108 protein-coding genes, 1 tRNA gene, 1 rRNA gene and 1 pseudogene (1 of these 111 running past the window's edge) are annotated in these 173,970 nt (G+C 45.1%); 35 read left to right on the top strand and 76 right to left on the bottom strand.

Features of this window, described 5'->3' with window-relative positions; genetic code table 11:
• Window positions 1-115 (bottom strand): 16S ribosomal RNA (locus DWV53_RS00015) (it extends 1,445 nt beyond the left edge of the window).
• A 466-nt stretch (window positions 116-581) separates the two neighbouring features.
• Between DWV53_RS00015 and DWV53_RS00020 the strand changes: the two genes are divergently transcribed.
• A complete protein-coding gene (locus DWV53_RS00020; RefSeq protein ID WP_118150764.1) occupies window positions 582-1,247 on the top strand; it encodes a B3/B4 domain-containing protein in 666 nt (221 codons plus the stop codon).
• A gap of 484 nt (window positions 1,248-1,731) precedes the next feature.
• Here DWV53_RS00020 and DWV53_RS00030 read toward each other — a convergent pair whose 3' ends face one another.
• The 4 genes from DWV53_RS00030 to DWV53_RS00050 all read right to left on the bottom strand — a co-directional run bounded on the left by DWV53_RS00030 (window position 1,732) and on the right by DWV53_RS00050 (window position 8,290).
• Window positions 1,732-2,313, bottom strand: a complete 582-nt coding sequence (locus DWV53_RS00030) for a lipid-binding protein (protein ID WP_118150768.1) — start codon at window positions 2,311-2,313, stop codon at window positions 1,732-1,734.
• A gap of 28 nt (window positions 2,314-2,341) precedes the next feature.
• Window positions 2,342-3,937, bottom strand: coding sequence for a SusD/RagB family nutrient-binding outer membrane lipoprotein (locus DWV53_RS00035; RefSeq protein ID WP_118150770.1), 1,596 nt, complete (start codon window positions 3,935-3,937; stop codon window positions 2,342-2,344).
• Window positions 3,938-3,955: 18 nt separating this feature from the next.
• Window positions 3,956-7,117 (bottom strand): SusC/RagA family TonB-linked outer membrane protein, encoded by a 3,162-nt coding sequence (locus tag DWV53_RS00040; protein WP_118150772.1) that lies wholly within the window; start codon window positions 7,115-7,117, stop codon window positions 3,956-3,958.
• Window positions 7,118-7,498: 381 nt separating this feature from the next.
• Entirely contained in the window at window positions 7,499-8,290 is a 792-nt protein-coding gene (locus tag DWV53_RS00050) for a Cof-type HAD-IIB family hydrolase (RefSeq protein ID WP_118150776.1), read from the bottom strand.
• Window positions 8,291-8,512: 222 nt separating this feature from the next.
• On the opposite strand from DWV53_RS00050, the gene DWV53_RS00055 reads away from it, so the two are divergent.
• From DWV53_RS00055 to DWV53_RS00075, 5 genes are all read left to right on the top strand, one after another.
• Window positions 8,513-9,412, top strand: coding sequence for a FimB/Mfa2 family fimbrial subunit (locus DWV53_RS00055; RefSeq protein ID WP_118150778.1), 900 nt, complete (start codon window positions 8,513-8,515; stop codon window positions 9,410-9,412).
• A gap of 165 nt (window positions 9,413-9,577) precedes the next feature.
• Window positions 9,578-11,086: a TolC family protein gene (locus tag DWV53_RS00060; RefSeq protein WP_118150780.1), complete on the top strand. Its 1,509-nt coding sequence runs from the start codon at window positions 9,578-9,580 to the stop codon at window positions 11,084-11,086.
• A 34-nt stretch (window positions 11,087-11,120) separates the two neighbouring features.
• Window positions 11,121-12,104: an HlyD family secretion protein gene (locus tag DWV53_RS00065; RefSeq protein ID WP_118150782.1), complete on the top strand. Its 984-nt coding sequence runs from the start codon at window positions 11,121-11,123 to the stop codon at window positions 12,102-12,104.
• Window positions 12,105-12,109: 5 nt separating this feature from the next.
• Complete coding sequence (locus DWV53_RS00070; RefSeq protein ID WP_118085908.1) at window positions 12,110-13,273, top strand: ABC transporter permease; 1,164 nt, start codon at window positions 12,110-12,112, stop codon at window positions 13,271-13,273.
• Window positions 13,273-14,535: an ABC transporter permease gene (locus DWV53_RS00075; protein WP_118150784.1), complete on the top strand. Its 1,263-nt coding sequence runs from the start codon at window positions 13,273-13,275 to the stop codon at window positions 14,533-14,535. Before DWV53_RS00070 ends, DWV53_RS00075 begins: the two co-directional genes overlap by 1 nt.
• Before the next feature lie 144 nt (window positions 14,536-14,679).
• Here DWV53_RS00075 and DWV53_RS00080 read toward each other — a convergent pair whose 3' ends face one another.
• Window positions 14,680-15,780, bottom strand: a complete 1,101-nt coding sequence (locus DWV53_RS00080; protein ID WP_022120906.1) for an Mrp/NBP35 family ATP-binding protein — start codon at window positions 15,778-15,780, stop codon at window positions 14,680-14,682.
• Window positions 15,781-15,949: 169 nt separating this feature from the next.
• Here DWV53_RS00080 and DWV53_RS00085 point away from each other — a divergent pair, with 169 nt between their 5' ends.
• Window positions 15,950-18,082 carry a glycosyl hydrolase 115 family protein gene (locus DWV53_RS00085; RefSeq protein WP_118150786.1) on the top strand — a complete coding sequence of 711 codons (2,133 nt, stop codon included), beginning with the start codon at window positions 15,950-15,952 and terminating at the stop codon, window positions 18,080-18,082.
• Between the two features lie 371 nt (window positions 18,083-18,453).
• Here DWV53_RS00085 and DWV53_RS00090 read toward each other — a convergent pair whose 3' ends face one another.
• The 9 genes from DWV53_RS00090 to DWV53_RS00130 all read right to left on the bottom strand — a co-directional run bounded on the left by DWV53_RS00090 (window position 18,454) and on the right by DWV53_RS00130 (window position 34,855).
• Window positions 18,454-19,470 (bottom strand): branched-chain amino acid aminotransferase, encoded by a 1,017-nt coding sequence (locus DWV53_RS00090; RefSeq protein WP_006849163.1) that lies wholly within the window; start codon window positions 19,468-19,470, stop codon window positions 18,454-18,456.
• Window positions 19,471-19,782: 312 nt separating this feature from the next.
• Complete coding sequence (locus tag DWV53_RS00095; protein ID WP_117586455.1) at window positions 19,783-20,673, bottom strand: carbohydrate kinase family protein; 891 nt, start codon at window positions 20,671-20,673, stop codon at window positions 19,783-19,785.
• A 47-nt stretch (window positions 20,674-20,720) separates the two neighbouring features.
• The gene (locus tag DWV53_RS00100) at window positions 20,721-21,872 is read right to left on the bottom strand and encodes an MFS transporter (RefSeq protein WP_118085911.1); all 1,152 of its coding nucleotides are present in this window, start codon (window positions 21,870-21,872) and stop codon (window positions 20,721-20,723) included.
• A 163-nt stretch (window positions 21,873-22,035) separates the two neighbouring features.
• Window positions 22,036-23,754: a DUF4980 domain-containing protein gene (locus tag DWV53_RS00105; protein ID WP_118150788.1), complete on the bottom strand. Its 1,719-nt coding sequence runs from the start codon at window positions 23,752-23,754 to the stop codon at window positions 22,036-22,038.
• A gap of 63 nt (window positions 23,755-23,817) precedes the next feature.
• Entirely contained in the window at window positions 23,818-25,554 is a 1,737-nt protein-coding gene (locus DWV53_RS00110) for a RagB/SusD family nutrient uptake outer membrane protein (RefSeq protein WP_118150790.1), read from the bottom strand.
• A 32-nt stretch (window positions 25,555-25,586) separates the two neighbouring features.
• Complete coding sequence (locus DWV53_RS00115) at window positions 25,587-28,700, bottom strand: SusC/RagA family TonB-linked outer membrane protein (protein WP_118150792.1); 3,114 nt, start codon at window positions 28,698-28,700, stop codon at window positions 25,587-25,589.
• A gap of 178 nt (window positions 28,701-28,878) precedes the next feature.
• Window positions 28,879-30,342: an AraC family transcriptional regulator gene (locus DWV53_RS00120; RefSeq protein ID WP_181992357.1), complete on the bottom strand. Its 1,464-nt coding sequence runs from the start codon at window positions 30,340-30,342 to the stop codon at window positions 28,879-28,881.
• Window positions 30,343-30,528: 186 nt separating this feature from the next.
• A complete protein-coding gene (locus DWV53_RS00125) occupies window positions 30,529-32,427 on the bottom strand; it encodes a GH32 C-terminal domain-containing protein (RefSeq protein WP_118150796.1) in 1,899 nt (632 codons plus the stop codon).
• A gap of 127 nt (window positions 32,428-32,554) precedes the next feature.
• Window positions 32,555-34,855, bottom strand: coding sequence for a TonB-dependent receptor (locus DWV53_RS00130; protein ID WP_118150798.1), 2,301 nt, complete (start codon window positions 34,853-34,855; stop codon window positions 32,555-32,557).
• 690 nt (window positions 34,856-35,545) lie between these two features.
• Between DWV53_RS00130 and dinB the strand changes: the two genes are divergently transcribed.
• Window positions 35,546-36,664 carry a DNA polymerase IV gene (gene dinB / locus DWV53_RS00135; protein ID WP_118150800.1) on the top strand — a complete coding sequence of 373 codons (1,119 nt, stop codon included), beginning with the start codon at window positions 35,546-35,548 and terminating at the stop codon, window positions 36,662-36,664.
• Between the two features lie 413 nt (window positions 36,665-37,077).
• Here dinB and DWV53_RS00140 read toward each other — a convergent pair whose 3' ends face one another.
• Together DWV53_RS00140 and DWV53_RS00145 are read right to left on the bottom strand one after the other, a co-directional pair.
• Complete coding sequence (locus DWV53_RS00140) at window positions 37,078-39,885, bottom strand: hybrid sensor histidine kinase/response regulator transcription factor (protein WP_118150802.1); 2,808 nt, start codon at window positions 39,883-39,885, stop codon at window positions 37,078-37,080.
• A gap of 340 nt (window positions 39,886-40,225) precedes the next feature.
• Window positions 40,226-40,299, bottom strand: a tRNA-Met gene (locus DWV53_RS00145).
• Between the two features lie 259 nt (window positions 40,300-40,558).
• Here DWV53_RS00145 and DWV53_RS00155 point away from each other — a divergent pair.
• From DWV53_RS00155 to DWV53_RS00195, 9 genes are all read left to right on the top strand, one after another.
• The gene (locus DWV53_RS00155) at window positions 40,559-42,457 is read left to right on the top strand and encodes an LptF/LptG family permease (protein WP_118064816.1); all 1,899 of its coding nucleotides are present in this window, start codon (window positions 40,559-40,561) and stop codon (window positions 42,455-42,457) included.
• Between the two features lie 27 nt (window positions 42,458-42,484).
• Window positions 42,485-43,696: a bifunctional 3,4-dihydroxy-2-butanone-4-phosphate synthase/GTP cyclohydrolase II gene (locus tag DWV53_RS00160; protein WP_006849147.1), complete on the top strand. Its 1,212-nt coding sequence runs from the start codon at window positions 42,485-42,487 to the stop codon at window positions 43,694-43,696.
• Between the two features lie 112 nt (window positions 43,697-43,808).
• The gene (locus tag DWV53_RS00165) at window positions 43,809-45,002 is read left to right on the top strand and encodes a pyridoxal phosphate-dependent aminotransferase (protein ID WP_118150804.1); all 1,194 of its coding nucleotides are present in this window, start codon (window positions 43,809-43,811) and stop codon (window positions 45,000-45,002) included.
• Between the two features lie 255 nt (window positions 45,003-45,257).
• Window positions 45,258-46,094, top strand: a complete 837-nt coding sequence (locus tag DWV53_RS00170; RefSeq protein ID WP_006849145.1) for a MotA/TolQ/ExbB proton channel family protein — start codon at window positions 45,258-45,260, stop codon at window positions 46,092-46,094.
• Between the two features lie 30 nt (window positions 46,095-46,124).
• Entirely contained in the window at window positions 46,125-46,769 is a 645-nt protein-coding gene (locus DWV53_RS00175) for an ExbD/TolR family protein (RefSeq protein ID WP_117586464.1), read from the top strand.
• Window positions 46,770-47,417, top strand: a complete 648-nt coding sequence (locus DWV53_RS00180) for an ExbD/TolR family protein (RefSeq protein ID WP_117586465.1) — start codon at window positions 46,770-46,772, stop codon at window positions 47,415-47,417.
• A 31-nt stretch (window positions 47,418-47,448) separates the two neighbouring features.
• A complete protein-coding gene (locus DWV53_RS00185) occupies window positions 47,449-48,297 on the top strand; it encodes an energy transducer TonB (protein WP_117586466.1) in 849 nt (282 codons plus the stop codon).
• A gap of 4 nt (window positions 48,298-48,301) precedes the next feature.
• Complete coding sequence (locus tag DWV53_RS00190; protein WP_117694615.1) at window positions 48,302-49,267, top strand: PstS family phosphate ABC transporter substrate-binding protein; 966 nt, start codon at window positions 48,302-48,304, stop codon at window positions 49,265-49,267.
• A gap of 29 nt (window positions 49,268-49,296) precedes the next feature.
• Window positions 49,297-50,718 carry a tetratricopeptide repeat protein gene (locus DWV53_RS00195; protein ID WP_117694616.1) on the top strand — a complete coding sequence of 474 codons (1,422 nt, stop codon included), beginning with the start codon at window positions 49,297-49,299 and terminating at the stop codon, window positions 50,716-50,718.
• Window positions 50,719-50,912: 194 nt separating this feature from the next.
• On the opposite strand, the gene DWV53_RS00200 is transcribed toward DWV53_RS00195, so the two are convergent.
• Window positions 50,913-51,080: a 4Fe-4S binding protein gene (locus tag DWV53_RS00200; RefSeq protein ID WP_022120089.1), complete on the bottom strand. Its 168-nt coding sequence runs from the start codon at window positions 51,078-51,080 to the stop codon at window positions 50,913-50,915.
• Window positions 51,081-51,303: 223 nt separating this feature from the next.
• Here DWV53_RS00200 and DWV53_RS00205 point away from each other — a divergent pair, with 223 nt between their 5' ends.
• A complete protein-coding gene (locus DWV53_RS00205) occupies window positions 51,304-52,050 on the top strand; it encodes a porin family protein (protein WP_118150806.1) in 747 nt (248 codons plus the stop codon).
• Between the two features lie 80 nt (window positions 52,051-52,130).
• On the opposite strand, the gene DWV53_RS00210 is transcribed toward DWV53_RS00205, so the two are convergent.
• From DWV53_RS00210 to DWV53_RS00365, 32 genes are all read right to left on the bottom strand, one after another.
• On the bottom strand, window positions 52,131-54,269 hold the full coding sequence (locus DWV53_RS00210; RefSeq protein WP_118150808.1) for a family 43 glycosylhydrolase: 2,139 nt from the start codon (window positions 54,267-54,269) through the stop codon (window positions 52,131-52,133).
• A 118-nt stretch (window positions 54,270-54,387) separates the two neighbouring features.
• Window positions 54,388-56,751: a glycoside hydrolase family 95 protein gene (locus DWV53_RS00215; RefSeq protein WP_259318875.1), complete on the bottom strand. Its 2,364-nt coding sequence runs from the start codon at window positions 56,749-56,751 to the stop codon at window positions 54,388-54,390.
• A gap of 165 nt (window positions 56,752-56,916) precedes the next feature.
• A complete protein-coding gene (locus DWV53_RS00220; protein WP_118150812.1) occupies window positions 56,917-59,856 on the bottom strand; it encodes a family 43 glycosylhydrolase in 2,940 nt (979 codons plus the stop codon).
• Window positions 59,857-60,088: 232 nt separating this feature from the next.
• On the bottom strand, window positions 60,089-60,559 hold the full coding sequence (locus DWV53_RS00225) for a hypothetical protein (RefSeq protein WP_147468702.1): 471 nt from the start codon (window positions 60,557-60,559) through the stop codon (window positions 60,089-60,091).
• A 202-nt stretch (window positions 60,560-60,761) separates the two neighbouring features.
• On the bottom strand, window positions 60,762-63,329 hold the full coding sequence (locus DWV53_RS00230) for a glycosyl hydrolase 115 family protein (RefSeq protein ID WP_259318869.1): 2,568 nt from the start codon (window positions 63,327-63,329) through the stop codon (window positions 60,762-60,764).
• Window positions 63,330-63,581: 252 nt separating this feature from the next.
• Window positions 63,582-65,996 carry a glycoside hydrolase family 127 protein gene (locus DWV53_RS00235; protein ID WP_301331695.1) on the bottom strand — a complete coding sequence of 805 codons (2,415 nt, stop codon included), beginning with the start codon at window positions 65,994-65,996 and terminating at the stop codon, window positions 63,582-63,584.
• Between the two features lie 77 nt (window positions 65,997-66,073).
• Complete coding sequence (locus DWV53_RS00240; protein WP_118150816.1) at window positions 66,074-68,908, bottom strand: response regulator; 2,835 nt, start codon at window positions 68,906-68,908, stop codon at window positions 66,074-66,076.
• Complete coding sequence (locus DWV53_RS00245) at window positions 68,887-69,912, bottom strand: ligand-binding sensor domain-containing protein (protein WP_181992358.1); 1,026 nt, start codon at window positions 69,910-69,912, stop codon at window positions 68,887-68,889. Before DWV53_RS00245 ends, DWV53_RS00240 begins: the two co-directional genes overlap by 22 nt.
• Before the next feature lie 423 nt (window positions 69,913-70,335).
• Window positions 70,336-71,949 (bottom strand): alpha/beta hydrolase family esterase, encoded by a 1,614-nt coding sequence (locus DWV53_RS00250; RefSeq protein WP_259318870.1) that lies wholly within the window; start codon window positions 71,947-71,949, stop codon window positions 70,336-70,338.
• Between the two features lie 166 nt (window positions 71,950-72,115).
• Window positions 72,116-72,859 (bottom strand): hypothetical protein, encoded by a 744-nt coding sequence (locus DWV53_RS00255; protein ID WP_147468703.1) that lies wholly within the window; start codon window positions 72,857-72,859, stop codon window positions 72,116-72,118.
• Window positions 72,860-72,893: 34 nt separating this feature from the next.
• Window positions 72,894-75,491, bottom strand: coding sequence for a glycoside hydrolase family 98 domain-containing protein (locus tag DWV53_RS00260; protein ID WP_118150823.1), 2,598 nt, complete (start codon window positions 75,489-75,491; stop codon window positions 72,894-72,896).
• Window positions 75,485-77,146 carry an endo-1,4-beta-xylanase gene (locus DWV53_RS00265; RefSeq protein WP_118150825.1) on the bottom strand — a complete coding sequence of 554 codons (1,662 nt, stop codon included), beginning with the start codon at window positions 77,144-77,146 and terminating at the stop codon, window positions 75,485-75,487. Before DWV53_RS00265 ends, DWV53_RS00260 begins: the two co-directional genes overlap by 7 nt.
• Before the next feature lie 27 nt (window positions 77,147-77,173).
• The gene (locus DWV53_RS00270) at window positions 77,174-78,127 is read right to left on the bottom strand and encodes a DUF5627 domain-containing protein (RefSeq protein ID WP_181992359.1); all 954 of its coding nucleotides are present in this window, start codon (window positions 78,125-78,127) and stop codon (window positions 77,174-77,176) included.
• A gap of 23 nt (window positions 78,128-78,150) precedes the next feature.
• A complete protein-coding gene (locus tag DWV53_RS00275) occupies window positions 78,151-79,962 on the bottom strand; it encodes a RagB/SusD family nutrient uptake outer membrane protein (protein ID WP_118150828.1) in 1,812 nt (603 codons plus the stop codon).
• Window positions 79,963-80,013: 51 nt separating this feature from the next.
• On the bottom strand, window positions 80,014-82,863 hold the full coding sequence (locus DWV53_RS00280; protein ID WP_259318871.1) for a SusC/RagA family TonB-linked outer membrane protein: 2,850 nt from the start codon (window positions 82,861-82,863) through the stop codon (window positions 80,014-80,016).
• Window positions 82,864-82,912: 49 nt separating this feature from the next.
• A complete protein-coding gene (locus DWV53_RS00285; protein ID WP_118150832.1) occupies window positions 82,913-84,823 on the bottom strand; it encodes a RagB/SusD family nutrient uptake outer membrane protein in 1,911 nt (636 codons plus the stop codon).
• A 13-nt stretch (window positions 84,824-84,836) separates the two neighbouring features.
• The gene (locus tag DWV53_RS00290) at window positions 84,837-87,941 is read right to left on the bottom strand and encodes a SusC/RagA family TonB-linked outer membrane protein (protein ID WP_118150834.1); all 3,105 of its coding nucleotides are present in this window, start codon (window positions 87,939-87,941) and stop codon (window positions 84,837-84,839) included.
• 492 nt (window positions 87,942-88,433) lie between these two features.
• On the bottom strand, window positions 88,434-90,956 hold the full coding sequence (locus DWV53_RS00295) for a cellulase family glycosylhydrolase (RefSeq protein ID WP_118150836.1): 2,523 nt from the start codon (window positions 90,954-90,956) through the stop codon (window positions 88,434-88,436).
• 238 nt (window positions 90,957-91,194) lie between these two features.
• On the bottom strand, window positions 91,195-91,458 hold the full coding sequence (locus DWV53_RS00300; protein WP_259318876.1) for a PD-(D/E)XK nuclease domain-containing protein: 264 nt from the start codon (window positions 91,456-91,458) through the stop codon (window positions 91,195-91,197).
• A gap of 84 nt (window positions 91,459-91,542) precedes the next feature.
• Window positions 91,543-93,174: an ATP-binding protein gene (locus DWV53_RS00305; RefSeq protein ID WP_118150838.1), complete on the bottom strand. Its 1,632-nt coding sequence runs from the start codon at window positions 93,172-93,174 to the stop codon at window positions 91,543-91,545.
• A 129-nt stretch (window positions 93,175-93,303) separates the two neighbouring features.
• Window positions 93,304-95,700 carry a TlpA family protein disulfide reductase gene (locus tag DWV53_RS00310; protein ID WP_118150840.1) on the bottom strand — a complete coding sequence of 799 codons (2,397 nt, stop codon included), beginning with the start codon at window positions 95,698-95,700 and terminating at the stop codon, window positions 93,304-93,306.
• A 62-nt stretch (window positions 95,701-95,762) separates the two neighbouring features.
• Window positions 95,763-98,369, bottom strand: a complete 2,607-nt coding sequence (gene xyl3A, locus DWV53_RS00315) for a xylan 1,4-beta-xylosidase (RefSeq protein WP_118150842.1) — start codon at window positions 98,367-98,369, stop codon at window positions 95,763-95,765.
• A 114-nt stretch (window positions 98,370-98,483) separates the two neighbouring features.
• Window positions 98,484-101,021 carry a glycoside hydrolase family 31 protein gene (locus tag DWV53_RS00320; RefSeq protein WP_118150844.1) on the bottom strand — a complete coding sequence of 846 codons (2,538 nt, stop codon included), beginning with the start codon at window positions 101,019-101,021 and terminating at the stop codon, window positions 98,484-98,486.
• A gap of 66 nt (window positions 101,022-101,087) precedes the next feature.
• Entirely contained in the window at window positions 101,088-102,578 is a 1,491-nt protein-coding gene (locus tag DWV53_RS00325) for a family 43 glycosylhydrolase (RefSeq protein WP_118150846.1), read from the bottom strand.
• A gap of 20 nt (window positions 102,579-102,598) precedes the next feature.
• Entirely contained in the window at window positions 102,599-103,303 is a 705-nt protein-coding gene (locus DWV53_RS00330; RefSeq protein WP_118150848.1) for an acetylxylan esterase, read from the bottom strand.
• Between the two features lie 13 nt (window positions 103,304-103,316).
• Window positions 103,317-105,827, bottom strand: a complete 2,511-nt coding sequence (locus DWV53_RS00335; protein ID WP_118150850.1) for a glycosyl hydrolase family 8 — start codon at window positions 105,825-105,827, stop codon at window positions 103,317-103,319.
• Between the two features lie 161 nt (window positions 105,828-105,988).
• Entirely contained in the window at window positions 105,989-106,159 is a 171-nt protein-coding gene (locus DWV53_RS16370) for an NTF2 fold immunity protein (RefSeq protein WP_118150852.1), read from the bottom strand.
• 37 nt (window positions 106,160-106,196) lie between these two features.
• Complete coding sequence (locus tag DWV53_RS00345; protein WP_118150854.1) at window positions 106,197-106,691, bottom strand: hypothetical protein; 495 nt, start codon at window positions 106,689-106,691, stop codon at window positions 106,197-106,199.
• Window positions 106,692-106,699: 8 nt separating this feature from the next.
• Complete coding sequence (locus DWV53_RS00350) at window positions 106,700-107,902, bottom strand: RHS repeat domain-containing protein (protein WP_118150856.1); 1,203 nt, start codon at window positions 107,900-107,902, stop codon at window positions 106,700-106,702.
• A gap of 104 nt (window positions 107,903-108,006) precedes the next feature.
• Window positions 108,007-108,351, bottom strand: a complete 345-nt coding sequence (locus tag DWV53_RS00355; protein WP_118150858.1) for a hypothetical protein — start codon at window positions 108,349-108,351, stop codon at window positions 108,007-108,009.
• 119 nt (window positions 108,352-108,470) lie between these two features.
• Window positions 108,471-110,267, bottom strand: a complete 1,797-nt coding sequence (locus DWV53_RS00360) for a RagB/SusD family nutrient uptake outer membrane protein (RefSeq protein WP_118150860.1) — start codon at window positions 110,265-110,267, stop codon at window positions 108,471-108,473.
• A 19-nt stretch (window positions 110,268-110,286) separates the two neighbouring features.
• Window positions 110,287-113,289: a SusC/RagA family TonB-linked outer membrane protein gene (locus DWV53_RS00365; protein WP_259318872.1), complete on the bottom strand. Its 3,003-nt coding sequence runs from the start codon at window positions 113,287-113,289 to the stop codon at window positions 110,287-110,289.
• 457 nt (window positions 113,290-113,746) lie between these two features.
• Here DWV53_RS00365 and DWV53_RS00370 point away from each other — a divergent pair, with 457 nt between their 5' ends.
• A complete protein-coding gene (locus DWV53_RS00370) occupies window positions 113,747-115,657 on the top strand; it encodes a sialate O-acetylesterase (RefSeq protein ID WP_118150862.1) in 1,911 nt (636 codons plus the stop codon).
• A gap of 970 nt (window positions 115,658-116,627) precedes the next feature.
• Here the strand turns inward: DWV53_RS00370 and DWV53_RS00375 are convergent.
• Window positions 116,628-116,771: pseudogene (locus tag DWV53_RS00375) on the bottom strand (esterase); the annotation flags it as partial.
• 287 nt (window positions 116,772-117,058) lie between these two features.
• On the opposite strand from DWV53_RS00375, the gene DWV53_RS00380 reads away from it, so the two are divergent.
• Window positions 117,059-117,859: an ATP-binding protein gene (locus DWV53_RS00380; protein WP_259318873.1), complete on the top strand. Its 801-nt coding sequence runs from the start codon at window positions 117,059-117,061 to the stop codon at window positions 117,857-117,859.
• Between the two features lie 110 nt (window positions 117,860-117,969).
• Here the strand turns inward: DWV53_RS00380 and DWV53_RS00385 are convergent, their stop codons facing one another.
• From DWV53_RS00385 to DWV53_RS00440, 12 genes are all read right to left on the bottom strand, one after another.
• The gene (locus DWV53_RS00385; RefSeq protein ID WP_147468705.1) at window positions 117,970-118,326 is read right to left on the bottom strand and encodes a hypothetical protein; all 357 of its coding nucleotides are present in this window, start codon (window positions 118,324-118,326) and stop codon (window positions 117,970-117,972) included.
• Complete coding sequence (locus DWV53_RS00390; protein WP_147468706.1) at window positions 118,256-118,732, bottom strand: hypothetical protein; 477 nt, start codon at window positions 118,730-118,732, stop codon at window positions 118,256-118,258. The genes DWV53_RS00385 and DWV53_RS00390 overlap by 71 nt, the downstream gene beginning before the upstream one ends.
• Window positions 118,710-118,865: a hypothetical protein gene (locus tag DWV53_RS15555; protein WP_181992361.1), complete on the bottom strand. Its 156-nt coding sequence runs from the start codon at window positions 118,863-118,865 to the stop codon at window positions 118,710-118,712. The genes DWV53_RS00390 and DWV53_RS15555 overlap by 23 nt, the downstream gene beginning before the upstream one ends.
• 41 nt (window positions 118,866-118,906) lie before the next feature.
• Complete coding sequence (locus DWV53_RS00395) at window positions 118,907-119,620, bottom strand: hypothetical protein (RefSeq protein ID WP_118150868.1); 714 nt, start codon at window positions 119,618-119,620, stop codon at window positions 118,907-118,909.
• A 751-nt stretch (window positions 119,621-120,371) separates the two neighbouring features.
• On the bottom strand, window positions 120,372-120,806 hold the full coding sequence (locus DWV53_RS00405) for a hypothetical protein (RefSeq protein ID WP_118150870.1): 435 nt from the start codon (window positions 120,804-120,806) through the stop codon (window positions 120,372-120,374).
• Window positions 120,807-120,833: 27 nt separating this feature from the next.
• Window positions 120,834-123,065 (bottom strand): endo-1,4-beta-xylanase, encoded by a 2,232-nt coding sequence (locus tag DWV53_RS00410; RefSeq protein WP_181992362.1) that lies wholly within the window; start codon window positions 123,063-123,065, stop codon window positions 120,834-120,836.
• 35 nt (window positions 123,066-123,100) lie between these two features.
• On the bottom strand, window positions 123,101-124,123 hold the full coding sequence (locus DWV53_RS00415; RefSeq protein ID WP_181992363.1) for a DUF1735 domain-containing protein: 1,023 nt from the start codon (window positions 124,121-124,123) through the stop codon (window positions 123,101-123,103).
• Between the two features lie 40 nt (window positions 124,124-124,163).
• Entirely contained in the window at window positions 124,164-125,972 is a 1,809-nt protein-coding gene (locus tag DWV53_RS00420; protein ID WP_181992364.1) for a RagB/SusD family nutrient uptake outer membrane protein, read from the bottom strand.
• 34 nt (window positions 125,973-126,006) lie between these two features.
• Window positions 126,007-128,835 carry a SusC/RagA family TonB-linked outer membrane protein gene (locus DWV53_RS00425; protein WP_118150876.1) on the bottom strand — a complete coding sequence of 943 codons (2,829 nt, stop codon included), beginning with the start codon at window positions 128,833-128,835 and terminating at the stop codon, window positions 126,007-126,009.
• A 48-nt stretch (window positions 128,836-128,883) separates the two neighbouring features.
• Complete coding sequence (locus DWV53_RS00430) at window positions 128,884-130,794, bottom strand: RagB/SusD family nutrient uptake outer membrane protein (RefSeq protein WP_118150878.1); 1,911 nt, start codon at window positions 130,792-130,794, stop codon at window positions 128,884-128,886.
• A 28-nt stretch (window positions 130,795-130,822) separates the two neighbouring features.
• On the bottom strand, window positions 130,823-133,996 hold the full coding sequence (locus DWV53_RS00435; RefSeq protein WP_118150880.1) for a SusC/RagA family TonB-linked outer membrane protein: 3,174 nt from the start codon (window positions 133,994-133,996) through the stop codon (window positions 130,823-130,825).
• Between the two features lie 121 nt (window positions 133,997-134,117).
• Window positions 134,118-135,497, bottom strand: a complete 1,380-nt coding sequence (locus tag DWV53_RS00440) for a cellulase family glycosylhydrolase (RefSeq protein WP_181992365.1) — start codon at window positions 135,495-135,497, stop codon at window positions 134,118-134,120.
• Window positions 135,498-135,974: 477 nt separating this feature from the next.
• Here DWV53_RS00440 and DWV53_RS00445 point away from each other — a divergent pair, with 477 nt between their 5' ends.
• Window positions 135,975-140,081, top strand: a complete 4,107-nt coding sequence (locus DWV53_RS00445) for a hybrid sensor histidine kinase/response regulator transcription factor (protein ID WP_259318874.1) — start codon at window positions 135,975-135,977, stop codon at window positions 140,079-140,081.
• 207 nt (window positions 140,082-140,288) lie between these two features.
• Entirely contained in the window at window positions 140,289-141,959 is a 1,671-nt protein-coding gene (locus tag DWV53_RS00450; protein WP_118150884.1) for a glycoside hydrolase family 43 protein, read from the top strand.
• 88 nt (window positions 141,960-142,047) lie between these two features.
• On the opposite strand, the gene DWV53_RS00455 is transcribed toward DWV53_RS00450, so the two are convergent.
• A complete protein-coding gene (locus tag DWV53_RS00455; protein WP_118150929.1) occupies window positions 142,048-142,881 on the bottom strand; it encodes a bifunctional metallophosphatase/5'-nucleotidase in 834 nt (277 codons plus the stop codon).
• 71 nt (window positions 142,882-142,952) lie between these two features.
• On the bottom strand, window positions 142,953-143,729 hold the full coding sequence (locus DWV53_RS00460; RefSeq protein WP_418327026.1) for a 5'-nucleotidase C-terminal domain-containing protein: 777 nt from the start codon (window positions 143,727-143,729) through the stop codon (window positions 142,953-142,955).
• A 268-nt stretch (window positions 143,730-143,997) separates the two neighbouring features.
• On the opposite strand from DWV53_RS00460, the gene rplS reads away from it, so the two are divergent.
• Complete coding sequence (rplS, locus tag DWV53_RS00465) at window positions 143,998-144,363, top strand: 50S ribosomal protein L19 (RefSeq protein ID WP_117695693.1); 366 nt, start codon at window positions 143,998-144,000, stop codon at window positions 144,361-144,363.
• A gap of 139 nt (window positions 144,364-144,502) precedes the next feature.
• Here rplS and DWV53_RS00470 read toward each other — a convergent pair whose 3' ends face one another.
• Window positions 144,503-144,727 (bottom strand): hypothetical protein, encoded by a 225-nt coding sequence (locus DWV53_RS00470; protein ID WP_022122172.1) that lies wholly within the window; start codon window positions 144,725-144,727, stop codon window positions 144,503-144,505.
• Window positions 144,728-144,939: 212 nt separating this feature from the next.
• On the opposite strand from DWV53_RS00470, the gene DWV53_RS00475 reads away from it, so the two are divergent.
• Complete coding sequence (locus DWV53_RS00475; protein WP_006848783.1) at window positions 144,940-146,124, top strand: phosphoribosylaminoimidazolecarboxamide formyltransferase; 1,185 nt, start codon at window positions 144,940-144,942, stop codon at window positions 146,122-146,124.
• Between the two features lie 20 nt (window positions 146,125-146,144).
• Window positions 146,145-146,345 (top strand): hypothetical protein, encoded by a 201-nt coding sequence (locus DWV53_RS00480; protein WP_006848784.1) that lies wholly within the window; start codon window positions 146,145-146,147, stop codon window positions 146,343-146,345.
• Window positions 146,346-146,555: 210 nt separating this feature from the next.
• Here the strand turns inward: DWV53_RS00480 and DWV53_RS00485 are convergent, their stop codons facing one another.
• From DWV53_RS00485 to hpt, 5 genes are all read right to left on the bottom strand, one after another.
• A complete protein-coding gene (locus DWV53_RS00485; RefSeq protein ID WP_118150886.1) occupies window positions 146,556-147,749 on the bottom strand; it encodes a peptidoglycan DD-metalloendopeptidase family protein in 1,194 nt (397 codons plus the stop codon).
• A gap of 151 nt (window positions 147,750-147,900) precedes the next feature.
• Complete coding sequence (gene pgeF, locus DWV53_RS00490; protein WP_118150888.1) at window positions 147,901-148,740, bottom strand: peptidoglycan editing factor PgeF; 840 nt, start codon at window positions 148,738-148,740, stop codon at window positions 147,901-147,903.
• Window positions 148,741-148,745: 5 nt separating this feature from the next.
• Window positions 148,746-149,906, bottom strand: a complete 1,161-nt coding sequence (gene obgE, locus DWV53_RS00495; RefSeq protein WP_006848787.1) for a GTPase ObgE — start codon at window positions 149,904-149,906, stop codon at window positions 148,746-148,748.
• A gap of 67 nt (window positions 149,907-149,973) precedes the next feature.
• Window positions 149,974-150,546, bottom strand: coding sequence for an adenylate kinase (locus tag DWV53_RS00500; protein WP_118150890.1), 573 nt, complete (start codon window positions 150,544-150,546; stop codon window positions 149,974-149,976).
• Between the two features lie 202 nt (window positions 150,547-150,748).
• Window positions 150,749-151,288: a hypoxanthine phosphoribosyltransferase gene (hpt, locus tag DWV53_RS00505; protein WP_022122167.1), complete on the bottom strand. Its 540-nt coding sequence runs from the start codon at window positions 151,286-151,288 to the stop codon at window positions 150,749-150,751.
• A gap of 166 nt (window positions 151,289-151,454) precedes the next feature.
• On the opposite strand from hpt, the gene DWV53_RS00510 reads away from it, so the two are divergent.
• Window positions 151,455-152,969 (top strand): NAD(P)H-hydrate dehydratase, encoded by a 1,515-nt coding sequence (locus DWV53_RS00510; protein WP_118150892.1) that lies wholly within the window; start codon window positions 151,455-151,457, stop codon window positions 152,967-152,969.
• A 29-nt stretch (window positions 152,970-152,998) separates the two neighbouring features.
• On the opposite strand, the gene DWV53_RS00515 is transcribed toward DWV53_RS00510, so the two are convergent.
• The gene (locus DWV53_RS00515) at window positions 152,999-154,006 is read right to left on the bottom strand and encodes a transcriptional regulator (protein WP_118150894.1); all 1,008 of its coding nucleotides are present in this window, start codon (window positions 154,004-154,006) and stop codon (window positions 152,999-153,001) included.
• A gap of 481 nt (window positions 154,007-154,487) precedes the next feature.
• On the opposite strand from DWV53_RS00515, the gene DWV53_RS00520 reads away from it, so the two are divergent.
• The 8 genes from DWV53_RS00520 (at window position 154,488) to DWV53_RS00555 (ending at window position 166,258) form a co-directional block, all read left to right on the top strand.
• The gene (locus tag DWV53_RS00520; RefSeq protein ID WP_118150895.1) at window positions 154,488-155,072 is read left to right on the top strand and encodes a DUF3575 domain-containing protein; all 585 of its coding nucleotides are present in this window, start codon (window positions 154,488-154,490) and stop codon (window positions 155,070-155,072) included.
• 12 nt (window positions 155,073-155,084) lie between these two features.
• Complete coding sequence (locus DWV53_RS00525; protein ID WP_118150897.1) at window positions 155,085-156,512, top strand: DUF3868 domain-containing protein; 1,428 nt, start codon at window positions 155,085-155,087, stop codon at window positions 156,510-156,512.
• 160 nt (window positions 156,513-156,672) lie between these two features.
• Window positions 156,673-158,115: an Mfa1 family fimbria major subunit gene (locus DWV53_RS00530; RefSeq protein ID WP_118150899.1), complete on the top strand. Its 1,443-nt coding sequence runs from the start codon at window positions 156,673-156,675 to the stop codon at window positions 158,113-158,115.
• 340 nt (window positions 158,116-158,455) lie between these two features.
• Entirely contained in the window at window positions 158,456-159,571 is a 1,116-nt protein-coding gene (locus DWV53_RS00535) for a FimB/Mfa2 family fimbrial subunit (protein WP_118150901.1), read from the top strand.
• 34 nt (window positions 159,572-159,605) lie between these two features.
• Window positions 159,606-161,354: a hypothetical protein gene (locus DWV53_RS00540; RefSeq protein ID WP_118150903.1), complete on the top strand. Its 1,749-nt coding sequence runs from the start codon at window positions 159,606-159,608 to the stop codon at window positions 161,352-161,354.
• Between the two features lie 24 nt (window positions 161,355-161,378).
• Window positions 161,379-163,265, top strand: coding sequence for a hypothetical protein (locus tag DWV53_RS00545; RefSeq protein ID WP_118150905.1), 1,887 nt, complete (start codon window positions 161,379-161,381; stop codon window positions 163,263-163,265).
• Between the two features lie 14 nt (window positions 163,266-163,279).
• The gene (locus tag DWV53_RS00550; RefSeq protein WP_147468707.1) at window positions 163,280-165,160 is read left to right on the top strand and encodes a hypothetical protein; all 1,881 of its coding nucleotides are present in this window, start codon (window positions 163,280-163,282) and stop codon (window positions 165,158-165,160) included.
• A gap of 291 nt (window positions 165,161-165,451) precedes the next feature.
• Complete coding sequence (locus DWV53_RS00555) at window positions 165,452-166,258, top strand: DUF5106 domain-containing protein (RefSeq protein ID WP_181992366.1); 807 nt, start codon at window positions 165,452-165,454, stop codon at window positions 166,256-166,258.
• A gap of 164 nt (window positions 166,259-166,422) precedes the next feature.
• On the opposite strand, the gene DWV53_RS00560 is transcribed toward DWV53_RS00555, so the two are convergent.
• From DWV53_RS00560 to DWV53_RS00575, 4 genes are all read right to left on the bottom strand, one after another.
• Entirely contained in the window at window positions 166,423-166,905 is a 483-nt protein-coding gene (locus DWV53_RS00560) for a hypothetical protein (RefSeq protein ID WP_118150910.1), read from the bottom strand.
• 453 nt (window positions 166,906-167,358) lie between these two features.
• A complete protein-coding gene (locus DWV53_RS00565; RefSeq protein WP_040553598.1) occupies window positions 167,359-168,372 on the bottom strand; it encodes a class II fructose-bisphosphate aldolase in 1,014 nt (337 codons plus the stop codon).
• Window positions 168,373-168,634: 262 nt separating this feature from the next.
• Window positions 168,635-169,861, bottom strand: a complete 1,227-nt coding sequence (locus DWV53_RS00570) for a sugar MFS transporter (protein WP_118150912.1) — start codon at window positions 169,859-169,861, stop codon at window positions 168,635-168,637.
• Window positions 169,862-170,119: 258 nt separating this feature from the next.
• Window positions 170,120-173,161, bottom strand: coding sequence for a PEP/pyruvate-binding domain-containing protein (locus DWV53_RS00575; RefSeq protein ID WP_118150914.1), 3,042 nt, complete (start codon window positions 173,159-173,161; stop codon window positions 170,120-170,122).
• A 97-nt stretch (window positions 173,162-173,258) separates the two neighbouring features.
• Here DWV53_RS00575 and DWV53_RS00580 point away from each other — a divergent pair, with 97 nt between their 5' ends.
• Window positions 173,259-173,873 (top strand): septal ring lytic transglycosylase RlpA family protein, encoded by a 615-nt coding sequence (locus DWV53_RS00580; protein ID WP_118150916.1) that lies wholly within the window; start codon window positions 173,259-173,261, stop codon window positions 173,871-173,873.
• Window positions 173,874-173,970: the final 97 nt, after the last annotated feature.

Genomic DNA, 173,970 nt, shown 5'->3' on the forward strand with positions numbered 1-173,970 from the left:
CGTGCGCCGGTCGACGCCCATCAAAAGCAAGCTTTCGATGTCGTTTCCCCTCGACTTGCATGTGTTAAGCCTGTAGCTAGCGTTCATCCTGAGCCAGGATCAAACTCTCCATTGTAAAATATCATTTTTACTTTGCTATACCCGAAAGTCTAGCGAAGTGTTTGTTGTCTGTACTTAGGACGAATATTCTTTTCGTTTATTGAAGCTTAGTAAACCTGACTTGTCAATTACTTGACGGTTCGTTTCTTTTTACCCAGTCAACTTTCTTATTTCTAAGAAGTTAACCGCTTCTTGTACTACTTGTCTGTTTATGAAAAATCTTTCAAAGAACTCTTTCTTTATTGCTTTGAGTAATGCTTGATTTCTCAAAAGCGAGTGCAAAAGTACTAACTATTTTTCATTCCACCAAATCTTTTCGCAAAAATGTTTCATTTTAGTCAAATATTTAACAGTTATAAACATTTAAATCTTTTTCACACCTTATTATATATATAAATAGACTAAACTTTTGGCTATTCCAATATTTCTTCGTACTTTTGCCCTATCAATCAGTTAGGTTTAACAGAAAACGGAAATTCATCATGAAAATTATTGTATCAGAAGAAATCGAATCGGTATGTCCCACCTTTGTGGGAGCATGCGTGGAAGCCAATGTGGTAAACACCCCTTATTGTCAGGAACTTTGGGATGAAATCAATGCCCTCGGTGAGAAATACAGACAGACGCTGACCACGGAATCGCTGAAAGAGATGAGTGGAATTGCCGCCACCCGAAAGGTGTACCGTGCCTGCGGCAAGGATCCATCTCGCTACCGTCCTGCATCAGAAGCCCTTATCCGCAGAATGCTGCAGGGCAAGGAACTCTACCAGAGAGATACGCTGGTGGATCTTGTGAACCTGGCGAGCATTGCATACGGCTACAGCATCGGCGGATTTGATGCAGACAAGTTTGAAGGCGATACCCTGACCCTGGGCGTAGGCAAAGCCGGCGAACCATACGAAGGCATCGGCAGAGGCATGATTAATATTGAAGGTCTGCCTGTTTACAGAGACAAGACTGGTGGTGTAGGAACTCCAACCAGCGACAACGAGCGAACCAAAATGAGTATTGACACCACCCATCTGGTGGTTCTCATCAACGGATATGACGGAGACGAACAGCACGTCCGCGAGAATGCCGAATTCATCATCGAACTTCTGAAGAAGTATTGCCAGAGTGATGGAGGCAGCTACTTCATCTACAAATAAAGAGGATGTGTCATAAGTTTATGATTCACCCTCTTCGTGTCGTTAGTAAATATAGGTTATGTTGCAGGAAGAGATAGGATAAGTTGCTGGAAGAGATAGAATAAGTTGTTGGAAGAGATAGGATAAGTTGTTGGAAGAGATAGGATATGTTGTTGAGACAGTCAGCATCTTCGGTCGCACAACAGCTGTTGTGCGCTTGCATAACAGCTGATATGCGCATGCACAACAGCTGTTGTGCATGCGGTAGTCAACTGTTATGCACCAACAATTATCCAGACTTATGACACACCCTCATTAACCAAGAAATCTCTCTTATAAATTCAAAAAGGGGACTGGCCACCGCCAGTCCCCAAGACGAGAGAGATATAAGTGTTGACTTTGTCAACAACGAGGCAAATCACTTTGCCTTATATCTTTAATATTATTCCTAGACAATATCATTAGAAACATCATCTAGGAATAATTCATGTATAGCAAAAGTATATTACTTGTTATCCTCAGCCCAACCAGTAGACTTAAAGCCTGTTACTCTGTAATGATATCCAGGCTGGTCAGAACGGGAATAGGTGAAACTGATTTCATCTGTCACAGTACCAGATACAGTAGTATAAGTATTGTGACCACACTTACCGCTAACAGTTACCTTGTCGGTAGCTGTAGCAGAGTTACCAATGAAATCATCCACATTCTCACCACCAAAAGTATAAGCACTCATATCAATAGATACCTTAGCATTGATGGCGTAAGCTGCCTTAGAGGCAGTTGAGCCTACACGAATCCATGCCTTATCCTTATCATAATCGGTAGTATTGCTGAGATAGGCATAGAGAACACCCGAAGTGGTTCCTGTACCATCAGTCTTAAAGATGAATTCAGCATCTGTTGGATTAGAAGCCCAATACTCTGCATCTGTCTTAGAAGCATCATAACCTCTCTCCACATTGATTCTATACTCACCACCAACAGGAGCAATAGGAGTATAATCGATATCGAAATCGTCTCCCTCAGAGCATGCAGTAAACAATGCTACGAAAACAAAGCTCAAAAAATATAATATTTTCTTCATGACTTTTCGTTTATTACATTAATAATCATTACTTCTCCCACCAAAGTTTCTTGGTCAGCGAGTTTCCATTCTCTTCTACATACTTGGCAGCAGCAGAGTTATACAATGTAGTAGCTGTAGGATAAAGCAATCGCATAGGATACTCACCGGCATTCATATTGCTAGCACCTGGATCAACCAAATTGCCTAACACATAACCATCAGACAATTCACGCTGCAAAGCAGTTGTTGATTTACGAACAGTAATATTAGCCTGCACCTCAGGAATACCCAAACGGTTACGGGTCATCCAGCCATCATAAGCATTCGCTCCAGCATAAGTTACCCAATACTGCATGGCGATACTATGAAGCATATCAGCCTTATCGAACTTGTAAGCACCATCAACGAATGCTGTACCATCAAATCCCCAACGGCTGAAGCCGGCAAGAACACCCTTATTATAATATTCCTCAGCCTTTTCAGCATTACCCAAACGAGCATAAGCCTCAGCAATCATCAATTCGCATTCAGCCTCGTTCATCAGATAGACAGCATCATCATAAGCCTGTTTCATACGAGAAGACTTAGAGATTGCAATACCACCCTCTGTAGTTTCATCAGTAGTTGGCTTATCTCCGCAAGGAAGGCCCTCGTAGCATTCATCCATGTGAGCAACCAGTTCCTCATCAGAAGAATAGCCGAGAGTTTTTTTGGCATTAGCAGTTACCTCATACAACTTGATGATACGAGGATCCTTCTTATCCAAAAGATACTCCAAGAAAGTATGACAAGCACGAATATTCTCAGTAGTATTCAACTGACGGATATTAAATTCATAAAGAGGATTACCCTTATTAGCGCCATCTTCCCAATTTACCCAAGCACAATCCTGCTCCAAAAGACCACCTGCACTAAGTAAAGCCTGAATATCAGATTTATGAGCGTCGAAGTCTTTGAGATACATCTTCAACTTCAAACTCTTTGCAAAGCCTGCCCAGCTATCCATACTGCCTCCCAAGAAACAGTCAGCAGTTCCTAAAGGTGAAGCTTTTTCTGCAGCTGTTGCATCATCGAGTTTGGCAATGGCAGCATCCAGCATCTCCAGAATACCCGGATATACTACGGTTTTGCTATCATCAAATGCAGCATGTGGATTGTTTTCGACATCAAGAGCACCTGTAAACGGAATATCACCATAAGTATCAGTCAATACCAAGAAATTATAGGCCTGAAGAATCTTGGCAACCATCCAATAGTTCCAAGCCTTACTTTCTTCAGCAGAAGCCAAAGCCAGCTTTAAATCTTCCAAACTGTTGGCATATGTATTCTGCCAAATCGTAGTAACAGGAGGAATAGAACCTGATGTTGTTACAGCATAATTAGACAATGTATTATACTGGTTTGTACTATTACCCTGTGTTACATACTGGCACCAAAAGTCACCAGTAATTTGCTGATAAAGACCACTGACAGCTACGATAGAACCTTCGGCAGCCGGAAGCAACTGCTTGTAGGAAGCTGTAGAAGGATAGTTTGGGTTGTAGTTGATATCCAAATAACCGGAATCGCTACAAGAAGTAACAGTGCCCATTGTCAAGAGGGCTCCCAGCAATGCTGCGCTTAAAAATTTATATCTTTTCATATAAGAAATCTCCTTTAATTAAAATACAACCTTCAAGTTAATACCATAGTTGCGAGTTGACACAGAACCCATAGTTTCACCAAACTCAGAGCTGATATCATTACCAAAGTTAGAAGACTCTGGGTCGATATAATTCTGATGCTTTGGAGTGATGAGCAACAAGTTGTGGCCAACGAGACTCAAAGACAACTTCTGCATCTTCAATGCACTTGTGATTGTCTTAGGGAAATCGTATGTCAAAGCCAACTCACGGAGTTTGAAGTAAGAACGGCTTACAACGAAATCACGACGCACCTCCGGGTTGTAGCTATAGTTACCCTGAACATAATTCATATAGTTGGAAGCAACTGGAATATTATTCTCGACATACTCTCCACCAACAATCTTTACAGAATGAGGATAAACAAAAGCATCACGCTCATTGAATACGGTCTCTGTAGAGTTACCATTGAAGTGAGTAATATAAGATGTCTCAGAATACATCAATCCACCCTTATGCCAGTCGCCCGTTGCAGCAAGACTCAAGTTCTTCCACTTCAGATGTGTGGTGAAGCCCATTACGAAATCTGGCTGAGAAGAACCGAGATAATCATAATCTGTAGTACTAGACTGCAAGAAACCATTACCATTTACGATTCTATAACCATAATATGGACTGTTTTTATCTGTTACCTTCTGTGTTGCTGGCAACTTGAAGATACCGATAGGCTCACCAACCTTCAATACGTAAGATACACCACGCATAGAAGAATACAAACCAGTACTTGTAGTACCTACAGGAATGGTATATTCATCAAGACCATCCCAAAGTTCCTTCACCTTACTCCAGTTCTTAGCGTATGTAGCACCTACACTCCACTCCCAATCCTTAGTACGGATAGGAGTAAAATTAACCATCGCCTCAATACCCTTGTTCTGAAGTTTACCTACATTACGGGTGTTAGAAGTATAACCTGTCTCAGGAGCCAAAGTAGCTGAGATAATCTGATTCTTGGTTGTACGATCATAGTAAGCCACATCGAAACTCAAACGGTTGCCAAAGAATGTACCGCTCAAACCAAGCTCATACTCAGTTGTAATCTCAGGCTTCAATGACTTATTTGGCAAACGGTTATACTCTGTCAAACCAGAAACACCGGAAATTGGCAAATATGTATAATAAGACTGGAATGGACGATAATATGAATTAGTCATATATACATCAGCATCATTACCTGTCTGACCTATAGCTGCACGAACCTTCAACAAGTCGATTTGCTTGACATTCTTCAAAGCAGGAATAGCCTGATTCAGAAGCACAGACACATTGGCACCGCCATAGAAGAAGCTGTTATCACCCATAGGAAGAGTAGAAGACCAGTCGTTACGGGCAGAAAGGTTCAGGAAAGCCCAATCCTTATAACCCAATTCAACCTGTCCCAAGAGACCCAATAATCTTCTATTCCATGAGTCAGTATCAGTAATCGAATAGGAAGATGTATTACTCAAGGAATTCCAACCTGGAATATCCAACTGCTCATTATAACCACCTACATTATCATAGTTTCTCTGGTTCAAGTTCCAACCTAAGGTTGCACCTACCGAGAAATCACCGAAAGTATGATTACCGGTCAATAAGAGGCTGGCATCAATCTGTCCACGCTGAGAACGATACTTAGAATAGTAACCCTGGTTACCTACAGTTGTACCATTACCAGTTGCCTGATAAGAACCTTCGGTATAAATAATACGTGGTTCGATGCGCTCGGTCTTATAATTGGTATAATCACCACCGAAACGGCCAATTACCTTGATATCCTTGGTAATATCGTATGACAACTCCAGCTTACCATAAATACGGTCGTCCTGATAAGTAGAATAGAAGTTATCTACCATATAATATGGGTTGGTAGCATACAATGTATAGTAGTTATCTACATTATTACGCTCAAGGTTGTAATCCTTCATATCGGTGAAACGAACATCAGAAGCACCCTGAAGCAACTCCATATACATATCACGAGAACGGCGCATATCCTTGCGAACATAGTTCAGGGACATGTCCAGATGGAATCTGTCGATATTGGCGTAACCACGGAGTGAGAAGGTATTACGATGATATGTATCACCATCATTAGGAGTAATACCATTAGAACTTACATTACCGTAAGATGCAACAATACCTACTTTCTCATCACCATAGCGGAGAGATACGTTGTTGTTCCATTCCTTACCTACCTGATAGAAGTCACGGATATTGTTCTTAACATAAGAAAAAGGCTTGGTTAAAGTCTCGCCGTTAGAAAGACCGGTGGAACCATACCAGTGCTCACGACCATCAAGGCGAGGTCCCCAAGAACCATTCTCCTCATTAGACCAGGAACCCCAACCTTGACCAAAGAGATTCTGAGTCATTGGCACACGGAGCACATCAGTAAATGTCAAAGAACCATCGTAAGTGATAGAAGCCTTCTTGTTACCCTGTGGCTTCTTTGTAGTAATCATGATAACACCATTGGCTGCACGGGAACCATAAAGAGCAGTAGCAGAAGCACCCTTCAATACAGTTACCGATTCAATATCCTCTGGGTTAATGTCGCCTGCACCACTACCAAAGTCAACAGAGTTATCACCCAAACGGTCATTGTTGATAGGCACACCATCAACAATATACAATGGGTTGTTGCTGGAAACAGAAGAAATACCACGAATTACGACTTTCTGAGAGGTACCTGTAACACCACCACCAGAAATCTGCACACCAGCCATCTTACCCTGAAGACCACTCATCAGGGAACCAGACTTAGCAACAGTCAACTCAGAAGCGTTGGCTGTACTGGCAGCATAACCCAAAGTTTTCTCTGAACGTTTCATACCCAAGGCAGTAACAACTACCTCGTCAAGATTTCTTGCATCAGAAGCCAAAATAATCTTCATCTTAGCAGATGCTTTCATTGTTTTAGTCTGCATGCCGAGGTAACTGATTTCCAAGACAGCATCCTTGCTGGCATTAGGAAGCGTAAAATTACCATCGACATCAGTCGCTGTTCCAGTCTTAGTTCCTACAATTCTTACAGATGCGCCAATCACCGGCTCACCATCTTCCTGAGAAACAACCTTACCTGTAACAGTAGTTTGAGCGAGAGCCATTCCTGTTGAAAGAACGAGCCCCCCCATGAGCATGGTCAATCTTTTTACCATAATTCTCTCTCTTAAAAATTAAACAACTTACAAATATCGGGTGCAAAGATACATACTTTTTGCTAATTAAACAATTTTTTAGCAAACAATTTGATACAAAATATAAACTTTATAGTACTTTATGTATATTTTTCGTATATTCTATTACTTTTCGCAAGTATTTTCGGTATTTATTCTCACAAAATGTAAATAATAAGAAGAAACTAGGTACAAAAGGGAGGTTTAAAAACAGAAAGGCAAACACGCCATTTATTACAATAAATAACATGTTTGCCTTTATTATTTTATTAAAATGAAACTCGCCTATCAAAAAAGGCTTCATCAGGATTACACCTTATTATATATAGGGAGTTATGAAAAAAAGTCAATAACGCCGGGAACTTAAATCACGCCAAAATGGAGGAGCGCATTCTTAACACCATCTTCATCCACATGAGTCGTAATGTAATCGGCTACCTGCTTGAGATTATCTCCCGCATTGCCCATCGCAACACCGATGCCTGCCTCCCGGACGATGGAAATATCATTGCCGCCATCGCCGAAAGCCATGGTTTCATCTATGTTCAAACCTAGATAATCAGCCATTGCATGCAAGCCCTTGCCCTTATCCGCATCGGCTGCCGTAATATCCGTAAAGGCAGGATGCCATCTGCCCGAGGTGCAGTTGCGGAGCGTAGGCATCAGGAGCGCCTCCTGCTCTACCGAACAGAAAGGAGTAACCTGCAGTACCTGCTCATCTCCCAGTTCATTCACATCGGTCAGGAAGATTTCACAATCCACCCCCAGTCCCTTGGCAAAAATTTCATAAACCTCGTCAGTATAATGATGGATAGCGAGATGATGCTCTCCTACGACGATTGCCGGATAATCATCACGGTCGGCTGCCTCGATAATCTTCTTTACATCTTCAGGAAGGATGGCGTGCTGGCTCACCACCTTATCGCCTACAAAACAGCGGGCTCCATTGGTGGTGATGTAACCGTCGATGAGATGTTCTATCTGACCGAGGTTAGTAATGAGGAGCTGCGGACGACCGGTAGAAATATACACCTCTACCCCGTTCTTCTTAGCCTGCTCCAAGGCATCTACCGTACTCTGCGGAATCTTGTGGGTTTTGAAACTCACCAGGGTGCCGTCAATATCGAAAAACAATGCTTTTATCTTCTTATCCATACCAATATCTTCTATACCTTATTATATATATAATGCAAAATCGGCTCTGTAAGTACAGAAAAACCGATGCAAAATTACGAAAAAACAGATAAATGACAAAAAATATAAAGATTTATTAGATTTTACTTGCATCAAAAGGAGAAAAAACGTATATTTGCCACATCTTTATGCCCGAGGAAACTCCGAGATAACGCATAGAGCAACTAGTAAATAAGAACGGTTATGAGTAAGAAGTCCTATCGGTTACTGGCATCCCTGTTGCTGATGCTCGTAGCGACGCTTACTTCATGCGAGAAGTTTTCGATTGACGAAACAACCGGAAAATCACATGAGGCAAACGCCAATGTAACTATCCATGTGCAGAAAATAGAAGGCATAAGTCTGCTGACAACCAAAGCTGCCGACAAGCAGATTGCCCTGGGCGATGTGTGCTCCAGACTGACACTTGCCATCTTTGATGGAGAAGACAAACTGGAGTCAATTAACCAGCAATCTACCGACAACGGTTTCGGAACAGCCTATGTAAGTCTGGACGAAGGAGAATACCGACTGGTGGTGATTGCCCATAACGGAAAGGGAAACTGCTCTATCAGCGCACCCGAAAAGGTGAAGTTTACGAGCAACAAGCTTACCGACACCTTTTATTATTACGGCAGGTTGAGCGTAACGGCAGATGGAGCCACCTCCGACATCAACCTGAAGCGAGCAGTTGGCGCCTTCAAGTTACATATTACCGACGAAACCATTCCCGAAGAAATCAGGAGCATCAAGTTCTATTATACCGGCGGCAGCAGCACCCTGGATGCAACCACCGGATTCGGCTGCGTGAACAGCCGTCAGACCGAGAATTTCAGTATGAAAGATGGCGGCAGAGACTTTACCGTCTACACCTTCCCACATGAAGAAGAGAAGAACATCAAGATGAGTATCAGCTTTCTGGATGCCGATGCAAAGGTGGTAAAGAGTTTTGAAAAAGCCGATTTGAAAATCCATCAGAACCAAACAACCTATACCGAGATTTCCATTGCTGACGGATTCGGTGGCGGAGACGACAGTACGGGTGGTGGAATAAGCATTACCGTAGACCCTACCTGGGGCGAGACAGAACGGGTGAATTTCTAAGAAACAGACGATTAAGGGATTACGGAAAACCAGAAGGTATGTTCTATTTTTCCATAATGCAATATAATTTTTGATTCTTAAAGATTTGATAAACAAAATTTCTTTGTCATTTAAGAATAATTCCATAATTTTGCATCCAATATTATATAATATTATAAACAAAGGATGAAAAAATATATAACTCTTATCATGCTGATGGGAGCATTGATTCCTGCTGGGGCTCAGGCACAAACGCTGAGCCTTGACAGTTGCCGTGCCATGGCGCTGCGCAACAACAAGCAGCTCAATGCCTCGAAGCTCAAGAAAGACGTGGCGTACAACATGAAGAAATCGGCACGTACCAAATATCTTCCTAAAGTAGATGCTTTAGGCGGTTACGAATGGTTCAGCAGGGAGATTTCGCTGCTGAACGACGGTCAGAAATCAACATTCAGCAATATCGGCTCTACCGTTACCGGAGGAATATCGGGAGGAGCCAGCAATCTGATGAGCCAACTTGTAAGTCAGGGAATGATTACCCCGGAGATAGCGCAGCAGATAGGCGGACTGCTGAATGAGAAACTGGGACCCCTGCAGCAGCAAGGCAATGCGCTGGGAGAGAAACTGGTAGATGCTTTCCGCACCGACACCCGCAATATCTGGGCTGGAAGCGTGATGGTTCGCCAACCTATCTATATGGGTGGAGCCATCATTGCAGCCAACAAGATTGCCGACATCGGAGAGCAGATTGCAGAGAATGATCTCGACCAGCAGACCCAGAGCACGCTCTACAGCATTGACCAGGCTTACTGGCTCGCCGTTTCGCTGAAGCAGAAGCAGAAACTCGCCATCAGTTACCGCGACCTCGTAAAGAAACTGAACGAGGATGTTCATAAGATGATTCAGCAGGGAGTAGCCACCAAGGCAGACGGACTGAAGGTAGACGTGAAAGTGAACGAGGCTGAGATGCAGATTACCCAAGCAGAAGACGGACTCGCCCTGTCGAAGATGCTGCTCTGCCAGCTCTGCGGCATTCCGATGAACCAGGAAATCACACTTGCCGATGAAGATAAGGAATCCCTGGCTTTATCAGGAACTCCTGTTGACACCGAGCAGCAGAAAGTGGCAGCACAGGATTCGGCGCTGAACACCCGGCCGGAACTCCGCATGCTGCAGAATGCGCTCGACATCTCTAAAGAAGCTACCAAAATGGTTCGCGCCATCAATCTGCCTCACGTCATGCTGACAGGCGGCTACATGATTTCGAACCCGAACGTATTCAATGGTTTCCAGAAGAAGTTTACCGGAGTCTGGAACGTAGGCGTGATGGTTCATGTTCCGGTATGGAACTGGTTCGACGGCGCCTACAAGGTGAGAGCCGCCAAGGCTGCCAGCAATATCGCCCAAATGAACCTGGATGATACGAGAGAGAAGATTCATCTGCAGATTACTCAAAGCCAGTTTAAGGTAAAGGAAGCCCAGAAGAAGCTCAACATGGCAATGAAGAACATCGCCAGTGCAGATGAGAACCTGAGATGCGCCAACATCGGTTTCAAGGAAGGCGTGATGGAGGTTACCGACGTGATGGCTGCACAGACTGCCTGGCAGAAAGCACAGAGCCAGAAGATTGATGCAGAAATCGACGTGAAGCTGACTCAGGTTGGGCTGAACAAGGCGCTCGGTATCCTGCAGTAATAATAATAACAAATTTAAATTCAGATTAAGCAAAATGTCTAAGAAATCACAGCATAACAACATATTGCTCGCTGTAATCGGTTTTACAGCAGTAGTCATTCTCGTAGGCGTCATCGGTTTCTTCACCCTGGAACAGAAGGATGACACCATTCAGGGCGAGGTAGAAGTATCAGAATACAGAGTGTCCTGCAAACTGCCGGGACGCGTAGTAGAACTCCGCGTTCAGGAAGGCGATTACGTTCATGTGGGCGATACGCTCGCCATCCTCGAAGTGCCGGAAATGAAATCGCAGGAACAGATGCTCCAGGCTACCAACGCTGCAGCCGAGGCGATGAAGGACCTGACGGATGCAGGTGCACGCAAGGAGCAGATTCAGGGCGCTTACCAGTTGGTTCAGCAGGCTGAAGCTGCCGCAACCATCGCCAAGAAGACCTACGACCGCATGCAGAACCTCTTCAACGAGGGTGTAATCAGCGGTCAGAAACGCGATGAGGCTTACGCAGCCTACAAGGCTACAGAGGCTCAGGTGGCTGCTGCCAGAAGTCAGTACGATATGGCGAAGAATGGCGCCCGCGAACAGGAGAAGCGCATGGCTGCCAACAACACCCAGGCTTCGAAGAGCGCTGTGGATGTAGTGAAGAATCTTCTGAAAGAGACCGTTCAGATTGCCCAGTGCGAGGGCGAGGTTAGCAATGTCTATCCTAAGGTAGGCGAGCTGGTAGGCCTCGGCTCTCCTATCATGAGCATCTCTATCATGAGCGATATGTGGGGAACCTTCAATGTTCGCGAAGACCATCTCAAGGGGCTGAACAAGGGCGATGAGTTCACCGCTTACGTTCCTGCCTTCAACAAGGACATCAAGATGAAGGTTTACTACCTGAAAGACCAGGGCTCTTACGCTACCTGGAAGGCAACCAAGGATAATGGCGACTACGACCGCAAGACATTCGAGGTGAAGGCCCGTCCTATCACAAAGATTGAGGGATTGCGCCCGGGAATGTCACTCATCATTAAATAACATCTATGTTTAAGAAATTATATCATATAGCCCTCAGAGAATGCGGCATCATGTGGAAGAACCCCATTTATCTCTTCTGCATGGTCATCTTCCCCATCGTGGTGGTAATTTTCTTCACCACGCTGATGAAGGGAGGAGTGCCTACCGACATGCCTGTGGGCATAGTAGATCAGGACAACTCCGCCACATCGCGCCAGCTGGTACATAAGCTCGATGCCTTCCAGACCACCAAGGTAGTGGCTCATTACGAGAACATGGCAGAGGCAAGACATGCTATCCAGAAGAACGAAATCTACGCCTTCCTGCTGATTCCTGACGGAACAGAGGCAGGCCTGATGGCCCAGAAGCAGCCTAAGATTTCATTCTATTACAGCAGCGTATCGCTGGCAGCCGGCTCCCTGCTCTTCCGCGATCTGAAAACCATCTCTACCCTGGGAGGTGCGGCGGCAGGAATGGCGAAACTTTCGGCGCTGGGAAAGACGAACGATGAAATCATGACCTTCCTACAGCCTATCGCCGTAGATCTGCACATGATAGGCAACCCATACGCCAACTACAACTATTATCTTTCGAGCGTAATGGTGCCGGGACTCATCATGCTGTTCATCTTCCTGATTACACCTTATTCTATAGGTACGGAACTGAAGTTCAACCGAGCAAGAGACTGGATGCGGATGGCAGGCAACAATCCTTATCTCGCCATTGCGGGTAAGATGCTGCCACAGACACTCATCTTCCTGAGTATCTTCCTGCTATTCGAATTCTACATCTATTATGTATTGCAGTTTCCACATCCGGGCGGCGCGCTTCCTATCATCCTGTTAGGCATTCTGAGCGTACTCTCCTGCCAGTGTTTCGGCATCTTTGCCTTCGGACTGATGCCTTCGCTCCGTATGTCGATGAGTATCTGTTCGTTGTGGGGCGTGGTGAGTTTCTCCATCTGCGGAGCCACCTATCCGCTCTTCTCGATGGATTCTCCGATCCAGTCTATCGGCCAGCTTTTCCCGATGCGCCACTATTACATGATTTACCAGATGAACATCTTCAATGGTTTCCCTATGAGCGATGCTGTGCTCCACTGGGGCGCAATGGTGCTGTTCTGCGCCCTGCCGATGCTCACTGTCTGGAACATCAAGAAGGCAATGCTGGTATATAAATACTTACCGTAATGAAGAAAAGTAGTTTATTATATAAGATTATCAATGGCATCTGGGACATGTGCTACATCTGGAAGACGGAAATGCGCAATGTTTTCCGCGATGAGGGTGTGCTCATTTTCTGCATTCTGGTGCCGCTGGGTTATCCGCTGCTCTACTCTTGGATCTACAACAACGAGGTGGTGAGAGAAGTGGATACGGCGATTGTGGACCTGAGCCACAGTCACAGTTCACGCGAGTTTATCCGCGATTATGATGCTTCACCAGACGCCAAGGCTACCTATTACTGCAACAGTCTGGACGAGGCGAAGGAACTGGTGCGCAGGCAGGCAGTTCACGGAATCCTTTACTTCCCTGCCGACTTCGATACGAAGCTGAACCGGGGCGAACAGGCGCATGTGGGAGTTTACTGCGATATGAGTCTGATGCTGACCTATAAAGCGATTTATCAGACCTCGCAGGCCGTAGCCAGCCACATCAACTCGAGCATCCAGATAACACAGGCTGGAGGATTTACAGATAGAGACGATGAGATTACCACCGAGCCGCTCGCCTTTGATGAGGTTCCGATATTCAACACGACAGGAGGTTACGGAAATGCCATTCTGCCGGCTGTGCTGGTTCTTATCCTGCAGCAGACGATGCTGCTGGGCATAGGAATGGCAGCGGGAACATCAAGAGAACTCAACAGAAACCGCGAACTCATACCGGTAAGCGAGCATTATGGCGGTATTTTCCGCATTGTTTTCGGCAAGGCATTGGTTTATTTCATGGTTTATGCCGTGATGGGAATGTATCTTACGCTGGTAGTTCCCAAGCTGTTCAGTTTTGTAAGTATGGTAACGTGGACCACCATTCTCGGTTTCCTCCTTCCTTACATTCTTTCGTGCGTTTTCTTCGGTCTGATGCTGTCGTGTCTGGTAAAATATCGTGAAAATGTGATGCTTCTGGTGGTATTTACCTCCGTTCCGTTGCTTTTTATGACGGGAGTTTCATGGCCATTGAGCAATATTCCGGGCTTTTGGCAAGGATTTTCGTGGGTTTTCCCATCCACTTTCGGCATCCGCGGGTTCCTCAGAATCAGCAGTATGGGTGCTTCACTTTCAGATATTCTGCCGGAATTCAGAGCACTCTGGATACAAACAGGTGTCTATTTTCTGGCTACCTGCCTGGTTTTCAGGCAGCAACTGAGATCGGCAAGACTCAAGGCAGACCTTACTGCCGAAGTAGCAGAAGAAGAGGAGGAGGCGGAAGAAATCGTGGAGAATAGATAATGTACAATGCATAATTTCGGGGGTGACCATGCAAAAAACAGCTGTTAACTGTTAACCTGTTAACTCCTCTGATAAAAAAAAGCTAGGACTGCTTGAGGGCAATCCTAGCTTTTTATTTTATACCCTTATCAAATAGGATATTTACTACTTGTGTGTACTAACAATCTTGGTTGGAGCCTTCTCGGCATTTCTGCGGTTCACCACCGTTACTACGCTTTGGGCAAGGCTGAGGAATGCCTGACCGGTAATGGAATCAACCTTGGTAGCAGCAGGCGCACCATCATCACCACCCTCGCAGATGCTCTGAACGATAGGAATCTGGGCGAGCAGAGGCACATTCATTTCCTTGGCGAGGTTCTTGCACCCCTCCTTACCAAAGATATAATACTTGTTCTCAGGCAGCTCGGCAGGCGTAAAGTAAGCCATATTCTCGATTAGTCCGAGGATAGGCACATTCACCTTATCATTCTGATACATGTCAATACCCTTTCTCGCATCGGCAAGCGCCACCTGCTGAGGCGTACTTACGATAACTGCACCCGTAATGGAAAGCGTCTGGAGCAGCGTAAGATGAATATCGCTTGTGCCAGGAGGCGTATCGAGAATAAAGTAATCCAACTCACCCCAGTCAGCATCAGCAATCAGCTGCTTCAGGGCAGAACAAGCCATTCCGCCGCGCCACAGAGTAGCAGTAGTAGGACTTACGAAGAAACCGATACTCAGGAGCTTCACGCCATATTTCTCGACAGGTTCGATGAGGTCTCTGCCGTCCTTGTGAACAGAATAAGGACGCTCCTCCTCCACACCGAACATCTTAGGCATGGAAGGACCGAAGATATCAGTATCGAGCAAACCCACCTTGTAGCCCAACTTAGCCAAGGCGATAGCGAGATTGGCAGAAACGGTGCTCTTGCCTACTCCACCCTTACCAGAGCTTACAGCAATGACGTTCTTCACCTGTGGCAGCATCTTGCCCACCTCAGGACGAGGAGCCGACTTGAACTCAGTAACGATTTCCACCTCTACATCTTTCGAAATATGATAATGGATGGCAGCCTCGGCCGCCTTCACCGTACTCTTGAGGAAAGGATCCGTATCACGAGGAAAGAGAAGAACCACCTTCACCTTCATACCATTGATGCTAGGCGTATCTGCCAGCATCTCGCTCTCTATGAGGTTCTTCTTGGTGCCTGGATAAATCACCGTAGCAAGCGCCTCTTCAATCAATTTTGGATATAATGTCATCATTTCTTTTTATTTATTTGGTGCAAAAGTAACAATAAATAATGTAATAAGCAAATAAAAACTAAATAATTTCAGATATTAAACACTTTTATGTATCTTTGCAAAATGCAGAAATGTGTAGTTTCAGCAAAAGCGAATCTACAACCGAACAGACAAAAACATAAGAAAAATGAAATATAAAAAGATTATATTAGGCGTTGCCTTGGCTCTGGCCTGCTTCTCTAGCCTGAATGCCAACGCGCTGACCGAAACCAAAGTGAAGAAGACGGAAACTCAGGCCGCAGCACCCAACGTTTATTGGACCGACGGCTACGGCAGAGTATCTTATACCACCAACTCTATCATTTCGCCGGTAGTAAAAATTGCCCTCAAGGAGTTTGCGGGCGATATGAAAGCCGTAACAGGATTCGATGCGAAAGAAAAATCAGGTGCTCCGATACAGATTTACCAGCTCGACCAGCTCACCAACAAGGAGTTTTCGGCAGTAGAAAAACTCGGTGCGCCGCTGCATCTTATTATCACCGCAAAGGATGCTTTCTACATCGGTACGAGGAAAGGGAAACTCATCGTTATCGGAAGCAACGCCCGCGGAACGGCTTACGCCATCATGAAACTCTCTGAGCTGGCTGGCGTTTCGCCTCTGGCGGCATGGAACGACCTGCAGCCGGCGCAGCGCAAGAGCCTCTATACACCCGTAGACCAGCAGTGGATTGAGGTTCCGAGAATAGAATTCAGAGGACTTGCCCTGAACAACAGCCAGTGGATGAAACCGCAGAACTACAGCCGCATCGCCCGTCTGATGCTGCGCCTGAGAGCCAATACGCTGTGGCAGGTAGACGGCAGGCACGAGGCTGCTTACAACAAGGCTGTGGTAGACAGTTTCGACATCTGCGTGGCGGAAAACTACAAGGTGACGGAGTTTGTGGGCAAGAAGCACAAGAAGAAACACCGCAAAACCATCGAGAATGTGAAGCTGGTATGCTCGGATGCACAGATGGAGATGAGCAACCTCTCGCCGGGCCTGCTGCTCGAAATGCTCAACAGCAAGGATTATCTGGAGAGCAAGAATGCCCAGCACGGAAAATCGCACCGCTCTGCCGCTCACAACGACGAAGACTGTGCCTGGATAGCCAACATTACCAATCCGAAGCAGTCAACCTTCCAGCTAGCCATGATGATGAACCTGGCGTGGAATAAAAATGCCCTGAAAGCGGGTTGCAAGACGTATATCCAGAACACTCTCAACGCCTTCTTTGGCGCCATTACGGGCAAGAAAATCATGCCTCTGATGGAAGAATATTACCGTCTTACCAGCATCCGCCATTCCGCTTATATGGCGATGCCTTACGGCGATACTGAGTTTCATTCAGGCGAATTCGGCAACGAACTGGAGCGTTTCCTCTACCGATACGACCTGTTGAAGGCGAAGACTGAATCCATCGAACGCATGCTGCCTCAGAACCAGAAAGACGGTTTCTTCGAGGTTGTGAAATATCCGATATTCCTGGCTGCCTTAGTAGCCGAAAAGGAGCTGGAGGCACAGGAAGCAAGACACATCGCCCGTCCGGGACTGTTTAATAAAGACGATGAGGCGAAGGCTGCAGCGGCTGTGAGCATCGATGCTTACAACAAACTGAAGCAGCTCAATGCCTACTACAGTCGCATCAGAAACGGCAAATGGAAGGATTTCATCCTTACCAACGGTGCAGAGATGCAGGCTCCGCAGATTCCGGGCACACTCCCAGCTGCCGATATCAAGCGGCTGAAAGCTGATGCCTTCGACCGCAGCAACGATCTCAAGCCGCTCTCTGTAGTTACCGGCGACATCATTGCCAAGAATGCCTACGAATGGAGCAAGGCTACTGAATCACCGCTTGCCCAGGCTGCCGTTAGAGGAGCCGAGAAGATTACCGTCCGTCCGCTGTTAGGTCACAGCGGCAAGGCTGTGAAATTGCCGAAGGGAGCCAGTCTGAGCTATGATTTCTACTGCGACAAGAGCGGTGATGCGCGTTTTACCATCGCCGCAATTCCTTGCTTCCTAAACGCTGTAAAGGATATGAGGGTGAGTGTGAGCATAGACCGTGGCGAACCGGTAATCTGCCAGTTGAAGGAGGTTTACAACTCAAAGAACTGGCAGTTTGACCTGTGGCGCGGACAGACGCTGAAGAGCTTCTACGTTACGCTGCCTGGCGGCAGTCACAACGTAACCATCAAGGCTTTAGACGATAATGTGATGATTGACCAGTGGGTTCTGGATTACAATGTAGACAGAGAATATTACGTATTCCCAGTTGCAAAATAAGAGGCTTTTATGATGCTGAAATGTGTTAAGAATCCTAACTCATAGCTTCTTCCCCCGCATCTCTATGACTTATGCCCCGCAAAGCACAGAGACGGGGAAAAAAGAGCGAGGGGTTAACAGGTTAACAGTTAACACCCCAAAAATGCATGGTTCCCCCCACACACATATAAAAATAAGTATATATATATTATATTATAATAAGGTACGCGCGAGGGGAGTATCGAAAAAACAGCTGTTAACAGTTAACTCTGTTACCCCCCAGGCATAAAAAGACATAAAAAAAAGCACTCCTAGGAGCGTGAACTCCTCAAAGTGCCTTGATCATAATTATATTTCTAATATTGGTTTTTACGCAATAAAGAAGTCATTGATTACTCAATAACTACGGTTGTCCAACCATGCTTGTCCTCAATAGTACCATACTGGATTCCGCGAAGCGTATCATACAGGTGCTTAGAGACAGGACCTGGCTTCTCACCGAAGTTGTAGCGCTTGCCTGTATCCAAGTCATCAATGTAGCTGATAGGACTGATTACGGCAGCAGTACCGCAAGCACCAGCCTCCTCGAAAGTATCCAGCTCATCCTCAGGAATCTGACGGCGCTCCACCTTCATACCGAGGTCCTCAGCCAACTGCATCAGACTCTTGTTGGTGATAGAAGGGAGGATAGATGTACTCTTAGGAGTAACGTATGTATTATTCTTGATTCCGAAGAAGTTGGCAGCACCACACTCATCCATGTATTTCTTCTCCTTAGCGTCGAGATAGAACTCGCATGCATAACCCTTCTCGTGAGCGATATTGTTGGCTCTGAGAGAAGCAGCATAGTTGCCACCAACCTTATAGATACCTGTTCCGAGAGGAGCAGAGCGGTCGAAATCGCGGATGATGACGTATGGGTTGGTAGAGAATCCACCCTTGAAGTATGGACCTACTGGAGTTACGAAGATAAGGAAGCAATACTCCTTAGAAGGATGGACACCCACCTGAGCACTTGTACCGATGAGCAGCGGACGGATATAGAGCGTAGCACCACTCTCGTAGGTAGGAATCCACTCCTGGTTGAGGCGAACCACCTTCTTCACCATTTCCTCGAACATTTCTGTAGGCACCTCTGGCATCAGAATGCCGCGACATGTGCTCTGCAAGCGCTTAGCGTTCTCGTCCATACGGAACACGCGCACCTTACCGTCTGGGCAACGATAAGCCTTCAAGCCCTCGAATGCCTCCTGACCATAGTGCAGACAGGTTGCAGCCATGTGCAATTTCAAATACTCATCAGAGCAAACTTCTATTTCGCCCCATTTGCCGTCGCGATAGTAACAGCGAACATTGTAGTCAGTCTGGCGATAGCCAAATGACAAATTAGACCAATCTAAGTCTTTCATAACATCTATATTTTTAATGTTCTACTAATATTTTAGATGCAAAAATACAAAATAATCTACTAATCTGCAACTCTTTTATAATATTTTTAATGAAAACGTTATCTTTTTATTCATTTCTGCCATTTTGGGGCATCATTTTACCATTTTAGGGGGTTCTTTTATTCTAATTGAGAGATTGTATTTCTGAAAATGAAAAAGCTGCACCCATTCTTCGCGAACAGGATGCAGCTTACCAACTAACATTAACTTTAAATCAACTATTCTTTAAACCTATCATTTTATATTGCTATATAACCAATAGGGGAAGCGAGGTTAACGGGTGTATTCCTCAGGAATCTGAGGCATCGCTCCATTCTGGGTACAAACGTAGGCACTTACCTTTACGGCAAGTTCGTGAGCCTCCTGAATGCTCTTGCCCTTCAGAATGCTGGCACAGAATGTGCCGGTAAAGCTGTCGCCTGCACCTACTGTATCAGCCACCTCAACCTTTGGAGTCTCCTGGAATGACTTCACACCCGGAGCAAAGACATAGCTGCCATTTACACCGCAGGTCAGCACGAGCATATCGAGATTATACTTGCCGAGAATCAGCCAGCACTTGTTCTCGATATCCAAACCTGGATAACCGAAGAGACGGCCGATGGTAATCAACTCCTCATCGTTGATTTTCAACACATTGCAGCGCTTCAAGCTCTCGGTAATCACCTCTGGAGTATAGAAGTTCTGACGAAGGTTGATGTCGAAGATCTTCAGACAATCCTCTGGAGTATGATCGAGGAACGTATAAATGGTCTTACGGCTAACCTCACTGCGCTGTGCCAGAGAACCCCAGCATACAGCTCCAGCATTGACAGCAATCTCCCTAATATCACTGGTGAACGGGATATTATCCCAAGCTACACCCTGCTTGATATCGTAAGTAGGAACGCCCTCCTTGTCGAGCTGCACCTGAACTGTACCGGTAGGATAATCTACCTCAGGCATTACATACTTCAACTTCTTCTCATCGAGAATGCGAAGGGCTGTTTCGCCCAAGGCATCCTTGCCCACAGCACTGACAGCTACAGAATGCAAACCATGCTGACCTGCGTGGTAAGCAAAGTTGGCAGGAGCACCGCCGAGTTGAGAACCACTAGGGAGAACGTCAAAGAGGATTTCGCCCAAACCTACACAATATTTTGTATTTAAATTCTTTGTTTCCATAATTACACCTTATTATATACGATATAAACGATTGCGGATGATTTATATTATAACTTGCGGATATAAGTGAAGAGATAAGCGACTCCCACAGCCATGACAGCCACAGCACCAGCCTGACCGATAGCATCACTGGCAAAGCCCATAATCAAAGGGAAGACGGTACCACCGAAGAGTCCCATAATCATCAGTCCACTCACCTCGTTCTTCTTATCAGGCATAGCTAGAAGTGCCTGAGAGAAAATCATGGAGAACACGTTAGAGTTGCCATATCCCACCAGGGCGATGGCGATATAAAGCATCATCTTGCTCTCGCCTACCCACATGCCTATCATACTTAGAGCCATCATCACTACGCTGATAACGAAGAAAGTGCGGGTCTTCATCATGCGGAGGAAAACAGTACCGGTGAAACATCCGATGGTACGGAAGATGAAGTAGAGCGATGTAGCGAAGGCAGCCTCGTTCAGCGTCCATCCCAGACGCTCCATCAAAATTTTAGGAGCTGTGGTATTGGTACCCACATCGATGCCTACATGGCACATGATACCGATGAAGGAAAGCAGCACGATAGGTTTGCCGAGCAACTTGAAGCACTCGCCAAAGCCGGAAGCCTTACCCTCGTTCTTCTCCTCCTCGATAGGTGTACCAGCCAGGAAGAAGGTAGCTGCGATTCCGATAACCATATAGATTGGGAAGAGAATTCTCCAGCCTAAACCAAAGGTAGGAATACTTGCCATGGCGCCCCACATAGCGATGTATGGAGCCAGGAAGGAAGCTATCGCCTTGACAAACTGACCGAAGGTCAATGTGGATGCCAGGTTCTGACCTGATGTCACCACCGAAACCAGAGGGTTCAGGGATGTCTGCATCAAGGCATTTCCGATGCCGAGCAATGAGAACGACACGAGCATCAGCTCAAAGTTTTCGCCAAAGATGGGCAAAAGGAGTGAGATAACGGTAACGAGCAAAGACAGGAGTACTGTCTTCTTTCTACCTATCTTATTCATCAGGATTCCCGTAGGAACCGAGAAGATGAGAAACCAGAAGAATACCAGCGATGGGAACAGATTGGCTGTTGCATCATTGAGGTTGAGATCTTCCTTTACGTAGTTGGAGGCAATACCTACCAAATCTACAAATCCCATGGCGAAGAAACAGAGCATCACCGGGATGATTGATAACTTTGATGATTTATTCATAATTGTTAGCGTTATTGTTTCTATTTTGCTGGTGCAAAGGTAGCGATAAACGATACAATATATCATAAAATATCGTTCATCGGCTACCATTTATGTTGCATTGTTACATCAGTAACACTCTTAGAAACAATAGTGTTATAGATTCAGTTCTTAACAGATGAGGTTACTTGATGTCGTAAACCTGATACTTACCCTTTCCCTTTACAGTAACCTTGTTGTAAGGCTTGCTTGGGAACACGAGATTGGTCATGGACATCTTGCCATCAGCATCCAGTGCCTCGATGCTGCTCTTGTCAATGAAGATGCGCAGCTGGCTGATCTTGCCATAGGTTGGAGCCTTGGTGACTGCAGCGAAGTCCTTGCTGAAATCTACCTTACCGCTCTTGGTTCTATCCATTGAGAAGGTTTCTGCCTTGGCATCGTAGTTCATCACTACCTTCTCGCCCTTGTCGTTGCTCAAAGTGATAGTAGCATTTCCCTTCAGATTCACTACCATCTCGCAAGATTCTGTGAGTTTCTTGCCAGCCTTCTTGCTTCTTGCCGCAGTCATCTCTGGAGATGGAACCACGCTGCAATAAGTTTCACCCTTATACTCGAAGAGACCTAAATCGCGAGGAATAGAGTTGCCTGAACGGTACTGCTGGGTAGGAACCTGATTAGCATACTGCCAGTTGCTCATCCAGGCGATAGCCACACGGCGACCTTCTGGTGCGTTATCAAAAGTAACTGTAGCATAATGATCCTTTCCGTAATCCATCCACTTGGTTACCTCAGGCTTGCTCTCGCAAGTAAACTTATAACCATCGAAATCGCCTACGAAATACTGGGTTGCTGAACCACCGGATGGACCACCAGGATTGATGTTGCAGATGAGCATCCACTTCTCCTTATCGGTGCCACGAACCTTCAGCTTCATCAGGTCTGGGCATTCCCAAACACCGCCGTGGTTACCATACTTCTCACCAAAAGAGCTTTCGTATTTCCAGTCCTTCAAGTTATCTGAAGAATAGATTTCCATGTGCTGACCGGCAGCCAGAATCATATTCCACTTCTTGATGTCCTCGTTCCAGAACATGTGTGGGTCACGGAAGTCTGGCACAGTACTGGTGATAATAGGATTTCCTTCATATTTTGTAAAGGTCTTGCCGTTATCTGTACTGTAAGCCATGCTTTGGGTCTGGTTTTCTGCAGCAGAAGTATAAAGTGCAACCACAGCATCCTTTCCGAAACCCGAGGTATTGTTCTTGTCAACCACGGCAGAACCGCTGAAGATGGTACCTACAGCATCTGGCTGGATAGGAGTACCCTGGAACTTCCAGTGAACCAGGTCGGTGGAAGTAGAATGTCCCCAGGTCATATTCTCCCACTGTGATCCGTAAGGATTATACTGGAAATAGAGATTCCATACACCATCCTTATAGAACATACCGTTAGGGTCGTTCATCCATCCGTAAGCAGGAGTGTGATGGAAATCCGGACGATACTGTTCGCGATTCTTCATATCGAAAGCATCAGAGAACTTCATCTCCTTCCAGCAAGTGAGGGCATTCAGTCCTTCCTTGCTATAATCACCATTAACATGGATATCGAGAGCCAGGCCTTTCAAGCCAGCAAACTCATCCATATAGAGAGGTACGAAATAATCTACGTGGTCTTTAGCCAACTTCACATTGAAGGCTTTCACCTGCTTGTTGTCAGCAATCACCTTGATATTTGCCATCTCAGCATCCTCCTGTACAGGAAGCAAGAGACACTTCTGGTTCTGACTCTCCTGGCTGATGCGATATAGACAGTGATTATTGCTCAAGAAGGAAGTCTGCTGGGCATAACTGGCGGTGAAACCGCAAAGAGCGACAAGCGCTGAAACAAAAATCTTTTTCATTGTCAATTTATTAATTGAGTACATTTAAAAAACATCTAATTATTTAAAAATGCCGGTAAGCCATTACTCGTATCCCTTGTTCTGCTTATAAAGACCAGGAATGTAATACAGCTGGTTATATGGAACCGGATAGAACTCGTTCTTGCCCGGTGTGAACTTGGCATCCTTCAGGTATTGAGCGTATGTTTGCTCTCCATACTTATCGTTCTGCTCTGATGCAAAATACTTGTTCAATGTCTCAGAAGCAATGCCCCAGCGGCGCAGGTCGAAGAAACGGCCGTTCTCCATCGCCATCTCCAGGCGACGTTCCCAGCGCAGGCACTTTCTTGCGGTCTCCTTATCCTGGAAATAAGACTCCGGATAAAGGGCAATATCACACTGAGCCTTGGCATAATCGATATGCTTATCCACAGAATTCTTGGCTCTCTGACGGATATCGTTGATGATGGTACGAGCCTCAGCCAGACGGCCCAACTCTATCAAAGCCTCAGCACGCATCAACATGATGTCGCTATAACGGAGCACATAGTCGTTCATGGCAAACGCCTGCCAAGAGCCATTGAAAGTTTCACCCTTAGAACGCTGTGGAACTTCCTTCAGAGAGGTATAGTAACCGTAAACGTTTGGCGTACGAGAGTTGGCTGTAGTCATCGTGTATTCTGACTCATATTTATATGGGAAGGTAGGCATTCCTACTGTATGGAACAAACGTGGATCCCACTTCTGACTATTAGGCTTACCGTTTACAGGATAATCACAAGTCTTGTTGTAGTCATCAAACTCAGGAAGTCCGTTCTTGGTCTTGAAGGCATTCACCAGGTCCTGTGAAGGCTTGTGGAAATCCCATCCGCAAGACCACATACCCCAACAGCCATTCAGCACGTTAGACCAGTTGCCACGTCCGAAGGTGGTATGGTCCTCGCTATAGTCGGAAGCCTGGACAGCAAAAACTGACTCCTTGCTGTTCTTATTGTCAGGCAGGAAGATGTCGCCGAAGTCTGCCATGTAACCATAGTCTGAATTCTTCACAACATCGGTGTAATCTACTACCTTCTGCATATACTCCTCATTAATATGGTCAACGCCATTGGTTGCCTCATAACCATCACCCCAGGCAATGGTAAGATAACATTTGGCCAGATAACCTGCGGCAGCAATCTTGTTGACACGACCGCCATCCTTCTGCTTAGCAGGAAGTACATCGTATGCAGTCTGGAAGTCGGCAATCACCTTTTGCCACAATTCCTCGTAAGTAAACTGAGTGTTTGATGTGCTCTCTGTTGTTTTATCCTCATAAACCTTCTCGTCTATCCAAGGAATCTGACGATACATGCTAAGTAACTTGAAATAGAAATGAGCACGGAGGAAGCGAACCTCAGCCTCACGCTGCTTGGTTACCTCAGCACCCAGTGTGCTCTCACCATTCTGTTGCAAAGAAACCAAGGCACGGTTGCAACGGGAAACGGCACAATAGAGACGATACCATAACTCGTCGAGTTCGCCCTTAGTAGAGGTTAAGGTACTCCAAATCTCCACATCGTGATAACCGGTGTCACCGGTACCACCGCCACCCTTCAAGCAATCGTCTGAAGAAAGGTCACCATATGGCCAAAGGTTGAATGGGTAAGAATACCAACAGTTGCCCAACATCGCATAGGCACTGTTTACCATCTTGTCTGGCTCGCTGAATGCCTTGTCTTCATCAACCACAGCTGTTGGGGTGTAATCCAGGAAATCATCACAACTGGTGAATGTTCCTATCAGTGCTGCTGCAAGCACCATTGTATATAACTTTTTCATCTTAGAATTCTCTTTAAAAAATATGAAACATTTTAGAAACCTACCTGAAGTCCGAATGATACGGATGTTGAAAGTGGATAGTTCCAGTTTGGATTCTCTGGGTCTGAACAGGTCAGGCTGTTGCTCTTGATGGTCAAAAGATTCTGACCTGAGAGATAGACACGGGCACTGGTCATCTTCAACTTAGAGAGGATGCTGCTTGGGATAGTGTAACCCACCTGCAAGGTGCGCAACTTCAAGTAAGAACCATTCTCAACGAAGTAAGTAGAAGCACGCCCCTCATCGGCTGTATTCATGGTGCTCAAGCGTGGGATGGAAGAACCAGTGTTGTTGGTATTCCAGGCATCGAGCAAACGGGTACCCTTGTTAGAACCACTATCAGTAATAGCCCAGAAGTCGGTCTGGAACTTTTGGTTGTTATACACATCCTGGTCATAGACACCCTGCCAGAACATACTGAAATCAAAGCCCTTGTAGTTGAGAGCAATATTCAAACCATAAGAGAAGGCTGGCACAGGGTCGAAAATCCAAGTCTGGTCATCTGAAGTAATTCCATTTTTACCATCTAAGTCCTTGTATTTCAATCCACCGACACGTGCGTTTGGCTGTCCAGACTTATCTACTTCTTCCTGATTCTGGAAAATTCCATCGGCTACATAACCTACGATAGAACCATAAGACTTGCCACTCTGCACCAGGTTTTCCTTAGATGTGTGAGCATAAGCACCTGTTGTTGTTGCTGGCAAATAAGTAACCTTGTTGCGGAAGAAATCCAGATTGCCGTTCACGTCGATGCCAAGTCCATTAGCCAAGGTCTTGCGATAACCCACGGTGAACTCCATACCCCAGTTGCGGAGCGAAGGACCATTCTGCCATGAATTTCCACCTTCACCAGTTGCACCCAGATAAGCAGGATTAATCAACATATCCTTCACATTCTTAATATAGGCATCCACTGTACCATAGAGGGTGTTGCCAAACAGGGTGTAATCCAAACCTACGTTATACTGGGTAGCAGCCTCCCATTTCAAGTTAGGGTTAGCCAACTGTGTGGCACGATAACCAGAAGGGAAGGTACCTGAACCTTGCAGGAAGAGATCGTATGCAGTAGAGGTTACACGATCTAGTCCGTAATCCACTACATAAAGACCAAACTGTGCATTGTTGTCGATAGCCTGGTTACCTGTCTGACCCCAAGAGAGTCGCAACTTGGCATCATCCAACCAATCCTTCTTCAGGAGATTAGAGAATCTGAAACCGAGTGATGCAGCAGGGAAAGTACCCCAGCGATGTGCCTTACCGAAACGTGATGAACCATCATGACGGATAGTGAAGGAAGCCAGGAGGAGATCATCCCAGTTGTAGTTCACCTTTCCAAAGAAAGAAGCCAGGCGATAGCCTACCTTTGCACCCGAGTTACGCATCGTTCCTGTTGCAGCATTTGGCCACATATAATCTTTATCTTCCAGCGCATAGCCTTCTGAATAGGCAGAGAAATCGATAACCGACTGCTTGGAAACTTCCATACCACCGAGTACATCGATGTTGTGCTTGCCAATCTGGGTAACGTACTGGGCTGTGTTAGACCATGTCCAGTTGGTCTCATTGTTATTCGAGAGCGTTGTCTTGGCGATGTCATTGTTGACAATATCGGAATGATAAGTATTCGTCATCGCATTGATAAACGATGTCTTGAAATCCAAACCGAAGTTAGAGCGCAGGGTCAATCCCTTGACAGGCTTCAATTCTACGAAGGCATTACCGAAGATGCGCCAGTAGTCGAGGTGGTTATTGCGGTTCTGATACTGCTCACGACAAGGGTTCTGACGGTCGGCCATACTTCCTACAGGACCAGCGAAGGTCTTGCCATCTTCTTCGTAAACCGGAACGATGGAAGGCATCTTCAAGGCATTCTCCATCGGATGGCAATCTACCTGAGAGGTATAAGTTAATGTTACATTCTCACCTACGGTTACGATCTTGTTCAAATTCCAAGAGGTGTTCAAACGAGCTGAGACATTCTCGAAGTCGGTATATTTCAAGACTCCCTCATTGTTCTTGTATCCCAAGGAGAACATAGCGCTATGCTTGTCGTTGGCATGAGATACTGAGAGGTCGTAGTTCTGAGAGAAACCTGTGCGAGAGATTTCATCGAGCCAGTCGGTATCAGAGAATCGCATGGTTTTCTTGGCATTGATGTAGCCATCATATCGACCATTGATAGTATAGTTCTGATACTGGTTGGTAGCAGGATTCCAAACGGTGATTGGAGTACCAGAGGCCGCATTCAAGTCGATGCCGTAGTTGGCAGCATAAGCCACAGGATCGAGTCCATCGTTCAGGGCAGCCTGAGCCATCGCAGTAGCATACTGGCTGGAGTTCATCAACTTCATCTTCGACTGGTTGGAATAGAACTGTGCAGTTAGGTTGGCAGAGAAGTCAACAGCCACCTTGCTACCCTTCTTACCTTTCTTGGTGGTGATGATGATGACACCATTCGAAGCACGGGAACCATAGATAGAAGCTGATGCAGCATCTTTCAAAACCTGCATACTCTCGATATCATTTGTATTGAGGGTATTCAAAGCCATATTGGTAGGTACACCATCTATGATATAAAGCGGATCCTGAGAAGAGTTGAAAGAACCGATACCACGAATACGCACGGTTCCTGAACCAATAGGAGAACCATCAGTAGTAACAGTCATACCAGGAACACGCCCCTGCAAAGCACGCATCGGGTCTGTCTCTGAACTTGTCTTCAGGTTCTTGGTTGAAACCACAGCCACGGAACCTGTTAAATCGGCCTTTCGCTGAGTGGTATAACCTGTTACAACTACTTCCTGCAAGTCGTTGGCATCTTCCTGAAGTGTTACCTCCATATTGTCTGAAGCCTTTACTTCTTGCGTCTTATATCCAATATAAGATATAACAAGTGTGGAACCAGGAGCACATTCTACATGAAAGTTACCATCAAAGTCGGTAACAGTACCAGTCTTTGTGCCTTTCACCATAACAGATGCTCCAATGACTGTCTCACCGGTAGCATCCTTTACGATGCCATTTACATTTACCTGTTGTGCACTAGCTACGGTGCAAACAGTACAGAGCGCAGAGCTCATCAGTAATCTTGAAAGATTGTTCATACTATTATAACGTTTTAAGTTTCAAAAATTGTCATTGCTTGTATTTGCTGCAAAATTAGGGAAAAAGCTGTTATATAAATAAAAAAAATCGTTCCTGCAACAATAATTATGTTACATGAAACGATTTTCTTATCTTTTGCTAAGATTTTAAAGTACTTATTTTAAAGGAGTTAGAAAACTATTTCCTTTTAGATAACTGTTCATTTCTGAAATCGGTAGGAAGAACGCCATATTGTTTCTTGAAACAGGAAGAGAAATAGCCCGGTAATGCAAAGCCTACTTCTGCCGAGACTTCAGCTATAGTCTTATCAGTCTGCATCAGGAGCGTATAGGCTCTCTGCAGGCGCATCTCTTTCAAGAGCTCGGCAGGCGTTTTCCCCGTCATCGCCTTCACCTTGCGATAGAGCTGCACCTTGCTCAACTGCATCTCGGCTCCCAAATCATCCATCTTCATATCAGCATTGCCCATATTCTCAAGAATCTTCTTCTTGAAACGGTCCATGAAATAACGTTCACTCTCATCCAGATGATTCAGTTCAGCAGCCCAGCCCTCCTTGTTCTCGATAAAGCCACGAGCCACGGCTTTCTGTTTCTGCAGCTTCTTTCTATATACCTTATATATATAGTAGATGACAAAGAGTAAAACCAAGACTAGAACAAAGGCAACCACAAGCATCCATTTCTGGATACGGGAAACCTCAGTATAAGAATCAAGACTGACAGAAATCTGATCCAGATTCTTCATCTTGGCTTCCAAATCCTGATATTGCAGAGCGATGGCATCGCAGTTTTCAGGGGTAGCAAGGAATGATTTCATCACATTATCCTTCTTATAGGGTTTACTCTGAAGGATATTCATAGCCAATTCCATAATCTTTTCGCCCTGGGTAGGATAGACATAAGAAGCAGCAAACTGTCCTCTCTTCACTCTATCCACTCCTTCCCATTCTCCAGGCAATCCATCAATGCCTACTATCAGCATCTGCTTATCAATGCCTCGTCTCTCTGCTTCCAGAAAGGCTCCTATGGCACCCAAGTCGCTATGCCCGAACACGCCATCCGCATGTCCGCCATTATCCAGATATTGCTTCATTAACTCCTGGGCACGCTCTAACTTCCAGTTGCTTTCCAGGGTAACCACCTTGATTCCCGGGTAATTCTTCATCACCTCGTGGAAACCGCGATGGCGCTCAATGACAGGGGAAGCATCCTTCAAGCCCGTAATCTCAACTACGGTACCTTTTCCATCCAGTTTACTGGCAAGAAAGCGGGCTACTTCCCTACCCGCTTCTACATTATCGCCACCGATGGAAGCTGTATAATGGGTTGTCTTTACCTTTCTGTCAAAGAGAATAACCGGGATATGCGCACGATAAGCTCGCTCGATGGCGGGAGTAACATCATTCACGTTATCAGGGGCCACCACGATTAAATCTACCTTTCTGGCTATCATGCTGTCTATCTGGCGAGCCTGGCGTTGCCCGTCATTCTCTGCAGTAGTAAACAGCAAATCCACATTCTTATATTGATACTGAGCCAGTCGCATCTCATTATTCACCTTCTCGCGCCAAACTCCACCGCAACATTGCGATACACCTATCACCACATTCTTCTGGGTGCAAGAACCTAGAAGAAGAATCATACAAAATAGTATAGTTAAGTTTTTATAAAGTTTTTCCATCAATAGTTGTATTTATTATGAGCGCAAAAATACTAATTCTTTTTTGAAACGCCATCATTTTTTATCAAAAAAAGAGTCGCAACCCAAAATATTTTCAAGTTGCGACTCCTTACTATTAACATAAACTATTCTATCATACAAAAGATTTTACAAACCAAGCTTGTGAACCTTCAGATTCTTGAATTCAGCCTTGCCACCCTGGGTATAAAGCTTCAGATTCTCGTATGGAGCTACAGGGAAGACGAGGTTGGTCATGGCGATGCGACCGCCATCTACGAAGAGCTCAACAGATGACTTATCTACGAAAATATCAACATGATAGGTCTTCTTGCCATCCTCGCAAAGACTCAACGGAGCCCAGGTAGCCAGAGCGAAATCGTTCTTGTAGTTGATGGAGTTGGCGATGCGGGCAGGCTCCTTGCCTTCTGCAGCACGCTGCTTGTCCCAAGCCAACTCGATATCGTGAGGAACTGCCTGCTTGCCGAAATCGGTCAAACCGCTCTCTGTCCTATCCATAACCACCTTGCCCTGCTTCATATCGAAGTAAATCATGGTGCGCTCACGCTTATTGTTTGAAATCTCAATACCTGCAATACCGTTGGCATCTGGAGTTACATCGGCCTCGATTTCGAAGGCACCATTCATATTGGCAGCAACACCCTTCAGATCCTTGGCATCGGCAACAGAAGCATCAGCCAAATCCTTGGTTTCTTTTCTCAAAGCATATACTTCAGGAGCTACATTCTCAGAAACATAATACTTGCCATTCTTCTCATAAAGCTTCAACTCTCGAGGCAAACCGTTGGCACCACGGTTCTGCTTGAACGGAGTAAGGTTGGCATACTGCCAGTTGCTCATCCAGGTGATACCCAGAACTCGGTCGCCTGTGTTTGAGAAGGTAACGGTAGCATAGTGATCCTTACCCCAGTCGAGCCACTTTACTTCGTTGGCATCAGGACAAGTGAACTTCTTGCCATCGAAATCACCTACAAAATACTCGGTAGCACTGCCACCAAACCAGCAACCAGGATTGATATTCATGGTCATCACCCACTTCATCTTCTTCTTATCACCATTTACAGGCAACTGGAAGAAGTCTGGGCACTCATACTGACATGGCTGCTGTCCCAAGCCCTTACCGAAGGCACTCACGTAATCCCATTTCTTGAGATTCTTTGACTTGTAGAAGCGGGTCTCCTTATCAGCAGAAACTATCATATACCAGCATTTTCCCTTTTCATACCAGAACACCTTAGGGTCGCGGAAGTCCTTCAAGCCATCGAATGGAGTCAACACTGGGTTGCCCTCGTACTTGGTAAAGGTACGACCATTGTCATTGCTATAAGCGATGCACTGCACCTCACCGTGGTTTACACTGTGGTTGGTATAGATGGCGATGATGGCATTCTTGCCGAAACCTGCCGTATTCTTCTTATCCACAACCGAACTGCCAGAGAAGATATAACCTACAGGGTCGCGAGCGATGGCTGGGTCGAGGTGCTCCCAGTGAACCAGGTCCTTGCTTACGGCATGTCCCCAGTGCATATTGCCCCACTTACTTCCGTATGGGTTATACTGGAAATAGAGATGATACTCTCCATCCTTATATACCATACCGTTAGGGTCGTTCATCCAACCATAGAGCGGAGTGAAGTGATAAGATGGGCGATAGTAATCGGTGTTGGTAGTATCAAATGTATCGCTGAGCTTGAGCAAGTTAAGTGCCAAGGCATCCTTCTTCAAACCGAGAATCTTGACTGTAGCAGTCTTACCCTTGCCCAAAGCAAAAGGCACATAGTAATCAGAACCATTCTGAGCCAGGCGAACGTCCATCCAGGTATCATCCTTAGAACCTGTATCGAGCAAAATCTGGGCCTCATCCTTCTCTTCCTGGATAGGGAGAAGAAGATACTTGGTAGGATTCTCCACCTTGATGATAGTAGTATCACCCTTGTGTTCGATGTTCATCTTCTGTGCAAAGGCAGAAGTTGTAGCTGATGCCATCAACATGAGGCAGGCAGCCTTCATCATATTGTTTGTTCTCATTGTACTATTATTGTTAATTGTTATTGTTTATATCTATAACGTATTATTGTTTGTCTTATTACCGACAGCCCTATACATTATATTATATATAGAAGCTGTCGATGATGTTTATTGATATTTATATCGCTTAGAACTTCAGCGAAGCTGTGAATTCAACAGTGAATGGACGAAGATAGCTACCCGTCATAATCTGATTCTTGATTCCCTTTGCCTCATCCTTGGTAATCAGCTCGGCACCTGCGATACTACCCTTGGCACCAGTCTGATTGAGGAAGTTGACTACGGTGCAGCCGAGAGCCAAGCGCTTGGTTGCCTGCCAGTTCAAACCTCCGAAAGTCTCCCAGTGACCGTTGAAGTAATATGCCTCGTTGATGTTGGCGTAGGTCTTGCTGAAGTAACGGAAGCTGGTCCAGAGCTTGATGTCCTTGGTAATCATGTAGCTTGGATCCAACTCGATGAGAATCTGAGGAATCTCGGCTACGATATTACCTGTGGCATTGATGTTGCCAACATAGCCATCGCTGAAGGTGATGCTGGTTTCATACTTCTTGTAAGTTGGCTTCTGATAAGTGAAGAGGAAGTGGAAATCGAATCCCTTGAATGGATGAGCCACAGCGTCGGTTGTCCATCCCCATGTCTGGATATCGTAAGTCAAAGGAGCTGCCTTGATCTCACTGCCATGCTGCAAGTTCAGAGTTGAGTTGTTGTTGGTCTTTGATATGTAAGAGAACAACGATGTCAAACTCAACCATGAGTTATTGTAGTAGATACCTGCACGACCGAGTGGCACAGAAATCTTATCCGTATTTGGCAATGCAGCTGGGGCAAAAGCCTCGAACTTAGGATGCTGAACGATGTAAGTGAAATCGCCAGTGAAGCCAAAGTTATCGGTCAACTTATAAGTTGCTGCTACAGAGAAATCGTAGTTCAACCAGTTGTAACTCAAGTCAGCCGGAGCAATCTTAGTCTTATCTGGTGCCGTAGCACCGAGATAGTAATCGGCAAAACGGCCTACGAATTCACCCTTTGCATTCTTCACTGCTGCGTTTTCACCCTTCAGCTTCTGCCACTCCAGACGGGCACCATAGTAGAGATTCAACTTGTTGGTGACATCCCAATCGTGAGTGAAGTAGAGAGCCAGCTTGTTTTCGCTTCCCTTGTAATACTCAGAGGCGTTCTTGTTGAAATCGTAGAAGTAGCTGTCGCGCTGTTTTGCATCCCAAACTCGCAAGGCATAACTGCCATCTGCAGGAATACTCTGGTCATACATGGTTGTATTTGAGCAATAATCAATATGATAGAACCACTCATTCACGCCGAGGCGGAAGGTGGATGTACTGAATTTCTTGCTAAGCTCGGTGGTGAAGAGAGCCTCATCAATCTTACCGGCATTGAGACATGACATACGGGTCTGGATGTACTGACCGTTGTAAGCCTTGGTCTGTCCGTCGATATCGCGATACTTATAATTATATACGCCCTGATTGGCAGCACTCTTCAAATCGATGATAGACATTGGAGACTGGTAAACCATCGCACCACGTGAGTGATCGTACTTCAAGGTAGCCTTCCAGTTTAAACCGTTGTCAAAACGATAGTTGTTCATCAGGGTTACCTCGCTTGCCTTGTTCAGACAGGCATCATAGAGAGAAGTCTGCTTCAACTCACCAGTACGCATATCACGATAGGTCATATCATTATCTACAGGAAGATAAGAGGTGGTTCCGAGCTTGAAGTTGCCATACTCCTTTACGCTTCCATCGCCCACATAGATAAATGGAGCACTCTGGGTAGCGTAGTTATACACGTTGTGACTGTTGGCATACTTATACATGGCAGTAAACTCACCACGGTTGCCGTTATACTTCTTGGTGAGGAGTGCCTTGTAAATCTGAGTACGATCCTGGTAAGGAGTTGACTTGATCTTGAAGGTTCCCGGGTCGAAATCCTGATACATGTTAAAGCTGTAATACCAGTCGCTTCCCAAATCGCCATTCATATTCAAAGAGAATTCCTGCAATCCGAAGTGATTGCTCTTATAGTTCAGAGTACCATTGAATCCTTTCTGACCCTTCTGGGTGAAAGAGTTCACGGCATAACCGATATTACCGGTAGTGATAGCTGTCTCTGCAATCTTGAGCAATCCCTGATGGCTCAAACTTGCATCGCCACGCCAGATGGTATTGACAGAATGAGGATTGGTTGCGTAAGTTACAGGTAAGCCATTCTCCAATACGTTAACATCGGCAGAAGGCAAACCTATCTGAATCTCACGAGGTCCATTCGCACTGGCTGCATTAAGCATTACATTACGATTACCCTCTTCCTTAGCACTTGAATTATCATCCTGTGCAAAAGCTGCTGTAACATTTACCAATGAAAGTGCAAGCATCATAGCTGCGCTCTTTCCATTTAAAAAGTTGTGCATACTTAAAATTTCTAATTTGTTAATCCTATTTTTTATTTCTGCTGCAAAGTTATATATAAACAGGTATAATGGCTTTAAAAATCTCTACATATAATAACAAATTCCGTTCATTGCAACATAATTGATATAGCATGAACGGAATTTCACACTTTTCTGCTAGTTTCTACTTCTTAACTAACTCTTTTCTATTTCAGACAAAGGGAGTCATATAGATCACTACAGACAATTAAGAGCGTGTCATGATATACTTGAGTTAATGAGGTCAAGTGCTTGAATCAGTGAGGTCAAGTGCTTGAGTCTGTGAGGTCAAGTGTTTGGTTCAGCTTACTCAAGTGGTTCCGTAAGCTATCGGAGACGACTTGTTAAATTAACGGAGACGACTCAACAAGCTATCGATGACGACTCCGGAAGCTATCGGAGACGACTCCGGAAGCTATCGGAGACGACTCCGGAAGCAGACGCAGATAGCTTCGTTGACTAACGCAAGTACTTGAGTTGACTAACGCAAGTACTTGAGTTGACTAACGCAAGTACTTGAGTTGACTAACGCAAGTACTTGCGATGCTCAACGCAGCCTATTTCGATGGACCATGTAGGCTAATACCCAAAAACGTTAACGAACAATAAAAAACAGCTTAGATTTTGTGGAAACGCATCTTTTTTTGTACTTTTGGGAAAAATAAGGCAGGAATGACTGAGCGAAAGATCATACATATCGACATGGATGCCTTCTTTGCTGCGGTAGAGCAAAGAGACAATCCGGAACTTCGGGGCAAACCGGTAGCGGTTGGCTTCGACGGACCACGTGGTGTGGTTTCTACAGCCAGCTATGAGGCAAGGAAGTATGGCGTTCACTCGGCGCAATCCATCGCTCAAGCCAAACAGCGCTGCCCTAATCTCATCATCGTACCCTGCCGGCATGATTATTATGCTAAAATATCCCATCAGATACATCAGATATTCCAGGAATATACCGATTTCATCGAACCCATCTCCATAGATGAAGCCTTTCTTGATGTAACGCAGAATAAGAAAGGGATAGAACTGGCGGTGGATATTGCCAAAGAAATCAAAACCCGTATCAAGGAGGCAACCGGACTCACCGCCTCGGCTGGCATCAGCTACTGCAAGTTTCTCGCCAAAGTGGCTTCTGATTACCGCAAACCCGACGGCATCTGCACCATTCATCCCGACAAGGCGCTCGATTTCATCGCCCAGCTTCCTGTAGAGGATTTCTGGGGTGTGGGCAAGAAAACACTGCAAAAGATGCATTTTATGGGTATCTTCAACGGAGCTGACCTGAGGAAAGTATCCGAAGAACATCTGGTAGAAATGTTCGGAAAAGCCGGACACATCTTCTATGATTTCGCAAGGGGGATAGATGAACGACCTGTCATCACCTACCGTGAACGGAAATCGGTAGGCTGCGAACAGACTTTCCTGGAAGATATCTATCTAAAAACGGCTGTGATTATCGAACTGTACCATACTGTACTCGAACTGCTGGAGCGCATCGCCAAAAGCGGTTTCGAAGGAAGAACCCTGACGCTGAAGGTGAAGTTTGCCGATTTCACCCAGATAACACGAAGCATCTCGCAAGAAAAGGTTCTGAAAAAGAAGGATGATATTCTACCTCTTGCCAAACGGCTGCTGAAACAGGTAGATTACTCCTCGGCTCATCCCATCCGCCTGCTTGGTCTGTCCGTAAGCAACGCCTCATCAGAAGAAGCCAGGAAGCAAGATAAGGAGAACAGCAGTTTCAAGCCCGAATACAAAGAACTGGAACTGGAATTCGAAGATTGGGAATAAGCCCCTTTAAAAAGCTATAGTATGCCCGCTTAAAAAGTAACAAACCAGATAATACGCGAAAAGCAGCTGTCAGACATCCCGTCTATACAGCTGCTTTCTCTCATTACTAGTTATTTCCCAAAACAAAACTTTTTACCTTAAAGAAAACTACTTACCTTAATGAATACTCAATCCTATAACCTTAAAACATAAAACCTAAAAACCTAAACCTATGAAAATGCAACTACTTCTGCATGAAACAATTTATAAACTTCTAAATTCTGGTGCAAAGATAGTAAGTTTCAGCGAAACCCAGCTATAATTATCGTTCAAATAGTGACAAAAATGATACAATGTACTTTTTATGCTAGGAAATGAACGATTTTTATCCATATATTCACAGATTTTACACTTCAGGTATAGCGTATTTCTCTCTATTTCATCACATTACCTACATCACCAGGTAACATTCCATACTCTTCCTTGAAACATTTTGTGAAGTAAGACGGCGCAGAGAAGCCCACTTCATAGGCTACTTCAGAGACACTCATGCTACGGGTTTCGAGCAAACGCCTAGCCTTGGCAAGGCGAGCCTTACGGAGTAAGTCAACAACAGAAGAGCCTGTCATCGCCTTCACCTTGCGATAGAGCTGCACACGGCTTAAGCCAATCTGCTGTCCCATATCCTCAACTCCAAACTCGCTATCAGAAATATTCTTCTGAATAATGGCTTGAAGCTGCTTGAGGAACTGCTTGTCACGATCTTCCAGATGAGCCTCAGAAATCTCCTTCTCAGCCTCTTTAGTCCCCTGATAAAGATTCTTCAGGAGCTGACGCTGTCGCAAGAGATTCTCGATACGGGCGAGAAGCACCTTGCTGTGGAATGGTTTGGTAATATAGGAATCTGCTCCATGCTCATAACCCTCAGCGCGATGCTCCTCCAGGTTCTTCGCAGTGAGCATAATAACAGGGATATGAGAGGTAGCCGTATTCGTCTTCAACTGTTCTGTCAACTCCAATCCGTCCATAACAGGCATCATCACATCGCAGATTACCAGGTCAGGCACCTCTTTCAAGGCGACAGCCAGCCCCTCTTTACCATCAGCAGCCTCAAGAACAACATACTCATCCTGCAAAAGTGTACGCTCATACTGACGGATATCGGTATTATCATCAATAACCAGAACAGTAGGACGATTGGTATTCTCGCTTACCAACCGCTGAACTTTTTCACGACTTCTGTCTCCATCGTCAATATATTGCAAAACAGATTCATCTATAACATTCTTACCAGTTGACGCAGAAGCATTTACAGAGTTATCCACAATATCCACATCATTGTGGATAACTTGTGAATCACCCTCCTGCTCACGAGGAATGACAACGATAAAATCAGAGCCCTTTCCCAGTTCACTTTCTACCCTAGCCTCACCATGATGCAACTCTACAAATGATTTCACCAGAGCCAGACCGATACCCGTACCGCTGGCAGCACCCTTGGCCTGGAAGAAGCGTTCAAAGATCTTATCAGCCTCATCCTGCGAGATACCCTTGCCCGTATCTTTCACATCAAGACGGAGATTGGCACCTTCATCTTTCAGCGAAACAAAAATTTCGCCACCAGCAGGCGTATATTTCAAGGCATTGCTCAACAGATTGAACACGATACGGGAAATCTTATCCTGATCGGCTATCATTTCATGGCTGCCTTTCAAGTCATCAACATCCAGATGCAGTCTGATCTGCTTGCGCTCGGCAGTAAGCTGGAAGTCGCCCACCCACATCGTCAAGGTCTTCACAATGTCGAAGCGATAGAGTTTCAGTTCCATCTTGCCATTCTGAATCTTACGGAAATCAAGAATGTTACTTACCAACTGTTGGAGAGCAAGGGCGTTACGCTGCACCATCTTCAAGAGTTCGCGGCTCTTGCCCTTGATGCCGGAATCTTCAAGCAGCATCTCTACCGGGTCGGCTATCAGGGTTAAAGGCGTGCGAAGTTCATGACTGATATTGGTAAAGAATACCAGACGGGAATGAGTGAGTTCCAAGACCTCCTCATTCAATCGTTTCAATTCTTCATTCTTTTCACCCAATTCTACATTCAGTCGCTTCAGTTCGCCATTTGTCTTAGCCAATGTTTCGTTCAGCCTCACCTTTATCAGATAACCTCTGAAAATTAAAGCCGCAGCTGCGAGGCAAACAAGCAGGAACAGACACAGACCTATGAGCATGACTTTCTGTGAATTATAATCAGACAGATACTGGTCTACCTGCTTATGCAAAGTCTTCAGATTGTGCGCCTGACGCTCGGCATCTCTAGCCTCCATCAATGTAAGGGCAGCATTTGCCTGGGTTATGATAGAAGTGCTCAGATAATTGTCGCGTTCATAAGGCTGATGCTTCAATATCTTCATGGCAAGCGCTATGACCTCGTCACCCTTGGTAGGATAAAGATAAGAGGCTTCGAAAATACCATCGCGCACAAGTTCCAAACCACCACCTTCGGTAGCCATGCCGTCTACTCCGGTATACTTATAGTTACGCTTTACCCTCATCTGGCGGGCAGCCACATAAGCTCCCCAGGCAAGACAGTCATTATGGGCAAAGACATAATCAAAGTCCTGTGTCTGTTTCAATATGCGTTTCATCGCCTGGATCCCACCCTCTTCTTTCCAGTTTCCTTCCTCCGAGGCTACAACCTGTAACCCAGGATAAGGCTTGATAGCATCCATAAAACCACGATGACGCTCCAAAGCAGGCGAAGAGCCCTCCAAACCACTGATTTCAACGATGCGGCCCTTTCCCTGAAGCTGCTGGGCGATAAAAGTTCCCATCGATTTACCTATAGTATAGTTATCGCAGCCGATAAATGCCGTATACTTATCAGAATTGGTCTTCCTGTCATAGAGAATCACAGGAATACCTTTATCGTAAGCACGCTCTACCGACTTGGATATAGCACTCAGCTGATTAGGAGATACGATAAGCAGATCTACGCCCTCATCGATAAACTGGTTAACTTGCTTATTCTGCAACACATTATCATCGTTGGAAGAAGCCAGTTTCACGATAAGCGAATCGTTGAGATACTCGCCCATCTTCAGTTCATCATTCAGTTTATCGCGCCAGACATCTTCCGAACACTGGGATACGCCAATGACAAACTTCCTAGGCTTCTGAGCACAACCGGTCAGCAACACGATGATCGCTACATATATAATAAGGTGTAATTTTCGTTTCATACAGTTTATACAATTTCTTTGTTTATAAAGAAGGGGCATTCAACAAATGCCTAAAAATAAAACTTTACCGCTGCAAATATACAACTTTTTTTTGTATTTTAGCCCCATTGGTCAGTTTTTTACAAATATTTTATTCTGAAAACACCAAGAAAAACATAGGAAAGTCTTTCATATTTATCTTTTCCACACCAGTTACCAACAGGAAAAACATCTGATAACCAACGGAATAACATAGTTATCAACACACATGTGGATAACTTATCTATGAGAAGTGAATAAGTGTGGAAAAGTTCAGAGCATAAAAAAGACACCAACTAAAAAGTTGATGTCTCTCATCTTGTAGCGGGAGGGGGCCACGATCCCTCGACCTCCGGATTATGAATCCGACGCTCTAACCAGCTGAGCTATCCCGCCATCCAAGCAATTGATTTCTCATTTGCGGGTGCAAAGGTAATACATTTATTTGAATTGAACAAATTTTTCGGCAGAAATTTTCAAAAAAAGTTTCATTTTCTCTTTTTCCTCACATTTCAGCCCCTCTTTCACCTAATTATATATATAAAAAAAACGAAAAATAAAGGTTTTCTTATTTTTTTGTATTACCTTTGCACGCTGAATAACAGACCTGCTATTATTTTAAATAAAAAAAGGTCTGAAACAACAGAATATTGAAATGCTTAGAATTAAGAAATTAGACATATTTATTGCCAAGCAGTTTGGTCTCCTTTTCATGGGAACTTTCTTCATCTGCCAGTTTGTGCTGATGATGCAGTTCTTATGGAGATATATTGACGAACTCATCGGTAAGGGACTCACGATGGACGTGATGGCTCAATTCTTCTGGTACATGGGCCTGATGCTCGTACCGCAGGCTCTGCCATTGGCTATTCTCCTGTCTTCACTCATGACGTTCGGTAATCTCGGCGAGAGTTCGGAACTTACAGCCATCAAGGCTGCCGGCATTTCACTGATGCAGGCTTTCCGCTCACTTATCGTCATCACCGTCATCATCATGTTTGGCTCATTCTATTTCCAGAACAATGTGGGACCTAAGTCGAACATGAAACTGGCACAACTTCTGATTTCCATGAAACAGAAAAGCCCGGAACTGGAAATTCCGGAAGGAATCTTCTATGATGGTATTCCAAACTGCAACCTTTATGTGCAGAAGAAGGATTTGAAAACCGGAAAACTTTACGGCATCATGATTTACCGCATGACCGACAGCTATGAAGATGCCGCCATCATATTGGCAGATTCTGGCATGCTCCAGAGTACAGCAGAAAAGAAGCATCTTGTTCTGAGCCTCTACAGTGGAGAATGGTTTGAGAACATGCAAAGCAGTGCACTTGCCAATACAGCTGCCGTACCATACAGACGAGAGACTTTCGTTTCCAAAAAAATCATTCTCGACTTTGATGGAGACTTCAGTATGACCGATGCAGCTTCGCTTTCAGGAAATGCAAAGGGTAAAAGTCTGGAGAAAATCAACCACGACATCGATTCGCTTAACCAATTATATGATTCAATCGGAAGAATCTACCTGAACGAAGCCAACGTGAGATTCTATGGAGGTGCACAGCGCATCAACAAGAAGGACTCTCTCAAAGAAATCAAGAAGGGCGAAAGATTCATTTTCGACACCTTATATAACAAATTGCCACAGGACAAGAAACTCATGGCGGTAAACCAGGCACAGTCTACCGTACAACAGGAGCTTTCTGACCTTGATTTCAAATCGATGTCTACGAGCGATGCAGACTACATGATAAGACAGCACAAGATTGAGGCTATCAACAAGTTCACTCTAGCCCTTTCGTGTCTCATATTCTTCTTTATCGGAGCGCCATTAGGAGCCATCATCCGAAAAGGAGGACTGGGTTTCCCTGTCGTCATCTCCGTACTTGTATTCATCGTCTTCTTCATCCTCGACAATACAGGATACAGAATGTCAAGAAGCGGAATGTGGGCCATCTGGTTCGGTAAAGGTCTTGCACCGGCAGTATTGACGCCTTTGGCTATCTTCGTAACCTACAAGGCAACCAATGACTCTTCCGTATTCAATATGGATGTTTACAAAGAGTTCTTCATGAAACTGCTCGGTTTACGACAGAAACGCCATTACTTCGGTAAGGAAGTGATTATCACCGACCCGGACTATCAGGCGGATGCAGAGAAACTGGAAAGAATAAACCAAGACATCACCTTATATAATAAGGAACACAAACTGGTTCATCTTCCAAACGTCATCAATGTATTCTTCAAATACGAGCCTGATCATGAGATAGAAAGAATCAATGCAGAATTGGAAGAGGTGATAGAAGACTTGACCAATACCGCCAACAAGTATATCCTGCACGACATGAACCAATATCCGGTTCTTTCTGTCAAGGCACATACACGCCCATTCGAGCGGAAATGGCTCAACATCATTGCAGCCATCATTTTCCCAGTGGGCACACTGCTATATTTGAGAATGTGGCGATTCCGACTGCGCTTGTTCCGTGACCTCAAGGTCATCAGTCAGACCAATACGGACATCCTCCATCGGATTAAAGAACAGAAAAAGTAAAATGTAACTATATAATAAGGTATCAAAATGTCAGAAATCAAATTAAATAGCATCGAAGATGCTGTAAAAGACTTCAAGGAAGGAAAGTTCGTCATTGTTGTAGATGATGAAGACCGCGAAAACGAAGGCGACCTCATCATTGCCGCAGAGAAGATAGACGCAGAAAAAGTAAACTTCATGCTGAAACACGCAAGAGGTGTACTTTGCGCCCCTATCACCCTGAGCCGCTGCGATGAACTCGACTTGCCTCATCAGGTTTCAGAGAACACCTCAGTATTGGGTACACCATTCACCATAACCGTAGATAAACTGGAAGGCTGCTCTACCGGTGTTTCTGCACACGACCGTGCCGAAACTATCAAAGCACTTGCCGACCCAAATTCTACCCCGCAGACATTCGGCAGACCGGGTCACATCAATCCGCTCTACGCACAGGATAACGGTGTGTTAAGAAGAAGCGGACACACAGAAGCAGCCATCGATCTTTGTAAAATGGCAGGCCTCTATCCAGCAGGCGCACTTATGGAAATCATGAATGAAGACGGCACCATGGCACGTCTGCCTGAACTGATGAAGATGGCAAAGGAATGGAACCTCAAGGTTATTTCTATCAAAGACATGATAGAATACCGACTCAAGAAAGAATCACTCATCGAAGTGGGCGAAGAGGTTGACATGCCTACAGAATACGGCCACTTCCGCCTCATTCCGTTCCGTCAGTCTAGCAATGGTCTAGAACACATGGCACTCATCAAGGGAGAATGGAAAGAAGACGAGCCTATCCTGGTCCGTGTTCACTCTTCTTGCGCTACTGGCGACATCCTGGGCAGCAAGCGTTGTGACTGCGGTCAGCAACTCCACAAGGCTATGCAGATGATAGACGAGGCAGGAAAGGGAGTTGTTGTCTACATGCAGCAGGAAGGACGCGGCATCGGTCTGATGAACAAGATTGCAGCCTACAAGCTTCAGGAAGAAGGCTACGATACCGTTGACGCCAATACCCATCTCGGTTTCAAGCCAGACGAGCGCGACTATGGTTGCGGTGCACAGATGCTCCGCCATCTCGGTGTACACAAAATGCGTCTGCTCACCAACAATCCGGTAAAGCGCGTAGGTCTCGAAGCATACGGTTTAGAAATCGTAGAAAATGTACCTATCGAAGTTGTACCAAACAAGTACAATGAGCGTTATCTCAAGACCAAGAGAGACCGCATGGGGCACACTTTGCACCTCGGATAATAAAATTATGTTATTATTTCAATACAAAACATGAAATAATGCTCAATTTTCTTCCGAAAAAGAAATAATTTGCTTACTTTTGCACACGATAAACAAATATAAGAATAAAATTATGGCACAATTATCTGATCGTTTAAACAGATTGGCACCTTCAGCAACGCTGGCGATGTCACAGAAGAGTAGTGAAATGAAAGCTCAAGGTATTGATGTAATCAACATGAGCGTAGGTGAACCAGACTTCAACACTCCTGACAATATTAAACAGGCAGCAAAGAAGGCTATTGACGAGAACTATTCCCGTTATTCACCAGTACCAGGTTATCCTGACTTGCGAAAAGCAATTGTAGCCAAATTAAAGAACGAGAATGGTTTGGAGTACACTATCAATGAAGTAATCGTTGGTACTGGTGGTAAGCAGTGCGTCTGCAACGCTGTATTGGCACTCGTAAATCCAGGCGACGAGGTTATCATTCCTGCACCATATTGGGTAAGCTACCCACAGATGGTGAAATTGGCAGGAGGTACTCCGGTCATTGTGAATGCCGGTTTCGACCAGGACTTTAAGATGACAGCAGAGCAGTTGGAGAATGCTATTACAGAGAAGACCAAGATGCTCATTCTCTGTTCTCCAAGCAACCCTACCGGTAGCGTATACTCTAAGAAAGAACTGGCTGCACTGGCAGAAGTACTCAAAAAGCATCCTGAAGTATTTGTGTTGGCAGATGAAATCTACGAACACATCAATTATATCGGCAAGCACCACAGCATTGCTCAGGAACCGGGCATAAAGGAGCAGGTTATCATTGCCAATGGTGTATCTAAGGCTTACGCCATGACAGGATGGAGAATCGGTTTCCTGGCTGGTCCGGAATGGATCATCAAGGGCTGCAACAAGCTCCAGGGACAGTATACCAGCGGTACATGTTCTGTCAGCCAGAAGGCAGCAGAAGCAGCCTACACACTCGACCAGAGTGCAGTAGAGGAAATGCGCGTAGCTTTCGAGCGCCGACGCAACCTGATTGTAAAGTTGGCTAAAGAGGTTCCAGGTCTTGAGGTTAACATGCCACAGGGTGCCTTCTATCTCTTCCCTAAGTGCAACAGCTACTTTGGCAAGAGCAATGGTGAGAAGACCATCAACAATTCAACCGACTTTGCCATGTACCTTCTCGAGGAAGCACATGTAGCCACCGTAGGTGGTGACGCATTCGGTGATCCAGACTGTTTCCGCATGAGCTATGCAACAAGCGACGAGAACATCGTTGAAGCTATCAAGCGCATCAAGGAAGCTTTGGGCAAGTTGAAATAAAAATGGCTTAAACACCATTTTCAAGGGGCAAAATGTAAGAAAAATGCGAGATATTGGTATAAAATAAGCCAATATCTCGTTAAAACTTCTTAATTAGGCTGATAGTAAACTTTAATTTATTATCTTTGCCAATGCAAAATAGATAACCCAACTGTGTTTATTGACAAACGACACATTCAAGGTCTACGAAGCGAGAAAGAAAAAAAAGAAAATATTAATAATTTATTAACTAATAATTTAAAAAAAAGTAAAATTATGGCAACTACAAAACAAGCAGCCCCAGCTAAGAAGTCTGAGGGCTTTCAGGGAGTAAGAGGCGCATTCTGGATCATCGTGGTATGTGCTATCATCGCATTCACATTGTTCTTCACATGGTTCGGAAATGACATGCACTTCCAGGATCCTGGTGTACAGGATCACCCAGCAGACATTTGGGGTACTATCTACAAAGGTGGTGTAATCGTACCAGTTATCCACACATTGTTGCTCACAGTGTTGGCTATGACAATCGAGCGTTGGTTGGCTCTTAAGACCGCTACAGGTACAGGTGCTCTTCCTAAGTTCGTTGCAAACATCAAGGCAGCTTTGAACGCAAATGATTTCGCTAAGGCTGAGCAGCTCTGCAACAAGCAGCGCGGTACAGTAGCTAACGTTGTTATGGCTTCTTTGAACGCTTACAAGTCTATGGAGTCTGGTGCTAACGCATCTTTGAAGAAGGCTCAGAAGGTAGCTAAGATCCAGCAGGCTCACGAGGAGGCAACTCAGTTGGAGATGCCAACTTTGACAATGAACTTGCCTATCATCGCTACAATCGTAACACTTGGTACTTTGACAGGTCTTCTCGGTACTGTAACCGGTATGATCAAGTCATTCCAGGCCATGGGTGAAGGTGGTGGCGCTGACTCAGCAGCACTTTCTGTAGGTATTTCTGAGGCGTTGATCAACACCGCATTCGGTATCTTGACATCATGGTGTGCCGTTGTATCTTACAACACATTCACCAACAAGGTAGATAAGTTGACATACGCACTCGACGAGGTAGGTTACTCAATTGCTCAGACATACGAAGCTAACCACGCAGAAGAGGCTTAATTTTTGCTAACCCTTTAAAATTTTATCGCTATGGGTAAAGTAAAAATTAAGAAGAGTGACATCTGGATCGACATGACGCCTATGTCAGACGTTATGACCCTGCTGCTTACCTTCTTCATGCTCACCTCTACTTTCGTAAAGAATGAGCCAGTTAAGGTAAATACACCAGGTTCTGTGTCTGAGATTAAGGTGCCAGAGAACGGTGTCTTGACCATCTTGGTTAGTCCTGAAAAGGACAAGGCTGGTAATCCTACCGGCGAGGGCCAAGTATTTATGAGTATTGATAATACTGATCAGTTGGGAGCTACACTGAGCACAATGACAGGAGCATTCGGCGTGTCATTGAACCCAAAACAGATTGAGACATTCAAGAGCGAGGGTTTGTTCGGCGTACCTATGGGCGACTTGAGTACTTATCTGACAATGAACGCTTCTAAGCGTCCACAGTATCTCCAGACTAAAGGTATTCCTCTCGACAGTATTAAGGGCGGTATGAGCGAGTTCCAGCAGTGGGTTGACGCAGCTCGTAACGTAAACGAAGACATCAAGATTGCCCTGAAGGCAGATGCTTCTACACCTTACAAGACCGTTAAGAGAGTGATGAACGAACTCCAGGATATGGACGAGAGTCATTACTATATGATTACACAGTTAAAACAACAGGGGGACGAATAAATGGCAAAGAAAGAAAGCAAACAAAAGAAAATGAATGTCCGCGTAGACTTTACGCCTATGGTGGATATGCTCATGCTGCTTATCACGTTCTTCATGCTGTGTACATCTTTGAGCAAACCTCAGACTATGGAGCTGACTATGCCAAGTAATGATGAGAATACTCAAGAAGATCAGAAGAACGAAGCTAAGGCTTCTGAAACTGTGACACTCTACGTAACAGCAGATAACAAGATTTATTATGGTGCTGGTATTCCTAAGTACGATGATCCAACATGGATCAAGGAGACTACATGGGGAAGCCAGGGCGTCCGTAAGGTCTTGAGAGAGCACGCTACAGAAAACGGCACACGCCCTGTAGAAAGAATCGCACTTGCTGTCAAGGAGTTGAACATGGACCGTCAGAAGAATCCTAAGCAGTATCCTGATAGCATCTATCAGAAGAAGTTGAGCGATTTGAAGGCTGGTAACTTGAAGGACGGAAAGATTCCTACTCTTACTATCGTCATCAAGCCTACAGATAATGCTTCATATAAGAATATGGTTGATGCACTCGATGAAATGCAGATTTTGAACATTGGTACGTATGTCATCGATAAGATTAACGGAGACGATGAGAAGCTTCTCAAGTCTAGAAACGTTAAGATGTAAGATGTGTACTAACAATTAAAACAAGAAAGAAATGGCAAAAATTGATCTTTACGATCCTAAATGGGTCGATATGGTTTTCGCCGGAAAGAACAAGGAGTATGGTGCATACCAGCTCCGTAAGGGTACTTCTGGCCGAAATATCAAGGCTCTGCTTATCTTGGTCATTGCTGCAGCTCTCGTGGGTGGTTTTTTAGCTTGGAAGGTTATTGAACAGAAACAGGCTGAAGAGCAGCAAGCATATATGGAAGCTATGGAGTTGGCTAAACTCCAGCAGCAGGCTAAGAAGGAAGAAAAGAAGAAGGAGCCAGTGAAGCCTAAGGTTGAAATGAAAAAGGAGATTCCTGTGGCTCGCGAAACTCAGAAGTTTACCGCACCTGTCATTAAGAAGGATGAACTCGTAAAAGAGGAAAACCAGGTTAAGCAGATGGATAAACTGGATGACAAAGTTGCAGTCGGTACTGAAAACAAGGAAGGTGTGAAGGACCGTACAGTTGAAGCTGTAAGAAATGATATTGCAGTGGCAGCTCCACCTCCACCACCAGCACCAAAACCTGAGGTTGCTACTAAGGTCTTCGACGTCGTAGAGGAGATGCCTTCATTCCCTGGTGGACAAGGCGCCCTGATGTCTTATCTTGCAAGCAACATCAAGTATCCTGTCGTTGCACAGGAGAATGGTGTACAGGGTCGTGTTATCGTATCATTCGTGGTAGAACGTGATGGTTCTATCTCTGATGTTAGGGTAGCTCGTTCCGTAGACCCTTCACTTGACCGTGAAGCACAGCGTGTCGTTAAGAGCATGCCTAGGTGGAAACCAGGTAAGCAAAACGGTTCTGCTGTACGTGTTAAGTATACTGTACCAGTTGTATTTAGATTGCAGTAATAGAATGAAAAGAACATCTTATATTTTTTTAGGTATAGGATTAACAGTACTATCAATGGCTTTCTTCTCGTCATGTGGCGAGAAGAAAGCCAAAGATGGTAGAACTGATACTCCTACTTCAGGCACAATTGAATTTGTGGCTGACGAGAGTTTGAGTCCTATCATTGACGAAGAAAGAAGTCAGTTTGAGTATGAGTTCCCAAAAGCTAAACTCAAGCCGAAGTATACAGATGAAGTCACCGGACTTCAGATGATTAAAGATTTCAAAACAGCGCTTTTATTCACTACACGTAATTTGAAAGATAGTGAAATAGCCTACTTGAAGTCTAAAAGCAATGTAATTCCTTCTGTTTTCCCTATCGGTTACGATGGATTGGCATTTATTGTAAACAAGCAGAATAATGATACTTGTATTACGGTAAAAGATATCAAACGTATCCTTACAGGTGAGGCAACTAAATGGAGTGATATTGTGAAAGGTTCAAAGAGAGGCGACATCGAAGTTATTTTCGATAATACCCGCTCTGCAACAACCAATTATGTAGTAGACTCTGTACTGCACGGAGCTAAAATGGGTGCAAAAATCATGGCCGCAAAAACAAGTAAAGAGGTTATCGACTATGTGGATCAGAACCCAGGCTCAATCGGTGTTATCGGATCTAACTGGTTGAATGACCGCAGAGATTCCACAAACACTACCTTCAAAAAGAATATTCATGTAATGTCGGTTTCTATCAAGGACAAGGCTACTCCAATGAATAGCTGGAAACCTTATCAGGCATACTTGCTTGATGGTAGATATCCGTTCGTTAGAACATTATACGCTATTGTAGTTGACCCTCACAAGGCATTGCCTTGGAGCTTCGCAAACTACATTTCAGGACCAAGAGGTCAGCTCATCCTGTTCAAAACCGGTTTACTTCCATACAGAGGTGACATCACAATAAAGACCGTTAATGTAAAACGCTAAGAAAGAGACGCATATAAAAAAGTAGAATTATGAAAGCAATTAAATATTTAGTAGCAGGTTTGCTCGTCATGGGTTTGGCAGCACCTGCAATGGCACAGGATGTCAACTATAAGGACATGCTGAAACCTATAGAGACTACATTAAAGGCTGGTAATGCAGATCCTAAGGCTTTTGCCAAGGAAATCAAGGAATACCAGAAGGAGTTCAAAAAGGATCCTAAGGCATTGGTAGCTTTGGGCAACCTTCTTGCTATGAACAAGAACTATGATCAGGCTAACGCTGTTGCTGATGCTGTCATCGCTAAGTTCAAGAACTATGGTGACGCTTACATTCTGAAAGGCGACATCTATGCAATGCAGGACAATGGTGGTGAGGCTGCTACATGGTATGGTCAGTGTATGACAATGGATCCTAAGAATCCTCAGGGATACATCAGCTATTCTAACGTTTACCGTAAGATTGACCCACAGGCTAGTGCGGAAGCTTTGAACAAGCTGAGAGAAATCAACCCTAACTACCCTATCGAGGCAGAAGCAGGTCACAACTTCTTCAGCGCTGGCAACTACGAGAAGGCTTATGAGTATTTCTCAAAGGCTAAGCCAAACACACTTGAAGAGTATGCTCAGTACGAATATGCATTCACAGCTTATATCGTTGGTAAGAAGGAAGAAAGTTTGAGCCTTTGCGAAAGTGGTATCCAGAAGTTCCCTAAAGATGCAGCTATGCAGGTTTTGGCCATGCGCGCTGCTGTTGACGTAAAGAACTTTGAATCTGCTCTCCAGCATGCAAACATCGTAATGAATACCGATTCTATCAAGAAGAATGCTAGTATCGTTGCTTATTATGGTTTGGCTTTGGCTGGCAACAAGCAGTATAATGAGGCTATTGCTCAGTACCAGAAGGCATTGGAGATGAAGGCTGACGACCCTAAGCCATTGCAGTATATCTCTGAGGCTTACAAGGAGTTGGGCGATGAAGACAAGGCATTGGAGTACAACCAGCAGTACATGGACAAGAATCCAAATGCTGCTCCTACAGACTTCATGAAGCTTGCTGAAATCTATGTAAACAAGGCTAAGAAAGATCCAGCTAAGAAGGTTGAGAATATAGATAAGGCTATCGGCGTATACGCTAAGTTGGCAGAGAAGTATCCTACATTGAAGCCATTTGCAAAGCTTCAGGAGGGTAACACTGCTTTCCAGAACGAGTTGGACGACAAGGCTATTGCTGCTTATACAGAAGTAATCAATGAGCTGGAAGCAAAGCAGTGTGATGAAGATGAACTCAGCTACCTGAAGACATCTTACCAGTATATGGGCTTCATCTATACCTACGACAAGCAGGACTTCGACACAGCTAAGCCATACTGGGATAAGCTTCTGAAGCTTGATCCACAGAACAAGTTGGCTAACGATGCTTACGAGAAGGCAGGTCTCAAGCCAGGTGAATAAACATAACATTAACTACAACATATTGGGGATTGCATCAGTTATTGATGCAATCCCCTTTTCGTTTCTATGAATTATACTATGAGTTAAAAAGAAAGAAAGGTAAACAAATCTATAAACAACGGAAAACGAAAAGAGCGATTCCCAAGGGAACCGCTCTCAATGTTTTATGTAACTAAAAGTATCTACCTTATAGATTAAGGAAGACTGATTGCCTCGTTAGGGCAAACATCAGCACAAGTGCCACACTCTGTGCAGAGGTCTGGGTTGATTGAATACTTATCGCCCTCAGAGATTGCACCTGATGGACACTCATCAATACATGTACCGCAAGCGATACAATCGTCACCAATTACGTATGCCATAATTATTAATGTTTAAATGTTTATAATGTTTTTGTATAATATACTTTTAATTTGTCTTACTTCATAACATCAGGTATATTACCTAATAATTATGGTGCAAAGATAATAATAATTTCTGAAATACCTACAATTAGGTATAAGAATTTTCAAGAATTAGATTAATTTATACATAATCGAAATAAAACGGAAAGCAATATGAAGAGGAATATTCCGTTATAAATATATGAAACAGAAACTATTGACATTCATCATAAGCCTTGCCATCACAATCCAGGCTGGCGCACAGGAAAGAACGGTAGAAAACCGTCCTTATACCGATTTGCGCCCATTCCACTTCGGTGTATTAGTAGGCACCCACTTCCAGGATATAGAATTCCAGAATGCAGGACCGGTGACTTATCTTGATGCTGACGGCATTGAGCAGCAAAGCTGTGTAACAGTAGACCAGGACAGATGGGATACTGGATTTACAGTAGGTGTACTAGGAGAATTCCGCCTCAACACCCACTTCCAGCTACGCATAGCACCAGCCATGTATTTCGGTACCCGACATCTCTCCTTCTACAACATGCTGGAAAAAGATGGAGCCGGTAATCCGATCCAACAGAAACAGGAGATGAAGACGGCTTACATTTCCAGTGCCCTCGACCTGATATTTGCAGCACAGAGATTCAACAATCACCGCCCCTATATCATGGCAGGAATCAACCCGATGATGAATCTGAACAGCAAGAACGAAGATTATATCAAACTGAAGAAAACAGATCTGTTCCTAGAACTGGGATTGGGGTGTGATTTCTATCTGCCTTATTTCAAACTTCGCCCTGAATTGAAATTCATGTATGGAATAACAGATACATACGATAAAAATCACATTAAAAACATAAAAGACAAGAGTACACTCCCATACACACTATCTGCTAAGTCAGCACATAGCAAAATAATAGCACTTACATTCTATTTCGAATAATCGAACAATATCATAAAATAATGAGGCAGACTCCCCACAGCGAGAGTCTGCCTCTTCTAATTTATAAAGAATAGATATCTTTACTCAACAACTTCCCATGTAAAAACACAGCCGTTCTTCATGCCGGCATCAGCACCTTGGTAATCTGCAGAATAAGGGCTCCCATCCACAGGATTCTTACCAACATAACGCTGAGTCTTCAGAGAAAGCAGCATGCAGCGGTTACAAAGCATATCCTGCCATACAAACTCATCTGCCTTGGAAGAGTCGGAAGTCAGACGAACATCACCAGATAAACCAGCACCAGCAATATAAACATATCGTCCGTCAGCCGTCTTCAAAGCAATCTTTCCCTTACCTCTATCCTCCACAACAAACTTCACCTGATTTCTCATGTCGTTTCGGTTACCGGAACTATGCATCAATCCATGTCCGGTTGCATCCATCAGACTGCCATCAGCGAGATTAGAGAATCTTATGGCCTTTCCGATAGGCAAATTGGCTGTTCTGTCAGCCATCGGCTCCTCCACCTTGAAATCATCGAAATCAGCCACACCGCCATTCAATTCCTTCTTGTTGAAAGCATAAAGTGCCACACGTACACCCTGGAAGGTCTTCAACTGATAAGGTGAAAGCATCTGCTCACCGATATTCTCCCAGTTCTTACCATCCAGAGAATAGGAATATTGCAACTGGCTCTTATCATAATCACCCCAAAGTCGCAACCATACTACCTTACTTTTAGCCAAAGGCTTCCACACTTCCTTGTTGGTATTCTGGTCATAACATCTCAAGTTCAACCCCTTATCCGTCTTGACAACGCCCAATGAAGCGTATGGCGTATTGATGGCACCCAAACCAGCCTCATCACCTACCTTCAAGCGGGAAGTATCCAACTTTACAGATGTATAAGATACCGGTCCGATGGCACGCTGCGTCAATGTATTCTTTGCCCAAAGCAGTTGCTTGGCAGGCATGGAATGCAAACGGAGCCATCCTTTTCGTTCCTTATTCAGCGACCACATCTTGTTATTCGGATTATGATTCCATTGCCAAACCGGTTTAAAAGTTTTACCCGAGAAATCATCACATCTGTCATATGGAGCCTGTGGTGTCTTTACCATATCATTCGGTTTGAACCAGGTACGAGGCGAGCGTCCCAGGTTCTTCTCCAGTCCGAAGTAAGGCCAGCCGTCAACCCAAGTGATAGGCGACAGGCACACCGTTCTTCCCACGGCATTGAAGTCCTGCATCGAAACGCCCCACCATTTCCCGTCAGGAGCCTGCACGATGCCGCCCTGATGAATGGTAGCACAGGCCAGGTTCAGACCATTAGGCTTGTTGTTCTGGAATTTGAAACCATCTTCCGGCAAAGGACGACCGATTCCCATGTTACCTACGCTCCATCCAGCAGCATAACCATACGATTCGCGTTCGCTGATTACGCAAGTTTCATAAGGTCCCCAGATGCTCTTGCTTCGGGCACACTGCATGCGGCCCATCGGTGAATAATCAGCAGAGAGGATATAGTACATACCATTGATTTTATACACATGATGTCCCTCACCCATCGCATTGCCTTCCGGAATCACCACCTTGCTGCTGCCCTCTACCGGACCGCTCAAATCAGGCTTCAACTCCGTAACGGTCACGTTGCCATACTTGTGCACGGCATAAATCTTGCCATCCTCATCGAAGAGCACAGAGAGGTCGTAGATATCGCCATTAACTTTATGATGCGTCCAAGGCCCCTTGGCACTATCCGAGATATACACCTGCAAGCCATGCCCGTTGATATTGGAGAAGATATAGAACTTGCCGTTATGATATCGGATGGCAGGCGCCCAGATACCCTGTCCGTAAGCCTCCTTGCCATTGCGGAGATTGAAATCATCAGAATCATCAAAGCGATCGAAGCAATAGGAAGAGAACTCCCAATTTACGAGATCCTTGGAATGGAGAACCACCAGTCCCGGCACACTGTGCATCGTGGTACCCGCCAGATAGTAATCCTCCCCTACTCTGATAATATCAGGGTCAGAAAACTCATCATAAAACAAAGGGTTTGTAAAGGTACCATTACCATTATCAGCCGACCAAGACTTCCCTTTCAAAGTCTGTGTCAGAACCTTCTTGGCTGCAGATTTTTTCTGCGCCGCTGCTCCCAAAGAACCGCTCAAAAAAGCGATGCAACAGGTTGCAAATAAAATTTTCTTCATTCTCATTGATAGGTCTAAAAGATTATTATAAAAAATATTGCCACAAAAGTACGAATAATTATCCAACCAGAGGTGGACAAGATGATACTTTTATGGCAACAAATGTGATTTTAGGACATTATTTAATCAGATAAGTCTTTCCTGGTTCTGTTTCCAAGTCATATTCATATACGTCAGGAATAGGAACCTTCACTCCTTCTGCTATCCGATGCTGTTCCATTACAGGTTTCACTTCTGCAGATGCAAAAAGGATATTTGGACATTTTCCTTCTGCCTTCTTCAGCTTTTTCGCCTTCAGCGGTACGTAGGAGCGAAGACGCAGGATGCCTCCGATGGTGGAACGAATCTTCGCCTTCATCAGTCTGCCATTCTTCCAGTCCATATCCACCACAAAGCCGCCACGGGCACGAAGTCCCTTTACGCTTCCTTCTTTCCAGGCATCAGGCAAGGCTGGCAAGAGATGCACGGCTCCATCATGACTCTGCAGGAGCATTTCGGCGATACCGGCTGTTACTCCGAAGTTGCCGTCAATCTGGAATGGTGGATGGGCATCAAAGAGATTCGGATAGGTTCTGCCATCAGGATATTCCTTTGCCTGCGCATCAGATGGCAACAGACGAAGCATATTGCTGATGATTCTGAAAGCATGATTGCCATCGAGCATGCGTGCCCAGAAGTTCGTCTTCCAACCCAGACTCCAGCCCGTAGCCTGGTCGCCACGATGCTTCAGAGTGGTGGCAGCGGCATGGAACAGTTCCGGATGAGAGAAAGGAGAAATCTGATTGGATGGATACAATCCATAGAGATGCGAGATATGGCGATGCTCATTCTTCGGATCATCCGCATCCACAAGCCACTCCTGCAACTGTCCGTACTTTCCTATCTGCATCGGCGGAATCTGCGAAACCAACTGCTGCATCTCCTTGCGCTCAGCCTCATCAACACCCAATATTTCAGAAGCCTTCACGGCACTGGTCAGAGCATCGAAGGCTATCTGGTTATCCATCGTGCATCCCGCCGTTACGGCAGTTCTCTTACCCTTAGGTCCCTGTTCCGGACTCACCGACGGCACGGTTACCTTCCATTCGGTGCCCGGCAACTTCTGCATATAGTCGAGATAGAACTCAGCGGCACCTTTTATTACCGGATACCACTGCTTGAGGAAAGCCTTGTCGCCCGTATAGAGATAATGCTGCCAGAGATGGGTGGTGAGCCAGGCTCCGCCGTTGGGGAACATGCCCCACTGCGCACCATCCACCGGACCTGCTATGCGCCAGATATCGGTGTTATGATGTGCCATCCAACCACGACAACCATACATTTCCCTAGCCGTCTGTGCTCCCGTTACGCTCAAATCCTTAATCAGCGAATACAGAGGTTCCGTGGTGTTACCGAGATTCGTTACCTCGGCAGGCCAGTAATTCATCTCCGTATTGATGTTGATGGTATATTTACTGTCCCAAGGCGCATTTTTGCTGTTGTTCCAAACACCCTGCAAGTTTGCAGCCTGTCCACCAGGCTGGGAAGAGGAGATGAGCAGATAGCGACCATAGTTATACATCAGCGCTACCATCGCCATATCCTTGCTGCCAGCAAATTTCTCCAGACGTTGGTTGGTAGGCAACGAAGCATTGGCATCAGTTGTCAGAGTCAAGGAAGAAGTACCAAACTGTTTCTGATAGGCCTCCACATGGCGTTTCTCCAACTGTGCGTAGCTCATCAGTTTCACCTTATTTATATAGTCGGCATTGCGTTGGGCTGCATTGCCCGACACATCGTGATAGTTCACAAAATTGGTGGCAGCGCTCACGAGGATGGTTGCCTCGGTGCCATCTGTCTTTACATCTGCCACGCATTCGGCAGCAAGAGCTGCCTTGATACCCTCCTGGTCTTGTCCCTTCACCTTCAGCATAACCCCTGTAGGCGTTTTCTGAACTTGATGTTCAAAAGGCGAATCCAGGGTAACATCGATGTTCAAAGCGCCCTTTCTGCTCGCCTTGATGTGGCAAACGATAACGCCATCAGCCAGCGAAGCAAAGGTAGTACGGGTATATCTTACGCCATTCATCACGAAAGAAGTCGTGGCAATCGCCCTCTTCAAATCCAGGTTGCGCACAAACTGCTCAGTCTTTCCCTGGTTCTTCATTCTGACATGCAGATTTGCCATCGGCAGGAAGCGCATGCCATGAGGCCCTAGGATGAAGGTCTGGTTGATGAGAGCCGCTGCCTCCTCTTCCCTGCCATTGAAGATGAGTTCCCTCACCTTTGACAGATTCTCCAGGGATTTCTTGCTATTGTTGTTATGAGGACCGCCACTCCAGAAAGTTTCCTCATTCAACTGGATATTCTCATCCGTAGTTCCGCCATATACCATACCTCCCAAGTGAGAATTTCCTATAGGTAAAGCCTCCAGCCAATGTTGGGCAGGAGCGTTATACCAAAGTCGAGTACTATTATCTGTGCAACTTGCCTTAGCCATCATCTCTACTGGAAACAATAGTCCCAAGACCCAAGCCCCAAAAATCATCTTATTTCTGTTCATAAAATCAGCATTGATTAGTAATTAAAAACGGCACAAAGATAAGGAAACTTTTTGATTTTCCATCACTTTGTGCCGTTAAAATTAAAAATATCTCAAACTTTAAACCTATTTTCTTTTAGAATACTCAAAAGAATCTACATCTATATACCCGCCAGCAGCCTTTGTGGCATAGTTGTAGATGGCAATACGGGTACCCATGAAGAGGCGGCGATAATCATACTGCATCTTGAAATCCTTGATGGCAGGAATCCAGGTCTTTCCATCTATACTATATAATAAGGTGGCAAGATCCTGATGAAGACGGAAATCGCAACTCATCTTCAGATAGATGATGCTTGATTTCGTTGCCTTATCCTGCTTCAGATTCAAAGGCTGGCGATACACCTCCTCACGCTTCACATCAGTCACTGCCTTTTCCTTTTCAGTCAGGGCTACACTCTCCTTGGTACCTACCACAAAGAGTTTCTTGCCTTCCTTTACGATAGAAAGCAGGGCTGCATCACCCTGGAAGGCTGACAAGCCAGCCACATCGCCATCCTTCATCTTGCTCACATCCATCTTGACGATTCCCTCGCAGGTTGGTCCTTCGGTACGGGTACTGATGGTATTAGGAGCCAGGAAGATGTTAGGAACAATACGGGATGTCTTCAGGCGGAGCCAGCCCTTGCGCTCTGTGAGCGACCAGGCATTATCCACAGGATTGTGGTTCCACTGCCACTGCAGTTCCAGTTTATCCTTCGAGAAATCATCACTATACACGAGTCCCTTACCGTCATATCCCAATACAGGCTTCTGCATCTCGGCAGGAATATTGCCCTTCTCATCGGTCAGCATAGGCCATCCGTCCTTCCAGGTACATGGCTCCAGCGTGAGCACTCTGCCCACACCACCACGGTCTTGGAATACGATGCCATACCAGTTGCCATCCTTATCATCTACAATCGTACCTTGTCCCACGCCATTGAATCCGGCAAACTCCGTTTCCAGAATCACCTTTTTTTCATAAGGGCCCTGAATGTGATCTGCACGATAACAAACCTCACGACGAGGATGTCCCTGTGGCCACGAAATCATCAGGAGATAATACTTGCCGTTGTGCTTGATCATGCGGGAGCCTTCGAGCAAACCCGTTTCATCAGCATCACGCTCAAAGAGTTTACGATGGCTGCCCGGCACTACTTCCGTAAGATCTGTATTCAGCTGCACCATCTCTCCCGTTCCATAAACCACGTATGCCTTATCGTCGTCATCGAAGAAGAGAGCGGCATCATGGAAATGCTGCAAGCGGCTGTGGATAGTCCATTTGCACTCGATATCATCGGCTGTACAGATATAAGTCTCTCCACCTGGATTATCGTTCGGAGCAAAGAGCGCATAGAACTTGCCACGATGATACTGCAGCGAAGTGGCCCACTGACCACGACCATACACCGTACCCTCCTTCATGTCATACTTAGGCGAATCGGTAAGTTTAGGGAAGATATAGTTCACGGTTTCCCAGTTCACCAAATCCTTCGATTTCATGATAGGCGCACCCGGCATCAGATGCATGGTGGTGCTTACCATATAGAAGCAGTCACCCACACGGATTACATCCACATCAGGCACATCAGCCCAAACCACAGGATTGGCGAAATTCTTCTCAAACTTCCACCAGTCGAAATTGAAGAGTTTGCTTCCCTTCAATCCCTTGAACACGAAGTATATATCATGCTTTCCTGTCACTTTCTTTAGCATTTGTGCCGAGAAAGTCTTCCACTTTTCCCAGCCACCCGTCTTGGTAACATCAAGTTTTGCCACCAGTTCGCCATCTTCCTTATCGAGATGAACCTCCAGCGAACCTCCAAGCGAAGAGCACGCCGCTGAGATGGCAAATACATCTGGACCTTCATCACCAAAATCCACCTCACGTACCTTGATATAATCGCCTTCATGGATTTCAGAGATATAAACACCCGTATCATCGGTCTGCTCCGACTTCACTCCCTTAGAGAAAGCGATGGTTTCAGCCTCCTGACGCTTGTAAGGATTGAGGGTTGCGATAGGAACCACTCCTTCCTGAGTATGGTGGATAATTGGGAATGTGCCGTCGGCATTATATTTGAATTCTTCCACAGCTACACTGCGTCCGAATCCGCCACCCAGTTTACCCGTATGATAGAAGAAATAAGACTTGCCCTTGAAGTCGGTCACACCGCAATGGTTAGTAAAGGAACCCGTATCTTCCAATGGCATGATTTCGCCCATATACTTCCATGGTCCGAAAGGCTTCTTGCTCATGGAATAAGCGATATGCTCAGGCACTCCACCTGCAGCATAGAGCATATAATAGTTCTTGCCACGCTTCATGAACCAAGGTCCCTCTGTGTAGCAATCTTTATATTTTCGGGTAGAATCACGCTTCTCCACGTCAGGCGAACCGAATCCCTCCTCAGTCATCACGATTCTGCCCACTTCACGCTTTTCATCAACAGCTGCCTTAGCATCTATACCACCCTTGAAGCTGATCATATCTTTATTCAGTTTGGCATAGTAAAGATGTGGATTACCCCAATAGAGATAAGCCTGACCATCCTCATCCATCCAAACGGTAGGGTCGATATTGTCCCAACTTCCGTTATCGAAAAGCGGTTTGCCCAGCGCATCCTTGAACGGACCGGTAGGAGAATCTGCCACAGCTACGCCGATAGCCATTCCGCCCGTCAGTTTAGAGTGCGCACAGATATACCAGTAATACTTACCATTACGTTCGATGGTCTGTGCTGCCCAGGCACGGTCATCTGCCCAGGAAAAAGAACTGAGGTCGAGCGGTGAACCATGGTCTGTCCAGTTCACCATATCCTTGGTGGAATACACACGCCATTCGTTCATCCAGAAGAAGTCAGCCTTATCTTCATCATGACCGGTATAGACATAGAGACGGTCTCCGACAGGAAGAGGAGCTGGGTCTGAAGTCAACTGTGTTTGTATGATAGGATTCTGCGCATTCATCGTTGCGCTCATACTCATACACAAAGCCGAAGCTAGCAAAAACTTATTGTTCATTGTTTATCTAAAATTATTAGTTTCTATTTTTGAGTGCAAAGATAGCAATAAAACAGACATTTTACTTTGCTGTATGTTACAAATACTTTGGCAAGACAACCATGGTGTAAGAAAAAAACGGTGCATTTCAAAAGAAACACACCGTTTTACATCTTTACCTACAAGTTTTGCCCGAAATAGCTGTATCTGTTGTTGTCTGGATTAACATTCACTTTACCTACATATTACCTAATTAATTATACATCAAAAAATCTAAATTTATAAATTTTCGGATTTTAGGATATAAAATCATCGACCACTTGTGCATAAAAAGAGGTTGAGCATCAAAATACTCAAGCAACATATTAATTTCCGGATTATTCTGCTTATAACATATTGACACCGAATCTCCCTCTTCTGGTTCCCTACCATACTTGTGTTCCCATGCCCCATAACGAGACACACCTTTATATTCCTTCCCCTTAATGCTAAAAGAATAATTTATATAATGATTACCTTTACCCGTATGAACGTCATGGACAACTCCTTGAACCAAGGAGCATTCCTTTTTAAGTTCCTCTCGAGCATATTCATCACGATAGAACGAAGGCGAATCATATAAAAACAGTATAACCACATCAATCAAAAGAAGTAACAACGCACGCCACAAAACAGACAACCAATAACAAAACCTTTTATATAATTTTACAAATATTTTTCTCATAATATGCTTATATTTAATTATCGTTATTATAATGATCAGATGTACCATAACATACATCTACACCGACTTGTTTTGCCCGAAATAGCTATATCTGTTGTTGTCTGGATTGGCAACAATGGAGAAGTTACTTCCTAGCACCCGGAATAATACTTTCTCCAACCCGAGAAGATATTCTTTCCGACATGGAGTATAGAGAGCGCCCTTACTTCACGTAAGGACTCTCTAGCATTCCTAGATGAGTAGGTTTATACCCACCAAGATTTATGAGTATTTTCTCAAATACAATACCAGGCTGCATAGGACGAAGCCTCAAGGTGTGTTCAGCCTTCCCCGTGTTTTCTACAGCCATCCTCACCTTCTTCTCTATGATGCGCGATGCGGCTGTAGGATACATCAAGTCGTACTTATGCTCCCAGTTCAGATTCTGATTCAGCCCTACAATCTCTTCCTTGCCACCATCCAGCGACACTGCCACATAATGACCACCCAGCACAAATGGCATCACTGCATCAGTAATAAGATGTACATCCACCGAATCCATATCTGCCTTAAATCTCATCTTATAGGTAAGATACGCTCCTGCTGTTGGCTGGGTATATGGGAAGAGAGCTATACCCGACTTCGTCCGTCCTAAACCTGGGATGAGTCTCCACTGCGACTTCTCTGATTCAGCAGGTGTCAGTGAGAAGAGATGCTCTGCCTCCATCACCACCATGCCGCCATCTTGCTCGAACACGTAGCCTGTACTAGGCTGCGTAACGGCAAAAGGGGTACTCTGCTGAATGCGATATACCATAGGCATAACTTGATGCTGCGGGGCATGCCAGTTTTGATAGCCGATATGCACTTGATCCATCATGTGATTCCACTTGCCATTGGCGATATGGTGATTATAATTGTCGCAGAGCAAGGAGTCTCTATTGTAACATTCCTCCACCCTATCTGCCCATGTATTAGCCTCAATACGTCCCTCACGATAGAGTTGCTTGTTCATCGCCAAAGAGTAATACATATCATAAAGATTAGCCATGCCCTGTATTGGGAAGAGAACCAACTCTTGATAGGCATCCTTCGCAGGCTCATCCAGGGTGATATACTGACGCAGGGCTCGTGCCTCCAAGGCCAGGAATTCATCCCGTACGCCCTTAAACTCTCCCGTCTGCAAATTGTATGTCTTGTCATCCAGCAATTCGGCTTGCACCCTAGACGCATATCTTCCATTGCTCATCAAGAGACGAGCAACCTCTTTCGCCTCTTTATCACCAAACTGCTGGGCACAGAATCCCTGTGCATATTGCTCCAGGTTGCTGGCATCGAAGGCATCGGGATTCCATGCCATGTTCATAAAAAAGTCGATGGCAAACTCATGGGGCTTGATATCACCGACATTGAGCATCCAGAGTTTATCCACACCATGTTGATAAGTGGCTTGCAGTTGCTCCCACATCTCGGCGATATGCGACATGGTGAGCCACTTGCTGGCTCTCGGCGCACCATAATAGCCTACATGATAATACATACCATAGCCGCCCTTGTGGAAATTTTTCTTTCTATCAGGAAGTCGGCGCACATGACCGAAATTGTCATCGCAAAGCATCACGATGACATCATCGGGCACCTTGAGTCCCTGGTCATAATAATCGAGCACCTCACTGTAGAGTGTCCAGACCTGTGGGGTCTCGGAGGCTGGTTTCCTGGTGACATCAGCTATGATTTTTCGCTGTTCCGAAATGATTTGTTCCATCAGCCGGAAGTTAGCCTCTCTACTACCTGCATCGGTCATCGGACGGTCTTCGTCACCTCTCATACCGATGGTCACGAGCTTGTCGTAACCCTTGCTATTCTCGATTCCCTCTCGGAAGAAACGCTTGATGGCATTCTTGTTGGTCAACCAGTTCCATTCACCGTTGCCATAGTTCTTCTTATGTCGAATCCACTCTTGCTGCGAGCGTTGCATCGGCTCATGATGCGAGGTACCCATCACGATGCCATACTCATCAGCCAGCCGGGCATTCTCCGGATCATCCTCATTGAAGCAGTTGCCCTCATACAGTCCGTTCTCATCCTTCAGGATAGGTACCAAAGGCTTGTATTCCTTGAACGAGCCCCACATGGCAGGCCAGAGGCAGTTTGCCTTGAGGCGAAGGAGGAGTTCGAAGACATGGGCATACATCTGGCCGTTCATGCCCCCAAACTTATTTCTAGCCCAGGTGGTCATACAAGGGAACTCATCATTGATGAAGAAACCACGATATTTCACCTTCGGCTCTCCACTCTCCACGGAGCATGGCTTGGCAAAGACCTCCTCATGCCTGGCTATCGGCGCATCCGCCCACCAATACCAAGGCGACACCCCCATCTGTCGGGAAATCTCGTAAATGCCATAGATGGTGCCACGCATATCGCTACCTGCCACCACCAAGGCACGCTCCATACCCTTGGCAGGATGATCAATGGTCTTGATGACAAAGCTCTCCCACTTGCCCTTGAGCGAACGCTCTGGCAAGATGCCTTTCTTGGCAAGGCGAGTAATAGCTTCACTCACTCCGTATGTACCAATGAGGATGGGATAACGCACCACATCCTCGCCCTGGCAGCACACTCTGGGTGAACGACCCGACACGGTATAGATATCCTTACGCAGGTCTTCCGCTGCTCTTTTCACACCTTGTTTTTCGTGAGCATCCATGCAGATACCAGACATCTGAGAGGCGGTGGAAATAGGAAATGCTCCCCCTTGCTGTCGGAAGCTGATAAAGGAATCAGCCATTGTTGTGAGGGCAAACATCACAAAACAACAGGCCAAGAGAGGCCTTGACCATGGAAAGTTGATTTTCGTTGTATTCATCATTATGATTGTTAATTCGTTTAATGCTGCAAAACTACGAAAAAACAATCATAATGACTTTACTAGATGTTCCAAAAACTTTATTAAGTTTGTCTTACCACACATACCTACTGTTTATTGAGGCACTTGCCCCATTCTTGAGTAGAATATATGCTAACATATACTTTTCTACAATTAATTCTTCACAAGTCGAACTCCATAAATCTGACCAACCTGTTTTCCCTTATGGGCCACAAACTTCACTCTTACTTCCTCCTTGCCCTTAACAAACTCAGAAGGAATGGCATAATCAACGGTCTTAAACTGGGTGGTGCGCCAACGATGACTGTTGTTTACACTTGTCAGAAGTTGATTGTCAATGTAGATATCAAACTCACTAGTGCGCCACTCATCCTGCCCCCAGAACTTAAGTTGGAGACTAAGATTACTCTCTCCTTTAGTCTGCATCAGATAGCTGAAGAAATGTCCATCCTTCGCATCGCGGAAGAAGACACCTTCTGTATTGCCATGCTCAGTAGCATCAGCCTCCATGCGATGGTCAGTCTCAGGCTGCTGCTCTCCCGGACTTACCTTATCCACAGTTCGAGCCTCCAATTCCTGACTTTCCCTCTCCTCTGCAGCCAACTTCTGCATATAATTCCTATATTCATTCTCACCCAAAGCCAACCAATACATCATGTAGCGAGAATCATGAATTTCGAAGAAAGGCTGTAATTCACCTTCGATGGCATTCTCCATATGGGTACCAAGTTTAAAGTGTAATGGCTTGCCAGAAATAGGCTTCAAGTCCTTCGCAATATCGTTGAGATGTTTTGGCAAAAGGATTGGAGCCTTGTTTAGAGGCAACTTTTTTCCACCGGCATACTGTCCGAAACGACTGTCATCTGCTATGAGCGAACGCATATCCTCCGTTCCAGTCTTCATGCCGAGCAGGATAGGACCATACATGATTGCCACATACTGAGGCACATTGACCATCGGTTTGATGGAAGCGTGCATAGGCATAGAGATTTTTAACTTATCTCCTTTCTTCCATTTTCTTTTGATACAAACAAAACCATTCTCCTCATAACTGTTGATATCGAAGCCAACACCTGTCACGGTGAAGTTGTCACACCAGGATGGCTTGCGAACTTTCAGGATAAAAGTCCCTTTACCCTTGGTTACTTCTATGACAGATGTTTCTGCATAAGGAAAGGCAGTCTGCTGGCGAAGAATCATTTTTCGATCCTTCCAATTCAATTCGGAAGCCACGAAGAGATTCACGAACAGGGCATCATCCTCTGCCTTCTGCCCCTTATCGTGCGTCCAGACAAACTGTCCGTACTTTCCGTGGTCTTCCATTCCTGTTCCCACGCAGCACCACATCGCCTCATTAGGAGCAGAATAATTGCGGTAATGACGAGGACGGGCAGAAGTGAAATAGACATAGCCACCATGTTGCGGATGCTGGGCAGAGAGGATATGGTTGAACATCGCAGTCTCATAAAAGTCACCATACATTCCAACAGGTTTCACTCGATTCAAGTCCTCTGTCAGTTTCAACATATTATAGGTATTGCAAGACTCCGGACCATCGATGTCGTTGATATAGTCTATACATGTTTCCTTAGTAGGAAAATGCTCACGCCGACTGTTTCCTCCCAAAGCCAGCGAACGCTGACGTGTCACAATTTCCCAGAAATACTCGCTGGCATTGTGATATTGCACATCATGAGCCAACTCAGCGATGCGCTGATATCCGATAACCTTCGGAATCTGTGTATTGGCATGCATATTGTCAAGACAGTCCTTGCCTTCTTCCATTGGCACCAGCAACAGCTTGTGAGAGAATCGGCGTGCACAATTCAGATATTTCTGCTCTCCGGTAATAGCGTATGCATCAGCAAGCACCTCGTTCATGCCTCCATGCTCGTTGCCGAGCATTTTCTCCATCTGTTCGTCGCTCAAATCATGCGTTATGTCCACAGCCCAATCGCAGAACTTCAGAAACAGATTCTTTGCCTGTTCATTTCCACAATAGAGCCATGCATCACGAAGTCCTGCATACATCTTATGAATGTTATAGAAAGGTGCCCATGTTCCGAAGTAAGGTCCAAAATCTCCTTTACTGAAAGCCGTCCACATCTTGGCACTATTCGGAACACCACCGATATAGTTATGGCACCAGGCGTCATGGCGCTGATTGTTGGCATCAAGCACCAGCTGGAGTTCGGATATCATATATTCCATGCGCTTGCGGCATTCCTCATTGCCTGTGGCTGCATTGATGGCAAGAGCCGACAGATAATGTCCGCCCACATGTCCGTCCAGTCCATCCCAGTTGGGATAAGAAGGTTTACGAGGCTGCAAGCCAGCCTCCTTGCGATAAGGGGCCAGCATGCGGTCGCAATCATATTTCAGGAGTACCTGCACGTTCAAGTCGCGAGCATGCTTCAATGGTCCGTCAAGAAGGGTGATGTCGCCCAGCGGGAACTCATCCTTATAAAGTTTATCTTGCGCCACAACACCCAAGGCAGGCGCAATGCTCAGCAGAGCGATCATCAGTAACGGCTTTCTGAAAGCCAGGATTTTCGTTGTATTCATCATTATGATTATTTATTCGTTTAACGCTGCAAAATTACGAATAAACAATCATAATGACTTATTTTAGTGTTTCAAAAACTTTACTCAGAGTATCTTGCCGCATATTCCGTAGGCGACATACCGAAATATTTCTTAAATGCAGTGGAGAAATGACTGTTATTGGCAAATCCCACCATATATGAAACCTGCGTAATGTTGATTTTATGCTCTCTTATCAATCGGGCAGCCTCATTGAGACGGATGTTTCTCAAGAACTCGCTAGTAGGAACACCGGTCATTTCCTTCAACTTACGATGCAGCTGAGTACGGCTTACGCCCACCTCATCACACATCTTCTCTACATTGAAGTCAGAATCGCTCAAGTTCTCGTTCACTACCTTCATGATACGCTCCATCAGCTCCTCATCGTAGCCTTTCACCTCTACCTTCTCCACCTTGTCATCCTGCTTCAGAGCTCCAGTGAACTTACCCTTCAGGCGACGTACATTGTCGATGAGATTGTCTATCGTGAGATGAAGTTCCTCCAGGCTGAATGGTTTTGCCAGATAAGCATCAGCTCCTAGCTTAATACCCTCTAGCCTATCGCTGATTTCCGATTTGGAAGTAAGCATGATTACTGGCACGTGGCTGATATTGGCATTGCCCTTGATATTTCTAAGCAGCGTGATACCATCCATCTCCGGCATCACCACATCGCTTACCACCAAGTCGAAATCACCAGAAAGCAGCTGCTTCAGCGCCTCCTTGCCATTGTTGCAGATTACAAAGCGATACCAGTCACTCAGTTCCGACTTGAGATAACGGCAGATTTCGATATCATCATCCACTAGCAGGATTTTACTGTTTCTGCTAGCCGCACCTCGCTGCTGTTTCTTTCCGGTACCCACATTGTCCAAACAAATCTGATTATTCTTGAGATGCTCTTTACCCAAAGGCAATTCTATGATGAAACAGGCACCGCTCGTTCCGTCCTCTCGGTTGCGTGCTGTCACATCGCCACCATGAAGCCTTACGATGGATCGGCATAGATTCAAGCCGATGCCCGAACCTCCCAGATGCATATCAGCAGAATTCTTTCCCTGATAGAAGCGTTCAAACAGGGTTTTGGCATCATCGTTCTTTCCCAATCCCTTGCCGCTATCAATCACATACAGGAGCACCTTCTTATCCTGCTTCTCAATGCGGAAGATGATTTCACCGCCATTAGGCGTATATTTAAAGGCATTAGACAGCAGATTGGCTATCGCCTTATCCAGTTTATTACGATCTATCCATGCATTCACAGGCGTCTCTGGCATCTCCAGCCTGATATTAATACCACGCAGATTGGCATTGTAAGTGAAGAGTGAAACCAATCCCCTCGAAAACTCCACCAGGTTGGTTTCCCTGCACGAAAGGTTCATCTGATGCTTGTCCAGGCGTCGCTTGTCGAGAATCTGATTCACCAGGGTGAGCAGACGCTGTGCGTTTCGGTCCATGGTATCAATATCTTCATGATACTCCTCAGCATTTCCCAATCGCTCCTTCAATTTCTTCAGAGGCTCCATAATCAGAGTAAGCGGCGAACGGATATCGTGGGTGGCATTGATGAGGAACTGCATCTTAGCCTCTTCAAGATCTCTTTTTTTCTTGTGCAGATAGATAAAGATGACAGCAGCCATAAAGCCGAGAACCAGGATCAGATAGATAAGCTTAGCCCAAACTGTGAGATACCAAGGTACCAACACGTTCAGTTTTATCACCTTATTGTATATAGAGTACTTACCGTTGCAATAGGTACGCACCTCTATACGATAATGTCCATACGACAAACCAGTGAAGTTAAAGCTATTGTCGCCAGCCGCATTGCTGATCCATTTGCCCCCGTTGATGCGATACTGAAACACGATGTTACCCACGCTCTGATAATCAAGCAGGGAAAAATTGAGCACTATCGACTTGAAATCAGACGGAACACTCAGATTATCTCCGATAAAGGGAGCCATCTTTCCATCAAGCAACACCTCCGACAGATAAATGGCAGACATTTTCTCATTATAATCCTTTACCTGAGAAGGTCTAAAATAAGTCAATCCTTCGGAGTTTCCATAACAGATAACCCCATCCGGTGTAGAACCTGCTACTCCTGCCAGATATTCCTTGGTCAAGAGTCCGTTACCCTTTTCAAAAGAGAAAAACAACTTAGCTTTACTAGAATAACACCAGATACCCTGCGCAGTACTCATCCATAGGTTTCCCCAGGCATCCTTCTTCAGCGAATAAATTCTCAATCCGCTAATACTCTCGGAATGAGGCCAAGGGGTAGTCTGCTGATTTTTCCTGTCATAGAGATAAAGCCCCATCTCTGTGGCAATAGCAATCTTACCATCCGACAGTTCTAATGTAGAATAGCACGTTTTACCCTCTAACAAAGGCCGAGAAAGAATGATGTCAAAATATCCGGTTTTGGTATCCATGCACGACACACCATTGGTTGTAGCACACCAGAGCCATCCCCGGGAATCTAACCTGATCTCCGATATCCAGTTATTGCAAATGGTTTTGTGTGGACGCTTATCATCCATCAGATATTGCGTCATCTTGCCACTCTTTCTATTCCATACATAAAGTCCGTTGCCCGGGCTCGTAAAATAAATATTACCAGCAGCATCTACCTGCATACCATCTAGAGAAAGTCCATTGGCTGGCAGCAACAACCGGTAAGTCTGATGCTTCCAATCATACTCATAAATGCCATCACGGCCATATACATAAACTTTCTTCCGAAAATCCGAGTACACTTTGATTGGTCCTGCAGGACTTTGTAGTAGCTTGGTATTGCCCGTCTTCTCATCCAAGAGATACAACCCATGATTTTTGACCACAAAAAGCATCAATCCGTCAGCAACTCCCACTACAGACGAAATGGTTTCCATACCCCCCCCCCTAATTCATCCAAAGAAACCGGATGGAACACATTCTTATCATTATTCGACAAGAAAAGTCCTTTCATATAGCATCCATACCACTGATTACCATCTCTATCTATCAGCAAATCGCTGATATGCGCATTATCAAAGATAAACGATTGGTTATTCAACTCCACCCGATAAGCCTTTCTGCTTCCATGCGGTATCTTGAAAGTTCCATCTCCCGAAGTACCCAACCATAAATTGCCATACTTATCCAAGGTAGCTGCGCTGATATATCCTGCCCCCTGATGAGCTGAAAAATCGAAATCGTAGCGTGAGAAGCTATGCGAGGCATAATCATAGCGCATAATGCCGCCCGTATGCGCCACAAAGAACCCCTTCTTGTCTGTGGCATATAATTTACGGATGCCAAACAGACCTTTAGGTTCATATACACTTACCAGTCGGATAGACTTGCCATTGTATTTATATTTTCTCAACACCTTTGTATGATTAGCCTGCCACAGATATCCCTCAGCATCAAAGAACAGCATAGCAAAGAAATTATCCACAGAATTTGCTGATTTCCTTGAAAGGCGAGTAACTTTACCTGTAGTCATATCCAACCTATAGGCACCATACCCGGCTGTACCTATCAGGAGATTATGCTTTCCATCCTCAATAAGAGAAGTTACTCTTATCTTCTCATCTTTCTTTTCCAATACGATATGCTGGAAACTATTGGTAAGATAGGAATATTTATAGAGTCCACGATTTGTTGCCACAAAGAGGAACTCTTTGCTGTAAGGATAGAGCTTTACGATTTCATTATCCTGGATGGTGGTGGTATCAGCAGGATTGCAAAGATAGGTACTGAATTTATAGCCGTCAAAACGATTCAGTCCATAATTCGTACCCACCCAAATGAAACCATACTTATCCTGTATGATACATCGAATCAGGCTACTCGACAGGTCGTTTGATGTATAAAGTCGTCCAGAGTTGGCATAAGAAAAGGTTGCCAACATTTGCACGAGACAAAGAACTCCAAAAAGTAAAAGACGCTTCATAGGCTTATGAATGAAATATACAAAATTGTTGTTTACATGATGAATGATGCAAAATTATATAATTTCTGCTAGAAAAAAGAAAGAAAGCCCAAGAATTTGCATCCTTTACCTGTTTTTTTACTCAAAAAGTTACAAGAGATAAAGTTTATAATACGATATACTCAAAAAGAGGATGCGTCATAAGTTTATGATTCACCCTCTTCTTGTCGTTGGAAGAGACAGGATATGTCGTTGGAAGAGACAGGATATGTCGTTGGAAGAGACAGGATAAGTTGTTGGAAGAGATAGGATATGTTGTTGAGACAATCAGTATCGTCGGTCGCACAACAGCTGTTGTGCATGCGGTGACCAACTGTTATGCACCAACTATTACCCAGTTTACTATTTTTTGATTACCTTTCTGGAAACCTTCTTACCATTGGCAAACTGAATCTGCTCTATAACCAAGCCCTTAGTCTGAGCGCTGATGCGCTGACCCGCCAAATTATAAGTTGTGACAACACCTTTTCCGAAGGCATCGGTTGTACAATCAGTGATACCCGTACCGGTATCCGCCTTTCTAATCTTCACATTACCCAAGATAACCGCAGCCCAACCAGAGGACATGGTGAAATAAAGTTCATAGTCACCTTCTTTCTCTATAGTGAAGTTCAAGAAGTGAGCCAGAGAGCCTTTCACCACCTGGTTAGAATTTTCCTTCAAGTTGCCTTCCGAGTCCAGGTTCTGTTCCAACAAGACTGATTTATTGTCGCCAATGCCGACGATGCCTGCATCGTAAGCGACGGCACCATTCTCAGAACCATCATTCCAATAAGAAGAATTGAAAGAAAGCTGGTATTTGCCTGGGACCAAATGCAAGCGATGTCCATCATACAAGCCATAAGAGAGTTTGCACTGGTCGAAATCACGGGCACTCAGATAGAAACCTGTATTGAAATCACCTCCAGCCACGAAGTCCTTGATGCGGGCGCCACCTGTATTGGCAGCACCGTTTGCCTTCTCATCACTCCTACTACCATCATTCATACTATTCACACGCTTCCATCCCGCAGGCACACCTTCTCCTACATTGATGACCTCATCCTCCCAGTTATCAGAAAAAAGCACATCACCCTTCGACTCGCCAGCCTCTTCACTATCAGGAAGGTCGAGCTTATATCTTTGGAAGAAGTTCCAAAGTTCACGGGTAGAATAGACAGCATTAGGATCGTCGGAGTGCCAATGTCCTTTATCATCAATGGCGATGAGCGTAACCTCCGTACCATCCACCTTATTAATATAGCGAGTACGAGTGGCAGCTGCATAACTCATGGTTGCAGGATAAGGGCGAATCACCTCTGGATTATCCACATCACAACCTTCATAAGCAGCCCACTTCTTGACATAATCGTCAATCCTACCATAGCCACCAGCGGCATGGTTTGGATCGCCGCCCCATTTCACGACATCATCTCCCGTGCCATGGATGTGCATAATAGGCACATGGCGTGGAGCCACAGGCTCACGATAATCGACAGGGATACCACTCACAGGACCAAAGGCTGCAACTACAGTTCCCAATTTGGTCATACAATGATAAGTCATCATTCCGCCCATGGAGAAGCCAGAGATATAGATGCGATTCTTGTCTACCTTATATTTCTTCTGCATCGTCTTCATGATGGTTTCGATAAACTTGACATCTCCCGAACCCGAAATATCCCAGAAGTTACCGTTTCCCTTAGGATAAACTACCAGAATTTTTGCCGTATCAGCCACCTCGTTCCAATGAGTCTGGTTCATTTGAAAATTGGGATCCTGGTTTGCTCCATGCATAGAGATAACCATCGGAGCCTTCTCAGGCAAATCGGCAGGAACATACACCAGCATCTCTCGGGTAGCAGTACCCACCTTGATGGTCTGTTTCTGTGGTTGCTGCTTATAGCTATGCTCTACAGCCAGTACCTGCAAGCAGAAGACACAAAGCAAGCAAAGCAAGAAAATTGTTCTTTTCATTTTCAGTTAAAATTATCAGTTATACGATTATATGTTATTATAATTGTCTGTTGTTATGACACATAAAAAAATCGGCAAAGTATCTGCTGGATTCAACAAATACCTTGCCGAACATCAGAACTAGGGACTAATCCCTAGTTACACAAAAGGAGTAAAATTTCTGCCATTACTTATTCATTACCTTTACTACCTTACCATTCTGGAACTTCTTGATAACAAGGCCCTTGGCATTGGCTGCTACCTTAGCACCAGCAGCGTTGAATGTTGCAACCACTGCATCATTTGCTACATTAACGTTCTTGATACCAGTTGCTCCACCTCCGAGATCCTCAGGAAGGGTATTGTAAAGGTAGATTGAAGAAATAAGGATAGTACCGCCCCATGAAGCCTTGATAGTAACCAAGTGGGCAAAATCATCAGCTGCAGGTTCTTCACCAGGTACAGTACGAACCAAATCTTTCTTTAAATCAAGAACAATAGCTCCTGTATTTTTATCAAAAGCTTTGTTATTGATTTCAATCATACCTCCATTAGCCTGCTGACCATCCTTAACGGTACGGTTGAACATGAAACGAGGCATGGCAACTTCACCTTTATCGTTTGTGCTACCTTCACCATAAACTACCATGTAATGATAGTCTGACAAGTCGGCATAGATTTTCTCAGCCACTGTAGATGTACCTAGGATAACAGAACCTGGAGCACTTGGATTCTCTGCACCCACATTCCATTCCATATAAACATGCTCATCAGTTGGCATTGCGTCCTTTGTGAGACCATCCCATACGTGGAACATGTCCTTAGTCAATTCAACACCCTCATCTGCACTCTCTTCCTGTGCAGAAGCTGAACCAAAACCAGCAAACAATGCTACGGCTACCATAGCCAAACTCTTAATTGTTGTGTTCATAATTGTAAAAATTAAAATTGTTATTAATAACTAGTTATTTATAAATCTTCTCCGTATAGGTCTTACCGCTACGAAGATAAACTTTCTTGATACTGATACCCTGCTTGGCTGCAGATAAGCGCATGCCTTGCAAGTCGTAATACTCTACATGGTCTACCTGGTCGGCATCAGTGGTTACACCGGCGATACCCGTCAAGGCACCCTTGTAGTTCAGGCGGACGCAATCGAGCACAGCTCTCTTTCCGCTCACATAGTTAACCGTCATATTTCCCTTGGCATCAGCGATGTCCATGTCAAACTCCACTTCCGACCATTCCTTGTTGGAAGAAGCATTCTTTGGCAGTGTAACCTGCTTGGTCTGATTGCCACAGATGACTTTGATAACAGCATCTCCCATGGAAGCCTGATAGCGAATAGCCACCTTGTAATTACCTGGCTTGGTAACAGGAATGTAGCCACGAACGGAAGCCCCCTTCTGGGTACCCAGGTTCAAGCAGCCCTGACCATAGTATCCACGGAAACCGTTGTTCCAAGCGTTGCCATAGCAACCACCCACATTCTTGTAATCGAAGTGTTCAAACTCATACTGCATCTCGCCTTCGTAAGCTTCTGGAGCAGCAGGAGTCTCGATGACAGCAGCAGTCACATCAGAATCCTTCAACTTTCCTGGAGTCTTGGTGCCCTTACAGTTATCGATGGTCAACTCCAATGGACCATTATGCTTTACATAAACCGTGAACTGACCATTTTTCCACTCGCTGGTAACAGTACTTGCCGAATGCTCGGAATTATCCTTCCAAGAGATAGTAGGCTGAGCACTGGCTCCCACCACAATGATGGTATCAGTCTGCTGGGCATACTCCGGAAGATTCTTGTCATCCTGCAATCTGCCATCACCCACACCATAACGAAGTCCATCCTTGATACGGTAGTTCTGCATGTAGAGACTCAACTTGTCTGAATACTCACGCATGTGAACCAAAGAATATGGAGCGAGGTTCATCTTAATCTGGCTACAGGTATTGTAGGCAGGTTTCAATGTACCCTTGGCACTGCGTCCATTGTTTACCCAGTACTTACGGATATATTTCATACCACGATTTGGGGCAGCCAACGGAACATGCTCCTCATTATACTGATAAGGGTTGTAGCAAACCCAGGTATTCTCCAGACGCGAAGCATAGATATCACCCGTATATTCCTGTTTAAAGAGCTTATTCATATAAGCCTTCTTGCTGGTTACATTACTCCAGGTAGGGTTGCTGGCATACTCGCTGCTCTTGATAGCCACCTGCAGTTTCTTGGCTTCTTCGTCGATGAGATCATACACCACAGGGATGGCAGGATAACGTCCTGAAACCTTCAACCACCATTTGTTGTTCACGGTGGAGTTAGGCCATTGTGTGCCATTGTCATCCTGCTCGCTCCGATAGAGGCCATCATACAGTCCGCTAGGCGAAACGTATGCTTCCATCTCGTTCTGGCTGGAATAGATATTCTTTGGCTTGATATCATTCTTCACACAAATCTTGGTACGCTCAATCACCTCGCTGCGAGATGGAATTCTGATGGTTCCATCCAGAATCTTGCGGAACATATCGATGTTGATATTTTTAAAGTGATTGAACCAAGCCCAGTTTCTGCGGGTATAACCGTCAGCAGTCTTGGAAGTTTCAATCTCACGCAGGTTATCAGTCGTCACCAACTCAGGACCGTCAATCACCGTCTCACCTGTCAATGCCACATGCTCCAAGATAGGAATGGCACCACAAGCCTTAGGGAAATCATTGTAATACTCCTTCAGAAATTTTGAAGCATCCGAAGGGTCCTTGATGGCATTGCCATTCTCATCCAGTTTATCTTGTTCTTCCATCCAGCCGCAGATATCGAAACGAATACCATACTGGCCGGCATATCCACCCAGATAAGCACCCAGACAGTTGCTCTCGATATCATAGAAACCATTCTTCATGGTGTACTTCTCGCAGCAGATGAAATGCTCCTTGTCGGTAGAAAGCAGTCGGTTCATCTCGGCATTACGCTTCATATAAGCCACGGGCATCATATTGGCAGAATAGCATGCCTGCGTAAAACTCACACAAAGATAGCCGCCATACTGATGGGCAAACTTCATGAGATGGGTAAAGAGCTCCAGTCGCTTCAGGAAAGTAGGCGTATGAACGGTTCCGTTCTCACGCTTACGATCCTCGTCAAATCCCCAGAACTGCTCGGCATAGTTCCATCCAAGAAAGTTTGGATAGTTCTTATAGTAGCTCTCATAGAGTTCCAGGTCGTCGTCATCAAAAGCGCTGCATCCGCCGCTGGCAGGCTGAATCATGGTCCAGACGCGGTTCTCGGCGCATACCTTCATCCATGAATCTACCACCTTCTTACCATCCGCACAGATACTCTCCGTAGCAGAGAGCGAGAGGTTGAATATCACGTAAGGCTTGATGTCTTCCGGTACCATATTGATGATGGCTTGCGGATTCGGAGAATTCCATGTGTCGATATGGATAATCCATGCCGGCTGGGATGGCGAGATAACTCTTCGCAGGGCAGGCCCGTCATGAGCCTGCGCCACTGCGAATGTCAGTATCCCAAAAATAAATATAAATAATCTTCTTACCATTTTATTTCTGTTTTCTGAAGTCCATTAACCACACCCACGTAAGTAGGTAGGCGATTGAAATGATTCCACAATCCTACACCCGTAGTGCCCTGATTGATAGTAGAGAAAGATACCCCATAGAGTTTGTCGCCCAACACATCCTGTGCCTTGTTCAGGATATAGGCATAGAGTTCAGCCATTCCCTTGTAATCCTCGAATGTAGCCATGCTCTGATCGGCTACTGTTCCGTTGGCATCAGCCAGGTATACGTTCATATCAGAAAGACGAATCTCCAGACCTGATGCTTTCAGCGTAGCAAGAAGATTGTCGATATTCGCCTTAGCTTCTGCCACAGAACTGCTATTGTATGGCACGTCGAGCTTCACATCGATGCCTTCAATCTGTGCACCAGCTTCATTCCACTGCCTGATGTAGTTGATGGCAGCCTCGGTCTTCTCGGCATCCGTCAGCAGATTTTCTTCACTGTAGAACAGTTTGGCATCTGCCTTCTTTGAATGGATCTCCTTGCATACATCAGCCACCCAGTTCTCATCCAGATAGTCGTTAGGATAGAATTCATCAGTAGCTCCCATGTTCTCTGAAGACTTCAGAGAGTAGAAGAGATCTTCTATCAGGTTAGAAGCCACATTCCATGCCTGCACCTTGTCTCCATAGTTCTGCATAACGGAATCAACGTAAACAAACATAGCCTTCTTTACATCAGCAGCCTTCTCTTCTACAGGACGAGGTTTATAATAACCCGGCTTCTGATATGGAGCGTAAATATCAATATTGTCAACATACACCTGCTGAGGAACAGCCCCCTGACCAATTACCAGAGAAATGTTGGAAGATTTCATATCATCTGCATCAAAGGCCTCAGTAAAGTCAATCTTTGACAAATCCACCATGAATGTTTCCCAAGTCTTAGCCTTGGTAGGAACACCGAAGTTTCTCAGCTCCTTGGCTTTGTCACCCACCTTTACTCTGATAACCACATTCTTCTTGACATTTGATGAATAATAATCAAAGGAGATGGTCTTGATAGTAGACAGCGAAGCTCCCTCTGGTAGATTCACTGGGAACTCGATGAACTTGGCAGCCTTCTTGTTGAAGAGCGACTTTCCGTTTTTTCCTGTCGGATCCTTTGCCACTTTGGAATTCGTGTCAGTTCCGAAGACATCACCGATGGCACTGCTTTCGAAATCATACTTCTGATGGAGATCCACATTCTCACCATCTACCCAAATATCCTTAGTTGCCTCTTTCATCACGGTCAAATTCCATGCGTTAGGTGCAAAAAGGGAAGCTGTAGGAACGAGTCCTGCGGCAATAGCAGCACCAACTTCATCTTTTGAAGCATCGGCACTGACCGTACCATCATCAGCAACCACAGCAGCATGGGAGAAGCCATCTACGACATTCACTTCATTGAAGTTGGCCAAAACGGTACTAAAGCTAGTATTGGCAGCTTTCAAATCTGCAATGGTCAAGTTAGCTCCCAGCTTCATGCCCGTATAGTTCTTCAGAACTTCATAACCTCTGGTAAGGTCAGCCATCGCTACGCTCTCAGGCTTATCGCCGGCAGGGTAGCTTGTATCGAAGTCCTCCGCACAACCAGTGAGCAGCATGGAAGCTGCTGCACTGGCCAAGAGGATATTATGTATTTTTTTCATAATTCTGATATCAAATTAAAAATGTTCTTACTTCTCAGGAGTGAAAGTCTTGAACCCAATGCCACGATTGCGGACCACCATGGTATCTGTGGTTTCAACCGTACCCAAGGCATCGCTCTTGATGTTGTAGTTCAAATAGAGAGTGTTGCGCTTAAATTCGCCCAAAAGCTGGTCGTTCTTGACAAACTTACCATTACCCGAAACCTGAACGCCCTCACTGCCGGAAGAGATGGTGCAGTCATCGCCGTTGAAGGTCATCAGCACGTTCACCGGATGGCTTTTGCCACTAGCATCCTTCACTTCCACAGTCATCTGTGCCTTGTACAAGCCTTTGGTCACCACCTTGATTACCTCAGCCTTCTCTATATATGGATAAGCACGGTGAGATTCCTTGCCGTTGCTCACATCCTTACCCTTGCGAAGATAAGTGGCAGTCCAAGGATTGACGAACTTCACAAGGCAGAATGTAGTATTCTTCGACTCCAGCACCTTGTCAACTCCCTGAGCCTTGGTCAGCTTCACAGGAATTACGTAGCCCTGCTCATAGCTCTTGTCATCGTTGAAGAACGCATCAGTAAGCTTCACTCTTACGCCTCCCAGCTGCTGTCCCTTGGCAATGACAAACTGGTTAGGGTTCTCTATCTCATAGTAAGTGGATGGCATCACCTGGATGGCAGCGCCATTGATTTTATAGCCATCACAAAGACTGGCATCAGATATATAATCCACGGTAACGTTATTATTGTTGCCATAACCACCGGCACAGTAGGCCTTGATGTTGATGATGTGGTTGTTATCGTCGGTAAGGTCAGCTTCCTGATCCTCACCCAGCTCCACGGTGCGCACATAACCAGCATTGGCAAAATAGACAGCAGTTTCTCCGTCATATCCAAATTCCTTGTTACCGCTCTCGCAGGAAGCGGTCATCAACAAAGTCATGGCAGCAATGCCTATTGTATTTAATAACTTAAAACTTTTCATTTTCATTATCATTTTTAACTGGTTTATTTCCATCCCTTGTTCTGATGGAGATTAGAGTACTTCAATGCTTCTGAATATGGAATATAACCATAGTTCATATAGCTATCGAAATGGCGCTCTTCTACATTTGGCAAGATGGTAAACGTATCGTTGTTCCAATCGATGCCCTGTACAGATGTCAACTTGTCCAACTGGTTCCAGCGACGCAAATCCCAGAAGCGGAATCCCTCGAAGCAAAGCTCCAGGCGGCGCTCGTTGCGAATCAGCTCACGCATCTTAGCCTGGTCGCCGGCACACTCGTCGAGATAAGTGTCGTCTGTCAAACCTGCACGGTGGCGGATTGCCTTGATCACATCGTATGCTGAGTAAGCATGTGTACCAGGGTTCTTAGGTCCCCAAGCCTCATTGGCAGCCTCAGCATAGTCGAGGAAGAACTCGGTGAAACGTGCCTTGCAGCTATACTTGGTTACCTTAGATGTGTTGCTAGGATTGCAGTTGGCAGTCATGCGCAACATCTTCTTCATATAGTAACCGGTGCGGGTAGAAGCATCACGGCGGCCGATACCGTCATCGCCAGAAGAGCTACCCGTCTTGATTACCTTGTTATCAACTCCCGCTGTGGCTCCATTATAGATAATGTATTTAGCCAGACGAGGGTCACGGTTGGCGTATGGATTACTCTTATCATATTCACTGCGTGCATCGGTGATAGGATAACCCTTGGCATCAGGGAAGGCATCTACCAGATTCTGGGTAGGATTGGTTCTGCCGCTTCCGTAGAGTGATGGAGGGAAATTGTTCTTCTCGTCATCAATCTCTTCTGCATTCTTGGTACTGCGCCAGATGATTTCAGGAGGATTGGAACCAGTCTGCAAGGCTTTCATCTCTGCATCGTTGTCGTAGTAGGTAAGACCTGTAGAAGGCAAACCTGATGGACCGCCTACATAGTCAACCACCTCGGCAGCTGCATCAGCAGCCTGTGCCCAGGTTACATTGTTCTGGGCAGGATCCTGGAAGGCAGGGCTTGCAGCAAGCAGCAAGGTACGAGCCTTGATGGCACGCAGAATCAGTCCGTTGATCAGCTGGCGTGCATTCTCGCCCATCACCTTATTATATATACCCATCTTGCCATCCTTGACAGATGTCACCTCAGGCACATTCAGAATGTCATCATACTTGGCTGGCACCTTGTCGTCGCTTGTCACTGGCTCATAATCCATAGGCAGCAGCTTGTCAGCCTTCTCGATGTTCGCCAGGATGAAATCTACATGCTCCTGGAATGTCTTGCGAGGCTGGTTGAAATCAGCATCCGTTCCTACAAATCCGTCAAAGAGCTGTGTGCCGAGCAACTTTCCTTCATTGTCAAATCCGGCATGGGCACGAAGCAGATAATAGGCATGGGTAGCCAGAAGTCCGTATGCCTCACCTGTCAGGCGTCGCTGCATCAGCTTGTTCTCATTGACATTCTTCAGGAACCCGATGTTCGAAACGTTTGAGTTCAGGAAGATATACAAATACTGCATGGAAGACAGGTCGCTGTTCCAGCGACCCGTAGGGTCCCAACTCTGAACGGTCCATGAGCCCGTGGCATACTTAGACCAGTTGGCTCCCTTCTCATTCGTCACGGCATCATCCGTCGCTACATCCGTTCCTGTGCCCACCTCGTAATTTGGCAAGTTACGGTAAGCGGTGAGCACGAAGCCCCTGGCCATGGTAGGATCATTCTCCATCTCGTTGATGTCCTTCATGTTTTCTGCAGCAGGAGTAAAGACATCATCACATGCTGTCAACAATGCCGCAGAAGCCAATATCATGAATATATTTCTTAATTTCATAATTCTTTATTGTCTAATTTTTCAATATCTAAGATATGATTTCATCAGCCTTTAGAACATCATCTTCAAGCCCAGGTTGTAGAAACGGCACTGTGGTGAACCATAGCTGGTTTCCATATACTTGCGATGCTTGCTGATGGTGAGAAGGCTCTCGCCCAATACGTAAACACTCATACCCTTCACTACCTTGTTCTCAAACCACTCTTTTGGCATATCGTAGGTCAACTGCACCTTGTTGAGGTTGAAGCAGTCTGTGCTGTAAAGCCAGAAGTTTGAGTTGCGGAAGTTGTTGGTATTATCCTTGGCTGTCAAACGTGGATAAGTAGCGGTAGCGGCTGTCTCAGGTGTCCAGCGTCCACGAACCACAGAGGTATATTTCTTCTGGTTGTAAATCCAGTCGTTGCTCTTGAAAGCCTTGGCACCCATCTGACCTGTACCGGCGATGAAGAGGGTAAACTGCTTCCAGTTCAAGGTGATGTTTACACCATAGAAGAAAGGAGTTGCACCCCATCCATACTTACCCATCACCTGCTGGTCGTTGCTGTCAATCTTGCCGTCACCGTTGATATCCTTGTACTTCAGGTCACCAGCCTTGATTTCACCGAAGGTATGGTTTGGCACGAAGTTAGGATCGTCCTTGTCGAGGTTTGCCTTCATGTGGTCCACATCTTCCTGTGTGAAGAAGCCTTCGCAGACATATCCGCGCATCACGTCGAGAGCCTGACCCTGTGCATTCATGTAGCTATATTCGTTTTTCTCCTCACGCTTGTTAACCTTTGAGTCGAACACCATACCTGTGAGTCCGAGCTGTGCCTTCACCTTGCCGATGTTCTTCTTGAAGTTTACGGCGAAGTCGAAGCCCTGTCGCATATCCTCGTTGTAGTTCAGGGAGGTGATGAAAGAACCGTCACTATTCATCCATGAAGGATAGATGGTTGCAGTTCCCGCAGTAAGCAAGCCCGAAGTAAGCTGATGGAAATAGTTCATGTCGAAACTTACGGTACCATTGAGGAGTGAACCCTCCAGACCTACTCTCCATTCCTTACGCTTCACGAAATCGAGACCATAGTTGCTACCACGCTTAGAGAGTGTGGTGTGAGTTCCGTTGCCACCGCCTTCGTTCCAGGTGTAGTAACCTCCCTTCACTTCATAGTATCCCTGGTAGAGATAATAATCAGAGATATCGATATCCTGGTTGAGCACAGAGTAAGAAGCGTTCAGCTTCAAATCGTCGAAGCAAGGAAGTGCATTCTTGAACCATTTTTCCTGACCGATTCTCCAACCCAGTGTTCCTGATGGAGAAAGAGCGTTGCGATGACCCTCTGCCAGCTTGGATGAATGAACCAGGGCGCCGCCAAACTCAGCATAGTACTTCTGAGCATAATTGTAAGCTGCTCGAAGGGCAAGGTTGGCATTGGTGGTGCGGTGGTAAGAAGAACCCTTTACGCCAGATGAACTCTCATGGTTCTCGTCCACGGAATTCGACTTGGAGTAACCCCATCCAGCCAAAGTGGCATTTACGTTGTGAACTCCGCCAAAGGTATTCTTATAGTCAAACTGAGCACGGAAGGTGGTGTTCTGGTAATATTTCGATGCACCGATATACTCGGTCGTACTGCTTGATTCCTTACCATATTTCTTCAGGCCGATAATCATGTCCTGTCCGTTCACATTTGCCCAGGTAGGCTCATAAACGGCATAGTCGAGCTTGTAAGCCTCAGAGTAGTTGTTCCAGTAGTCGATGCTGAAAGCAGTCTCGAAGCTCAATCCCTTGACCCACTGATCGAAGTCGGCCTTTACACCCACATCAAAGTTGAAGGTACGGGAGTGATTCTTCACGTAGCCGGCAGCAAGCGCATCACCAAAGAAAGTAGACTGGTTATCGTTGTTGCCACCCAGCAGATACTGGCCATCGAGCACGTGGAATTTAGAGCCTGCTATCATCTGCTGCAAGGCTGAATTGTTGGCATCCATCATGGAGATTGGCAACAGACCGGAGTACCAGTTAGGACGCATGTTGGTAGCTGTTGACCAGTAGTCCTCAGGACGTCCGCGATAGTTGTCCGTGATGTTGATGCCTACATTCACGTAAGCACCCAGCCAGTCGGTGATGGTAGCATCAATGTTAGAACGCACGCGGAAGGAATTATCTTTGTCCTTCTTATGCTCGCCAAACTTCACCAGACTGTTGTTGTAGGTCATGCCCAGGTTGGCATAGTATCTGGCAAATTGGCTACCGCCCTTCACCTCCATCGTAGCATCCGTACGGTTGTTGAACTTGCGCAGGTAGTCGCTGCTGTAGAAGTCCATATCAGGATAGCGGTAAGGATTGGTACCTGCAGCCGTATTGTAAATCTGCTCCTTAGAGTATTTCAGCGGCTGTGTAGGGTCATCATTGGTCATCGCCTCGTTATAGAGCGTCATATACTCAGCCGCACCCAGATATTCAGGATAAGCCTTAGGTGTATAGATGCCCGTATTGACGGTGGCGGCGATGCTCAATGGCTGCACCTTACCACGCTTGGTAGTGATGAGGATTACGCCCTTGGCAGCCTTGGCACCATAGAGTACTACGGCAGAAGCGCCCTTGAGCACGGTAACCTTCTCCACCTCGGTGGCATTGATGGTGCTAGCCTCACGGGGAACTCCATCTACGAGAACAAGTGCACCCTGTCCCCAAACATTTCCGTTATAACCACCAATGAGCGACTGAAGATCATTGAGTGCATTGGCGCTGTAGTCCTTTTTCAGCAGCTCTTCGACATTCACCTCGCTGACACCGCCCATCAGGTCAGCCTTGGAAACCTGACCGAAAGCCACGTTTACCTTGGTAGTGTCGGCCATTTCCTGGGCGCTTGCCACACCACTGGCAACTAGCATGGAAGCTAGCGCCAATGACATTCTCTTATTAAATATATTATGTTTCATAATAAATTCTCGAATTGTTTAATTATTCCCAACCAGGGTTCTGAGAGAACTCAGGATACATCTTGACATCCTTTCTCAGGAATGGGAACCAGTAATGCTTTGAAGTAAACTTACGGGTAATCAATGGCTCCTCCTTCAGGTTGAGCACGTGATTTTTCTTTGGATCGTCGTAGCGGTCAACATCCTTCTGGTCGGCTGCACGGTCGAAGTAAACAGCCGTCTTCTGGGTGTAAGGAGCCTTGTCTATCAGGAGCCAGCGGCGAAGGTCAGTGAAACGGTGTCCCTCGAAAGCCAACTCTACGGCACGCTCACGGCGAAGCTCGCTCATAAAGCCATCCAGATTGGTAAGATACTCATCAGCAATATTATCCACATGCGCACGGTTGCGGACGATGTTCACGGCATCCACGGCACTCAGATTGAATGCCTGGCTTGATTCCTTGTAACCATAACCCTGAGCCACCGACTCGGAATACATCAGATAAACATCTGCCAGACGAATCATGCTCAAGAGTACGCGCATAAACTTAGCACGTGCACCACTATCATCAAAATCATTACGGTATGGATCACAGAACTTCTTCAGGCAATAACCCGTAAAGCAGTCCTTGGCAGGTGTTGCCGTACGATACTTTCCCCCCGTATAAAGAGAAGCATACTGCACATCTGCATCTTTTCCTGCACTCTTCACACACTTCACACCATCATAGATGAAGAGGTCGTAGAAGCGAGGGTCACGGTTCTTGAACGGATATTCCGGATCATAGCCGCTGTCGGGATCCTTCTTCGTGATGTCCTTGATAGGCTTACCGTTTGCCATACCGAAGTAATCCACATAGTTGGCAGTAGGATAAACCTTGATACCAGCCTGAATAAGGCAGGTAGGACGGTAGTCTGTCACCTGATTCCAGATCCAGTTGTTGTTACTTGAATTCTCGTAGAAGATAGCCTCTTTCTCACCAGGAATCTTTTGACCCTGATCATAGGTATAGAAGATATTCATGTAATTTTCATAAGAAGACAGCTGGTAAAGTCCTGTTTCCTTGTTGATCTTCAAAGCCTCGCCGAATGCCTCAGCAGCCTTCTGGCAATACTCCTTATTATATCCGTTAACATTCTTGAAGTCAGGATTCTCCTTGCTTACTTCATTCATCAGCGGCGAACCTGCCCACAAGTAGTTCTTGCCCAGGAAGCAGAGAGCTGCTATCTTGTTAGGACGGAACTTGTTCTTGCCCACGTTCTGCTTACCCACGGTTGTTTTATCCCAATCTACAGGCAGCAGCTCAACAGCCTTCTTGAAGTCTTCGGCTGCCTTGTCGGCACATGCCTGATAGGTGAGGCGTGGATAGTTGAACACGGCAACAGATGGAATCAGGAAGTCGATGTATGGAATACCGCCCCAATACTGCATAATCTGGAAGTGGAAGAATGCACGGAAGAAATAGAGCTGACCTGCAATCAGGTTCTTCTCTTCCTGGGTAGCATCTACCAGGTTGCCCAGATTTTCCAAGCCCAGGTTGGTGGCATAGATTCCCTGCCAGCACATACCCCAGAGGCGCCCCTTGAAATCGCGGTTCACATCATGATTGCCGTCCAGGTCGATACCCGAATGGAATGGAGAATACTGCACCTCGTCCCATGCCCAATAGTTTCCCTGGTCGATGGCATTAGTGAGCATACGGGTCTCTGATGGCTGCCAGTATTCATCCTCGCCATAGTTCCAGCAGCCATGATACCAGGATGTAGATGCGAGACCAGGGATGTCGTTGTAGCACTGCTCCAAGAAACCCTGAAAGTTGGTATAATTCTTATATGGCTCCGTTGGGGCAATATCACTGCCCGGTGCCTTGTCAAGGTAATCAGTACATGATACTGAAGAGAGAGACAGGGCTGCCGCAAACAGCAATGTATATATTTTATAAAACTTTTTCATATTTACGATTCATTTAAAATGTCAGGTCGAAACCTAAGTTAAATCTGCGTACGGTTGGATAAGCACCATTTGCCGAGTTGCCGCTGAAGTTATTCTCACGGTCATCAGGCATATTGGTCCAGAGCAGCAGGTTGTCACCATTCAGATATACACGGAGTGAATTCAAGTGCATCCGTTTCACCCAAGCGCCCCTGAAGGTATAAGCTATCTCGGCATTCTTCAGGCGCAGGAAAGCTCCGTCATAGAAGTAACGGGTACCGGCATTTCCCTCGTCTGCCACTGTGGTCCAGCGTGGCAAAGACAACTCTCCACCCGGATTGGATGGCGTGAAGTAAGAACCCTCCTTAAAGGCAATGTGGGTTTCACGCTCAAAGGTTGGGAAGTTCACCTCGCGGGTAACATTGGTTACACCATAGAACTGTACCGTTACGCTCAAGCCCTTCCACTCTGCTCCCAATGTAGTACTGAAGGTATTCTCAGGAATAGGGGTATACTGATAAGGCGCCTTGTCATCTTTTGTAATCTGACCGTCACCATTGAAGTCTGAAATAATGGCATCACCCGTATATTTCTCTGAATCATGGCTACCCCAGGTAGGTACGGCATAGAGATCATCCCAGTTGCGGATAAAACCATGATCAATGTAACTATTGTTCTGGTTCTGACCGATGGCATAACCCGCCTTGTTCAGATAACTTGCCTGAAGCTTTGGATCATCGGCAAACTTAATCTCGTTGGTAGCATGGGTCATATTGAAGTTTGCCCATGTACGCAGATTCTTGTTCCATGCCTTGTTCACCTTCAGGCTCAACTCGTAACCCTTGGCATCCACCGAACCCACATTGGCAACCGTGTAGTTCATACCATAGTAAGAAGGGATGGAACGGTCGGTTAAGAGCACATCGGTACGCTTGTCGCTAAATACATCCAGCGAACCGGTAATCAGTCCGCCCAGGAATCCGAAGTCGAAACCCAGGTTGCGCTTCTCTGATGTCTCCCAACGCACGTTAGGGTTTCCGATGCGGGTAAGGCGATATATAGTATAAGGTGAATCATAAGTATTATCACCACCCAGATAGGTCTTACCACCATAGGAATACTGGTCGGAATAGAGATAAGAACCTCCGGTAGAATCATCACCGATGCGACCCCAGGATGCACGCACCTTAAACATATCTACATATTTCCTGATGTTCTTCATGAATGGCTCCTCGGTGATAGTCCAACCGAGAGAAGCTGATGGGAAGAACTTGAAGCGATAGTCGGGACCAAACTTCTCAGAACCGTTGTAGCATCCGTTCAACTCGAGCATGTAGCGCATCGCATAGTTGTATGTGGCACGGAACACCCAGTCTTCACGATAATGCTTGAAAGAAGAACCGTTGGCATATTCGTTGCGGTTGAATACACCCATTGCACCCACTTCATGATTGCCGAACTTGCGGTTCCAGTCGAGCTGAGCCAGATAATAGAGACGGCGATAAGTTGCATCCGTTTTTACCTTACCGCCATTGATGGTCCATGCCACAGACTCATGGTAATCCACGCTCTGGTCATAGGAAACTGAGCCATCATCAGGGTTAATCCACTTCAGCTGCGGATCCATATACTGGTCGCTGATACCACGCTTCTCCTCTACCATCGTATTGTCAAGAGAAACCTTGGCAACAAACTTCAGACCCTTGGTCAGGAAATCGAGTTTCTGGGTAAGAATAAAGTCGGTGGTAATCTGTGTATTGGTACGGTTCTCCACACCGCTTCGGGCAAGGCTCATCACAGAGTTAGGACAGTCGGCCTTACGTGGACCATAGTATCCATAAGTTCCGTCAGAATAAATAGGACGCATGGCATCTGGAGCTGCATGATAAACAGAAGCCCAATAGGCACTGGAATCACTCGCCTTGTCCCAAGGGAAATGGCGGACACCGTTACTACCGAAAAGGTTGGTAGAGAACAGAGTGGTCTTGGTCAGGTTGAAGTCCAGGTTGGCACGCATGTTAATACGGTTATAGCCGAAACCAGACTTATAGCCACGACCGCTGGTGAAGTCCTTGAACAGGTCACCTTCGTGAGAGAAGTCAACAGCTGCAAAATACTTCACGAGTTTGGTACCTCCCGAAACATCCACGCTGGCATTGTAAGACATGGCAGTATTATTGAATAACTCCTTCTGCCAGTCAACGTTAGGATATCGGTCCCATTCCTCAGCATTAGCAGGGTTACGATACTTGTCAATAATAGCCATTGGCTTGTAAGAACCCCAGGATTTTTCGTCGCTGATGTTCAGCTCGCGCTCTACCACTCTATTCAGAAGACGGAAAGTATCGTAAGAATCATATTTCTCAGGCAACTTGGAAACCACCTTCATGGTAGCATTCGCCTTCACGTGTACGGCAGCCTTACCTTCCTTACCACGCTTGGTAGTAATGAGGATGACACCATTACCACCCTTCACACCATAAACGGCAGTGGCAGAAGCATCCTTCAATACGGAAATGCTCTCTACTGAAGAAAGGTCAACGGTGTTCATGGCACGCTCCACACCATCCACGAGGACGAGAGGGTCATTGGAACCGTTGATAGATGTCTGCGTACGGATTACGATCTTAGGATCTTCCTCACCTGGCATACCTGTAGAAGAGAAAGTAACGACACCTGGAAGATTACCTGTCAGTGCCTGACCCAAAGAAGAAACTCCGGCATGACGATTCAAGGTTTTCGCATCTGTCTGTGCAATAGAGCCGACAACAGAGGCTTTCTTCTGCTGGCCATAACCAACCACTACTACCTCGCCCAATGTATTGTCATCAGTCAAGGTAATTTTAAACTGTCTTTTCTTACCTACTTTAATCGTTTTAGATTCCATACCGATATAGGTAATGACAAGGGATGAATTTTCAGAAGGTACTGCAATCTGAAAGTTACCATCCATGTCGGAGATGACACCCGAAGTGGCATCACCCTTCACTTTCACAGTAGCACCAATCAGTGGCTCTCCTGTGCCGTCAACAATACTACCCTTCACGGTAATCTTCTGGGCTTGTGCGTTCAAGCTGCAGAAGGCTCCCACGAGGCATAGAGCTGCTGTCCGTTTAAATGTAAACACTTGTTCAATCATGTTGTATCATTTTAATTAAGTTTGTTTCTAGGTGTTGTTAATTCTTGTATAAAGAACACGGCTGCAAAGGTAGAAAACTGTCATGAGAACGTGTTTTCTTGATGTTCCAATTGTTTCATCTCTTGTTACAGCACACCGTAACTAACACATTTTCTGTATTTTATGATAAACTAAAAAAAAGAAACATGTTATAGCACAAAAAATGGCGCATATCACTATGCACCACTTCCGAAAACAATTAAACCTGTTTCACAACAGTCTTGCAGTTCATCAATATGAACTGTTTTCTTTTTATAAAAGCATAAATCTAAAAATAAATATCATATTATTATATATACTACAAAATTACTACAAAAAATAAAAATCATGTTTGGTAGACGTTCCAAAAGATTTTCATAATAACACATGATAAAGAAAAAGACCAAAAAATAAAAAGATGACCTCACGTTTTGCGAGGCCATCTTTCACATTTAACAATCTATCTCACATATTTTATCTCAAAACCACCTTCTTGCCATTATGGATATAGATACCCTTGGTTGGGTGTTCTACTCGCTTACCCTGAAGCGTGTACCAGCCAGAGTTCCGTCTGGTCTCCTGCCCGCTGACATTCTCAGCACTCTCAACCTGCTCGATGCCCGTAGTGCCATCGTTCCAACCGCCATCGATGCTTCTTGAACGGAAAGCACTGGTCATGGAAATCTTCAGATGACCTACCACTACCTCAAGCCATGAACCACTGCCACCCCAGCTGTTTGCCACAGGAGTGAAGCGGAAGTGATAGTAACCCGTGTGGGAAGCGGTGAATCGTACCTGACCACTATTGCTGCCATAAGTATTTGCACCGGTGTTCTTGTTCACATTCTTGGTACACTGGATAATCTGAGAACCCAGCACGTTGTTGCTCTCGTCGAGAACCTCACACTTCAGATAAGGAGACCCCGACCACGCCACGGCATTATAAGAGAATACATAGCTGCCCTGCTTCAACGAGAAGCCATAGCCCCAAGTAGAACCAAACTCAGCGTAGCCTGCCTTGCGGGCATCGCTCTGACGGATGTAAAGACCCGTAGAAAAATCACCACCGGCAAACTTGAAGATACGTGGACCTATGCCAGCTGCACCAGCAGCCTTCTGCTCTCCGGCATCAACAATCTTCCATCCGGCAGGAACCTGTCCCACGGCATTCAGTGCCAGCGGATTGCCCTTGAAGTAAAGAGCCACATTGCCTACCAGAGCCTCAACCCAGGCACCACCTGTGCCCTTGGCATCTGCCACAGGGGTGAAACGTACACGGTAATTGCCCTTAATCATGGAATAGAACGAGAGAGAAACCCTGGTGGTACCCGAGAGATAAGCCCCCATATTGCCATTGGCATTGCCATTTGCCTTGACGATGGTAGAAGCAAGAACGGCATTCTGAGGGTCGAACACCTCTACCTTCATGTATGGAGCACCCTTCCAGGCAGCTACATTGCAGCTCAGCTCATACTCGCCATATACCAGAGGCAGGGTATAACCGTTGGTATTACCATATTCTATATAGCCAGCCTTATCGGCAGAAACACTTCTCACATAGAAAGCATTCTTGAAATCACCAGAGAAATTCATGATGCGAGGACCTCTCGACTTATTGCCGGCATAAACCTGAGTGCCATTATCTGCCACCGTCCATCCCGAAGGAACAAATCCGCTGCCATTGCCCCACGACTTGATGATGTTCTCGCCCTGGGTACTGCCAGAAGTAGAAGAACCGGTAGAAGGCTGAGTATTCGGGTTAGAAGAAGACGTACCAGCAGACTTATGAGCATAGTCTTTCTTGGAATACTCATAATACCAGTAGAAGCAGGTCTGACCGCAAGCCTCAGGATTAGCCTCCAATCCAGCCTTGATTTGACCAGTTTTCAGGAAGTTGTCGATATCAAGATAATCATCAGTACTGGTCAGCGTCATGCTGATGTTTCCGAAATGATCCATCACCTTCTTCCAGGCATTACCCCATTTGCTGGTAGTGGCAGTTCCCCATGAACCCAGGTTGCTGGCCACCCACTGTCCAAACTCATTATACTTACCTGCACCAGGTTTTTCCGGACTCCAGTCTATCTCAGAAACAAGAATCGGTTTATTCTTTACCACAGGCACCTGCTTCTGGAAATTATAGATGAAAGCATTGGAATCATAGTTGGTATCACTTGCCCCATACCATCCCGGATACACATGCACGGCATAGCCGAAGTTGCTGTCGGAAACAGGATAAGAGGCATAATTCTCATACTGGCTCTGGTAGCCCGTGCCAGGAATCCAGATAATACCCTTGAAGCCATTCTTACGAATCACATCAACCACTGGTTGGAAATAATCTCGCATGGCTGTGGCAGAACTCTGACCATACCTATTATATATATGAACAGGCTCGTTGGCAAGTTCCAGGGATACGATGCCTGAATTATTCTTCACCCAACTGTTGCTGGAAACAATGTTCCACACCGTTTTAAGATAATTCTGATAAGCATCTCCTACCTTCAAATCCTTAGGACATACGCCTGGAGGACGAATCACCACATACAAGCCATGATTGATGGCCTTCTGCGCAATAGGCAGATAAAGGGCATCAAGATACTTCTGCAAACGGGTAACACTGAAACGCGATATATTAGCCTCTCCAGTATCAGAACCCGTTGACTTCTTGTTGGGATCATTGGTCCAGCCTGGTTCGAGATGAAGACGGAAGATATTACAATAGGTACCTTTGGCAGGATTCTGGAGTGCTCCAAAAATCTTGTCATAATAGCTAATGCATGGCTGAATATTGTTATCAGTACAAGTATTACCCCAACGGTATTTGTTGAAGTAAGGACTCGGTGTATCCATCACACCATGCAAAACCACTTTGTTACCATAGGCATCATTCAACTGATTGCCATTCACATGAAGCGGCGAAACCACTCCAAACTGGGCGAACAGACATGACGGTAGCAACACAGCCGCCAATATCGCCAAAAATCTCTTTTTCATTTGTTTTTAGGTTGAAATATAAAAGTTTATAATTGTTATAATGCCGATGATTTTCACCGACTTTCTTTATTAAAGCTGTTAAAACGACGCAAAAATAGCGATTTATTCGATTCATTACTTTATCTCATGTAACAAATACTTTGTTATGGTTTTCATGTCGAATAATTATCTAAGAGTGTCTGTTTTATAAAACAGAAAAGATGCCCTCGCGTCTTTTGCTAGGACATCTTTTCTGTTGCTATTCCCTAAACTTCCACCAATCCAATACAATCGTCTTATCTTCATCAATCATAAAGTTCATACCTATCTTTTCCACGGTTTTGCCTCTTAGGGCAAAAGCATCAGCATAATGCTTGTTGTTGATTTGTTCAAGAGCCTCTTGTGCCGACTTATTAAATTTCAGTTCTATCACATAGATGGTATCCTTTGTTTCCATTGTAATGTCTGTTCTTATACCGAGACTTAAAATCTCTTTTATGAAATATAGGAGTAGAAAAAGAATACTAAAAAAAGAAAGTCGCTGATTATTAGCCTAATACGTGATTTTTAACAGTTTTTTCTTTTTCAGACCTTTTTTTTTATGCCATTACTTTATATAATATTTACTATCAAATCGAGTGCCCTCTTTTTCTATCTCCTTCCCAACCATAGAATAGAGCATCTTTCGAATCTCTTTCATATCTATATCAGGAATGCGCTCTGCTATATCAGATATTTTACTCAAAGGATGCACACGGAGATCTTCCATAATTAGTGCCTTAAGAACATGTGGTTCTATAGTCTTCAAACTAGTAACAATGTTAGATTTTGCATTTTTCAGCAAAGTTGTATTGATTTGGAAAAATGATCCTTTCTTGACGCCACCTTTCGTTATCAGATTGCTTTTGTCTAAGTTATCGATATAGCTTCTCAATCGTTCTTCTGCAGATAGCTGGAGGATTTTAGATAAATCAGTTGCGGCAATGCGTTTCTCTCTGGCTATGATACCGAAAGCTATTTTGTTCTTTTGGGAAAGCTGATAATTATGGTCAACATAATCCATCAGGCGAACAACTTCTTTATCCGTAATCTCTGCACTTTGATATACCGTGACAGTGTTGAATGTTGATTCTATCTCTGGTTGTTTCTTTGCTTCAACGGCATCCAACTCATAAATCAAGTCATAGCCAGAGCCCTCACCTTCCATCAATCCAAGTGCAGTCAGTATCTCAATCATATTCGGATTACGTCTGTGCTTAGTATGAAGGATGTTGTCTTTGGTTACACCCAAAGGGAGACCACCAGGATTGGAGATGCTGATATAACCTGGATATACCTTGATTGTGATGTCGTTAGAGATGGTTCTTGAACTATGAGCCAAACTGTTAACAAGCAACTCTCTGATTAAGTTCTCGTTATAATAGCGTACTGTCTTACGGAAGAGTCCATTAGGCATCTCATAGCTATAGGTCAACTCTACAGCCTTATCCATAATATCTTCCAAAAGTTCTTTCGGATTACGTGTATTGTCACGCCATTCCAATTTGTTGGTTTTGTTCTCCAAGTCATCATATACGATATATTGCACAGTGATAGGATAGCAAATACGGCTACGCTGTTTGGCTGTACCAATCCATAAGACACCAAGATTAGTCATCTTGTTACCGTCAAGAAGATGGTATTGTTCGCCAATTTCCATATCGTCGAGCTGCTTGATATGCTGCTTCACTCTATCAGATTGGCGTATATCATTAGCGAATTTAGAGAGATTCGTCTTATTCTCATCTTCCAATTCAAATCGTGTTGGCACAAGTTCCCATTGGAAAGCTCCTTTCTCTTCTCCTACACGTTGAATATCTTCACTACGAACCGGCTCGCATTTGTCTGCGACACGGATGTACATTTTGCCATCAGAAGTGGTGGCATATGAATGGAGTGAAGGGAATACTGTGATGGCAAAGTACTGACTGCCAGTTTCGTCTGCACAAACGTCGCCTACAGCAAGACCTACGTTGAAACAGAGTCCACGCAATCTTGTAACGGCACTATTTGCCTCTTCTTGTGGTATAACCTGATTGGGAGCAGGCTTCTTGGTCTTGTCTTCTACGCCAATCATAATTTGTCCACCTTGTGCATTGGCTAAAGCCACACAAGTAGTGGAGAGCTCTTTGAATCCTTTCTCTCCAGTTCGAATCTTTTGCAGACTCTTGTATTCTATCTTTTGTTGCTCTGTATTCATGTTTACTTGTTAATCTTTAAACAGATACAAAGATAAGCAAAAATCCCGAAACCGCCAAGCGATTTCGGGATTTATTATGTATTCAACTATGTCCCCAATACCTTGAAGGGGATTTTATCAGTATTCTTACTATCTGTTCAGTTCCTTGATGATTTTCTCCAGATTGTCAAGCTGGCGGGCATCCACTTTCACATCTACCAGATTTCCTTTCTTATCGAAGAGACGATAGGATGGGAAGGAGCTAATGTTGAGATAGTTCTCGATGGCACTCTGCTGAGCCGCTGGCAAATTGTAGTGGGCGATATTGTCGCCAACCAGATTATTCAGTTTGATGAGATTTTTCCATGACTCTTCAGGACTGTTGTTTGCCATGTAAAGATATACCACATCGTATGGCGCCAAGCGTTCGAACTCTTCCTTCGAATGGGCAAGAGCCATCTTGCACGGGGCACACCAAGTTCCCCAGACATCCAGCAATACAAGTTTTCCCTTATAAGGCTCCAATATATGGCGAAGAAGTTTCTCACCATCGCTCATATCCTGCGGAGCTGTCTTGAGACTAGCTGTTATGTCCCTGTTCTGCAAAGACAGGTACTTACGGTGTTCTGCCAATACTTTCTCCCTGAGAACTTCAGAACTGATGCTGTGTTCTACCAGGTCAAGCCCATAACTATTGAGTGGCATGGCTAGTCTTTCCAACACATGAAGAATAGCCTTGGAGATGATGACATCTTTCTGCTGCTGGTTGCATCCCATGCTATCAGCTATATGCTGGGCATAATATACATCGAGGAGAGGAGTCTCATCCTTAAGCATCTTGGCAATATCTTCTCTTCCAATGATGGCCGTAGCGCGCTTGGCAAGGGCTGAGTTGGAAAAAGCATTTCCTATTTTCTCCTGCTCCTTGGCATCTGTCGTCTGATATTGCTTGATAGTCATGCTATCCAGATTCTTAGCCCATTGTTCCACCGTAGCAATTTCAGAATTTGTTATCGCAATATCCCCCTGAGCCTTGTGCTTTCTCAACAGTTCCGGATAATAATTGGTGAACAAGAATCCATAGGTCTTCCCCATGGGTGTACTGTACTTTAATCTTGCTTCCTGGTCGATGAGATCTTTTGTCAGCATATTATAGTCACGAAACTGAGTATAAGGCTGCGGAATCTCCTTCCATATTTTTTCCACTTGGCTCACATATTCCTGAGGGAAAACATTGTCTTTCACGTGATATGCTCCTTGCAAGATATCCGTAGCATAAGTGCAGAGAAGGTATTGAGCCGCGTACTCCTGATAACATCTGGAAATAGATGCCGATTTTTCTATCTGTTTCCGTAAGTTCCCTTCAGCCTCCTTATATCTGGATTCAAGAATCTGCATCATCTCCTGGGCTGGAACCTTATTCTCAGACTTACCTGCATAGCCTGCGTTAATCATTGGGAAAGGATGCGCTAGCAATTCGTTTTGCAAGCGGCATTTTTTGCCCATGAAGATGGAATGTCCAGACTTGAAGTCATAAAGCAGATAATAGGTCTCACCCGGCTCCAATACCGTGTTGACATAAGTATGTTTCCAGTCCATGAAAACCTCGGTAGAGTTGATGAGGGGTACTTTGATCTCAAATCTGCCAAGTGAATCGAGCTTGCTATAATTGCTCACTTCCTTGAATGTACAGAAAAGATCCTCATACTTCACACAATACTCCTGCCCTCTATCCCAAAGTTCCTTAGGCATATTTCTGAGCCATCCCACAACAATAGCCGTATCGGGCTTGTTATGAGTATCCTTCAGACTTGTGGTCTCATCTTTCTGCGGATAATCCGGAAGGGTGGAAGTGGTAATGAGCGAATATTCGGCTTTCTTGCCGTTGATGCTCATCGTGCGCTTGCCATGTTGAGGTTTGTCGATGTTGACAGCCAGGTCGCTCTTGCCATCGGTAAGGATGAAAGAGTACTTGTCGCCCTTCTGATTCTTCTGCTTGTATTGCCAGTAACGGCAGTCGTAGATGGCGAAATCTTCATAGAATCCTATCTCCCAATCGCCGGTCGCATCGTTGCGCCAAAGCGAGGAGAAGAGCTGTTTGATGCGGGTATCGATATTCTCGATGCCAAATATCTTGAAGTTCTTCTTGCCGTCACCTTCCAGGAAGTCAAACTTTCGGGTCTTCTTGGGGAGCGGTGCGAAGTGGAAGACCACATCCTCCTTGCCTGAGCTAGGCATATAGTGTTCTTCGTCAAGTTTCAGTCCATCACAGCTCTTGACGAGATATTTCTTGCCATCAGCAAGGAGATAGGTTTCCTTCACAAACTTTATCCAATAGTGTGGGGGAAAAGTGATGTGCATGAACACTCGTGTTTCATCATCTGCGAATTCCACACGATAGATGTTGAGTTGAGATTGAAAAGGATCATAAAATAGCTGGTTCGATTCAGCTATCGGCTGTTCCCAGACAATAGTTTTCTTGCCATTCCCAGCCCAACAAGTACAGAGACATAGGACTGCAATAAGTACACAAAGGATTCTTTTCATAATTCGATTATTTTATTGGATTGATACTATTGAAAGCAGTATATATTAAAGTATACCGTTACTTAATATTCAATAGAAACATCCAGTTTCTTCAAATCCTTATCAGCCGAACTGCTGCCGTAATAAACCTCATACTTTCCTGCCTTGGCACGGACGGTATTGGTTGCAGCATCGAAGAGTTCGAAGTTTCTGCTATCCAGCGTAATGACAGCCTCAGCAGTTTTTCCTGCCTTCACCTCCACTCTCTCGAAAGCCTTCAAGCTCTTCAATGGTCCTTCGGTATCGGCAGGATCCTTCACATACACCTGCACCACCTCGGTTCCATCCTTCTTTCCTACATTGCTTACCGGTACCTTCAGCGTAATCTTCTCACCCTTCTTCAGGATAGAGTTGGAAAGTGTAGCATCGCCAATACGGAAAGAAGTGTAGCTCAAGCCGTAACCGAATGGGAAGAGTGCATCGTTCATATAACGATAGGTTCTGCCCTTCATGCTGTAATCCTTGAAATCAGGCAACTGCTCAGAATTCTTATAGAACGTAATAGGCAACTTGCCGGCAGGATTGTACTCTCCGAAGAGTACACGAGCCACAGCCTCACCACCTTCCTGACCAGGATACCAGGCTTGGAGAATGGCATCGCAACTCTCTGTCTCTGGAGTCAAGGCGATAGCCGAACCCGAACAGTTGACAAAGACAACCTTTTTGCCCGCCTCCTTCAAAGCCTTCAGGAAATTGCGCTGAACCTTAGGCAATTCGATGTTGGTGCGGTCACCACCCTTGAAGCCAGAAATCTCGATAGGCATTTCCTCACCTTCCAACTGTGGAGAGATGCCACCTACGAAGACTACTGTCTCGCAATCCTTCAACTTCTTGAGCGAAGCCTGATAGTCGATAGGATTCTCATGCCCGATATTGAACTTCATGTCCGCATTATAGTTAGGCATCTCGTGATAGCGAATCTCTATCTTATACTCCTTGCCCTTCTCGGCTTGGAACTCGATACGACTCTCGGTAGTGCGCCAGATAGAATGCTCTGCCTTCTTCTCACCATTCAGATAAACCTCGTAGTGACCGCAACCAGCCACGTCGAGCAACACCTTGTCTGTCTGCTTAGGACGGAACACGGTTTCATATTTTGCAGAGAAGCCCACCAGCTTCACATTAGGAGCGAAGGAGTGCTGACCATAGGTCGTTACCTGCACAGGATTCTTCTCCTGGGTGATGACAACAGGCTTGCCTTCCATCTTGCGATTGTTCCAGAAAGTGCCCTTAAAGCCCATCTTGCCATCCATGCTACACTGGTCGAAGTAAGAATTCAAAACTTGGTCGTTCACCAAGTCGCACCCTTTAAAGGTGACGATCTGGTTTTTCTTCAAACGACTCTTGATACCATCCAGGATGGTAATTGTCTGTCGTGGAGTACCATTATAGTTTCCCCACATCATCGGTTCGTTATCCACATTTGGTCCGATGAAAGCAATCTTCTTTACCTTTTTATCGAGAGGTAATACCTCATTCTTATTTTGGAGCAGCGTCATGGTCTGCAGAGCCATATCGAGCGAGAGCTGGCGATGCGCCTTACTGCAAAGCACCGATACTGGAATCTTCGACCATGATACGATCTTGTTGTCATCCATCTCGCCCAAATCGAAACGACCTTCGAGCAGACGAATCACATGCTTATCAACTTCATCTTCAGTCAAGGCACCATACTTCACAGCCTCAGGCACAGACTTATATGCATAATTATATCCACACTCCACATCTGTACCAGCCAGCACGCCCTTGGCAGCCGCATTTCTGGCATTGCTCGAAACCTTATGATTCTCCCAGAAATCAGTAACAGCGCCACAGTCGGAAACTACCAGGTACTTGAATCCCCACTCGTCCCTGAGAATCTGCTGCAAAAGGCGGGTGTTGCCGCAGCATGGTTCATCATCCCAACGCTGATAGGCACACATCACCTCACGCACCTTGGCATCCTGCACAAGTGATTTGAAGGCAGGCATATAAGTTTCCCAAAGGTCGCGCGGTGTAACATCGGTAATATTGTCTGTATGGCGAGCCCATTCTGGTCCGCTATGAATTGCATAGTGCTTGGCACAAGCCCAGAGTTTGCGGTATTTCGTATCTTCAGGTCCCTGCAATCCGCGCACCACGGCACATCCCATCCTACTGGTAAGATAAGGATCCTCACCATAGGTTTCCTGTCCACGTCCCCAGCGAGGATCACGGAAGATATTCACGTTTGGAGTCCAGACAGAGAGGGCATGGAAACGGGTTACATCTCCTCCCTTCTGCTGCAGTTCATTCCATTTGGCACGCATCTCATCAGATGTTGCATCAAAGACTCTATACACCATTCTGTCGTTAAACGAAGCTGCCATTCCGATAGGTTCCGGAAAAACGGTTACATCTCCCATGTTCGCCACACCATGCAGTGCCTCGCTCCACCACTGGAATCTCTTGATTCCCAATCGCGGGATAGCCGGCGAATCATCCAACATCAGAGAAGCTTTCTCTTCCAAAGTGAGACGACCACATAAATCTACCGCTCTCTCATGAGCCGAGAGGGCTGGATTCTGATAAGGAAACTGCTGAGCTGAGGCATTGCCGGAGGACATAGTTACCACAAACATCAAAGCTGCGTATATAACATTCTTGTTCATTGTAATTACTATTAAGCTATTAGTATATTAAATTGTTATTTGCGCTGCAAAGATAAACAAAAAAGCAGAATACTACTTTATCACAAGTATCAAATACTTTATATAATGTAACACTTACAGCTGTATCTTTACAGCCTTTCCGTCATATTCCACACTCTTGCTTGCCTGCATAGGCTGATCGCCCGCACCACTATTGGTATCCACCAGTACGATATGGAATCTGCGATGCTGGAGCATTCCCTTATAGCTGCCCTTGCGTGGTGCGATGTTCAGGGTTCTGTCTACTTCATTCCAAACAAACTGGATTTCCGAGAATTTACCCTTCTCGTAATTATAGTTGTCGCCCTCATCCTCATAGAGCGTAAATTTACCATCAGCACCAGGATAGACACGAATCTCCAGTTCATCCCAAGGTTTCTCTGAACTATACTGCACTTCAGGACCGAATGGCAGGATGGTACCTGCCTTGATGAATACAGGCATGATGTCGATAGGACAAAGGCGCTGGATATCTTGACCGCCCTCATACTGGGTGTTGCTCCAGAAATCATACCATTTATTACCCTTTGGCAAGTAAACATTCACAGGCGCAGCTGCCTTCCTTACATCAGGATAGATGGTATGGCCCTTCTTCTCCTTATCCTTCCAAGTGTATAAAGGATCGGTTACCGGCTTCACCAGAATGTTGCGGCCGAAGAGATACTCATCGTTCAGACGGGAAGCCTTCTTGTCTGCCGCATAATCCATTACCAGGGCACGCATCATGCTTCCGCTATTCTGTACACAGTCGCCAGCCGTACTGTAGATATAAGGCAAAAGGCGATAGCGCAGCTTGATGGCCTTAATCATAGCATCATAAGCCCAGTCGCCCTGCTTTCCGAATTCATACAGTTCGCTTACCATCGGCGAAGAACAGTGGTTGCGCATCAATGGCATGAAGGTTCCCCACTGCATCCAGCGGGTCTGCAATTCCTGAATGGCTGGATTCTTTGGATTCTGTTCAAACTCCCAGTAGAAGAAACCACCTAGGTCGGTGTTCCAGAATGGGATACCGCAGAGCGAGAAGTTCAAGCCCGATGGAATCTGATTCTTCATCTCGTCCCAGGAAGCCACCACATCACCGCTCCAGCAGATGGTGCCATAATGCTGAATACCGAGACTGCCGCTTCGAGTCATCTGGAGCGAACGCTTTGTGTTGCCCTTCATCGCTCTCTGGTGCTCGTAGATGCTCTTGTTGTGCAACAATGGGAAGGCGTTCTTCACACCCAACCATGAACCATCGAAGGTCTGATAGTTCTCATCGCCCGGCTTCTCAAAATGGTCTGGCTCCGTAGAATCGGTCCACCAGGCATCAAAGCCCATCTGGTAGAGATGAGTAAGATACTTCCAGTAGAGGTTGCGAGCCTTCGGATTGAAGACATCGTATGGCATCACGCCACTGTTTCTTGGCCACGTTTCAAAAGGAAGGAGGGCATTCATCTTCTTCAGTTCACGATACTGCTCTGTCCAAGGACCGAAACTTGCCCAGATGGAAATCATCAGATGGGCATCGTTCTTATGAACATACTTCACCATCTCTTCCGGACTCTTCAGACGGGGTTCTCCCTGTACCTTCATCTGCTTCATATCGGTAGGAAGATACTTGGCATAGGCTGGGTCGCCCACCTTATTTATATAGTATGGGTTCTGGAACTTCATCGCATTCCAGTTGGAGTCGCATCCCCAATACTGCCAGTCCTGCACGATGGCATCAGTAGGAATCTTCAGTTCGCGATACTTGTCCAACACGCCAGCCAGTTCATCACTGGTCTTATAGCGCTCACGGCATTGCCAGAAGCCCATCGCCCATTTCGGGAACATCGTAGCCTGTCCGGTGAGTTCACGGATGCTGGCGATGACTCCATCTTGCGTACCATCCTTATACATGAAATAGTAGTCGGCGCAGGTTCCCACTTCACTGGTAAAGGAAGTGCATGATGGCTGGTTGCCATTATTCTTGGATGCTACGATATCATTGAAATAGGTTTTTCCTGCATTGTCCCAGTAAAGACCATAGCCCTTCTCACTGGTGAAATAAGGGATGGCGATATAAGTATTATTGTTCCAGAGTACGATATTCTGTCGACCACGCTGATTCATGTAAACATCGCGCAACTGTCCCAGACCATAGATGGCCTCGTCATCAGCAAGACGGAAGTCCTGCTCTATACGGTACTTGCCCTTGTTGGCTTCATCCTTGCGAGCTTCCAGACGGGTCTTCGTATCAGTAAGCAGCAGCTTTCCATCCTTCGAAAGGAAGCGGATTTCGCCAGTCTGCTGATTCAGTTCAACGGAAATAAAACTAGAATTGATTTTTACAATATCACCGTTTTCCTGTATTTGAACGCCCTTCATCTGCTGAGATTTCAAGATGACAGAATAGCTTTTCTTCTGAACAGGAGCACCAAGTCCGGCATCAGATTTCAAGATGCGGACGATGGATGGAGAATAGAATTCGATGGTTACATTCTGCTGAGCCACCTGACGGGTGATAGACTTGGCAGCCGCACCTTTCTGGGTGCCTGCCACCTTTACATTCTTGGCGCTGAGTTCACTTGGAACGCCAACGACAGCGATGCCCAAAAGGGCAATGAAAGATAAATTCTTTAGCATACTTCTGTTTATTTTATTAGAGGGTTTATGATTGGGACGCTTCTCGATTGTCAAATCATCATGAATTTATTGTTGTCTGAAATTCCATTTAGAATTATCGCTATTGAAATCGAAAGGAGCCAAGCCTGGGGTACAATCGCCGAGTGAAACCAAAGCCAGTTTCTCTTCTGTGCCTGGCACTGCCTTTGGCATGATGCGATAGGTGCCATCGGTAAGCTGCTCGATACGCCAAAGCTGGGCATCTTCACCCGTAAACTCAGGTTTGGCAATGACATCATGCTGAGCGGTTGCGGTAAGATAGCAAGTAGTGCCTTCTATGCAGATTTTATAATAAGGACCACCCAGATAACCACCCTTTCCGGCAGGCATGATATTCCACTTCTGATGAGGACGGAACATATAATCGTTCATTCTTACCTTTACCTCGCCCTTAGGCCATTCTGCCTCTACCTCCTTCAAGGTCTGAGGTTCGATATTCTTCAGAGGCTTGGTCGGCTTAATCCAGAAAGGTTCGATATCCCGCTGCATTCTCACGAAATCTACGGCAATCTCCAGAGCATAGCCTCTTCGTTCCGATTCTATCTCGTAGGTTCCGGCATGAAATTCATCACCAGCCACAGGCCAGTCGTTCTTCCACAACAAAGGACGGATGGCCAACACGCTTCGTCCTCCCTGTCTGAAATCAGACTCATAGTGGAACGACATCTTTTCTACACCCTCTTCCTCGATATAGCGGCCGAAGTGACCGGGACCCGTCTTCAGATTATTGGCAGCAATCACCATTTTTCCACCGCCCTGCAACATCTCTCTGCCCACATTATCTACGTATGGACCGGTTATCTTTCGCGAACGTCCCACCACGATATTGTAGGTAGAATTAGGACCATCGCAACAGGTGCCATGGGTGCCGAGAAGATAATACCAGCCGTTGCGGTAAATCAAATCAGTAGCCTCGCAGTCGATGGCGATATTGACGGGTTCGTTGCCTTCCATCCGCTTACCTGTCTTCGGATCAAGTTCTACCAGACGGATAAATCCGAAATAGGTACCATAACTGAGCCAGAGTCTGCCGGTAGTAGGGTCGAGCAACAAGCCCGCATCAATGGCATCACAGTCTTCATCATCCAATGAAGAAGCTACCACCACCGGTTCAGTATATTTGAAATCAGGCGATTTCGGATCAAGCGTTTTGTTCCACATCGTCAGGACATCACCGCGATGACTGCCTCCCAATCCACCACCCGTAGCACTGTAGGCTACAAGATAACGGTCGCCAATCTTCAACACATCAGGAGCCGCTCCTCTGCCGGGACGAACAGCACCACCCTGCCAGGTCCAGCCATCCTCCGACCAGATTCCACCTTCACCCGTTCCAAAGGTATAATACTTTCCATCACACAGGGCAATGGTAGAAGGATCATGAATGAAAGGTTCGCCCACCTGGGCTTCTGCCTCGTAAGCAGAAGAAGACAACAAGGCAACCAAAGCAGCGACATAAAGTTTCTGCTGAGCAGCAACCGGGCTAAAATATCTGAAAAATATATTGTTCTGTTTCATAACTTTCTTTATTGATTGCACTACTTCACGTGAATAGACAGGTTTCTGACAGGCTTGCCCTGTCCGTCGATGAATCGGACACAGAAGTCGCTCATACCAGGACCATTGATGACTGCACCACGAAGGATATTTCTACCTTTCTTCAAGGTAAGTTTCTTAGAAACCACATCATCGCGAACCATTCTTCGGTCGCCTTCGAGCATCACCGCCTCCTCACCATTGAGCCACCACATGGAAGCACCATTCGAGCCAACAGACAAGCGGACGTCTTTCATCTCCTCAGGGCAATCGATAATGGTAACCGCCCAGAACAAGACACCATACTTGGGTTTCTTAAACGAAGTAGCGAAACGGAAGAGCTTCACATTAAACAGTTTACTGTCCAGCGCATGCCATTTCAGTTTTTCCTTGCCCACCTTCACGACGGCTCCATTCTTAGGAACAGTTTCCATCTGTCTAGGGAAATACTGCGTATGGAATACCTCCTTCAGATAAGAATCTGTAAAAACGACATTGCTCTTGACCGGCATAGAGATGGGCTCCAGAAGCAACCATCTCTGAATAAATCCAGCCGCATTAGGCATGGCAGCCTGCTTGCCGACTGGTCCAAAATAAGGATTGATGTCTACTGGTAATTCCTTATTTTGGGCATCCGCAGAGGAATGCCCAAAAAGGAATACACATAAACAAAACAATCTAACTATTTTTTTTAAAAAGTTGTACATAGACTATTCATTATTATTGAGGTTCGATAATCTGATAACGGCCACTCAGATGCATGAAGGCGAAGAGACGCAACAGTCCGTCGTAATAGCCATCGAAGAAGCCTTCTTTATCCGGTTCATGCTTGGCATTCCAGAAATGACTGACGAATTCCCTGCCCTTCACATGATTGCTGACCAATGAAGCCGCAGCCGAAGTGGCAACAAAACCGATAGAATGACGGAGTGTCTTAGGAGCCGTACCTGCCGGCAGAATATCTTCTACCATTGTGCCATCTACATTATACTGGTCCAGGAAAGAATCAATGCCCTTACTATACAGGAAGTTCTGCAGCGTATTGGCATATTTCTGCTGCCACTCCTTATCCTTGCAAGCCCAGGAATAATCGAGCGCTATATTCATTGGCACTCGCCATGAATCATAACGGAAAGCATCACCCAGCAACCGACCGGTCTTCATCAGACTGCCATCATAGTTGCAATAGTCCGGGTTCAAGCCCGTTTTCTCATTGATACACTTATGCAGGAACTCACGGCTTTTCTCAGCACACTCCTTCCAGAACTGGGAACGTCCGTCGTTAGCCCATTTCGCCCAAACCTCGTAAAAGGCAGGGAGATGGTAAGAAGGGTCGGTAAACTTCCCGCCCCAATGATCGGGCGTAAAGGTGATGAGCTGATGTTCGAGATTGATGAGCGGAGCTGTGCGGTCCATTCCCACCTTCTGCATGCTGCAATCCAGAATATGCTGCGCTTCCTTCAGATAGTTGATGCCCGTATCATTGCCCCATCGGTTGGATGCAAAGATGAGCGAAGTTACGAAATAGAGTTCACCATCCGATGCGGCTCCCTGCGCATTTCTCGTTCCATCAGTCTTGCAGCTCCATGCGAAATAGCCCTTATAAGGTCCTTCCTGATGCTGCATGTATTTCTTGCTCCATCGCCAGAGGCGGTCGAAGATGTCCTTCTTGCCAAACTGCACGGCAGCCATCATTCCATACGACATGCCTTCGGTTCTCACATCATTGTTCTTTATATCGCTGACATATCCCATGGAATCGCCCACCTCGAAATAAACCTTGTTCTTACCGTAGAATACATCATTGAACACTTCGTTCACCTTCCTGTCAATATCAGCCTGCTTATAGCCCATCTCGGCAAAGAGATTACGATACTGGTGAGTTTCGAAAGCTCCCTTTTCCCAAGGCAACGCATCGAAGCCCAGCCAGTCAACCTCTACGTCGGCACCACTCTGCAAGGATACGTGGAGAGCATGAACGCCCTGAGGAGCATGAAGCACCTGGGCACGGATATTCTTCCAGCCAGCCGACTTTGGAATCTTCACCTTAGCGATGATATTGCCCTTCTTGCCATCGGCTCTGACTACGAGCACACCGCCCTTTGAAGACTTGGCACGAATGGTGATTTCTTCCACCTTCTCATTACCGAAATCCACCTTATTATATATAAGAGCTGTATTCGATTTAGAAAAGAGAGTCTTCCAGCCGGCAAAGCAGTTGTTCTTATCCAGATATTCAATACCAATACCCTTGCCTTGCAGCGCAGAATAACGGTCAATCTGAATACGCGAACGAGCCTTCGTCAATCCCACACCTCTTAGCGTAGGTATCACCTTCTGTATCGTTCCGTCAGGATTGAAGTTCAGAGAGTCGATTCGCACCGAGCGGTTCTTGTCGAACTTAGGCGAATAATCATTATGGTGATAGAAGAGATACCACTGTCCCTGATATTCCACGATGCTATGATGATTGGTCCAGCACTTCGTAGGCGACTCATCCATGATGATGCCCTTGAATGTGAAAGGTCCCATCGGATGGTCAGCCATGGCATAAGCCAGCGTTTCGGTTCCATCCTTTTCACGTACCCATGGGAAGGTGAAATAATACTTGCCGTTACGCTCGAAGGCAAATGGACCTTCCTTGAATCCCTCAGGCAACCCCTCTACCTGTTTTGGTTCCGAGGCAAGTTCCGTCATGTTTGGTTTCAGCTTAGCCATGTGCAATCCTGCTCCAGCCCAGTAGATATAAGCCTGTCCGTCCTTATCTATCAGCACACAAGGATCTATGCCGTGCACACCCTCTATGGGTTTCCACATCGGCATAAACGGTCCTTCAGGCTGGTCGGCAACCGCCACACCTATTCCGAATCCCTTCTCCTCCCCTTTCGGAGCAGCAGGGAAATAGAAATAATATTTCCCATCTTTCTCTACACAGTCAGGAGCCCACATCGTATAACTGCCGTCCTGTACCCAAGGTACTTTGTCCTGCGAAACGATGACTCCATGGTCTTCCCAATCCGTCAGATTGCTGGATGAGAAGACATGATAATCAGGCATACAAAACCAAGTCTTCAGTTTCTCGATAGGACTCGGAATATCATGAGAAGGATAGAGATATATCTTCCCATTAAACACACGAGCCGTTGGATCTGCCGTAAACTGACTGTTGATGATTGGATTCTGCGCCAAGGCTGTGTCATAAGACAATACAGCCAAAGCAATGCATCTCATTATTTTTCGAACATTCATTCTTTTATATTAAAATTATTAGTTGATGCTGCAAAATTACATATTTTCCTTCATATACACTTTGTCTCATGTTGCAAAAACTTTATCTTGTTTTTCCGTACCCTTATTGGAAGGGGCAAATTAAATCTATAAATACCCAACCGTCATTTTGTATGGCGAATATATTGTATTTGCCCATCATCTTTTTTAATCACTATAATGGCTGTACCACCTGTCATATTTGGTGGCAACGAACCTTCTATTTGCCAGAATCTATTATTTATCAAAGAAATTTTCAAGGGAAGTTCTGAATTGATTTGCTTTTCCCCATAAATATTTGATTACTTCTCACAATAATTCAAACTCACCCATTCACTTTTGAGGGTACAATATTACTTTTTTACCTCTTTTTTTAGAAGGATACATATATTGGTAATTTTTTGGAATACCATATAATTTTATATCAGGAGACACTAAATCTTCTGATTCTATGTAATTATAAAATCCAGAATATTGTCTTAACAGATATATGACTCGCGGATTTACAGAAATACTATCATGATGAACATTTACAACATCAAACCAGCGATTAATATAATATTTAGCATTGCCAATTTTTACGCTAAAACGCACATCAAATTCTTCTATCTTTTTATCATTTGTTTTTTTAAAACCATTATAAATACTATCAAACTCATTTTTAGGTATATAAGACATATCAACTTTATAATGTTGAAAATCTGAATCAAATTTTTTGGGTTCGACAGAAAAAGGAGTCTCCACCCCATCATAAAGGTAAGAAACCATAATGTCCTTTTTAAAAGAACAAGATGTCAACATAAATATGCAAAAAAATAATTTCTTCATACGCTTTTTTATTTTATACTAAAAGAGTTCTTCGTTGGAATTTTTTTTCCCTTATGATTTTTACGAATTCCCTCTTTATTTTTTCTTGCTGTTAAACTTTCATATCCGGTAACAACTCGTTTTTCTTCTTTATTATCATATTGATAATCCTTAGTTTGTTCCCTTTCTTTATGATTTTTGTGATTTAGCACATCATCAACGTAATGAGCAAATTCATGTTCCAAAATTGTTGCAGCAGATTGTTTATCTCCATTACTTAAAAGAAGTCCTTGACGAGATTGCCAAACTACATATTTATCTTTGCGACCATTATTTTGATAATAGCTCTCATTTTCTTTTAAATCTAAAGCATTAAACAGATTAAAATCAACCTGAGATTTTGCAGCTTCAAGCATTGCCTTACCACCACCATTATTTATATTGTAAAAATATGCCTGAATAAAGTCCCTTACAAATTGATTCTGCGGTAATTCTTTCGTTTCTTGTCCTGTAAAAACGAAAGATTGATCATTTCCGATTTTGTCTTTATACCACACAATAATTCTATTACCATCATCATCAATAGAATTAATCGGATTATTTCCACTATACAAATAAGTATTAAGAGGGTAATATTTGTCATACAAAGGCTCCATCCTATCCCAAGCCAATCTTGCCGCATCATACATTCTTGCACCATGGTCATACCAATCCAAGCCATACATATGGTCGAACTCCTTGCCGATGTACTTGTTTCTTTGCAACTCGCCTTTGTATGACAAGTCGCCATATACTCCACCGAATGGATAGTAATGATTCACTTGCTCTATCGTGCCATTCTCATTCACAACCATTCTTATACTGCCTAGATGGTCTTTCTCGTAATAATGGAAAGTTGGATTCTGATTATTATCGAAAGAGCAATAACCACCATCAAAGAGATACTTATCCAGTTTGCCATCTTCGAATATAAAATTACCGATGTAGTCAGTCGTATTTGTTACGGCTGATTCATGGGTGGTTCTTAGCTTATATCCAGCGGCATCATAGATATATTTCGTCTTGAAGCCATTAGAGAAAGTGATGCACTTCAAGTTACCAAGAATATCATACTCTATATTGCTGATGCCCTTGTTCAAGTCCTTGACCAATGCGCCATTTGCATCATAGAAATACTCCACGTCCGCATTTGCTCCATCCTTGAATACTACAAGTATTATAAATCTTTTCATAAGACGATAAACTATATTATTTTTCTATTAATGTATCTCGTTTAATTTTAGGCATTACAAGCGTATCGGGTTGATAATTAACCCAAACACTATCTCGATGTCTTTTATACATCCTTGCTTTTCATATGTTTATCAAACATATATACATTCTCACTAGCTGCAATTTTGTATACATTTCCACTAGAAAAAGAAAATCCAAAAGGAGATTGTATCAAATCCTCATAAAAAGGACCTACCCAATATGAACCTTTAATGCGATTATACCATATTGGTACATCTTTAGAATTTACAATCAAATAAGAATTCTTACCCATTGGATATCTTTCCAAGTCTTTAACTATAAAAGAAACCATATGTCGTTCTCTTCTCTCCTGTGTACAAGAAAACATACAAAATAACAGCATAAATACAATTAATTTTTTCATTATTCTAATGATCCATGTTTTCATATGTAAATTCCTTTAAAGAAGAAAAAAAGGGAGTGCTTTTTTTCAAAACACCCCCTAATTGTCAAACAATCTATAGTTCTTTAAACTTAAAACACTATATTAACAAAACAACTTCATGATTACCAACCAGGATTCTGCTTTAGGTTAGGGTTCTTATCCAACACGGTCTGTGGATAAGGGAAGAACTCATGCTTGCCCTTCTTGAAACCTACCTTGAAATTAGTCTCAGGAGTGTTGGTCGTATAGAAACGGCTGTTTGCTTCTGATCCATGCTCCCAAGCTACATCCTGGTCGTCTGCCTTTGGAGCTCTGAAAACCTTATCAAACAAATGTGGCACGACTGTACCAGCCTTAGTCAAACGCTCAATGGCCTTTGTATCATTCCATCGCATGATATCGAACCAACGACAGCCTTCAAGCCAAAGTTCATATGACTTTTCTTTCTTCAACACATCCATATCAACAGTTTCACTGATTGTCTTGGAACCAGCACGTTTCTGAATCATGTTGATATATTTCTTAGCTTCAGCCTGATCGCCTGTCTGAAGACAAGCCTCTGCATAATTGAGCAAAACCTCAGCGTAACGCATGACAAGATAATTATTCAAGCGAATATTATCACCATATTTCTTGCCATCAGTATCAGAAGCCCTCATTATTTGCTTGAACGCCAACCAGGTAGAGTTGCCGTAGAGACCCTGAACAGGGTCATTGATGCCAATCTTGTCACTGGTTTTCTTCTGCTCGTCAGTCATATTATCGATTTCATCCTTGCCGTAAGACATATGATAAACCGCATCATCAATATGCTTTAAAGTAGCCTTCAAGCGATAAGAGTGATCACCATCATTTTTATAGAACTCGTCACCAAACCACTGAGGCACGCCAAGGCCACCCCAGCCATCAACGCCGCCACAATAAACCTTGTTAGGAGAAACAACAAAGTGATCAGCACGCCAATCCCAATAGTTGGTCTCCATCCAGCTAGAACGCTGAATCATACCACCCCAATTGGTCTTACCTGTATTATACTCGAAGTTGATTTCAAATACCTTCTCCTCGTTGGCATCACCCTCGATATGGAAGTTGTCGGCATATTTCTCACCAGGAACAAGATCATACTTCTCCGAGTCTATAACCTTTTTAAGGGCAATTTTAGCCTTGTCATACTGACCGGCGAAAAGGTAAGCCTTTCCGGCAAGAGCATATGCAAAGCCCTTGGTTACCTTCACTGCTCCATCCTTGTCATCCTTACTTTTACGCTCATCCAAATCGTTGGCAGCATTCTCACATTCCTGCGCAATCCACTCTATCAACTGTTGGTGATCCATAGGATGCTCAGGATCCTTATCACAATTAAAAGGCTGTGCAGAAGGATCCAGAGCTTTAGTTACCAATGGTGGAGTACCCCAAAGATTAGCCAACAGGAAATAATCATAAGCACGAAGCACACGAGCCTCTGCGGCGCAACGTTTCTGCACAGCGGTAGTACCCTTGGCAAAGTGATCGAGTACAAGGTTACAGGTATATACAGAGTGATAGAGGCCTGTGTACATATGCTTTGGCACTTCAGCCTCAGCATCATAATAGAACTGATTGAGCATGATACCAAACGTATTATCACCAGAGTTGGCACCTGCTGCCAACACATCGTCTCCACACTCATTGAGTATCAGTTTCAATGGAGTATAAATACTTGGGCCACCACCATCGTGGTTACGTCCCACCACATTACACATAAAGCCTTCGTATGCAGCAACGAGGGCTGCCTCTGCATCAGCATCGGTCTTATAGAAGTTCTCGGTATATATTACACCCTTCTGCTCAATGTCAAGCTGATCCTCACAAGATGTCGTGAGCGTCATTGTTCCTGTGGCAGCAAGAGCCAATATTGTTGAAAATAATATTTTCTTCATTGTTTTTGAATATTAAAGGTTAGAATGTTACATTGATACCAAATACCACCTTCTTGGAAGTTGGATAAGTACCATTATCAAAACCACGAGATGCGCCACTATTCATAGAAGCGGTCTCCGGATCAGCACCAGGATACTTGGTGATGGTGAAGAAATCATCCAGTGAGCAATATACACGAAGATTGCTGATACCTGCCACGCTAGAGATAGCCTTTGGCAATGTATAGCCCAACTGAATCTGCTTGATCTTGAAATATGAGCCACTGAACACAGCTGCATCAGAACTGAAGAACTTCCAGTCTGTAGCAACCTTTTTCATATCAGGATATTTAGCATTGGTGCGGTCTGCTCTCCAAGAATCCTTCCAGTAGGTATCAATTCCATTGATCAACGGACGGTCTGCAGAAACCATCAAGTTGTAAATCTTGTTGCCAGCAGAGCCTGTTCCAAATACGGTGAGGTCAAAGCCCTTATATTCTGCATTAAGAGTAATACCATAAGTAAACTTAGGAATACCTGAGCCCAAATCCTGCTTATCTTCATCGGTTGGAGCTGAAGTTGTTTCGCCATTCTTATTATAATAGAGAGCGCTACCATCTTCGGCTACACCTGCATACTTGTAACCACGGAAATACCATACCTGATGGCCAGCCTCGAATGTAGGCTTAAGCTGGTTATTGAATCCATCGATACCTACTTCGGTCAAACGGCTTACAAGGTTAGAAACCTCCTTCACCTCATTCTTCAGAGTTGAACCATTTACGGTCACACTATACTTAAAGTCCTTGATGTGATCTCTCCAACCCAACTCGAAATCAAGACCAGAGTTAAGTACCTTACCTGTATTAACAACTCTCTTGTTTACACCAATCTCTGGAATAGGAGCGATTTCAATCAAGAGGTCCTTGGTTGTCTTACGATACCAGTCTAAGCCCAAAGTTAAACGGTCGTTAAGGAATCGCGCATCAAGTCCAAGGTCAACCTGTTCTGAAGTTTCCCACTTCAAGTCTGGGTTAGCAAGTCCGGAAGGCTTAGAACCTAAAGTCAGCTTACCATCTCCGATAGAAGGATTATACTGATAGAAACTCTGATTAAGAGCTATGGTAGAAGCATAACGATAATCGCTCAAGATATTGACGTTACCATTCTGACCCCAAGAACCACGAAGTTTCAAGAAAGAAATGGCATCACGGCTTATATTGTCCTTGAAGAACTTCTCATTGCTGATAGCCCATCCTGCTGAAACTGATGGGAAATTACCCCAACGTGCCTTCTTTGAAAGTTTTGATGTATCGAAAGCATCACGACGGAAGTTAACCTGCATGAAGTAACGGTTGTCATAGCTGTAAGATACACGGCCAAAGTAAGATAACTCTGTTGCATCTGAAGGAGCGTTACCTACATTCTTGGTTGCATCAGCCAACAAGTAGTTGATGTAATGGAAGTTTGGCTCATAAGATGTGAGTATGTTACCTCCTGTAGAACTGATGGAACTGTTATCCCAATGATTCTTGGTAAACGACATACCTGCCATGGCACCAATAGTGTGCTTGCCGATTGTTGTCAAATAGTTGGCAAAGTTCTCCCACTGATAGTACAAACCATTATTGGTATTCGCTTCAATGGTATAGTTTTCACTATGTGCCATAGATGTTAACCAATATGGAGTCTCGTAGTTATGATAGTTACTCTGAGTGATACGATAACCTAAGCGAGAAGTAAATGTAAAGCCCTTGAATGGCTTGATATTGGCAGCAACGGTACCACGTACATTGATACCAGAATTCCATGTATCATGACGGTCGCGCTGATAGAGAGGGTTACCAGTAGCATCTTCTACATATTTAGAAGTACCATAGTAGTCATTGTTATGGCTTGGATCTCTTGGAACTGGGCCACCGGCTTCTACCTTTGCCTTCATGCCAGGAGCCAAATCCTCCACATTACTGATATAAGCTGGAGTCAAAGGATCGATAGAAACCACAGAGTTCAGCAATGAACCATAACCCTTGGTCACGCCTTTGGTCTTCCACTTTTCAAAAGATGTATTGGTAGTAATGTTCAACCACTTGTAAACATCATAATCGGCATTAATCTGACCAGTGAAACGCTTATAAGTATCCTTGCTACCTTTAACGATACCATCATTGTTCAGGATATTCAAGCTGGCGAGGAAACGGCCCTTGCCATTGCTTGCCTGCACGGTGAGACTATGCTGGTGAGCCAAGGAATTCTCAAATACCTCGTCATACCAGTTGGTATTCTGTCCATTATAACCGTTTTTCTGGAGCAAGGCATCATCAATATCACCCAAGTACTTATGATACTCGATATACTCAGGAGCATCAAAGATATCAGCCTTCTTTCCCAACGACTGGATAGTGAACTTGCTGCTGTAAGAAATCTGAGCCTTACCGCCATTGGCAGCACCCGTCTTGGTAGTAATGATAACGACACCATTACCAGCCTGCGCACCATAGATGGCAGCAGAAGCGGCATCCTTCAATACCTCCATGCTCTCAATCATAGATGGATCCAGGTACTGGATGTTATCCACCTTCAGACCATCGACGATGAGCAACGGACCGATATTACCACTATTGGAAGAATAACCACGGATACGGATATCGGCAGCCTCACCCGGACCACCCGAGTTGATAATCTGCACACCGGCAGCCTTACCCTGGAGGGCAGCACCGGCATCGGTAGCTGACAAACCCTTGATGTCATCGCTCTTGATAGATGCAACTGCACCTGTCAGGTCGCTCTTCTTCTGAACGCCATAACCGATGACAACGACATCATTCAGAACTTTTGAATCATCCTTCAAGGTAATGGAAAGGGTTTTACCAGCCTCAGCTTTCACGGTCTTAGGCTCCATACCCACATAGGTAATTGTCAATGTTGCATCAGGTGCAGCATCAATGCTAAACTTACCATCCAAGTCGGTAACAACACCCAGCTTGCTACCATCTACTTTAACAGTAGCACCAATCACAGGTTCTCCACTTGGATCAGTCACTATACCTTTTACTATGCTCTGAGCCGAAACTCCCAAAGGAAGCAAACAGAGCAGGAATAGCAATACAAACGGCTTTTCAATCATTTTAAAATTCACCATCATAAAAATAGATTAATAGTTATACTTACTTGTCAGTTGCTAAATATTACATTATTATATTCTACATCCTAAATTCTCAAAAAAATCATTAAGAATGCTGAAACACGTCGCAAAAATAGATAAAAACATTAAAACGCATTTTATCTCAAGTAACAAATACTTTATCACAAATAACATCTACCCAAAAAGAGACAAAATGAAACATATTCTGAAACCTGAGACAAAAGAATCACCTTATTATATAAGAAAGGGAAAAGTTATTGATAAATGAGACAAAGCACGTATGGAAATCTTTTCATAACTTTGCAAACAGAACAGAAGATGAAAATCAATCTAATAATTTAATTAAATATAAACTATGAAGAGATTATCAATCTTAGCATCGATGCTCGCGATGGCGTGCCTACCTATAATGGCACAGAAAACGGGCAGTAAGGTTCAGGAAAAGCCTGATCCAAATTTTCAGATTTATCTCTGCTTCGGACAGTCGAACATGGAAGGAAATGCGGCTATCGAAGATATCGACCGAATGGGCGTGAACCCGAGATTCCAGGCTATGTATGCCGTGGATGATGAAAAGGCAGGATGGAAGAAGGGACAATGGCACACCGCCGTGCCGCCACAGGCAAGACCTTCTACAGGACTGACTCCTGTTGACTATTTCGGAAGAAAGATGGTGGATAACCTGCCAGACAGCATCAAGGTGGGAACCATCACCGTGGCCGTGGGCGGAGCCAGCATCGACCTCTTCGATAAGCGTACCTATAAGGCTTATCTCAAGAAACAACCCGACTGGATGAAGAACTTTGCATCCCAGTATAACGGAAATCCATACGCCCGACTGATAGAACTGGCAAAAATAGCCAAGAAGCAGGGTGTTATCAAGGGCATCCTCCTGCATCAGGGCGAAACCAACAACGGCGATGCCAACTGGCCTAACCGAGTAAAGACTGTTTATAACGACATCTTGAAGGATTTGAATCTGAAGGCAGAAGACGTACCTCTGCTCGTAGGCGAAACCGTACAGAAGGATATGGGCGGAAAATGCTGGGCACATATCGCCATCGTTGATGATATTGCCAAGACCATTCCTACAGCCCACGTCATTTCTTCAAAGGGCTGTCCACAACGTGGCGATGGTCTACACTTCATCGCAGAAAGCTACCGCACCATGGGCAAGCGCTATGCAAACATGATGCTCGCCCTGCAGGGAATCATTCCAGACAGCAACTATCCGCGTGTAGATAAGGACCGCAGAGCTTATGTAAAGCTCCATGCTCCTGAGGCAAAGAAAGTAATCTTCGACATCTGCGGCAAGCAATATGAGATGAAAAAGGATTTGGATGGCGACTGGTACGGCGTGAGCGATCCGCTGGTAGTAGGATTCCACTACTATTTTCTGAATGTAGATGGCGTGCAGGTTGTTGACCCTGCCAGCGAAACCTACTTCGGCTGCTGCCGTGAAGCAGGCGGTCTGGAAGTTCCAGAAGGAGCAGAAGGCAACTACTACCGTCCTCAGCAGGGCGTAGCCCACGGTCAGGTTCGCTCAGTATCTTACTATGCAGCCTCCCAGAAGCAGTTCCGCCGCGCCATGGTTTACACCCCTGCCGAATATGAAACCAACACCACCAAGCGCTATCCTGTGCTCTATCTGCAGCATGGCATGGGCGAAGACGAAACGGGCTGGAGCAAGCAGGGAATGATGCAGCACATCATGGACAACCTGATAGCAGAAGGCAAGGCTGAGCCTATGATTGTAGTCATGGAGAGTGGCGATGTAAAGAAGCCTTTCGTTGCCCGTCCAGGCAAGAATGTAGATGAAGAGCGCAGCCACTATGGAGCTTCTTTCTATGATGTGATTATCAAGGATCTGATTCCGATGGTTGACAAGACATTCCGCACTTATACCGACCGCGAGCATCGTGCGATGGCAGGATTGTCATGGGGCGGATACCAGACATTCAACACGGTATTGCCTCACATGGACAAGTTTTCTGCCCTTGGAACCTTTAGCGGTGCACTCTTTGGCGTGGATGTAAAGACCTGTTTCAATGGAGTTTTTGCCGATGCAGAGAAATACAACAAGAACATTCATTATATGTTTATGGGCTGCGGTTCGGAAGAGAACTTCGGTACCGAGAAGATGGCACAGCAGTTGAAGGAACTGGGCATCAAGCTCGATGTTTATGTATCACCAGGCACTCATCATGAGTGGCTCACCTGGCGCCGTTGCTTCAAGGAATTTGTTCCTCACCTCTTTAAATGGTAAACAAACTATCAGACACAATAAATCCCAGAACTGCTTGGAAGAGCAATTCTGGGATTTTTTTATATACTTCTTGTCATTGAATTCCCGCACTGAAATTACGTCACGACGTATCTTTTACTACGTCCGGACGTAACTTTTGCTGCGTCGGGACGTAGCAAATCCCTCAAAAACACCGTTATTTTGCTGATTTTATGCCAAAAGTGGTAATAGGTGGCAATAAGGTGACAATAAAAACACCCCTTATTGCCACCCGTTATCTTCTAATAATCAAAGAGTTAAGTATAAGTGTGGCAAATGTGGCATTAAATTAGAAAAAAAATACACATGTAATACTACAGAATACTGATATAGCTCAGTCAGCTAACTCAAGTAGTTCAATCAGCTAACCCAAGTAGTTCAGTAAGCTAACTCAAGTAGTTCAATCAGCTAACTCAAGTGACTCAATCAGCTGACGCAGATATCTCGACAAGCCGAAGGATACGTCTCCGTTAGCCTACGGAGTCGTATCCGTAACCCTACGGAGTCGTATCCGTAACCCAATGCAGTCGTATCCTTAACCCCACGCAGTCATATTCTTAACCCCACGCAGCCATATCTATAGGCAAACGGAAGCACATCATGGCAAACTATCAGACATAATAAATCCCAGAACCACTTGGAAGAGCGATTCTGGGATTTTTTATACCATTTGTTTAATATTTATATTATATAGATTCTACATCATCGTACACATTATTATATATAGTACGATGCGAGCATTGTAAAACGTCTCATCTATTACTTGATAACCATCTTTTTACCATTCTTGATCACAATGCCCTTGTAACCCTTACCTACCTGCTGACCAGTGAGGTTGAAGCACTTGCCATCCTGAGCAACCTTCAGATTCTCTACCTTAGAAATACCGGTAGTTGCAGATGATATAATTTGCTCTTTTAAAGATTAAAAGTTTGACTATTTGAAATGCTTATTCTGCCGGCGTATAAACCATGGCTCTGCGGAATTTACCCTGAGATGCGGCATAATAGGATACAGAGCGAACCTGACCTTGTGCCACTCCCTGCTGAGGACGATAGTAATTGCCTTCAGTTCCCTCAGGAACCTCCAAGCCAGTTGGCATCGCCATGAATCTTGGATTAACTCCTGTTCGGTCAATGTCTGCAAGTGGCGTATGTAATAGTGAGAAGAATCTTCACAACCCATAACATTGGGTATAAACTAAAGTTACATGGCACCCTATAAACAAGGCCAAAATAGCTCAAAAATGTCCCTAATCCAAAAAATCAGTACGAATTTTCGGATTATAATCCCAAAAAACAGTATTATTTTTTGGATTAGCGAATATTTTCATTACCTTTGCAGAAGACTAGCTGCACTCGGCAATTTGAAAGCGAGCTTTCATTGCGCTCATTTGAATTACAAAACAAGCTCAATGAGCCACTGACCGGCAGAAAGTTTGAGTATCATCTCTTTCCATTGTCCACTGGTGAATTACTCGAATCTCAAGGCTTACTTACAGTAAAACAAACACTAGAGAATCGCCTCATCTATGGCTCATACCCAGATGTCATCAATCATACAAAAGATGCAAAAGACATCTTGTACAATCTGTCCAACAGTTATCTCTATAAGGACTTGCTCAACTTAGAGAGCATACGCCGACCTGCATTGCTTAGCAAGCTACTCACTGCTTTAGCACTGCAAGTTACTAGCGAAGTTTCATACAACGAGCTGGCACAGACAGTAGGTACGGACAGCAAAACCGTGGAAAAATATGTAGACTTGCTAGAAAAATGCTATATCATCTTCAAGCTAAATGGTTTTAGCAGAAACCTGCGCACAGAACTGAAACGAGCCAAGAAGTTTTACTTTTACGACAATGGTATCAGAAATGCCATATTGCAAAACTTTGCGCCTTTGGCCCTTCGACAAGATGTTGGTGCCTTGTGGGAGAACTTCGTTATCAGCGAAAGAATAAAAGCTAACCAGTATGAAGGAAGATATGTAAACAGCTATTTCTGGCGAACCAACCAACAGCAAGAGATAGACTACATCGAGGAAAGCGACGGACAGTTTACTCTCTTCGAAATGAAATGGAATCCAAAGAGAGCAAATACTCAGTTTCCGGCTTCCTTCCTAAACACATACGATGTGAAGGATAAAACGATCATCACTCCCGAGAATTGGCTAGAGCACCTATAAGAAACAAAAAAGTCCTTTCACCTTTCATCTATCTGAAATTCAAGAAGATAGATGAAAGATGAAAGGACATCTAAACAATAAAACTATTTTTATTTTATCACAAAACCTAACTACTTCATCACAATTTTTTTACCCTTGTGAATAAAGATTCCACTTGTAGGATGGCTGACACGTACGCCCTGAAGCGTATAGTAAGCATCATCCTGCTGGGAAGGCTGGGCTACTACCGATGGCAGAGTGATGCCAGTAGACTGGTAAGCATCATTGGCAAGATAATAGCTTGGTCCCTGCCAGTTGGCGCTCCAACCCTGGATATGATTCTTAGAGAAGTCACCGTTATCAATCAAGTTCTCCGTGATGCCATCCTTTACCAATACCAAGTCGTCGATGTCGAGATTACCCGTATATCCACCAAATACAAACTGGAAGGTATCCAATGGGAACTGGGCTGTAAACTTCCAAGTCAAGGTTTTCCACAGGCACCGAAGCCTGATTCAGCTGATGACGCTTGAAGAAGTTCCACAGTTCCCGGGTAGAATTTACCCCGTTAGGTTCATTAGAATGCCAATGTCCCTTGCCGTCGATAGAGATAAGGTTCACTTCTACATCATCGTTCACATTATTATATATAGTACGGGTATCATTTGCAGTTTTTCTGCCGGCAGGATAAGGACGAATTACCTGCGGGTTGCTTGCATCGCAACCTTCGTAGGCAGCCCACTTCTTTACATATTCCTCAATGCTAGGATAACCGCCAGCCATGTGATGAGGATCGCCCGTATATTTGAACACATCATCACCGGTTCCGTGAATATGCATGATAGGCACCATGCGGTTAGCTTTAGGCTGCTTACCGATAGACAGCCTCCACAAACTTCACATCACCCATACCGCTGGTATCCCACATTCTGTTATTACCCAGCGGATAGGTAACAATAAAACCCTCGGTATCAGCCAGCGCATTCCATTGCGTCTGATTCTGCTGAAACCCAGGGTCCTGGTTCATACCATGAGGAGAGATGCGAGCATTGTAAAACGTCTCATCTATTACTTGATAACCATCTTTTTACCATTCTTGATCACAATGCCCTTGTAACCCTTACCTACCTGCTGACCAGCGAGGTTGAAGCACTTGCCATCCTTAGCTACCTTCAGATTCTCTACCTTAGAAATACCGGTAGCTGTAGTAGTTACACGCTTGATACTTTTGATATTAATAACAGCGGGATATGTGGCTTGCTTATCACAAGCTTGAAGAACTATACTGGTAACATCTTGAGGCTCATCTTTATACTCCTTGTCTTTCACGTTGTTTTTATATCCCCAGCCAGTAAAACTACAATCTTCCTTTGACACTGTAAAACTAGCCTTATTGTCCTTTACGTCCAAAGGCTTGTATCTCATGGTACTATTACCACCTCCATACTCATTGGGAATAATACAATTGACACAGATTTGCAAGGCAACAGCAGGAGTAGCACCAAACTCGATAGTGTAAGTCTGGACAGAACCACTCTCACGAGCATATGTCAAATCTTTGTCCTCACTATCTTTCAAGTTACTGCCTGCATACAAAGCCTTAGCAGTCAACTTGTCAGTAGACTCAAATGTTCTACCAGGCCATTCAAACGCCACGCCGTCATCGACAAACATCTGTCCCCAATCTGAATTACCTGATGAGACCTTAATCACATCCTCTGTCTGAGCGTTAACACCAACTGCCATCAAGGCAGCAGCAATCAAAGTAAAAATCTTTTTCATAAGCTTTTAATTTTAAGTTTATTGATAATAATTGTTCATTCTGGGAACGAGAAATGTTTCTCATTTCCGTTTGCAAAAGTAACAGAAAAGGCTGAAAAAGACTTTGCGTGGTATAACAAATACTTTGTGAGAAGTACCAAATAGGTTTGATAGCCAACATTATAACGAAAATGATACACCATCAAACCTATTTGAAGAGGAAATCACAACAAAGGAGTCATATAAATCGGTAAGAGGAGCGTTTGTCCATCTTTCTTCAAATCCTTTGTATACAAGAGATATCTCTTATCCATTCGATCAGAATATTTAGCACAAAACTCGTCTAGTGACTTATGAGTATTATATCCTGAGGATTTCACCTCTATCGGATAAATTTTCTTTCCTCTTGAAAGAAGGAAATCCACTTCATAACTTTTATGGCTAGTAGCATGAATACATCACGTCCTTCTCTAGGAAGCCAAATTAAAGATTTTGGCACGAAAACGCAAGGCATTGAATATTGGTGGCGTGGCTAGCGAGGCTTACATTTGGTGTTGCCAATGGCATCCATTCAAGTATAGTAAACAGCGAAGTCACACTAGACAATCTCTTTCAAGAATGACACATAGGAGAAAGAGAATATTTTCATCATTAAAAAAATGCAAAAAGGTTGACCGTGTCATCACAACACAGCCAACCTTAACGACTAACATCTTTTTTCGGTTAATCTTTGTATGATAAAACCTAAAACTAATGTTCTACTTACAAAACTTTATTGACCAACAGGTGGAACAATCGGCTTGTTAAAACCTTCAATAAATACAAAACTAATATCTCTTGACATTATAGGATGACCTGTAGTCTCATCTATTATGCTTATAGAAAACTCAAAAACATCAGTGTGTCCATTCTGGCCTATATATGCAAAATTTGTCCCAGGTTGTACTTGAAGGACCTCATCACCATTACCTTTTAATATTTTCCAAGAATAATGGTAACCATAAGGCAAAGCTTTCATTTGAACGCCTATTGTACATGCTCTTTTAGGAAATCCATTTTCTTCTAACAATTCATAAGTATTTGGATACGCACTAGTAGTATACGTACCTCGTAGATACGAATAATCCACTTCATTTTCTGCAATCGATGCAGCCATGGCCATGCACGATGCAATAATTGCCACGAAAGTCAATAAAAATTTCCTCATAGTTTATTATTTTAAATTAATCATTAATTATTTTACATCACTTTCTCCTTTAGCAGAAGAAGCAAGACCATCAGCAAAACCACCGTAAGCAGGCTTGCGCTGATAGTTGAGGTTCCAAAGACCTACAGGCTGTCCAGGGCGCCAACCGCTGTCTGTTGGTGAATCGGTGAGACACCACTGGCAGATACCATACTGCTGACTGACAGGAACGATCTTGAAATACTGCTCGATAATCCACTTGTAGTGTTCAGCCATAGCCTTTTCCTTAGCCACACGCTCTTCAATAGGAAGCTTCTCCAGCTGAGCAGTAGTAACATCTTTGCCATCTTTATCTACATAGCCCATATCAATCTCTGAGATACGGACGAGCTTGCCTGTCTCTGCCATGATCTTGAGCATGTTCTGGATGGCCTTCTTCTTGCTTTCCAGAGTCTGTTCATTCTCGTAGTAGCTGATGTGCATCTGTGATCCGATACCATCAATCTTGGTGTTCCAGCCGAGTTCCTGACCCTTCTTTTCCCATACGCCAATCCAGTAAACGAGCGACTTCACCTTCTTGTTGTCGTCCCAGTCAGACTCCAGGTTATAATCGTTGATGAAGAGCTTGAGGTCTTCAGGGTTTGTACCCTCTACCGCAGCATAAGCATCACGAGCCGCCTTCTCTACGATAGGACCATACATCTCTGGTGTGAAGTAATCCTGCCAGTAGAAATCTTGTGGATTATGCTCACTGGTAGCCTCAGTCTGAAGAGCATAGTATCCGTTTACGTTGCCACCACCAGAGACAGCCTCGTTGATGAGATCCCAAGCCTTCACCTTGCCTCCAGTGGCCTGCATCATGCCACTTATCCATTTGTTCATCGCCCAGGTAAGAGTATCTGATTTCTCCTGAGGAGTGAGAGGGATACCATCTGAAGACTTCGTGTAGTAAACTTCAAAATCATCAATATAGAGGGTACCCGGATATTTACCGATATTCAGCAGCAGGCGCAAGGCATTGTCACCATTACATGTGGTAGTCACATCAACTTCCTTCCAATCAGTTGTAACGTTGATGGTAGGGAAGTCACCACAGCCTTGGTATCCTTCAGGATTTTGGAATCCAGCACCAAATTCACCAGCTACAGAACCCTTGATTTTCATCTTCAAGTGATAGGTTTTACCATTCTCGAAAGCGAAACCTGGTTCATAGCAAACCTGTGCATTCCAAGGGTTTTCCTTGGCTGCGTTGTTACCAACCTCACAAACACCATTTACAATCTTTGGCGTATTATCCATACCCCATCCACCAAGGTTCTGACCATCATCAAAGGTAAGATGCCCAACACTTACAGGGATTTCAACAGCACCCGCACCAGCTACATTACCAATCTTATAGTTGACGTCTACCCAAGAAACTTTGGTCCAGTGAGAAATATCATTTTCATCAAAGGTAGAGTTTACTACAAGATTATGGTCAGAGCCCTTTTCCTTCAATACAAAATTATCAAAATAGAGAGTACCGCCAATCTTTCCGAAGCAGAAACGCATACGATCGATATCCGCATTCGGCGTAAAAGAGAAGCTATTATCAATAGCACTTTCAGCTACAGTAAATGAACCTGCTCCATACTGTGTATCAGAACCATCTTTCTTACCAGGCCAGAAATCAATCGTTCCAGGATTAGTTCCCCTTACATTAAGTGAAATCTCGTAAGTTTTACCTGCTTGAAGAGGTTTATCCAGATCATAGTAGATTTCATATTCCCAGGTATCTGCCTTAGGAGCACCAGCCGTGATGATAAGTCCAGGATTCTTCTCAGCAGGAGGCAACTGCTTATCCTTTATCAGCTCATTCAGATACTTTCTAGGCTGCTGAGCATGCCAGGCAAGCGTATGACCATAAACTGTTAACCCTGCATCCTCTGCTGCGGAAACAAAAGAAGATACCTTACTGAAATCCATCACACCCTGGTCGTTGACACAGGAAGCCATCTTCATGGCATTGCCTGCAACAATCTCATCAAAGTTATGGGCTGCAAGACGGAAGAGAGGACCCTGCTGGTTGAACTCGTCCGCGCCAAGTGCAGCACTAACCTTAAAGCCAGGATGAGCACCACGATCCAGATACTCCTTCAATGGCGCATAGTCGTTGAGGTACTCATACTGAGCGATGGTCTGAGGCTTCTCTACGTCATATTTCCAGTCATCCCAGTCTGCACAGCTGCCCAAAACAAATGGGCAGACCAGTGCAGATATAATATATTTATTTACTTTCATACTACTAAATTCATTTTCATTAGTTTGTTACGAAATTACTTCCATGACTCAAGCTTGTTGCCACGACTCATCATAGACATCACATAGTCAGCAGAGATGTTCCATGTTTTCTCGTGCTCTACATCACCGGCGTTGGTCACAACAGTAGCATTAAACTTGATCTTCAGACAATCAGCCATACGGTTCTTGTCGCTGAAATCCTGAATGCCACGAGGAGCAAAAGTACCAGTACCGATCTCCTTGCCATCCTGATAAACCTTACAGTTTTCTCCATTGAATGCCAGCGTCAAGGTCAACTTCTTGGTTGCATCAATCTGGCTCCAGCTATCCGTTGCATCATCATGCTTCCACTCCTTAACAGGATAAGAGAAAGTGATGGAAGATGTGTTGAAATCTACAGTTGAAACCACATCCAGGGCATCCTCATTCTTGTGGGTAATGGTCTTCAGATCCTGGATATTGGTAGTTCCTGTCTTGCAATACAGACCTGAATACTGATTCTTGTACTTCACACAGAGCAACTGATAGTTCTGCTTTTCAAGGATATCATCACCAGTGAGGGAAGAAACGAGTCTTACTGGCAATACATAGTGTGTAGTAGCAGCCTTCGGATCGTTGAAGAACTTTTCAGTAAGATGCACTGTTGTACCACCAATAATCTTTCCCTTAGGGATAGTCAGGGTATTAGGATCCTCCAGGGTATAGTAGGATGAAGGGAGCACCTCCATACCACTGCCTTCTGGCAGAAGAGATGGATCTATCTGATAGCTGATCTTACAGTCCTTGGTATTCTTGTAGCCACCACCCCAAGTTGCCTGCAACTTGAACTGATGAGCATTGTCATCGGTGTTTACTGCATCATCGTCATTACCAAGGGTGATAACGCGGATAGGTGCCTGCATAGAGAAATATACAGATATCTTACCGTTGTTGCCACCATTGGCTGTTCCTCCCTGAAGACTATCTTCCCAATCTCCGTTTGAACAAGAGGTAGAAAGACCAGCTACCAAGGCAAGTCCCATGATTGCAGTTCCTATTTTTCTGAATGTTTTATTCATATTCTTCATTTTTTCTTGTTATTACCAAATGTTGTTCTTTTTACCATCCAGCGTTCTGAACGAGTGATGGGAAATTAAGAATCTGGTCGTATGGTATAGGACCATAGAAGGCATTCTCCTTGAAGTTACGTGTTTCCACTGAGATTGGAGTATATTTCTTGCCAGCCTCTTCGTTGGTGATACTCATACCCTTTGCCTCCTCTGTGAGGTTAGCCTTCCAGCGACGCAGATCCCAGAAGCGGAAGCCTTCGAAGCAAAGCTCGATGCGGCGCTCGTTTCTAATCAAGTCACGCATCTTTTCCTTGCTCTGTGCACACTCTTCCAGGTATGGATCATCGCCAAACTCTCCCAAGCCTGCACGCTCACGGATTGCCTTGATGACATCGTAGGCTGAGTAACCTGTACCACCCTTAGGACCATAAGCCTCATTGGCTGCCTCGGCATAATCCAGATAAAGCTCTGTGTAACGGATGCGGGCTGTATAATGATAAGCCTTGCCGTTAACCGTAGGATCCAGGTTGATGTCCTGACGGAGGAGCTTCTTCATATAGTAACCTGTGCGGGTTGACTTGGAAACATCCTTGTTGAGACCATCGAGATTGTCTGCGTTGTCTGCCTGTGTATTGATGACAGCATTTCCAGAACCTGCTTTCTGACCGTTATAGATAATGTACTTAGCCAGACGTGGGTCACGGTTTGCGTATGGATTAGCTGGGTCATATTCGCTGTTGGCATCTGTAATAGGATAACCGTTGGCAGCAGGGAATGCATCTACAAGATTCTGGGTTGGATTGATACGACCCTGACCATAGATTGATGGTGGGTAGTTCTTGGTCTCCAAATCATTGTTCTCGCTCTTCTCTGTACGCCAGAGTACTTCCTTAGGACATTCTGCCGCTTTAAGATCCTTCATGTTTGGGTCTGCATACCACTCCAAACCATTTGTATCGATGCCTGAGATGCCACCATTGAGGTCGAGCACTGCCTTGGCATATTTGGCAGCCTGCTCCCAGGTTACGCCGCTTCCATCGGAAAAGGCTGGAGATGCAGCCATCAATGTAGCCTGTGCAAGAACGGCACGGGCGATACGACCACTTACGCGTCCGGCGAAGTTGTCACCAAGTACACGATTGTAAGTAGCCTTTGTAACTGTATAGGATTTGCCAAGGCAACTAACGGTCATTGTCTCGTTATCCGTATCCTTGTAGTCAACAGGAAGTACACGTACAGCCTCTTCTGCATCCTCAATGAGCTGCTTCATGCAGTCGGCAAAAGAAGCACGCACCTCCAGAGAATTGAAATCTGCACTTACATTTGTTGGCACAAGATCGTTAGGAACACCGAGGAGTGTTCCATTGGCATCAAAACCACCATGGGCACGGAGCAGATAATACATGAAGATTGCTCTCAAACCCTTTGCCTCGCCGATATAACGCTGCTCATACATGGCACGCACAGTCTCATCGCTGTTCCAGTTTACCTTATCCACATTGGCAAGGAAGAGGTTGATATACTGGATGGCTGCACGGCAGTCGCGCCAGGCTTCCACCGGATTGCTGCTTGAAGTCCAGCTATCTACGCCAGTCATCTTACGTAAAGATTCGGCTGCATCGTTGCTCACGGCATCGTCTGTAGCGACATCGTTGAACTTGTATTCGCGGTTGGGCAGACGGGTATAGGCGTTGCCAAGCACACCATCAGCATAGTCAGGATGATCGTACATATACTCGAAACCCAGATGGTTTTCGATGGCAGGCTCGAACATATCGTCGCAGCTTGTCAGTCCTATCGAAAGAGCCAGTCCGAGCACCACTCCACCAATTTTATATTTTGATAGTAAGTTGTTCATCACTTTTGTCATTTTCGTTATCTTAATTTTTATATTAGAACTCAACCTTTGCACCGATGGTGAAACTGCGGGTTTGAGGAGCAGAATCTACATTGCGTTCCATCTGCTTGCGCTCACCGGCTATCGTCAGGAGGCTGCTGCCATTAACATATACCTGCAAGCCCTTCACCAAACTGTTGTCTCCGAAGAGAGACTTGTTGAAGTCGTAGGTAAGCTGCACGCGGCTCAAGTCGATGCGGTCGGTTGAATACATCCAGTAGTCGGAAGCATTGAAGTTGTTGTCACCACTCTGTGTTGTCAGACGAGGATAGGTGATAGACTCACCGTTCTTGTATTTACTCTCTGTCCAGGCACCGAGTACCACGTCACTGTACTTACGCTCACCGTAAACCCAGTTGTAGGTATCGTTCTTGAGAGCATTGCCACCAAACTGACCTGTCAACATGGCGAAGAGAGTGAAGTTCTTGTACTTCAAGGTAAGATTCATACCACCGGTGAACTTGGCGCTCCAGCGACCGATAACCACGCGGTCCTTGCTGTCGATGATATTATCACCATTCTGGTCCTTGTATCTCAGATCACCTGGCTTCAAAGTACCGAAAGAGCTCTTGACCTTATCATTTTCAATTTCCTCCTTACTGTTGTAGTAGCCTAAGCACTCATATCCCCAAAGGGCATCAGTGAGCTTGCCTTCTGTACGCATGTAGTCATACTCTACATTCTCTGCAACCTTCAGGTTCTTTGAACTGTTGGTCTGTCCGAATGCCTGGATACCATACTCGAAGTCTCCCACCTTGTCTTTGTAACCGAGAGAGAAGTCAACACCTGTGCGGCGATTCTTACCATAGTTGATGTATGGCACGAATGTAGATACAGGCCAGTAGGTATGCATATAGCTTGGATAGATGTAATCTGGCTGAGCAAGCAAACCATCAGTCACTGTGTTGTAGTAGTTCACGGCAAAGCTGAGTCGGTTGCCGAACAAGGCACCATTCAAACCTACGTTGAACTCCTTGCGCTTGATGAAGCCCAGCTTGTCGTTACCACCACGCTGCGAGTCGGAAGTCTGGATGGCGTTGTTGGCGTCAGACCATCCCCACCATGTACCGGTAGCCGTGAAGATATTCTCATACATGAAGTACTCTTTGATATCAAGATCCTGGTTCAAGACGGTATAACCTGCGGTAAGACGGAGGTCATTGAGCCAGTTTACATCCTTCAGGAAATTCTCTTCAGAGAGTCTCCAGCCGAGAGTTGCCGATGGAGAAATGGCATTGCGGTTGCCCTCAGGAAGCTTTGCCGAGTGTACCACATTGGCTGCCAGGTCGGCATAGTACTTATGTGCATAGTTGTATGACACGAGAAGTCCCAGGTTGGCATTGCTTACCTTGTGATACTCACCGCTGATAGTCTGCTGATAACCATTGGCGAGCAAGGTGGCATTGACATTGTGATTGCCGAAGGAGTTAACGTAGTCAAACTGTCCGGTCCAGGCAAGCGTCTGGCGCTCTGCTGAGTTGCTGGAGTTCAAAGTACCCGTATGCTTATCCTCACCATACTGAGTGACGGAACCGATAATCTGCTTGCCGTCAAACTGTGTCCAGTTGACACCGAAGGTTGCATAACTGTCGTTCAAGGATGTTGTGTATGACGTAGAATAGTCAACCGCAAACATGGTCTTGAAGCTCAAGCCCTTGAGCACAGAAGACAGATCGAACTTGACACCAGTATCAAACTGCATCTGGCGGGATGTCCAGGTGTTGTAGCCTGCAGCATACATATCTGCGAAGGCATTGGTCTGGTCTTCCTGTGTAGCACCCAGGAAATACTGTCCGGCTGGCAATCCCACAGGATTGGTGATGATATTTCTTGAGTTATTGATGAGAGCCAGAGAATTGGCATCCTTCGGGTCAAGATAAGACAGCGGGATGAATGGAGCCACACGGTTAGGGCGCAATGTAGAAGCTGCCTTCCAGAATTCGCTGTTTGAACCATGCTGGTTATAATAGGTAGCGTTGGCATTCACCCAACCAGAAGCCCAGTCAGCGAGCTGGAGGTCGATGTTACCACGTACGTTCAGGCGGTCGGTATAGTTGTTCTTTCCTTCACCGAAATTCAGGAAATCCCCCTCGCGGTAGTAGCTCACGTTGGTATAGAACTGTGCAAACTTACCACCACCTTCGAACTCAGCCGTCACATCGTAGCGAGACTTGGCCTTCTTGAGATAATCAGAATTATAGAACTGCTGGTTTGGATAACGGTAAGGATTGGTACCTGCAGCCGTGTTATAGATGTCTTCAGCTGAATATTTAGCAGAAAGACCATCGTTGGCAAGTGCCTGATTGTAAAGTGTCATATACTGCGCACCATCGAGGTAGGTAGGATAAGACTTCGCTACACTCATCTGATAGTTGGCACGGGCGCTTATCTTCAGCGGTTCAATCTTACCACGCTTTGTTGTGATGAGAATGGCACCCTTTGCAGCACGGCTACCATAGAGAACAACGGCAGAAGCACCCTTGAGGAAGGTAATGTCTTCAATCTCCGTTGGCAAAACATTGTTTGCATCACGTGGCACACCGTCAATCAGCACAAGTGCATCACCCTGATTCCACAGCGACCCGTTATAACCTGCAGCCAAAGCCTGCATATTGTCGAGGCTATAGGTATTGTAGTTCTTCTCCAGCAGATTCTTCACATTGACCGTGCTGACAGGAGTGATTACATCACGGGCATCCGCCTTGCGGAATGCCACGTTGATGGTGTCTGCTTCTGGGGCATCCTGTGCCATCACTCCTTGTGCAGACAGAGCGAAGAGGGAAACCGGAAGAATCGCTTTATATCTTGAAATTATGTTGCTCATAATTTTTTCTTCTTTATTCTTTTAATTGTTTTCTTGATTCACACTCTATTACCAACCTGGATTCTGGAACATCTCAGGATAGATACTGGTGTCTTTCTTCTTCAGAGGCATCCACCAGTGCTTGCTTGTGAAGTGGCGGGTAAGAATGGTCTTCTCCGTGAAACCGGAAACCTCGGTGTTCTGTGGATTCTTTGGATCAAACTTTCCTGCACGTACAAACTCCTGCGATGTCTTGATGTTGTATGGTGCCTTGTCGAGAAGCAACCAGCGGCGCAGGTCGTTGAAACGATGACCTTCGAAAGCAAGCTCTACGGCACGCTCGCGGCGAACCTCATCCATGAACTTGTCCTTGTTGCCAGTAAACTTGGCTGCTACGCCTTCTACTCCGGCACGCTCGCGAATCTTGTTCACTGCATCGAGAGCTGTGAGTGAGCACTTGGCTGAAGCGGTGGCTCCACCTACGGCTGCACAAGCCTCGGCATACATCAGATAACAGTCGGCAAGACGCAGGTAAGGCACATCAATGTACAACTTGTTATAAGTACTACCCATATCATAGTTGTTGGCGATCATAGGAATGAACTTATAGAGCAGGTAACCAGTGCGGCTCTCGTTGATATCGTCACGGTAAGTACCACCTGTATAGAGGTTGGCATATCGGTTGGCATCCGGCTTGATGATTCCCTCTACCACCTTTACTCCATCATATACGATGTCGTGATAGAAACGTGGGTCACGGTTCTTCCAAGGATGGGTTGGGTCGAAACCAGACTCTGGGTCATCGAGAGGAAGACCATTCGCCATACCATAATAGTTTACGTAGTTGGCTGTAGGCTGTGAGGCAGCCTGACCACCTGTAAGAATCTGACCGCCAAACTCGGTGAACACACCGAAGTGAGAGTTATGCCATGCATCAGCTGGAATATCACGGAGAATATTCTCGGTAGAACCTGGAGGAAGCATGTTCTTGTTCCAGGTATAGAACAAATCTGAGTAATCAGCAAAATCCACGAGCTTGTACTGGGTCTGTCCTGCCTCAACAAGAGTAAGGAGTTCGCCAAGTGCCTCGGCAGCCTGCTGTGCATAGTTGGTATCGTAATCGTAGGTGCTGGCATTGCCGTTTACGTTCATCTTGGCATCGCAGTTCTTCACCAGTGGAGAAGCTGCCCACAAGAGTGATTTGCCTTCATAGGCAAGTGCGGTAATCTTGTTGATGCGGAAGCCATTCTTGCCTAATGTATTGCGACCAACAGAAGACTTATCCCAGTCGATAGGCAGAAGCTCTGCAGCCTCACGGAAGTCTTTAGCAGCCTTCTCGGCACATGCCTGACAGGTTTCACGAGGAAGAGTCATTGGCTGGTCGGCAGCTATGGTATGATCAATATATGGCAGACCACCGAAATACTGCATCAGCTGGAAATGAAGCCATCCACGGAAGAAGAGCAACTGACCCTTGATGGTATTCTTCTCCTCCTGGGTGGCAGCCGTCATCAGGTTCATATTCTCCAGACCCAGATTTGCCTTACGGATGCCATACCATGCAGCCTTCCAAAGGCCACGAGAAAAACGATAATTATTACTAGCATCGTTTGGATCCAAAAAACTTGACCCCTGGTCCATAAAGCTTGCGCCCCATCCGTCATATTCCTGCTGCCAGCCCCAGAAGTCACCCTGGTCAACCTTGTAGCCCATGAGGTAGTCGAAGCCCACAGCCTGGATATCATCCTCTCCCCAGTTCCAGCACGTTGTCCAGTAACTCTTGGAGAAGTCAGGAATACAGAGATAAAGCTCCTCTGTAAAGCCCTGGAAATTCTTGAAATTCTTGAAAGCAGCCTCTGGAGATACATCCGATTCTGGTGACTTGTCAAGATAGTCTGTACAGCTGGTAGTCAGGGCGAGAGAACATCCCAATGCCAACGCCAGGCAGGCAGACTTATATTTAGAAATTATTCTTGTCATAATAAATAATGTGTTATATTAACGCTGTTTACAACTCTAACTTGATACCGAAGTTGATACGCTTCATTGTAGGGTATGCACCCTGAGAAGCAAGACCTGTACCTGCGAAGTTCGACTCACGGTCGTCAGGCATATCTGTCCAGAGGAAGAGGTTGTTACCATTTACATAAACCTTCAACATCGAGAGACCGAGACTCTTGATCCATCCGTCAGTCCAGGTATAAGCCACCTCCAGGTTCTTCAAGCGGCAGAACGAACCATCGTAGAGGAAGCGGGTACCCTCATAGTAACTTGGAGTAGAGTTCATACGAAGTGAAGGAATACCGTTTGGAGTTGATGGTGACCAGTAAGCACCCTCCTTGAACACCGTGTGAAGGTATGGCTTAGGCAGTGAGTTGAATGCTACATAGCGGCTCACGTTGTTTACGCCATAGAACTGCGCAAAGATACTGAATCCCTTGTAATCAATACCGATAGTGGCATTGTAGGTGTTCTGAGGAGTACCTGTAAAGCCATAAGGCGCACTATCATTGGTATCAATCACACCGTCACCATTGAAGTCGGTGATGATATACTGACCTGGCAACTTCTGGTTGTCGTTGGTATTATGAGGAGTCATTGCGATGACATCATCCCAAGACTGTGCTGTACCATTGTCGAGATAGCTCTTGCCCTGTCCGATGGAGAATCCCATGTTCTTCTGGTATGCAGGAAGCAACTCTGGGTCGTCATGCTCGGTAACAACATTTTTTGCATGCGTCATGTTCATATTGGCATAGGCATGGATACCGTTGGCAAAATCATACTTCAGTCGAACTTCAAGCTCATAACCTGTGGTCTTGGTTCTACCCTTGTTCAGGAAAGGAGCAGAAGCACCGAAATAGGAAGGCACCGAACGGCTGCTGCCGGCAATCATGATGTCGGAACGCTTCTCGCTGAAGAACTCAAGCGAACCGGCTACGAGACCACCGAGGAAAGCATAGTCGATACCGAAGTTCTTCTTGATGGCCTTCTCCCAATGGATATCTGGGTTACCTACCTTTGCTTCCTTATACCAAGTATAAATGGATTCGTTGTTTGGGTTGGTTGAATCAAGATGGGTCTTGCCACCATAAGCCCAAGTGGTCTGGTAGAGCCAGCGTTCCCATACATTATCCTCACCAATCTCTCCATAAGAGTAGCGAAGCTTGAGGATATCAATCAGATTTCTACCGAATACCTTTGTTTCAGCCACAGGCTTGAACCATTTCTCGTTGGCTACGTTCCAACCGATAGCACCAGAATTGAAAAAGGCAAAACGATTGTCCTTGGAGAACTTCTCCGAACCGTTGTAGGCACCGTTATACTCGAACATGTAGCGATCGTCATAATTATAGGTGGTACGGAATGCCCAGTCCTCACGGTAGTTGGTAAACTGAGAACCCGTAGCACGCTCAGAGCGGTTGAATACGCCCATAGCTGTTACATCGTGCTTGCCGAACTTGCGTCCCCAATAGAGCTGTGCCTGATAGAAGAGGTTACGCTGGGTAAGATTGTTGTTGAGTGCACCCGCATCAGTCTTCCATGCGATGGTCTCCACAAAATCAAAGTTATTTTTACCGCCTGGCTGCTCCTTATAGGTTACCACACCCGTTACAGGGTCGATATACTTATACTGGGCTGCATGGTTGAGGTCGTCGATACCTCGGCTTGCCTCCACAAATACGTTATCCCAAGATACGATGGCAGATGCCTTCAATCCCTTAGTAATAAAGGAAAGATCCTGCTCGAGCGTAAAGTCGGTGTTGATACGGGTTGTGGTGGTTGACTGCTCACCATGAAGTGCAAGCTGGGTCACAGAGTTAGGAGAGCCTTGCGGATCTTTAGGGAAATAGCCCCAAACACCATCGCTATACTGTGGCAGGAAGGTATCATGAGGTGCTGAGTAAGCTGCCTGCCAGAGCTGGGACTCAGCCCATGAGCCTTTCTCCAAACCATAAGGTGACTTGCGGATACCATGGCTACCCGAAAGGTTTGCCTTCAGCGTGGTAGTCTTGGTGAGCTGAAAGTCGAGGTTGGAACGAACGTTGATACGGTTGAATCCGTAACCACTGGTATAACCACGATTGTTATCCCACTCGCGGAAGAGGTCACCCTCGTGCTGATAGTCGATGGCTGCATAGTACTTCACAGCCTTGGTACCACCTGCGATGTTCACATTGGCATTGTAAGACATGGCGTAGTCCTTGAAGAGTTCCTTCTGCCAATCTACATCAGGATAACGCTCGCTCATCAGGAATCCGGTCTCCGGATCAATACTGCCTGCAGGAGCATTATAGTTGTTGATGAAGTCGGTAGAGCGGATGTCACCCCAGCTTGAAGGTGAGAGTCCCAACTCATGCTTGATTGCCTGGTTCACATAATAGAGCGCATCGGCAGAACCGTAGGTCTCAGGCAACTTAGACACCAGCTTGATCGCAGTGCTTGCACTGGCAGAAATCTTAGCCTTGCCTTCTGTACCACGCTTGGTGGTAATCAGGATGACACCATTCGCGCCCTTCACACCATAGACGGCGGTGGCAGAAGCATCCTTCAATACAGAGATAGACTGCACGGAATGGATATCCACACTCGACATAGGGCGCTCGATACCATCCACAAGAATGAGAGGGTCAGAAGAGTTCCAAGAGCTCACACCACGAATCACAATCTTAGGATCCTCATCACCAGGCATACCTGATGAAGATGATGTAATCACACCTGGCAGATTACCTGTCAGGGCAGAACCGATATCAGAAACACCACCTGCGCGTTCCAGAACCTTACCTGTGGTCTGGGTAATGGCACCCACGACAGAAGCCTTCTTCTGCTGACCATAACCAACGACTACAACTTCGCCAATGGCATTGTCGTCTTCAAGAGTAAGTTTCAACTCTCTCTTCGTACCAATCTTTACTTCCTTGGTCTTCATACCTACGTATGTAAATACGAGGATAGAATTCTCAGAAGGAACACTGATGCTGAAATTACCATCTAAGTCGGTGACCGCACCGACGCTGGCATTACCTTTCACTTTTACAGTGGCACCTATCAGAGGCTCACCTGTACCGTCAACAAGATTACCCTTGACCTGGATATTCTGTGCCTGAGCATTCAGGCTGCAGAAAGCTCCCACCAAGCATAAGGCTGCTGTCCGTTTCATTGTTAACACTTGTTCAATCATGTTCTATTCATTTTTGATTTATGCTTTAAAAATTTAGGCGTGCACAAAAACTGTTTATTCACGGCGGCAAAGGTATGGATTTCTTTCGAAACATACTTTGCGTGGTGTAACAGAAAGTTTATCATTTCAGAAAAACCTTGCGAGAACGTATTTTCCCATTACTTAACAGTTGTTTTATTATATAAACACCTGCAGTTGGCTTTTCAACTTCTTTTCCTTCTATATTATAATATAAGGTGGAAACCACGTCTGCCTGGGTTTCTAATTGTTTAATTCCTGTTGTATTTTGTTTCAAATACCATTCTTTGTACCATTTAAAGCAAGCTTCGCCGCAAGCCTCGTCTACTCCCTTGAACGCAGGCTCCACAACCTTGTCCTTGAGATAAGTGTCGATGTCGAAGTAGAGTCCTGAGCCTTGAAGCGTCATGCTGATATTGCCCAGTTTGTCGTGGATATACTTCCATCCTTCACCAAAACCTGATGTGGTAGCGGTGCCCCAAGTGCCATAGTTGCTCTCCACCCAGTTGCCCTGCTCGTCCTTGTGGCCTGAGCCTGGCTTGTATGGGCTCCAGTCTATCTCGGTCACGATGATAGGATTGGTCTTCGCCACTGGCACAGCATCCAGGAATGCATTGTAGAATATCTCCTTGTTGGTATTGTCATTGTTGCCCGAGCCTGACATATACCAGCCTGGATAGCAGTGAACGGCATAACCCAGATTGTTTTGCGAGTCTACTATCGGATGCTTTACATAGTCACGATAGTTTTGCTGCCAAGTGGTGCCCGGCACCCAGATGATGCCCTTGAAGCCCTGCGCACGAATCTCGTTAACCACCGGCTGGAAGTAATCATGCAGTGCTTTATCCGAATTAGAACCATCACCCATATGAACCCTCACCGGCTCGTTGGCTAGTTCGATGGAGATGATGCCCGAATTCTGCTGGATATACTCATCGGCAGCAAAGGCCTTCCATACCGACTTGAGATAGCGGTTGTACTTATCTCCAACACTAATGTCTTGTGGACAGACTCCCGGTGGACGGACGATGACGTAAAGTCCATGTGCTATAGCATCCTTGATGAGAGGAATGTAGAGGTTCAGGAGATAGTGACGATAGCGCGCCATGTTGAATGCCGAGATATCAGCCTCATTCTCTGCCTTCTTCGATGGATCGTTGGTCCAGCATGGATCCATGTGCAGACGGAACACATCACAGTAAGCGCCCTGGGAATGATCGGTAATGGCGGTGAAGATCTTCTCGAAATAATTGAGGCAAGGTTTGATGTCGGCTTCAGAATAGTCAGCCTTCCACTTTTGCCATCTCCACCCATTGAAGTAACGGTTCGGTGTATCCATCACACCATGAAGAACCACAGTTTTACCATTGGCATCTACCAGGTTCTTACCCTGCACACGAAGTGCCGGCAGATTATCTGCAGCCTGTCCCGCCATTGACAGCATAGCCATAGCGAGTGATATTAACAATTTCTTTCTGTTCATTGTTATAATTATTTTTAGATTTATCATTATTTGTCAGTCACTTTATTTTTTCATGAAGGATTGCCAGGTTCCAGTTTACAGAAAAGGATGCTGGTCTTTTAAAATAGAATGGCGCGTAATCACTACGCACCATTCCCGAAAACCAATTAATCATGATTCTATATAAAAACCATAATATCAAAATCTTTTAGAAATTCTAAACCTATCTACAAACCTATTATGTATAAACCTAACTAACCTAAATGTTCTGAAATATACAACTTAAAAAACCGATGTAAAGATACTCCTAATCTTTCATATATACTTTATGATAAGTAACCAATAGTTTTTCTCTTGTACCACATGTAACATCATCTTTACTTTATGTAACATTTTAACGTCTTTTTAGTATCTTCCTATAAAAAACATACATTTCCGTGCATGAGTCTCCCATTTATTTTGTACTTTTGCAAACGAATATAAAAAAGCCAAAAAACAATGAAACCAAGAATCATGATGATTTCCATGAAATCAAACCTCAGAACAATGAGATACATCGGTCTTTTACTGATGTTTATCTTCTGTCTCACTGCGCAGAACATGATGGCGCAGCGAGGAAAACTTTTCAATTCAGACAACCAGCTTTCGAGCAACTTTGCCACTCAGGTGTTCCAGGATTCAAATGGTTTCATTTGGATTGCCACCCGTAACGGCTTGAATATCTATGATGGCTATAACTTTACGACCATCAGAAAAACCAAGGAAGACCACAGAGGACTGAGCAGCAATTACATCAACTGTATTACACAAGATATCCAGGGGCATATTCTGTTGGGTACAAACAACTCTCTCCTTTTATATAATGGAAAGAGTTTTGCCAATATTCCGCTGCTCGACTCCAAGAACCAGCCTTTCAGCACCTATGTAACCCAGGTTTATCGTCTGAAAAACAACGATATTGCCGTAGTTACATCGGGATATGGAATTATGCTCAAGAAAGAAAATGCAGAAGTATGCTATGCTATGAAGGGCGAAGTGGAGAACCTGAAATTCATACATAAGATTCTGGAAGATAAACAGGATAGACTTTGGATTATCCTGGAGAACGGCAAACTATACCGTGCCGACAAGAAAGGGAAACTGACCAAACAGATTCCTGGAGCAGAAACGCTGGAAGCAAAAGATATCAGGCAAGACAACAAGGGCAACATTTATCTTGCTACCAAGAATGATGGTATTTACCTTCTCAAGGCAGGTTCAACCATCTTCACCAAGATAGCCGGCATAGGCAATCTTCCTATTGACAACATCTATATCAGCCGCGACCAGCGCTTGTTTATCGGTTGCGATGGTATGGGTATCTTCGTGTATAATCCTGTAACAGGATTCTTGCAAAATAATCCTCTGTTCAGCCGTGAAGTAAATCTTGCCAAGTGCAAGATTACCAGCATTATAGAAGATTTTACGGGAAACATCTGGGTGAGTATGCTCCAGAAGGGCGTATTCATGCAGTCGCAGGCTCAATGCGATTTCAACTATATGGGCTACCGTTTGGGCAACCGCAACGTGATAGGCGAAAACAGCATCACAAGTCTGTGTGCCAACCAGGGCAATCAAGTCTGGGTGGGCACCGACAAGGATGGTCTTTACCTCTTTGACATAAAAACCGGTAGCATCAACAGCCATTTATTAAGCAACACCACGGTACTGGCACTCTGCAAAGACAAGAAAGGCAGAACATGGGTAGGAACCTATACTGACGGCATCGGATTTATAGATGCGGGGGGGTCTTTCCATCCATTCAGCCTAGGCATTGGAAACCAGGCGGGCATCTTTGATATCCAGGAAGACCCACTGGGAAATGTCTGGTTTGCCACCATGGGCGAAGGACTTTTCCGCCTTTCTCCAGATGGAAGCATCAAGCAATGGAAAGCACTATATGGTGCCGACAACAACCTGAAAAAGAATAGTATTCCTAATGATTTCCTCGTGAAACTTAGCATCTCAAAAGATGGTAAGCGGGTTTTCGTAGCCACTTCTGTGGGTCTAGCTTGCTATGACCAGCAAAAAAACAGCTGGACTTCCACTTTCGGTGGCGTCAACTGTCTGAACAAGGGCAGTTTCTCTCATTGCGTTTATTCTGACAGCAAGAATCGCGTATGGTTTGGCACTGAAGACGGCGCAATCTGCTATGATCCGAAGAAGGGATATGCTCATCCGAAGATTTACAACACAGAACTTGGACTTTCAGACAACAGCGTAGCCAGCATCATAGAAGATTACAAGGGCAGAATCTGGATAGGAACTTTCTGTGGTTTAAACCAGGTAAATACAGAAAAAGGTACCATCAACAAGTACTTCTCGGACAATGGCTTACAGAGTAATGAGTTCAGCGATGCAGCAGCCTGCACACTCTGGGGAGGAAAGATGCTGGTGATGGGCGGAACAGGCGGTATCAACTGGTTTGATACGGACAAGGTGAAACAGCATCCTTGGCAGGCAAAAGTTACCATATCAGGACTTCTTGTGGACAACAAACCTGTATACCGGGATATGGAATCGGGCATCTACACCATTACAGATAAAGGGGTATATAACAGCGACAAGTTCTCCTTATCTCATGAAGACAACACCTTCACCATCCAACTGTCTACTCTTACATATAATAATGTAGAGCAGATCAGTTACGCCTACAGCATCAATGGTGAGGATTGGCGAACCATACAGTCTGGCATGAACGAGCTGTCATTCTCACACATGCCAGCAGGCACCTATAAGTTCCGTGTCAAGGCCATCTGCAACGGATACGAAACCCCTGTCAAGGAGTTCTCCATCATCGTCCACCCAGCCTGGTATGCCAGTATCTGGGCTAAACTCTGCTATCTGCTAGCCTTCCTGGGACTCTGTCTGCTCTATATCAGGCACCGCAAACGCAAGATGGAAGACCAGCTCATATTGCAGCAGCATATCCATGCGGAAGAGATGGGCGAAGCAAAACTGAAGTTCTTCATGAACATCAGCCACGAAATCCGTACCCCATTGACCCTTATCCTCACTCCGCTGTTCACGCTGATAAAGGAAGACAAAGACGCTCACCGACAGGGCATCTACGATATGATGCGCAAGAACTCGGAACGAATCCTGCACCTGATTAACCAGATGATGGACCTGAGAAAGATTGACAAGGGACAGATGGTGATGCACATGAGCGAAACCGATATGGTTGCCTTTATTGGCGATGAATACAAACTCTTCTGCCAGCAGGCGATAGCCAAGAGCATCCAATTCACCTTTGAGCACGAAGACGAGGCCCTCCCGGTATGGATAGACCGCGACAACTTTGACAAGGTATTGATGAATGTCCTGTCAAACGCCTTCAAGTTTACTCCTGCAGGCGGCAGAATCCGTATCACCCTCTCCCACTCGCCTCATCATGTCCGCATCGCCATCAAGGACAGCGGCAAGGGCATTCAGGAGGAAAAGCTCGAAACGATTTTCCAGCGCTTCTATCAGAGTACCACCACTTCTTATGACCGGAATGTAGGTACGGGAATCGGTCTCGACCTGACGCGCTCGCTCGTGGAACTGCACTATGGAACCATTACAGCCGCCAACAACAAGACACTTGATGAAGCCGACTGGAAGGAAGGAAGCCAGTTCCTCATCACGCTGCCTCTGGGCAACGAGCATCTGAAACCGGAAGAAATGATAGATGCACCGGAGCCACAGACTGCTGAAGACATCAAGGAACTGGAAGAAAACATGGAGGAAGGAAACGAAGAGAATGCTGCCGATACAGCCAATGACGCCGAAGAAGATTTCAAGAGCAAGGCAAAGAGCACCATCGCTGTGGTAGAAGACGATGAGGCAATACGTAATTTCCTGAAGACCCAACTACAGGAAACCTACAATATCCTTACCTTCTGCAACGGAAAGGAGGCGCTGCCGGAGATTATCAAGCAGAAGCCAAGCCTCGTTATCTCAGACATCATGATGCCAGAAATGGACGGCAATACGCTCTGTACTAAGATTAAGAACAATGTGAACACCAACCACATTCCGGTGATTCTGCTTACAGCGATGAGCAGAGAGGAAGACCAGCTGACCGGTTTGCAGTCGGGTGCTGATGCCTATGTGGTGAAGCCGTTCAATATGGACATTCTGCGCCGCACCATCATCAACCTGCTCAACGTGCGCCGTACTTTGAAAAACAAGTTTATGGGCAACGAGAGACAGAGCGACAGGCAGATTGCGATTGAAAAAGCCCTTTCGCCAAAAGACCAGCTGATGGAACAGGTGATGAAGGTAATCAATGATAATATGGATAATGAGGACCTGAGTGTGGATATGATTGCCCGCGAAGTAGGACTGAGCCGTGTGCATCTGCACCGCCGAATGAAGGAGCTGACCAACCAGACACCACATGCCTTCATCCGCAATACCCGTCTGCAATATGCCGAAAAGTTGCTAACCCACTCTAACAAGACGATAACAGACATCATGTTTAGCTGCGGTTTTTCCAACCCAGCCAGCTTCAGCACCATGTTCAAGAACTTTTATGGCTCTTCGCCTCGCGATTATATGCAGGCCCACCGGAAAATCTAGCCTTTTCACTGCAGAAAAGGCCAGATGTTTCCCATAATAAAGTATTTGTTACAAATAGAGAAGCTTATGATACGCCTCGCAAAGTGTTGGTAACATTCTGTGGGGGTATATTTAAAAGGAAAGCGTTAACTTTGCAGCAGAATTCTGAATACATGTTTCAGCCATGAGTTCAGATACTCATTCTGTAATTTTAAACCCAATAATAAAATGAAGAAAATTGCAATCTTATCGCTTTCCCTGACGCTTGCAGCCGCTGCACAGGCGCAGACAGCTGAGTTTGACTATTTCAAGTATGCGGGCAATGACGCTCGCTTCAATGTTGAAATCGACAAGACTCACCAGTATTACAACCCGGTACTGGCTGGTTTCTATCCAGACCCATCACTCTGTCGCGTAGGCGACACCTACTATCTGGTAAACTCTTCGTTTACCTTCTTCCCAGGTGTGCCTCTCTCAACCAGTAAAGACCTGGTCAACTGGCAGCCTGCCGGTCATGTCCTCGACCGCACATCACAGGTTCCATTGAAGGGCCAGCAGGTATCAGCCGGTATCTTCGCACCAGCCATCAGCTATAACAAGAAGAACAAGACCTTCTATATGATTACCACCAATGTGGGAGCCGGCAACTTCTTTGTAAAATCAAAAGATCCTTCCAAAGGCTGGAGCGAGCCTATCTATCTGAAGAAGATTGACGGCATCGACCCTAGCTTCTTCTTCGATGACAACGGAAAGGGATATATCGTGCATAACGGTCCGGTAGTTGGCGGTGCCGACTATGAGGGTCAGCGTTCTATCCGCTGCTTCGAATTCGACGTGAAGGGCGACAGCATCAAGGGCGACTTCAAGGAGATTCTGCGTGGCGGAACCCATGTAGAGGCGCGTCCTATCTGGATTGAGGGTCCTCACCTCTTCAAGAAGGGCAAGTTCTATTATCTGATGTGCGCCGAAGGTGGTACAGGCGGATGGCACAGCGAGGTTATCCTGCGTGCCAAGAATCCGATGGGACCATGGGAGGAATGCCCTAACAACCCTATTCTTACCCAGCGTACCGGTCTCGACCCTAACCGCAAGGACCCAGTATCAAGTGCTGGTCATGCCGACATCGTAGAAGATGGCAAGGGTAACTGGTGGGCTGTATTCCTGGCTTGCCGTCCTTATGAAGAGGATATGTACAACACAGGTCGCGATACTTATCTCCTGCCGGTAACCTGGAAGAATGGATGGCCAGAGATTCTTGCCAAGAATACTCCTATCTCTACCGTTGGAGAGAAGGCTGGTTTGAAGCCTGCCGCAAAGAATGAGTTCTCAGGCAACTTCTCTTATGTGGATAACTTCGAAGTTGATAACAATAAGGCGGGTCTGAAAGAGTTGAATCCACGCTGGATGTTCCTCCGCGACTTCGTTAACTGTTACAAGGTAGAAAACGGCAAATTGAAGTTCAATCTCCTGCCAGGCAACATCTACAAGCGTGAGCCGATGTCTGCCATCTGGGCACGTCAGCAGCACGGCACCTTCACAGCTGAGACAGAAATCAACTTTACTCCTCGCAACGACAAGGATATCGCAGGCTTGGCACTTCTCCAGAAGGAAGACCACAACTTCGTATTGGGTAAGACCATGAAGAAGGGCAAGCTGATGATTACCCTGACCCGTGCCGAGAAGAACAACGTAACTATCGCTTCTGCTCCTATCAAGGGAGGTAAGCTGAAGCTGAAGGTAGAAGGTCATGACAGATATTATGATTTCTATTATGCTGAAGAAGGCGGCAACTGGCAGCTTCTTGCCAAGGGTGTGGATGCCTCTAACCTGAGCACCCAGAAGAGCGGCGGCTTCCTCGGTGCCTGCATCGGTCTCTATGCTTCTTCCAACAAGGAATAAAGATTTGAGAAAAGATTAACGTTTTAGGAATAGATAATTAAAGAAAAGGTTGATACCTCGCGTTTTGCCTGGTATCAACCTTCTTCTTTTATTTATTCTTCACAATATCCAATGTCATTTTTCCTACCCAGATAGCGCTCTTGCCGTTCTGGTCGATTGGCACCGGTTTGCCATCCAGATTGTTCAGATACTCCAACTGCTTGAAGTAGGTATGGCTATGACCGCCCAGTATCAGATCGATGTCACGGGTGGCTGGGGCTACCTCGGAATCGTCGATGCCATCTATCTTCCAGCCCAGGTGGGAGATGCAGATGATGACATCACACTTCTCTTTCTTCTTCAATATCTCTGTCATTTCCTTTGCCTTGGCGATAGGATCGAGATACTTGATGCAGCCATAGTTGGCTTCGGTTACCAAGCCGGCAAGTTCCGGACACAAGCCGAAAACGCCAATCTTCAGTCCCTTGCGCTTGATAATGGTATAAGGCTTTACGACATTTGCCAGTTCGGTACCGGTGAAATCATAGTTGGAGCAGACGATAGGAAACTTCGCCATCTTGAAGATGCGCACCATGTTGTCTATTCCGAAATCAAACTCATGGTTTCCGATGGTAGCAGCATCATATTTCATCTCGTTCATCAGTCCTACTTCCACATCTCCCTTGAAGAGAGAGTAATAAGGTGAACCCTGTGAGAAATCGCCACTGTCAAAGAGCAGCAAGTCGGGATTCGCCTTACGTTCCTGACTGATCATCGCCACCCTACGGAGAAAACCGCCACGATTGGCAGTTGCCGTATCTGCGAGATTCGGATTGATGGGCATCACGCATGAATGCGTATCGTTGGTATGGAGCACTACGAGTTGCTTTACCACCTTTGCCTCTTTCTTAGCTTTAGCCTGAACGGCTGCCGGCTGCATCATGAAGGATGCCAGAGCCAGACCTATATATAATAATATATGTTTCATCAGAATTATCAACTATAAACTATTAACTATTCTACCACGCAGCGGCCTTCAATCTTAGATTCCACTACCTTGCCCTGTGCCTTCATCTCGCGGAAATAATTCATGATGATGTAACGCACATTGTTCTCTTTCTGCTTAGGAGCAAAGACATCGGTTCCGCTCTTGAAGGCTACGAGTTGGTCATTACCTTCGGCAAGATAATCGAGGGTTGCAACGCGGTAACTTTTCTCCGGATCAACTGGTTCACCGTTCAGCGTAACGCTCTTCAGTTTTCCATCCTTGGTGATTACCATTCTAACAGCATGGCTCAAGCCTTCGCCGCCACGATGAGCTATCTGCTGGAAGAGTTCCAGAACCTTATCGCCCTTCAGGGTCAGGAAACAGATTTTGTTCTCGAAAGGAGCCATATCGTTCACATCGCCTATAGTAACCTTACCCTTGGCAAGATTAGAACGGATGCCACCCATATTGTAAACAGCGAAAACAGGCTGTTCTTCAAACTGCTTGCCGCCCCATACCAGGATGTCACAGAGCAAGTTACTGAGTTCGCTCTCCGGACGGTGGCGGGTCATATCATGAGCAATATGACCTACAACAGGGCCCATGATACTGTCTACCTTACTCTTATAAGGAGCAATAAACCGGGCAGCCTCAGCATCAGGCTGTGCATCCCATTTCTGATCAACCAATATTCGGGTTCTCTCCACCTTCGCCACCTTGTATTTCTGGGCGAAAGCCGGACTTGCCATCAGCAGCATCACCGTTGATGCAAGTGCCACCTTCATACCATTCTTTTTCTTCATATTTATTGTTATCTTAATGTTTTGGAGTGCAAAAATACAAAATAAATCTGTGAAATCCGTGAAATCTGTGGGAAAAGACGCTGACCAGAAAGAAAAATAGTTAAATCTGCGAGAAAAAAGAAAGAAAGTGTCTGAAAATTTGCGAGATACAAGAAAAAGTAGTAACTTTGCACCCGCTTTTCGGCGTAACCGCTGTTGTCTGGGCAGAAGTGTTGTCCAAGTCCATGTTGCGTTGGAACGACAAACAATTTTTAATTTTATACAAAAAATGGATTTGATTAAAGTTGCTGAAGAAGCATTTGCAACCGGCAAGAAGTTCCCTGAGTTCAAGGCAGGTGATACTATCACAGTCGCTTACAAAATCGTCGAGGGTACTAAGGAGCGTATCCAGCTCTATCGTGGTGTTGTTATCAAGATCTCTGGTCATGGTGACAAGAAGCGTTTCACAGTTCGCAAGATGTCTGGTACTGTAGGTGTTGAGCGTATCTTCCCTATCGAGTCACCAGCTATCGATTCTATCGAGGTGAACAAGCGTGGTAAGGTTCGTCGCGCTAAGTTGTATTACTTGCGTAAGCTTACTGGTAAGAAGGCTCGTATCGCTGAGAAGAAGACTGTAGCTAAGGGTGCAGAATAATTTTTCTTAGGAGACCTAATCAGAAAAAAAATAAAGGGAATCTTGTCTCACGACAGGGTTCCCTTTTAATATCTACAATTTTAACAAAAAACGTCAAACCAATCATGGTTGACAGCTAAACCAACCATGCTCCATTCTTTTATTTTTCGCCCGCATCATAATTCACGAGCCCATCCTCCGTGCCGTGTAAAGCACCTTGGAAATCATCCCAACTCTGGAATCCGGCAAGCAGCGCCAGCTTGTCCAAAGTCTGGCGGGAAGGCTTCTCCTTCCCTTTCAAAACATCCCACATTTTGTGGAAAACATGTGCCTTGCCAACCTTCTTTTCTATGTGTTCAGCAAGGACTTTCAAATCCTGTTTCATAACAATCCTCTCATATTTACTAACTGGGAGCAAAAGTACTGAAAAAGAATGAAACAGAGTACATTTTTCCCGACTTTTTTATGTTTTGGGGTAAAAAAAATGCTTTATATCATAAAAATGCTGTTTTTTAGGGCTTTTTACGAAACAGAAGTCCAATATCTCAATCATTTTTTGTAACTTTGCGCCAAATTCCAAAATACATTTCTTAGAAGATGAAAGAATTAGCACTTAAGTACGGATGTAATCCAAATCAGAAACCTTCTCGCATCTATATGGATGACGGAAGGGAGCTTCCTATCGAAGTGATCAACGGCCGTCCTGGCTACATCAACTTCCTGGATGCCTTCAATTCCTGGCAATTGGTCAAGGAACTCAAGGCTGCTACAGGAATGCCTGCTGCCGCTAGTTTCAAACACGTTTCTCCTGCCGGTGCAGCTATCGGCTTGCCTCTGAGCGACACATTGAAGAAGATTTACTTCGTTGATGATGTCAAGTTTGAGCTCTCTCCATTGGCTTGTGCCTATGCTCGTGCGCGTGGCGCTGACCGCATGTGCTCTTATGGCGACTTTGTTGCGCTGAGCGATGTATGCGACGAGGCTACAGCCCTCCTCATCAAGCGTGAGGTGAGCGATGGTGTCATTGCTCCTGGCTATACTCCTGAGGCTATCGAGGTTCTGAAGGAGAAGCGCAAGGGTACCTACTGCGTTATCAAGATTGATCCTGACTATGTGCCAGCTCCTATCGAGCGCAAGCAGGTGTTCGGTGTTACCTTCGAGCAGGGACGCAACGAGGTGAAGCTTGATGATCCTGCTCTCTTCGAGGATGTTCCTACCAAGAACAAGACTTTCACTCCTGAGGCTAAGCGCGATCTGATTATCTCGCTCATCACTTTGAAGTATACTCAGAGTAACTCTGTATGCTACGTAAAGGATGGTCAGGCTATCGGTATCGGTGCCGGTCAGCAGAGCCGTATCCACTGTACCCGTCTGGCTGGTTCTAAGGCTGATGAGTGGTGGTTGCGCCAGTGTCCTAAGGTGATGAACTTGCCTTTCAAGGAGAAGATCCGTCGTGCCGACCGCGACAATACCATCAATGTCTACATCTCTGATGAGTGGGAGGATGTATTGCAGGACGGCGTTTGGGAGCAGTTCTTTACTGAGAAGCCTGAGCCATTGACCCGCGAGGAGAAGAAGGCTTGGATTGCACAGAACAAGGGTGTATCTGTAGGTAGTGATGCTTTCTTCCCATTCGGCGACAATATTGAGCGTGCTCACAAGAGTGGTGTTGAATACATAGCAGAAGCAGGCGGTAGTATCCGTGACGATAATGTTATTGATACCTGCGACAAGTACGGCATCGCCATGGCGTTTACTCACGTTCGCCTCTTCCATCACTAATTTTTTATATAATAAGGTATATGAGTGACATTGACGATATTATCATGGGCGGTATGGTCTTCAAAGGCGGTGGTGGTCCTAAGAAGGATGACGACGACAAGGTGAAGACCAAAGCCAAGAAGAAAAAGTACATAACGGGTGCTCACGGTAGTGGCTCTGCCCGTCAGAAGGCAAAGTATCGCCAGCAGAGAGCCAATCGTAAATCCCAGAAGAAGAAATAATACTTCTCTATCATAAATACATGTTTCGCCCGTGTGCTGTATGATAACAGCGCACGGGCGAACTGTTTTCTGATAGCGGGAGCCATAAATAGAGTACTGGCAAGCGAAAGACAGCATACTGGTATAAGTAAGACAGCCCACTAGCTACATAGACGCCAGTGGGCTGTTCTTCTTAAACAGTCATCAAATTCCAGGTGAAGAGTAAAACGGCTATCGGTTCTTTACACTCTTTACGCCCCTGCCCTTCGTTAGATGAAGGGTTACAGGCTTCAATTGATGCTTGCCGTGGTCATAAATGATGGCTGGGTCCAGTCGTCTACCGCCAAAGCTAACCTCGAAATGGAGGTGCTCTGTGGTAGCCCTACCGGTACGGCCCGTCAAACCGATTACCTGACCAGCCTTTACCTTATCGCCCTTCTTCACCTTGTTTCTGCTCTGATGGCTGTAGAGCGTCTCGAAACCATAAGCATGCCTGATACGGATGCAGTTGCCGTAACCATAGAAAGGTCCTGATGCAACGACCGTACCGTCAAAGGCAGCCACAATCTCATCATTCGGGCACGTCTTGAGATCCACACCCGAATGGCGGCGCTTGCCACCATAAGGACTGATTACCTTGGCACCCGGCAAAGGGTAAGCCCAAGCAGTCTTTTCTATCTTCTCCAAATCAAGCTCGAAAGTATTGGTAATGGTAAACGGATCATGAACCTCATCAGGGTCGAGCGTCATTCCATCTCCTATTCCACCCTTTTTCTTGCCAGATGCCTCCTTGTCAGCCTCAGCATTTCTTCCTACAGAAGAATCCTTGCCACCGATAACCGAAGCAATGACACGGGCACCATGCTTGCGGAACTGCACGGTCTGGCGGCGCAACTTATGCGATTTCAACTCTACGAAAGTTTCCGGATTCAACCTACCGCCATTCACCATGATAGAGAAGTCACAATAAGTTTCACCCTCCTTAGAGCCTACAATGGCAATCGTCTGTCCGGCATCTACATGCTGTCCTACCTTAACCAGGTTCTCGGCATTGTTGGCATAAACGGTTTCCAGACCGCAATCGTGGCGCACCACGATGACATTACCCATTGATTCCGACTTTCTGGAAAGTCGCACATAACCTTCGAGCATCGCCTTGACAGCATCGCCTTTAGAGGTAGAGATACGCAACACATGATTGTTCAGAAGGGTTGCTTTGCCCACAGGAAGCGGGAAGGAATATTCCTTAGCACGGAATATCTCAAAGTCTACATTAAATGCCTGACTCTGGGCAAAGAGACCGGGTGTTGCAATACTCACCTGCTGCTGTTCGGCTGCCGTGAATACATTTTTAGCGGGCATAAAGCTGCTCAGCGAGAACACCATGAGTCCTGCCACAGCCAATAGCCGCAATCCTTTTTTCATTCTTTTCATTATTTACTTTTTCTTTCCGATTTTCAAAATATTCTATAAACTATTAACTGAAAAACATCCATTTCTCCCTCTCCGTTCTTACAGAAAAGGAAAAATGGATGTTATCTTGAAAACTATCTGATACTTACCTGCTACCAGGCTTTTACTTCAACAAGATGCCTGTATAGATTCTGCCACTCTCGATACCCAGCTTTCTGGCAGAGAAGTACTCATCGCTATGGGCAAAGGTACAGATGCCACAATCCTGGATATTCTCTTCGGCCACTCCACAATGCAGAAGAATCTGTCTGTTGCAGAGCGGAAGATTGAGATGCCATTTCAGCGGCTGCACGATATTACCCTCAGCAGCCAGGCGCTCACGCTCAGCAGGATCAACCGAGAAGGCGGCATTAGGACGCTGTTCGGCAATCTCTTCCATAGGGAAAGCTGCCTGCTCGAACGCCTCGTAAACCTCATCGCCCACCTCGAAATGGTCGAGCGAAATGCCCGGACCTATCACCGCCTTCAACTTCTTCGGGTCGGTATGATAGGTAAACGCCATCTCCTGAATGGTTTTATGCACGATGCGAGCCAGCGTGCCACGCCAGCCGGCATGGATAGCAGCCACAGCATGATGCTCCTCATCATAAAGAAGCACAGGGATGCAATCGGCAGTAGAAACACCGATGCATACACCTTTCTGGTCAGTCATCACGGCATCTACACCTTCGAGCACCATCTTGCGGATATTCTCAGGCATGGTGAGAAACTCACCGGCAATATTGCGCACCTCTACTCCATGCACCTGATGGGGCATGATGATATGGTCAGTAGTGACACCGAGCTCAGCAGCCAGACGCTTGCGGTTCTCTGCAACATGCTCGGCAAAATCACCGCAATATTCGTTGATATTAAATTCGCCATAGTTGCCCTGGCTCACTCCTCCCTTGCGGGTAGTAGAGAAAGCCATGACACCAGAAGCTACCTGATATTCTTTGATCATAACATTTATTCGTATTCGAAATCATCGAGGTCGTCAACATCCTCGATTTCATCCTCATCAATATATTCTACTACATCCTCGCCCTCTGCAGCCAGTTCCTGCTGGAAACGAGACATATCCTTGTCACGGTGAACAAGCGTATCTTCGGCAGTAATCTCCTGAAGCTTGTTGCTCTCTGAATTGAGTTCCTTCCAGAGCACGTCCTTCAGTTCCTGGATACCCTGTCCGGTAACAGAGGAGATGAAGACCACCGGAAGATCGGTAGGCAAAGTTTCCTTGAGCATTTCAATCAGTTCTTCGTCGAGCAGATCGCACTTGGTGATAGCCAGCACGCGATGCTTGTCGAGCATCTCTGGATTGAAGTTCTTCAGTTCACCCAGCAATACTTCATATTCTTTCTTGATGTCGTCAGTATCGCCCGGAACCATGAAGAGCAGCAGAGAGTTGCGCTCAATATGGCGGAGGAATCGCAAGCCCAAACCTTTTCCTTCGCTCGCGCCCTCGATGATGCCAGGAATATCAGCCATGACAAAACTCTGGTGATCGCGATAATCTACGATACCCAGCGATGGTTCGAGCGTAGTAAACGGATAGTTTGCAATCTTAGGACGGGCACTTGATACGGCACTCAGCAAAGTTGACTTACCGGCATTAGGGAAACCTACCAGACCTACATCGGCAAGGAGCTTGAGCTCCATGATGATGGTCATCTCCTGCATAGGTTCGCCCGGCTGTGCATAGCGAGGAGCCTGGTTGGTAGAGGTACGGAACTGGAAGTTGCCCAATCCGCCACGACCGCCCTTGAGGAGCAGAACTTCCTGCCCGTCATAAGCCACATCGCATACAAACTTGCCTGTTTCGGCATTATATACCACGGTACCGCAAGGCACATCGATATAAATATCCTTGCCATCGGTTCCATGACACTTATCACGGCCACCGTTTCCACCATGCTCGGCAAAGAAGTGGCGCTGATACTTGAGGTGCAGCAACGTCCAGTAGTTATGGTTGCCGCGGAGATAGATGCTTCCTCCACGTCCGCCGTCGCCACCGTCAGGACCGCCGTTAGGCTGGTACTTTACGTGGCGCAGGTGCATGGAGCCCTTGCCACCCTTACCAGAGCGGCATTGTATCTTTACGTAGTCTACGAAATTGGATTCAGCCATTTATTCTTTTCTTTTTATTTAATGAACAAATCTTCCCCACCATAGCGGGGAAGATTCTTTATCTTGATTACAAGTTGTCGATTACATTGCAAACACGAGCGAAGATCTCATCTACAGTACCGAGACCCTCGATGTGGTGATGAATGCCTTCCTTCTCATACCAGTCGATGAGCGGAGCAGTCTGTGTATGATAAACATTGAGACGCTTCTTGATAGTCTCCTCGTTATCATCAGAACGGCCGCTTTCCTTACCGCGGTTAATCAGGCGAGCCATCAGCTCATCCTCAGGAACAGCCAACTCAATCATCGCAGCAATCTTATGACCACGCTCAGAAAGCATCTTCTTCAGAGCCTCAGCCTGTGGAGTGGTACGTGGGAAACCGTCGAAGATTACACCAGCGTGCTCCTTACCGAAGCTATCGTATACACTTGCGAGGATGTCAATCATCAACTCGTCTGGAATCAACTGACCATTGTCGATATAACCCTTAGCTGTCTTACCAAGTTCTGTACCGTTCTTGATTTCATTACGAAGTACATCACCTGTAGAAATGTGACCGAGACCATACTTCTCGATCATCTTGTCGCTCTGTGTGCCTTTACCTGCACCTGGAGCGCCGAAAATTACGATATTTTTCATTTTTACCTTAATATATATATAAAATATTTATGTTGTGTCAGAAACTTAATTTATACTGTTAAACCATTGCTTTCCCTTCGGAGTCATAACAAATAACAAGAATACTATAGCAGGGATTCCTACCATAGCCAAAATAATGTATGTACCCAAAAAAGGTATATCCAAGCAATAATCACTAATTTTCTCCCACATGCTTCACCCTCTATTCTTCTACAATCGTGTAGATGTCGCGGAGGTTTCTGCCTTCCTGATCATAATCCAATCCATATCCTACGATGAAATCGTTAGGGATTTCCATAACAGCATAGTTGATATCCAGGTCAACCTTCAAGTTGCCTGGTTTCACGAGGAGGGAACAAACCTCAACGCTGGCTGGGTTCATCTTCTTCAGGTCTTCAATCATGTGAGCCATGGTGAAACCGGAATCTACGATGTCCTCTACGATAACCACGTGGCGGCCTGCCAAATCCTGGTTCAAACCCATCAGGGTCTTCATGCTGCCCGTAGAGGAGGTACCCTCGTAAGAAGCATACTTCACGAATGAAATCTCGCTTGGCACGGTAATCATTCGCATCAAGTCGGCTGCAAAGATAAATGCGCCGTTCAATACTGCCAGGAAGACAGGTTTCTTGCCTGCATAATCCTTGTTCAGACGGTCTGCTACGACCTGTACTTTCTTCAGAATCTCAGCCTCAGGAATCGATGTCTTGAAGCTCTTATCCTTGATCTTTACTATGCTCATAGTCTGTTCTATAATAATATTTTCTGCAAAATTACGAAAAAAACATGAAACTTCGTGCTTTCATCAACTATTTTTTGTACTTTTGCATGAAAATAACCGTTTATCTGCATGAGTTGACAAATTATCACGACAGTTCGCGCAGATAATACTAAGATTATCAGATAATATGAAGATTTTCACAAGCGCTCAGATTCATGAGTTGGATAAATACACCATTGAGCACGAACCTATCAGTTCGCTCAACCTGATGGAACGTGCAGCCAAAGCGCTGACACGCGCCATAGAAGAGGAATGGTCTAACCGCACTCCAGTAGTTGTCTTCGCCGGTCCGGGAAATAACGGCGGCGATGCGCTTGCTGTGGCGAGAATGCTCAGCGAGGATGGATATGATGTAAGTGTATACCTCTTTAATGTACAGAATAAACTGTCGGCAGACTGTCTTGCCAACAAGAAGCGTCTGCTGGATGCAAAGAGAGTGAAATTTACTGAGATTATCACTAACCTGGACCCTCCTAAGCTCAATGCAGAAACGCTGGTGGTGGACGGACTCTTTGGTAGCGGACTCAGCAAACCATTGGCTGGCGGATTCGCCGCGATGGTGAAATATATCAACCAGAGTCCTGCCAAGGTAGTAAGCATCGATATCCCTTCGGGACTGATGACCGAGGACAATTCCTATAATATCCATGCCAACATCATCCGTGCCAGTCTGACCCTTACCCTGCAGCAGAAGAAACTGTCGATGCTGATGGCGGATAACCAGCAGTACCTGGGCAGACTGCGCGTTCTCGACATCCGACTTTCCCAGGAATTCATCCAGAATACGGAGTGCCAGTGCCGCATACTCGAAGAGAACGACATCCGTCCGCTCCTGAAATCGCGCAGCGACTTTGCTCATAAAGGCAGCATGGGTAATGCGCTGCTCATAGCGGGAAGTTACGGCATGAGCGGCGCTTCGGTATTAGCCACCAAGGCTTGTCTGAGAACCGGTGCAGGCAAGGTAACAGCCCATACCCCAAAGCGGAATTATGAAATCATGCAGATTTCGGTACCTGAAGCGGTACTGCAGATGGATGCAGAAGAAACCATATTCAGCGAACCGGTAGATACAGAGATGTTCGATGCGCTGGGCGTAGGTCCCGGATTGGGACTGAACGAGACAACAGCCATCGCCCTCATCGCCCAACTGCGCCGTGCTACCTGTCCGCTCGTCATTGATGCCGATGCGCTCAATATTCTTTCCAGCCACAGGGCGTGGATGCAGCAGTTGCCAAAGAATATCATCATGACACCTCATCCGAAGGAGTTCGACCGACTTGCCGGCAATGCGAGCAGCAGCTGTACCGAAAGACTGATGAAGGCAAGCGAACTGGCTGAACGACTCCAGGCATACATCATATTAAAAGGACATTATTCTGCACTCTGCCACCCTGACGGAAAGATTGACTTCTGCAGTACGGGCAACAGCGGTATGGCTACAGCAGGCAGCGGTGATGTGCTGACAGGTATCATCACCGGCCTTCTGGCTAGAGGATACAAACAGGAAGATGCCTGTCGCCTGGGTATGCATCTTCATGGTCTGGCTGGCGATCTTGCTGCCAAAGATCTGGGCAAAGAGAGCCTCATCGCCAGCGACATTATCCAGTATCTTCCGAAAGCATTTCTCAGATTGGAAGAATAATTATCAAGAAATAAGAATATCCATAAAAGTCAGGAGTTCTCGGCTTCTGACTTTTTTACTTGTTTCTGCGCATCATAGAACCTTACTTCCAAGGTTCTCCTCAAATCATCGCGACGGTCCATATTCAACTTTTTGCGGATATGGCAACGCTGGCTGGTGATATTTGATTCACTCTTATTGAGTTCTGCACAAATTTCCTTTAAAGTATGCCCCTGAAGAATCAGCTTGCATATTTCCTTTTCGCTGAACGTAAGCCCATCACAAACCTGATCCCACGCCACTCTATCCAATTCTTCATTAAACAGATGTTCAGAAGCATGGGTTATAATCTTCTCCCGGACATCAGGAGTCAGACGCTTCATCAGGCTTTCTGCTGCTTCCGGTTCATTATCCTTCAAATCGGCAAGCATATTCAACGCCTTGTTTTCAACCCGAGCCATCCGTTTCGGCTGGCGCAACCCCTTGGTTACAATACTCATATTATATACTGCCACATAAACCAGCATCATGAAACCCAGAAAAATCGACTTCATACTGAACAGAGCTGGCATAAGCGGAGTGCTGAACAGGTATATCAGCAACATCGGTATCATACCCACCGTGATGATGGTGCAAGTCTTATACAAAGTTTGGCTCAACGCTGTAATAGCCAGGATAAAGACGACAAACAGGTTGCAGATAACGCTCAAATTATCATTAGCAAAACCGAAATTGATGCAAAATACGCTATCAAGAGCCAGTTTGGCGAACATCAGAAAGTAAAGAGAAGAAATACCTTTCACGAAAGCTATCTTCCGTTTCCAGACCAGGAACTGCAGGATGCAGAACACGAATGTATGCAAGCCACAGAGGCTTAAACCATAAGGTTCTTTCACAAGCAGAAAGAGCATAATATGATAAGGTATGATAATCAGCTCGCTTATCGTCAGAAGTAGAAAGGCGATAACGCGTCGGCGATCTACCACACCACAATATTGAGGGCATAAATGATGTTCTACCCTCACTATCAGGTTTACAATGTCATTCTTCAGTTTCATTTCGTTTTGGTTATTTTCTTAAATCTTACTTATACTTTCGTAAGTCAAACGGCTCTTTTTCTAGGAAATTGCCATTATTTTAGGGATTTATTGATTCCGGCTGCAAAATTACAAATAATATAAGAAATCCTTGTTCAATTATCAGAAAATCGTACAACTTTAACGATTTTAAGCATAAATCAGTGTACTATTTTGTTAAAAAGGGCATTTTTCAGTATTTTTCAGTGCTTAAAAATTTGGTTGTATCCAATATTCGTTCTAATTTTGCGCCAGAAAACCAACGATATGAGATACAGACGAACTAAAAAGTAAGTTGAAAGTAAACTGAAAGGAGAAAAAGAACAGTTGAAAGTAAACTTCAGGAAACAAGAGTTCTCAGTAGATTCAGGTATTGGTGATTATTATAAAAGAGTAGTAAGAAAGTAAAAGGTGATTCTAAATCACTCAATGTGTTTTTAAAAAAGAAAAGATTAATTGAGGTATGAAGAAAAGGATTTTTATTGCGTTAGTAGCACTCGGCAGCCTAATCTGTCCTGCTCTAGCGCAGGAAGCTGCGGTAAAGACCAACTTGCTGTATGATGCAACGACAACCATGAACTTGGGTGTTGAATTCGGTCTTTCTCCAAAATGGACACTTGACGTATCCGGAAACTACAATCCTTGGACGTTTTCAAAGAACAAGAAATGGAAACACTGGCTCGTTCAGCCAGAGGCCAGATACTGGTTCTGCAACAAAATGATGGGTTCATTCATCGGCTTCCATGCCTTGGGTGGATCGCACAACATCGGTGGCATGGATCTTGACTTCAAGTTCCTGGGCACTGATTTCTCTAAGCTGAAAGACTATCGGTATGAAGGATGGTTTATAGGTGCAGGTGTAGCTTACGGCTACGCTTGGGCTCTCTCGAAACATTGGAATCTGGAAGCTGAACTTGGTGTAGGCTATATCTACTCTAAGGCAGATAAGTTTAACTGTGCTCAATGCGGAGATAAACTTGAAGATGACAAGGCACACAACTATGTGGGCCCGACGAAAGCAGCCCTCAACTTAGTGTATGTTTTTTAAAAAGAATCAGTGATGAATATATATAACATAATAGGTAGTATGTTCGGAGCCTTGCTTATCGCTCTTCCTATAGCAGCAGATAATACCCAGCAGGCTTACAAGAATCTGAAAATCCAGAATAAGGCAATCAGAAAGGTTGGCAACCAGGTGAAAGTGGCTATGGACTTGAACCTCGACCAAATTCAGCTTGCCAGCAACAAAGGTCTCATCTATACCCCAATGATCCTCAACGAAAAGGATACGCTCTTCATGCCGAGTGTTGAGGTGATGGGTAAAAAGAGATATATTTATTATCAGCGTAACCAGAAAACGGCTACGGCAAACCCACTCATCGTGGCACTCCGTAAGAACAAGACAGCACAGACGCTTCATTATGAATACGCCGCTCCGTTCAGCGACTGGATGAAGAACTCAAACTTCGCCATCAGCAATGATGCCTGCGGTTGCAACCAGCAACTTCTCGACGAAGGTATCCTGAATCCGGAAGGACGTGCATTCTCTACTCCGAAGAATCTCTTCAACGCTTATGTCCAGCCTAAGGCAGAAGCCGTAAAGGCAAGAAAGGAGAATGGTTCTGCCCGTTTGAACTTCAAGGTGAACAAGTGGGATAGCTTGTACGATATGGGCAACAATGCCAACGAACTGGATAATATCCGCAAGACTCTCGACCTTGTGAAGAACGATTCGGATGTTACTATCACCAAGATAACCCTCCACGGCTATGCATCACCAGATGGCGGATATGCCAACAACAACAAGTTGTCGCATAACCGTACACAGGCGCTTTTGAAGCATATCCTGAAGATCTATCCTATTTCTTCAAAATTGTTTGCGGCCACAGCTACAGCAGAGGACTGGGCGGGAACCATCAAGTATGTAAATGAGAATGATATTCCTCAGAAGGAAGCTGCACTTGAGATTATCAACAGCAACATGCAGCCAGATGCCAAAGAGAAAGCATTGCTCAATAAGGCTCCTCAGGCTTATCACTATCTCCTGCAGAATGTATGGCCATCACTTCGCCGTACCGACTATACGATAGAATATGATGTTCAGGCATTCAATGTAGAAAAAGCTAGAGAGGTTATCAAGACCCGTCCTCAGAAACTCTCTCTCCAGGAGATGTATCTGGTAGCCCAGACTTATCCTAAGGGCAGCGCCGAATTCAACAATGTTTTCGACATAGCTGTAAGAATGTTCCCTGAAGATAAGCTTGCCAATCTCAATGCAGCCTCAGCAGCCATCGAACGTGGCGACAAGGTGAGTGCAGAGAAATATCTCCTGAAAGCAGGCGACAGCGCCGAGGCAAACAATGCCCGCGGTTGTCTGGCTGCCATGAAGGAAGACTATCAGACAGCCAAGCAATACTTTGAGAAAGCTGTTGCCGGTGGTTTGAAGGAGGCGCAGGAAAACCTGGATAAGGTAAACCAGGCGCTTTAAAGTAAGTATGTACTTTCTAATTATATAAGTATAAGTTAAAAGATGATATTAAATACGATCTGTTTTCAGCGGATTGTGCCAATATGTGCGAAACTTAATTTTGAGAATAAGAATTAATTAAATATATTGTATAACTTTTTTTGTATTAAGTAAAAAGATTATGAAAAAAATGAATTTGCTCGTAATGAGCTTGGTTTCAGCCGCAGCTTTGTCTTTCACTAGCTGCAGCAGTAATGATGATTTGGATGGTAACAAAGCAGGTCAGGCTAAGGTAGATCAGTTCTACATGACATTGACCATTCAGACTCCTAACAGCAATGGTACAAGAACTTCATTAAAAAATGATCTTGCCGCAACAGCTGCAGAGTCTGATGTAACAAGTGGTACATTCTACTTGGTTGATGCCAACAACGAGATTGTGTTCACTCACACTATCAGCAAAGATGAGTGGGCAGAAAAGAAGAATCCTACACAGGGCACAAATGGTAAGACTACACTTCAGGTTCCTGTAAAAAATGTAACTGCAGGTACAAAATATAGTGTATATTTCCTGGCTAACACAGCAAGTGAGTCACCACTTACAGATGTTTTTACTTCTAATAACAAGTTTGCTACAGAATACTCTAAAGCTAACAACTTCGCTATGTTCAACCAGAACGATGCAGACGTAAAGGGAAACAGCCATACTGTTGTTTTCACATCTGACAACAAGGATGCAAATTCTGCAGCAAAGGTTAGCAGCACTATCAATATCGAGCGTCTCACAGCACGTATTGATGAGCCAAAGTCTGAGGCATCTGCCATTAAGCCTTACGCTGTAGATGCTAATGCTAGCGATGAGGAAAAGAAAGCTAACGCAAATGCTGTCAAGGCAGTTAAGAGCTTAAAATTGACAAGTTATGCCATCTCAAATGTTGCCAACAAGACAAATGTTATGCAGCAGTGGGCTGATGCAACTACCCTTTCAATTCCAACTGGTATCACTTACTTCCAGCCAACAACAGAATTCGGTACAAAGACTTTGCTTCAGAACTATAACTACTTCAATGCTGTAACAACAGATAGATCACAAAAGGATTATATCTTCGAGAACAACTCTAGTGATGCTGCAACTTCTATGTACTTCGAGTACACAGTAGAGCTCAGTGATGACTATAAGACAAATGCAGACTTCGAGGATGGTACATTCTATCGTTACAACAAGGTTATCTATAGCAGAATCCAGGACATCATCGACGCTTACAAAGATCAAAAGGCTATCTTTAATGGCCAGACCAAAGATGCAGTTGTTGACGAATTGAAAGCTGCTAAAAATGACGCAACAGATCCAGAGGCTAAGCTGGATGAATTCCGCAAGAAGTATGATATCGAGGTCTTCAACGCTGGTAAGACATACTATGTTCAGAAGATTAAAGATCAGTATCTCGGTGTAGCCAACACTATCCAGCGTAACAGCATCTACCTGTTAAATGTAAAGAACATATTTAATGTTGGTGCCCAGGTTCCTAATGGTGGTCCAGATGACCGTACATTGTACTATCTCGATGTTGAGGTTTCTGTTAACCCTTGGATTCTCAACAACCAGGACGTTGATTTGAAGTAATATTCCGTCATACCAGAAAGATAAAATATAAATACTTATATATATACCAAGACTCTCGGGGGAGCAATCCTCCTCCGAGAGTTTATCAATCAAACGTTCGTTCTGAAAAGAACGAAAACATTCTTAAAAGATAACTAACATTGCCGCCCATGTATAAAAGGTGGGAGATACAAAGACGTGCCGTCATAACCCCAACCCGAAAGACTGGCACTTTTCATCCTTAGATAATAACGATGCCGAAGGCAACGAAACAGAGAGCTGATGAAGCAAAAATTTTCGCTACCTACGGCACTCTCTATATAAAATAAGTAAAAGTAAAAGATTATAAAAGATAAAGAATATGGCACATTTCCTCAACAACAAATGTTGCAAGCTGGTTTGCATCTCAGCCATCGCACTCACTTCTCTTTCATCATGCATGAAAGATGATATCACGGGCTGCCCTACAGCTAAGTTGTCGCTCAAATTCGACTATACTTATAATGTGAAAGAGGCAGATGCTTTCTCTGCAGAGGTGAAGAACCTCAACGTTTATGTATTCGACAAGAACGGTAAGTTCGTAGATAACTATACCGAGTCGGCTGACAAGTTTGAAACAGGTCATAAGATGGAAATCACAGACCTGCAAGCAGGCAAGTATACCTTCGTCTGCCTGGCTCGTGACAAGCAGCCTGCCGCAATGGGAACAAGAGCCGAAGGTGATGATGAGACCGAGTTTAGTTTTACTAAACTTACCCCAGGTATCTCTACCATCAACGACCTGCAAGAGGAAATGGGCAAAAAAAACGAAGAAGAATTCGTAAACGACAAGCACTTCACCGCACTCTATACCGCACAGGACTCCCTCAACTTTGATGGAGAAAACGATGTGCAGGGAAAATTGAGTCTGATGAAGTGTACCAAGACATACCGAGTGGTGATGCTCCCATTCGAACCCGACCAGGAAGGATTCACAGCCGAAAACTTCGATGTAGAAATCAAAGGTTCCGCTGCCCTACTCGACTATAAGGGCGACAAGGTTAAGCCAAAGGCAATCACCTATCTTCCTTATGAGAAGAAACTGGTAGAAAACCACAGCGGCAAGACCGAGGTAGAAGGCGAAGACGTAGAAAAGGCGCTGGTTTACGACCTGTCATCATCACGTATGTTCGAAACCAAAGATGACAACAAGAGTCGCGCTGCCGACGGATCCAGCCAATATGATGACAAGCGCATCGTCATCACAGACAAGCGCATCAACAAAGTCATCTTCAACCACTCCCTGCCTTGGTTCCTCTCACTCTGTGCCAGCGACCGCTACGGCAAAGACTGGAGCGACCAGCAGTATCTGGACCGTCAGGACCATTACACTCTGGTATTCTACGTGCCAGCTCCAAGTTCTACCTACAGCATGGATGCAAGAATCAAGGTAAACAACTGGGTTCTGAATCTTCAGAATGCCGACCTGGGAAAATAAGAAAAGAAAGAAGTATAAGTAAAAGAAAGAAAACATGAAACGCTATCAATCTACTCTGACCAAGATGACACGCCCAGTGTGTATGGCACTCGCTGCTTTGCTCATGGTAGGCGCAATGGCATCCTGTTCAGAGAATGAAAATACAGAAACTGCTCTAGGCGACAATGCCTATCTGAGCCTCAGTTTCTCTACCGGCACCGGAAACAGTACCAGAGCCGGAGAAACTAGCGGAAAGGCTCTTGCCGACAATGAGACTGACGCAAATCCTACTCAGGAGAACGACATCCATAATATCAAGGTATGGGTGTTCAAATCAAATACCGGCGATGAAGCCACTCCTATCTCTTATAAAGCAGAGACGCTGAGCGAAGTGAAGAACGGTAACTATACCCTGAGCCTCCGATTCCTGAGAAAGATTGGCGGCCAAGAAGTAAAGAACATCGACCTTTACATCCTGGCAAACTCTGAGAGCATCAACATGCCGGACCAGATAAAAGGCAAAGATCTCAGTTCTGTAACCCGCAAAGATCTGAAAGAAGTCTGCTTTACCTCACCTTTCGGTATCAATAGCGACGGAAATGCAGAAACAAAAGAAGTGCCAGCCGGAAAGGGACTCCCTATCTCCCGTGCCATCACCAAGATTTCTGTAGACAGTCATGTGGCTGATACAGAAGAAGGAGCCAAAGCCAAAGGTATCAGGATTCCTTTGGTGCGCGCCGTTTCGAAACTCCATTTTTACTTTGCCCGCAAATCGGGTTCTGATGCCAATACCAGTCAGGTAAAGGTAACAAAAATAGAGGTAGAAGGAAACACCATTCCTACTGCCAGCTATGTTTTTCCCGACGAAGCGACATATAACGAGAATGGTTACAACCAGAACGTAACCAGCCAGAAATACGACAACGCAGGTACAGATTACGTATCAAACACTCTGAAACTGGCAGGTGTAGAGAACAAGGATATCAAGGAAGTGGATAATCCTGAGAGTTTCATCAAAAAGAGTAATCAGTCTGCCCAGGAATATCTGGATGCTTTTAAACAGGCAGGCATTGGTTCCCACAATCTCTGTTATCTCCGTGAGACCAACAAAGCCATCCGAGGCACCATCTGGTATTCATTAGATGGCGGAGCAACCGAGAAGCACGAGACCTTCAATATTCCTTCTGAAGGAAATGCCATCAGAAACAGAGAACTGGTAGTTTATGGTTATTTCCTCAACGGACAGATGGGCAAGCTCACCGTTACTCCATCTATTCAGGAATGGCAGGATGGAGGAACATTCGATTTCATCGATGCCTCTACGAATGTTGAAATCCCTGACAGCGGAAAGACAGACTGGGGGTACAAGGTATATTACGGTTTCCCTAAACGAGGATCGATGATTACGCTCCAGGATATCGATACCAAAGGTAAGCCTTGGATTCTCCAGACAGACAACCCGATGTTCGGATTCGTACAATGCGATAAGGATGGCAACTATCCGGAAGAGACGCCTTACTACAATCCCGAAATCACACAGAATAATGATGGAAAGAATCCGGTAGGAAAAACCTACAAGATAGAGGATTTCATCATCAATCAAAGTGGTGAGAAGAAGACACTCTACTTCTATGTCGTGCCAAAGAACAGACTGGATCTGGCAAAGCCACACAATGTAAAGGCGCAGGTTTTCCTGACCAAATATCCAAACGATAAGTTTGTCCTGAATCCAAGTTTCAAATATAATGGATGTAAAGAGGGCAAATTCGCCGGTAAGGATATTCACTTTGAACAAGTTTTATAAAGACAACAGAAAATAACATTCATCATGAAGAAGTTATATATAGACATAAGATTCGCAAAATGCATCTTGGCTCTTACGGCAGGATGGCTCATGGCAGGATGCTCAGCTGAAGACGAACTGGAAAACGGTTCGGCTACACAACAGCTGAGCATGACTCCCATGGTCAACGACCTGCAGACCACAAGAGTGAAGGAAGAAGAGAATCTTCATGAAAAAACTCTGTCTTCTCTTGACTTTAAGATGTTCGAACCAACATCCAGCGAACGCAGAATAGACAGTCTGTTCGACACCCCTGCAGAGAACAAAGCAGAGGAACTGGGTTCGGGCGACTGGAAATCGACACTCCATCTTGATGTGAATAATACTTATCCTTACTATGCAGTAGCCAATGCAAAGGAAAATCTCAAGGGTAAGAATCTGAAAGAACTCCTTGCCAGTACCCAGCAGGATGATGACATCTGGAAGCCAGCTACCATGGTAAACGACAAGAAATTCCTGATGAGCAGCCAAGGTAAGTATTCCATCACCCAAGATCCGGAACAGGATATTCCGGTAGAACTGGTGAGAGCGGCAGCCAAAATCAAGCTGAACATCTCTTCTACGGTGAAGGATTACAAAATAACAAAAGTAATGTGGAAGTTCATCAATTACAATACCAATACAGCTATCTTTGCCAATCAACCTGCTGATCAGAATATCAAAAAAAATATTCAGGAGAATAAGGCTACAGCAGAGAAAGACGAAAATGGTAATGATATTTATAAGATAACAACTTACAGCTATTCCACAACATGGAACGGGAAAGATGATATGCCACAGTTTGTTGCAGCTGTTACCTTCGAAAGTGCAGATGCAAAGACAACCATTATCAAGAATCTGGTTATCCCTGTGCGTGATCCACAAGGCGAAAAGAAGCTGGAGCGCAACTATATCTATACCGTCAATGCAGTCATCAAGTATCTGGATACCAAGACAGATATTGATTACGATGGAAAGGAAGACTATCTGCAATGGGCGATTACCAAATGGACCGTAGGTGAAGATACCCACGTCAATGCGGATGGGGCAAGCTATCTGGTGGTATCTCCTACTGCCATAGATATAAAAGGTGGTGAAAGCAATGATTTTACAGATTACACTATGCGTTGGTTTGCATCTTATGAATGTGACATTGAGAATCCAACTACTTATTATTTTGACAGATATGGTAATAAGCAGTCCGGACAGGATGGACAGATCAAGGCAAATTTCGAAGAGTCTACAGGAAATCGCTATAGAGGATGGATAGACGTACATGCTGGAGCTCCATCATACTGTACTATTCAATATTCCTATTTTAACATCAAAGTTAGAAACGCAGACAAAAAACAGGAAATAGCCGTAAGAAAGTATCCTTCAGTCTATTCAATGAATGTAAGAAGCGAAGGTACAAATGATTTTGAAGAGAAGAATCATCTGTACACGATACAGTTCTCCAGCAACAAGTATGCTACAGATTACACCATAGCCAAACCTGTAGTCAACAATGAGAATAAATCTGCAGACAATACGGTATCTCCTGCTTACATCCTTGCATCAACCGCAAAGGGTGAAAAAAGCGCCAAGGATAATCAGGCTGCAAGAGATTACTGTAAAAAGTATCAGGAAAAGGCTACGACTTATAAGAATGAGAGTCTCGAACTGAAAGGTTGGCGACTTCCTACAAAGGAAGAAATCAACAGAATCTATAAGTTAGGCAACGAAGATAAGGCTATAGGCAAACACCTGCTGAGAGGCGAATACTATTGGACGCTGGATGGAGACAAGACCGAGAGAAACGGCAACAACCCGCAGAGCGGTACCTACGTTCGCTGCGTCCACGACCTGACTCAGGGAGAAATAGGACTGATAGAGAAACAAGGTGAAAAGTAAAGAAGGTAAATGACATGAAAGAAATAAAATTATATATCGGAATCATAGCAGTCCTGTTAACAGCAATGTTGACAGGCTGTTCTGACAGTATAGCCGACAGCGAACCTTCTAAAGACGAAACCGAAGAAGGTTACTACACAGCCAGTTTCAATGTATCCATCCCCAACTTCGAACAACAGGTAACCCGAAGCACCGTGTTCATGAATGAAGGAATTCAGAAAGACAGCATGAAACTCTTCTGCTTTGATAATGAAGGTCAGTTTATAGGTTTCGGCAAGGTTAAACAGTTTAAAGAAATCAAAGGATTCACAAGAGACAATAATGGTACAATTCATGATAATGGAGACATTCATCTGGATGGAAGCACAGAACCTCATAATTTCTTTGCAACCATACCAAACCAAACGTCCCGTATCCATCTGGTTGCCAACACTGGAAGCCAATACCAAACCATCAACTGGGGCAACCAGGCAAATTGGGTAGGTATGCATGAGAATATGCTCATGACTACATTTGAAACAGAACATGGTGAAAACCAGGCTGCCTATATACGCTATTGGGGATATATCAAGAAAGACTCTCCAGAAGAACTGAAAGAGTATCTGAAACCAGATAACAAAAAGAAAGATTATATCATTCATCTCATCAGAGACAGAGCGAAGATTTCTGCAGACTGGAGCGATTCGGTAAAGAAAGCAAATCCTGGTATAATAAACGACTTTAAAATGACAGTCATCAATGGTGTGGCTTACGGAACGCTGGCTCCCTTCAACAGAGACAGTCTGTTATTCAACCCTACTACAGGAGATGATGAGTGGGAATGGAAGGTAAATTATGTTACCCCAGCCATCAACACCCGAAGACTGAAAGGTGATGTTGGTCAGATGTTCAACCCGACAGGTGCTTTCGAAGAGCACAATCTGCCAACAGATCCTGCTAAAGTGATTTTATGGCATGATGGCCTCTATTACCTGATTTACTTACAGGACAGTAATAATAAGCCATACGCCATCAAGCGTAATTATGAATATAAAATCATCATTGATAAGCTGGATAAGAGCTATGGCAATTCTAATTCTGAGGTAGCACTGAAAAGTGCACCGGCAAACAACCCTTGGATTAGAGTAGAACAGATTGTACCGGGCGTTACTGATGGAAATTACGAACTGGCTATCGTCGGAGGTACTTATAAGACTGTAAATACAGGTGAAAATACTGAGCAGACGGTACAGTTCACTTATAAGGGTAGCGATGCCGAAACGAAGCAACCTACCGATTTCGAGGCTTTATGGACTGAGAATCTGACATACGCAACTGCAGATGCCCCAGTGGTTACCAACTATACTTATAACAAAGCTTCAAAGACCGGTACCGGTACCATCACCTATAGGCTGGACAAGATAGACAAGACGTGGCGAGAGGGCATCATACACCTCATCGACAAAGTGCATGGACTCAACAGAAGCATCCATCTCTATAGTGTGAGTGAGGCTAATTATGACTTCAAAAATGCCGTTAATATAAGTGCAACATTGAACAGCGAAGGAGATTTCACCATCACCATTCCTAAGGATTATCCTGACGGACTGCTGCCTGTGAATTTCAAAATCGCATCCAATGATATCAATCCAGAAGACTGGAAGGTAGAAATAGGTGATACTCAAGCCGAAACGGAAGGCAACTGCAAAACAGGCAGCTGGTTTACCTATAAGGCTGAAGTAATCAGGAGGAATTCAGGAACTCTTCTGGAGGAAGGAGAAAGAACCTATATATATACCTTTAAGTTGAGAAATGTGCGCAGCAATGCCAAAAAAGATGACAAGGGATGCTTCTGGCTGAAGGCTGATAACTTCAACCAAGGAAAGGCCAAGAAGTTTGAATTCACCTATAAGTAGTAAGTCTTAGAAAAGTTTAGTTCATATATCTGTATCGGGGCGCATATCGTTTCAAAATTTAAATGCCCCAAATATCAATGAAATAGGTAATAAAATAATTATCATTTACTATACAAATAATATGCGGGAACCAATAAATTAAACTAGACTGGTCGTTGGAACTATAGTTGCCGAGGTGATCTCACCTTCTATAGTTCCGCGGCTTTTTTTATATAAAAAACCTTGCCACTTTCAATTTTATTTTGTAATTTTGCACCCGTTAGTAATATCATTAATTCCAATATAAAGATGATGGCAAGATTCATATTCCTCAGTTTCTTCATGCTGGTTGGAGCCTTAGCCCCAACCAAGGCTCAGAACAGTTTCCCATACCCTGCTCTGCCAGACAGTCTGCGCAGCGTAGAGCAACGCGCAACATACCTGAGCGAGCACTATTGGGACAACTTCAACTTTTCCGATACCCTGGAACTGGCAAACAAGGAGATGACAGAACAGGGCTTTGTCAACTTCATCGATATTCTGGCACGTTTCGACCAGGAAATAGCCCAGAAGGGTATTGCTGCCTTTACAGCCAAAGCTTACCAGCAGAAGCCATCTAAAGAGAAGTTTGAAAGCCTCATCGAGCATTATTATGAGAACCCTGAGTCGCCCATGCGCAACGACAGGGTATATGCCCTATTTCTGGAAGACATGGCTAAATCGCCATACTTCGATGAAACCGAGAAAGAAAGAATAGGATTTAAACTGAAACAGGCAAGAAAGAACTTGCCTGGCACACAGGCTACCAATATCAGTTTTATGCAGGAAGACGGCAAGCCTCATCAGTTGAGCGATTACCGGGGAAAGAAGGTTATCTTATATTTCTACGATCCTGACTGCGAGAACTGCCACAAGATATCTGCATGGCTAGACAAACAGACAATACCAGCCGGCTTCAGTCTGCTCCGCATCGTAGCAGATAACCGCTTGAGCACGATTTACGGGCTCAAAGCCATGCCAACCATTTACCTGTTGGATAAAGAGAATAAGGTGATATTAAAAGACTGTACACCAGAACAGCTCATGGAAGCATTACGGGGAAATGAAAACAGAAAGTAAAACTAGACTGGTCGAAAGAAGCGACATCTGTTATTGAATAAACATATCATTTACTATCATTTGTCTTAACTTCGTATATTATATATCAACATACCATTCATTATAATTGTAACTTCATATCATTTATTATATATCTGAATTGCATTTTACTATTTATATGTATCTTAATTAGCTCGGGAAGAGTCATACTTCAACTTGAACTCCTCACGGACGTGATCATTGCGCATTACAACAACCACATAGTCACCATCCTTAACTGTTCCTACCTTGGCAACAAGCGTATAATAACCATACTGACCAGACTTTCCATAATCACCTGTTTCTGTAATGATTAACTTCTTGCCAACCAACTGAGTTGCAAACTTGATATTTGTACCTTGGTCGAAGATTACATTCTTATGAGTCAGCATCAGCTGACCACCCGGAAGAACCTTGCAAACCAACTTCTCATCATTCTCAGCCTTACTGTTAGACTCCTCGCTTACGGCAGAGCCCGCAGTCATGGAATAGCTGAGCAAAGAGAAACCTGACTCATCGGTGGTAACGCGACTAACTGTTTCACCCATTTCATCGTCAGATGCACTGCAACTTACAAATCCTATTGTCATCATAGTCATAGCGATGACCATCATAAAATACTTCTTCATAGTTATACCATTTACTAATTGTTTTCATTATCATTTAAACCAGTCATCTTCAGATTCCAGCCTTTCGGCCATTACCATCCGATGCTTTAAAAACAAACACCTTTCGGTTTAAATCATCTTTTACAATTACACAAATGATATGTTGGGAGGAGTGATATCATTTACTATTGGTTATCATTTACTATTGGTTATCATTTACTATTGCTTATCATTTACTATAGGGCTTATACCCCTCTTACATGTCCTGTTCTTTCGTTTGAACATTGCAAATATAGGAAAAAAGTCAATAAGATGCAAGTTTTCTTAGTTAAATAATGTAAAGATTTCATGTTATCGTGCACAATACGCATTACATGCTGACAGATTGTATGATTGCGAGAAAAAAGGGGATAAAACAAAAGCGGGAACCCTTTCGGATTCCCGCTCATATCTTGTGTTGTAAAATCTCGAAGATTAGTCGAGGTTAGCCAACTTGTTGTCAGAATGAAGAACATCCTTGATCTTGTGGCTATAGAGGTCAACCATGTACTCACGAGCCTTACCGCAGTACTGACGTGGGTCGAAGTACTCTGGGTGAAGAGCCAATGTCTCACGAACACCTGCTGTGAAAGCAAGACGAGAGTCAGAGTCGATGTTGATCTTGCAAACAGCGCTCTCAGAAGCCTTAGTCAACTGCTCCTCTGGGATACCAACTGCATCTGGCAACTTACCACCGAACTTGTTGATAATTTCAACATACTCCTGAGGAACTGAAGAAGAACCGTGGAGAACGATAGGGAAACCAGGAAGCTGCTCCTCAACTGCTGCCAATACGTCGAATGCCAATGGAGGAGGAACGAGGTGACCAGTCTTAGGGTCACGTGTGCACTGCTCTGGCTTGAACTTGTAAGCACCGTGAGAAGTACCGATAGAGATAGCCAATGAATCAACACCTGTACGTGTAGCGAAATCTACAACCTCCTCAGGCTTTGTATAGTGAGACTCCTCAGCTACTACGTCATCCTCAACACCAGCGAGGACACCGAGCTCACCCTCTACAGTTACACCGAACTGATGAGCGTAATCAACAACCTTCTTTGTCAATGCAATGTTCTCCTCGTATGGAAGTGCAGAACCATCGATCATTACAGAAGAGAAACCGAAATCTACACAGTCTTTACATGTCTCGAAGCTATCACCGTGATCGAGGTGAAGAACGATCTCAGGATGGTTGCAACCCAACTCCTTTGCATACTCTACAGCACCCTCTGCCATGTAGCGGAGCAATGTAGGGTTAGCATACTTACGAGCACCCTTAGATACCTGAAGGATAACTGGTGACTTCAAGTTTGAAGAAGCCTGGATGATAGCCTGGAGCTGCTCCAAGTTATTGAAGTTGAAAGCAGGAACGGCCCAACCGCCCTTGATAGCTCTTGCGAACATGTCCTTAGTGTTCACAAGACCGATTTTCTTGTAATCTACTGCCATAATTTTACTTAATTTATTGTTTAATGAAACATTCTTTTTTTTCATATATATAATAAGGTGTAGAACTTATGAGGCTCTTTCCTTACCGAGTGCAAATTTACCTTTTTCTTTTGAGACAGCAAAATGATAATTCGATTTTTCGTGTTGCAATCGAGTTAAAAAAGTTAATTCCGCACCAATACCCTACAAAACACAAAGCTTTTGCTAAACGCAGTTAGCAATTTAACATCTTTATATTTACATCTTTCTACCCAACCGCCAGTTACTTCTTGGCAAGTTTATATTCACGAGCCGCATAAGCCAGAACGATGACAAATCCTATGAGCGGTACCAGGAAAGGAAGTGTGAAATGAGTACGGTCGGCGATGAGTCCCATCAACAGAAAACCGCAACCTCCTATTGGCGTCATCATCAGAAGTGAAGAGGCAGTCTTGGTAAGGTTGCCCAAACCCGTGAGGGCGATACTGAAGATGGTAGGGAACATGATGGCCTCGAACATATAGTTGCAAAGCAGGGCTACCAGCGATAGCTTACCCAGATTTGACAGGACTAAAAGTATACAGACAACACACCCCACAGCGCAGATCAGCAACATCGTTGTTGCCTTGATTCGGCGCATAATCCAGGAACCGAGGAATCTGCCTACCATAAAGAATGCCAGCGCACAAGTCAGGGCTACGGAAGCCGTGCGGTCGTCCATCCATTTCATGCCCGTAACGAAATTGATGAAGTAGGAATTGATTGAAATCTCTGCCACTTCATAGCTCAGCAAAGCCAGAAGTCCAAACACGAACATCTTGTGATGGGAAAAGAGTTTGCTGATATTAGAACCGGCTGCCTCATCTTCTGCTGTTGCCACATGACTGATTTCCGGTAAATCTACACGTGAGAAAACCAGAGCTATCACCAGCACCAGAATACCCAGAATGGTATAAGGCACCACCACATTGCCGCCCTCTTCGGTCTGGTTGAAGAGGAACTGACCGATGCAAAGTGTGGCAAAAATACCACCCAATCCATTAAACGACTGCGATAAGTTCAGTCGGCTGGTAGCCGTTTCCTTGGCACCCAGTTCGGTAACATAGGGATTGGCGGCTGTTTCCAGAAATACCAAACCGCACCCGATAATGAAAAGGCAGAGCAGGAATGCTGAGAAACTGCCCACCGTAGCACCCGGGATAAAGAGCAAGGCGCCCACACCAAAGAGGAGCAGACCGAAGACTACTCCACGGCGATAACCATACCGGTTGATAAAAAAGCCAGCAGGTATTGCCATCAGGAAATAACCCAGATAGGTAGTAACCTGAATAAGGGCGGAATGAGTAATACTGATGTGCAGAGCATTCTGGAAGTGCTTGTTGAGCACATCCAGAATGGCACGAGCGAAGCCCCACAAAAAGAAGAGCGACGTAATGAGAATGAATGGGACAAGATATCTCCTGTCGGTTGTCTGATTTGTATCTGTCTGTTGTTCTGTTAACATATTCATAAGGCATTCATTTTAGCTGGGAACAAAGGTAAGGCTTTTCGATGGAAATTCCAAACTTTCCCAGGATTATTTGTTGTTTATATCAAATATAATTGTCTTTACAGCCAGATGAAATCTCCGTTCATCGACGCTGAACGGCGGTTCAACGTCGCTGAACGGACATTCAACGTCGATGAACGAAGATTTTATCTGATAGTAAATACATCTTTAACTAGAAATAGAACGTTTCTGATGGCTATTCAGAGACAACTCTTCCCGTCATTCCTTCGGAATCAAGACGGCTCCCTCCTGCTTCTTACCATCCATCAGAATTCTCATCGGGTGCTCAAAGCGTACATGACGGACATATTGCGTCTCCTCTACAGCCGGCATTGCATCCAGGATTTCCTTATTTACAAAGCCGCCTTCACCTGTATTTGTATCTACCGTAAAGTATCCCACGCCAAAAGAGGTGAGGTTCTGGAAGAAGTGAGTACCCTGACTAGGATCGATATTGTAATTCTTCAGAGCCACCTCTACGATAACCCGGGCAGCGCTGATATGCGGCCATTTTACAGGTACACCCAGATAATGGTCGCTGGAACCCCAACGGCCAGGACCTATCAGCACATAGTTCTTGCCGTCAGCAAGGAACTTGCGGTTGATTCGTTCTATATCATCGGCTACATAAAAATTATTCATCGCAGAGAAGTGGTCATCATACTTCACATAAACCACATCAACCACATCTTCGCTGATGCCATGACCCAGCGAATTGTGCGAACGCAACAGGCAGTCGGAATCAGGGATAGCCTTCACATCTTCATCAAGCATCTCCTTGGCATCGACGATAGGACGAATCTGAAGAAGATAGAATTCGCAGCTCCTGTCATTATTGATATTGCAGGCAAACTCTATCTCCACAGGTCTGCGCATAGCCCCTGCTCCATACTTCATCGACATCTGCAGTATCTCTGGCAAAGGCACCACTCCATGCTGGAGCACACTTGAGAAGGTTATCAGTTTGCGACCATTCTCATAGACTCCATCATTGATGACCTGATCGTATGGATCGAAAGTAGATGCGATATAGGTAAGGCTCTGGTCTTCTACGGCATCTTTCACCCGAAGTTTAAGAATATTAAAACCATCATCCACCTTGAAATCATTGCCCACATGCTTCATATCCAGCGCATAGAACTGGGTCTGGGTGTCGCGCAGAGCCAGCTCAGTTTCCGATGTCTGGAGCACCTGATTCGGATGGTAAGGACAAACACGAAGGGTCTGACCTCCATCTACGATATATTTACCCAAGCCCAAGGCTAGACTGGCTATACCCTCTTCAGCTTCTTCATCACCTATCGGATAATAATTGAGCGAACGGAGCACACCGCTCATGGTAGGATAAAACCTTGTACCATAGTCTTTACCCACAACCTGCTGCAAGATAACAGCCATCTTTTCCTGATCGATGACATTGCTCGTTGCGGTCATGTAAGCCTTCGAGTCGCGATAGAACACAGAAGCATAGACACCCTTGATGGCACAGGCCAGCATCTGCAGCATCTGATACTTATCTTCCAGATACGGAATCATATAGGTAGAATAAATACCGGCAAACGGCTGATAGTGGGCATCTTCGAGCAGCGAACTTGAACGGATTGCGATAGGACTCCTGGTTGCCTCAAAGAAGGTGAAGAAGTCGGCTATCAGCGAATCGGGCAGCTGGGCATGCAGGAAGTGCTTCAGAATCTCATCGTCGCTAGCATCACTCAAAGCTATCGGATAGAGATTGTTGCTCATCATAAATTCATCAAAGATATCGGTACAGAGCACCACGGTCTTCGGAATCTGCACGGTGGCATTCTCATACTGGTTGAACTCAGGATGGCGCTTGATGATGTTGTCCAGGAATGCAAGACCTCTACCCTTTCCGCCCAGGGAGCCTTCTCCGATACGGGCAAAGTGGGCATACTTGTCAAACTTCATGCGGTCGAAAACAGCCACTACACCGATGTTTTTCATGTGACGATACTGCACGATGGCATCGAAGATAATCTGTCGGTGAGCATCTACATCCTGTAATTTTTCCCAGGTAACATGCTTCAGGAAAGCTGATACAGGGAAGATGGCACGAGCACAAAGCCAACGGCTCATATGGTTGCGGCTGATATGATAGAGCATGGAATCGTTAGGAATATTGAAGATGTTATCCTGCAATTCCTTCAAACTATGAATGCGCATAATCTCCTCATGAGTCTTAGGATCACGGAATATGAAATCGCCAAAGCCCATGTGCTCTTCCATCAGACGGCGAAGATCTACGCTCATCTTCTTCGAGTTCTTGTCAACAAAGCGGAAACCTTCAGCCTCTGCCTTCGCACGGTTCTCACTTTCAGAACTTTCTATGATAAGCGGAACGAAAGGATCGTTCTTCCTGATATAACGGAAAAGTTGCAAACCTGCATCTGGACATTTCTCGCGACCGAAAGTATCCGTACGATGCTTAGGCTTCTCTTCAGGCATCACCTCATTACCAAAAGCTTTGGCAGCACTCTTTAACGGGAAACGTGCATCGCTGATTACACCCAACGTGTTATCAGAATACTTATCATACAGTTTCTGGGCTTCCTCGTAAGTACGAGCCAAAACCACCTTAGGACGGCCACGCATACGCATGGTAGCTGCATGCCGGTTCAGAGCCTCCTGAGAAAAGTTCTTGCTCTGCTCCAATATATAATTATAAAGATTAGGCAATATAGAACTATAGAAACGGATAGAATCTTCTACCAGCAGAATCATCTGCACGCCTGCTTCCTGTATGTCATGTTCAAGATTCATCTTATCCTCTATCAGCTTGATGATAGAAAGAATAAGATTGGTGTTGCCAAGCCAGCAGAAGACATAATCGAAGATACTTAAGTCTTCATTCTGCATACGCTTGGTAATGCCATGAGAGAAAGGCGTAAGAACAACACAATGGATATTGGGAAACTTACCCTTGATGTCGCGCGCTACGTCGAAGGCATCATTATCAGCATTGCCAGGCATGCAAATCACCAGATCAATGACGGTAGAACGAAGCACAGCAGCAGCCTCTTCGGTAGTAGAAACTTGAGTAAAGGTTGGCGGATAGCGGAGCCCCAGCTCCATATATTCATTATATATCTTCTCTTCGATACGTCCATCATCTTCAAGCATGAACGCATCGTAAGGATTGGCTACAATCAGTACATTGTAGATACGGCGCATCATCAGATTCACAAACGATACGTCTTTCAAGTAGAATTTATTCCACTCCTGAGGTATATTATTTTCCATAAATGAAGTTAAAGTTTGTGCAAAGATACTGATTTTCTGAGATTTACTTGCATCTTTCAACATTTTTTTTTATATTTGTGCCATAAAATATGAAGATATGGTTACAAAATCTTTCATCACAGCCATCTTGGCTATATTCAGCCTGGTTCCATGCTACGGACAAAAGCACCAGCACGGCAAGGCATCATATTACTCTAAAAGAGCAACAGGTGCCCGTTCTGCAAGCGGCCAGAGAATACATCATGACAGTTTAACATGCGCACATCGGTTTTATCCCTTCGGAACGCACCTCAAGGTTACAAACCTTAGCAATGGCAAGAGTACTATCGTAAAAGTCATCGACAGAGGGCCGTTTGGAAGAGGTAGAATCATTGACCTATCATGGAAGGCTGCAAAAGAAATTGGTATGATTGCACAAGGCGTAGCTTCTGTAAAAGTTGAAAGGGTGGAAAAACCGATTCCTTACAAGCCAGAGGACACAAAATTGCCTAAAGTTGATTTCGAAGTGGCTGAAACTGAATATGAATTTCCCAACAAATGGGGAACTCCTAACAGGAAAAAGGTAAAACATCACAGCAGTAAAAAAGAAACAAATAAAATTACTTCAAAGGTAATAAATAAAACAGAGCACCATAAAAGCAAAGAGGTGACAAAGGCTGAACTAAAAAAGCAAAATACAGATAAAGCAAAAAGTAAAGAGGGTGTGTCATAAGTCCATGGCGCACCCTTTTCTTTTTTTCTCCTTTTTCCAGATACGGAACTGAAAAAATTGTTTTTATTTACAACAAAGCCCAAACTTTCACAAGCTC

The sequence above is a fragment of the Segatella copri genome, assembly GCF_003465495.1.
Taxonomy (GTDB): domain Bacteria; phylum Bacteroidota; class Bacteroidia; order Bacteroidales; family Bacteroidaceae; genus Prevotella; species Prevotella copri_G.

What these genes read in the sequence shown, in the direction of transcription:
- DWV53_RS00020 (WP_118150764.1), top strand. Translation starts at nt 582, where the DNA reads ATGAAAATTATTGTATCAGAAGAAATCGAATCGGTATGTCCCACCTTT.
- DWV53_RS00030 (WP_118150768.1), bottom strand. Translation starts at nt 2,313, where the DNA reads ATGAAGAAAATATTATATTTTTTGAGCTTTGTTTTCGTAGCATTGTTT.
- DWV53_RS00035 (WP_118150770.1), bottom strand. Translation starts at nt 3,937, where the DNA reads ATGAAAAGATATAAATTTTTAAGCGCAGCATTGCTGGGAGCCCTCTTG.
- DWV53_RS00040 (WP_118150772.1), bottom strand. Translation starts at nt 7,117, where the DNA reads ATGGTAAAAAGATTGACCATGCTCATGGGGGGGCTCGTTCTTTCAACA.
- DWV53_RS00050 (WP_118150776.1), bottom strand. Translation starts at nt 8,290, where the DNA reads ATGGATAAGAAGATAAAAGCATTGTTTTTCGATATTGACGGCACCCTG.
- DWV53_RS00055 (WP_118150778.1), top strand. Translation starts at nt 8,513, where the DNA reads ATGAGTAAGAAGTCCTATCGGTTACTGGCATCCCTGTTGCTGATGCTC.
- DWV53_RS00060 (WP_118150780.1), top strand. Translation starts at nt 9,578, where the DNA reads ATGAAAAAATATATAACTCTTATCATGCTGATGGGAGCATTGATTCCT.
- DWV53_RS00065 (WP_118150782.1), top strand. Translation starts at nt 11,121, where the DNA reads ATGTCTAAGAAATCACAGCATAACAACATATTGCTCGCTGTAATCGGT.
- DWV53_RS00070 (WP_118085908.1), top strand. Translation starts at nt 12,110, where the DNA reads ATGTTTAAGAAATTATATCATATAGCCCTCAGAGAATGCGGCATCATG.
- DWV53_RS00075 (WP_118150784.1), top strand. Translation starts at nt 13,273, where the DNA reads ATGAAGAAAAGTAGTTTATTATATAAGATTATCAATGGCATCTGGGAC.
- DWV53_RS00080 (WP_022120906.1), bottom strand. Translation starts at nt 15,780, where the DNA reads ATGACATTATATCCAAAATTGATTGAAGAGGCGCTTGCTACGGTGATT.
- DWV53_RS00085 (WP_118150786.1), top strand. Translation starts at nt 15,950, where the DNA reads ATGAAATATAAAAAGATTATATTAGGCGTTGCCTTGGCTCTGGCCTGC.
- DWV53_RS00090 (WP_006849163.1), bottom strand. Translation starts at nt 19,470, where the DNA reads ATGAAAGACTTAGATTGGTCTAATTTGTCATTTGGCTATCGCCAGACT.
- DWV53_RS00095 (WP_117586455.1), bottom strand. Translation starts at nt 20,673, where the DNA reads ATGGAAACAAAGAATTTAAATACAAAATATTGTGTAGGTTTGGGCGAA.
- DWV53_RS00100 (WP_118085911.1), bottom strand. Translation starts at nt 21,872, where the DNA reads ATGAATAAATCATCAAAGTTATCAATCATCCCGGTGATGCTCTGTTTC.
- DWV53_RS00105 (WP_118150788.1), bottom strand. Translation starts at nt 23,754, where the DNA reads ATGAAAAAGATTTTTGTTTCAGCGCTTGTCGCTCTTTGCGGTTTCACC.
- DWV53_RS00110 (WP_118150790.1), bottom strand. Translation starts at nt 25,554, where the DNA reads ATGAAAAAGTTATATACAATGGTGCTTGCAGCAGCACTGATAGGAACA.
- DWV53_RS00115 (WP_118150792.1), bottom strand. Translation starts at nt 28,700, where the DNA reads ATGAACAATCTTTCAAGATTACTGATGAGCTCTGCGCTCTGTACTGTT.
- DWV53_RS00120 (WP_181992357.1), bottom strand. Translation starts at nt 30,342, where the DNA reads ATGATTCTTCTTCTAGGTTCTTGCACCCAGAAGAATGTGGTGATAGGT.
- DWV53_RS00125 (WP_118150796.1), bottom strand. Translation starts at nt 32,427, where the DNA reads ATGAGAACAAACAATATGATGAAGGCTGCCTGCCTCATGTTGATGGCA.
- DWV53_RS00130 (WP_118150798.1), bottom strand. Translation starts at nt 34,855, where the DNA reads ATGCACAACTTTTTAAATGGAAAGAGCGCAGCTATGATGCTTGCACTT.
- dinB (WP_118150800.1), top strand. Translation starts at nt 35,546, where the DNA reads ATGACTGAGCGAAAGATCATACATATCGACATGGATGCCTTCTTTGCT.
- DWV53_RS00140 (WP_118150802.1), bottom strand. Translation starts at nt 39,885, where the DNA reads ATGAAACGAAAATTACACCTTATTATATATGTAGCGATCATCGTGTTG.
- DWV53_RS00155 (WP_118064816.1), top strand. Translation starts at nt 40,559, where the DNA reads ATGCTTAGAATTAAGAAATTAGACATATTTATTGCCAAGCAGTTTGGT.
- DWV53_RS00160 (WP_006849147.1), top strand. Translation starts at nt 42,485, where the DNA reads ATGTCAGAAATCAAATTAAATAGCATCGAAGATGCTGTAAAAGACTTC.
- DWV53_RS00165 (WP_118150804.1), top strand. Translation starts at nt 43,809, where the DNA reads ATGGCACAATTATCTGATCGTTTAAACAGATTGGCACCTTCAGCAACG.
- DWV53_RS00170 (WP_006849145.1), top strand. Translation starts at nt 45,258, where the DNA reads ATGGCAACTACAAAACAAGCAGCCCCAGCTAAGAAGTCTGAGGGCTTT.
- DWV53_RS00175 (WP_117586464.1), top strand. Translation starts at nt 46,125, where the DNA reads ATGGGTAAAGTAAAAATTAAGAAGAGTGACATCTGGATCGACATGACG.
- DWV53_RS00180 (WP_117586465.1), top strand. Translation starts at nt 46,770, where the DNA reads ATGGCAAAGAAAGAAAGCAAACAAAAGAAAATGAATGTCCGCGTAGAC.
- DWV53_RS00185 (WP_117586466.1), top strand. Translation starts at nt 47,449, where the DNA reads ATGGCAAAAATTGATCTTTACGATCCTAAATGGGTCGATATGGTTTTC.
- DWV53_RS00190 (WP_117694615.1), top strand. Translation starts at nt 48,302, where the DNA reads ATGAAAAGAACATCTTATATTTTTTTAGGTATAGGATTAACAGTACTA.
- DWV53_RS00195 (WP_117694616.1), top strand. Translation starts at nt 49,297, where the DNA reads ATGAAAGCAATTAAATATTTAGTAGCAGGTTTGCTCGTCATGGGTTTG.
- DWV53_RS00200 (WP_022120089.1), bottom strand. Translation starts at nt 51,080, where the DNA reads ATGGCATACGTAATTGGTGACGATTGTATCGCTTGCGGTACATGTATT.
- DWV53_RS00205 (WP_118150806.1), top strand. Translation starts at nt 51,304, where the DNA reads ATGAAACAGAAACTATTGACATTCATCATAAGCCTTGCCATCACAATC.
- DWV53_RS00210 (WP_118150808.1), bottom strand. Translation starts at nt 54,269, where the DNA reads ATGAAGAAAATTTTATTTGCAACCTGTTGCATCGCTTTTTTGAGCGGT.
- DWV53_RS00215 (WP_259318875.1), bottom strand. Translation starts at nt 56,751, where the DNA reads ATGATGGCTAAGGCAAGTTGCACAGATAATAGTACTCGACTTTGGTAT.
- DWV53_RS00220 (WP_118150812.1), bottom strand. Translation starts at nt 59,856, where the DNA reads ATGAACAATAAGTTTTTGCTAGCTTCGGCTTTGTGTATGAGTATGAGC.
- DWV53_RS00225 (WP_147468702.1), bottom strand. Translation starts at nt 60,559, where the DNA reads ATGAGAAAAATATTTGTAAAATTATATAAAAGGTTTTGTTATTGGTTG.
- DWV53_RS00230 (WP_259318869.1), bottom strand. Translation starts at nt 63,329, where the DNA reads ATGGCTGATTCCTTTATCAGCTTCCGACAGCAAGGGGGAGCATTTCCT.
- DWV53_RS00235 (WP_301331695.1), bottom strand. Translation starts at nt 65,996, where the DNA reads ATGATGAATACAACGAAAATCCTGGCTTTCAGAAAGCCGTTACTGATG.
- DWV53_RS00240 (WP_118150816.1), bottom strand. Translation starts at nt 68,908, where the DNA reads ATGGAAACCATTTCGTCTGTAGTGGGAGTTGCTGACGGATTGATGCTT.
- DWV53_RS00245 (WP_181992358.1), bottom strand. Translation starts at nt 69,912, where the DNA reads ATGTTGGCAACCTTTTCTTATGCCAACTCTGGACGACTTTATACATCA.
- DWV53_RS00250 (WP_259318870.1), bottom strand. Translation starts at nt 71,949, where the DNA reads ATGAAAAGAACAATTTTCTTGCTTTGCTTGCTTTGTGTCTTCTGCTTG.
- DWV53_RS00255 (WP_147468703.1), bottom strand. Translation starts at nt 72,859, where the DNA reads ATGAACACAACAATTAAGAGTTTGGCTATGGTAGCCGTAGCATTGTTT.
- DWV53_RS00260 (WP_118150823.1), bottom strand. Translation starts at nt 75,491, where the DNA reads ATGGTAAGAAGATTATTTATATTTATTTTTGGGATACTGACATTCGCA.
- DWV53_RS00265 (WP_118150825.1), bottom strand. Translation starts at nt 77,146, where the DNA reads ATGAAAAAAATACATAATATCCTCTTGGCCAGTGCAGCAGCTTCCATG.
- DWV53_RS00270 (WP_181992359.1), bottom strand. Translation starts at nt 78,127, where the DNA reads ATGAAAAGTTTTAAGTTATTAAATACAATAGGCATTGCTGCCATGACT.
- DWV53_RS00275 (WP_118150828.1), bottom strand. Translation starts at nt 79,962, where the DNA reads ATGAAATTAAGAAATATATTCATGATATTGGCTTCTGCGGCATTGTTG.
- DWV53_RS00280 (WP_259318871.1), bottom strand. Translation starts at nt 82,863, where the DNA reads ATGTCATTGGCGCTAGCTTCCATGCTAGTTGCCAGTGGTGTGGCAAGC.
- DWV53_RS00285 (WP_118150832.1), bottom strand. Translation starts at nt 84,823, where the DNA reads ATGAAAAAGTTTTATAAAATATATACATTGCTGTTTGCGGCAGCCCTG.
- DWV53_RS00290 (WP_118150834.1), bottom strand. Translation starts at nt 87,941, where the DNA reads ATGATTGAACAAGTGTTTACATTTAAACGGACAGCAGCTCTATGCCTC.
- DWV53_RS00295 (WP_118150836.1), bottom strand. Translation starts at nt 90,956, where the DNA reads ATGAAAAAGAGATTTTTGGCGATATTGGCGGCTGTGTTGCTACCGTCA.
- DWV53_RS00305 (WP_118150838.1), bottom strand. Translation starts at nt 93,174, where the DNA reads ATGAATACAGAGCAACAAAAGATAGAATACAAGAGTCTGCAAAAGATT.
- DWV53_RS00310 (WP_118150840.1), bottom strand. Translation starts at nt 95,700, where the DNA reads ATGAAAAGAATCCTTTGTGTACTTATTGCAGTCCTATGTCTCTGTACT.
- xyl3A (WP_118150842.1), bottom strand. Translation starts at nt 98,369, where the DNA reads ATGAACAAGAATGTTATATACGCAGCTTTGATGTTTGTGGTAACTATG.
- DWV53_RS00320 (WP_118150844.1), bottom strand. Translation starts at nt 101,021, where the DNA reads ATGCTAAAGAATTTATCTTTCATTGCCCTTTTGGGCATCGCTGTCGTT.
- DWV53_RS00325 (WP_118150846.1), bottom strand. Translation starts at nt 102,578, where the DNA reads ATGAAACAGAACAATATATTTTTCAGATATTTTAGCCCGGTTGCTGCT.
- DWV53_RS00330 (WP_118150848.1), bottom strand. Translation starts at nt 103,303, where the DNA reads ATGTACAACTTTTTAAAAAAAATAGTTAGATTGTTTTGTTTATGTGTA.
- DWV53_RS00335 (WP_118150850.1), bottom strand. Translation starts at nt 105,827, where the DNA reads ATGAGATGCATTGCTTTGGCTGTATTGTCTTATGACACAGCCTTGGCG.
- DWV53_RS00345 (WP_118150854.1), bottom strand. Translation starts at nt 106,691, where the DNA reads ATGAAGAAATTATTTTTTTGCATATTTATGTTGACATCTTGTTCTTTT.
- DWV53_RS00350 (WP_118150856.1), bottom strand. Translation starts at nt 107,902, where the DNA reads ATGAAAAGATTTATAATACTTGTAGTATTCAAGGATGGAGCAAATGCG.
- DWV53_RS00355 (WP_118150858.1), bottom strand. Translation starts at nt 108,351, where the DNA reads ATGAAAACATGGATCATTAGAATAATGAAAAAATTAATTGTATTTATG.
- DWV53_RS00360 (WP_118150860.1), bottom strand. Translation starts at nt 110,267, where the DNA reads ATGAAGAAAATATTATTTTCAACAATATTGGCTCTTGCTGCCACAGGA.
- DWV53_RS00370 (WP_118150862.1), top strand. Translation starts at nt 113,747, where the DNA reads ATGAAGAGATTATCAATCTTAGCATCGATGCTCGCGATGGCGTGCCTA.
- DWV53_RS15555 (WP_181992361.1), bottom strand. Translation starts at nt 118,865, where the DNA reads ATGAACCAGGACCCTGGGTTTCAGCAGAATCAGACGCAATGGAATGCG.
- DWV53_RS00395 (WP_118150868.1), bottom strand. Translation starts at nt 119,620, where the DNA reads ATGAAAAAGATTTTTACTTTGATTGCTGCTGCCTTGATGGCAGTTGGT.
- DWV53_RS00405 (WP_118150870.1), bottom strand. Translation starts at nt 120,806, where the DNA reads ATGAGGAAATTTTTATTGACTTTCGTGGCAATTATTGCATCGTGCATG.
- DWV53_RS00410 (WP_181992362.1), bottom strand. Translation starts at nt 123,065, where the DNA reads ATGAAAGTAAATAAATATATTATATCTGCACTGGTCTGCCCATTTGTT.
- DWV53_RS00415 (WP_181992363.1), bottom strand. Translation starts at nt 124,123, where the DNA reads ATGAATAAAACATTCAGAAAAATAGGAACTGCAATCATGGGACTTGCC.
- DWV53_RS00420 (WP_181992364.1), bottom strand. Translation starts at nt 125,972, where the DNA reads ATGAACAACTTACTATCAAAATATAAAATTGGTGGAGTGGTGCTCGGA.
- DWV53_RS00425 (WP_118150876.1), bottom strand. Translation starts at nt 128,835, where the DNA reads ATGAGCAACATAATTTCAAGATATAAAGCGATTCTTCCGGTTTCCCTC.
- DWV53_RS00430 (WP_118150878.1), bottom strand. Translation starts at nt 130,794, where the DNA reads ATGACAAGAATAATTTCTAAATATAAGTCTGCCTGCCTGGCGTTGGCA.
- DWV53_RS00435 (WP_118150880.1), bottom strand. Translation starts at nt 133,996, where the DNA reads ATGATTGAACAAGTGTTAACAATGAAACGGACAGCAGCCTTATGCTTG.
- DWV53_RS00440 (WP_181992365.1), bottom strand. Translation starts at nt 135,497, where the DNA reads ATGAACAGAAAGAAATTGTTAATATCACTCGCTATGGCTATGCTGTCA.
- DWV53_RS00445 (WP_259318874.1), top strand. Translation starts at nt 135,975, where the DNA reads ATGAAACCAAGAATCATGATGATTTCCATGAAATCAAACCTCAGAACA.
- DWV53_RS00450 (WP_118150884.1), top strand. Translation starts at nt 140,289, where the DNA reads ATGAAGAAAATTGCAATCTTATCGCTTTCCCTGACGCTTGCAGCCGCT.
- DWV53_RS00455 (WP_118150929.1), bottom strand. Translation starts at nt 142,881, where the DNA reads ATGATGCAGCCGGCAGCCGTTCAGGCTAAAGCTAAGAAAGAGGCAAAG.
- DWV53_RS00460 (WP_418327026.1), bottom strand. Translation starts at nt 143,729, where the DNA reads ATGAAGAAAAAGAATGGTATGAAGGTGGCACTTGCATCAACGGTGATG.
- rplS (WP_117695693.1), top strand. Translation starts at nt 143,998, where the DNA reads ATGGATTTGATTAAAGTTGCTGAAGAAGCATTTGCAACCGGCAAGAAG.
- DWV53_RS00470 (WP_022122172.1), bottom strand. Translation starts at nt 144,727, where the DNA reads ATGAAACAGGATTTGAAAGTCCTTGCTGAACACATAGAAAAGAAGGTT.
- DWV53_RS00475 (WP_006848783.1), top strand. Translation starts at nt 144,940, where the DNA reads ATGAAAGAATTAGCACTTAAGTACGGATGTAATCCAAATCAGAAACCT.
- DWV53_RS00480 (WP_006848784.1), top strand. Translation starts at nt 146,145, where the DNA reads ATGAGTGACATTGACGATATTATCATGGGCGGTATGGTCTTCAAAGGC.
- DWV53_RS00485 (WP_118150886.1), bottom strand. Translation starts at nt 147,749, where the DNA reads ATGAAAAAAGGATTGCGGCTATTGGCTGTGGCAGGACTCATGGTGTTC.
- pgeF (WP_118150888.1), bottom strand. Translation starts at nt 148,740, where the DNA reads ATGATCAAAGAATATCAGGTAGCTTCTGGTGTCATGGCTTTCTCTACT.
- obgE (WP_006848787.1), bottom strand. Translation starts at nt 149,906, where the DNA reads ATGGCTGAATCCAATTTCGTAGACTACGTAAAGATACAATGCCGCTCT.
- DWV53_RS00500 (WP_118150890.1), bottom strand. Translation starts at nt 150,546, where the DNA reads ATGAAAAATATCGTAATTTTCGGCGCTCCAGGTGCAGGTAAAGGCACA.
- hpt (WP_022122167.1), bottom strand. Translation starts at nt 151,288, where the DNA reads ATGAGCATAGTAAAGATCAAGGATAAGAGCTTCAAGACATCGATTCCT.
- DWV53_RS00510 (WP_118150892.1), top strand. Translation starts at nt 151,455, where the DNA reads ATGAAGATTTTCACAAGCGCTCAGATTCATGAGTTGGATAAATACACC.
- DWV53_RS00515 (WP_118150894.1), bottom strand. Translation starts at nt 154,006, where the DNA reads ATGAAACTGAAGAATGACATTGTAAACCTGATAGTGAGGGTAGAACAT.
- DWV53_RS00520 (WP_118150895.1), top strand. Translation starts at nt 154,488, where the DNA reads ATGAAGAAAAGGATTTTTATTGCGTTAGTAGCACTCGGCAGCCTAATC.
- DWV53_RS00525 (WP_118150897.1), top strand. Translation starts at nt 155,085, where the DNA reads ATGAATATATATAACATAATAGGTAGTATGTTCGGAGCCTTGCTTATC.
- DWV53_RS00530 (WP_118150899.1), top strand. Translation starts at nt 156,673, where the DNA reads ATGAAAAAAATGAATTTGCTCGTAATGAGCTTGGTTTCAGCCGCAGCT.
- DWV53_RS00535 (WP_118150901.1), top strand. Translation starts at nt 158,456, where the DNA reads ATGGCACATTTCCTCAACAACAAATGTTGCAAGCTGGTTTGCATCTCA.
- DWV53_RS00540 (WP_118150903.1), top strand. Translation starts at nt 159,606, where the DNA reads ATGAAACGCTATCAATCTACTCTGACCAAGATGACACGCCCAGTGTGT.
- DWV53_RS00545 (WP_118150905.1), top strand. Translation starts at nt 161,379, where the DNA reads ATGAAGAAGTTATATATAGACATAAGATTCGCAAAATGCATCTTGGCT.
- DWV53_RS00550 (WP_147468707.1), top strand. Translation starts at nt 163,280, where the DNA reads ATGAAAGAAATAAAATTATATATCGGAATCATAGCAGTCCTGTTAACA.
- DWV53_RS00555 (WP_181992366.1), top strand. Translation starts at nt 165,452, where the DNA reads ATGGCAAGATTCATATTCCTCAGTTTCTTCATGCTGGTTGGAGCCTTA.
- DWV53_RS00560 (WP_118150910.1), bottom strand. Translation starts at nt 166,905, where the DNA reads ATGAAGAAGTATTTTATGATGGTCATCGCTATGACTATGATGACAATA.
- DWV53_RS00565 (WP_040553598.1), bottom strand. Translation starts at nt 168,372, where the DNA reads ATGGCAGTAGATTACAAGAAAATCGGTCTTGTGAACACTAAGGACATG.
- DWV53_RS00570 (WP_118150912.1), bottom strand. Translation starts at nt 169,861, where the DNA reads ATGAATATGTTAACAGAACAACAGACAGATACAAATCAGACAACCGAC.
- DWV53_RS00575 (WP_118150914.1), bottom strand. Translation starts at nt 173,161, where the DNA reads ATGGAAAATAATATACCTCAGGAGTGGAATAAATTCTACTTGAAAGAC.
- DWV53_RS00580 (WP_118150916.1), top strand. Translation starts at nt 173,259, where the DNA reads ATGGTTACAAAATCTTTCATCACAGCCATCTTGGCTATATTCAGCCTG.